Genomic DNA, 221,224 nt, shown 5'->3' with positions numbered 1-221,224 from the left:
CTCTTGGGCAAGCAAGAGAAAGTGACCCGGCCTCCGGCAGGAGGGCGGAAGCCCGCCGCAGGCGAGCCTGATAGCCGTGCGGTCAAACCAAGAGCGAAAGTCGCTGGATCCCAGCCTTCGCTGGGATGACGTCGAGGGGGAGCACGCGGAGACGCGTAGCTTCCTCCTGGTGTTCCAAGCGCTTCGCCCTTTGTCCTCCGTTCGTGCAGAAGTCGAACTGACTGGTGCGGTCACGGAACTGGCGATTGCAGAGTGAGACTGTGATGGGAGAAGCCATCTTGCCTTCGCCGTGTTCCAAACAGAGAGCGCTTAGAGCCGTAGCGCAGCGTCTTTCGAATCCCATGAAGGTGGGAGGAACGACACCAATACCTCCACCATCCATCAGCCGAAACACAACTTTTGCTAAATTGGCCCCATGACCCGCCCAAAAGCAGACGCCCACGATCCCACCTCGGTAGGCGACAACCGCCTGGTGGTGGCCATTTCCTCGCGCGCCCTGTTCGATCTGGGTGACAGCCACGAGCTGTTCGAGCGTGAGGGTCTGGATGCCTATCGTTCGTTCCAGATCGAGCACGAGAACGAGATCCTCAAGCCCGGCGTGGCGTTCCCGCTGGTGCAGAAGCTGCTGGATCTGAACAAGCTTGCGGGCGATGTGCCGCCAGTGGAGGTGATCCTGCTGTCGCGCAACTCCGGCGACACGGGACTGCGCATCTTCAATGCAATCCAGCACTACGGGCTGGAAATCAGTCGTGCCGCCTTCACCAGCGGGGCGCCGACGTCCGACTACATCGCGCCGTTCAAGACCGACCTGTTTCTCTCCGCCAATGCCGAGGACGTGGGCCGGGCCCTGGCCGCAGGCGTGGCGGCGGCGACTATCCTCCCGTCCACGGCGCCGCCGCGCGCCACCGAGCAGCTTCGCATTGCCTTTGACGGTGATGCCGTGATCTTCGGTGACGAGGGCGAGCGGGTCTCGCGTGAGGAAGGGTTGGAAGCATTCCACCGCAACGAGCACGCCCTCGCCGACGAGCCCTTGTCGGTGGGACCGTTCCGCGGCTTCCTCACCGCGGTGCATCGGTTGCAGGCGGCGTTCCCTGCCGAGCATTCGCCGATCCGCACTGCGCTGGTCACGGCGCGCTCGGCGCCGGCGCATAAACGGGTGATTCTCACGCTGCGTCGCTGGGGCGTGCGCATCGACGAGGCGCTTTTCCTCGGCGGGCGCGACAAGGGACCGTTCCTGGATGCGTTCGGCGCGGACATCTTCTTCGATGATTCCCCGGCCAACGTGGAGTCGGCGCGCAAGCACGTGGCGACGGGCCATGTGCCGCACGGTGTCAGCAACCGCTAGAACGCTCGTACAGGTTCACGCTGCGCGCGCTGGTGGCGCAGCGTCCTTACGGTTGCTGTCGGGAAGACGTAGCTACGCCCCATCCCTTCGGAATCGGCTATCCGTGCACGAGGTGCAATCCACCAGCTCTGCGTCGATCAGGGCACCGAATGGCCCTTGTTCGCCGTCCAGATCGCGTACCAGTCCTCGGCATCGAGCGTGACATCCAGTGCGGCGACCGCCTCGCGCAGGCTCTCGATGCGGCCCGAGCCCGTGATGGGGTGGGGGCGTGACGGATGGCGCAGCACCCAGGCGAAGGCAAGCGTGGTCAGGCTGATGCCGTAGCGATGGGCCATGGTGGTCATCTCGGCGCGTACGCGCACGGCTTGCTCGTCGTCACCCGTGAACAGGCGGCCACCGGCCAGGGGTGACCAGATCATTGGGCGCACGCCCACCTGCTGGAACTGGTCGAGGGCGCCGTTGTCGAGTGCATTCATCTGGAGCGGCGACAGTTCCAGCTGGTTGGTCACCAGCGGATGGTGCTGCTGCAGGAGGGCGAACTGGCTGGCGCTGAAATTGGAGACACCCCAGTTCTCCACCTTGCCTTCGCGGGTGAGCGTGGCGAAGGTGTCGGCCAGCGCGGCCGCGTCCATCAGGTAGTCAGGTCGGTGAATCATCACCACATCGAGCTGCTCAGTGTGCAGGTTGCGCAGTGACTGCTCGACCTGTGCGCGTACATAGGCCGGCGCGCTGTCGTAGTAGTTGATGCGGTAGGCATGCTGCGGCGATCGCAGGCGGATGCCGCACTTGGTCGCCAGCTGCATGCGGGCGCGCAGCGACGGCGCCGCCTTGAGCGCCTCGCCGAATTGCGCCTCGGCCTGGTAGCCACCGTAGATATCTGCGTGGTCAAACGTGGTGATGCCCAAGTCCAGAGCTTGCTCAATCCAGCGCACGCGTTCGGCGACGCTGAGCCTCCAGTCGACGATGCGCCAAAGTCCGGCGACGATGGGGGAGAGGGCGAAGGGAGCAGTCGACATGACGAGGCCAGCAGGGAACGAGGCAGGCAGTGTGCCAATCCCTCCCGACGCACGCCAGACGGCGTTGTCAGTGCGCTGGCGCGTTGGCCGCCACGGGCGTTGCTTCGTCCAGTTGTGCGGCGGACCAGCCGCCACCGAGGTCGCCGATCAGCGACACGGTGTCGACCAGGCGCTGCTGGCGCACGCTGAGCGCGCTTTCCTCGGTGCTTAGCCGCGTGGTCTGGGCGATGGCGGCGGTGGTGTAGTCGACGGTGCCGGCCTTGTATTCGTTGAAGGCGATCTCGGCGCCTCGGGTGGCGTTGCGTACCGCCGAGTCCAGCACGTCGGCCTGCTGGGACAGGATGGTGAGGCCCGAGAGGTCATCCTCCACGTTCTTGAACGCGGTCAGCACGGTGCCGCGGTAGTTGGCGACCGCGGCCTCGTAGTTGGCGCGGGCGGCGGCGACCTGGCCGTGCCGAGCGCCGAAGTCGAACACGGTCTGGCTGACGTCTGCGCCCAACGACCACACGTGGTTCGCCACATGCAGCAGCCCTGAGAGTGGCGACTGCGCGAAGCCGTCAGCGGCCGACAACGAAATGGACGGATAGTAGGCGGCGATCGCGACGCCGATCGCCGCGTTCTGCGCGGCCATCTCACGTTCGGCCACGGCGATGTCGGGGCGGCGCTGCAACAAGGTGGACGGTACGCCCGCTGGTACGGAGGGCAGGTTGGGCAGGTTGCTGTCGTGGGGGATGTCCAGTTCCTCGGGTGTCTTGCCCACCAGCACGGCGATGGCATGCGCGTATTGCGCGCGGGAGATGCCCAGCGCGAGCAGGCTGGATTGGGCATTTTCCAGTTGCGTGCGGGCGGTGATCACGTCCGAAGGCGGCACGGTGCCGGCCTTGTCCTGGTTGGCGACAACGCGAAGGTATTCCTGGTACTCGGTGACAGTCCGCTGCAACAGATCGATGTTGGCGTCGGTGACGCGCAGGTCGATCACCGCCGTGGCGAGCGCCACCTGCTCGGCCAGCGTGGCATTGGCCAGCGTGGCCTCGCTGGCCTGGGCGTTGGCCTTGCTCTCTTCCACCGTGCGCCGCACCTTGCCCCAGAAGTCCGGCGCCCAGCTCACATTGCCCTCGAGCGAGCCGGAGGTGCTCACCGGCTTGAGGTGTTCCACACCGCTGCCGACGTTGCCCGCCGCACTGCGTTGCTTGCTGACCGAACCGGCGATGCCGATGGTGGGGAACAGGCTGCTGCGCGCCACCTGCACCTCGGCCATGGCCGCCTCGTAATTGGCGTAGTCCTGCTGCACGGTCTGGTTGGACACCGACACCTGCGGCTCAAGCTCATCGAGCAGCGGATCGTTGAAAGTCGTCCACCAATCGCCCTTCGGCGCTTCGGCGGCGGGCGTGGCGGCGACCCAGCCGGGCAGCTCCTTGTACTGTGGCGGCGCCGGCGAGTCGGGACGGTGGTAGTCGGGCCCGACCATGCACGCGCCGAGCAGCAGCGTGAGCGAAGTGGCCAGGATGGTGCGAAGTGGCTGGATGTTCATGCGGGTACGTCCGATCGATTCCACGGCAGGCTCTGCGACCAGCGGGCCAGCCGCGCGCGCAGACGATCCAGGTAGAGGTAGATCACCGGCGTCGTGTAGAGGGTGAAGACCTGGCTGAGGATCAGGCCGCCCATCACAGTGATGCCCAGCGGCTGGCGTAGCGATGCACCCTGGCCGATGCCAATGGCCAGCGGAACGGCGCCGAGCACGGCGGCGGCGGTGGTCATCATGATTGGCCGCAGTCGGACCACGGCGGCCTGGTGGATGGCGTCGTGCGGCGCCATACGTTCGTCGCGCTGAAGGTGGATGGCGACGTCAATCATCATGATGGCGTTTTTCTTGACGATGCCGATCAGCAGGATGATGCCGATCAGCGCGATCACCGAGAACGGTGTGCCGAAGATCAGCAGCGCGAGCGTGGCGCCGATGCCCGCCGAGGGCAGCGTGGACAGGATGGTGATGGGGTGCACCGTGTTCTCGTAGAGGATGCCCAAGACGATGTACACCGCCCCCAGCGCGGCCAGGATCAACAGCGGCATGGTGGACATGGATTGCGCATAGACCTGGGCGGCCCCGGCGCTGCCGCCATGAATGGAAGCTGGCATGCCGATTTCCTGCCCGGCTTGCTGGATCGCCGCCAGCGCCTTGCTGAGCGAACCGCCGGGCGGCAGGTTGAAGGACACCGTGCCGGCGACCAGCCCGCCCTGATGGTTGACCTGGGTGGCCGTGTGGTTGGTGATGTAGTTGGCCATCGCCGGGAACTGCACCATGGTCTCGGCCGCAGTGCTGTCCGCGCTGCCGCTGGAGCTGCCGCCTCTGGCGTTGGAGATCGCGTTGGTCTGTTGGTTGGCCTCGGCGTCGGCGTTGAGCGCGTTGGTATTTTCGCCCTCGGCGGCGGCGCCACTCACCGCAAGCACCGGAGTAACGCCCTTGACCAGCGCCTTGGACATCTGCGTCTGCTGCGTGCCGGTGGGATTGCCGGCGGCGGTGCTGAAGTGCATGCGGTCGATGATCTGCGGGTACTGCCAGTAGCGCGGCGCCACTTCCATCACCACGTAGTACTGGTTGAGCTCGTTGTAGATGGTCGACACGGTGCGCTGGCCGAACGCGTCGTAGAGCACGTTGTCGATCTGGTTGGGTGCGAAGGTGAAGCGGGCGGCGGTGGGGCGATCGAGGTTGACGTAGATCTGCAGGCCGTTCTGCTGCAGGTCGGAATTGACGTCGACCAGCTCGGTCCGGTACTTGCCCAGCGCGGTCAGCAGCCGCGGCACCCAGGTGTACAGCGCATCCGGATCGTCGCTGGTGAGCGTGTACTGGTATTCCGCGGCCGACTGTCGTCCGCCGATGTGCAGGTCCTGCGCGGCCTGCATGAACAGCTTGGCGCCGGAGACCGCGTTGAGTTTCGGACGCAGCCGATCGACTACCTGCGCTGCCGTCAGTCGGCGCTGGGACAGCGGTTTGAGTTCCACGTACACGTTGGCGGTGTTGAGCGCGCGGCCGCCGGTGAAGCCGGCCACCGAGGCCACGGCCGGGTCCTTGTTTACGATGGACTGCAGCTGCGCGAGCTTTTGCTCCATCGCCTGGAAGGAGATGCTCTGGTCGGCGATGATCTGTCCGATCAGGATGCCGTTGTCCTGCTCCGGAAAGAAGGTCGACGGCAGCAGCCTGACCAGGAACACATTGGCCACCATCAGCCCGATCAGCAACAGGATGACCAGCAATGCGTGATCGAGCACCGCAGTCAGCGTTCGCGAATAGGCCTGCTTGAAGCGCTCGAACTGGCGCTCGTACCACACAGCCCAGCGAGCGCGCGAATGCAGGGTCTGGCGGCTCAGCACGTGGGCCGCCATGCAGGGCGTGACGGTGAGTGAAATGACCAGCGACAGCAGGATGGCGGTGGACAGGGTCACCGCGAACTCGTGGAACAACAGGCCCACGATGCCGGGCATCAGCAGGATCGGCAGGAACACCGCGATCAGCGACAGGCTCATCGAGATCACCGTGAAGCTGACTTCGGCGCTGCCGACCATGGCGGCCTCATGCACCTCCATGCCCGATTCCACATGGCGCACGATGTTCTCCAGCACCACCACCGCATCGTCGACCACGAAACCGGTGCCAATCGTGAGCGCCATGAGCGACAGGTTGTCGATGCTGTGTCCCATCAGGTACATCGGGCCGAAGGTGCCGACGATGGAAAGCGGCAGCGCCACCGCCGGCACCAGCACGGCGCGGGGCGACTGCAGGAAAATGTAGACCACCCCGATCACCAGCACGATGGCCATCACCAAAGTGCGCTCGGTGTCGTTGACGGCGGCGTTGACTGACTGCGAACGATCGATCGCAATGCCGATATGCACGTTGTGCGGCAGCGTCGCTTCGATCGCCGGCAATACGTGGCGGATCTGCGACACGGTCTTGACGATATTGCTTCCTGGCAGCGGAAAGACGATCACCAGCACCGCGTCCTGGCCGTTGTAGAGGCCGGCGTTGCGTATGTTCTCGGCCGAGTCCACGACCTGGGCCACGTCGCGCAACAGCACCGGCGCGCCTTCGCGGTAGGCGATGACCAGGTCGCGATAGGGCGCGGCCTTGCTGATCTGGTCGTTGGATAGCACCTCGAAGCGCTGGCCGTTCTGGTCGATATGGCCCTTGACGCTGTCGGCGTTGGCGGCGCTGATGGCGGCGCGAGTGTCTTCCAGGCCGATCCCGTAGCTGTTGAGCTGGTCCGGTTCCAGCTCCACGCGCACCGAGGGCAGGGCGCTGCCGCCCAGGGTGATCTGGCCCACGCCATCCACCTGCGAGAGCTGCTGCTGGATCACCGAGTTGGCCGAGTCGTACAGCTGCGCGCGGGTCAGCGTATGCGAGGTCAGCGCCAGCACCATGATGGGCGAATCGGCAGGGTTGTACTCGCGGTAAGTCGGATTGTTGCGCAGGGTGGTGGGCAGATCGGCGCGGGAGGCCTGGATCGCCGCCTGCACGTCACGCGCAGCGCCGTTGATGTCGCGATTGAGGCCGAACTGCACCACGATGATCGCGGTGCCGACGGTGCTCTGCGAGGTCAGCTCGGTGACGTCGGCGATGGTGCCCAACCGGCGTTCCAGCGGTTCGGCCACGGTGGAGGCCATGATCTCGGGGCTGGCGCCGGCCATGCTCGCCTGCACCACCACCACCGGGAAGGTGATATTGGGCAGCGGCGCCACCGGCAGGTGGAAGTAGGCAAGCAGGCCCGATAGCAGGATCGCAGCGGCCAACAGCGTGGTCGCCACCGGTCGCTGGATGAACAGCCCGGGGATGTTCACGGCGCGCCCTCGGTGGCCGGGCCGGCCTGCTTGCGTCCCACACGCTGGGCCAGGCGGTCAAAGAACAGATAGATCACCGGCGTGGTGAACAGCGTCAGCACCTGGCTCAGGGTGAGGCCGCCGATGATGGCAAGGCCGAGCGGACGGCGCAGCTCCGAGCCGGTGCCCGTGCCGAGCAGCATCGGCATTGCGCCCAGCATGGCCGCCAGCGTGGTCATCAATATCGGGCGGAAGCGCAGCAGCGACGCCTCGAAGATCGCCTCCTCGGCCGGTTTGCCCTCGACCCGCTCCGCCTCCAGGGCGAAGTCCACGATCATGATCGCGTTCTTCTTCACGATGCCGATCAGCAGCACGATGCCGATGATGCCGATCACGTCCAGGTCGCTGCCGGCAATCATCAGCGACAGCAACGCGCCAATACCGGCCGATGGCAAGGTGGACAGGATCGTCAGCGGATGGATGAAGCTCTCGTAGAGCACACCCAGCACGATGTACACCGCCACCAGCGCGGCGATCAGCAGATAGACCTCGCTGGCCAGCGAATCACGGAAGGCCTGCGCGGCGCCCTGGAATGAGGAAGTGATCGAGGAAGGCAGGTGGATCGCCTGCTCGACCTGTTCGACCTCCTTCACTGCCTTGCTCAGCGAGGCATCCTTGGCGAGGTTGAAGGACACCGTCACTGCCGGAAACTGGGCGAGATGACTGATCACCAGCGGCGACTTGGTGACTTTGAGTGTGGCGATGCCCTTCAGCGGTACCTGGCCTGAGGTCGAGGTCTGGCTGGGCAGGTAGAGGTCGCCCAGCGAATCTATTGTCGGCAGGCTTTCCGGCTGCGCTACCAGGATCACCCGGTACTGGCTGGCCTGTTCGAAGATGGTGGAGACAATGCGCTGGCCGAGCGCGTCGTACAGCGCGTTGTCGATGGTGGCCGCGGTGATGCCGTAGCGCGCGGCCAGCTGGCGGTTCACCTCGATGTTGACGGCGAGACCATCGTTGTTGAGGTCGCTGGTCACGTCGGTGATCGAGTGGATCTGCTTCAGTCGTGCGGTCAGCTCTGGCACGTATTGCGAGAAAGCCTGCTGGCTGGGACCCCGAAGCACAAACTGGTACTGGTTCGGCGAGATGGTGGTATCCAGCGTGAGGTCCTGCTCCGGCCGCAGGTACAGCTTGATGCCGGGCACGCTGGCCGCTTCCTCCTGCAGGCGTCGGGCGATTTCGCCGGCGGTCGACGAGCGGTCGTCGCGGGCCTTCAGGTTGATCAGGAAGCGACCGTTGTTGAGGGTGGTGTTGGTGCCATCGATGCCGACATAGGAAGTGAGGCTGGTGACGTCGGGGTCCTTCAGGATGGCTTCGGCCAACGCCGCCTGGCGATCGACCATGGCGGCATAGGAGACCGAGTTGTCGGCCACGCTGATGCCCTGGATCACGCCCACGTCCTGCACCGGGAACAGGCCCTTCGGGATCACCACGTACAGCACGATGGTCAGCGCCAGGGTCAGCATGAACACCAGCAGGGTGGCGGTCTGGTGCGCCATCACATAGGAAAGGCCGCGCTTGTATGCGGCCAGCGTCTGGTCGAACAGGCGCTCGCTGATCTGTTCGAAGCGGCTGGGATGGCGCTCGGATTTGGCGCGCAGCAGGCGCGCGCACAGCATCGGCACCAGGGTGAGTGAAACCACCGCCGACAACACGATGGTCACGGCGAGCGTCACCGCGAATTCGCTGAACAGTCGGCCGATCACCCCGCCCATGAACAGCAGCGGGATCAGCACCGCGATCAGCGACACGGTCAGCGAGAGGATGGTGAAGCCGATCTGGCCGGCTCCCACCAGCGCCGCCTCGAGTGGTGGCTTGCCTTCCTCGAGGTAGCGCACCACGTTCTCGATCATCACGATCGAATCGTCCACCACGAAACCGGTGGCGATGATCAGCGCCATGAGCGACAGGTTGTCGATCGAATAATTGAGCTGGTACATCAGCGCCAGCGTGCCGACCAGCGAGACCGGCACCGAGATGCTGGGGATGACCGTCGCCGGCAGGTTGCGCAGAAACACGAAGATCACCAGCACCACCAGCACCACCGCAAGGATCAGCTCGAAGGCGGCGTCCGACACCGAGGCGCGGATCACGCCGGTGCTGTCGGAAACCACCTCGACATGCATGCCCGCCGGCAGCGTCGATTCGAGCTGGGGCAGCACCTGCATGATCTTGTCGACCGTGGCGATCACGTTGGCGCCCGGTTGGCGCTGCACGTTGAGCACGATCGCCTGGGTGCGGTTGTACCAGGCGCCTTGCTCGGTGTTCTGCGCGGACTGGCTCACGCGCGCCACGTCGCGAAGGAATACCGGCGCGCCATTCTGGTAGGCGATTACCGTATCCAGGTAATCCTGCGGATCATGGATCTGGTCGTTGCCGTTGATGGTGTAATTCAGTTCCGGGCCGTCGATGTTGCCCTTGGGCTGACTGACGTTGACGTTGTTGATCAGCGTGCGCAGGTCATCCAGGTTGATGCCGTAGCCGGCCAGTTTCCTCGGGTCCGCCTCGATGCGGATGGCCGGCACATTGCCGCCTGCAGGCGTGACCAGGCCCACGCCCGATACCTGCGAGATCTTCGCACCGAGGCGGTTGTTGGCCACGTCCTGCAACTGCGGCAGCGACATCGAGCGCGACGACACCGCCAGGGTGAGGATGGGCCGGTCGGCCGGATTGACCTTGGCGTAAGTCGGCGGCGCCGGCAGGCCGGAGGGCAGCAGGCTGTTGGCGGCGTTGATGGCCTCCTGCACGTTCTGCTCGGCCACGTCGAGGTTGAGTGAGAGGTCAAACTGCAAGGTGATGATCGAGGCGCCGGCCGAGCTGTACGAAGTCATCTGCTGCAAGCCGGGGATCTGGCCCAGCTGGACTTCCAGTGGCGCGGTGACCGTGGTCGCCATCACGGTGGGGCTGGCGCCGGGATAGAAGGTCTGCACCTGGATGGTGGGGTAGTCGACGTTGGGCAGCGACGACACCGGCAGGAATCGCATCGCCACCAGGCCCACCAGCACCAGCGCGATCATCAACAGCGAGGTCGCCACCGGCCTGAGCACGAACAGGCGGGAAATGTTCATCGGTCCGCGCGCCCGGCTCGATCAGGACGCGCTGGCGGTGCGCGCGTGCTTGTCATGGGTTTGCGCCGGCGCAGCATGGCCGCTGGTGCTTGCCGCTGCTGGCGCGGGCGAGGCGACGCGGATGGCGGCGCCGTCGCTGAGCCGGTCCATGCCATCGGTCACCACGCGCTGTCCGGCCTGGAGGCCGGCGAGGATCACCGTGCGCCGGCCGTCGCTTGGGCCGGGAGTGATCTTGTGCACGGTGACGGTCTGGTCGGCATTGACCAGGTAGACATAGTTGCCCGGCGCGCCGCTCAGCACCGCCGGAGTCGGCACCACCACTGCTTTGTGCATGGTGTCCACCAGCAGCCGCGCATTGACGAACTCATTGGGGAACAATATTTCGTTGTCATTGGCGAACTTCGCGCGCAGCGTCACCGTGCCGGTGCTGGTGGCCATCTGGTTGCTCAGCGCAAACAGCGTGCCGGTGGCAAGCTCCTTGGTGTTGTCGCTGTTGTAGACAGTCACCGGCAGCGTGGCGCCGCTGTTGACGCGTTCCAGCACCTGGCCCAGCGAGTTCTGCGGCACGGCGAATTGCACCGTGGTCGGCTTCATGGTGGTGATGGTGACGATGCCCGGCGAGCTCGACTGGGTGACGAAGTTGCCGGGATCGACCAGGCGCAATCCGACGCGCCCGGCCACCGGCGCCGTGATATGGCAGTAGATGAGGTCCAGTTCGGCCTGCGCGATCGCAGCCTGATCCGCCTTCACCGCAGCTTCGCCCTGCTGCACGGTGAACTTCTGGTTCGCATAGATCTGTTCGGCGATCGAGTTCTGCTCGTGCAGTTGCGTGTAGCGCACGAGGTCGGCCCTGGCCTGGGCGAGGCTGGCCTGATCCTTGGCCAGTTGCGCCTCCGCCTGCTGCTTGTTGATCTCGAACTGGCGTGGGTCGATCTGTGCGAGGAACTGTCCCTTGGCGACGTCCTGGCCTTCCTGGTAACCCACGGCGGTGAGGTACCCGCTGAGCTGCGGCAGCACGTTGACCGTGGCGATCGGCGTGACGGTGCCCAGTGCGCTGAGAATCACCGGCATGTCACCCAGCGTGGCGGTGGCCACGCTCACCACCTGCGGCGGGTTACCGGCCTTGCTCTTCTGGCCGGTGATCACGTGGATCACCATCAGTGCGATCAGCACGGCGCCGACAATGGCCGCGATCATCACGCCACGCCGTTTGCGCGGCTGAGCGGTGGCGTTCGGAGTGTCGGCACTCATGCAGCATCTCCCGGCGGTTCCGCAGTCCACGGGTGAAGCAACAACGCTCGACGTTCTGCGGCGCCGTCAGTGCGGCGCCGTCAGAAGCCCGGTCGAGACATCTTTAACGATCCTTCACGCAAGTGGTTGACCCCACAGGGGGTGTCACTGCCGCAGACAGATGGCACACCGGCCGTCATGGCGTGGTGATCGTGACGACGGGGCATGTCCGGCGGCGGGGCGCCGCGGACTCAGACCATGCGGGCGCGCTTCCACCAGCCGGTGACTTGTTCTTCGCGCAACAGGGTGAACAGACCCGAACCAAGGATCAGCACGATGCCGATCAGCATGGGCCAGTCCAGGTGGTCGCCGAACAGCCAGTAGCCGAAGAAGATCGCCCACAGCATCTGGCTGTACTGGGTGGGCGCCACGCGATTGGCCGGCGCATGGTGGGTCGCCAGCATCAGCAGCACGCCGGCCAGGCCCGCCATCAAGCCATAGCCGGCCAGCAGGAACCATTGGTGCAGGTTCGGCCACACGAAGTTGGACAACATCAGCACGCCGCCAGCAGCCAGCGGGCCGATCACGCCGGCGCCGTACAGGCTGATGCGTTTCTCATGGGGACCGGCCATGCGCAGCGCCACCACCGAGACAGCGCCGGACAGGCCGCAGGTCATTGCCGCAAAATGGCCCACACCCAGCACGCGAAAGCCCGGGCGCAGCACCACCAGCACACCGATGAAACCCACGATCACCGCCGACCAGCGCCGCCAGCCCACGTGTTCCTTGAGGAAGATCACCGAGAGCAGCGTGACGAAGATCGGCAGCAGAAAGATCAGCGCAAAGGCTTCGGCCATCGGCAGCGCGGTAAAGGCGATGACCGCGGCGATGTTGCAGATGGCGCCGGTGATCGCGCGTATCCACCACAGGCTCGGCTTGCGCGCGTGAAACACCTCGACGTAACGGTCGCCCGGCCTGCGGATGAAGGGCAGGGCGCTGAGCATCAGCACCGCGCCGAAGAACACCGCCTCGAACGCCGGCAGCGTCCCGTGCAGGGATTTCACGAAGGCGTCGCTGATCGCGTAGGCCGCGTAGCAGGCAAAGCCGAGTAGGACACCTTTGAACATGAATGATCCGGCAGGGGATGCGTCGTGCCAGCAAGGCCCGGAAACCCGCCTGGACGGGGCCTGGCGGCTTTCACGGGGACTCAAGGCATGTGAATCCCGGCGATTGCCCCCTGGGGCGGCGCCGGCCGGGATATCGGGGATGAGACGCATGGTCCCATAGGCCAGCCCTAGCGCCTACCCCGGACTGCTGCACCCCGTCATGACCGCCTCAGGCTACCCCGCTAGAATGGAAGATTGTCCCCATTCACGGAACCGCTGACGATGTCCGCTCGCCTGAATCCCCTCGACCTCTACGACGTCCGCTCGCTGTTGTCCGACGAAGAGCGCATGGTGCAGGACTCCGTCGGCCGCTTCGTCGACGAGAAGGTGCTGCCGATCATCGGGGATTGCTTCGACCAGGGCCGCTTCCCCAAGGAGCTGGTTCCGGAGATCGCCAGCCTGGGCCTGCTGGGCGCGACCATCCCGGAGAAGTACGGCTGCGCCGGCATGAACGGCGTCAGCTACGGCCTGATCTGCCAGGAGCTGGAGCGCGGCGACTCGGGCCTGCGCAGCTTCGCCTCGGTGCAGAGCTCGCTGTGCATGTACCCGATCTACGCCTACGGCACGGAAGAGCAGAAGATGCACTACCTGCCGAAGATGGCGGCGGGCGAGATCATCGGCTGCTTCGGCCTCACCGAGCCGCACGGCGGCTCCGATCCGGCCAACATGAAGACCCACGCCAAGAAGGACGGCGGTGACTGGGTCATCAACGGCGCCAAGATGTGGATCACCAACGGCAACCTCGCGCACATCGCCATTGTGTGGGCGCAGACCGAGGACGGCATCCAGGGCTTCATCGTGCCGACCAACACGCCGGGCTTCACCGCGCAGGAAGTGCACAAGAAGATGAGCCTGCGCGCGTCGGTGACCTCCGCGCTGTTCTTCGACAACGTGCGCGTGCCGGAAGCCAATCGCCTGCCCAACGTAAAGGGCCTGAAGGGTCCGCTGGGCTGCCTCACGCAGGCGCGCTACGGCATCACCTGGGGCCCGATCGGCGCCGCGCAGGCCTGCCTGAAGGAAGTGCTCGACTACACGCAGGAACGCGTGCTGTTCGGTCGTCCGCTCGCTTCCAATCAGGCCATCCAGATCAAGATGGCCGAGATGGCCCGGCGCATCACCATGGCGCAGCTGCTGTCGCTGCAGCTTGGCCGCCTCAAGGATGCCGGGAACATGCAGCCGACCCAGGTGTCGCTGGCCAAGTGGAACAACTGCCGCATCGCCATCGACATCGCGCGCGAATGCCGCGACATCCTCGGCGGCGCCGGCATCACCACCGAGCACGTGGCGATTCGCCATGCGCTGAACCTGGAATCGGTCATCACCTATGAGGGTACCGAGACGGTGCACCAGTTGGTGGTGGGGCGCGAGCTGACGGGCATCAACGCGTTCTGATTGCGCTTCCATGCCGTCGCCCCAGCGCAGGCTGGGGCCCAGCGTCTTCGCCCCTCCTCCGAAGTCACTGGATCCCAGCCTGCGCTGGGATGACGACGAGGAAAACCACGTTTCGAGGTTAAGCCGTGAGCTGGCAAAGCATCCGCATCGAAACCGAACGACTCATCCTTCGCCCGACCTTGGCGGAGGATTTCGAAGGCTGGGCGGCGCTGATGGCCGACGAGGAAAACTCGCGCCATATCGGCGGACCGCAGCCGCGCGCCGTCGCATGGCGCGGGTTTCTCACCATGGCCGGCGCGTGGGCTATCCAGGGCTTTGGCATGTTCTCGGTGATCGAGAAGTCCAGCGGGCGTTGGATCGGCCGATTGGGGCCGTGGCAGCCGGAAGGCTGGCCCGGCACCGAAGTCGGCTGGGGCCTGCTGCGCGACACCTGGGGCAAGGGCTATGCGCCGGAAGGCGCCATCGCAGCGATCCATTGGGCGTTTGACACCCTGGGCTGGGCCGAGGTGATCCACACCATCGCGCCGGACAACACCGCATCGCAGGTGGTCGCGCGCAAACTGGGCTCGACGCCGCGCGGGCCCGGAAAACTTCCCGAGCCATTCCAGAACATCGCCGTCGATATCTGGGGCCAGACGCGCGAGGAATGGCGGAGGCGACACGCATGAGTCACGTGAACCCCGCGCTGTACGCCACGCTGGCAGAGATCGTGCCGGAGCTGCACGTGCATTGCGTGGAGCCGTGGTGCCTGATCGGCAGCGCAGCGGCGTTGCTCGCGGGCGCCGACGTCGGCGTGGCCGATGTCGACGTGCTGGTGTCGCGCAACGATGCCGAGCAATTGATGACGCTGTGGGCCGAGCGCCGCGAACACACCCATGAGCCTGTCAGTGCGGAGCGCTTCCGCTCGCACTTTGCGCGGTTTCGCTTTCCCGGGTTGCCGGTGGAAGTGATGGGTGAGTTGGAGCTCAACCAGGGGGATGGGTGGAAGCCGGTGAAGGCCGGAAAACTCACGCTGGTTGGCTTGAACGGGCTCGCTGTGCCGGTGCCGTCGCTTGAGGATCAGATCCGCATTCTTGAAAGTTTCGGGCGCGAGAAGGATTTGCTGCGCGCTGAACTGTTGCGAGCTTCTGCTTCCTCTCCCCTCCGGGGAGAGGACTGAGGTGAGGGGCGGGTGCTCGCGATGACACATCTACGAAGCACGCTTCGATGGAGCCACGACGCAAGATTGGCCCCTCACCCAACCCTCTCCCCGGAGGGGAGAGGGAAAATCCGCCTCGCATGAGACGCACCTCCATTCCCCAACCCGCCGCCCCCGCGGCCGTTCGTTGACGAGACCCCATGACCGCCATCCCGTACTCCCTCACGGCTCGCCATAAAGGCTTCAACCGCGCCGAGATCGTCGACCAGAACTTCATCGAGTTCGTGCAGCTGTGGCAGGGCGAGGTGCACACACCGCATGGCGACCACGCGCCGGTGCTGCCGGGCAGCTCGCTCGATGCGCGGGGCTTTTGCGAGCTGCTGGAATCGCAGCTCATCAGCCGACATCTCGACCTGATGGCGCGCGTGCTCCGCGTGCAGAACAAGGTCTTCTACACCATTGGCTCCAGCGGCCATGAAGGCAACGCGATGGTGGCGCGCCTGACCCGCCATACCGATCCGGCCTTTTTGCACTACCGCTCAGGCGGTTTCATGGCCGAACGCTTCCGCAAGCTGCCGGGCATGGATCCAGTGATGGATTCGGCGCTGTCGTTCGCCGCGAGCATGGAAGACCCGGCCTCCGGCGGTCGCCACAAGGTGTGGGGCAGCAAGCCGCTCTGGGTGTTGCCGCAGACCTCGACCATCGCCTCGCACCTGCCCAAAGCGCTGGGCACCGCGGTCGCCATCGAGCAGGCGCGTCGCATTGGCCACCAGTTGCCGATTCCGGAGGACAGCATCGCCATTTGCTCCTTCGGCGATGCCTCGTCCAACCACGCCACCGCGCAGACTGCGTTCAACGCGGCGGGGTGGACTGCCTACCAAAAGCTGCCGGCGCCGGTGCTCTATGTGTGCGAGGACAACGGCATCGGCATCTCGGTGAAGACGCCCTCCGGCTGGGTGGCGAACAACTTCCGCCATCGCGCCGACCTCGACTATTTCTTTGCCGACGGCCTGGACCTGGCAGAAGGTTACGCCCAAGTGCAGGCAGCGGTGGAGCATTGCCGCAGCACACGCCGTCCCACCTTTCTGCACCTGAAGACCACCCGCGTGATGGGTCACGCGGGCACCGACTTCGAGATCGAGTGGCGCAGCGTGGAAGAGCTGTTCGCGGTGGAGGCCGGCGATCCGCTGCTGCGCTCGGCCGAGATCGCGTTGTCCTCGGGGCTGTATACGCGGGAGTCGCTGCTGGCGCTGTACGAAGCCACCCGCAAGCGCTGCTTCGAGGCCGCCGAGGATGCCGACCGCCGTCCGCGCCTGACCTCGCTGGAGCAGGTGATGAAGCCGCTGGCGCCGTACACGCCGGCCGCGGTGAAGGCCGAGGCGGAGCGCGCCGACTACCAGGATCGCCGCCTTGCAGCCTTCGGTGGCGAAGACAAGCTCCCGGAGAAGCAGCCGCCGCGCCACCTGGCGATCCAGATCGGCCAGGCGTTGCACGACATCATGGCCAAGTACCCCGAGTCGCTGCTGTTCGGCGAGGACGTCGCGCAGAAGGGCGGCGTGTATACGGTCACCAAGGGACTGCACAAGACCTTCAAGGGCAGCCGCGTGTTCAACACGTTGCTGGATGAAACGATCATCCTCGGCCTGGCCCAGGGCTACGCCAACATGGGCATGCTGCCGATCCCGGAGATCCAGTACCTGGCGTACTTCCACAACGCCTGCGACCAGATTCGCGGCGAAGCGGCGTCGCTGCAGTTCTTCTCCAACGACCAGTACCGCAACCCGATCGTGATGCGCGTGGCCAGCCTGGGTTACCAGAAGGGCTTCGGTGGTCACTTCCACAACGACAACTCGATCGCCGCGCTGCGCGACATCCCGGGCCTCGTGGTGGGTTGCCCCAGCCGCGGCGACGACGCCGCCACCATGTTGCGCACGATGACGGCGCTGTCGAAGGTGGACGGTCGTGTGTGCGCCTACCTGGAGCCGATTGCGCTGTACATGACCAAGGATCTGTACGAGGCCGGCGACGGCCAGTGGCAGTTTGCCTATCCCGCTCCGGGCGAGGCGATGGCGCTGGGCGAAGGTCGCCTTTACCACGAGGATGCGAACGACCTGGTGGTGTTCACCTTCGGCAACGGCGTGACCATGGCGCTTCGCGCCGCGCGCACGATCGAGGCCGAGCTGGGCTGGAAGGTGCGCGTGGTGGACCTGCGCTGGCTGGCGCCGCTCAACGATGCGTTCATCGCCGCGCAGGCGAAGTCGGCCAAGCGCATCCTGGTGCTGGATGAAGGACGCCGGAGCGCTGGCGTGGGCGAGGGCATCATCACCGCCATCGTCGAAGGCGGCAGTGGCGCCACGCCGCTGGAGCGCGTGGTGGGCGCAGACACGTACACGCCACTGGCCGGCGCCGCGCTGCTGGTGCTGCCGGGCGAGGCGGACGTGGTGGCTGCCGCGCGCAAGATGGCTTGATGTCCTGAGGGCGGCGCTGGTGCACCCAACAGTCGCCGCGTCTCCTCCCCATTCGTCATCCCAGCTTTCGCAGGGATGACGTGGTGGATTCGGCTGCGTCCACTCAGCGCCGCCGCAGCCGCCACGCCTCCGCGCCGGCAATGCAGATCAGCAGCCACACCAGCCCACTCGCATAACCGCCGACCACGTCGCTGAGGTAGTGCACCTGGAGCACGATGCGGCTGATGCCGATCACTGTCACCATCGCCACCGCGCCGGCAATCACCCAGCGGTGCCAGCGCTGCGGCAGCAGGCGCAGCAGCACATAGGCCAGCATGCCGTAGAACACCATCGCGCCAAAGGCGTGGCCACTGGGGAAGCTCCAGCCGTGTTCCACCATGAAGCCGTGGCTCTGCAACGGACGGGGACGCTGGAACAGCGCCTTCAGGCCGCTGTTGAGCGGCACGACGCAAGCCATGGCGATGGTCCAACAGGTCGCCAGGCGCAGCTGGCGGCGCAGCAGCAGGGCGGCCAGCACGACCACCGTGGCCGCCGCCACCGAACCCAGGTCGCCCAGATGCGAAACCGCCGCCACCACCTGCAGCGTGGCCGGTCGCATATGGACATGGAGGTCCTGCGCGAGCGCCGCATCGAGACTGGTCAGTCCGCGCGAGGCCACCTCCGTGACGGCCAGCGCGATCGCGCCAAACAGCAGCAACATGGCGAACAGCAGCCACAGCACGGTAGGGCCACGAACGACCTGTGGCTCACGTCCGGCGGTGAGGGCCGCATCGCGCTGGCGACGATTCCATTGCCAGGCAAGGTCGCCGGCCAGCAAGGCCAGCACCATCAGCACGGCCCAGATGGGCATGGCGTTGTCGGCGATCCAGTCGATGGGGTCCTGCATGGGCCTCCTCCGCGGTACGTCCCCCATCATGTCCGCGGGCCGGCCATGCGCCAAGAGCCGTCCGTGGATGTGACTTCCGGTGCTGGCAGGCGGGCACGTTTACCGCGATAGTGCTCGCTTTTCATCCCGGAGCTGTTCGATGTCCCTGCGAATGCTGTCGCCGCGCGTGGCGGGTTGTTGCGCCCTGTTGATCCTTGCCACCCCATTGTGGGCGCAGGACGGCGCTGTCCCGGCGACGCACCCGGTTGCAGCCATCGTTGCGGCCTCGCCGCTGCCCGCCCAGCTGCAGGATTTCGGCGCCTACGTGGACAGCGTGCGCAAGCAGTTCGACGTGCCGGGCATCGCGGTGGCCATCGTCAAGGACGGCCAGGTGGTATTCGAACAGGGCTTTGGCGTGCGCGAGCTCGGCAAGCCGGAGCCGGTGGATGCGCGCACGAAGTTCGCCATCGCCTCCAACACCAAGGCCTTCACCGCCGCGGCGCTGCAGATGCTGGCCGAGGAAGGCAAGCTCGACATGGATGCGCGGGTGACCGACTACCTGCCGTGGTTCCAGATGTCCGACCCCTACGTCACGCACGAGATGCGCGTGCGCGACCTGCTGGCGCATCGCAGCGGTCTGGGCCTGGGCGCGGGCGACCTGCTGTATTGGCCGCCGACGTCGTATTCGACCAAGGAGGTGGTGCAGCGCCTGCGCAACGTGCCGCTAGCCACCAGCTTCCGCAGCGCCTATGCCTACGACAATATCCTGTTCGCCGTGGCGACGCTGGTGATCGAGCAGGTGTCCGGGCAGAGCTACGCCGACTTCATCCGCACGCGCATCCTCCAGCCGGTCGGCATGGATGAGACGCTGGTGGACATGACCTACCTGAAGCCCGGCATGAACGCGGCTACCGGCCATGCCAAGTTCAACTTCAGCGAACTCAAGCCGGTACCGCCGATGGCGTGGTCCAACAATCCTGGCGCGGGCGGCATCTACGCCAGCGTGCACGACATGGCGAAGTGGATGAACGTGCAGCTCGCCGGCGGCCGCCTTCCCAGCGGCAAGGCGCTGTTCTCCGAGAGCAGCCAGAAGCAGATGTGGTCGATGCTCACGCCGATGAAGATCGCCGAGCCGTCCGTGCCGGAGCTCAGTGACACGCGTCCCAACTTCGCCGGCTATGGCGAGGGCTGGTTCCTGTCCGACTACCATGGCCAGCGCCTGGTGTGGCACACCGGCGGTTGGCCCGGCATGGTGTCGCGCGTGACCCTGGTGCCGGATCTCAAGCTGGGCGTGGTGGTGCTGACCAACCAGGAGTCCGGCGCGGCGTTCAACGCGGTGACTTATCGCGTGCTCGACGCCTTCCTCGGTCGTGACAAGAAGGACTGGGTGGCCGCCTATGCGGCCTCGGTGAAGAAGAACGAAGGCAACGCCGACGACAGCTGGAAGCGGCATGAGGCCGCGCGCGACAAGGCCGCCAAGCCGTCGCTGCCGCTGGCCGGCTACACCGGTTCTTTCCGCGACCCGTGGTACGGCGACATCGTGGTCAGCCAGCAGGGCGGCAAGCTGCGCATGAGCTTCTCCAAGACGGCGCAACTGGTGGGAACCATGGAGCCGTGGCAGCACGACAGCTTCATCGTGCATTGGGACGATCGCTCGCTCAACGCCGACGCTTTCGTCACTTACTCGCTCGATGCGGATGGCAAGGTGCGTGAAGTGCGCATGCAGCCGGTCTCGCCGCTGACGGATTTCAGCTTCGACTTCCAGGATCTGCGCCTGACGCCGGTGAAATAACCCGGGGAGTGTTGCCCCCGGCGGGCCGCTTCGCGGCGGCCCGTGCGTCGACCATTCCGCGGGTCTTGCACGTGAATGGGAGACGCAAACCCAATGGCGCTTCAACGCATGAAATTGCGATATGCAAGGCATGCGTTTTTGCGAACGGATTCACCTTTCGTGCATCGTTGCGAAACACATGATGGCGCCGCCGTAGAACACTGCGCCACAGGGGAGCATGTCGCGGCATCACACGATGGAGAGTTCGCATGAGATTGACCCTGATCGCACTGATGCTTGGCGCCGTGGTGGCGTCGTCGTCCGCCCTGGCTGCGCCGATCCAGTACGACCAAGACCATGACCGCTATGAGCAGGACCATGGCCACGACCGTGACCACCGTGACGATGACCGTCGCGACCACGACCGCCACGAAGAAGACCGTCGCGAGGTCGAACACGACCGCCGCGAGGGCGATCACCGCGACTACGTGATCGTGCACGACCGCGGCCAGCACGAAGGCTGGTATCGCCGCGGCGGCTACGTGCCGGTGGAATACCGCGACCACCGCTACGTGGTGGAGAACTGGAACGAATACCACCTCGCGCCGCCGCCGCGCGATTACCAGTATGTGCGCAGCGATACCGGCGAGTTCCTGCTGGTCGCCGTCGCCACCGGTATCATCGCCAATATCGTGCTCTCCCACTGAGTACGAGGGCCGCGCCGACTACAGGCGCGGCCTGCAGTACCGCGATTCCTTTCCGCAAAAAAATTCGAATCGACCTCACGGCGCATGAACGCCGCGCCGTGCACGCTGATCCGGCGTCATGCGCCAGGTGCATAGTCTTTCGCACAGGCGCAGGGGCGCTTGGGGACGTCTTGCGACGACGCGGTCCGCGCCGTATGCGATGACGACAATGGAGAGCACGGCCGCCATTCGGGAAGCCGTCTCCTTGGAACAGACGAATTCGCGCTGGAGGGATCGAAGATGAAATCGTACGGTTTGATCGCAGTCTTGCTTGCGGGTCTTCTGGCGGGCCCCGCCGTTTACGCGCAGCAGGCGTCGGCGCCCGCCGGTTCCACCGGCCAATGCAAGGACGGCAGCTTCACCAGCAACGCGACCAAGAAGGGCGCCTGCTCCGGCCATCAGGGCGTGAAGGAGTTCTGGGGCGCCGCCGGCGCCGCGGCGCCTGCCGCAGCGGCGGAGAAGAGCGCGGCGGCCACCCCGGCGCCGAGCGCAGCGCCGAAGGCCACGCCGGCAGCGAATGGCAAATCCGCCAACGAGCCACCTGCCACGGCGGCGCCGGGTGGTGGGCCGGGCATGGTATGGGTCAATTCGAGCAGCAAGGTCTACCACTGCCCGGGTGACAAGTGGTACGGCAAGACCAAGGCCGGAGCCTACATGAGCGAAGCGGACGCCAAGGCCAAGGGCTATCACGCCGACCACGGCAAGGCGTGCGAGAAGTAAGCGAGCCCTGCCTTGCCTCGTTATTCCCGCGTTCGCGGGGATGACGCAGTCCGAAGCCATGGTTCGATGCATCTCGCGGATGCATTGAGTAAATCGAAAAAAGGGCCGGCGCCTGCCGGCCCTTTTCAATCCAGACGCTTGTGGAACAAGCGAATCGCCAACGTCAGCATGATGACGATGAAGGCGGCCAGCGCCAGGCTGTCCGGCAGCAAGTCGGTCATGTCCGCGCCGCGCAGCATGATGCCGCGGATCAGTCGCATGAAATGGGTGAGCGGCAATAGCTCGGCGATCCACTGCGCCGGGCGCGGCATGCCGTCGAAGGGGAACATGAAGCCCGACAGCAGGATCGATGGCAGGAACACGAAGAACGTCATCTGCATCGCCTGGAACTGCGACTTTGCCCGCGTGGAAATCAGCAGGCCCAACGACAGGTTGGCCAGGATCAGCAGGCTGGACGCCATGTAGACATCCCACAGGCCGCCGCGTATCGGCACGCGAAACAGCCATACGCCGAGCAGCAGCACCACGCTGGTCTGCACCAGACCGATGGCCGCATAGGGCAGCACCTTGCCGATCATCAGCTCGGTGCGGCTCACTGGCGTGGTGATGAGCAGTTCGAGGTTGCCGCGCTCGGTCTCGCGCACGATGGCTACGGCGGTGAACAACACCATGGTCATGGTGAGGATCACGCCCACCAATCCCGGCACAATGTTCACCGGCGAACGCCGCTCGGGGTTGTAGAAGCTCACCACGCTGATCGGTTGTTCGGTCTGCGCGTGGAAGTTGTCCGGTTGGTTGAGCGGGTATTGCGCAAGCTGGACCGCAGCCGCTTGCACCACATTGTCGCTGCCGTCGACCATGACCTGGATCGACTCGCGGCCGTCCATCCTGCGTCGTTCGAAGTCCGGCGGCACGGCGATGCCCACGCTGATGCGCCCCTGCCGCAGCAGATCGATCAACTGCTGCGGGCTCTGCGCGGAGGCGCGTAGTTCGATCACGCCGCTGGCGAGCAGGTCCTGCACGGCGGCGCGCGAACCGCTGGTCTGCGCCTGGTCCACCACGGCCGCAGGCAGGTGGCGCAGATTGAGGTTGATGGCATAGCCGAACAGCATCAACTGCAACACCGGCATGCCCATGATCATGGCGAGCGTGACGCAGTCGCGTCGCAGCTGGCGCAGTTCCTTGATCATGATGGCCCACAGGCGGCGCAGGTTCACGCGAGCTGCTCCTCGCGCCTGGCCTGTCCGTGCGTGGCGACCACGAACACGTCTTCCAGATTGGGTTCGACGCTCGTCACTTCCGCCGTCACGTTGGTCCCGTCGAGGCAGCCGCGCAGCGCATCTGCATCGGCATTACTGCCACGGGTCAGTACGCGCAGCTCGTTTCCGATCTGCGCCACGCTCAACACATCCGGGTGGCTGGCAAGGGTGTCCTTGGCCTGCCGCGGTGAACTGGCGCGCACGAGGTAGGTGCGGCCCTGAAGCTTGGCGGTGAGTTCGGCGGGCGTGCCGTCGGCTACCAGGTTGCCGGTGTCGAGAATGGCCAGCCGATGGCATCGCTCGGCTTCGTCCATGTAATGCGTGGACACGAGTATCGTCGTGCCATCGTCGGCCAGGTCGAACAACTTCTCCCAGAAGTCGCGGCGCGATTCGGGGTCGACCGCGCTGGTCGGCTCGTCCAGGAACAGCAGTTCCGGTTCGTGCACGATGGCGCCGGCCAGCGCCAGGCGTTGCTTCTGGCCGCCGCTCAGGGTGCCGGCAAGCTGTTGCTGGCGGTCATCCAGCCGGTACCAGCGCAACAGGTCGTCCACGCGCGCCTTGCCTGCGCGCTGCGACAGGCCCTGCACGGTGGCGAGGAACTCCAGGTTCTGCCGCACCGACAGGTCGTCGAACAGCGAGAACTTCTGTGTCATGTAGCCGATGCGCCGCTTGAGCGCTTCGGCCTGCTGCGGAATGCGCAGGCCAAGCACTTCGATGTCGCCCTCGGTGGGCGTCAGCAGGCCGCACAGCATGCGGATGGTGGTGGACTTGCCCGAGCCATTGGGGCCGAGGAAGCCGTAGACGCAGGCGCGCGGGACGTCCAGGTCCACCGCGTTGACCGCGGCCAGGGCGCCGAAGCGCTTGGTCAGGTTCCGCGCATGGATGGCCGTGTCGGTCATTCGTGCTTACCCGGGAACACCGCGGAGAGCGGGAAGCCCTGCGGCAGATCCTTGGCGTCCTGGCCGAGCGCGATCTCCGCGAGGTAGCTCAACCGGGTGGCGTCATCGCCACTCAGTGCGTAGTAGGGCGTGAAGGTCGGTTCGCTGCGGATCATGCGGACCTTGCCGTGGAAGCTGCGCTTGCCGTCGTGCAGGGTGACCACGGCTTCATCGCCGACCTTCACCGAGGGGCGCAGCGGCGCAGGTACGTAGACACGGGCGAAAGGCGTGTCGCTCGCGAGCAGGATCACCAGCGGCGTGCCGGGCTGGGCCTGGTCGCCCAGCTTGTAGGGCAGGCTGTCGACGCGCACGTCGCGCGGCGCGGTGAGGTCGAGTTTCTCCAGGTCGACCGCGCGCGAGGCCGCCGTGGCAGTGGCGGCGGCGACGCCGGCTCGCGCTTGCGCGATGTCTTCCGCGCGCGAGCCGTTGAGCAACTGGTCGAGCATCGCGCGGTCGGCGGCGACGGCCGCATCGGCATTGCCGGCGGCGGCCTTGGCGCGATCGAGATCCGCGTCGGCGATGAAGCGCTGGCGGGCCAGGGCGGAGAGCCGTTGGTAATAGGCGTTGGCGTCGCGCGCCTGCGCCTGCGCGCCGACGAGGTTGGCGCGGGCCTGGCGGATCTGTTCCTCGCGCGGCCCGTTCACCAGTTCCAGCAGGGCCTGTTGCTGCTGTTTCAGATCGGCGCGCGCCGAGTCCAGCGCGGCCTGCGTACGGGTGGTCTCCAACTGCATGATGACGGCGCCGGCAGGTACGTATTGGCCTTCGCGCACGTCGATGCGCACGATATGTTCGGCGGCCGGGGCGGGCAGGGTGATTCGGTCGAACTCCAACGTGCCGAGCACCTGGGGCGGCGAGGCTTGGCAGCCGGCCAGCAACAGGAGGCTCGGCAACAGAATCCGGGCCAGGTGACGGTCAATCTTCATGCCGGGGCTCCATGCCATGTCCGAGCAGGGCGAGCGCGTGGTTGGTCAGGGCGTCGATGCCAAGGTCGGCCTGGAAAATCTGTCGCCAGATCGGCGCGCCGGCGGCGGGAAAGAGCGTGAGGCCGATCATCGATACCACCAGCAAGCGCGGGTCGAGCGACGGGTTGAGCTGGCCGCGCTGCTGCGCCATCGCGAAGCGCTTGGCAAGCATTTGCGGCACTTCGGGGCCGATGCGCGAAAGCAGCAGCTCGCGCAGGGCGCCGCCCTCGCACAGCACTTCGCGCACCCACAGGGCAGGGAACCAGGGGTAGGCCTCGATCAGCCCGTACACGCCGCGCACGAAGCCGTGCGCCAGGGCCTGCGGATCGTCACCGGCGTCGACGATGCCGGCGCGCAAGGCGTGCACGGCAGGCATCAGCCGTTCCTCGAACACGGCATCGCGCAGGGCGAGCTTGCTGCCGAAGTAGTAGTTGAGGAGGGCGGGGGTGACGCCGGCCTCGCTGGCGATGCTGCGCAAGGAGGTGGCGGCGATGCCGTCGCGCACGAAACAGGCCAGCGCGGCTTCGATCAGGTGGGGGCGCAGGTCGGGACTGTCGGTGCCCGGACGCCCGGGTGAGCGGCGCGCGCTTTGCCTGCGGCGCGGCGTGGATGGCGTTGGCTGGCTCATGTCTGCTAATTAATCATACATATAATTAATTGCAAGTCATGGATACGTGGGCGTTTTGTCGCAATGGAAAAGGCCGGCAAGGCCGGCCTTTGCGTGAAGTTGGGGTAGACCCCGCACTCGTTCCGTCATTCCTGCAAAAGCCGGAATGACGGTGAGGGCAGATAGGGCGATGCCCGATTGCGTGACGCCCCCTCCCTGGTGAGGAAGAGGGGGCGCCAGGAGCTATCAACCGTTCGGCACAACCGGCAGGCTGATCGAGCTGGCCGTGCCAGGCGTATGCCACACGCGCTGCGTGGCCTTCTGGTAGTCGCCTGCCTTGGCGTCGAAGATGTTCGGCACGAAGGTCTGCGGGTTGCGGTCGTACAGCGGGTACAGGCTGGACTGCACCTGCACCATGATGCGGTGGCCCGGCAGGAACACGTGGTTGGTGGTGGGCAGGCCAAAGCTGTACAGCAGCGGCTGGTCAGGCGTGAGCGCCTGCGGATGCTCGAAGCTGGTGCGGTAGCGGCCGCGGAAGATGTCGAGCGACACCGCCAGCTCGTAGCCGCCCATCTCCGGGTCCGAGGGCACCGTATCCGGGTACACGTCGATCAGCTTCACCACCCAGTCGCTGTCGCTGCCGCTGGTGGAGGCATACAGGTTCACCTGAGGCGCGCCGCCAATGTGCAGGGGCGCGGTGAGCGGCGCGCTGACGTAGGTGAGGACGTCTGGACGTCCATCCACGAAGCGCTGGTCGTTCACCAGCCAGCGCGTCCAGGCGTCGTGGTCGGCGAAATGCGCCGGGCGCGGCTGGTAGGGCACGGGCTTGGCCGGGTCGGAGACGTACTCGTCGTACTTGGCGGCATCCGCGCCCGGCGCATTGAACGACAGGTTGCCGCCGGCGCCGAGATACAGCGCCTTCGGCTTGTTGGCGCAGCCCTGCTCGCAGCTCAGCGGCCAGGACTTGTAGCGGTCCCAGTGGTTTTCGCCGGTGTTGTAGATCAGCACCGGCGGCGTGTTCGCCTTGGGCGCGCCATCGACCAGGTACTGGTCGAAGAACGGCTTGAGCACGTCGCGGCGGAACTGCAGGGAGGTGTCGCCGTCCCACTTCAGTGGGCCGAGCGACGTACCGTCGTAGTTCACCTGGCTGTGGCGCCACGGGCCCATCACCAGGAAGTTCTTGTCGTTGCCCTTGTCCTTGGGTTCGGTGGCCATGTAGCTGTGGATCGCGCCCCACATGTCTTCCTGATCCCACAGGCCCTGCAACCACATGGTCGGCACGGTGAGCGGCTGGGCGGCCATGACCTTGTCCAGCGCCTGTTCCTGCCAGAAGGCGTCGTAGGACGGGTGTTCGTGCAGCTTGCGCCAGTAAGGCAGTTGCTCGAACCCGTTGGCGCGCGCGTAGTCGCCGGCCGAGCCGGCCGCCAGGAAGTTGCTGTAATCGTCGTAGCCCACGCGCGGCGTGGCCTCACCTTTGCCCTTCTGCGCAGTCTGGCCGCGGATGTAGTCGAAGTTGGTCTCGCGGAAGGCGCCGTAGTGGAACCAGTCGTCGCCCATCCAGCCGTCGACCATCGGGCTCTCTGGCGCCGCCACCTTCAGCGCCGGATGCGGATGCACCAGCGCCATCACCACGGTGAAGCCCTCGTAGGAGGAGCCGAGCATGCCGACCTTGCCGTTGGACTCGGGGATGTTCTTCACCAGCCAGTCGATGGTGTCGTAGGCGTCGGTGGAGTGGTCCACCTCGCTGGAGTTGAGCGGGCCGCGCAGCGGGCGCGTCATCACGTACTCGCCCTCGGAGCCGTACTTGCCTCGCACGTCCTGGAACACGCGGATGTAGCCACCCTTGACGAACACCTCGTCGCCCTGCGGCAGGGTCGCGTCCATGTGCGGCGACTGGTAGCGCGCGGCGCGGCCGTCGGCGTTGTACGGCGTGCGCGTGAGCAGGATCGGCGCGTGCTTGGCGCCCTTGGGAATCACGATCACCGTGTGCAGCTTCACGCCGTCGCGCATGGGGATCATCACCTCGCGCTTCACATAGTCGTAGCCGGCGGTGTCCGGCACGAACTTGGCGTGCGGAATATCCGGGGTGAGCGGCGCGGTCTGGGCCTGGGCAAGGCCGGCAGTCAGGGCGACCAGCGTGGCGACGGCAAGCACGGTACGGCGAAAGGGCATGAATCCTCCTGGCGGGCTGGCCGTGGCGGCGGCCGGTCCGGGGTTGATGGGTTAGTGATGACGGGTCCCGTGCCTGACTGTAAGGGAGCGAAGGGTCGGCTCCCAGCATGACTTCCTGCCTAGTCTGCTGCGTGGGCGGGCGACAGGCTGCGGGTGCGCAAGCATGGAGCCGCGGCGACGGCGGGATGCCGGCAGTCTGGTGCTCGTCCTCATCAAGGAAGCCCGGCCATGAAGACCAGCACGCGCGACGACTATCTGCGACGGATCGACCGGGCGGTGGCCTTGCTGCAGGCGGCGGTCGACGCCGGCGGCCAGTTGCCGGTGGTGCCGCAACTGGCCGCCGCGGCGCATCTGTCGCCGTTCCACTTCCATCGGATCTACCGCGCCTTGACCGGCGAAACGGTGGGGGCGACGACAGGGCGCCTGCGGCCGCGCCACGTGGGTCCCTAGGAGGAACTCGACGAATTCACCGACCGCTTCATCGGCGACTGGTGGGCCGCCAGCGGATACGCATTGCGCGAGGAACTGCCGTTCCGGCACTTCCTCGACGATCCGGAGGAGACGCCGCAGGCCCTGCTGCGCGCGGACGTCTATCTGCCGATCGCGCCGGCGGACGAGGTTCAGGTGGAGGATTCGGCCCAAGGGTCATAGCTTCCGAAACACCAGAGATGACCTTCAGGGTCACGGCAGCTGTAGCCGGCGCCGCCGTAATCCTTCTCGGCATAGTCGTCCACGATCACGGCGCCGGCGGCCTTGGCCTGCTCGTAGTGCGCCCGGCCGTCCTTGACGACGACATAGGGGCATTGGGTTTCCATGCCGCCGATCTGATCCGGTTGTGTGAGCTGACGCCCGAACTCGGTGTCGCGTATTGACCCCAGCATCAGCATGCCTCCACCGTAGACAAGCTGCGCATGGGCCACGCCGCCTTCGCCGTCGTCGTAGACCGCATGCCTGGTGAAGCCGAATGCCTGGCACAGCCATGCGATCGCCGCGTGGGCGTCGCGATAGCGCAGGCCGGGGATGATGGTGCTGCCGGAAATGTGTGAACTGGCCATGGGCGTGCTCCTTCGGATGGAGGACCCCAGCTTAGTCCGGGTCGCTGCGTTGTCTTGTCGATTTTCCGAGTGGGGGCTGGCAGGCGCGACTAAGCGTTGCCGTCGTTGTCGACAGCGCGAGGCCACTGTCGCCGCACCAGGGGTTCCAGCTTTTCCTCCAGCCGGGCGCGATTGCGGCCTGCAAGCTTGGCCCGGTACATGGCGTGGTCGGAGCGCTCGACCAGCGCTTCGATGGTGTCATCGGGAAGCCGCATCGCGATGCCGATGCTGACGGTGAGCAGCAGGCCGGAGTCGTTCACCGGGATCTCCAGCCGATGCACGCGGCGGCACAGGCGGGTGGCCACCTGCATGGCCTGCACCTGCTCTATGCCGAACAGCATGGCGACGAACTCCTCACCGCCATACCGGCCCAGCAGGTCGTGCGGGCGCAGCTCGTGGCGTAGCGCGTCGGCCACGGCGACCAGCGCACGGTCGCCGGCGGCATGGCCCTGGCGATCGTTGAGCATCTTGAAGTGGTCCAGGTCCAGGAACAGCAGCGCGACGGGTTGCCCGCTGCCGCTGTTAAGCACCTTGCGCACGCTGTCGCTCCAGGCACGCCGATTGAGCACGTTGGTGAGCGCGTCGTTGTCGGCCAGCTCCTGCACGATGCTGTGGTCTCGACGCATGATCAGGGCGCGGTCTGCCAGGCCCAGCGACAACACCACGGCTGAGAAGGCGCCCACCGCCAGGCCGGCGTCGCCGAGCCAGATCACGTCTGCCAGGGAGCCGTCGAACTGGCTATGCGACAGCGTGGTCAGCGCCAGTAGCGGCGTCCAGCCGGCCAGGAAGAACCACGCGGCCCGCGCGCCACGCACCGCCGACATCACCCCGGCAAGCAACACCAGCAGGGTGCCGATCACCATCAGGGGGCCGAGCAGTACTTGCGCGGTCTCCTGCAGCAGGCCGATCTGGCAAATGCGCAGCAGCACCACCAGCGGCATGCCCACGGCGAGCGCAAGGGTCGGCGTGTGCAGCCACGGGGCGTAGCGGGGCAGTTCGCAAAAGCGCGCCACGAACATCGCGGCAAATGCCAGCGACACCGCCACGGCGGAGGAACCGACCATGTCCGCCGAGCCGGCCAGCCAGGTTATCTCCAGCGGGTGGAACAGGAAGCCGGTCTGCACGCCCTGGATCAGCGCGTAGCAGAGCACGTAGCCGGCGTACCAGGCGAACGTGGCGTCGCGCAGCATCAGCGCCAGGCATAGCGCCATCAGCGACATCGCCAGCATCACCGCAAAGCAGGCGCTGGCGAACACCAGCCAGCGCGCATCATGGCGCAGGAATTCGTCCCAGGATTGCAGTTGGAAGCTCACCGGCGAACTTCGCAGTGCGGTCGGCTCGAAGCGCAGGAGGATCGGGTCGGAGGCGGGTACGCCTGCGCGGATGCGGAAGGCCAGACGTCCGTTGCCGTGCGCGGCGGTGGAAAAGTCTTCCATCGAGAGCGGCGAGGAGGCGCCGTCCCCGGCGATCAGGGTCACCGTCGTGGTTGGCGGTGGATAGATCGACAGTACGCGCTCTTCATCGACCAGCGGGGGTTGGGGTTGCAGCACCACCCAGGTGCCCAGGCCCTGCGGCGGGAAGCGTTGCAGCAGGTTGGGGTCAAAGCTGGCCAGGTCGCCCCGGTGGAAGGCGTCCAGGACGCTTTGCGGCGTGTCCCCCGGGCGAACTTCGCGCGCGGCCCCGGTCAGGGGCGTGTTGGCGTGGACCACGGACGCAAGCAGCCACATGGCAAGGATGCCGAGCATCCGCCACCGACCCTGCCGCCCTGCCGCCATGCCCCTGCTACCCATCTGCCGGTCCCCTGGTCTCGGCGCGCGGCTCCCTGATGGAGTCGCGTCACTCCGTGGCGCTCCCGCTCATCCCTGTGGGTGGATTCCCGCGCTACCGGTCGCGCAGGGATGCCGTCGTCCTTGCTGGTCGGGTAGCCATGATGATGGAGCGCACGCGGGATGGCTTTACATCGAAAGTCATAGGTAAGCGTCGGGCGCCGGCGCTCACGAAGGCTTGACCGTCACCGCTGCCATGCTTGCGGATCCCCCCAAGGCGCCCGCCTTTCCCCAGAGGAGGAGCAAGCATGAGCACGATCCGCGTGGCCGTATTCGTAGGAAGCCTGCGCAAGGAGTCTTTCAATCGCCAACTGGCCCATGCCGTGGAGCGGCTGGCGCCAGCTGATTTCCAGTTCGAACATGTGCGCATCGATCATCTGCCCCTGTACAACCAGGACCTTGATGCGGCCTATCCGGCCGAGTGCGCCAACCTCAAGAAGGTGATCGAGGCAGCCGACGCGCTGCTGTTCGTCACGCCGGAGTACAACCGTTCGATGCCCGGCGTGTTGAAGAACGCCATCGACATCGCCTCGCGTCCCTGGGGGACCAATTCCTTCGCCGGCAAGCCGGGCGCCGTGATCGGCATATCGGTCGGAGCGACCGGCACGGCGTTGGCCCAGCAGCATTTGCGCAACGTCCTGGCCTATCTGGACGTGCCCACCCTGGGACAGCCAGAGGTGTTCATCCAGCACAAGGAAGGCATGTTTGACGCCGAGGGAAACTTCACCCACGAGAGCACGAAGAAATTCGTGCACGGGTTCGTGGATCGCTATGTGGCTTGGGTGAAGCGCTTCCCCAAATAGGGCGCCTAACATGCGACGCCCCGGCTTGGCCGGGGCGTCGGGCGGAAGCGGGAACGGGCCTGCGGGCCTTAATGGGCGCCGGTTGTACCCGTCGTTCCGGTGGTGCCTTGGGTACCGTTGTGGCTGCCGCCGTCGTTGAGCGCGGCGGCCACCACCGCGACGCCGACGGCGCTGGCGCCCACGTAGAGCGGCGTGAGGTTGCCGTTGGCGGCCGCGCCCGCCGCTCCGGCGCCGGGGATGGTTGGAGCGGCGCCCAGCGACGTGGCCGGAGCTTCCTGCGATGTTGCGGATTCCTGCGCCATCGGGGCCGTGGTCTGAGCCACGGCATGGGCGGCCAGGCTGGTCATGGCGATGGCGGCGAGCAGCTTTTTCATGGGATCTCCCTATCTTGAGCGGACTTGGCGTGGGCCAAAGTCCATGCACGATAGGGAGTCGCAGGCCTCGGCGAAGTCGGCCACGCAAGGCAGAAAGTCCCGGCGCCCGACCTGTCTGGCCGTCGGGGCGGGACGATGGGGTGTCGGCCACCTACATGGGGCGAAGGGACGGACTCAGGCCTCGTTGGCGCCCGAGCCGCACAGCTTCTCCAGCAACTGCACCTGCACGTTGCGCGCCGGCTGGCTGGCGGCGGGCTTGGTCCGCACGTAACGCCCATCGGGCTGGAGCAGCCAGGCGCTGGCGTTGTCGCACAGGTACATCTCCAGCTCTTTCTTCAGGCGCGCCTGCAGCTTCTTGCCCTCGATCGGAAAGCCAGTCTCCACGCGGCGGTCGAGGTTGCGCTCCATCAGGTCGGCGCTGGCCAGGTAGAACTGCTCCTCGCCGTTGTTGGCGAAGCAGTACACGCGACTGTGCTCCAGGAAACGGCCGACGATGGAGCGCACGCGGATGTTGTGCGACACGCCCGGCACGCCGGGGCGCAGGCAGCACATGCCGCGGACGATCAGGTCGATCTTCACGCCGGCCATGCTGGCCTTGTACAGCGCGCGGATCATCTTCGCGTCGGTCACCGCATTGATCTTGAAGATGATCTGCGCCGGCTTGCCGGCGGCGGCATGCGCGGTCTCGCGCGCGATCAGCTCGAGCAGGGTCTTCTTCAGGGTGAACGGCGCGTGCAGCAGCTTCTTCATCTGCAGCAGCTTGCCCATGCCGGTGAGCTGGCTGAACAGCTTGTGCACGTCCTCGCACAGCGCCTGGTCGGAGGTCAGCAGGCTGTAGTCGGTGTACAGGCGCGCATTGCCGGTGTGGTAGTTGCCGGTGCCCAGGTGCGCATAGCGCACCAGCTCCTCGCCTTCGCGGCGCTGGATCAGCATCAGCTTGGCATGCGTCTTCACCCCGACCACGCCGTAGATCACCATCGCGCCGGCCTGCTGCAGGCGCGAGGCGAGCGACAGGTTGGATTCCTCGTCGAAGCGTGCGCGCAGCTCGATCACCACGGTCACTTCCTTGCCCGCGCGCGCCGCATCCACCAGCGCGTCGACGATCTCGGAGTTGGCGCCGCTGCGGTACAGCGTCTGCTTGATCGCCAGCACGCTCGGATCCTTCGCCGCCTGGTGCAGCAGATCGACCACCGGCGCGAACGATTCGTACGGATGCAGCAGCAGCACGTCCTGGCGGCCGATCACCTGGAACAGGTCTTCGGCCTTCTTCAGCGCCTTGGGGATGGACGGGGTGAACGTGGGATATTGCAGCTCGGGGCGGTCGGTCTTGTTGATCAGGCCGAACAGGCGCGCCAGGTTCACCGGGCCGTTGACCTCGTACATCTCCGCCGCGGCGAGGCCGAACTGGCGCAGCAGGTAATCGGTGAGTTCGGCGGGGCAGTTGTCGGCCACCTCCAGGCGCACGGCGTCGCCGAAGCGGCGCGAATACAGCTCGCCGCGCAACGCGCGTGCCAGGTCTTCGACGTCTTCAGGGTCGATGGTGAGGTCGGCGTTGCGGGTCAGCCGGAACTGGTAGCAGCCGCGCACGGACATGCCAGGAAACAGCTCCTCGGCATGGGCATGGATGATGGAAGACAGCAGCACGAAATTCTCGCCGCCCTCACTCACCTCGTCGGGCAGGCGGATCAGGCGCGGCAGCACGCGCGGCGCCGGCACGATGGCGAGGCCCGAGTCGCGGCCGAACGCATCGGTGCCTTCCAACTGCACGATGAAGTTGAGGCTCTTGTTGACCAGCAGCGGGAAGGGATGGGTCGGGTCCAGGCCGATCGGCGTGACCAGCGGCGCCACCTCATTGCGGAAGTACCTGCGCACCCACAGCTTCTGCTTGTGCGACCACTCGTTGCGCCGAACGATGCGGATGCCGTTGCGCGCGAGCTCGGGCAGGATGCGATCGTTGAGAATGGCGTACTGCCGTTCGATCTGCTTGTGCGTGATCTCGCTGATCTCGGCCAGCGCCTTGCGTGGCGATACGCCATCGGAGCCGACGATCTCGTGGTCGAAGGCGATCTGGCTCTTCAGGCCGGCCACGCGGATCTCGAAGAATTCGTCGAGGTTGCTGGAAAAGATCAGCAGGAACTTCAATCGCTCGAGGATCGGCTTGCTCTCGTCCAGCGCCTGGTCGAGCACGCGGATGTTGAACTGCAGCTGCGAGAGTTCGCGGTTGAGGTACAGGTTGGGATCGTTGAGGTCCGGCGGCGCACTCGCCGTGGCGGACGCGGGCGCAGCGGGCTCGGCGGGCGGGTTGCGCGCGGGTTCGGCACGCTCGTTGTCGCGGGCGGCGCTGGAACGAACGACATCGGTACTCATCGGCTCACCGTTCATGGGGCGGACGTGCGGCGGCGCCGCGAGTCCGCAAAGGCACATAGTACGGCTCCGATAAAGACCGGGCCATGGCAGCGCAGCAGGCGTCTCGCGCTGTCACGTGACGTACATCTTGTGCATCGTTTTTGACATGTTCGTGACAATGCCGACGGCTGCGTCATGGCTTCGTGACGCGAAACTATCCGTTCGCCCCTCCTGACGGAGCGCGCGCTGTGCGCGATCCAGCCTGCCGTTTGCTCGCAGCATCGCAAGGACATGTTGCGCACTGGGCGCCTTGCCGCTTGAGAAGGAAGCACTCAGGGCAAGCCCAAGTAACGGCTCGGCGCGACGCCAAGCACGCGCCGGAATGCTGCGGTGAACGCGCTGGGGTTGCCGTAGCCCAGGTCCACTGCCACCTGGGTGATCGGCTCGCCGTTGCCCAGGCGGGTGAGCGCCGAAAGCAGGCAGGCCTGCTGCCGCCATGCGGTGAAGCTCATGCCGGTTTCCTCGCGGAAGGTGCGGGTGAAATGGCGACGGCTCATGCCGGCGCGCTGCGCCATGTGGTCGATCTTCACTTCCTGGGAAGGCTGTTGCAGCAGTTCACGGCACAGTGCGGCCAGCCGCTTCTCATGCGGCAGCGGTGCGCTCAGCGGCAGCGCCGGCATTCGCCTGATCTCGTCCAGCAGCAGCGCCATGACGCGGCCGTCGCGGCCATCGATGTCGTATTCGGCCGGAAGGTCGACGGCCTCTTGCAACAGTTCGTGCAGCAAGGGCGAGACGGCGATCACCTGGCAGTGCTGGGGCAGCCCGGCCAGACGCGCGGCCTCGGCCGTCACATAGGCACTGCGGGTGGCGACGGTTCCTCCCATGTGCACCTCATGGGTCACCCCGGGCGGAATCCAGAGCCCCCGACGTGGTGGCACCACCCAGCTGCCTTCGCTCGTGAAGGTGGTCAGTACTCCCGTGGAGGCATACAGCAGCTGGCCGCGGCGGTGGGAGTGCGCCGGCAGCACATAGTGCGTCGGATAGTCGTTGCCGGTGGCGATCACGTCACGCGGGGTGTTCTCGTAGGCGTCGGCGCGGGTATTGCGCACGGTTTTGGCCCAAATTCAACAGAAATTGACCCGACGATGTGTGCGGGCCGGGGCTGTTCACTTTAAGGTGAGCGCCCTGGCGCAGCAACCCGCGACGCCATGCCGCAACCCAGAGCCTTTCCATCCATGCAGACCCGCGTTCAAGACGTCCCCATGCCGGCGGCAGCTTCCCACGCCGAACCGGGCACCGAGTTCCGCATCCTCGGCGCCATCAGCTTTTCGCATCTGCTCAACGACATGATCCAGTCGTTGATCCTGGCCATCTATCCGATCCTCAAAAGCGGCTTCAACCTGAGCTTCGCGCAGATCGGCCTGATCACGCTGACCTACCAGCTGACCGCCTCGCTGCTGCAGCCGGCGGTGGGCCTGGTCACCGACAAGAAGCCGATGCCGTACTCGTTGCCGATCGGCATGGGTTTCACCCTGTGCGGCCTGCTGCTGCTGGCGACCGCGCCTAATTTCGCCGTGCTGTTGGTGGCCGCGGCGCTGGTGGGTACCGGCTCCTCGGTGTTCCATCCGGAGTCCTCACGCGTGGCGCGCATGGCCTCGGGCGGACGTCACGGCCTCGCCCAGTCGCTGTTCCAGGTCGGCGGCAATGCCGGCGCGTCGCTCGGACCGTTGCTCGCCGCATGGATCATCGTGCCGCACGGGCGCGGCAGCGTGGCCTGGTTCGCGCTGGCTGCGTTGCTGGCGATCGTGGTGCTGCTGCAGGTGAGCCGCTGGTACCGTGACCATCACGCGGTGCGGGGCAAGGCGAAGTCGCGCCACGCCGCGCTGGCGCCGTTGACCCGCGGGCAAGTGGCGTGGTCGGTGCTGATCCTCGGCCTGCTGATCTTTTCCAAGTACTTCTACCTGGCCAGCATCAGCAGCTATTACACGTTCTACCTGATCCACAAGTTCGGTGTGTCCGTGCCGCTCGCGCAGACGCACCTGTTCGTGTTCCTGTTCGCAGTGGCGGCCGGTTCGCTGATCGGTGGCCCGGTGGGCGACCGCATCGGCCGCAAGTGGGTGATCTGGGCTTCGATCCTGGGCGTGGCGCCGTTCACGCTGCTGCTGCCCCACGCCAACCTGTTCTGGACAGGTGTGCTCACGGTGATCATCGGCCTGATCCTGGCCTCGGCGTTCTCGGCCATCCTGGTCTATGCGCAGGAACTGATTCCCGGGCGCGTGGGCATGGTGTCGGGCCTGTTCTTCGGCTTCGCCTTCGGCATGGGCGGCATTGGCGCCGCGGTGCTGGGGCAAATCGCCGATGTGAGGGGCATCGAGTACGTCTACGGGCTGTGCGCTTACCTGCCGCTGCTGGGCATCATCACGGCTTTCCTTCCCAACCTCGAGGCCAGGTCGGCCAAGGCGTGATCGATGCTGCCTCCCGATAGGAGCGCACGACGCGTGCTCCTATCGGAGGGGCAAGATCAGGCGCCGACCACCACCGGCTCCGGTTCCAGCCGCACGCCGAACTTCGCCTGCACGCCTTCGATGACGCGCTGCGCGAACGCCCACAGTTGGGCGCCGCTGGCGCGGCCGTGGTTCACCAGCACCAGCGCATGGCGGTTGGAAATGCCGGCGTCGCCCTCTCGCTCGCCCTTGAAGCCGCTGCGCTCGATCAGCCACGCGGCCGAGAGCTTCCAGCGCCCGTCGGCGCCGATCCATGACACCAGTTCCGGATGTTCCTGCTTCAGTGCTTCGCCGACCGAAGCGTCCACGATGGGATTCTTGAAGAAGCTGCCGGCGTTGCCGATGACGGCGGGATCGGGAAGTTTTTTGGTGCGCAGGTGCACGACCGCCTCGGCCACGTGGAACGGCGCGGGCTTGTCCACGCCCATGCGCGCCAGTTCCTCGCGGATGCCGGCGTAGTCCAGGCGCAGTTCGTGCGAGCGGGGCAGAGCGAAGCGCACCGCGGTCACGATGTAGCGACCGGGCTGGTGCTTGAACACCGAGTCGCGATAGGCGAAGGCGCAGGCGGTGCGATCCAGCACGGCCACGCGCTGCTCCTGCGTATCCCACGCCTCCACGCTCTCGATGAACTCGGCGACCTCGGCCCCGTAGGCGCCGATATTCTGGATCGGCGCCGCGCCGACGGTGCCGGGAATCAGGATGAGGTTCTCAAGACCCGCATAACCCTGGCCCAGCGTCCAGCGCACGAAATCATCCCAGCGCTCGCCGGCGGCCACCGCGATGCGAGCCAGTTCGCCGTCCTGCTCCACCTGCACGCCGCGCGTCGCCATCGCGAGCACGGTGCCGTCGAAGTCACCGGTGAACAGCATGTTGCTGCCTTCGCCCAGCACCAGCAGCTTGCCCTGGCGAACGGCAGGGAAGGCCAGCAGTTCGGGCAGCTTGGCCGCGTCGTGGATCTCGGCAAGCAGGCGGGCGCGTGCGTCGACACGCAACGTGTTGCGTGCACCCAGCGGGGCATTCTCGATCAGCGTATAGCCGCCCATGTCGATGCGCTCAACCGCCATGGTTGTCCCCGCGCTGGCGACGGATTTCGTCCACGCATTCGGCAATCAGCGCCGGGCCGAGGAAGACCATGCCGGAATAGATCTGTACCAGCGAAGCGCCGGCGCTGATCTTTTCCGCGGCGTCGCTTCCATCGAGGATGCCGCCCACGCCGATGATGTCGAGCTGGTTGCCTACGCGCTTGCGCATGCCGCGCAGCACGGCGGTGGAGCGGGCGAACAACGGCTTGCCGGACAGGCCGCCGGTTTCGTTGCCTAGCGGATCGCTGGCCACCGACGAATGGTCGATGGTGGTGTTGGTGCAGATCACGCCGTCGATCTTCACGGCCAGCAGCACCTCGGCGATGGCGTCGAGCTCGGCCTCGCTGAGGTCGGGTGCGATCTTCAGCAGCATCGGCTTGCGCGCGCCGCTTTGCGAGCCGAGGCGCTCCTGCGCCTCGCGCAGCGTCTCGATGAAGCGTCGCAGCGTGGCCTCTTCCTGCAGGTCGCGCAGTCCCTGCGTGTTGGGCGAGGAAATGTTCACCGTGATGTAGCTGGCCAACGCATAGACCCGCTCGAGGCAGAAAAGGTAGTCGTCGACTGCCTTCTCGTTCGGCGTGTCCTTGTTCTTGCCGATGTTGATGCCCAGCACGCCGCGATAGCTCGATTGCTGCACGTTGCGCACCAGCGCATCGACGCCGGCATTGTTGAAGCCAAGTCGATTGATTACCGCCTCGTGGCGGGGCAGCCGGAACATGCGCGGCTTGTCGTTGCCCGGCTGCGGTCGTGGCGTGGTGGTGCCGATCTCGACAAAGCCGAAGCCGAGCGCTCCGAGGCCGTCGAGATGGTCGCCGTTCTTGTCCAGGCCGGCGGCCAGGCCCACCGGATTGGGAAAACGGATGCCGAGCGCGGTGGTCGGGAGTTCGGCCGGCGGCTTGGCGACCAGGTGCGCGAAGTTGCTGCGCTGGGCCACATCCAGGCCATACAGGGTGAGGCCATGGGCCGTTTCCGCGTCGAGCGCGAACAGCAGGGGGCGGATCAGGTTGTACATGCTCAAGGCAGGGCGCCCACGTAGATGACGGTGTCGTAGTCGAAGCTGATGCGGCCGTTCACGGCGCAGCGGTCGAACAATTCGCGCAGTGCGTGGATCATCGGCTCATGTTGCGGTTGGTCCGCGCGTGGCGCGTAGGAGGACGAGAGCAGGCGCCCGCGTACGCCGTCGAAGTCCAGCTGTTGGCCATGATCGAAGCGACCCATGCCCAGGTAGCCGTCGCCGAACCAGGCGCGCAGCTGGGGCTCGTCGCCGTAGCGTTCCGCCACGCTGGTGTAGTCGGTCCCATAGGTCTTGAGCAGGGCCTCGTAGCCTTCGAGGAACGGCGTGCCTACCAGGCGACGCGAGTTCCAGATGATGGCGGCCAATCCGGCGGGCTTCAGGATGCGCTGGAATTCACGCCGCGCGGCCTGTTGATCGAACCAGTGGAAGGCCTGCGCCACCGTCACGAGATCAAAGCTCGCGCCGTTGAGACCTGTGGCGGTGGCGTGGCCGTCGACCATGCGAAAGCGCTCGTTGTCGCCCAGCCATTGCTCGGCGGCGAGGCGCATCGGTTCGTTCGGTTCCACCGCGGTCACGCGGTAACCGCCATCGAGGAACAGCTTGCTGGAGATGCCGGTGCCCGCGCCGATGTCGGCCACCTGCCAGTGCGGATTGACGCCGTACTCGCGCTGCAGCCACTCCAGCATGGCGACCGGGTAGTCGGGACGGTAGCGCACGTAGTCGGCGACGCGGTCGCTGAAGCGCTCGGTGGATCTGAGGTCGGTCATCGGCGTCATCCCATCAACAGTTGGCCGCCATCGACGCACAGCGTCTGGCCGGTGATCCAGCCGGCGAACGGCGAAGCGAGGAACAACGCGACGTTGGCGATTTCTTCCGGCTTGCCGTAGCGACCGAACGGTATCTTGGCCAGCGTCTGATGGTACAGCTCCGGCGCTTCGGCCTTGCGGCGGTCCCACAGGCCGTCCGGAAACTCGATCGAACCCGGCGCGATGGCGTTGACGCGGATGTGGTGCCTGGCCAGTGCCAGCGCCTGCGAGCTGGTGTACTGGTTGAGCGCCGCCTTGACGGCCGCATACGGCGCGCTGCGCGGGCTGGGATGGAAGCCCGCGATCGACGAGGTGTGCAGGATGCACGCGTGCTGCGACACCTTCAGGTGGGGCAGCGCTGCATGCGAGGCGCGCACGGCGGCCATGATGTCGACATTGAAGCCCGCCAGCCAGCTGGCATCGTCGTTGGTGAAGCCATAGCCGCTGGCGTTGTTGACCAGCACGTCGATGCCGCCCAGCACTTCGGACGCCTCGCGGATGTAGGCCTCGATGGCGGCGGGATCGGAGAGGTCGCAACTGCGCGTATGCGCCGTCACGCCTTGGGCGGCGATCGCATGGCGAACTTCGTCCAGCGCCGCTTCGCCACGGGCGCAAACCGACACCGACGCGCCCGCCTGCGCAAACGCCAGGGCGATGCTGCGGCCGATGCCCTTGCTGCCGCCCGCGACGACGACGCGATAACCCTGGAAGTCGAACCGTGAGCGCTGGCCCGCGGTGGTGTCTTGCGTGGTGCTCATGACCTCACCAATGCAGCGAATGGATGCCGATGCCCACGCCCAATGCGAGGAAGGCGAAGACCACCGCGACGGCGAGCAGGGCGATCGCCAGGTGCACGTAACCCAGCACCAGGCCGGCCACCGCAAGGCCATCACCCTCCATGGTCCCCGGCTGGGCGCGGCGTATCTCGGCGCGCGCCAGGTGGCCGCAGATGACCGCCACGATGGCGCCGATGAATGGCAACACGAGCCAGCAGGCGATGCCGAAGCTCAGGCTGACCACGGCCAGCGCGTTGGTGCTGCGATAGGTGGTGGGCTGGTAGCTCATGCAATGCACCGCAGGTGACGCGCGAGTCGAAAGTGGCGACCGGCGATGGCCGGTCGCCACAGCTGTCTTACAGGTCGAACTTGATGCCCTGCGCCAGCGGCAGCGAGTTCGAGTAGTTGATGGTGTTGGTCTGGCGGCGCATGTAGACCTTCCACGCATCCGAGCCCGACTCGCGACCACCACCAGTTTCCTTCTCACCGCCGAAAGCGCCACCGATCTCCGCGCCGGAGGTGCCGATGTTGACGTTGGCGATGCCGCAGTCCGAACCGGCTGCCGACAGATACTGCTCGGCTGACTTGAGGTTCTGCGTGAAGATGGCCGACGACAGGCCCTGCGGCACGCTGTTCTGCAGATCGATCGCCTCGTCCAGCGTCTTGAACGGCATCACGTAGAGGATTGGTGCGAAGGTTTCCGTCTGCACCACTTCGTCGCTGTTGTTCAACCCGGTGACGATCGTCGGCAGCACGAAGTTGCCCTTGCGGTCCGTCAGCGCTGCGCCGCCAGTGAGCACCTTGCCGCCCGAGGCCTTGGCCTTTTCCACCGCGGCGAGATAGGCCTTCACGGCGTCGGCGCTGTTGAGCGGACCCATCAGCGTGGTGGCCAGGGTCGGGTCGCCGATCTTGCCTTCCACCTGCTTGTAGGCGGCAACCAGCTTGTCCGTGACCTCGCCGATGATGGCTTCATGCACGAACAGGCGACGCGTGGTGGTGCAGCGCTGGCCGGCGGTGCCGACGGCGCCGAACACGATCGCCGGGATGGCCAGTTTCAGGTCCGCGCTCTCGTCCAGGATGATGGCGTTGTTGCCGCCCAGTTCCAGCAGCGAGCGGCCCATGCGCTTGGCCACGCGTTCGCCCACGTGGCGACCCACCTTGGTGGAACCGGTGAAGCTGATCAGCGGAATGCGATGGTCGTCCACGAACGCCTGCGACAGCTCGGTCCCTGCGTCGTTGAACAGGAAGAAGATGTCCGGGAAGCCGCCGGCTTTCAGCGCCTCGTTGCAGATCTTCATGGTGGCGATGGCCGACAGTGGGGTCTTCGGCGACGGCTTCCAGATGCAGATGTCGCCGCAGATGGCGGCCAGGAACGCGTTCCATGCCCACACGGCAACCGGGAAGTTGAACGCGCTGATGATGCCGACCAGGCCCAGCGGCTGATACTGCTCGTACATCCGGTGGCCCGGGCGTTCCGAATGCATGGTGTAGCCGTAGAGCATGCGGCTCTGGCCCACCGCGAAGTCGGCGATGTCGATCATCTCCTGCACTTCGCCGTCGCCTTCGGGCTTGATCTTGCCCATTTCCAGCGCCACCAGCGAACCCAGCGCGTCCTTGTGCTTGCGCAGGGCCTCGCCGCACAGGCGGACCGCTTCGCCGCGGCGCGGCGCCGGCGTGGTGCGCCACACCTTGAACGCGTCCTGCGCACGCTGAACGATGATGTCGTAGTCCGCCGCGCTGGAGGCATGCACCGAGGCGATCACTTCGCCCGTTGCCGGGTTGACCGGCTGCAAGGCGCCGGCGTCGGTGGTCCTGGACCACTCGCCGTGACCGAGATACGAGCCCGAATGCGTGTTGCCGATACCGAGTGCGGTGAGGATTTCGTGGGACATGCCTGCTCCTGGACCGAGGCGCGTGGGGATGGCGCCGGGATGAAAACAGCCATTCTAGCAGGCCCCTCGGGACCCCGGATCGCACTGGCCGGCGATCCATGCCAGAATTCCGCTGTTGCCCCCGTAGCTCAGTTGGATAGAGCGTCCCCCTCCTAAGGGGAAGGTCGTACGTTCGAATCGTATCGGGGGCGCCATTCGGATGAAGACCAGGGGCCGGCAGCGATGCCGGCCCTTGCCGTTTCTGGCCAGCGCTGTCGGCGGAGCGGCGACGCGGTGTGGCGGTGCAACAAGTGGCCGGGGCCGGAGTCATCGGCTGGCTGCCAAACGGCGCATGCGATGGGTTCGAGGCCCCGCGCCACTCGGCCGCCACCTGAAGCTCAGGCCAGGATGCCGTGCTCCCGCGCGTAGCTGTAGACCTCGAGGTCGCTCTTCAGGCCCAGCTTGCTCATGGCGTCCATCTTCTGCCGGCTGATGGTCTTCACGCTGCGGTTGAGCTGGCCGGCAATTTCCGACACGGTGAATCCCGAAGCGAACAGTCGCAGCACTTCAGCTTCGCGTTTCGACAAGGCGGGCGGCGCTCCACCTGGAACAGTTGCTCCGCTCACCTCCATCGCCTTGCGAATCTCCGCGCTGAGATAGGGGCGGTTGTGGGAAACGGCCTGGATGGCCAGCGTCAACTCGTTCAGGGCGTCGGACTTGCTGAGCAAGCCACGCACGCCGGCAGCGAGTATCGAACTGAGCACGCCGGCGTTGCTCACCATGGTCAGCACGATCACCGGCAAGTCAGGCCAGCGTCGCCGGATCATGCCCAGCATGTGCAAACCGTCGGCCAGTTGTCCGCCGGGCATGCTGAAGTCGCTCACCACCAGGTCGCAGGAATGCCGTTCGATCGCGGCGAGCAGTTCGGCAGGCGAGCCGACATCGGCCACGACATCGGCACGGATGCTGCTCTCCAGCAGTGAACGTACACCGCTGCGAACAATGGGATGATCATCAGCCAGGATGACGCGAATAGTCACGGTGCGCCGGGTAGGATGTCTTGTCGCGACTAGGTTATCCGATTCCGTACGCCAGGCAGATGAGTCTGATGCCTACGACGTTCAGAGAAGTCTTCAGACGATTCTCATAGTGACGGTTTCAGGTGTCGATTTAGGCTGAGTCCTTTGCGGGCACGCCGAAGCGATGGACGCCTCCATGGACAATCGTGTGGACCTTCACGGTTTCATGACAATCGACGTCACGACCAATCGGTTTTGGACGAGACCGTGGCTGGTGTTCGGGTTCATCCTGGCGCTGGCCACGGGACCTTGTGGTTGGGCCAGGACAGCGCCGCTGCGGGGGGACGCCCCTCACGGCGACTCGGGTCAGGTCGCCGACGTAACCCTTCCTCCGACGCTGCAGTTGACGCCTGACGAAGCAGCGTGGCGTAGCGCGCATCCCAAACTCGATGTGGGCGTGTTCGCAGGTGACCATTTGCCGGCCGAGAGTTGGGTTGCGGGCCGGCCTGAAGGATTTGCCGTGGACTACGCGCGGTTGCTGGCTGGTCGCCTGGGTCTGCAACTGGTGTTCCATCCCTTCACCGACCTGGACGCCGTCCTCGCCGCGCCGGAGACCGACGCCGGCGGCCACTATGAACTGCTGTTGGCCGTGTCGCAGACCAGGGAGCATGCGGCGCGATTCGAATTCCTCAAGCCCTATGGCGGCGGCCGGCTGTTTCTGGTGGCGCGCAAGGGCGATGAAACGATGCGCTCCGAGCAGGATCTGGTGGACTCCCGCATTGTCATCGAGCGCAGCTTTCATCACGTGATCCGGCAGTTGGCCGAACGTTTCCCCGACGCCAGGTTGCTGTACGCGGATGACGGCCAACAGGCCATGGACATGGTGGCGACCGGCCAGGCGGACGCCTATGTCGGCACCACGGCGTCGCGGACGCGCATGCTGCTGCAGGGCCGGCGCAGCGACGACCTGGTGGCGCTGGGACCGCTCGATCTGCCGCCGGTGGCGGTGGGTTTGGCCGTGCCTCGTGATCAACCGATGCTGTTGCAGCTGTTGCGCAAGGCGGAAGCGAGCCTGGACAGCGCCGAGTTGGTGCGCCTGCGTTCCCGTTGGGGGCTGCTCGAAGGCGACAACATGCAATCGCCGGTGCGCGAGCCGAGCACGGCGGATCGCATGTGGCTGGGCGAACTGCCACCGCTGCGGCTCGGTTACGAGGCGGACCGACCGCCGTATAGCTTTGCCGACGCGCACGGCCAGTTCGCCGGGCTCGCCGCCGACTACATGGAACTGGTGCAGAAGGAACTTGGCTTGCGCGTCCAGCTTGTGCCCGCCAAGGACTGGCGCAGTCTGCAGCAGATGGTGCGGGCGGGTGAAGTCGACCTGGTCGCTGCGGCCATGCCCGACGACTTTTCCGCGAAGGACATGCTGTTCAGCCGCACCTACGAGCACTTTCCCGAGGTGATTGTTGCGCGGACAGCCGGGCCGGTCTTTGCAGGGCCGGAAGACCTCGCCGGCCATGTGGTCGCCACACGCGACGAGGCGGGCCTGGCGCCGCGCCTGGCCATGTTGCTTCCGCACAGCGAGTTGTTGCCCGTCGGAAGCAATGAAGAGGGCCTGGCGGCGGTCGCTTCCCACCGTGCCGATGCCTACATCGGCACCTTGCCCGCGATCGATCCGCTCATCCGCGACCGTTATGCGGCGACGTTGCGGGTGGTGGGGCCCGCCGGCGTGGACCAGGACTTCACTGTTGCCGTCGCCAGCCGCTACCAGCACCTCATGCCGATGATCGACCGTGTCCTGACGCAGGTGAGTGCGGGGCAGCGACAGGCGATCCGCAGCCGCTGGCTGACCACGCAGTATCGCTATGGCGTTCCCTGGAGCTGGGTGTTTGCGGGCCTGGGCGCCGCGGTGCTGATTCTGGGCGCCATCGGCTTTTCCTACTTTCGCCTGCGTGGGGCGCTGCGCGCGCAGCGCGGCGCGGAGCGCCAGCTTGATGCGCAGCTGCGCTTCCAGCAGGCGCTGCTCGAGACGGTGCCGTACCCCGTGTTCGTCAAGGATGCAAAGGGGCGTTATCTCGCGGTCAACCAAGCCTACGAGGCGATGTTCGACTGCCGGCGTGAGGACCTGCTCGGGCGAACGTTGGCGCAGACGCGACACATTGAAGGCGCCGACGCCGATGCGCTGCACCAGGCCGATCTGGATCTGCTGGCGCATGGCCAGGACGTACGGCGGGAACTGCGGCTCGGCGGCGTCAGCGGCAAGATCGGCGCACGTGACGTGCTGTTGTGGCTGCACGGCTTCAAGGCGAGCCCAGACACGGATGGAAGCTTGTTCGGCACCGTGGTGGACGTGACCGACCTGCGCCAGGCCGAGGCGCGGGCGTTGGCCTCGGAACAACTCGTGGTGGAAACCAATGAGAGCCTGCCGGGCGTGGTCATGCGGGCGCGCTACAGGCCCGACGGCGCCAGCAGCTACGACCATGTGAGCGGACCGACGGAAGCCTTGTTCGGCCTGACGAACGAGGACTTGCTGCAGGGGCGCCATCGCCCGTTTGACCACATGCCGGCGGAGGACATGGAAATCGTGCGCCAGGCCATTCGCGACCTGCGCGAGGGCTCTGGTGTGCGCAGCGCCGAGTTCCGGGCGCAGACGCCCGGAGGCCTCCGCTGGATCCGCGCCTCCTTCGGCCTGCCGCGCATCGAGGACGACGGCACGATGTCCTGCAGCATCTTTTCGATGGACGTCTCCGCCGAGAAGGCACAGGCGCAGGCCCTGGTGGAAGCCAAGTCGGCGGCGGAAGCGGCGGTGGCGGCAAAGAGCGCTTTCCTGGCCATGATGAGCCACGAAATCCGCACGCCGATGGCCGGCGTGCTCGGCCTGATCGAACTGCTCGGCAAGACGCCGCTCGATCGCGAACAGCAGCACATGCTCGACCTTGTGCATGACTCGGCCGGCGCCCTGCTGCAGATCCTCAACGATGTGCTGGACTTCTCCCGCATCGAGGCCGGTCGCCTGCGCCTGGACGAGCAGGTCTTCGATCTGCGCGCGTTGGTCGATGCGGCGCTGGGGCTCCACGCGGCGCAGGCGCAGGAGAAGGGTCTGCGCCTCTATGGCACGCTGGACTGGCGCCTGGCGGGCGGGTACCGCGGTGACGTGACCCGCGTGCGCCAGGTGATCACGAACCTGCTCAGCAATGCGCTGAAGTTCACCGAAAAGGGCTACGTTGAGTTGCACGTGGAGCTGATGGGCGAGACGCCTGCTGGCCAGCGCCTGCGCTTCACCGTCAGCGACACAGGGGTAGGCATCTCCGCCGAACAGCTGGAAAGACTGTTCCAGCCGTTCGTGCAGGCGGACGACACCACCTCGCGGCGATACGGCGGTACGGGTCTGGGCCTGAGCATCTGCCGGCATCTCGCGCGCCTGATGGGCGGGGAGATTCGCCTTGGCAGCGCCCCGGGCTTCGGTACCCAGGCGGTGTTCGAACTGCCGCTCCCGGTCGAGCAGGCGTTGCGCCCTCAGCCGGCACTGGTGGGGAAACGGGCGCTGCTGTGCACGCGCGACATCATGCTGGAACGCGAACTGTCCAACGCCCTGTCGGCGCTCGGGCTGTCAGTGATGGGCGCGGACGCGAAAGACCTGGGTGATTTTGCCGTCTGCGACGCCGACGTATTCGTGCTTGACCAGGATCTGGCCGGCGAAGGCTGGCAGCCCGGTGAAGCGCGTGTCATCAATTTGTCCGGCGCGCCTGATCCCCGCGGCTTCTACATCGACGATGGCGAGGTGATGCTGAGCGGTTATCCGCTGCTGTGGCGTTCGGCGCAGGAGGCCTGCCACGCGGTATTCGGGCTGGCGATGCCAGGGCGGGAGCGGAACATCGCCGGTGAAACGGCGCGCCACGGGGAACGTATTCTGGTGGCGGAGGACCATCCCATCAATCGCGCGGTGATCGCGCGCCAACTCGATCGACTTGGTTATCCGCACACCATCGTCGACAACGGCGAGGAAGCCATGCGCGCACTCGCCGGGGCGCACTACGACCTGCTCATCACCGACTGCCACATGCCGGTGCTGGACGGGTATGCACTCGCCAGACGCATTCGTGCGCAGGAAGAGGGGAGTGCTCGTCACCTGCCCATCGTGGCGCTGTCGGCAAGCGCGTTGCCGGAAGAGGTGGTGCGCTGTCGCGAGGCGGGCATGGATGAATTCCTGGCCAAGCCGGTGCAGCTGGCTGCTCTCGATCGGATGTTGTCATCCTGTCTCACCGTCGCACGGGGCGCGGTGGACGCTGACGATGCGGATGTCGATGGTGGCGATCGCCTGAATGCGCTGTTCGAGCTGTTTGGTTCCAAACCCAGGGTGCTGGCGATCCTGCGGGAGCTGGCGACGCACACGCAGGCCAATCTCGCAGACCTGGATGCAGCGTTCGAAGCCGGCAATCAAACGCGGCAGCGGGAAATCCTGCATCACATCGAGGGCGCGCTGAGGGTGTTGGGCGGGACGATGTTGGCGGACAACGCCGAACCGGGCCCACGGCGCGACGAGCTGGTTCGCCAGCTTCGATCACTGGAGGCGTGGATCGCGAAGCTCGAGTCGGAAAGCGAGCAGGGAATGCCGGGCATCGCCTGAGGCCTGCGCCCCTCACCAGCGGGCGAGGCCCCAGTGTTGAGGCGCGTGGCCTGCGCACGCGGAATGTGGCCAGGCCACAACGCGTGCCAGTGCACGGCCAGGCGTTCATGGCTACGGCTGCGTCGCCCTCGATTCAGCGCGACGCAGGCGCCGGGTCCGCCCCATAGTGGCTGTGGAACTGTTCGCGCAGCCGGTTCTTCAACACCTTGCCCGTTGCGCCCAGTGGCAGGGTCTCGACGAAGATGATGTCGTCCGGCTTCCACCACTTGGCGACCCTGCCATCGAAGAAGGCCAGAAGCTCTTCCTTCGACACGGTGTTTCCGGACTTCCTGACGACCAGCAGCAAGGGGCGCTCGTCCCACTTCGGATGCCTCGCGCCGATGCATACCGCGCTCGACACGCCCGGGTGCAGGCACGCGACGTTCTCGATGTCGATCGAGCTGATCCACTCACCGCCGGACTTGATCACGTCCTTGCTGCGGTCGGTGATCTGCATGAAGCCGTCCTGGTCGATCTTGGCCACATCGCCGGTCGGGAACCAGCCGTCCTGCAGGACCTGGTGGGCTTCATCGCGGAAGTAGGCGCGCGCGACCCACGGGCCACGCACCAGCAGGTCGCCGACGGCTTCGCCATCCCAGGGAAGTTCCTTGCCATTGGCGTCGACGATTTTCATGTCGATGCCGAACACGGCGCGCCCCTGTTTGGCCTGGATCGCGTGGCGCGTTTCCGGCGACATGGCCAGCTGGTGCGGCTTGAGGTTGCAGACGGTGCCCACGGGACTGAGCTCGGTCATGCCCCAGGCGTGCAGCACGTCCACCTTGTACAGGTCCTGGAACTGCACGGTCATCGCGGTGGGGCATGGGGCGCCTCCGATGATGGTGCGCCTCATCGACGAGAAGGAACAGCCGCTGCTGGCAACGTAGGTGAGCAGGCCCTGCCACACAGTCGGTACGCCAGCCGACACGGTGACCTGTTCGGCCTCGATGAGCTCATGGAGCGACTTGCCATCCAGCGCCGGGCCGGGGAACACCAGCTTCGCGCCCACCATGCACGCGATATAGGGCAGGCCCCACGCATTGACGTGGAACATCGGCACGACCGGAAGAATGACGTCGCGCGCGGAGCAGTTGAGTGCATCAGGCAACGCCGCCGCGTACGTGTGCAGCACCGTCGAGCGGTGGCTGTACAGCACGCCCTTCGGATTGCCCGTGGTGCCGGAGGTGTAGCAGAGCGACGACGCGGATTCCTCATCCAGCCTTGGCCAGACGTAATCGTCGGGGTAGGTTTCAATCAGGTCTTCGTAGCACAGCAGCGAGCCCTCGAGCGGTCCGGCCACCGGCATCCGGTCGGGGTCGCACATGGCGACGAACAGCGTGGGTCGGGTCACCCGCGTCGCCAGCGCTTCGATGATCGGCAGGAAGGTCAGGTCGAAGAAGATGACCCGGTCTTCCGCGTGGTCGACGATGTAGGCGAGCTGGTCGATATGCAGGCGCGGATTGATCGTGTGCAACACGGCGCCGGAGCCCGATACCGCGAAGTACAACTCCATGTGGCGGTAGCCGTTCCACGCGAGCGTGCCAACCCGGGAGCCGCGCCCGACGCCAAGGCTTGCCAGCGCGTTGGCCATGCGACGTGAGCGCGCCCCCAGATCAGCGACGCTATAGCGATGGATATCGCCCTCGACCCGTCGGGACACGATCTCCTGGTCCGCGTGATGCCGTTCGGCATGGGTCAGGAGGGAGGCCACCAGGAGCGGCTGCTCCATCATCAAGCCTTTCATTGTCAACTGCTCCGACTTGGGTAACGAGCACGGCCGACGCGATCGTCATGCCCTTGCTTCGATGCAAACAGAAAGCCCTGCATCGGCGTCCCTGGGACGCTGATGCAGGGCCGGTTCCGCTTAAAGCGTGGTCTGGAAGGTGAAGTCGATGTAGTTGCGGTCGCGCAGCAGCGAACCCAGGCCCGCATAGGAGGAGACCTGTCCGGCCTGGTTGACCGCGATGCGGCCCACGTAGCCGATGTACTTCAGGTCGAAGCGGTACTTCTGGTGCACGTCCGCGCCCACGCCGAAGGAGTAGTTGCCGTTGCCCTTGTTGCCGCCGAAGGACACGGCCGAATTACCGGACAGGCCCATGGTGTAGGTCATCGGCGCGAGCAGATCCACGCCCGGATACACCTGGAACCAGGTCGGCGTGAAGTTCATCTGGGTGCCGACGAAATTCCTGGTGGGCTTGTCGATGCCGGTGTAGCCCGGGCTGGTGCCGAGGAATGCGTTGGGGTTCTGCGTGACCTTGTCCCAACGGCTCCACTGGAATTCGACGATGTAGTTGGCGGTGTCGAACAGCGGCGTCTTCGGCACGATGCCGGCGAAGTCGGTCACGGCGTGCCAGGTGTCGCCACGGGCGCCGGCGGTCTCGCCCTGCGCGGGCAGGGTGGTGATCGCGCCCGGCACCTTGGCCGCCAGGGGCGCCGGCAACAACTGCACCGGCACGCTGACCAGCGGCATGTTCTGGCGGTAGTTCACTTCCGCACTGAAGCTGACGCCGAGGATCTGCTTGGCGAAGCTGAGGCCGTAAATATCAATGCCGTCGGCGTAGCTGGCCATGTACTGGCCGACGTTGCCCTTCAGAATCTGCGGGACGGAGGCCATGGCCGGGTCGATGTAGCAGATGGTCGGCGAAATCGCCTTGAAGCCGAGCGCCTTGCAGGTCGCGGCCGGGACATTCGGCGCCACCGCGAGCGCGGCGATGGCCTGCGGCTGGATGTCGGAGGTGTTGCGATAGTAAACGCCGATGGTGGAGTTGATCGCGTCCGGGCTCCAGCGCATCGCCAGACCATAGTCGCCATGCTGCTGCGGGGTGATGTCGGTGCCGCGCAACACACGCTGGGTCGCACTGAGGTACTGCGACTGGCCACCCTGCAGCAAGGCGTCATTGGGCGCCATGTAGGAGCCCGATTCCGGGAAGAACACCGGATCCCAGCTGAAGTAGTACTGGGCCTCGATCGAGAGCGTCGGCGTGGCCTGGATCTGCGTCGACACCTGCGAACGCGGGCGGAACAGTTCCTTGGCGGTGGCGCCCGGCACCGTCAGCAGCTTGCCGATGTCCAGCGGCGACTGGCCGTAGCTGAGCGAGTGGATCGGGTTCAGCAGGGCCTCGCCCCAGAACACGTCGTAACGGCCAGCCTTGGTATTCACGTTCACGCCGTCAACGTCGAAGTTGGCGAATGCAAAAGCATCGAGCCACTGGGCGGACGGACCGTGGAAATAGCGATTGGTGTAGTTCGGCAGGCCGAGCGCGGGCTGGCCATTGACGATGTGGTTGGACGAGGCCACGTGGGTGTTGTCCAGCGACTGATAGGCGTTGTCGTACCAGCCGTTGGCGCTCAGGCGGAAGCCGTAGTCCTTCTTGTAGATGAAGTCGAACTCGCTGATCACGTCGAGGCGATTGGTGACGATGGCGTGGTTGCCGAAATTGCGGTCGCCGTCGTCATAGTTCGGGCTGTTGAGGATCGACTGATCCTGTGAATGCGCGCGCTGGCCGAGGTTGTAGCGAAACGTGTTGTCCCAGCGAATCGAGATGTCCGGGTTGCCGGTGTCGATCTCGACGGCATGCGCCACACTCGAGGCGCCAAGCGCCGCTGCCACAGCGAGCGCCATCAGACGGATGGCCGTCCCACTTTGGCGCTTGTTCGCCCCATTAACGATCTTCATGCAGTACTCCTCCCCCTTTGTGCCGTTTCTGTAGTCCCGCGGTGGAACCGATCACCGTGCTTGCCTGCGCCGACGGCTGGCGCGGAGCAGGCAAGGACGCACTGCGGCCAGAGGCCCGGTGCGATCAGGTTGTCGGCGGTCCATCCGCGGGTATGTGTCGCCAGGCGGCCTCAGAAACTCTCCCCGGCTACGCGGCGAATCTCATACCAGTGGAACCCACTACCGGCCCGGCAGATCCCTATCGCGCAACGCGGCGCGACGTGGCCATGCCATGGTCGCCAGACCTGCTTTCCAACGGTTCAGCAGTCATGACTCCGGTTGCATGAGAGTTATGCGACGGTCGTCGAATCACCCCCCCCAACTCGGATAGGGGAGGGGATCGCTGAGCAGCGCGCATCGACCGGATGCTGGAGACAGCGGCGCCGCGCCGCGGCCAGGCGACGGGCGGCGACGATATTCAAGGCGATATGGCGCGAGTCGACGCTTGCGACGACGCGCCTCCGGGCAGCGAATTCGTGCCGGGCGCCACCCGGCGTCGCTCAGGCCGGAATGAAATCCAGCAGCGCCCTGGCCAGTGCTTCCGGCGGCAATGCGCCATGCAGCACGCGGCCTTCGTGCACGATCGCGGGCACACCGGACAGGCCAAGGCGACGCGCTTCGCCAAGCCATCGCTGCAGCAGCGCGTCGCTCGTGGAGGGCTCCATGAGTGCGAGGCTCGCCGTATGCTCGATGCCGAACATCTCGCCGATACGGGTGAGTTCACGCCGATCGCCGATGTCCTGGCCATACAGGAAGTAAGCCTCGAACAAGCTTTCGATCAACGACGCCTGGAGGCTGGAACCGCCGGTGGTCCCGGCCCACTCAACCAGCTGGTGCGCGGCCACTGTGTTGGGCATGCGCTCGATCAGTTCGAAACAGAAGGTGACACCTGCGGCCAGTCCTTCATCACGGATCTGCTGGCGACGCGCTGCCACCGCTTCGGGGCTGCCCAGCCGCTTCAGGTAGAAAGCGGAAAAGGGCACGCCTTCGATCGGCAGTTGCGGAAGCAGCGGCAACGACTTCCAGCGCACGACGACCTCGACGTCCGGGTACCCCAGGGCAATGAGATCGATCGCTCGTTCCAGGCGTCGCTTGCCGATCAGACACCAGGGGCAGATCAGGTCGAAATAGAAGTCGATCTGGATGCGCCGGCGGGAATCCGGCGCATGCGCACGCAACGAACTTGTCATCGCAGCGAGTCGATGAGGCTCTCGGCAGCCCGCCACTCGCCGTAACCGGACGCCGGGTTGAGGTGACCCACATCGCCGAGATTGACCAGGCGGCTATCCCAGCAGGCCGCCAGCGCGGCCGCGCGCGGTGCACTGCACAGCGGGTCGGTGACGCTGGATGCGACGATGCTGGGAAAAGGCAGCGGTGTGCGAGGAATCGGCAGCCAGCCGTGATCGCGCAGCGCATCCATGGTCGGGTATCCCGCCGGCATCGGCGATTCCAGATCGGCCGGCGTCGCGAGCAGGGCGCCATGGATCTTGCGGCGATGCGTCTGCGCCCAGTGCGCGGTGATCATCACGCCAGCACTGTGTGCGACGAGAATCACCGCGCCCTTGATCTTGGCCAGGGCGCGCTCGAGCGCCTCCACACGCGCAGCGCGGCTTAGCCTGTCGTGCTCAAGCGGCGGCACCGAACAGGCGTTCGGCAGCCGCGCTTCGAGCAGGGTCTGCCAATGCTCGGCGACGTGGTCGCGCAGGCCGGGCACGATCAGGATGGTCGGGTTCGTGGCGTTGTGCATCGATGACAAGTCCGTGGGCGTGGCGTCAGTGTGCGGCGGCGCCGCTGGCATGCTGGATGCGGCTGAGGTCGCTGCCGTAGTGGTGGCGACCGATCCAGAAGGCGACGGCGGCGAAGATTCCCATCATCGGAATCAGCTTGAAGGCGCCGAGCAGCCCAATGTGGTCGGCCAGCACGCCGGTGAGCAGCGGGCCAGGCGCCAGCCCGAGCAGGTTGTTGGCCAGGGTCAGCGTGGCGAAGGCGGAGGCGTGGATCGGCGTCGGCGTGAGGTTGGCCACCATGGCGCCCGCCGGACCGGACGTGCCGGCGGCGAGGAACATGCCAAGGCCGATCATCACCAGCTGGTTGAGGCCGGGCGGCAACTGGAAGGCCACGCCGAGCAGGATCGCGGTAACCAGGCAATAGACGATGGCCATCGCCATCTTGCGCGCCGGCATCTGGCGGCACAGGCGATCGGTGACGATGCCGCAAACCACCATGCCCATCGCGCCAATCAGCACGAAGGCGGCGGCGGTGACGCCGGCTTTGTCCGGCGTCATGGCGTAGTAGCGGTTGAGGTAGCTCGGCATCCAGGCGATGACCGCCGCCATGATGAACAGCTGCAGGCCGCTACCGATGTAGGCGCAAATGACCGAGGTGGTGGAGAACAGGCCGCTGAACAGGGCGCGCAGCGACATGCTGAAACCTGGACGCGAATCGCGCGACGGTTGGGTCACCGTGCTGTGCTCGCGCAACCGGCGCTCGGTCACCGTCAGTGCGTAGAGCAGCAAGAGCGCAGCGCCGAAGATGGCCATGGCGACAAAGGCCCAGCGCCAGCCGAGTCGGGTGGCGAGCACGCCGCCCATCGCCATGCCGACCACCGAGCCGAACGCGCCACCGGCCATGAAGGCGCCGGTGAGGGTGGAGCGAAGGTGCGCCGGGAAGATGCTGATGATCACCGCCACACCGACACTGCCATAGGCTGCCTCGCCCAGGCCGACGAAGAAGCGCGCGACGAACATCTGGCCATAGCCGGTCGCCACGCCGCAGGCGAGCGTGGCCAGCGTCCACAGCGTCGCCATCAGGATGATGCTGCGCACGCGGCCCCAGCGGTCGGCGAGCACCGAGAGCGGGAAGGTGAGCAGGCCAACCAGCAGCGCGACGATGCCGGACAGTGAGCCCAGCTGCGTATCCGAAAGGCCCCATTCGGCCTTCAGCAGCGGAAAGACCGCATTGAGCACCTGGCGTGACATGTAGTCCGACAGCAGTAGGCCGAACGTAAGCGCGAACACCAGCCACGCATAGACGCGCGGCTTCGCGGCGGACGTGACTGGGGCGCCCAGTGTGGATGCTTCGACGTAGTGCATTCCCAAAGCGGTCTCCTCGCCGGCGTTGACGCCGGATGTGATGGCGCGACGGTGAACGTCACGCTGTGGCCAGCGGGGCGGGGCGCTCACGGCGCGCCGCCCGTCTGGCCGTTACGACTCAGGCTGCGAGGTCGGCGAGACCCAGCTTTCCCGGCTTGCGGTTCGGCGAGAAGCCGTTGGCGGCCAACGTCTCCTCGATGGTGTCGTAGAACACGCCGATCTTGAGGATCTCGCGCGCCTCCTTGCCGTTGGCGACCTCGCGGCCGAACTCGTGCGAAATGCGCACCAGCTGTTCGATCTGCTGCACCGTCGTCACCTTGCCGGTGCGCGACTGGTTCCACAGGTTGTCCTCGATGCCGCAGCGCACGTGCAGGCCCATGGCGATGCCCATCATGTTGATCGGCAGCACGTTACGCATGCTGCTTTCCACCGTCAGCATGGTGCCGTCGGGGATGGCGCGCAGGAAGTTGGCCAGGCTGTAGATGGTCGGTTGGTCCATGCCGCCGCCGATCGCCACCCAGTTGCACACCAGCGGGCCCTTGTAGACGCCGCGGCGGATCAGGCGCTCGACCGTCTCGTAGCTGTTGATGTTGTAAAACTGGAACGCGCTCTGGATGCCGGCGGCCGTCAGGCGCTTGATGTGTTCCTCGATGAAGGCCGGGCCCGAGGGCACGATCATCTCGCGGTAGGCCTCGTAGGTCTGTTCCGCCATCGAGGTGCCGGCGAGGTCGGCCATCTCCATCTGCTCGACCACGTTCATCTGCGTCGTGTTGACGGTGACCGTCACCTGATCCGGCTTGGGATCGAGCTCGGCCAGCATGTGGCGGGTGTCGTCCTTCAGCCACTTGGCGGTCGCGCCGTCGGTTTCAGGCGCAAAGGAAATGGAGCCGCCCACCTGGATGACCATGTCGGGCACTGCCTTGCGTACGCCGGCGATCAGTTCGTTGAACATGGAAAGGCGCTTGGAGCCCTTGCCGTCCAGCTCGCGCACGTGCAGGTGTAGCACGCTGGCGCCGGCGTTATAGCAGTCGACCGCCTTCTGGATCTGCTGCTCCATGGTGACGGGAATGTCCTCCGGGAAATCCGAAGGGAACCACTCGGGACCATAAGGCGCGGCGGTGATGACCAGCTTGTCCTGGTGCTCGGGAAACAGCGAACCGTCGAGGAAGTGCATGGCTTTGTCCTGTTGCTCTGTGGAGTTGGGGTTCAGTTCAGAACGTGGCGTCGCCGACGATCCCGGCGCGTTCCATCTTTCGATGGCAGGGCGGGTAGTCCATGACCGCGTAGTGCTGGGTGGATCGGTTGTCCCAGATCGCGATGCTGTTCTTGCTCCAGCGCCAGCGCACCTGGTATTCGGGGATATGGGCCTGGCGGATCAGGTAGCTGAGTAGCGAGCCCGCGTCCGGATTGGCGTCCTGACCAAAGCGCACGTTGTCCTTGGTATGGAAGTTGGTGAAGTGCGTGGTGAAGGCATTGACGAAGAGGATCTTCTCGCCCGTCTCCGGATGCGTGCGCACCACCGGGTGCTCGGCATCCGGGTATTGCGCCTTCAGCGCCAGGCGACGCTCGATCGGCATCGCCGCGCCGAATGAGGCCTCGAGGCTGTGGCGCGCGCGCAGGTTGGCGATCTGCGACTTCACGTGGTCCGGCAGCATCTCGTAGGCCATCGCCATGTTGGCCCACATGGTGTCGCCGCCGACCGGCGGGCATTCCACGCAGCGCAGCACGCAACCCATGGGCGGGTGCTCGCGCCAGGTGGCGTCGGTGTGCCAGGCGTTCTCGTAACGGTCGTTGGGCGTGTCGGGTGTCTTGTAGATCTGCACCAGGCCCGGCGCGTCGGGATGGCTCGGCGCCACCGGATGGTCTTCCAGTTCACCGAACCGGCGGGCGAAGGCGACATGGTCCTGGCGGCTGATGTCCTGGTCGCGCAGGAACAGCACGCGGTGCTTGAGCAGCGCCGCCTTGATCTCCGCGAACAGGCCATCGTCGTGGACGGCGTCGGCGAGATTGACGTCCGACAGCTCGGCGCCGATGTGACAGGTCAATGGTTCAATGCGCATGTCGCTCTCTCAGATGACGAAGATCGACGAACCGGTCGTCTTGCGCGACTCCAGGTCGCGATGCGCCTGCACCGCGTCCTCAAGCGCGTAGCGCTGGTTGATCTCGATCTTGATGCGGCCCGACGCGACCTGGTCGAACAGCTCGCGTGCGAGCTCGGCCTTCTCGGCGGGATCGGCGATGTAGTCGGCCAAGGCGGGCCGGGTCAGATACAGCGAGCCCTTCATGGCGAGCAGTTGCGGATCGAACGGCGGGATGGTGCCCGACGCCGTTCCCACGCAGACCATCAGGCCGCGCCGGCGCAGCGAGTCCAGCGACCCCATGAAGGTGTTCTTGCCGACCGAGTCGAACACCACCGACACGCCCTTGCCGTCGGTCAGTTCGCGCGCGCGCTTGGCGACGTCCTCGTGGCTGTAGTTGATCACCTCGTCGCAGCCATGGGCCCGGGCCACGGCGGCCTTCTCTTCGGTCGACACCGTGCCGATCACGCGCAGGCCAAGCAGCTTGGCCCACTGCGACACGATCAGGCCGACGCCGCCGGCGGCGGCATGCAGGAGCAGGGTGTCGCCGGCGTGGAACGGATGAATGCGACGCAGCAGGTAGGCGGCGGTCAGGCCGCGCATGGTCATCGCGGCGGCCGTCTCGCTGGCGATCGCGGCGGGCAGCTTGATCAGCGGTGCGGCTGGCGCCAGGCGGGCGGTGCTGTACGCGCCCAGTGTGTTGATGAAGCCGGTGTAGGTGACACGGTCGCCCACGGCGACGTTGGTCACGTCCGGACCGACATCCTCGACGATGCCGGCGGCTTCCACGCCGATGCCATTGGGCAGCGGAATCGGATAGGTGCCGTTGCGGAAATAGGTATCGGCGAAATTCAGGCCCACCGCCTGGTGACGCAGCCGCACCTGGCCCGGGCCGGGCGCCCCGACCTCGACCTTCTCATAGCGCAGCACGTCGGGCGTGCCGGCTTCGTAAAAGCGGATGGCGTGTTCCAAGCGATACTCCTTGACTCAAATGCGCGGGCGCGAGGCCCGAGGTGTTGCTGGTAGGTGGCTGCTGCTCATGTCACGGCGGGGTCAGTTCGACGATGCGCGCGAATAGCTGTTTGAACTCGGCCTCGGTCTCGCCGGTGAAACGAGGGTCGAGGTTGCCGGCGAAGGCGGCGTGGATCTCGCTCCAGTCGGCGTCGGAGAGGTAGTGCTGGGCGGCCGGCAGGATCACGCCTTCCTCACGCCCCGTGTGGTCCCACATGAACTGTGTGTACCGTTCGACCGCCTGGTGCAGCATGGCGAGGGTCGCCGCGCCGGTTTCGTATTGCCCGATCAGGTCGGCGAGGGCCTCGACCATCGCGTGATCGCGCTCGTGCTGGCGCTCGAGCTCATCGAGCTCGGCGTGAACCACCGCGGTGCGGTCGCGCAGCCGGCGGAACAGGTACTCGTGTTCCTTCGGATGGTGCAGGGCTACCGGGAACTCCATGATGTAGCGAACCATGGAGCGCATCAACGCGACGTCTGCGGCGCAGCCCTGCTGTGCGCACGTGGCCAGATGATGCAGCCACGCATGGAGGACCGCAGCCAGTGAACGATGTTCGTCGCGGATGATGCCGATGACCGGGTAGGCCTTGGCGGAGGTTCGGGGAAAGTCGACCAGCACCGGGAGCTCGCCCTGGGCAAGCACCTTGAAGATCGCGCCGTCGAGAGCCCCGCCGGACGGATCGTGCTGTCCACGAGCGCCCGCCACGATCAGGTCGCAGCCGGCCTTGTGCGCCACGTCCAGGATTGCTTCATGGGGCGGCTGGTCGGTACGGACGTGCGAGTCGCACGGCACGCCCAAGGCGCGTGCGGCGGATTCCGCCCTGGCCAGCAAGGCGCGCGCGTGGTCCTGATAGGCATCCGGGTGCTCGACATGCGTGCTCGGGGGCGGCGCCTCGGCCTGCACCTGCAGGAAGCTCACGCGGGCTCCCAGGGTGCGCGCCAGATGAACGGCCCGGCTCACCGTCTCGATCGAGTGTTCGGTGTCATCGAGTGGAACGAGCAGATGACGGTACATGCAGACTCCTGACGGGTGCGCTACCCGCGACTCACAACGGCCAGTCGGTTACCCAGCGCGCCTGCTGCGGTCGCTGGATCCATTCCCCACGCGCAGACGCCGATCAAACTCACCGCTGCTCCTTCACACAGTCACCGTCGCCAGACACGGCCGGCGGTCCCCGGGCATGATCCGGACGGTGGACGTCGCGCCTGCCGGGCCGCCTCGGCAGCCCGGCAGGGACGTCCCCACCCCATTTGCCACGAGGCTCAGACTACGGACGGCACGGTGTCGACTCCCCCCCCTGCTAGGAGGGGGCTTGGAGCGGCGCGGCGGGTGGCCAGGCCCGCCGCCGCGCGTCTACAATCGACGTGTTGCCACGCCGGCCACGGACGCGAGCGGCAAGAGGTGGCGCGCATCCCCGGTCGGGTTTGTGTCATCACATCGGAGATCTTGGTTTCCGCTTCTCTGGACTCGCCTGATGGCCATCACCCCCGGCGGAGCCGCCCCCGCCATCGCCGAACTGGTGTTGAAGACCACGCCGCCGCGGGCGCCGCGACACCTGTTGGTGCGTCCCCGGCTGAGCCTGGACGACGAGCAGTTTCGCGACCGGTCGATCATCCTGGTGCAGGCTCCGCCCGGCTTCGGCAAGACCTCCCTGCTGGCCCAATGGCGACACGAGTACCTGGCGAAGGGCTCGGCGGTGGCGTGGATCTCGGCCGAGGGCAGCCCGGACCCCCAGCGCATGCTGTACAGCCTGGTGCTGGCCGTGCGCATGGGCTGCGGGCGCCCGAATTTCGGCGCCACCTTGCTGGAAGGCCTCGCCGCGACGGTGGGCGAGTTCGAAGGCATCACGGCCTGGCTGAGCGAAGTGGCCCAGGCCTCGCTGTCGCTGGTGCTGATGATCGACGAAGGCGATCGCATGTCCGCGAATGTCCTCGCCTCGCTGGACTACCTGCTGCACAACGCGCCGCCGAACCTGCGGGTGGTGGTGGCCGGACGCGGCGACCTCAACCCCATGGTGGCCGACCTGCGCGCCTACGGCCATTGCGCCTCGGTGGGCGTGGAAACCCTCCGCTTTACGCTGGAGGAGACCATGTCGCTGGTGCGCAACCGCATCGGCGCCAAGGCCGACCCCGACACCTGCGCCCGCCTGCACGACATGACCGAAGGCTGGCCGCTCGGCTTGCAGTTGCTGCTTGCCGCGATGGAGCGGGGCAGTGATCCACGCAGCGTCGTGGGGGCGCATTCGCCCACCTCGCGCAATCAACTGGTCGATGCCCTGACCGCCAAGCTCGCGCCCGAGGACGTCGCCTTCCTCACACGCATCGCCATTGTCGACCAGTTGCATCCCGAGCTGTGCGTTGCGCTGACGGGGGACGAAGAGTCCCCGCAGCGCCTGGCGCGCCTGGCCCGGGACACGCCTATCTTCGTGGTCGGCGAGGATTCGGACTGGTACCGCCTGCATTTGCTGGCGAGTGACGCCCTGCGCAGCCGGCTGGCCGAGCTGCCGGAACAGGAGCGAAACGAGCTTCACGGCCGCGCGCAGGTCTGGCTGGCCAGCCACGGCATGCTCACCCCGGCGGCGCGGCATGCGCGCGAGGCAGGGCACGAAGGGGTAGCTTTCGATCTGGCCCAGCAGGGCCTGTACGAGGCGGTGACACAAGGGCACACCAGCACCATGCGTGACTGGCTCGAAGTGTTGCCGGAGAGCGTGCTCGACCAGCACCCCCAGCTGCGCCTGGCAGCGGCCTGGGCGCTCGCGGTGAGCGAGCGACACGAAGAGGCCGAGCGCATGGTCGGCCTGATCCTCTCGCGCCCGGATGTCGATTTCGCGCTGCGCTACGAGTGCGTCCTGATCGCCAGCGGCGCGGCCTACTACGCGGACGATCCGGATCGCTGCGTGGCCATGTTCGCGCCATGGAGTGAAGTACCTGCCGGCGTCGAGCCGAAATTCAGGTTGATGCATGTCAACCGACTGGCCATGTTGGCGCTGCTGCAGGGTGATCCGGCCGAGGCACGTCGCCGCTTGCTGAGCCTTTCGAACGGGGAGTTTCCGCCCGCAGCGGACTACGTGGTGCGCTGGGGGGAATTCATCGTCGGGCTGAGCTATCTGTGGGAAGGACAGCTGTTGCTCGGCGAGGAAGGCTTGCGCCTGGCGCTGGCGTCCATCGACGCCAAGCTCGGCCGGAGGCATCCGCTGGCCTGCATGTTCGCCTCGCTGCTGGCGACCGTGGCCTACGAGCGTGACCGGGTGGACGAGGCTGTCGCCTTGCTGGCCAACCGACTGGATGTGCTGGAGCGGGTAGGGGCGCCGGAGGCGATGCTGGTCGGGTACCGCACCGCCACTCGAGTGGCTGCGGCGCAGGGCGAGGAGCACCGCGCGCTCGACCTGCTGGAGGCCTCCTATGCCATCGGCGTGGCGCGGCGCCTGCCGCGTCTGTGCGTGGCCAGTCTGGGCGAGCAGGTGCGCCTGCACGCTGGCCGCTTCCGTCGCGAGACCTGCAACGCGCTGATCGCGCGCATGGAGGAACTGATCTCGACCGAGTCGCCCCGGCGTGGACCGCTGTGGCGGCGCAATGTGGAGATGCTGACGGGCATGGCGTACGCCTACGCCGCGATGGCGGCGCAGGACTGGCCGGGGGTGATCGAGGCCGTGTCGCGCGCCGCGCCGTTGGCGGAACAGGCGCGGCTGGGGCGTTTCCGTATCGAGTGCATGGCATTGCGCGCCTTTGCGCTGGATCGCAATGGCGAGGATGGCCGCGTGCTGCTGCTCGAAGCAATGAGCCTGGCCCGGACCTACGGCTACAAGCGCATCTTCGTCGACACCCATCCTGTGCTGTCCGACTGGGCCTATCGCGTCGCCGAGGAAGGCGGTGGCGCGGCGGACACCGAGTCGGCGCCGGCGCGCGTGGTCAATCCTCCGGCCGACTTGCGCCAGGGCGGGCCGCGCGTGGTGCCCAGCATGGTGCTGACGCCCAAGGAACGTGAAGTACTGGAGCTGCTGGCGCGCAATCTTTCCAACAAGGAAATCGCCCAGGCCATGGCGGTGGGCGAGGCGACCATCAAGTGGCACCTCAAGAACCTGTTCGGCAAGCTCGGCGTGGGCACGCGTCGGCACGTCGTGCACCGGGCCCAGCTGCTCGGGCTGCTGCAGGGTCTGGAATAGCCATACGCTGGCGTTTGCGCCACCCGGTCGGGGGGGCAAACGTGGCCGTCCTGCTTTTGATGCCGGCGCACGCCGGGATCTAGCGCTCGTCCCTTCAGGGCGCTAGCGATCTGCATCAACCGCTCCGGCCGGGCCCTACGGGCCTTTCGCGCGCCATGCGCTTGTCCCGCCTCAGCGGGAATCCCACGCCTTTCGAGAGCCACGGCGTGACGGGCGCATCCACCCCTCCCCCCGGCGTTTTGGGGGGGGTGCGCGCCGCGCCACTTCCAACAATGGGTACCGACCGCCCTCGTGCGGTTTCGTCCACGACAGGGCGAAACCGGCGTCGGCGGACGAGACGAGCAAGGCAGCGTAGCCGGCAACAACGTTGTGCACATGCACATCGCAGCGGTGACGGGGCTTGTGCTCATTGCCTGGGGAGGAGGCGATGCAATGCATGCTGCCGCACGTGTTGTACCGCAGGCTCCCGACACTGGAATCACAATTGTGAGGAGTATGCGCATGCAATTCCGCAAAGCCCTGATGGCTGGGGCCGTCGCCGCCCTGTTGTGTGGCGTGAGCCACGCCGGCGTATCGTCCGTGGAAGCCCAAAAGCTCGGCGCCACGCTTACGGCGGTCGGGGCCGAAAAGGCCGGTAACGCCGACGGCTCGATCCCTGCCTACACCGGTGGGCTCACCAGCGCACCGGCGTCGTTCAAGGCGGGAAGCGGCGTGCGCCCGGATCCCTTCGCTGGCGAGAAGCCCTTGCTCTCGATCGATGCGAAGAACATGGACAAGTACTCGGCCGAACTGACCGAAGGCACGAAGGCCCTGATGAAGAAGTATCCGGGCTACCACATCGACGTCTATCCGACGCATCGCACGGCGGCCTTTCCGAAGTTCGTGACTGACAACACGGCGAAGTGCGCGGTCGATGCCAAGACGTCCGACGGTGGTCGCTCGATGAGCGGTTGCCATGCCGGTTTCCCGTTCCCGGAGCCGTCGACCGGTTTTGAGGCGATGTGGAATCACCTGGTCCGCTTCAATGGCGTGGCGTACGCCGCCAAGTATCGCAACTACAACGTGGACGCTTCGGGCACGCCGGCGCTCTCCGTTGAGGCCGATGCGGTCGAGGAATATCCCTACTGGGATGTCTCCAAGCCCAATGCCGAGTCGTACTGGCAGCAGCGCCTGACCTACAGCGGCCCCGCCCGCCGTGCAGGCGAAGCGATGCAGATCATTGATCCGCTCAACTACAGCGCCAACGGTCGTCGCGCCTGGCAGTACCTGCCCGGCCAGCGTCGCGTGAAGGTGGCGCCGGATCTTTCCTTCGATACGCCCAATCCCGGTTCGGGCGGCGCCTCGACGTTCGATGACGTGTTCCTGTTCAACGGTTCCATGGAACGTTACGACTTCAAGCTGATCGGCAAGAAGGAACTGTTCGTTCCTTACAACGACTACAAGATGGCGTACGACTCCAAGGCGAGCGACCTGCTCAAGCCGGGCTTCATCAACCCGGACGACGTGCGCTGGGAGAAGCATCGCGTGTGGGTGGTGGAGGCAACGCTGGTCGACGGCAAGCGCCACATTTACAGCAAGCGCCGGTTCTACCTCGACGAGGACAGCTGGGCCGCCGTGGCCTCGGACGAATATGACGCCCGTGGCCAACTGTTCCGCGCTGGCTTTGCGTACATCACGCCGAGCTACGACGTGCCTGCGCCGCTGGCCGACCTGCACAGCATCTACGACCTGGTCGGGGGCTCGTACGAGGTGACCGGTTTCGCTGGCGAAACCGGCGGCTACCGTTACACCAAGCCGCTGTCGGAGCGCGACTGGGCGCCGTCGTCGCTGGCGGGCTCGGGCATCCGCTGATTGTTGCGGATGGCGCGGCGGTGATGGCGCACGAGTGAAGCACAACGTGCGCATCACCACCGCGTGGCGAGCGGGGTGGCATATGGGTGAGATGCCGCTCCGTGAAGGAAAAGGCGCGGCCCGTCACGGGCCGCGCTTCCCGCTTTGTCGGTTCGGAGCGGCGGTGGCCCTGCCTTCGCACTCTGAGGCGCCAGCCCACTCGACGCATGTCGCGAGTCACCGAACCGCGCGGTCACGCTGACATGCAAGCACTGGTTATTCGTTTCCTGGGACATCCCATGATGCTGCAACGCTTTTGTCGCGCGCTGGTCGCGCTCGCTCTCTTCCTGCCAGCCTCGTCGTTCGCGGGCTTCACCGACGTGCTGGACTCGCCGGCGAGCATGAGCCCCCTGGCTGCCAAGGGACTGCTCAACGGCCTGGCGCTGGCGGGAAAGCGTGTCGTTGCCGTCGGCCAGCGTGGCCAGATCGTGTACTCCGATGACGGTGGCGGCAGCTGGCGACAGGCGGTGGTTCCGGTGTCTTCGGATCTGGTGGCGGTGAGCTTCCCGACGCCGCAACAGGGATGGGCGGTGGGGCACGACGGCGTCGTGTTGCACACCAGTGATGGCGGCGCCACCTGGATCAGACAGCTGGACGGACGGCGGGTAGGTCAGCTGATGATGGAGCAGCTTCGGGCGCGCGCCGCCAGGGGCGAGCTCGGCAGCACCGAGGAAGCCGACAAGGTGATCGACGACGCCAACCGCATCGCGGCGCAGGGCGCGGAGAATCCGTTCCTTGACGTCTGGTTTGCCGATGAGCACCACGGCTTCATCGTCGGCGCCTTCAACCTGATCTTCGAGACCACCGACGGTGGCCAGACCTGGATCTCCTGGTTCGAACGCACGGAGAACCCGGACCAGCTCCACCTGTACGCCGTGCGCGGCATCGGTTCGGACGTCTACATCACCGGCGAGCAGGGCCTGGTGCTCAAGCTCGACCGCGCAGCCAACCGCTTCCGTGCCGTCACCACGCCCTACAAGGGCACCTATTTCGGCGCCGTCGGCAACGCTGACGCAGTGATCGTGTACGGCCTTCGCGGCAATGCCTACCGCAGCACCGATGGCGGCGCGAACTGGCAATCCATCGACACCGGCGTCCCGGAAGGCATTACCGGCGCCACCACGTTTGGCAGGCATGGACTGGCCCTCGTGAGCCAGGCCGGCAACGTACTGCTCAGCCGCGACAGCGGCGCGCACTTCACGTCATACCGTCCGGCCAAGCCCGTGCCCGCATCGGCGGTCGCCGTGACCGGCGACGCCATCGTGATTGCCGGCGCGCTTGGGGTGAGCGCGCAGGCGTTGCACTGAGAAGGTTAGGAGACACCCACGATGAGCGCAGTAACGATGCAGCTGGACCGCATGCCCGTGGTCAGCGAGTTGAACGATTTCGACAAGAACTCCGGCAACCTGCTTGAACGCCTGGTGTTCAATCATCGCCTGGTCATGATGCTGGTCTGCGCCGTCGCCACGGTGCTGCTTGGCTGGGTGGCGGTGACGAGGCTGAGCTTCAACGCCAGCTTCGAGAAGATGATACCGAGCCACCATCCCTACATCCGCAACTACCTGGACAACGCCGGCGAACTGCGTGGCCTGGGCAATTCCCTGCGCGTGGTGGTGGAGAACGAGGACGGCAACATCTTTGATCCGAAGTACCAGGACGTCCTCAAGAAGATCAACGACGATCTGTTCCTGACCCGTGGCGTGGATCGCGCCTGGCTGAAGTCGCTGTGGACGCCGTCCGTGCGCTGGACCGAAGTGACCGAGGAAGGTTTCCGCGGCGGCCCGGTGATGCCGGACAACTTCGATGGATCGCCGAAAGCAACGGCCCAGCTCAAGCTGAATATCGCCCGCTCGGGCATCGTCGGCCGCTTCGTCGGCAACGATTTCAAGTCCAGCATGATCTTTGTGCCCCTGCTGGCGAAGGATCCGGAGACCGGCAAGCCGATCGACTACCGCGACCTGTCGCGCAAGCTGGACGAGATTCGTCAGCGCTATGAGGCAACGCCGGGCGTGAAGGTTCACCTGCACGTGATCGGTTTCGCCAAGTTGGTCGGCGATCTGATCGACGGCCTGGTCAAGGTGATGAGCTTCTTCGGCATCGCCGCGCTGATCGCGATGATGGTGATCTACGCCTATACGCGCTGCGTGCGCAGCACCGCGCTGGTGATCCTGTGCTCGGCGGTGGCGGTGGTGTGGCAGCTGGGTCTTGTCGCTGCGCTGGGTTTCTCGCTTGACCCGTTCTCGATTTTGGTGCCGTTCCTGATCTTCGCCATCGGTGTTTCGCATGGCGCGCAGAAGATGAATGGCATCATGCAGGACATCGGTCGTGGCACCCATCGCCTGGTGGCGGCGCGCTACACATTCCGTCGACTGTTCCTGGCCGGCGTTACCGCGCTGCTTGCCGATGCCGTCGGGTTTGGCGTGCTGATGGTGATCGACATTCCGGTCATCAAGGATCTCGCGCTCACCGCAAGCGTCGGCGTGGCGGTGCTGATCTTCACCAACCTGCTGCTGTTGCCAGTGCTGCTGTCCTTCACCGGCGTCTCGCCGGCCGCGGCCGAGCGCAGCCTTCGCGCCGAATTTGCGGAGGCCGAAGGCGCGAGCCAAGGCGGCGTGTGGGACGTGCTCGATCGCTTCACCAGCCGCCGCTGGGCGGTGGCCGCCCTGGCTGTGGCGGCGGTGCTGGCGGTGGGTGGCTTTGCCGTGAGCAGGCACCTGAAGATCGGCGATCTCGAATCCGGCGCTCCCGAGTTGCGCGCCGACTCGCGCTACAACCGCGACAACGCCTATGTCACCGGCAACTACTCACTGTCCAGCGACGTGTTCGCGGTGATCGTGAAGACGCCGGCCGAAGGCTGCCTGAAATATCCGACGCTGGTCGAGGCGGACCGGCTGGCTTGGGCGTTGCGGCAGGTGCCCGGCGTGCAGACCACGCTGTTCCTTGGCGATGCGGTGCGCCAGATCACGGCGGGCTCGTACGAGGGCAGCCCCAAGTGGCTCACCATCGCGCGCAACCAGGACGTGCTGAACTACGGCGCCCAGCAGGCGTCGGTGAACAACCCGGACCTGTTCAACAACGCCTGCTCGGTGATGCCGGTCATCGCCTATCTCACCGACCACCGCGCCGAGACGCTGAATCGCGTGGTCGCCGCCGCCGAGTCTTTCGCCAAGGACCACGGCGCGACCGATCGCCAGTACCTGCTGGCGGCCGGCAGCGCCGGTATCGAGGCGGCGACGAATATCGTGGTGCGCGAAGCTGATCGCACCATGCTGTTCTACGTGTACGGCGCTGTGATCGTGCTGTGTTTCATCACCTTCCGTTCGTGGCGGGCGGTGGTGGTGGCGGTGGTGCCGCTGATGCTCACCTCGATCCTGTGCGAGGCGTTGATGGTCGCGTTGGGCATCGGCGTGAAGGTGGCTACGCTGCCGGTCATTGCGCTTGGCGTGGGCATCGGCGTCGACTATGCGTTGTACCTGCTGTCGATCCAGCTCGCCCAGCAACGGGCCGGCGTGCCGCTCGCCCAGGCCTACCGCCGTGCGGTGCAGTTCACCGGCAAGGTGGTGGCGCTGGTCGGTGTCACACTGGCCGCCGGCGTCGTGACCTGGGCGTTCTCGCCGATCAAGTTCCAGGGCGACATGGGCATCCTGCTGACCTTCATGTTCCTGTGGAACATGGTGGGCGCGCTGATCCTCATCCCGGCGCTTTCGCACTTCCTGCTGCGCAAGGCGACCTGAGCCTTGCCGCGTGGCGGCGGATCCACTGAGGATCCGCCGTCCATCAGTACCCTCGCACACAAGATCGCCGCGCCCGAATTGATTGCGGCGGATTGATGTGCTCTGGGCCCGTCGCCCATGACCATTGTCATGTTTGGTATTTCAGTCGACGGCAGTAAGCTACCGCCGTTCGCGGCTTCCCCCCTCCCCAACAGCCATCCGAACATTCGCGCGCCACGCCTGCCGTCGGTGCAGTGTTTTCGTGCACGTGCGTATCCTGAAATGGAGTTCATGCATGGCTGTGCTGGTCGGGAATTATCTGCTGGATTGCGAAGCCGTCGCGAGCGGGCACGACCATCGAGAAACCTGGATTGGCGCCTGGACCCTGTTCCGTTCGCCCAACGCCGACCATTGCCGGTGGGAAGCATTGACCACGGGTCGTACGCTGATCAGCTTCGACAACATGCAGGCTGCGCTGGACGCTGCCCTCGAGGCCGGCGCCGAGAACGCTCGCACGCTTCAGTCCGACTCTAGCCTCGAACCGATGCGGTGGAACGGCACGTTGATAGCAAGCGCGTCCCCGAGACGCGTCCCTTGCGCGGAGTGCTGATATCGGCGCCGTGCGCAAGGATGGTTGAAGAAGGTGTCGATGATGCATGGCGGCTCGACGGTATAGACATCGGGCGTTGACCAGGAAGTGGCGAGATGAGTATCCGGACGGCGGACGGGCGCCGCCCCACCGTTGAATCCACGCCCACTCTGGCGTTTCCGATACCTGGCTGATCTTCGCTATCCGAAGGTGGAAGAATCACACGCGCCAATGGCCGGATTACCCCGGTTCCGGCCGGATGGACTATCGTGGGCCTGCCGCCATCGACTTCGCTTTGCAGGGTTACGCAGGGGCCATTTCGCCGGGGAGGCGCAGGCCGTGTGCTATTCCGCGCAGATCAAGGCTGACTATCACGACTTCGTGCGCACCTGGGGCGCCGTCATCAGCATCAAGCGCTTCGTCGAGTTGTTCTGGGAGAAGCGCAAGGACGGCGGCTGGTCCAAGATTCCCAAGAGTATGCGCGAGGCGTTCCGAGCGCCGCAGGGCGAGGAAGGCTTCGAGCTGGCGAAGCTCGTGGCCGAGGGCGACCGGGATCTTGCCGAGAAGCTCTACAAGGAAGTGGCGGCCCAACAGGAGCGCCTGGCCAAGGCGGAGGCCGTTCTGGCCGGCCCGAAGCCCACCAGGAAGGCGGCCGACGATCAGCGCATCGCGTCCAGGAAAGTGAAGGCGGCGCAGGGCAACCTGCACGAGCTGACACGCACCCAGCCCGCAGACAAGGATTCGCGCATCTACCCGGGCATGTGGGCCCCCGTCATGATCGAAAAGGACGGTCAGCGCATCGTCGTTCCCATGCGCTACCAGTGCCGGCTACCCGGCTGGAACGAGGCGATCGAGCGCAAATACCCAGGCACCTACAACGCGCGGCGCGACAAGCTCGAGGAGACCTGGGGCAAGCTGTTCGGCCACCGGCACGGCATCGTGATCGTCACCCGGTTCTACGAGAACGTCGCGCGCCACAAGGCAGAGGGCAGGGAACTCGCTCCCGGCGAGAAGGAGGAAAACGTCGTGCTCGAATTCGATCCTCAACCACCGCAGGAGATGCTGGTGGCCTGCCTGTGGAACATGTCCCCCCACGGCGACGAAGGCATGGATCTGTTTTCCTTTGCGGCGATCACCGACGAACCGCCCGAGGAAATCGCCGCGGCCGGCCACGACCGCTGCATCGTGCCGATCAAACCCGAGCACCTCGACGCTTGGCTCAACCCCGACCCCGACAACCTGGCGGCGCAATACGCCATCCTGGATGATCGGGCGCGACCGTACTACGCCAACCGACTTGCGGCATGAAAGAGACGGCGGGACGGTGATCCATCGGCGGCGAACAGATCGGGCCAGTTTGCGACGAGACCCGACAGGCGCGATTGCCATGGCGCGTCGTGCTCATGCATCTCGCAAACGCCTTTGGCGACGGATTGGAACTCAGGCCTTTGCCGTTTCGTGCGCCTGAAGCCTCGCTCGGCCGGCCCTGAGTGCTTCGCGCGCCGAATTGAACGAGCGTGTGCCATCGACATAGGGACCCGTCAGCTTGGTGCCGGCAAGGCGCCGCCGGATCTCGTAATCAAACACACTGAGTTCGGGAGAACCCTCAGGGTTGATCTCAATGACGCTCAGAACGTCATCACCAATCTCTTCGGTGTGGATCACGGTTCGCATCTGCATGACCTCCGTGGGGACGGTCATCCGAGACTAACAGCCGCTGCCCTGCCTACCCGTGAATGTGCGTCATCCGTTCACGATCGGTTGCACACGTTCGCACGTGGTGCCGACGTGAGACTCGCGCGAAGATTTTGAGGCCTGCGGTGCGCCAACAAAAAAGCCCGCCAAAAGGCGGGCTTTTTCTTCTTCGATTGGTACCGGTGATAGGACTCGAACCTACACGACATCGCTGCCAGCGGATTTTGAGTCCGCCGCGTCTACCATTCCGCCACACCGGCACTGCAGCGAGCCATTATGCCGGGTTCAGTGGACCGGGTCGAGTCCCAGCTGACGATCAGTGCGCTGGTACTGGTTGTGGCCCAGGGGCTGGAAGATGGCGCAGTGCGTCATCTGGCCCGAATAGATGTGCAGGCTGACCGCGACGGCGTCGTCGCTGGGGTTGCGGATCGTGTGGTACTCGTGGGGCGGGATCAGGCTGCCGGCGGAGCCGGGGCCGGCCTGGATCGAGCCGACCGGCTGGAAGCGGTAATTACCGTCCTCGTCGGCGAGGCGCTCGTACTGCACCACTTCGAGCGCGCCGCTCCAGACGCCTTCCACGCACCACATGCCGCAGTGATCATGGATCGGGGTGCCCTGGCCCGGGCCCCAGGTCATCGCCACCACGCAATAGCCGTGCTCATCGCTGCGATAAAGCTCGCGGCGGGCATAGCGGCCCTCGGCGGTCTCGAACACGCAGTCCGGAAGCTTCACTTCCTTGCCGCGGATCAAGTTGCACAGGCTGTTGCGCAGGCTGTCGGTAACGGCGCGCGTGCAATCGTGTGCAACGGCGGCGTCAATGGCGTCGATCAGTTTGCGGGAACCGGGGAAGTCCAGGGTAAGCATGTCGTTCTCGGGCTGCGGTGCTGCCCGCCCATCTTAGCAGCGCCGGGCGAGGGGCGCAGGCAGCCGTTCAGAGTCGGGCGAGGAAACCGCCGATCGCGCGGCTGTAGTTGGGAATGTCGACCAGGAACGCGTCGTGGCCCTGCGGTGAATCCAGCGCCACGAAGTCGACCTCTGCGCCAGCGGCGCGCAGGCCATCGGCGATTTGCTCTTGCTGCTCAAGCGGGAACAGGATGTCGGTACTGACGCCGATCACCATCGCCTTTTCGATGCGGATGCGCTTGAGGCCTTCCATCACGCTGCCGTCGCCATATTCGGAGATGTCGAACCAGTCGCTGGCGCGCGACAGGTAGAGATAGCTGTTGGGGTCGAACGTATGCACGAAGCGTCGCGCGTGGCCTTCGAGGTACGACTCCACCTCGAATTCCAGCCCGAACGGATTGTCGTCGCGATGTTCCGCGTCCAGCCGGATGCGCGCGAAGCGGCCATTCCATTCCATCGCCGAACGATAGGTGATGACGCCAAGCTTGCGGGCGATGCTCATGCCATCGATCGGGTAACGATCGTAGTCGTAGTGGCCGTGGTTCCAGTTCGGGTCCAGCCGGATCGCTTCGCGTTGCAGCGAGCGGATGGCGATGGCGAACGGCTGCGCTTGCGGCGCGGTGTCCACGCTGATGTGCGCACGTACGCTGCCCGGATGCAGCGCCATGTACGCCAGCGCGCTCATGCCGCCCATCGAGCAGCCAATCAGGCAGGCAAGCTGCTCGATGCGGAGACTGTCGACCACGACGTTGGCTGCGTTGGCCACGTCCTCCAGCGACAGCTCGGGGAAATCGAGGCGGTAGGGTTCGCCGGTCGCCGGGTTGAGGGAAGCTGCGCAGGTGGAGCCCTTGTCGCTGCCCAGCGAGTTCACGCAGATCACGAACCAGCGCGAGGTGTCGATGGCCTTGCCCGGCCCGATCATCGGCTCCCACCAGCCTGGCGAGGGATCGACCGCATTGGAGGCGGCGTGCGCGCTCGGCGAGAGGCCGGTGAGGATGAGCACGGCGTTGTCGCGCGCCGCGCTCAACTCTCCCCATGTTTCAAAAGCGACACGGGCGCCGTGCAGTTCACCGCCCCGTTTCATCGCGAAGGGCGAGGGCAGGGCAACGTAACGGCGGGCATCCCGGGTCATCAATGAACCTTGTCGATGGTGATCTTGATCGGCGAGTGGGTGTTGACGTCAACCACGCCGGCATCGCCCTCGAGGTCGCCAGCCTGGGCGATGGCCTGGCCGCTCTTGCTGATGCGGGCGCCGACGAACACGCGCGGCGCCGAGGATAGTTTGAACTGGGGTGTCATGCCCATCGCATCGGTGAGGGTGACCGTCGCGGGCAGGGCGGTGGCGTCCAGTCTTGCAACGGCCAGCGGCATCGGTGGGCCTTGTTCGGCGCGTGCGTAGACGAACAACGTATCACCGGGAGCAAGCTTGCCCTTGAGCGCCGGCGACAGGTTCACCTGCACCTGCAGCGCCGGCCCCTGCGGGGCGGCATCGGTGGACGGTTCTGTCTTGCCGTCATGGCCGGCGCGCGCGTCAGCCACCGAGATCTGCTCGGCTACCGCCTTGGCAACGCTGGAGCCCGGTTCCAGCTGCGGCTGCAACTGGCGCCAGGTGGCGGCGGCTTCAGCGTACTGATCGTGCTGGAACTGGCTGATGCCGAGCAGCCAAAGGCCGCGCTGACTCTGTGGGTCCAGCTTCACCGCGCGTTGCAGCAGCTCGGCGGCGCGGCCTTCGATGCGATGGTCTTCGCGCAGCAGGGAATCGGCTTCGGCCCAGCCCACCATGGCGACGCTGTTGTCGGCGTCCAGACGCAGCGCGTGGTCGTAGGCATCGCGTGCATCCGCGGGACGATGCATCACGCTGGAAGTCTGTCCGAGCAGCATCCAGCCCTGCAGATCATCGGGTTGCTGGGCGAGGTGGGTCTTGAGTTCGCCCACCGCCTGCTCGATGTTCATCTGCTGGGGCTGATGCTCCACGCCATTCAACGCTACCGGCGTGCCGACGGCCAGATAGAGACCTACCGCTGCGATCGGCAACACGAACGCCAGGCCCAGCGCCAGCGCAAACACGCCGCGTGAGCGGCCTTGCCGGCGGCCGTGACGCATCAGCGGGAGCAACAACGCAGACAGGGCCGCGGCGACCATCACCGCGGCGATCACAAAGAAAGCCAGCCTCACCAATCGTCCCCTTCGTCGCTCGGCTTGTCATCGGCGGCAGCGGGGGCTACCCGGCCACGTCGACGCACGGTGACCACCACCACCGTGGCGCCGGCCAGCAGGATCGCCAGCGGGCCAAACCACAACAGCAGCGTGCTGCGCCGCACCGGCGGGTCGTACAGCACGAAATCGGAATAGCGGTCGACGAGGTACTGCTTGATCTCCTCGTCGCTCTTGCCCTGCTGCATCAGGTCGAACACCTCATGCCGGAGGTCGCGCGCGAGATCCGCGTTGGAGTCGGCAAGGTTTTCGTTCTGGCACACCAGGCAGCGCAGTTCGCGCGTGAGGTTCTGGAAGCGGACTTCCTGCGCATGGTCCTTGAACGGCAGCGGATCGATGGCCTGGGCCATGGCCACGCCGGCAAGCAGAAAGAGCAGGAGCGGCAGGAGCGCACGCAGCGCGCGATGCCATGAGCGCCGCTGCGTCTGGTGGCCGCGCACGGGATGCGCGCCTGCCGAGGCAAACCCGTGGGTCATGGCTGCTCCTTGGCGAGCGCGGCGATGGCGGGCTTGAGTTCCTTGTCGATCGCTTCAGGCGTCAGCGGCCCGATGCGCTTGTAGCGGATGACACCCTTGCCATCGACGAGGAAGCTCTCAGGCGCGCCATACACGCCAAAGTCGATGGCTGTGCGGCCTTCCTGATCCACGATCACGGTGTCGTAGGGATTGCCGTGCTGGGCCAGCCAGGCCTTCGCGTCATCCGGCGCATCCTTGTAGTTGTATCCGATGACCGGCACGCCGATGGACTTGCCCTGCGCCATCAGCACCGGATGTTCCTCACCGCAGGCGACGCACCAGCTGGCGAACACGTTGATGAGATACGGCTTGCCCATCAGGCTGTCGCGGCTGACGGTCTGCGCGGGGTCGTCCAGCTTGGGCAGCACGAACGCCGGCGCCGGCTTGTTGATCAGCGGCGAGGGCACCTCGCGCTGGTCGTGCTGGGTGTTCCACCAGATGCCGAAGCCGAACAAGGCCACCAGCAGCAGGAAACCGAAGAAGGGCAGCAGGCGGCTCATGCACCCGACTCCTGCAGCACGACGGCGGGGACCGCTTCGGTTTCCGCGACGCGCTTGGTGCGGAAGCGGCGGTCGGCGGCGGCGAAGAAGCCACCCAGCATCATCAGCAGGCCACCGGCCCAGATCCAGCGCACGAACGGTTTGTCATACAGGCGCAGCGCCCACGCGCCGCCCGGCTGATTGCGGTCCATCGGTTCGCCCAGCGCCACGTAGAGATCGCGGAACAGGCCGGGGTTGATCGCCGATTCGGTTTGCACCTGGCCGCGCAGGTAGGTGCGCTTCTGCGGATGCATCACGGCGACCTCCTGGCCATGGCGCATCACCGTCACCGTGCCCTGGTCGCCCTGCCAGTTCGGTCCCTGCGTCTGTTGCACGCCATCGAAGCGGAACTCGTAGCCGCCAATGCTCTCGGTCTGGCCGGGCGCCACGCGCACGTCGCGCTCGACGCTGAGCGCATTGGTCAGCAACACGCCAGCAAGGAACACGCCCACGCCCATATGCGCCAGCAGCATGCCGGCCATCTCCGGCGGATAGCGACGGCCCGCCGGCATCTCGCGCCAGCGCTTGATCACGTAGAGCAGGGTGCCGAAACCACACCAGACTGCCGCAGCGACGCCAGCAATAGCCTTGGCTTCGCCGTCGGTGAGGAAGGCGGCCACGATGGCGCAGGCAGCCGCGGCCATGGCGACGCGCCAGAGCACCGCCACCAACTGCGGCTTGTCGCTCTTGCCCCAGCGCAGATAGGGACCAAACGGCAGCAGCGCCACCACCGGGATCATCAGCAGGGTGAACAGGAAACCGAAATAAGGCGGGCCCACCGAGATCTTGCCGAGGTTCAGCGCATCGCCCACCAGCGGGAACAGGGTGCCCAGCAGCACCATCGCCGCTGCCACGGTCAGCATCAGGTTACCGATCAGGATTGCGGTTTCGCGCGACACCACGCTGAACGGCTTGCCGCCCGCCACCTTGGGCGCGCGCAGCGCGTAGAGCAGCAGCGAGCCACCGACCACCACGGCGAGGAAGCACAGGATGAACAGGCCGCGCCTGGGATCGGAAGCGAACGCATGCACCGAGGTGAGCACGCCCGAGCGCACCAGGAAGGTGCCCAGCAGCGACAGCGAGAAGGCGAAGATGGAAAGCAGGATGGTCCACGCACGCAGTCCACCGCGCTTCTCGGTGACTGCCTGTGCGTGGATCAGCGCCGCGCCCACCAGCCAGGGCATGAAGCTGGCGTTCTCCACCGGATCCCAGAACCACCAGCCACCCCAGCCCAGTTCCGCATAGGCCCACCAACTGCCCGCCACGATGCCGGCAGAGAGGAAACCCCAGGCGACGTTGGTCCACGGACGCGCCCAGCGCACCCAGGCCTGTTCCAGCTCACCGCCGAGCAGCGCCGCGATCGAGAAGGCGAAGGCCACCGAGAAGCCCACGTAGCCCATGTAGAGCACGGGCGGGTGGAAGGTCATGCCCGGGTCCTGCAGTACCGGATTGAGGTCGCCGCCATCCGGCGGCATCGGCAGCAGGCGCGCGAACGGGTTGGAGGTGAAGATGATGAAGGCGAGGAAGCCGACCGCCACCAGGCCAAGCACGCCGAGCACGCGCGCCACGAACACCTCGGGCAGGTTGCGGCTCAGGATGGCCAGCGCCAACGTCCACAGGTTGAGGATGAAGATCCACAGCAGTAGCGAACCTTCGTGCGCGCCCCACACCGCGGCGATGCGGTAATACCAGGGCAGTGCGAGGTTGGAGTTGTCGGCGACGTATTGCACCGAAAAATCAAAGTTCAGGAAGGCCAGGGTCAGCACCACGAAGGCCATGCCGACGAACACCGCCTGTCCCGCAGCCGCCGGGCGCGCCACAGCCATCAGCGCGCGGTTGCCGCGCCAGGCGCCGACCAGCGGCAGGACGCCCTGGGCGAACGCCAGCAGCAGGGCGAGGATCAGGGCGAGCTGGCCAAGTTCGGGTGTCATTACGGCTTGTCCTGCGCGGCTTCCGCGTTCACCTGCTTGCCTGCGTGCGCTTTGGCCATGGCGTCCTTCAGCTCCTTGGGCATGTAGGTTTCGTCATGCTTGGCCAGCACTTCGGTGGCGATGAAGCGCGCGTTGTCCATGTGGCCCGTGGCGATCACCGACTGGTTGTCGCGGAACAGGTCCGGGAGGATGCCGGTGTATTCCACCGGCATGGAGCCGCTGGCGTCGACCACGGTGAAGGTGACCTTCAGCGAATCGCTGCTGCGCTGGATCGAGCCGGCCTTGACCATGCCGCCGAGGCGGAAGTTCTTGTAGCTGGTGGCTTCGCCGGACTGCACCTGGCTGGGGGTGAACAGGTAGTTCATGTTCTGCTGCAGGGCGAACACGATCAGTCCGACCGACACGACGGCCGCTGCGATCACGAGAAGAGCGATGGTGAGCCTGCGCTTGCGAGTGGGGTTCATGGTGATGGTCGTAAGTGCTGCTCAGGGCGAAGAGGGGTTGCGTTGCTGGCGCGCCGTCTGGCGCGCCATGCGGGTGCGCAGCTCGCGCAGGTTGCGGCGCCGGCGCAGATTGGGACTGACGTAGTCGGCGGCCAGCACCAGGAAGAACACGGCGAATGCAGGCCACACATAAGCGGCGTAGCCACCCATGGCGAGGAAATGCTCCCACGAGAAAGGCGTCACGACTGGCCCTCCTGCTGCGCGATCTGCCGCACCCAGTCCTTGCCGCTCTCCATCGCCAGCAGGTCGGCGCGCACGCGCCCGAACAGGCTCGCGATGTAATAGAACTTGGTGGCGACCATCATGGTCAGCAGCGGCCACAGCATGTCGCCGCTGATCTTCGACGGGCCAAGAATGCGCACGGTGGAACCCTGGTGCAGGGTGTTCCACCAGTTCACCGAAAAATGCACGATCGGCACGTTGATGATGCCGATGATGGCGAGGAAGGCCGCGGCGCGCGCGCCCTGGCGGCGATCCTCGAACGAGTGGTACAGGCCGATCACGCCCAGGTACAGGAACAGCAGCACCAGTTCGGAAGTGAGGCGGGCGTCCCAGGTCCACCAGGTGCCCCACATCGGCTTGCCCCACAGCGAGCCGGTGACCAGGGTGATGAAGGTGAAGGCCGCGCCGATCGGCGCCGACTCCATCGCCACCACTTCGGCCAGCTTGATGCGCCACACCAAAGATATGAACGCCGCGACGGCCATCAGGCCGTAGATGAACAGGCCCATCCAGGCACAGGGCACGTGGATGAAGATGATGCGGTAGGCGTCGCCCTGCTGGTAATCGGCCGGCGCCAGCACCAGGCCGCCGTAGAGCGCGATGGCGCCCAGCAGGAGGGCAAGGGCCAGTGCCCAGGGGCGCACCACGCCGGCGAAACGATAGAAGTTCGGCGGCGAGCTGAGTTTGTGCACCCACAAGGGGATCCAGTTGGCCATCGTCTTATGCATCCAAGGCAATGCGAAGGGCGGCGGCGCAGGCCAGCGGGGCCAGCACCAGGGCCATGGCCAGCGCGGCGCCCAACCAGGCAATGGGCGCGAGCCATGGCAGCCCCTGTTGAGCCGCGGCGACCGCGCCGGCGGCGAAGATCACCACTGGCACGCAAAGCGGCAGCAGCATCAGCGCCAGCAGCATACCAGAGCGGCGCGTGCCGGCCGTCAGCGCCACCAGTACGGCGCCGAGCAGGCTGAGCAGCGGCGTGGCGAGCAGCAGTGCGTAGACCAGCACCGGCATCACGGGCGCCGGCAGGTGCAGCATGCCGGCCAGCAGCGGCGCGATCACGATCAGGGGCAGGGCAGTGGTGATCCAGTGCGCGAGGATCTTCATGCCCAGCATCAGGGCCAGCGGCTGTGGCGACAGCATCAGCTGCTCGATCGAACCGTCCTCGATGTCGCTGCGGAACATGGCGTCCAGCGCCAGCAGGATGGCCAGCAGCATGGTCACCAGCACCGCGCCACCGGCAATGCGCTGCAGCAGTGCGTTTTCCGGGCCGAGCGCGAATGGGAAAAGGGTGGTGACGATAAGCGCGTACAACACCGGCATGGCGATGTCGCCGCGGCGACGCCAGGCCAGGGTGAGGTCGCGGCGCAACATGGCTGCGCAGGCGGAAGCAAGCGGCGCGTGACTCATGCGTGCATGCGCACCCGTTTCGGCTCGCCGCCAAGGAAGCTCACCGCGCCATGGCTGGTGACCAGGGCGGCGCCTCCTTCGGCCGAGTGCTGGGCCAGCAGGCGGTTGACCAGCTCGATGCCGGTGCGGTCGAGATTGGCGTACGGCTCGTCCAGCAGCCACAGTGTCGCCGGCAGCAGCAGCAGGCGGGCCAGCGCGGCGCGCTTCTTCTGGCCGGCTGAGAGGCGACGCACCGGTTCGTCTTCGTAGCCTGCTAGGCCAACGTCCATGAGCACATCATCGACGCCGCGGCCGGGGCGGGCGCCGTACAGGCCAGCCGCGACGGCGAGGTTTTCCCTCGCGCTGAGATCGCCCTTCAGGCCCAGGTGATGCCCGAGGAACAGCGTGTCGCCCAGGTGTTCCTCGCGACGCCATGGTTGGCCACGCCAGTCGAGGCTGCCCTCATCAATGTGCAGCAGGCCAGCGAGGATGCGCAGCAGGGTGGTCTTGCCGCTGCCATTGTCGCCTTCCACCAGGGCCACCTCGCCGGCATGGAGGCGAAAATCGAGCGGGCCGAACACCGGTTCGTCCTGGCGATAGAAGCAGAGCGCCCGGGCTTCGAGTAGCAGTGGCGCGGCGGCGGACGAGGCAGTCATTGGCCGATTGTCCGCAATGGCCGGCGGGCTTGTCCATGCGGCGGGGTGCCGCCGCCCGGGCGAGCGTTGGGCCGCACAAAATCAAATCGGCTTGAGACCTCGGCTCGCGCCCATTCAGTGGGGCGGAAGCAGGCGCAAACGGGCCACGCCGTCGCCGCGACCGTGCACGTAGGCATGCTGGCCGAAACGTTGGGCCAGGCGGTCGAGCGCCTCCTGTTTCGGACCTAGCAGGAACAGGCTGGGCTCCCGCCATTGGCCGTCCTGGCCCACGCCCGCGGCGCCGCGGATCGCCTGAACATCTGCCAGCGCCCGCAGGTTCGTCAGCAACGCTTGCTGCGCCCGGCGGTTGTCCCGACGTGGCTGGTGCTGCGAGCGGGGATTCCAGGCGGTGATGACGCTCCAGAACTGCGACCCGACCAATAGCCGGAGCGCCGGGGGTAGCGGGTGGCCAATGCGGATGCTGGCCCAGCCGCCGCCCGTCAGGCGCACCCGGTAATCGGTGGCCAGGTAGGCGGCGAGCAGGCGCTCATCCATGCCGCAGGTCGGGCAGCGGCGGCAGCGTGGCCTTCAGGGTGGCGACGGCCGCGGTGAGGTCGACTGCGGCGGCCTCGGTGGAGCCGCGCAGCAACTGTTCCAGCAGCAGGTCCTGCGCCCGGCCGCGCTCGAAAGCATAGGCGTAGGGCAGGTGGGTGAAAGTGACCATGCGGTAGCGCGCCATGAAGTGCTGCGGGGCGCGCTCGGCGAGCAGCAAGCCCAGCTCGCGCTTGGCGAGGAAGTGCGGGTCGGCCACCGAGTCGCGCATTTCCACGTAGTTTTCCAGCGCCATCGCGGCAATCGCATCACTGTTCGGCTGGCGAATGCGCTGGAACTCGGCGAACACTTCGGCCGTGTCATCCGGCGCCTCGGCCAGCAGGGCGGCCAGCACCACGGTGTCCTCGAAGCCGCAGTTCATGCCCTGGCCATGGAATGGCACGATGGCGTGCGCGGCATCTCCCACCAGCAGCGCCCGCCCGCCGAGGTGCCAGCGCTGCAGGTACAGCGTGGATAGTGTGCCGACCGGGTGGCTGTCGTAGTCCGCAGCAAAATCGGGGATCAGCGGCAGCAGGTCGGGAAATTCGTCCCCGAAGAACCCACGCGCCGCGGCGGCGTCGGGAAGCGTGTCGAAACTCGGATGCGGGCCGTGGGCGGGCAGGAACAACGTCACGGTAAAGCTGCCCTCGGTATTGGGCAGCGCGATGCACATGTAGCCGCCGCGCGGCCAGATATGCAGCGCATGCGGCTCCAGGGCGAACTGGTCGTGACCTCCGCTTTGGCCCACCAGCGCGGCGGAAAGGCCGCCAGCGGGCGGGATCTCCAGCTCCTTGTAGGCATGGCCCAGCGGTTCCACGCGCTCGCCCAGCGGCGTGTGCGCGTTCATCGCCGCGCGCAGCGCCGAACCGGCTCCATCGGCGCCAATCACCACCGGCGTGTCGAAATCGCGTGTCTGGTCGTGCTCGTCAGTGAGCTGGATGCGCCCGCCGTCGAAGTCGGCGCCAGTGAGCGATTGCCCGAAGTGGAAACGCACGCCGGCCGCCTCGGCCGCGTCGAGCAGCAGCATGTTGAGCGCGCCGCGCGACACCGACCAGATCACCTCGCTGTCGTCCACCCCGTAGCGCAGCAGGCCGGAACGTCCGTCACGGGTGTGCACCATGCGTCCGCGCATCATCACCGCGCGCTGCAGCACGTCGTCGGCCAGTCCCGCTTTGCGCAGGGCCTGCAGGCCGCGTTCGGCCAACGCCAGGTTGATCGAGCGTCCGCCGACGAAGCCCGCCACGCGCGGGTCAGGCCGCTTTTCGAACACGTCCACCTTGAAACCACGACCGGCCAGCTGCTGGGCCAGCAGCGCGCCGACCAGGCCGCCGCCGATGAGAGTGATTTGCTGCGCCATGGGGCTCCGCTGTGAAGTGGGCTATGCGTAGGGCGCCAAGAGTAGCGGGTCGGGATCGGTGCGGCGATGGTGGGCTAGGCTGCGCCCACCTTCCTGCCCGTCATTCCTGCGAAAGCAGGAATCCAGCGTCTTTGGGCCGGGTGGCGACGCATGTGGCGCCAGGCTTCGTGGGCAGTGTCAGTGCCGCGGCGCTGGACGGAGCGACTCCCGCCGGGGATCTGTCGCCAGGGCGCAAGTCACTGGATACCTGCTTTTTTGCAGGGATGACGAGCTCAACGGCTGCGCGAAGATTCTTCCGTGTCACACCTGAGGGGCGCTTCTCAACAGCCGAAGGTTGGCCAAACAGGACGGAGCGCCAAACGCGGAGAAGGCTCGCCGGGCGGCCACGAAAGGGCGAGCGCAGCGAGTCATCCGGCGAAGCTCAATCATCAGCCCAATCAGAAACTCATGAAGTACCCGCCGTTGACCGGCAGGTTGGCGCCCGTTATGTAGCCAGCATCGTCGGCGGCGAGGAAGGTCACGGCGCGGGCGATATCGCCGGCCGAGCCAAGTCGGCCCACCGGAATGTCCGCAATGATCTGGGCGCGGACGTCGGCGGATACGGCCGCCACCAGGGCGGTGTCGCAATAGCCGGGCGAGACGGTGTTCACCGTGATGCCCTTGCGTGCGGTTTCGCGCGCCAGCGCCATGCCGAAGCCGTGAACGCCCGCCTTGGCGGCCGAATAGTTGGTCTGGCCGAACTGGCCGGTCTGGCCGTTCACCGAGCTGAGGTTGACGATGCGTCCGAAGCCACGCGTGGTCATGCCCTCGACCACGTTGCGGCACATGTTGAACACGCCGTCGAGGTTCACCCGCATCAGGTCATGCCACTGCTGCGGGGTCATCTTGCGCAGACTCGTGTCGCGCGTGATGCCGGCGCCGTTGACCAGGATGTCCACGCTGCCGTGGCGTTGTTCGACGCGCGCAACCAGATCGGCGCAGCTATCAAACTGGCTGACATCCGCGGGCTCGTACTTCACCGCGCCATTCAGGTCGGCGAGCGACTCATGGAAGGCTTGCAGCCGTTCCTCGCGGGCGGGCAGGTCAACGGCGATGACCTGGTGGCCGGCCTCGGCCAGCTGGCGACAGATCTCGGTACCGAGGCCACCTAGGCCGCCGGTGACAACGGCGACGCGCGGGGTGGGGGCGGTTTGGTTCATGTGAAAAACTCGTGCACATGCCGCAGGGCAACACGTGTTGTGCTGCAGCGGCCTTGAAGGCGAATGGGGGCCGGCGCGAGCGGGGCGCCGGCCCGGGGTGGGGTCAGCCCGGCTTCTTGCCGCCGCGCGGCGGATTGCCTTGCGTAGCCGTGTCGATCAGCCCGCGCTGCATGTTGCGCCAGGCTTCCATGTTGCGTTCGGTCAGATCGTTGAGCATCGACCAGGGCGTCTGGCCGAGCAGGCTGTTGAGCTGTGTGCGGAACTGTTGTTGCTGGTCCAGGAAGACCTGCAGGCTGCGCTCCAGATAGGGACCCATGAAGCCCTGCAGCGAGTCACCGTAGAAACGGATGATCTGGCTGAGCAGTTGGGGCGACAGCATCGGCTGCCCCTTCTCCTCGTGTTCGGAGATGATCTGCAGCAACACGGAGCGGGTCAGGTCCTCCCCACTCTTGGCGTCGCGGACCTCGAAGGTTTCGCCATCCAGCACCAGCTGTCGGACTTCTTCCAGCGTGATGTAGCTGGAAATCTCCGTGTCGTAGAGCCGGCGATTCGGATACTTTTTGATGGTGCGGATTGTTTGTGCCATGCGACACAAGCTAGCAGATCGTATTGCGCCGCACCAGTCGCCCAATTGGTATTAATTGCTGCACCGGTCAGTTGCAGCAATTGCCCAAGGATCAGCCACCTGCCCCCCCCGGAAGGCCCCGGGGGCATCAGTGCCCCACGGCGCCCCCGGCGCTGCCGAACGGTGGTTTGGCCAGCCAGATCACCGGAATAAGCAGCACGAACAGGATCGCGCAGAGCCAGAAGATGTCGTTCACGGCCAGGGTCAGGGCTTCGCGATTGACCAGCTGATCGGTCACGCCCAGCGCCTGCATCCGCCCCAGGCCTCCCTGGGTCAGCCCCTGGATGACCTGGTTGGCCGCCGGGTTGGCCGGAGCCACGCTCTCGGTCAGGGTGGCGTGGTGCCAGATGCCACGGTGCTGCCACAGGGTGACCGTCACCGCGGTCGACACGCTCGAACCCAGCGTGCGGAAGAAGTTCGCCAGGCCGCTGGCGCTGGCGATTTCATGGGCAGGCAGGCCGGACAGGTAGATCTGGTTCAGCGGGATGAAGAAGCAGGGGATGGCGACGCCCATCACGAAGCGGGGCAGGACCAGGGTGGAGAACGAGGCGGAACTGTCGAAGGTGGAGAACCAGTACGCGGTCGCGGCAAACACCAGGAACGCGAAGGTCACCACCATGCGCAGGTCCAGACGGTGCATGTTGCGGCCCAGGATCGGCGACAGCAGGAACGCCAGGATGCCCACCGGCGCCGTAGCCAGTCCGGCCCAGGTGGCGGTGTAGCCGAGGGTGGTCTGCAGCCACAGCGGAAACACCACGTTGATGCCGAAGAAGGCGAACATGCCCAGCGACAGCGCGACCACGCCGGCGGTGAAGTTGCGCTGCCGGAACAGGCCAAGGTCCACCACCGGGTGTTTGGCGTGCAGTTCCCACACCACCAGGAAGGTCAGGCATACCAGGGCGATCAGGCCCAGCGTGGTGATCAGGGGCGAGGAGAACCAGTCATGGTCGTTGCCGTTGTCCAGCATGAACTGCAGGCAGCCCACGCCGGCCACCAGCAGCACGAGGCCGATCACGTCGATCGGCGCCTGGAAGGTCTTGGTCTCGCGCTTGTGCAGCAGGGTCCAGGTGATCACGCCCGCCAGCACGCCCACCGGCAGATTGATGTAGAAGATCCACGGCCAGGAGAAGTTGTCGGTGAGGTAGCCGCCAAGGATCGGTCCGAAGATCGGCGCCACCACCACGGTCATCGCCCATAGCGCCAGCGCGATGCCCTGCTTGGTCTTGGGATAGCTGGCCAACAGCAGGGTGAGTGACAGCGCGACCATCGGGCCGGAGCCGGCGCCCTGCATCAGGCGCGCGAATACCAGCATCGGCATCGAGGTGGCCAGGCCGCACAGCATGGAGAACACGACGAACAACATCACGGAGACAACAAAGGTTTTCACTTCGCCGAAGCGTCGAGCGATCCAGCCGGTCAGCGGCTGCATGATCGCGCTGGCCAGCGAGTAGGAGCTGATCGTCCAGGTGCCTTCGTTGGCGCTGACGCCGAGGCTGCCAGCGATATGTGGCACGGCGACGTTGACGATGGTCATGTCCAGCACTTCCATGAAAGTGCTGAACGCGACGGCGATGGTGAGCAGGACCAGCGCCGTGCCGTGCAATGGCGGCAGCGGCTGGGCCTCGTCGGGGGTGGTGGCCATGGGGGCTTGGCTCGCTCGTCAGTTCGCGCTGCGCTGGCTCAGGTTGGCCCGGATGATCTTTTCGGCCTCTTCGTCGGCCTTGCTGGCCATCTGCTCGTAGACATCGGTGGTGGCGATCGGCTTGCCGTTGCCGACCGGCGCGTTCTTCGGACCCGAGTCGTCGGTGATGTCCACGCTGACCGTGGTGGACAGGCCCACGCGCAGCGGATGCTGGTCGAGTTCCTTGTCGTCGAGTGCGATGCGCACCGGCACGCGCTGGATCACCTTGATCCAGTTGCCCGTGGCGTTCTGCGCCGGCAGGAGCGAGAACACGCTGCCGGTGCCGGCGCCGAGGCCGATCACCTTGCCGTGGTACTGCACGCCGCTGCCGTAGATGTCGGCTTCCAGCGTGGCCGGCTGGCCCACGCGGATGTGGCGCAGCTGGTTTTCCTTGAAATTGGCGTCCACCCACAGGTCATGCAGCGGCACCACCGTCATCAGCTGCTCGCCCGGCTGCACGCTGTGGCCGAGCTGCACGCTGCGTTGCGCCACGTAGCCGGTGACCGGCGCGAAGATGGCGTTGCGCTGCGCGGCGATCCATGCAGCGCGGAAATTGGCGCGAGCCTGTTCGACCGCCGGGTTGTTGGCGATCTGGGTGCCTTCAATGGCGGCGTGCGAGGCGGCGGCTTCGGCCAGGGCGGCATCCAGTGAGGCCTGCGCCTGGTCGACGCTGTCACGCAGGTGCTGCACGGTCTCCGGCGCTTCGGCCTGTTCGGCGATCAGCGGCTGGCGGCGGGCGAGGTCTGCCTGGGCCTTCTTCAGATCCACCCGAGCCTTGGCGACCTGAGCATCGGCGCTGGTGGCCGATTCGGTCTGCTGGCGCACCTGGCGCACGGCCTGGGCCAGCGCGCCGCTGACCTGGTGCAGGCGCACGTCGGCATCGGTGCTGTCGAGCTTCACCAGCACCTGGCCAGCTTCCACGCGCTGGGTGTCGTCGGCCAGGATGGCCACTACCGTGCCGGGCACCTGGGCCGAAATCGCCACCTGGTTGCCGCCGACGTAGGCATTGTCGGTCGTCTCGCGCCTGGAGAACACGAACAGCCACAGCAACACCCAGGTCACCGCGGCAAGGATGAAGACCGCGGTGACGATCAGCAGCGCGCGGCGGCGCTTGGCAGGATCCTTCGCGGCCATGCCGCTGTCGTTGTCCTGCGCCTTGGCGGCGGAATCAGTGGCGCTCATTCGGGGCGTCTCCGGAAAGGTTCGTAGGGGAAGTGGGGGATTGGTCGGTGGAGACCTGGTCTGGCGTGGCGGCGCGGTAGCCGCCGCCCAGCGCCTTGATCAGCGAAATGTCGGTCGACAGCGCCTGCGCATGCAGATTGACGTCGTTGTCCTGCTGCTGCAGCAGCTGCGCCTTGGCGCCCAGCGTCTCGCGGATGTCGCTGACGCCGCGATGGGCGCGTGACTGCGCGCTGGTGAGCAACTGCTGGTCGGCGGCGATCTCGCGCGCCTGTTCCTTGCGACGGTCGTCCAGTTGCTGGGCCGTCAGGCTCTGCGTGGCCACGTCGCGCGCCGCGTTCAGCACCGTGCTGTCGTATTGCGCCACCGCTGCATCCAGCTGGGCCTTGCTGACGCCGTAGTTCGCTTGCAGCAGGCCGCCAGTAAAGATCGGCAGATGCAGCGCCGGGGTCAGCGCGAAGACGCGGTTGCCGGGCTCGAAGAACTTGTCCAGCTCGAGGCTCGAAAGGCCCGCCATCGCGCTGATGCTGATGTCGGGATAGAACTGCGCACGCGCGACATCCGTCTGGCGCAGCGCGGATTCCACCTGCCAGCGGCTGGCGGCGATGTCCGGGCGACGCGCAATCAGGTCCACGCCGACCTTGTCGGGCAGGCCACTGGTGACCGCGGGCAAGGAACGCGGCTGCAGCGTCGGCAGGTTGGCGGGCGCCACACCCACCAGGCTGGCCAGGGCGGCCTGGCGGATGCGCGCCGAGCTTTCGATCGCCACCAGCATCTGGCGCGTGGCGGACAACTGGGCCTGTGCCGACTGCAGGGTATCCGGGCGATCCACGCCCTGATGCACGCGCAGTTCGGCGATCCGCACCAGTTGCTCCTGCGTCTGCACGGCCTGCTTGGCAATGTCGATGCGCGCCTCGTCGGCCAGCCAGCCGAGGTAGGTGTCGGCCACGGTGGTTTGCAGTGCGAGCGCCGCCGCACTGTGCTGCGCTTCGGCGGCATGGGCCTGATCGATGGCCGCTTCGATGGTGTTGCGCTTCTTGCCCCACCAGTCAAAGTCGTACTGCGCCTGGATGCCGAGGTCACCCTGGTTGTACCAGGTGAAGCCGAGGAATTTCGGCGGGATCAGCCCGGTTTCGCTGAGGCGCTGGCGCTCCACCTGCGCACTGCCGCTGACGTTGAGTCCCGACTCCGCGCTGGCCGCGCGGGCCGACTGCTCGGCCGATTCGATGCGCGAGCGCGCCTGGGCCAGATCGGGAGAATCCTTCATCGCCATGGCGATCAGCTGGTCCAGCTGCGGATCGTTGTACTGGCGCCACCATTCGGCATCTGGCCAGCCGGCGCGCTGGCCGACGTCGAGGCCGGCGAGCGGCACGTCGTCACGGATCGCCGGGTGGTGCAGCTTCGCGGGGATTGAGCAGCCCGCCACGGCAAGCGCCACGGCGCAGGCCAGCAGCGCGCGCTGGCCGAGTCCACGGCGAAGGGAAAGGTATGGGGTCATGGACGTGGGTCCGGGTGGGTGAGCAAATCGATGTTGACGGCCACCTGGCGCAGCAGGCGGTCGAGCGTGCGCTTGTCCGATGCGCTCAGGGAGGCAAAGGCGGCGTGCACCTGGGGAAACAGCGGTGGAAGAATCTTGCGCACCAGTCGCTTGCCGGCGGTGGTGATGCTCAGCACCACTTTGCGGCGGTCTTCGGCGCTGCTGGCGCGCGTGACCAGGCCCGCCTTGACCAGCACGTTGGCGATGCGCGTCATGTTGGTCGCGCCTTGCTGGGCGTACTCGCACAGTTCGCTGGGTGTCGCGCTGCCGCTTGGACTGGTGTAGATCATCATCAGTGTGCGGAAGTCGCTGTCGTTCAATCCGAACGGCTTTAGGTTTAATTCAAGCTCGTTCAGCAAGTGGCCGCCCACCAGCAGGAGGAGTCGCGTGAGCACGATCTCCTGCAACGGGGCGTCCGGAAGGCTCTCACTGACGCGGGCGATCCCCGCGTCCATGTGCGCGAGACATTCGGGCATGCGCTTCATTTCACTAGAGGATAGTTCGTCAGTGAAGTATCGAAGTTAGCACTTTGCCGTCGCGACTGGCAAGTGCGTGATCAAGGCTTGAACAGGCGCCGTGCGTTCTCGCTGGTGGCGGCGGCGATCGACGCCTGGCTTTCGCCGCGCAGTTGCGCAACGACATCAAGTACTTCCCGCAGGTTGGCCGGTTCATTGCGCTCGCCACGGTGGCATGCGCCCGGCTGGTCCGGCGCATCGGTTTCAAGCAAGAGCCGATCCAGTGGCATGGTCGCCACGACGTGGCGAAGGCGTTGCGCCCGCTCGTAAGTGACCGGACCGCCGATGCCGAGGCAAAAGCCCAGGTCCCAGAGTCGCTGCGCCTGCTGCAGGCTGCCGGCAAAACTGTGCACCACGCCGCGCAGGCCGCCGATCCGGCGCATGGTCGAGGTGACCTCGTCCATGGCGCGCCGCGCGTGCACGATGACCGGCAGATCGAATTCGCGGGCGAGGCGTAGCTGTTGCACGAAGAAATGGCGCTGCCGTTCCTGGTCCAGCTCGGTAAGGAAGAAGTCCAGCCCGATCTCGCCCACGGCCACCGGACGCCGTGTCTTCAGCTGCGTCGCCAGTTCGGCAAGGTGCTCGGGGCGGTGGCGCGCGATATAGATCGGGTGCAGTCCATACGCCGGGAGGGCTTGCGGATGACTGGCGCAGATCGCCGCGATGCGATTCCACGACTCGCGATCGACCGCGGGTACAACAATTTGCCGGACCCCGGCGTCCGCCGCGCGCGCGAACATGGCCTCGCGATCGGCATCAAAGCCCGGATCGTCGATGTGCGCATGGCTGTCAGTGAGATCGAGCACAGATTTCGCCATCCTGAATTTGAAAAAATCGCTGGCTTCGGTCTAAGCGAGCATTCAGTGAACCAAGGTTTCAATGAATGCACATTTGGATCGAACAGGGCGGAAGCGGGGTGCTCCGCCGGTTCAGACAGGAGAGCATTATGAACAGGTTGGTTCTCGCGGCGCTGCATGCTGGCATGAGCGCTGCTTTGGTGTTGGGTCTTTCGGCGTGCAACCGCGACGCGAATGCGGACGGCGGCGTCGGCGGCACGGCACAGCAGGCGGCCGGGCAGGATGGCGCCAAGTATGCGCGAGTGGTCAGCGTGACGCCCGTGCACGAGCAGGCGTCGGCGCCGCAGCAGGTCTGCCACGACGAAGTCGTCACCACGCACAAGCCGGTGCAGGACACGCACCAGATCGCCGGTACGGCGATTGGCGCGGTGGCCGGCGGCCTGCTGGGCAACCAGATCGGCGGCGGCAAGGGTCGTACGCTGGCTACGGTGGCGGGCGCGGTAGGTGGCGGTTACGCCGGCCACGAAATCCAGGCGAATCACCAGGCGAACGCGACGCAGCAGACCACGCAGCGCAAGTGCACCACGGTCCCCGGCAGCGCGGGCGACAAGGTTGTGGCTTACGACGTCAGTTATGAGTACAACGGCGTGACCCGCTCTGTACGCATGGATCACGATCCGGGTGACAGGCTGCAGGTACAGGAAGGTGTGGTAGCCGTCTCCGACGCTCACTGAGGATTCACGCCATGCAGACATTGCTTAGACATCTGGCTGTCGTTGGATTGATTTCCGTCCTTGGGGTTCTTTCCGGTTGCGAAACGCCACCGCAGCGCCAGGTGACGTATAGCGGCAGTTCCAACCGTTGTGAGCAATGTGGCGTGGTGACTGACGTACGCCAGACGGAGCAGCAGAAGAGTTCGTCGCCGCTGGGCATGGTCATCGGCGCCGTCGCCGGCGGCGTGATCGGCAACCAGTTCGGCGGTGGTACTGGCAAGGCCCTCACGACGGCTGCCGGCGTGGTGGCTGGCGGCGCCATCGGCAACCAGGTCGGCAAGAACCAAGGCGGCCCGGACGTGGCGTGGCAGGTCACCATCAAGCTTGATGATGGCCGCTATGCCACCGTGACGCAGGCTGCGGATCCGCAGGTGCGCGTCGGTGACTACGTGCAGGTCCGGAACAACCTGGTGTATCGCCTTTGAGCTTATAGGCGTATAGACGTCCAAATGAAAAGGCCCTCTTGCGAGGGCCTTTTTTATGGATTATTGCTTCAGTTGACCGCGTAGAACGCGTGGTCTCCGATGGTCTTGACGATGCGGCGCGTTGACCAGGTGGGGGCCACGGCAAGCGTGGCGAAGTGATCTGCCTGCGGCACGTAGACCGTGCGCTCACCCTTGGGAAGGCTCCAGTTGCTGATGGAATCACCAGCAATCTTCCATGCCTTCGTCCAGGAATTGAGATCAGTCACTTCAAAACTTTGCGCAGTCGTCGTCAGTGCAAACTGACGCGGGGAAGTTACGACATCGCAAACGCTGCCGCCCCAGGTGCCGCGATCGCGACGTCGAAGGGCGACTTCGGCCACGGCGTACTGGCCTATGGTCGACTCACTGCGTGCCTCGAGATACACCGTCGTGGCCAGGCAGGTCTGGTCCGCGAGGGGTTGGGGTAGCACGGACGCTAGCCACAACAGCATGGAAAGTTTCATTGTCTGCCTCCAACGTGCTGTACGCGCGAAGTCGGTGCTGCTGACTCCATGCGCCGTTGCGGTGGACGGGCGGGCAGGCCGTTCCACCTGGATTGATCGCCTCGGCCGAAACTTGTGGCCAGGCGGTTTGCCACGGGATTGTGGCCAGTTGAGCGACTGATCCGGCGCCGCTCCTAACTTGTTTGTGCTGCAAAGGCGTTGATTCGGGTGCGTAAGACCACGTTGCCTGCAACTTCGGCCGCGCTCTCGGCGGCATGTACTCCGGCATCACCTGCCGGGTCGCGCTGATCCGGACCCCTCCGGTTCGTCGCGTATATCGACACCCTCGGGCAGTGGGGTGTCAGTCAATTGGTTGGCGGAGACTAGTGGCGGGATTCACATCTGGCAAGTGCCTGGGTCTCCAGGTTCACGTCGTGCTCACGTTGCGTGCACACGATCGTGAGGACTTGCGCGGACGTCTTCATCACGCCGGCCAGTTCGCCGTAATGCGGAGCGAGATGCCTTCGTCGACGCCATTCATGGCGTCGCTTTCCAGCAGCTTCACGACGTCGTCATCGATGACGGCAAGCGCTTGGACGTCCGTTTCACCAACGACAACGTCGAGCAAATGGATGGCCTCTTTGCCGCCATGGCGCAGCAAGGTGCCCCCAGTCAAGGGCTGCGACAATACGACGCAATGCATATGCCGCTTGTGTCCGCCACGGAAGTGCAGGCGGGCTGCGATCTCCTGTCCCGGGTAACAACCCTTGTCGAAGGCGACCGCCTGCAGGCGCTCCAGTGAGATCGCGGGCGGCAGCAATTCACCGGGCAGGTTGCCTGGAAGCCAGGGCCAGCCCGCTTGAAGCTGCGGCAACCGCCACGCGTCGTCCGCGGCGGCGCCCACGACGAGGCTGTGCGTGCCGCAACCGAAGACATAGCCATCGCCTTCACTGTCGAAGGCGTAACTCTCAAGCGCGGGGCCTGTGCCAAGGTGGCGTGGCGTTTGCGCGGTCAACTTGACCTTGGAGCGGAACACGAAGCGCTGCAGCGATTGCGCCAGGGAGGCGGCGTCGCCACCGCGCAGCAGTGCGAGCAATGCGTCGTCCGCCAATCGTGCAAGTTGGATCAAGGCGAGTACGCGACCCTTGGCGTCAAGCCATGCACTGAATTGCCATTGCCCCACCTTGAGCAGTCGGACGTCGCTGCTGAATTGGGCCTGGGCGAAGGCGACGGCGTCGGCGCCTTCGATCAGCAACGTCTGTGCGGAGTAGTCTGTCGTCATAGCTTGCCGAAGTAGGGGCGGGGCACCCGGCGCACAAGTGTGGCGCGCCTCATGTCAGACGATCGCATTGCCGTCAAGGTTGTGCTGCATTTACGCAAGTATTACGCTTTTACGGCTTTCACATACCATGTCCGATACGTCCTCCCAACCAAAGTCCACGCCGGCTTCCGCTCCTGCGGAGAAAGCGACCGTGCCTGCCGTTCCGGCGACGGAAAAGACTCCGGTTGAGCGGCCGGCCCCGGATCCCACCCGCTACGGCGATTGGGAAAAGAACGGGCGCTGTATCGACTTCTGATTCGCCGCGCCGGCTCCGCGCCGGCGTCGTCGGAGATAGGGAAGGGCGGTAAAGGGCATCAGCGATTCCACCCAGGATAGCCGCCATGGCAGACACGCAACGACCGCTCTCTCCCCACATGGGCATATATAAGTGGCAAGTGCAGATGGTGACCTCCATCGTGCATCGCGCCACGGGCATCGCCCTCGCCGTAGGAACCTTGCTGGTGCTGTGGGGGGTGTTCTCCCTGGCCAGTGGAGAGGAAGCCTATAACCAGTTCAAGATCTGCATGGGCAGCCCGATTGGGCTGATCCTGATGTTCGGTTGGACTTGGGCGCTGTTCTACCACCTGTGCAACGGCGTCCGTCACCTGATCCAGGACGGCGGCATCGGCTACGCCATTCCCCAGTTTGTCCGTTCCAGCTGGTTGTCCATCATCGGCAGCATCGTGTTGACCGTTATCGTGTGGGCGTACGTGCTCACCTCCGGAGGCGCAGCATGAGCACGAACGGGCAGCAACATGACGTGCGCGGCGAACTGCGCAACCCCCTCAAGCGCGCCCGCGGCCTTGGCTCGGCGCAGTCTGGCGTCGCCCACTGGTGGACGCAGCGCGTCACCGCGGCGGCGCTGGTGTTCCTCGCCCTGTGGTTCGTGGTGACGGTGCTGGGCGCACTGCACGCGGATTACGCCACGGCGCGGAGCATCGTGGCCAAGCCGTGGAACGCGGTGCTGCTGGTGGCCTTCGTGCTCACCGTTTGCTGGCACGCGGTGCTCGGTCTGCAGATCGTGATCGAGGACTACGTGCACACCCGCTGGAAGGAGGTTGCCCTCCTGGTGCTGGTTAAATTCTTTGCGGTGCTCGGCACCTTGGCCACGCTGATGGCCGTGCTGCGCGTGGCGCTGGGAGCCTGAGTCGATGGAAAGCTACAAGATCCAACAGCATAAGTATGACGTGATCGTGGTCGGCGCCGGCGGCGCGGGCCTGCGCGCCACCTTCGGCCTGGCCGAGAAGGGCCTCAAGGCCGCGTGCATCACCAAGGTGTTCCCGACCCGCTCGCACACCGTGGCGGCGCAGGGCGGCATCTCGGCCGCGCTCGGCAACATGGGCGAGGACGACTGGCGCTTCCACTTCTACGACACCATCAAGGGTTCCGACTGGCTCGGCGACCAGGATGCGATCGAGTACATGTGCCGCGAGGCGATTCCGGCGATCATCGAGCTGGAACACTACGGCGTGCCGTTCTCGCGCACCGAGGAAGGCAAGATCTACCAGCGTCCGTTCGGCGGCATGACCACCCATTACGGCAAGGGCACCGCGCAGCGCACCTGCGCCGCGGCCGACCGTACCGGCCACGCCATCCTGCACACGCTGTACCAGCAGGCGCTGGCGCATGACGCCACGTTCTTCATCGAGTACTTCGCCATCGACCTCATCTTCGACGAAGAGGGCGTGTGCCGCGGCGTGCTGGCGCTGGACATGAACGAGGGCACGCTGCACTTTTTCCGCGGCCACGCGGTGGTGCTGGCGACCGGCGGCTACGGCCGCGCCTACTTCAGCGCCACCTCGGCGCATACCTGCACCGGCGACGGTGGCGGCATGGTGCTGCGCGCGGGCCTCGCGCTGCAGGACATGGAGTTCGTGCAGTTCCATCCGACCGGCATCTACGGTTCGGGCTGCCTGATCACCGAAGGCGTGCGCGGCGAAGGTGGTTACCTCACCAACTCCAACGGCGAGCGCTTCATGGAGCGCTATGCGCCGAACGCCAAGGATCTCGCTTCGCGTGACGTGGTCAGCCGCGCCATGACGATGGAGATCCGCGAAGGCCGTGGCGTGGGCGAGCACAAGGACCACATCCACATCAACCTGATGCACCTGGGCGCGGAAGTGATCCACGAGCGCCTGCCGGGCATCGCCGAGTCGGCGCGCATCTTCGCCGGCGTGGACGTGACGAAGGAGCCGATCCCGGTGATCCCGACCGTCCACTACAACATGGGCGGCATCCCGACCAACTACCACGGCGAAGTGGTGCAGAAGAAGGGTGACGACGTCGACGCCGTCGTCCCGGGCCTGTTCGCCATCGGCGAAGCGGCCTGCGTGTCGGTGCACGGCGCCAACCGCCTGGGTTCCAACTCGCTGCTTGACCTGGTGGTGTTCGGTCGCTCGGTGTCGCATCGTTGCGCCGAGATCATCAAGCCGGAAACCCCGCACAAGGACCTGCCGGCCAGCGTGCTGGACAAGGCGCTGGCCCGTTTCGACGGCCTGCGCAATGCCAAGGGCAGCCTGCCGACCGCGAAGATCCGCGCGGAAATGCAGCGCACCATGCAGTCCGACGCCGCGGTGTTCCGCACCGGCGAGTCGCTGCAGGAAGGCTGCGAGAAAATCTCCAAGGTCCATGAGTCGTTCAAGGACGTTGGCGTGAGCGATCGCTCGCTGGTGTGGAACTCCGATCTGATCGAGACGCTGGAGCTGGCCAACCTGCTGGATCAGGCGGTGGCGACCATGTACTCGGCAGCACAGCGTCACGAGAGTCGCGGCGCCCATGCTCGCGAGGACTTCCCTGATCGCGACGACGCCACCTGGCAGAAGCACACGATGGTCTCCGTCGACGAGGCCGGCAAAGCCAGCTTCGACTTCCGTCCGGTGCACATGTACACCATGACGAGCGACGTCGAAGTCGTCCCGCCGAAGAAGCGCACTTACTGATACCCGGACTGGAGAGCCACTGTGGCAGAGTTTTCGCTACCCAAGAATTCCAAGGTCCAGCCGGGCAAGCACTTTCCCGCGAAGGACGCCAAGAAGCCGCGCACGTTCCGCATCTATCGCTGGAGCCCGGACGACGGCCAGAACCCGCGCATCGACACCTATGAAGTCGACATGGCTTCGTGCGGCCCGATGGTTCTGGACGCGCTGCTGAAGATCAAGAACGAAATCGACTCGACGCTGACGCTGCGCCGTTCGTGCCGCGAAGGCATCTGCGGCTCGTGCGCGATGAACATCGACGGCACCAACACGCTGGCCTGCACCAAGGCCATCGAGGATTGCGCCTCCGGCGACGTGAAGATCTACCCGCTGCCGCACATGCCGGTGGTGAAGGACCTGGTGCCGGACCTGACGCACTTCTACGCGCAGTTCGCCTCGATCAAGCCTTGGCTGCGTACGCAGAGCCCGGCCCCGGCCGACAAGGAGCGCCTGCAGTCGCCGGAAGACCGCAAGAAGCTCGACGGCCTGTACGAGTGCATCCTGTGCGCCTGCTGCTCGACCAGCTGCCCGAGCTACTGGTGGAACGGCGACCGCTACCTCGGCCCGGCCATCCTGCTGCAGGCCTACCGCTGGATCGTGGACAGCCGCGACGAGGACACCGGCGCCCGCCTGGACGACCTGGAAGATCCTTTCAAGCTGTACCGCTGCCACACCATCATGAACTGCGCGCGCACCTGTCCGAAGGGCCTGAACCCGGCCAAGGCGATCGCGGAGATCAAGAAGCTGATCGTCGAGCGTCGGGCGTAAGCAGTGGCTCTTTCCCTCTCCCCTCTGGGGAGAGGGTAGGGTGAGGGGACAATCTTGCGAGAAAGCTAATGTGGAGCCGGCTCTGTAGCTTCGATATCGCAAGCACCCGCCCCCTCACCTCAATCCTCTCCCCGGCGGGGAGAGGAAGCATTCGGTAGGAGGCTTTTCGCGTTATTTATGGACGAAGCCCGCATCAAACGCCTCCGCTGGCGCACCCGCCGCGGCACCCGTGAACTGGACGCGCTGTTCGGCGGCTGGCTAGACGAGCGTTTTGCCTCGGCGGACGAAGCACAGCGCCAGGCCTTCGATGAACTGCTCGACGTGCAGGACCCGGACCTGTGGGACTGGGTGATGGGTCATGCCAAGGCCACGCGGCCGGACTGGCAGGCGATCATCGATGACATCCGCGCCCGCCATCGGCTTTGAATACCACCCGTCGCGCTGGCTGGCGCGGATCGTGTGGCCCGTCATCGTGCTGTCGTTGGCCGCGATCTGGCTGAGCGGCTTGGCGTGGGTGGCCAAAGCCATCCTTGCGCCATGGGTGATCATTGCGGCGGCGCACAGCCTGAGCCGCTTCGCCGGCTCCCCGGTGACCGCGGCCGGCATGGCCCGGGACGGCAGTTGGACGCTACGCACGCGTGGTGGCCAGGACGTAACCGCCACTCTCGTGGGCGCCCGGGTGCTGACCGACCGTGGCCTGTGGCTGCTGCTGCGCGCGCCGGGCCTGGGGCAGCTCCCGCTGCTGCTGGCTCCGGACAACAGCGACGCCGATATCCGGCGCCGCATGCGCATGCGCCTTGCTGCGGCGCCCACGCAGGAAGCCCTGGGCACTCTTCCGGTCGATCGCGGTCCTACGGTTTAGCCGCGTCTCAGGCGATAATCGCGCCACCCGGGCGGCCAGCCCCCAAGAACTCCACAAGCGACCGTCCTAATGTTCCGACCGCTCGAGTTATTCATCGGCCTGCGCTACACCCGCGCCAAGCGTCGCAATCAGTTCATCTCCTTCATCTCCACCGTCTCCATCGTGTGCATTGCGATCAGCGTCACTGCACTGATCACGGTGATGTCGGTGATGAACGGATTTGATGACGAGCTGCGCTCGCGCATCCTCGGCGCCATTTCGCATGCCACCGTTTCCGGTATGCCGGGACAAGCCGTGGAGGAGTGGCCGCGCGCGGTAAAGATCGCCGAGGCCAACAAGCACGTGCAGGGCGCCGCCCCCTATGTGGAGGCCGAAGCGTTCTTCCAGGCGCGCCGATCCGCCGGCGGGCTGCTGCGTGGCATTGAGCCCGCGCAAGAGCCCAGGGTGTCGGACATCGGCCAGCACATGGTCGAGGGCAAGCTCGACGACTTGACGCCGGGCAGCTGGAACATCGTGCTCGGCAGGGAGTTGGCGTTGTCGCTGGGCGTTTCGGTGGGCGACAAGGTGATCGTAGCGGTGCCGTCGTTCCATTCTTCGCCGATCACCGGCAGCGTGCCCAGCCTGCGCAGCTTCCGTGTGTCCGGCGTGTTCGAGATGGGCATGCAGGAGTTCGATTCGGGCCTGGCCCTGGTCAACATGAGCGATGCCCAACGGCTCAACCAGCTCGATGGTCCCACCGGCATCCGCCTGCGCCTGGACGACATGTTCAACGCGCGCGAGGTGGCCCACGAACTGGCCGACCAGTTGGGGCAGGTCTACCGCGTGGAGACCTGGATGGACAGCCACGCCAATTTCTTCTCCGCGATCTCGATGGAGAAGAAGGTGATGTTCATCATTCTCTCGCTGATCATTTTGGTCGCGGTGATCAACCTCATCTCGATGCTGATGATGCTGGTGACCGACAAGCAGGCCGACATCGCCATCTTGCGCACGCTGGGTTCCACGCCGCGCAGCATCATGGGCATGTTCATGGTGCAGGGCGTGCTGGTGGGCTTCGTCGGCATTGGTTTCGGCGTGGGCCTGGGCTCGCTGCTGTCGTGGCGGTTGCCCGGCATCGTCAAGTGGATCGAGCACGTCACCGGCGTCACTTTCCTGTCGCCGGACGTCTATTACATCAGCGAGCTGCCCAGCAAGCTGGAACTCAGTGACGTGAGCTGGGTGGCGTTGATCACCTTCCTGTTCTCGCTGTTGGCCACCCTCTATCCCGCGTGGCGTGCGTCGCGCACGCAGCCCGCGCAGGCGCTCCGCTATGAATAAACCGATGAGCACCAACAACGACGTCGTGCTGCGCGCCAGCCATATCGCCAAGATCTACGAGGAAGGCGATCTGAAGACCGATGTGCTGTCGGACGTGAGCTTCACGCTGAAGCGCGCCGAGACACTGGCCATCGTGGGCGCTTCCGGCTCGGGCAAGAGCACCCTGCTGCATATCCTGGGCGGGCTGGACACGGTGACGCGTGGCGAAGTGGAGGTGGAAGGGCGGATGCTGTCCAGCTTGTCCGACGCCGAGCGCGGCCGTGTGCGCAATCGCTCGATGGGCTTCATCTACCAGTTTCACCACTTGCTGCCCGAGTTCACCGCGTTGGAGAACGTGTGCATGCCGCTGCTGATCCGCGGCGTGGCGATCGGCGAGGCGGAACGGCAGGCCAGCGCACTGCTCGGCCGCGTGGGCCTGGCAAAGCGACTGGGCCACAAGCCGTCGGAGCTGTCCGGCGGCGAGCGCCAGCGTTGCGCCGTGGCGCGCGCCCTGGTGACGCGCCCTGCGGTGGTGCTGGGCGACGAGCCCACCGGCAACCTCGATGAGGGCAATGCCGCCCAGGTCTATGACCTGATGTTGGAGCTCAATCGCGAGATCGGCACCAGCTTCATCCTGGTCACCCACGACAGCCGCCTGGCGGGGCGGATGGATCGCACGCTGGAACTGCACAACGGCCAGTTGGTGGACAAGATCTACGCCTGATCTCTGGATCGCCGTGCGACTGCGCGGTGATCCGTTGCCTACATGATTTTCGGCCGCGTCGCCGAGATGCGGCGCCCTAGGCTGTGTCCTTTCCCATGGAGGGGCGGACATGCACAGGGATGGCGCCGTTTGGCCCGGCGCGCTGCTGCTTGGCGGCGTCGCCGTCGTTCAGCGCATGACCACGCTGCCACCGCTTTGGGCTTGCCTGGTGATGGCTTTCATCGCCGTGGCAGGACTTTGGCGTGGCGGTGGTTGGCGGGCTCCGGCCTGGTGCCTGTTGGGCATCGCGTGGGCATGTTTGCGCGGCAGCATGGCGATGGACGCACGCTTGCCGAGAGAGCTGGAAGGGCAGGACCTGCAAGTGTCCGGCGTGGTCTCGGGCCTGCCCGTGGTGACCGCCGATGCCACTGCCTTCGTCCTTCAGATCGATCACACGAGCTGGAACGGCGCGCCGCTGGACCTCCGCGGTCGCGTGCGCGTCAACTGGTACCGGGGAGCACCGACACTGGCGCCATGCAGTCGTTGGCAGCTCACCCTGCGGGTCAAACGGCCGCGCGGCCTGGTCAATCCCGGTGGCGGTGACGGCGAGCGCAGTGCGCTGGAGCGCGGTATCGTGGCGACCGGGTATGTCCGCGACGGCCCCGGGAACCAGCAGCAGGGGGCTGCGCGCCTCTGCATAGGTCGCGTCAGGGAAGCCGTAAGCCACGAGATCGCTGCGCGGATTGCCGATCCGCGTGACGCCGCGCTGCTGCAGGCGCTGGCCGTCGGCGATACGCGCGGCCTGACCTCGCGGGATTGGGACGTGGCGCGAGCGAACGGCATTTCGCACCTGCTGGCCATCTCCGGCTTCCATGTGGGCGTCGCCGCCGCGCTTGGCGCGTGGCTGGCGCGCTTGTGCTACTGGGGTTGGCCGGCCCTGGGCTTGCGCGTGCCACGGTTGCATGCGCAGGCGGCCACGGCGCTGCTGGCGGCGACGTTCTACAGCGCACTGGCAGGATTCGGCCTGCCCACAGTGCGCACGTTGCTGATGATCGCCACCGTGACGCTGGCGCATTGCCTGCGCCGTCGAACAGAGGGCGTTTCATCGCTGGCCTTGGCGCTGGTGGTGGTGCTGTTGTTTGATCCTTTGAGCGTGCTGTCGGCGGGATTCTGGCTGTCCTTCTACGCGGTCGGATTCCTGATGATCTGCCTGACCGTGCGTGGCCGTGGCTTGCGCGGTTTCGTGCACGAGCTGACGGCGGCGCAGCTCGCCATGACCGTGTCGATGCTGCCGCTGACGATGTGGTTCTTCGGGCAGGCGTCCCTGGTGGGCGCCGCGTCCAACCTCGTCGCGGTGCCTTTGGTCAGTCTGCTGATCGTGCCGTGCACGCTGACGGGCATGCTGCTTCTGGGTGTGTGTCCGCCGCTGGCTGGGCCGTGCTTCACGCTGGCTGGTCGGATGGCGCACGCGCAATGGTGGTTGCTGGAGCAAATGGCCGGCTGGCCGGGTGCGCACTGGTACCTGCCCGAGGTGCGGTTGTGGGCGCTGTTGTTGGCCGTGCTGGGGGCGCTGTGGCTGTGGACGCCACGAGGGGCGCCGATGCGTTGGCTGGGCGGTCTGCTGTTCCTGCCATTGCTGTTGCCACCGCGCGCGTTGCCGCAGCACGGTGGGTTCCAGGTATGGATGCTGGACGTGGGGCAGGGGCTGTCGGTGCTGGTGCGCACCCGCCACCATGCCTTGTTGTATGACGCGGGCGCGCGCTATCCATCGGAGTTCGACCTGGGCGAGGCCGCCGTGTTGCCATCCATACGCGCGCTGGGTATCGACCGCCTCGACCTTCTCATGGCCAGCCATGCCGACAATGACCACGCAGGGGGCATGCCTGCCGTGGCGGGAGCGTTTCCCGAAGCGCAGCGCGTCGCTGGCGAATCCGAACGCCAGTCCATTCCGATGGATCCCTGCGATGTCGGCAAATCCTGGTCCTGGGATGGCGTCAGTCTGCGGGTTCTGTCCGCCGGATCACCCGGCGGGCCTGGCAACGACCGCTCCTGCGTCTTGCTGGTGGCGGGGCGGGGTGGGCGGATTCTGCTGACAGGCGACATGACCAGACGGGTTGAGCCCGCCGTGGCCGCCAGCCTGCCGCCGGGGCCGCCGCTGGTGCTGACGGCGCCGCACCACGGCAGCCGCACCTCGTCCAGCGTCGCCTTCATCCGGGCCACTGAGCCGACGCTGGCCCTGGTTTCAGCCGGTTGGCGCAACCGCTTCGGTCACCCTCATCCCCGGGTGATCGAACGCTACGAGCAGGAGGGCGTGCCCTGGCTGAATACTGCCACCACCGGCGCCATCCAGGTGGATTTTCCACCGGACCGGCCGCCCTACGTGGCGGCGCGGTGGCGCCAGCGCCAGTCTCGCTACTGGCGCGAATGATTCGCCGGGTGAACATGAACGAGGGGGCGGATCGCGGCTGTCGCGCAACTGCCACCGGCGCCGCGGAACAGCCCGGCGAGACTGTTATGATGCGCCCTTCCTAACGATCGAGTGTCGCGGAGTCGTTGTGCTGGAAATCCTGATGGCTGGTGGCTGGGCGATGTTGCCCATCCTGATTTGTTCGGCGGTCGCCCTGGCGATCGTGCTGGAGCGTTGCTGGACCTTGCGTCGCCGGTCGGTGCTGCCGCCGGGTCTGGGCGAAGAGGTCCGTACCTGGGCCCGCTCGGGCCAGCTCGACCCGAACCATCTCGCCACCCTCGCCAACGGCTCTCCGCTGGGTGAACTGCTGGCGGCCGCACTGGCCGTGCGCAACCGTCCGCGTGAGCTGATCAAGGAGCGCATCGAGGACACCGGCCGTCACGTGGTGCACCGCATGGAGCGCTACCTCAACACGCTCGGCACCATCGCGCTGATCGGCCCGCTGCTCGGCCTGCTGGGCACCGTGGTCGGCCTGATCCGCATGTTCATGGAAGTGATGCGGGGCGGCGTGGGTGATCCCATGAAGATGGCCGGCGGCATCGGCGAGGCGCTGATCTGCACGGCCACGGGCCTGATCGTGGCGATCCCGGCCTACGTGCTGCACCGCTATTTCCGTTCGAAGGTGGCCGGCTACTGCGTGGAGATGGAGAAGCAGGCCACCGAACTGCTGGACGAGCTGACCTTCAATCAGCCCGCCGCCGCGCGTCCGCGCACCGCCCGTACCACCGAGTCGAGCGCGGGCTGAACGATGCGTATCGGTAACGATCGTCGGCAGGACGATTTCGAGATCAACGTGATCTCGTTGATCGATGTGCTGCTGACCCTGCTGATGTTCTTCGTGCTCACCACGACCTTCATCCAGCATTCGCGCATGCAGGTGACCCTGCCCAGCGCCAGCGCCGAAGAGCGCGACATGCAGGCGCCCGCGGTCACCGTGGTGGTGGACCGCGACGGCCATTTCTATGTCGGCAGCGACGCAGTGCTGGGCGAGGGCATCGAGCCGCTCAAGCAGGCCATCGCCAACGTGGCCGGCGATGACCGCGAGCGCCAGGTGACCATCCGCGCCGACGCGATGACCCCGCACCAGAACGTGGTCACCGCGATGGACGCGCTGGGCCAGCTTGGCTTCACCAAGCTGTCCATTGCGACCACGCCGAGCCAGGCGGACAAGGGTCAATGAGCGCCCGCAAAGTCGGGGTCTGGGACGCTAGCACGCGGCAGATCTACAAGCGCCTGCTCGGCTATACGAGGCGTTTCTGGGTGGTGGCGGTGCTCGCCATCCTCGGCATGATCGTCGACGGAGGCGGCCTGGTAGCGTTCACCAAGCTGCTGGTCCCGATGATCGACAAGCTGTTCACCGAGAAGGACCCGGCGCTGATCTTCTGGATGCCGATCTGGATCGTGATGATCTTCGTGGTGCGCGGCGTGGGCACCTTCGCCAGCAGCTACGGCGTGGCCTACGTCGGCCGCAACGTGGTGCAGGCCATCCAGCGCGACGTGTTCGCCGCCTACCTGCGCCTCCCGGCCACCTTCTTCGGGCAGGAGCATTCCGGCCACCAGGTGTCGCGTATCACCTACACCAGCGAGCAGGTGGCCTCCGCCTCTACCGACGCGGTGAAGGTGATGGTCACCGAGGGCATGACCGTCATCGGCATGCTGTACGTGATGATCAGCACCAGTCCTTACCTGACCCTCGCGCTGTTCGTGATGGTGCCGCTGATCGTGCTGATCGCCTCCATCGTGAGCCGCCGCTACCGCAGCATCAGTCGCCGCATCCAGGGCATGATGGGTTCCGTCACCGGTACGGTGGAGGAGTCGGTCGAGGCCCATCGCGAGATCCGTATCTACGGCGGGCAGGACGACGCGCAGGAGCGCTTCGACGATGTCACCACCCGCACGCGCCAGCTCAACCTGAAGGTCGCCTCGACCAATGCGCAGTCAAGCACAGCCATCCAGACGGTGGCCGCCCTGGCGCTGGCGGCGATGGTGTACCTGTCTACGCGGCCCTACCAGATCGAACATATGTCCGCCGGTGTGTTCATCGCCGTGCTGACCGCCATGGGCGGCATGCTGCCTTCGCTCAAGCGTCTGGCCAACATCCAGTCGAACGTGCAGAGCGGTATGGCGGCGGCGGAGAGTCTGTTCGGCATCATTGATCTTCCTGCGGAGACGGACAACGGCACGCACGTGGTTGATCGCGCGCGCGGCGACATCCGTTTCGACGACGTGGGACTGGTCTATGCGCGTGGCAACTTCGCAGCGCTGCGTGGTGTCAGCCTGCATTGCGCCCCGGGCACGGTGACGGCCCTGGTGGGTCGATCGGGTAGCGGCAAGAGCAGCCTGGTCAGCCTGCTGCCGCGCTTCAATGAGCCGACCAGCGGCAGCATCCTGCTGGATGGCGCGGACTACGAATCGATCAAACTGCACTCGCTGCGTCGCCAGATTGCCTGGGTGGGTCAGAACGTGGTGCTGTTCGACGGCACCGTGGCGCAAAACATCGCCTATGGCGAGCTGTCCGGCGCCAGCGAGTCGGAGATTCTGGCGGCGGCGAAAGCGGCCAATGCGCTGGAGTTCATCGAGCGCCTGCCACAGGGCATCCACACGCCGATCGGCCAGGGCGGCAACCTGCTTTCGGGTGGCCAGCGCCAGCGTCTGGCCATCGCCAGGGCCATCCTCAAGGATGCGCCGATCCTGGTGCTGGACGAGGCGACCAGCGCGCTGGATACCGAGTCCGAGCGGTTGATCCAGCAGGCGCTGCAACGCCTGATGCGTGACCGCACCACGCTGGTGATCGCCCATCGCCTGTCCACCATCGAGCATGCCGACCAGATCGCGGTGATGGACCAGGGGCGCATCGTGGAGCGTGGCACGCATGCCGAGCTGCTGGCCTTGAATGGCCAGTACGCGGCGCTGCACCGCATGCAGTTCCATCAGCAGGCCAGCGACTGAAGCCGGCGCGATGACACTGGCCGAGCGGCTCGAAGCGGCATGGTATGGCGTCGGCCGAACGCCCTGGTGGACACGCCCACTGGCGGGACTCTACGGCGCGGTGACTGCCTTGCGCCGCTGGTTGTACAGGGTGGGCCTGCTGCGTAGCACGCGGCTCGCCGTGCCGGTGGTGGTGATCGGCAACCTCACCGCCGGCGGTACCGGCAAGACGCCGGTCACCATCGCATTGGCCGACGCTTTGCGCCGGCGCGGCTACCGGTCGGGCGTGGTCAGCCGCGGCTATGGTGGAACGCAGACGGTTCCGACGTTGCTGGGCGAAGCGCCCGATCCGGCCGTGGTAGGCGACGAACCGTGCCTGATCCACGCCAGCGGCGCCCTGGTCGCTGTGGGGCGTGACCGTCCTGCGGCGGCGCAGCTGCTGATCGCGGCGGGTTGCGACGTGGTGATCGCCGACGACGGCCTGCAGCACTACGCGCTGGCCCGCGACGTGGAAATCTGCGTGATCGATGGCGTGCGCCGTTTCGGCAACGGTCGCCTGCTGCCGGCCGGGCCGTTGCGTGAACCCATGTCGCGCCTCCAGCAGGTGGACTTCCGCATCTGCAACGGTGGCGTGATGGCGACGGGGGATGTGCCCATGCAACTGCTGGGTGGCCAGTTGCGCGCGCTGGCGGATGGCCACGTCAAGCCGTTGTCCGAACTTGCTGGTCAGACCGTGCATGCCGTCGCGGGTATCGGGCATCCGCAGCGGTTCTTTGCCAGTCTCCGCTCGCAGGGCCTGCAGGTGATCGAGCACGCGTTTCCCGACCACCATGCGTTCACCGCCTCAGACCTGGCTTTTGGCGACTGCAAGCCGGTGCTGATGACCGAAAAGGATGCTGTTAAGTGCCGATCCGTGGCTCAGGCGCACTGGTGGGCTGCGCCGGTGCGGGCGGTGCTGCCGCCAGCCTTCTTTGATGATGTCGAGGCTCGCCTCAGGCAGGCGCGGCCGCGCTGAATGTCAGGTCCAGGGCACAAAAAAGCCGACCCGGTGGGTCGGCTTTTTGTTGGCCTCGGGCCCGTCCTTACTGGATGCGAGCGACGTTGCCGTTCGGGTCGATCTGTACCAGGTCGCCCGTGCGCAGGGAGCTGGCGTCGGCCACGGTTACGTTGCTGACGGCGCCATTGCCCATGCGGATGTGCAGCGTGAAGCTCTGCTTTCCCGCGCCGCTGTTCGCGCCAATGCGATTGCCGGCGTAGCCGCCGCCGACGGCGCCCGCCACGGTGGCCAAGGTGTTGCCCTTGCCCTTGCCGACCTGGTTGCCCAGGACGCCACCGGCGATGCCGCCGATGATGGTGCCGGCCATGCTGTGATCACTGCCCTGGCTGATGTTCTGGTCGATGCCCTCGACGGTCCCACACTGGTCGCAGCGGATGAAAATGCCGTCGTTGCGGACCAGCACGGCGCCGTTGCCGCGGGCGGACTGCGCGCTCGCAGCGAACGAACTGACGGCGAGCAGGGCGGCCAGCGGCAGCACGAGGAAACGGGGGTTAAGCATGGACTCACTCTCCTTGGGTCGGTTGCCGCAACAGTCTAGCGGGACAGACTGAACGACGGGACAAGACCACTTATGATGTGCACTTTCCTGCCCGGTCGTCGTGACAGGTCCGTCATGCCGTGAAGGCCAAGCCCTTTGGAGTTTCCATGAGCCTCATCCAAGTTCCGGTTTCTTACGGCGAGCTGATCGACAAGATCACCATTCTGGAAATCAAGTCCAGGCAGATCACCGACCCGGCCAAGCTGGCCAACGTGCGCACCGAGCTCGATCTGCTCAATACCACCTGGGCGGCCCACCCGGCCTCGCATACCGATATCGCCGCCGAGCGCGCCCGCCTGCTGGCGGTGAACGAAGCACTGTGGGATATCGAGGACCGCATCCGCCTGAAAGAAAAGGCCCAGGCCTTCGACCCCGAGTTCGTCGAGCTGGCCCGTTCGGTCTACTTCGAAAATGACGAGCGCGCAGCGGTCAAGCGCGAGATCAACCTGAAGCTGGGTTCGCAGCTGGTGGAAGAGAAGTCGTACCAGGACTACCGCGCCAAGTAAGCGAATCCCCGCTCCAGGCGCACTCAGTGCGCGACCGTTGCCTGACGGCATCACTGGCCATCAGCCGGTCGCGCACAAGGTGCGCTCCTACACGAGCTTAGTCAGCCGAGGCCGAGGTGCGTGGCGCAAGCCTCGAACCGTTCGATCACCTCGTCAACGCCGATAAGGTCCATCACGCCGGGCTTCTCGATCTTGCTGCCCCAGGGAATTTCGCTGGCGGGCTTGCCAAGGTATTTGCGCGAGGCGTCGTCGTATTTGTCCACGCACCAGCGGCGGTCGGAATAGGGGCCCGAGCGGTGCGGATTGCTGGCGGCATGCAGGCCCAGCACCTTGCAGCCCACGGTATTACCCATGTGCATGGGGCCGGAATCGGGCGTCAGCAGCATCGGCGCACGTACCAGCATGGCCATCATCTTCTTCAGCGTGTCCTTGCCGGTCAGGTCGAGCGGGGCGTGTTGGCAGGCCGCCAGCACGGCGTCCGCCATCTGTCGTTCCAACGCCGACGGTCCGCCGACCAACACCACGCGCCAGCCCCTGGCGGCAGCGTGGTCGATTACCGCCGCATAGCGTTCCGGCCGCCAGTTGCGCAGCGTGTGGCTGGAGGTCGGGCTGACCAGCAGCGTCGGCGTATCGCCGGGCAGTTGCTCAGCCGCCCAGGCATGAGCTTCCTCGGGGATAGGGATATCCCAGCGGACCTGGGTCTGCTTCAAGCCCAGGGGTTCGCAGAAGCTGCCCATGGCGTCGAGCACGTGTTCGCCGGTGCGGGCGGGGATGCGCTGATTGACCACCAGTCCATGGCCGTCCTTGGCGCGCGCACGGTCATAACCCACGCGTCGGTCGGCCTTGATGAACAGGCTCAGCAGGTTCGAACGCAGCGCCACCTGCATCTGCAAAAGGGCGTCGAAGCGCTGGCCGCCCAGCGCCTCGCCCACCGCACGCATGCCAGCCAGGCCGGCGCCCTTGTCGAAGGTCACGAAATCCACGCCGGGCAGGTCGCCGACCAGGCGGCGCTCGAGCTTGCCGACGATCCAGCTCAGCCGGACCTGTGGCCAGGCGGCCTGTAGTGTGCGCACCAGCGGCACGACATGGGTGACATCGCCGATGGCGGAGGTGCGTAGCAGGCAGATCGAGGAAGGTGCAGGCATTGGGCTAGAATCGAAGGACTTGGGGCTGAGGCGCGCGTCGGAACGCACAATGGCGATGCTGGAACGAATCCGCGAGGATGCCGCCGGGGCGATTCTGTTCGACGCTGCCGTGTCGCCACAAGTCGACGCCGACTGGTTCGAGCCCGAAACCTGGCGGGCACGCGGGGCCCTGCGTGTCCAGGGCGGCGGCCGCGGCGGGGTGGCGGTGATCGACACGCCGGTGGGCGAATGCGTGCTGCGCCATTACCGGCGCGGCGGCATGGTGGCCCGTTTGATGGGGGATCGCTATCTGTGGAAGGGCGCTGACCGCACGCGTTGTTTCGCTGAATTTCGCCTGCTGGGTGTCATCGGCGCCTTGGGTTTGCCCGGTCCTGAGGCCGTGGCCTGCCGTTACCGCCGGCATGGGCTGTTCTACAGCGCCGACCTGATCACCCGCCGCATCGCGGACGCACACACGCTGGCCCAGTGCCTGGCGGACGGCCTGCTGGACGGCGAGCTGGCCGAGCTGGTCGGCGCGCTGGTCGCGCGCTTTCACCGCGCCGGTATCTGGCATGCCGACCTCAATGCGCACAACGTGCTGGTGAGGTCGGACGAGCTGTTCCTGATCGATTTCGACCGTGGTCGGCAGCGTGAACCCGGCGAGGGCTGGCAACAGTCCAACCTGATGCGCCTGCGCCGCTCGTTGCTGAAGCTCGGCGCGGCGGCTCATGGGGAGGCGGCGTTCGAGGAGGAGCATTGGAAGCCCCTGGTCTATCGCTATGAGCGTACCCTTCGCGCATGAATTGGAACCTGCATTTTCTCGGCGTTGGCGCAGCGCATGCGGTGGAGCTGGGCTCCTCGGCCGTGGTGCTTGAGCGCGACGGCGCCCCGCTGCTGCTGATCGACTGTGGCCCGGACACGCTGGATCGCTACATCGCTGCTTACGGCGAACCACCGCGCGCGCTGTACATCACCCACACGCACATGGACCACGTAGGTGGCATGGAGCGCCTGTTCTTCCGCCTCTGGTTCGATGAGCAGTGGCGCGGACGCACACGGCTCTTCATCCACGCCGGCCTGATGACCTGGCTGCAGACGCGGGTGGCCGATTACCCGAATGCGCTGGCCGAAGGTGGCGTGAACTTCTGGGAGGCGTTCCGGCTGGTGACGTGCACGCGCGGGTTCTGGCTGGATGGCCACTGGTTCGATGTGTTCGCCACGCGCCACCACATGGCTGGCACTTCCTATGGCGTGGCGCTGGCCGGCAGCTTCGTCTACACCGGCGACACGCGGCCGGTCCCCGAGGTGCTGGCGCGGGTCGGCGCCGGCGAGGAGTTGATCGCCCATGACTGCGGGCTGATCGGCAACCCATCGCACACCGGTATCGACGACATCGAGCGCGAGTACCCGGAGTCGCTGCGCCGACGCCTGCGCCTCTATCACTACGGCAGCGAGGCGGATGGCGCCGCCTTGCAGGCGAGGGGTTACACCATTGCGCGTGCGGGTGACCGCATCGCGCTGCCTGCGCCTGGGCCGCTGCGTCCGGATGCTGGATAACCTGGAAACGGTGGAGCTTCCCGATCCCCATGCCTTCGAACTATCTGCAACGCATGCTTCGCTATCGCGCCTGGGCCGACCGCCTGACCTACGAGGCCGTGGCCGCGCTGCCCGAAGGCGCCGCGACGGCGCCGCGGGCCACGATCTTCGGCAACATGCTGCGCACGCTCACCCATACCTGGGTGATCGACGATATTTTCCAGGCGCACCTGCAGGGGCGTCCCCACGGCTACACCAGTCGCAACACGCCCGAGCCGCTGGCGTTCGAGGAGCTGTGGCGGCGCCAGCAGTTGATGAATGCGTGGTACCAGGACTATGCCGCCGGGCTGACGCCCGAACAGGCGGCCGAGGTGGTCAGCTTCCAGTTCGTCGGTGGCGGGGAAGGGCGCATGAGCCGCGAGGACATCATCCTGCACGTGGTCAATCACGCCACTTACCACCGCGGCTTCGTGGCCGACATGTTCTATCAGGTGCCAGCCAGGCCGCCGGCCACCGATCTGCCCGTATTCCTGCGGGACGCACCGCAAGATGCCAGCTGAGACGCCGCCGGACTATCTTGTGTGAATGGGCCCGTCCCGCTATCCTTTCGCCTCTTTGCCGGGGCCTGAGTGCCCGGCGAGCGGTTTCACCATTGCGGAGAGGTGTCCGAGTGGTTGAAGGAGCACGCCTGGAAAGTGTGTATACGGCTTATCCCCGTATCGCGGGTTCGAATCCCGCCCTCTCCGCCAGTGAGTGAAGCCGAGCGACAGTCCCTGGACTGACACACAAAGAACGTCTCTATGGTGGCCCTGTCGGTCCCCCCGCGACGATAGTTCGTAAACTCCGCCAGGCCCGGAAGGGAGCAACGGTAGCGAATGATTCGGGCGCCGGGGTGTGGCTGGCAGGGCCGCCGCCTTTTCAGGCCCCGGATGCGCCGGTGTCGCAGGCATTACTGACTTGCCACGGTCGACTTGGCACAATCGGATCTTGCCCCTACATCTGGCTACGCATGTCTTATCAGGTACTCGCTCGGAAGTGGCGGCCCCGCAAGTTCGCTGAACTGGTCGGGCAGGAGCACGTCGTGCGCGCGCTCACCAACGCGCTTGACACGGGGCGCATGCACCACGCCTACCTGTTCACCGGCACGCGCGGCGTGGGCAAGACCACCATCGCGCGCATCTTCGCCAAGTCGCTGAACTGCGAGCGCGGTGAGTCGGCCGATCCCTGCGGCGAGTGCGCGGTGTGCACCGCGGTCGACGCCGGCCGCTTCGTGGACTTGCTGGAAATCGACGCGGCCAGCAACACCGGCGTAGACGACGTGCGCGAGGTGATCGAGAACGCGCAGTACGCTCCCGCCCGCGGCCGCTTCAAGGTGTACCTGGTCGACGAGGTGCACATGCTTTCCAAGCCGGCCTTCAACGCCTTGCTGAAGACGCTGGAAGAGCCGCCGCCGCACGTGAAATTCCTGCTCGCCACCACCGACCCGCAGAAGCTGCCGGTGACGGTGTTGTCGCGCTGCCTGAAGTTCAACCTCAAGCGCCTGCTGCCTGAGCAGATCTCCGGGCAGATGCGCCACATCCTGGGCGCGGAAAATATTCCCTACGAGGACGCGGCGATTGCCGAACTGGCGCGCGGCGCCGACGGCTCGCTGCGCGATGGACTGTCGCTGCTGGACCAGGCCATCGCCTACGGCGGCGGCTCGCTGCGCGTGGACGAAGTGCGCGCCATGCTGGGCAGCGTCGCGCGCGGCCAGGTGCTGGGGCTGTTGCAGGCCCTGGCTGAGGGCAGTGGTGAGGCGCTGATGGCCGAGTGCACGCGCATCGCCTCTTTCTCGCCCGATTTCGGCGGCGTGCTGGACGACCTGGCCAGCGTGTTGCACCGTTTGCAGCTGATCCAACTGGTGCCCGGCTATCGCCCCGACCAGGACGGCAGCGACGACGACGCCTTGATCCCCCTGGCCCAGCAGCTGTCCCCCGAGGACGTGCAGCTCTACTACCAGATCGCCACTTCCGGCCGCCGCGACCTCGCGATGGCGCCGGACGCACGTACCGGTTTCGAGATGGCGTTGCTGCGCATGCTCGCCTTCCGTCCCGCCGATGGTGGTGGCGCGCCGGCTGAGCGCGCCGCTTCGCCTGGCGCCGCGCGCGCGCCGGCAGCGGCCCCGAGGGCGGCCGCCCCGGCAGCGAACGAACGCATGCACATGGCCAGCGTGGCCGAGGCGCCGCGCGCCGCCGCGCCCCAGCCGGTAACGGCTGCGTCACCTGCACCCAGCGCGCCGCGCGCGCCGGTGGCGCTGGATGCTCGCGGGCTGCCGATGTGGGACGTGCTGATTGAACAAGCAGGCCTGCGCGGCCCGCTCGGCCAGTTGGGTCAGAACGCCGCCCTGCGCGAGCGTGAAGGCCAGACCCTGGTGCTGGCCCTGCAGCCGGCGCACATGCATCTGGCGGTCGAGCCCATGGTCAGCCAGATGGAAGAGCGCATCAGCCAGGCGCTGGGCGAACGCATCAAGCTTCGCTTCGTCGAGGAGCGCGGCGCGTCCAGCGAAACACCGGCGGCGCGCGCCGCCAACGCCCGCGAGGCAGCCCAGTCGGCAGCCGAGCGCGCCATCGACGAGGATCCGCTGGTGCAGTCGCTCAAGCGCGAGTTCGGCGCGCGCGTGGTGCCCCAGTCGATCAAGCCCTACGAAAACTGAAGAGATAGCGGAGTTGATGTCATGAGAGGTCAGATCGGTCAGCTGATGCAGCAGGCCCAGCGCATGCAGGACGAAATGAAGCGTGCGCAGGAAGAGATCGCCAAGCTCGAAGTCACCGGCAGCGCTGGCGGTGGCCTGGTCACCGTGCAGATGACGGGCGCGCACGAAGTGCGTCGCGTGCAGATCGACCGCAAGTTGTTCGCGGACGATCCGGAGATGGCCGAGGACCTGGTCGCCGCCGCCGTGAACGATGCGGTCAACAAGGTGGCCGAGGTCAGCAAGAACAAGCTCGGCGGCGTGACGTCGGGCCTGAACCTGCCGCCCGGCTTCAAGATGCCGTTCTGACGCACTCCTGTGGGAGCGCACCTGGTGCGCGACCGCTCTGCGCGGACGTGTGTGGTTGTGCCCGTCGCGCACAAGGTGCGCTTTTACTGGTGAAGCCTTGGCATGAGCAAACTTCTTTCCGACCTCGTCGAAGCCCTGCGTTGCCTGCCCGGCGTGGGCGGCAAGAGCGCCCAGCGCATGGCCTTCCACCTGCTCGAGCGCGATCGCGAGCGCGGCCTGCGCCTGGCGCGGGTGCTGGATGAGGCGATGCGGCAGATCGGCAATTGCTCGCGCTGCCGCAACTTCAGCGAAACCCCGGTCTGCGCGCTGTGTTCCAGCAGCGGTCGTGACCGCCAGGTGCTGTGCGTGGTGGAGTCGCCCACCGACCTGGCCGCCATCGAGCAGGCCACCGGGTATCGCGGGCAGTACTTCGTCCTGCTTGGCCGGTTGTCGCCGCTGGATGGCCTGGGTCCGCGCGAGTTGGGCCTGGACCTGCTGGTCGAGCGGCTGGGCGAGGGGGAGATCGAGGAGATGATCATCGCCACCAATCCCACGGTGGAAGGCGAGGCCACGGCGCATTACCTGGCGCAGCTGGCTCGCGCCGCCGGCGTCAAGCCGACGCGCCTGGCGCATGGCGTGCCGCTGGGCGGGGAGCTGGAATACGTCGATCGCGGCACGCTGGCGCATGCCTTCGGTAGCCGCCACGCCGCAGACTGACGCATGACGGCCCACCTGTCCCTGGAGATTCCCGGCAGCGACGAATACCGTGCGCTGCGCGTGGCGGCTGGCTTGAGCGCGATGAGCCCCGAGGGCGCGGCGACCGGCCTGCCGGCAAGCTGGTGCTCGGTGTGCGTCCGCGAAGGCGGCGAGCTGATCGGCATGGGGCGCGTCGTCGGCGACGGCGGCCTGTTCCTGTGGGTGGTCGACATCGCCGTGACCCCGGGCCGCCAAGGGCAGGGCTGGGGACGGCGCATCATGCAGGCCCTGATGGACGAGGTGCATGCCCGCGCGCCGGCACGCACGATGGTGGGACTGATAGCCGACGGCACGGCCCATCAGCTCTACGAGAAATTCGGCTTCAAGCTGGTGGCGCCGGCGGCGCAAGGTATGCTGCTGCGTCTGTGAACGCAAAGGAGCGAGCCATGGGCGACACCATCTTCGGCAAGATCATCCGACGCGAAATTCCGGCCGACATCGTCTATGAGGACGACGACGTGCTGGCGTTCCGCGACCTCAATCCGCAGGCTCCGGTGCACGTGCTGTTCGTGCCGAAGAAGGCGATCGCGACGCTGGACGCCGCTGCAACCGGCGATGCCGAACTGCTCGGCAAACTGTTGCTGGCGGCGGCGGCCTATGCCCGCGAGCAAGGCCTGGCCGAGCAGGGTTATCGCACGGTGATCAATTGTAACGAGCATGGTGGGCAGACGGTGTTCCACCTGCACGTGCACCTGCTGGGCGGACGCCACATGCATTGGCCGCCGGGCTGAGCCGGCGGCGCCAGGCGCAAAAAAACGCCGGCTTGAGGCCGGCGTTTTCGTGTGTGGCGACTGATGGTGCTCAGTGACCGTGTGGCGCGGGGCGCACGACGATCACACGCGACGGGTAGTAGCCGCCCCAGTAGCCACCCCAGCCCCACGGACCCCAGTACGGGCCCCAATACGGACCCCAGAACGGGTCGTACCAGCCAGGCGGATACGGATTGACCACGCGCTCCGGCCACAGGTAGACCACGCTGGCCTCGATGTGCGGATAGGGGTAGGTGTACTCGCCGACCTTCTCCGGCATCGAGCCCTGCAGCACGCCGGTGACGGTGATGTCACGGCCGCTGGTGAACACCTCCGGATCGTAGAAGCCGGCGCGACAGGCCACGAAGCGACCCTGCGTTTCGGGATTGCTGCTGGCAGTCTTCGGCCGCGCCTCGCTGTCGAGCGGATGCTGCAGCACGTAGAAGCAGGTTTCATGCGGGCCAGGCTTGGTCTCGATGATCTGGCCACCCCAGCGCACCTGGACCGCATTGGTTCCGCCCTGCTGGGCGGCGACCGAAGTGATGTCGGTGTATGTGCCTTGCAGCGGTTGCGGCACCGTTGCGCAGGCCGCCAACGTGGCTAGGGCGGTTGCGAGGATCAACGGCTTGTACATGGACATGACGCTTGTCTCCATCGTGTAGTGGATGCGGCGCATCCACGGTTCAATATCATTTGACCATGCGACGAGGCCGAAAGTCCTTCGCAGCCTGTCGAAAGTTCTTCAACAGATCCGCAGGCGGTTCGTCGTAGGCGTAGCGCAATTCCAGATAGGCCCTCATCAATTGCTCCAGCTGCGCCCGCTGGTTGGGTAGCGTCCGGGCGGCGCGACTGAAGTAGTGCTGCGGCCCTTCGCTGTGTCGGCGAACCACGCCCGCCGTGGCCAGCCTTCGTTCCAGCAACTGCATCGCCTCGCGCGCCGGATCGTTTGATGGGCGCTTCCACAAGGCCCAGCCTACGCCCAGTCCGCCGAACAGCGCGCTGACAATAGCAAGCAGGATACCCAAGGTGCCCGCGTCGGTATCGCGCATGCCAAAAGGCGCCAGCAAGCCGTGTTGCCGGAGCGTGTCAAAGCCGATAACGCCCTGGTTCCACCACTGGTTGACGATATCCCAGCGGTTGCGCATGCCGAGCCACCACCCGCCGGCAGCGATGCCGGTGGACGCATTGGCGGCGGCCGCGGTGTTCTGCCGAACCCGTTCGGGCCGCACGGCCGCGGTCGGGTCGACGCGCGTCCAGCCGCGCCCCGGCAGCCACACTTCGCTCCACGCATGCGCATTGGCCTGGCGCACCAGCAGGTAGTTGCCGAGGTGATTCCAGTAGCCGCCCTGGTACCCAGTGACCACGCGCGCGGGAATGCCGGCGGCGCGCATCAGCACGGTGAAGGCCGAGGCGTAGTGCTCACAGAAGCCTTCGCGGGTGCCGAACAGGAAGTCATCCACGCTGTCGCGTCCCAGTGGCGCGGGCAGCAGCGTGTAGCTGAAGCCACCATCGTGGAACAGGGACAGCGCCGCGCGCACGATGGCGCTGTCGTCCTTGCCGAACTGCGTGCGCCAGCGGTCGGCCAATGCGCGCGCACGGGGAGCGAAGCCCACCGGAAGCTGCAGGCCTGCCTTGCGTTCGGACTCATCCAGGCGCGGCTGCAGGCGATAGTCCAGCGCCGAGCGCAGGGTGTAGACATGCGTGTCGCTCACCGGCTGGGCGCTCAGCACCTCGCGGTCGCGGCCCAGGCTGGCCTCATCCGGCGCTTCCAGTGGGACGTCCAGCGCCGGCAGTGCGCGCTGGTGACTGGCTTCGAGGCTGACGGTGTAGCGAATGTCGTGGGTCGCCTCCACCGGCGCCGGCGCGGCCGGGACATCGAGGCGGCTCCAGCGCTTGCCGTCGAAGCGCCAGAGCACGTAGGCCCGGAAGTAGCGTTGCGCTTCACTGGGTGGCGGCCCCTCGAAGCTGACCCTCATGGCGGGTCGATCGTCGGTCAGCAGCTCGCCGATCTCGCCAGGCGACATGTCATCGCTGAGGCCGGTGCGGCTTTGCGCCGAGTCCGGCGCGCCCCACAGCGGCGAGCTCAGCCGCGGCGCCAGCAGAAAGGCGAACAAGGCCAGCGGCAGTGAGGCGCCAAGCAGCCCAAGCACCGGCAGCAGTTCACGTGGAAGGCTGGTGGTCTGGTGGGCCGGTTCAAGGGCCCGCAACGTGGCCAGCGCGGGCAACAGGCCGAGCGCGACAAAGAACGTGGACAGCATGCCTTGGTCGAACAGCAGCGCGGTCATCAGGGCGAAACAGGCGAAAGCCGCACCGACGCGCGCGTCGCGCGGGGCCTCCGTTTCCAGCAGTTTCAGTACCAGCAGGCCGACCGCGAGGGCGGCGCCCGGCTCGCGGCCGAACAGGCTGCCGTAATGGAAGATCACCGCCGCGGACAGCAGCGCGACCAGGGGCAGCTTCAGGTAGAGCGGCGCCCGTCCACCGCTTTGGCGCCGCTGTCGCCAGCGCAAAGCCAGGACGATGGCCAGCGCGGCGCTCAGCCACAGCGGAAGGTGCGGCGCGTGTACGCCGAGCACCACCGCGACAGTGAGGCAGAGCAGGTCGAACGCACGGGAGTCGATCGGCGCCACCGGCTTGCGATGGAACAGTCGAAAGCGAATCACGGCAGCTGCGCCAGCGCGTTCATGCAGCGCACGTAGTGGCTGCGGCCGTGGCCGAGACCGATCTCCTCGCCGGGCACCCACAGGCTGCTCGGTCGCCCGACCGCTTCGGCTTCGCTCAGCCAGCGCGCCAGCCGGGCGATGCGGGCCTCGGTGGCCAGTTGGGAAAGCTGGCGCCAGTCCAGCCGCCACTCCTCCTGCGACTCGGGCTGTTCGAAATCCTTCACCAGCAGGTTGTGGTGGCGCGCGCTGCTCTTCCAGGCAATGTGGCGCATCGGATCGCCGGGGCGGTAGTCGCGCAAGGCGACGATGTCCTCACCCTGATGCAGGCGATGGCGCTGTTCGTCGTCGCCCGGCAGCACCGGGGGCGGGCCGCCGGTCTCCGGGCGTGGCCATATCAGCACCGCGTGGTCGGGGTGAATCCAGCTCCAGGCGTGGAACATCCCGAGCGGCCAATTGCTCCACAGCTTCATGCGCGGCAACGGATGCCAGCCACGCTCGGTCGTAGGCAGATCCAGCGACACCAACGTCTCGCCCGCGCTGGCGGCGAACAGGGCGAGCTGGTCGCCGATCTGGGCGTGCATCGATGGATGCGCGTGATCGCCGCCCTGGAACACCAGTTGGAACGTCAGCGGCTCGCCGGCGATGGCGTGCCCTTGCCGGACGGCGTTGAGGCGCAGGCCGTGCAGGCTGCGGAAGGCGATCAGCATGCTTGCCACGCTGGCGGCGCCGAGCAGGCAGGTCAGCAGCAGGGCGGCATTGTTGGCGTAATTGAGCGAGCCCAGCAGCATCACCAGCAACAGCACCGTGAAGGCGGCGCCGAAGCCGGTCGGAACGATATAGACGCGGCGCCGGTGCAGCACGATGGGCAGGCTTTCCGGCCGCTTGTAGCGCGTAAGCGCGGGCAGGCGTCGCTCGGCCCAGTCTTGCAGGCGACGAAAGGTCGCGAGCATCAACCCACCGCGACGTCGGCGAGCAGGCTGCGCGCCAGACTGTCGCCGCTGGCGCCGCGGGTGGGGACCAGTCGATGCGCGGCCAACGGCACGAACAGCGCCTGGATGTCTTCCGGCAGCACATGCTGGCGTCCGCTCAACATGGCCCAGGCGCGCGCGGCGCTGAGCAAGGCCAGGCCCGCGCGAGGTGACAGGCCCACCCGCACATCAGCGTGTCGGCGGCTGGCGGCGAGCAGGGCCTGAAGGTAGTCCAACAAGGCACCGCTGGCGGTGACAGCCTGGGCCTGGCGTGACAGTTCGGCCAGGCCCGCCGCGTCGAGCTGAGGCTTCAGCTGAGCGAGCAGGTCGCGTCGGTCGCTGCCGGTAAGCAGGGCGCGTTCGGCGGCCGCATCGGGATAGTCCAGCGAAACGCGCAGCATGAAACGGTCCAGTTGCGAATCCGGCAGTGGGAAGGTGCCGGCCAGGTCGAGCGGGTTCTGGGTGGCGACCACGAAGAACGGCTGCGGCAGCACATGGGTCTGCCCATCGACCGTCACCTGGCCTTCGGCCATGGCTTCCAGCAAGGCGCTTTGCGTCTTGGGCGTGGCGCGGTTGATCTCGTCGGCCAGCAGCAATCCGGTGAAGATCGGACCGGCGTGGAAGCGGAACTGCGCTGTCTCGCGCTCGTACACGCTGACCCCGATAATGTCCGAGGGCAGGAGGTCGCTGGTGAATTGGACGCGCTGGAAATCCAGTGCGAAGCTCGCCGCCAGCGCATGCGCCAGGGTGGTCTTGCCCACGCCCGGCACATCTTCCAGCAGCAGGTGACCGCCTGCGACGAGGCAGGTGAAGGCGAGCTTCACCTGGCGCGGCTTGCCCAACAGCACGCGATTGACCTGGGCCATGGCGGCGTCCAGGCGGGAGCGCAGCGGTTCATCGTGCAGCGGAGTGATGGCGGACATGGTTTTCTGGCAGCGGGGAAGAGGGGCGCGGAGCACAGCCGATGCGTGACGACGGCAGTGTAGCCGTGGGCCTCGCGCGCTGGCGAGCGGCGTTCCTGGCCGGCTTCGCGGTGTTGTTCGTCGCCAGGCTCATGCTTGCCGCCACGCTGTCACCGTTTGGTGACGAGGCCTATTACTGGCAGGAGAGTCGGCGCCTTGCGTGGGGCTACAGCGACCTGCCGCCGCTCACGGCCTGGCTGATCCGGCTGGGCGAAACCGTGGCCGGGCACGGCGTGCTCGGCATGCGCTGGCCATTCCTGCTGATCGGCAGCAGCTTGCCCTGGCTGGTGCGCGCATTCGCGCGGGAGCACTTCGACGAGCGCACCGGCTGGCAGGCCGGCCTGCTTTGCCTGGCCTTGCCTCTCGCCGGCAGCCTCGGCGTGATGGCGGTGCCGGACGTGCCGTTGACCGTGGCGATCATGCTGGCCGTGCTGGCCTTCGCGCGCGCGACGGCTGATGACCGTCTGCGCGACTGGTTGCTGCTGGGCCTGGCGCTGGGTCTGTGCTGGCTCACCCATTACCGCGCCGCCATGCCGATGCTGTCGGGCCTGTTGCTGATGGTGGTGACGCCACGCGGCCGCCGGCAGTGGCGGCGCGGGAGATTCTGGCTGGCGATGGGCGTGGCCGCACTGGGCCTCGTTCCGCTGGTGGTATCCAACTGGCAGCAGCAAGGCGCCGGGATCGCGTTCCAGGTGCTTGAGCGCAATCCGTGGAGCTTCCATGCCGACGCGCTGGTGCAGCCGCTGGAGCAGGCGCTGGCCTGCACTCCGCTCCTGTACCTCTTGCTGCTGTGGGCGGCCTGGCAAAGCTGGCGGCGCCGTGATGAGCCGGCGGCGCCATGGGACTTGATCACCGTGGTGTCGGTGAGCTTTATCGTTGGCTACTTCGTTTTGGGGCTGTTTGCCGACGATGTGCGCTTCCGCGCCCATTGGCCGCTGCCTGGTTATCTGCCCCTGCTTGCCGCCTTGCCGGTGCTGCTGCGAGAGCAGTGGGTTTGGCGCAAGGCCTGGCTGTCGGCAGCCTTCGCGCTGACCATCATCGGCCAGCTTGGCGGATTGATGTACCTGGGGCTGGCGGCCAGCGCCGGTGGGGCGACTGCGCTCGCCGACGTGAAGGCGTTCCCGGCGCGCTTCGTCGGCTGGCGCGAAAGCGGCGAGCTGGCGCGCCAGCTGCTTGCGGCCCGTCCGGCGGTGGTGGTCGCCGACAATTTCATGCTGGCGGCGGAAATCGACTTCCAGCTGGGTGGACGCGTGCCGGTCTACACGCTGGACCACGCGATCAACGTCAAGCACGGCCGCGCGCCGCAGCTGGCGATCTGGCGACTCGATGAAACCGCGCTGCACCTCCAGCATGGCGGCGAGCCCATGGTGCTGGCGGTCGACGAGAAGTCGATCAAGGAGCGCGAGCGGGCCCCGTGGCTGCGGAGCCTGTGCGGGCGCATCGATGATCCGCAGCCGCTGCAACGGCTGGACCTGTACGCGGGGCGCATCCGCGTGGCCTTCTATGCCGGGCGGGTGCCTTCGGGGCCGCCGGTGGATCCGGCATTCGACGAGCGTTGCCTGATCTGGCAGGACGCCTATGCGGCGGATTCAGGCCACCGCTGAGCATCGGCTCAGGGCAGCGGGAGGCCTGCTTCTCGCAGCATGCGGGCCAGCGCAATCAACGGCAGGCCGATCAGGGCGCTGGGATCCTCGTTGTCGATCCGTTCGAACAGGCTGATGCCCAGCCCCTCGCATTTGAAGCTGCCGGCGCAGTCCAGCGGTCGCTCGCGCTCGATGTAGCGATCGATTTCGGCTGCGTCGAGGCTGCGGAAATGCACGCGCGTGTGGTCGACATGGACTCGCGATTGCCCATCACGCGTGTCGTACAGGCACAGCGCCGTGTGGAAGTGCACCTCGCGTCCTGAGCAGGCGGCCAACTGGGCGTGGGCGTGTTCGATCGTGCCGGGTTTGTCCAGCACGATGCCTTCCAGCTCGGCCACCTGATCGGAGCCGATCACCAACGCGTCGTCCAGTCCCTCGGCGGCCGCCCGGGCCTTGGCCGCGGCCAGGCGAAGCGCCCGTTCGCGGGGTGTTTCGCCCGGCAGCGGGCTTTCGTCGGTACCCGGTGAGCGTTGCTCGAAATCCGCCACGAGGCGACGCAACAGTTCAGCGCGATAGCGTGAGGTGGAACCCAGCACCAGCACGGGCTGGCTCACGAGTCGTGCTCCCGGCGCAGATGCTCTCGCATGGCGTTGTCCAGGTCGTGCTGGGCCCGGTCCAAGGCGGCCAGCAATGGGCGCAGCTTGTCGCGAGTGTCGTTCATGTTGGCCACGGCCTGGTCCAGCTGCTGCTGGCTGGCGCGAGGCGCCTGGTCGCGGATCCAGATGCGTTGCTGCAGCAACGAGCGCAGGCCGGCATCGATGGCATGCCGCGCTTCCTGTTCGCTGCTGGCCGGCAGGTCAGGGTTGAGCGACATCACGGCATGGGCCTGCTGCAGGCCGGCTCGGCAGGTCTTGAGATCCGCCTCCAGCCGATCAGCCAATTCCAGCAGCTGGTGCAGGCTGGCTGAACGCTGATCGCCGCGGCGGCGGAAGGCCAGGGCGGCCCCGATCAGGGCAATCGCCAGCACCAGCAGGGCGGCCAGGCCAAGCAGCAGATAGGCATTCACGGAATCGGCCGGCTCACTCTAAAGATGGGTCAGCAGTCTGCCGTACCGGAGGCGTTCAGGCAAAATGGCGTCAAGGCGTGGTTTCAGTGCGGCCAACCCGTTGACTTCAAGGTGTTGTAATCCTAAGATTTCATGTCTATGTCCGTGACACTGCCAGAGTCCGTGGACGCTTGGCGCATGGTCTCGGCGCGGCGTTCGTTCCAGGGGGTACTGCCCATTGCCGCTTTGCCGCGACTGGGCGAGGCCTTGGCCGGTACGGAAGGAACAGCGCAATACGAGCTGGATTTTGGTCGCGACGAGTTCGGTACAGCGTACCTGGACCTGCGCGTCCAGGCGCCGCTCACGCTGACTTGCCAGCGCACCCTGGAGCCGTTTGTGCTGCCGGTGACGTTGGACAGCCGGCTTGGGCTGATCCGTTCCGAGCGCGAGGAAGCGGCGTTGCCACCGGAGGTCGAGCCGCTGCTCGTGGCCGACGACGGCAAGCTGAACCTGGCGGACGTGATCGAAGACGAATTGTTGTTGGCGCTGCCGCTGGTGCCGGTCAATCCGGACAGCACATTGCCCGAAGAAGTAGTAGGCCCCGGGCCGGAGGAAGTTTCCTCGGGCGAAGGGCGTTCCGATAACCCGTTCGCGGTTTTGCGCGAACTCAAGAAACGTTGATTTAGCTGGAGATTCGCCATGGCCGTTGCCAAGAGCCGCAAGACCCCGTCCACCCGCGGCATGCGTCGTTCGCACGATGCGCTGAAGACCGTGCAGCTGGCCACCGATCCGACCAGTGGCGAGGTGCACCTGCGCCACCACGTCACCAAGGATGGCTACTACCGCGGCAAGAAGGTCATCGACACCAACACCTCGGTGGTCGAAGAGGATTGATCGTTCCCGCAAGGGATACGGTTTCGCAGGGCGGCGCGAATTCGCGCCGCTTTGCGTTTGTGCGATCACCCACGTAACGTTGGCGGTTTGGAAGGTGTCTGCACTCCCGTGTGAACGTCTTCCATCGCAACCCGTCGCATGGAAAGTTAATGGCCCAGATCTACGCCCGCATCACCGGTACCGGCAGCGCGCTGCCCGAGCGAGTGGTGACCAACGCCGATCTCGAGAAGATCGTCGAGACCAGTGACGAATGGATTCGCACCCGCACCGGCATCCAGCGGCGTCATATTGCCGCCGAGGGCCAGACCACCGGCGACCTGGCTACCGAGGCCGCACAGCGCGCACTCGAGGCGGCCGGCGTCAAGGCGTCCGAGCTTGACCTGATCGTGCTGGGCACGACCACGCCCGACATCATCTTCCCGTCGACGGCCTGCCTGGTGCAGCACCGCCTGGGAGCCAACGGCTGCGCCGCATTCGACGTCAATGCCGCCTGCTCGGGCTTTGTCTATGCGCTGGGCATCGCCGACAAGTTCATCCGCAGCGGCCAGTCCAAGAAGGTGCTGGTGATCGGCGCGGAAACGCTGACCCGCATGATCGACTGGAACGAGCGCGAGACCTGCGTGCTGTTCGGCGACGGCGCTGGCGCGGTAGTGCTGGAAGCCTCGGAAGAGCCCGGCATCTTCGCCACGTTGCTGCATGCCGATGGCGGCTTCAAGCACCTGCTGTACAACCCGGTGGGTGTGTCGGCCGGTTTCACGGATGAGCCCAACCATGGTGTGCGCATCAACATGTCCGGCCGCGAAGTGTTCAAGGTCGCGGTGAAGACGCTTGATTCGCTGGTCGACGAAACCCTGCAGGCCGCCGGCATGGAAGCCTCGCAGATCGACTGGCTGATTCCGCACCAGGCCAACCTGCGCATCATCGAAGCGACGGCCAAGCGCCTTGAGATGCCGATGGAGCGGGTCATCGTCACCGTGCAGGAGCACGCCAACACCTCGTCGGGCTCGGTGCCGCTGGCGCTGGATTACGCGGTGCGCTCGGGCAAGGTGCAGCGCGGCCAGAACCTGCTTCTGGAAGCGTTTGGCGGCGGCTTCACCTGGGCGTCGGCGCTGCTGCGCTACTGATTGCCTGCGGGTTGTCACTCCCACAAAAGCCGCCCTCCGGGGCGGCTTTTGCTTTACTGCAAGAGCGCACTTGGTGCGTGAAAGATCTGCGAAGCCATGAGTCCGCGGCTCCTCGGCCGCGCACAGTCGCGCGCTCCTACAGGCGAGCCAGAAATGTCGGGTCTTTGGCGCTCGGGGTGGGGCAGGGTGCGGCGTTTCGCCCAATTACGAGTGAATACAGCTGCGTATGGCGGCCAATGCTGGCACCATTCCGTTTTTCACCCCGGAACATTCCTGCTCCATGACCCAGACCGCCGCCTCGCTTGCTTTTGTTTTCCCTGGCCAGGGCTCCCAATCGGTTGGCATGCTTGCCGATCTGGCTGCTGCCCACGCGGAAGTGAAAGCCACGTTCGACGAAGCCTCGCAGGGTGCGGGCGTCGATCTGTGGGCGCTGAGTCAACAGGGTCCGGAAGAGGACCTCAACCGCACCGAGAACACCCAGCCGGCGCTGCTGGCCGCCAGCGTGGCGGTGTGGCGCGTGTGGCAGAAGCTGGGCGGCGCCCAGCCGGCGCAGCTGTCGGGTCACAGCCTGGGCGAGTACAGCGCTCTGGTCTGCGCCGGCGCCATCGCGCTGCATGACGCGGCGGCGCTGGTGGCCGAGCGCGGCCGCCTGATGCAGGCGGCGGTGCCGCCGGGCGTGGGCGCGATGGCAGCCATTCTCGGTGGCGACGATGCGCAGATCGCCGCCGTGTGCGAAGAAGTCGCGCAGGGCCAAGTGGTATCGCCGGCCAACTTCAATTCGCCCGGCCAGCTGGTGATCGCCGGCAATGCGGAAGCAGTCGACCGTGCGCTGGCCAAGCTGGCCGAGCAGGGCGTGAAGAAGGCCATCAAGCTTGCGGTGTCGGTGCCCTCGCACTGCGCGCTGATGCGCGATGCGGCCGATCGCCTGGGCGAGCGCATGGCATCGATCCAGTGGCAGCTGCCGGCGATCCCGGTTGTGCAGAACGCCGAGGCGCGCAGCTACGCAACGCTGGAAGACATTCGCGGCGCGCTGCAGCGCCAGCTGTATCTGCCGGTGCGCTGGACCGAGTGCGTGCAGGCGCTGGTCGCCGGCGGCGCGACGCGCGTGGCCGAAGCGGGCCCGGGCAAAGTGCTGGCCGGCCTGATCAAGCGCATCGACAAGAGCGTCGAGGCGCGTGCGATTGGCACGCCGGCCGAGCTCGACGCTGCGCGCGCCGAGTGGGCTTGAGTTCGCGCGCATCGGCACACATTCATGCGGCTGGACGGATCGACGTCCAGCCATCCAAAGGGAACTGAAAGATGAGCAAGACACTGCAGGGTGAGATCGCGCTGGTCACCGGCGCCAGCCGCGGCATCGGCGCGGCGATCGCCGACGAGCTGGCCGCACTCGGCGCCACCGTGATCGGCACCGCCACGAGCGAGAGCGGCGCCGCTGCGATCGGCGAGCGCCTGGCGCCGCATGGCGGCCACGGTCGCGTGCTCAATGTCACCGAAGAGGGCGCCATCGAGGCGCTGGTCGATGGCATCGCCAAGGAGTTCGGCTCGGTCTCGATCCTGGTCAACAACGCCGGCATCACCCGCGACCAGCTGCTGATGCGCATGCGTGACGAAGACTGGCAGGCCATCCTCGACACCAATCTCACCTCGGTCTACCGCGCCTCCAAGGCGGTGATGCGCGGCATGATGAAGGCGCGCAAGGGGCGCATCATCTCGATCGCCTCGGTGATCGGCCTGACCGGCAATCCCGGCCAGTCCAACTACGCCGCGGCCAAGGCCGGCATCATTGCGTTCTCCAAGTCGCTGGCGCGCGAGATTGGTTCGCGCGGCATCACGGTCAACGTGGTGGCGCCGGGCTTCATTGACACCGACATGACGCGGGCGCTGCCGGAGGAATCCAAGCAGGCGCTGCTGGGCCAGATTGCCCTGGGACGCCTGGGCGAGGCTCGTGACATTGCGCAGGCGGTGGCCTTCCTGGCATCCCCCGCGGCGAGCTACGTCACCGGTGAAACCCTTCATGTCAACGGCGGCATGTACATGCCGTAAGGCGTGAAAAAGCGGCGGCAAACCCCGCTTTACGCTGATTGTTTGAAACGGTCGGGTAGTCCTCCCCCTTATGGCGGGGCTGCCCGATGCGCCGGCACGGGCCGGCTTAACAAGGAGTTGTCGCAAGCGGATTCGTTTTAGGCGACAATTGCTTCTTTCGCGCCGGTCCCGTGGCCTGCGTTTAACCCCTGCTGGCGGATCATGGCGGCCCTACGGCTTAGCCACTACAATCCGCCGGCCAAATGCCGGCCTGGCGGCCGGTGTGACAGGTAACTACTCCTTGGGAGGTATTGGCAACATGAGCACCATCGAAGAGCGCGTCAAGAAAATCGTCATCGAGCAGCTGGGCGTGAAGGAGGATGAAGTCACGGCGAACGCTTCGTTCGTGGACGATCTGGGCGCGGATTCGCTGGACACCGTCGAGCTGGTGATGGCCCTCGAGGAAGAGTTCGAGACCGAGATCCCGGACGAAGAGGCCGAGAAGATCACCACGGTGCAGCAGGCTGTTGACTACATCAAGGCCCACACCAAGGAGTGATCGCGCCGTGATGACAGGCGCGTTTCATGATGCGTCGGTCCACTAGCGATACCGGAAGCTGCGCCTCCTTGGCGCAGTTTTCGTTTCTGCATTTTGCAACGTCCGATCCCGTATGGTGCGCGCATGCGCGCCGAGCGGCCCGGATGACGTGGCCGCGATAGCGCGAACGGTTGTCGCCATCGGCGGCAGCGCCACGGAAACACGAGGGAAGATCAGCATGAGCAAACGACGTGTGGTTGTAACCGGCCTCGGCATCATCTCGCCGGTCGGCAACGATATCGCCTCCGCCTGGGACAACATCCTCAAGGGCGTCAGCGGCATCGGCGCGGTTACCCATTTCGACGCCACCGCCTATGCCACGCGCATTGCCGGCCAGGTACGTGATTTCGATCCGGCGGCATGGATTGCCCCGAAAGAGATCAAGAAGATGGATCCGTTCATCCACTACGGCATCGCCGCGGGCACGCAAGCCCTGCGCGACTCTGGCCTGGAAGTGACGGAGGCAAACGCGCCGCGCATCGGCGTGGCCGTGGCGGCCGGCATCGGCGGCCTGCACACCATCGAGCACACCTCGATCGAGCTGCACGACAAGGGTCCGCGTCGCGTGTCCCCGTTCTTTGTGCCTTCGTCGATCATCAACATGGTGTCGGGCCACCTGTCGATCATGTACGGCCTGAAGGGGCCGAACATCGCCTGCGTCACCGCCTGCACTACCGGCACGCACAACATCGGCCTGGCCGCGCGCATGATCCAGTACGGCGACGCCGACGTGATGATCGCAGGCGGCGCCGAGTTCGCCACCACTGGCACGGCGATGGCGGGCTTCTGCTCGGCCAAGGCCATGTCCACCCGCAACGACGAGCCGACCAAGGCGAGCCGTCCGTGGGACAAGGATCGTGACGGCTTCGTGCTGTCCGACGGCGCCGGCGTGCTGGTGCTGGAAGAGTACGAACACGCCAAGGCGCGTGGCGCGAAGATCTACGCCGAGCTGGTGGGTTTCGGCATGAGCGGCGACGCCTTCCACATCACCGCCCCGAGCGAGGGTGGCGAGGGCGCGGCGCGCAGCATGGAAACCGCGCTGAAGGATGGTCACCTGAACCCGACCGACGTGCAGTACGTCAACGCGCACGGCACCTCGACGCCGCTGGGCGACCTCGGTGAAGTGCTGGCCGCCAAGCGCGTGTTTGGCGACCACGCGTACAAGCTGGCGATGAGCTCGACCAAGTCGGCGACCGGCCACCTGCTGGGCGCTGCGGGCGGCGTGGAGGCCATCTTCACCATCCTGGCGCTGCGCGACCAGGTGTTGCCGCCCACCATCAATCTGGACGAGCCGGGCGAAGGCTGCGACCTCGACTTCGTGCCGCACACCGCGCGCGAAGCGAAGTTCGAGGTGGCCATCTCCAACTCGTTCGGCTTCGGTGGCACCAACGGCACGCTGGCCTTCCGTCGCGTTTGAGCGACGTGACCGCGTTCCATCGTCGTACCTTGCACGGCCGGCGCGACTTGCTCGCGCCGGCCGCTGCATTTCCGGAGCGCTATCCGGGCCTGTTGCAGAGCGTTACCCATGGCACGCCGCAGGCACGCTTCGACATCCTGTTCGCGTTTCCGCAGGATCGCTTGACCCTTTGCGCCGATGGCCGTCTGGTCGACGGGCAGGGCGTCGAGCGTCCGGGACGTTTTCTCGATGCGCTCGATGAAGTGTGGCGCGCCGAGCGCCTGCCGCGCGGTGGCGTGGACGACCTGCCGTTCCACGGTGGCTGGCTGTTGCTGCTGGCCTACGAGCTGGTGGGTGAGATCGAGCCGCGACTGAAGTTGCGTCCGCCGGAACCGTTGCCGACGGCGCTGGCGCTGCGCTGCCCGGCCGCGATCGTGGTCGATCACCAGCGCGGCTGCACCATCCTGGTGGCCGAGCACGGGCACGAGGCATGTCTCGATACGATGGAAGCAGACCTGTCCGTGCAGGTGGAGCTGCCGACGCTGCCTGCCCCGGACCGCCACGGCGAGGACGAGCCCGCAAAGTTCCTGGACGGTGTGGGGCGTATCCACGAACACCTGCATGCTGGCAACATCTTCCAGGTGAACCTTTCGCGCGCGTGGCATGCGCACTATGCGGTGTCGCCGCGTCCGGCCCAGTTGTACGCCGCGCTGCGGCAGGCCAACCCGGCGCCGTTCGCCGGGCTGTTGCAGCAACCCGCCTGGGCGGTGGTGAGTTCTTCCCCCGAGCGTCTGGTCGAGGTTCGCGACGGACTGGCGCAGACCCGGCCCATCGCTGGTACGCGCCCACGCACGCCAGGCGACGACGAACTCGCGCGCATCCATGAGCTGAGCACGCATCCGAAGGAACGCGCCGAGCACGTGATGCTGATCGACCTGGAGCGCAACGACCTGGGACGCGTGTGCGTGCCCGGCACGGTCGAGGTCAACGAGCTGATGGTGGTGGAGAGCTACGCGCACGTGCATCACATTGTCTCCAATGTGCGTGGCCGCCTGCGCGCGGATGTCACGCCGGGCCAGGTGATTGCCGCGACGTTCCCGGGCGGCACCATCACCGGCTGCCCGAAGGTGCGGTGCATGGAGATCATCGCCGCGCTGGAAGATGCGCCGCGCGGCGCGTATACCGGCGCGCTGGGTTATCTCGATCGCAACGGCGATCTCGACCTCAACATTCTGATTCGCACGTTCACCCTGAGCGGCCAGGACGTCACCTTGCGCGCTGGCGCCGGCATCGTGGCCGACTCGGAGGCGGGGAAGGAACTCGAGGAGACGCGGGCCAAGGCTCGCGGCCTGCTGCGCGCGCTGGGAGTGCAGGACTGATGCCCGCCGTGTCGCGCGTGCTCGTCAATGGCATGGCGGCGACCACGGTATCGGCGTTCGATCGCGGACTGTCCTATGGCGACGGCCTGTTCGAGACGATCCGCTTCGTCGTGGGCCGCGCGCCGCTGTGGGAGCGGCACATGCAACGTCTCGGCGAGGGCTGCCTGCGCCTGCGCCTGCCCGTCCCCGAACCAGCACAGCTGCTGGGCGAAGCCATCGCAGCGGCTGAAGGGCTGACTCATGCGGTGGTGCGAATTACGCTCACCCGAGGCGTGGGCGAACGTGGCTACGCGCCGCCGCCGTCGCCATGCACCACCCGCATCGTGGCCGCCTTCGAGGCGCCGCCGATGGCAGGCGAGGGCTACGCCATCGGTGTGCGCGTGCGCTGGTGCGCGCTGCGGCTGGCTGTCCAGCCGCAGCTGGCCGGCATGAAGCATCTCAATCGCCTCGAGCAGGTCATGGCGCGGGCCGAGTGGAATGATCCGGCCATCGCCGAGGGCCTGCTGTGCGACACCGATGGCGGTGTGGTCAGTGCGACCATGGCCAACCTGTTCGCCCTCATTGATGGCGACCTGGTGACCCCGTCGGTGGAGCGCGGCGGCGTGGCGGGCGTGGCTCGCGCCGAAGTGCTGGCTGCTCGCGCGGGCGGCCGGGTGGCCAGGATCACGCCCGAGGAGCTTGAGCGCGCCAGCGAGGTGTTCCTCACTTCCGCAGTCCGGGGCATCCTGCCTGTTCAGGCCGTGGGCGATACCGTGTATGTTCCCGGCCCAGTCACCCGCGCCTTGCAGCAGCACTGGCGCGGTCTGGGTTTTCCGATGGAGCAGGCATGAGTCGAGTGAACATGCGGGGGCGCGCAATTTGGGGCGTCCTGGCGGTGCTGGTATTGCTGGCCGTGGCCGGCGGTGTGGGCTATGGCTGGATGGATTACCAGCGTTTCGTGCACGGTCCGCTGGCCGTGACCGAGCAGACGCCGAGCGTCGATGTCGGCAAGGGCAGCAACCTGCGCGACGTGGTGGGCATGCTGCGTGATGCGCATGTGACCCAGACCGGACCGCTGTACTGGCGCGTACTGGCCGAGCAACTGCACGTGGCCGGACGCCTGCATGCCGGCGAATACGCGCTAACGGTCGGCATGACGCCGGGCGACCTGTTGCTGAACATGGCGGCGGGCAAGGTGCTGCAACGCAACTTCACCATCGTCGACGGCTGGAGCTTCAAGGAGCTGCGCCAGGCGCTCGCCAAGGCGGACAAGCTGCGCCAGGACGGCGCCCAACTGGACGATGCTGCGCTGATGGCCAAGATCGGCGCGACGGGCGAGTCGCCCGAAGGGCGCTTTCTTCCGGAGACCTATGCCTACGTGAAGGGCGACAGCGACCTGGACATCCTGCGTCGTGCGCATGTCGCGATGACCAAGATGCTCGACACGTTGTGGCCGCAGCGCGACCAGGACCTGCCGCTGGCCACGCCCTACGACGCGCTGATTCTCGCCTCCATCGTGGAGAAGGAGACGGGGCGGGCCGACGAGCGCGCGCGCATCGCCGGCGTGTTCGTCCGCCGCCTGCAGAGCCACATGTTGCTGCAGACTGATCCCACGGTGATCTACGGCATGGGTGATGCCTACGCGGGCAACATCCACAAGAGCGACCTGACCACGGACACCCCCTACAATACGTACACGCGCCCGGGCTTGCCGCCGACGCCGATCGCCATGCCGGGCAAACCGGCCATCGAGGCGGCGTTGCACCCGGCCACCGGCACCGAGCTGTATTTCGTGGCCAAGGGCGACGGAACCCACGTGTTCTCCAGTACGCTGGACGAGCACAATCGCAATGTGGCCTGTTACCAGTTGAAGCGCTGCCAATGACACCACGCGGCAAATTCATCACGCTCGAGGGCGGCGAGGGCGCGGGCAAGAGCACGCTGCTCGCCGGCCTGCAGCAGTACCTGCGCGAGCGGGGCGTGGAGCTCGTGCAGACGCGCGAGCCGGGCGGCACGCCCTTGGGCGAGGCAGTGCGCGCCATCGTGCTCGATCCCGTGCAGCGTGGCATGAGCGCCGAGGCGGAACTGCTGCTGATGTTCGCTTCGCGCGCGCAGCTGGTGCGCGAGTGCATCGAGCCCGCACTGGCGGCCGGCAAGTGGGTGCTGTGCGACCGCTTCACCGACGCCAGCTACGCCTATCAGGGCGGTGGACGCGGCGTGCCGGTCGAGCGCATCGCGATGCTTGAGCAATGGGCCACCGAAGGATTGGCGCCCGATCTGACGCTCCTACTCGACCTGCCGGTGGCTACCGGTCGTGCGCGGGCGGCGGGGCGTGGCGAAGCCGATCGCATCGAAGTGGAGGCCGACAGCTTCTTCGAGCGCGTGCGCGCGGCCTATCGGGCTCGCGCAGCCGCCGAGCCGGCGCGTTTCCGCGTCATCGACGCCAGCCAGACGCCGGCCGAGGTGCTCGCCGCCGCGATCGAGGCCACGGGTCATCTGTTCGGAGTCGCCGCGTGAGCCCGATGCCCTGGCACGCCGAGCACTGGTCACGCCTGCAGGCTCGTCGCGCCCGTGACGCCATGCCTCATGCCTTGCTGTTGTGCGGACCCGCGGGACTGGGCAAGCGCGACTTCATGCATCGCTTCGCGCAGGGGCTGTTGTGCAGCCAGAGCCAGGACGGTGAGCCCTGCGGACATTGCCGCAGTTGCCAGCTGTTCGTGGCGGGCACGCACCCGGACTATGCCGTGCTCACTTACGGTCTGCGCAAGGATGGCGCGCAGCGCAGCGAGATCGTGGTGGACCAGATTCGCGAACTCTCTTCGCGCCTGGCCATGTCCAGCCAGTTCGGCGGGTGGCAGATCGTATGCATCGATCCGGCCGACGCTATGAATGCGGCGGCGGCCAACGCGCTTCTCAAGACGCTGGAAGAGCCTTCGCCGCAGACCTTGCTGCTGCTGGTGGCCGACGCGCCCTGGCGTTTGCCGCAGACGATCCGCAGCCGCTGCCAGCGCATCGAATTCCACCTACCGCCGCGCGAGCAGGCGCTGGCGTGGCTGCAGCAGCTCGAAGTGAAGGATGCGGTCGCGGCGCTCGACGCCGCCGGAGGCAATCCCGGCCTGGCGCGCGCCTGGTCGGAGCAGGGCGCGCTGGCGCGACGGCAGGAGGTGCGCAAGGATCTCGGCGCGCTGGCTGCCGGTCGCGGCGAGGCCATGGAGGTCGCAAAACGCTGGCTCGACAACGAGCCCGAGCAGCGCCTGTGGTTTGCGGCGCAGGCGGTGGCCGATGAAGTGAAGGCGCGCGCGGCGACCGGGGCCGGGCCGCTGGCCAGCCAGCTTGATGCCGAGTCGCTGGACCAGTGGTACATGCTGGCCAACCGCACGCGTGATTCCTTGCGAGGCCCGCTGCGCGGCGACCTGCTGTTGCTGGAGTTGCTCGCGCGCTGGCGATGATCGGCTTGAGGTAAGCCCAAAACACGGGAAAGCCCGGTGACAGGCCCCCTCCCTACGCTGGCCGGATGACGTCCCCGCAGCATCCCCGCCTTTCCCTGTGGCCTTGGATTTCGTTGTTGCTCCTGCTGGTCCTGCGACTGGCATGGCTCAACGCGTACACGTTCAACTCTGACGAGGCGCAGCATGCGCACGTGGCGTGGGCGTGGACGCAGGGACTGCTGCCGTATCGGGACGTCTTCGACAATCACGGCCCGCTGTTCAGTTGGCTGCATTCGCCCTTGCTCGCGCTGCTCGACGGCCGACCTGATGTGCTGACGTGGCTGCGCCTCGCCATGCAGTTCTGGTATGTGGTCGCCCTGGTCGCCACCGGCTGGATGGCGCAGCGCCTTCACGGCTGGCGGGTGGCGCTGGCGGTGGTGCTGGTGGCGGGTTTGTTCCCGCGCTTCTTCGTGGTGAGCGGCCAGTTCCGCACCGATGACATGTGGATGGCCCTGTGGCTGTCCGGCCTGGCTTTCGTGGTCGGCGCGCCACCGCGCGGCTGGCGCTATTTCATGGCTGGACTGCTGTTCGGCTGCGCCTTGTCGGTATCGCAGAAGACCCTGGTGTTGTTGTCGACCACGATCGTGGCGGCGCTGGTGGTGCGCGCGCTGCGTCCGTCCGATGCGCCGCGCGGGGGCGTCCGCTGCTGGGCGCTTGGGCTGCTCGGTCTGTTGGTGGTGCCGACCATCTTCATCGCGTGGCTGGCGGCGCACGGGGTGCTGGGCGATGCCTGGTACGGTCTTGCCGGTTACAACGTGGGCGGCGGCGCCAACAAGCGCCACGCGGCGCAGCAGATCCTCTGGTTCGCGCTGCTGGCGATCGCACTGCTGGTGTTCTGTGTACGCGAGGTGCGCCAGCGGGCCTTGCGGGAATTCGACTGGACCGTGTTCCTGGCGTTGCAGGGCGGCCTGTTCCTGTTTCTCATCTGGTTCATCTGGCCGCTGATCACCAAGCAGGATTTCCTGCCCGTGCTGCCGACGCTGGTGCTGGCCGGAGCAGGTTGGGTGACCTCGTGGACCTGGCTGGGCGATCGTCCGTGGCGGGGCGCGGGCCTGCTGTTGCTGGTGCTGGTGGCCGAGTTGGCCACAGTGGTTTCCGATGCGCCGCCCTGGCGTGACGAACTCGCCGGGCAGCGCGCCGAGCTGGCCACCGTGCTGCGCCTGACCGACCGGAGCGACACCGTGATGGATCCCAAGGGCGACACGGTGTTTCGCATGCGCCCCTACTATCCGGTGCTCGAAAGCCTGGCCATGCGCCGCCTTCGCAAGGGGCAGATGACTGACACCATCGCCGACGACCTGGTCAGCCATCGCACCATGCTGGTGGTGTTGCGGCGCCTGCCCAAGGCCAGCGGGCGCTTCGTCATGCTCAATTATGTGCGGGCCGGCGGAGACATCTGGGTGGCGGGTCGTATGCTTGCCACGCATGACGCCGAACAGGCCATCGAGGTGGCGATACCCGGAGATTACGTCTTGACCGACGGTCACCAGCGCTTGCAGGCCAGTGTGGACGGCGGGCCGGTGGCCGACCACTGGCAGCTCGATCGCGGCGTCCATCACTTCGCTGTGGGCCGCGGGTTGCCGGTCGCGCTGGTGTGGAGCCAGGCATTCGATCGCGGTTGGCGCCCGGAGCCGCCTCCCATGACGGTGGCGGAGGGGCGCTGACATGGCCTTGAGCCTGCATGCCGGCACGCGGCTGCTGGTGGTGTCCCCACACCCGGACGACGAGTCGATCGCCACGGGCGAGTTGATCCAGCAGGTGCGCCAGTCGGGCGGCCAGGTGCGGATCCTGCTGCTCACCAATGGGGACAACAACCCCTGGCCCCAGCGCTGGATGGAGCGGCGCCTGCGCATCGGCGCCGATGAACGTCGTCGCTGGGGTGAGCGTCGTCGGGGCGAAGTTGCCCAGGCGCTGGCCCGGCTGGGTGTTGAACCGGACGCGTTCGAGGCGCTGGGCTGGCCAGACATGGGCATCACCGACCGATTGTGCTCCCAGCTGGCTCCCAGCCTGGCTGCGCTGACCAAAGCGCTGGATGCCATCCAGCCCAACCTGCTGGCGCTCCCGGCACTGGGTGACCATCATCCCGACCACGGTGCGGCCCACGTGCTGACCCGGCTGGCCGTCGCCAGTTGGGAGGGCGCTGCGCCGCAGATGCTGGCCTATCTGGTTCATGGTCGTGAAGGTGAAGTGACCGGTCGTGTGAAACTCGACTCCTCCGTAGGTCTGCATGCCAACAAGATGGCGGCGCTCGGCTGTCATCTCAGCCAGATGGCGCTGAGCGGCAAGCGCATGCGTCGCCTGGCCGATCGCCCCGAGCGCTATCGCCTGGTGAAGACCGACGATCGCGAAGCGTCGCCCTCCGTATTGCCGTGGCAGCCTCCGTCGGCGCTGCACCCCTGGTTGCACCTGTTGATGGCCGATGGCAGTGGCGTGCACAGCTGGCCATGGGCAAAGGCGCCGTTGGCGCGAGACGGGCAGGGTAGGTACGTGCTCCATGCGCGGGCGGATGGTGCGCGAGGGCCTGCATTCGCCAAGTTGCACATGAACCTGCCGTCGCCCTGGATTTTCGATCGCTGGGGCTGGTGCGAGCTCTGACTGCACTCTGATTGATTGCGCCGGGGAACAGGCAGAGGGGCCTTCCGGGTTCGCTTTCCGTCGATTGCCGCGCAGTTCCTGCACGCCAGAAGCCTGCCTTCGCCGCCTCAGGTGTTGGCAGTTCAACAGAACGGATCCCTCGCAATGAACGGCTCCGGGCATCCTCGGCAGGATGTCTTCGTCACATTCCGTCCACGCATCGCTTGTCGCTCGACCGTGGCGCTCGCTACGATGCCGCCAAGGGGAGCCGCCCGCTCGGCCCGCAGGAATCGCAACCATGAATCCGGCCATCGCCGCCCGCCAGGGCATTATCTCGTTGAAGATCAAGGACACGGCGCAGCTGTACAGCGCCTACATGCCTTATCTGAAGAACGGTGGTTTGTTCGCTCCTACCGCCCAGCGCTACGCGCTCGGTGACGAGGTGGTGTTGCTCATCAACCTCACCGACGAGGGTGAGCGTCTGTCGGTGGCGGGCAAGGTGGTCTGGGTCACCCCGGTGGGCGCGCAGGGCAATCGCCTGGCGGGCATTGGCGTGCAATTCAATGAGTCCGCCGATGGCGAGGTGGCGCGCACCCGCATCGAAAACCTGCTGGTCGGCATCAACGGTTCCGAGCGTCCGACCCACACGATGTAATACCTTCGTCGCATTGGCATGGCCAGCCCGCCGTGAGGCGCGCAGGGCTCTGTGCAAATCGCCTTGGAAATACCCAACAAGGCTTGTTGTTGTTAAGCGCGCTGTTACAATGTCGCGATTCCCGACTCTGATCGTGGAAAGTCGGACGTTCGTGGCCCCCAAACGCGCGATCGTGGCGTAAAGCCCGTGGCCTTCATCGGCCTACCGAGTCCAGTTCTAGACCGTTTCCCCCAACGGTCACTGATGCGCCGATATGGCGCGGAGGTACGTTCCGTCGTGCTTGCCGAATACTGGCCCATTCTGCTGTTCATCGGCGTCGCCGTTGGTCTTGGCGTGGTGCTGTTGGTCATTGGCCTGTTGGCCGGCCCCAGTCGCCCCGAAGCGGAGAAGCTTTCGCCGTACGAGTGCGGCTTCGAAGCCTTCGAAGACGCGCGCATGCGCTTCGACGTGCGCTACTACCTGCTGGCGATCCTCTTCATCATCTTCGATCTGGAAATCGCCTTCCTGTTCCCGTGGGCGGTGGTGTTCACGAAGATCGGCTTCGTTTCGCTGGTCGAGATGGCGCTGTTCATCCTGCTGCTGGTCATTGGTTTCGCTTACGTGTGGAAGAAGGGAGCACTGGAATGGGAGTGATCTCGTCCCTCGACCGGGTGATGCACAACCCGCAGCCGTTGAACCTGGTGGACGACATCCTGCGTCCGGCTGAGGACAACCCCGTCGTCCAGCGCGGCTTCGCCACCACCAGTGTTGATGCGCTGATGAATTGGGCGCGCACCGGTTCAATGTGGCCGATGACATTCGGCCTGGCCTGTTGCGCCGTGGAAATGATGCATGCCGGCGCCGCGCGCCTGGACCTGGACCGCTACGGCGTGGTGTTCCGCCCGAGCCCGCGCCAGTCTGACGTGATGATCGTGGCCGGCACCCTGGTCAACAAGATGGCCCCGGCGCTGCGCAAGGTCTACGACCAGATGCCGGACCCCAAGTGGGTCATCTCGATGGGCAGCTGCGCCAATGGCGGCGGCTACTACCACTACTCCTATTCCGTGGTGCGCGGCTGTGACCGCATCGTGCCGGTGGACATCTACGTACCGGGCTGCCCGCCGACGGCCGAGGCCCTGATCCACGGCATCCTGCAGTTGCAGAAGAAGATCCGCCGCACCAACACCATCGCGCGTTCCTGACAAAGGCGCAGCTGAGCCATGACTGATACACCGATCAACTCGCTGGCCGAGCGCCTCTCCGCGCGATTCGGCGACACGCTGAAAGTCAGCGTCGTGCGCAATGAAGTCACCGCCGAAGTGGCCGCCGCCGACCTGCTCGCGGTGGCCACGGCGCTGCGCGACGAGACCCCGTTCCGTTTCGGCGTGCCGATCGACGTTTGCGGCATCGACTACCTGAGCTACGGCCAGACCGAGTGGGACACCGAGACAGTGTCGGGCACCGGCTTCTCGCGTGGCGTGGAAGGCGAGGCCGTGGGTCGCTTCAAGTGGGCGGATCGTCCGCGTGCGGAATCGCTGCCGCGCCGCTTCGCCTCCGTGGTGCATCTGCTGTCGCTGGAAAACAACCAGCGCCTGCGCCTGCGCGTGTTCTGCGAAGACGACACGCTGCCGGTGGTCCCGTCGCTTACGGGGATCTACCCGGGCGTGAACTGGTTCGAGCGCGAGTCGTTCGACCTGTTCGGCATCGTCTACGAAGGCCACCCGGACCTGCGCCGCATCCTCACCGACTACGGCTTCGTCGGTCATCCGTTCCGCAAGGACTTCCCGCTGATCGGCAACGTCGAAGTGCGCTACGACCCCGAGCAGAAGCGCGTGGTGTACGAACCCGTGTCGATCGAGCCGCGCGTGCTGGTGCCGCGCGTCATCCGTGACGACGCCGACCTGCTGCAGGCCAAGGCCGAGGCGGCCGACAACTGGCGGAACAACTGATCATGCAAGAGATCCGCAATTACACGATGAACTTCGGCCCGCAGCATCCCGCTGCGCACGGCGTGCTGCGCCTGGTGCTGGAGATGGATGGCGAGACCATTGTCCGCGCCGATCCGCACGTGGGCCTGCTCCACCGTGGCACCGAGAAGCTGGCCGAGTCCAAGCCGTTCAACCAGTCGATCGGCTACATGGATCGTCTCGACTACGTGTCGATGATGTGCAACGAGCACGCCTACGTGCGCGCCATCGAAACCCTGATGGGTATCGAGGCGCCGGAGCGTGCGCAGTACATCCGCACCATGTTCGACGAGATCACCCGCATCCTGAACCACCTGATGTGGATCGGCTCCAACGCGCTGGATCTCGGCGCGATGGCGGTGTTCCTCTACGCGTTCCGCGAGCGCGAGGAATTGATGGACGTCTACGAGGCGGTGTCGGGCGCGCGCATGCACGCGACCTACTACCGTCCGGGCGGCGTCTACCGCGACCTGCCGGAGCACATGTCGCAGTACCGCGAGTCGCCCTGGCACAAGGGCAAGGACCTCAAGCGCCTCAACAGCTGGCGCGAAGGTTCGATGCTCGACTACCTCGAAGCATTCACCAGCGACTTCCCGACCAAGGTCGACGAGTACGAAGAGCTGCTCACCAACAACCGCATCTGGAAGCAGCGCACCGTCGGCATCGGCGTGATCCCGCCGGAGAAGGCGCAGGCCTGGGGCATGACCGGTGTGATGCTGCGCGGCTCGGGCATCGAGTGGGATCTGCGCAAGAAGCAGCCGTACGCCAAGTACGCGGAGATGGATTTCGACATCCCGGTGGCCTCGGGCGGCGACTGCTACGACCGTTATCTGGTGCGCGTCGAAGAGATGCGCCAGTCCAACCGCATCATCCAGCAGTGCGTGAAGTGGCTGAAGGCCAACCCCGGCCCGGTCATGGTCCAGAACTTCAAGGTCGCGCCACCCAAGCGCGAAGAAATGAAGGAGGACATGGAAGCGCTGATCCACCACTTCAAGCTCTTCACGGAAGGCTATGGCGTGCCCGCGGGCGAGACCTATGCCGCCGTCGAGGCGCCGAAGGGCGAATTCGGCTGCTACCTGGTCTCCGACGGCGCCAACAAGCCGTTCCGCGTGCACCTGCGTGCGCCGGGCTTCGCCCACCTGTCCTCGATGGATGCCATCGTGCGCGGCCACATGCTGGCCGACGTGGTGGCGATGATCGGTACCTACGACCTCGTGTTCGGCGAAGTCGATCGCTGAGCGCACGGGAGCATCACTGATGAAAGCCACCGGAAATTACGAGCAGGTCAAGAACGTCGACCCGCTCGTCGTACTCAACGAACACACTCGTCATCACATCGAGGAGTGGGTTGCCCGTTTTCCTCCCGACCGCAAGCGTTCGGCGCTGATCCAGTCGCTGTTCGCCGCGCAGGAGCAGAACCAGGGCTTCCTCACCGATGAGCTGATCACGGCTGTCGCCAAGTACCTCGAGTTGCCCGCCGTGTGGGCGTACGAGGTCGCCAGCTTCTACTCGATGCTCGAGACCAAGCCGGTCGGCCGCAACAACGTCGCCATCTGCACCAACATCTCGTGCTGGCTCAATGGCGCCGAGGAGCTGGTGGCGCATGCCGAGAAGAAGCTTGGCATCAAGCTCGGTGAGAGCACGGCCGATGGCCGCGTGTATCTGAAGCGTGAAGAAGAGTGCATCGCCGCCTGCGCCAGCGCGCCGGCGATGACCGTCAATGGTCACTACCACGAGCGTCTGTCGATCCAGAAGATCGACGAGATCCTCGACGGTCTCAAGTAAGGGCAGGGCGCAATGGCTTACGGACCCGCACCCAAGGAACACCAGGTCGTCTACACCACGCTGCATTTCGACAAGCCGTGGGCGATGGACAGCTATACCCAGGTTGGTGGCTATGAAGCGTGGAAGAAGATCCTCGCCGAGAAGCCCGACCCGAACGCTCTGATCGACGAGATCAAGAAGAGCAACCTGCGCGGCCGCGGCGGCGCGGGCTTCCCGACCGGCCTGAAGTGGTCCTTCATGCCCAAGGGCGACATGCAGAAGTACATCCTCTGCAACTCGGACGAGTCCGAGCCGGGCACCTGCAAGGACCGCGACATCCTGCGCTTCAACCCGCATGCGGTAATCGAAGGCATGGCGATCGCGTGCTACTGCACGGGTTCGACCGCGGCTTACAACTACCTGCGCGGCGAGTTCCACCATGAGCCGTTCGAGCATTTCGAAGAGGCGCTGAAGGAAGCTTACGCGGCCGGCCTGCTGGGCAAGAACATCCAGGGCACCGGCCTCAACGTGGACATCTATGGCGCGCTTGGCGCCGGCGCCTACATCTGCGGCGAAGAAACCGCGCTGATGGAGTCGCTGGAAGGCAAGAAGGGCCAGCCGCGCTTCAAGCCGCCGTTCCCGGCCAACTTCGGCCTGTACGGCAAGCCCAGCACCATCAACAACACCGAAACCTATGCCTCGGTGCCGGCCATCCTGCGCAAGGGCGCGGACTGGTTCCTGGCGCAGAGCAAGACCAAGAACGGTGGTCCGAAGATCTTCTCGGTCTCCGGTTGCGTGCAGAAGGGCGGCAACTTCGAAGTGCCGCTGGGCACCACCTTCGACGAGCTGCTGGAAATGGCCGGCGGTCTGCGTCCGGGCCGTACGCTGAAGGGCGCGATCCCGGGCGGCGTGTCGATGCCGGTGCTGCGCGCCGAGCAGCTGAAGGGCCTGCCGTTCGACTACGACACCCTGCGCGACCTCAAGACCGGTCTCGGCTCGGGCGCCATCGTGGTGCTCGACGACACCGTCTGCACGGTTCGCTTCACCCGCCGCATCTCGCAGTTCTTCCACAAGGAGTCCTGCGGCCAGTGCACGCCGTGCCGCGAAGGCACCGGCTGGATGCACCGCGTGCTGGACCGCATCGTGGAAGGCAAGGGCACGATGGACGACCTGCATCGCCTGAAGGCCATTGCCGGCCAGATCGAAGGCCACACCATCTGCGCGTTCGGCGAAGCCGCCGCGTGGCCGGTGCAGGGCTTCCTGCGCCAGTTCTGGGATGAATTCGAGTACTACATCGTCAACGGTCGCTCCATCGTCGACGACAAGCTTGGAGCCGCCGCATGAGTGCGCAGCCCGCTACGCCCAACCTCGACCTGGTGAACATCGAGGTCGATGGCAAGCCCACGCAGATCCGCAAGGGCGCCATGATCATCGAAGCGGCGGACGCCATTGGCGTGTCGATCCCGCGTTTCTGCTACCACCGCAAGCTTCCCATCGCCGCCAACTGCCGCATGTGCCTGGTGGAAGTGGAGATGGGCGGCAAGCCCATGCCCAAGCCGCAGCCGGCCTGCGCCACCCCGGTGGCGGAAGGCATGAAGGTGAAGACCCGTACCGACGTCGCCCTGAAGTATCAGAAGGACGTCATGGAATTCCTGCTGATCAACCACCCGCTGGATTGCCCGATCTGCGATCAGGGCGGCGAGTGCGAACTGCAGGACGTCGCGTTGGGCTATGGCCGCAGCGTGTCGCGCTACACCGAGCGCAAGCGCACCATCGCGGACGAGAACCTCGGCCCGCTGGTCGCCACCGAGATGACCCGCTGCATCCAGTGCACGCGTTGCGTGCGCTTCACCAGCGAAATCGCCGGTACGTACGAACTCGGTGGCATGAGCCGCGGCGACAACCTGCAGATCGGCACCTACATCGGCAAGACGATCGAGACGGAACTGTCGGGCAACATCATCGACGTCTGCCCGGTTGGCGCCCTGACCAACAAGCCGTTCCAGTTCCAGGCCCGCGCCTGGGAGCTGGTCGCCAAGCCGTCGGTCGCCTACCACGACGCGCTGGGTTCCAACCTGTGGCTGCATACGCGCCGCGGTGAAGTGCTGCGCACGGTGCCGCGCGACAACGAATCGATCAACGAGTGCTGGCTGTCGGACCGCGACCGCTACAGCCATCAGGGCCTGTACGCCGCCGATCGCGTGCATGCGCCGCAGGTCAAGCGCAACGGCCAGTGGCAGACGACCACCTGGGAAGACGCGCTGGGCGCGGCCGTGGAATCGCTGAAGGCGGCGCCGGGCAGCGATCTGGGCGTGCTGGTCCATCCGGCCACCACCAACGAGGAAGGCGACCTGCTGGTGCGCCTCGCCCGCGGCTTGGGCAGCGCCCACATCGACCATCGCGTGCGCCAGCTCGACTTCGCCGACAACGCCGCCGCCGTGGCGTTCGCCAAGCCGGTCGCCGAGCTGGACAAGGTCAAGGCCGCGCTGCTGGTCGGTTCCGATCTGCGCCACGAGATGCCGCTGGTCAACCACCGCATCCATCAGGCGGTGAAGAAGGGCGCCAAGGTCTACGCCGTCAATCCGGCGAGCTTCAACTTCAACTACAAGCTGGCCGGCGAGGCGATCGTGGCGCCGCAGGCGCTGGTCGATGCGCTGCTGTCGCTGGCCAAGGCGGCAGTCGAGTCCGGCGCCGCCGCGCCCGCCGCACTGGCTTCCGCGATCAGCGGCGCTACGTCGGACGAAGGCGACAAGGACGCCATCGCCGTGATGAAGGGCGGCAGCGCCGTCGTCATCCTCGGCGAAGCGGCCGTGACCCATCCGCAGGCCTCGTGGCTGCGCGCCGTGGCGCGCTTCATCGCCGAAGCCACCGGCGCCGGTTACAACGAACTGCCGGTCGGCGCGAACGCCGTGGGCCTGGCCCGCGTCGGCGTGCTGCCGGGCAACGGCGGCCTGGATGCCCAAGCCATGCTGGCCCAGCCGCGCAAGGCCTACGTGCTGTATGGCGTGGAGCCGCAGGACGTGGCTGACGGCGCTGCCTTCCTCAAGGCGCTCAAGGGCGCCCAGAAGGTCGTCGCGTTCTCTGCCTACGCCAGCCCGACGTTGCGCGACGTGGCCGACGTGATCCTGCCGATTGGCCTGCTGCCGGAAATCGACGGCACCCTGGTCAATGTCGACGGCCTCTCGCAGAGCGTGGCCGCCGGCGCGAAGGCGCCGGGCGACGCTCGCCCGGGCTGGAAGGTGCTGCGTGCCCTGGGTGGCGTGCTGAAGGTCGCTGGCTTCGAGTTCGACGACCTTGCAGGGCTGCGCGAAGGCATCGCCGAGCGTGGCCACCAGGCCCGCGCCGAACTGGCGTCCCGTCCGGCGGTTGCCGGCGTGACCCGCCTGGCCACCTGGCCGATCTATCGCACCGACGCGGTGCTTCGCCGCGCCACGGCCCTGGGCAAGCATCCGCTGAATCGTGCACCGGCGGTGCGCGTGAACTCGGCCGAAGCCCGGCGTCTGGGCCTGGGGGAGGGCAACGCGGTCCGCGTGGCCGACGCCGTGCTGCCGCTCGTGATCGATGGCAGCGTGCCCGATGGCGCCGCCTGGATCGAAGCTACGCACGACGACACCGTCACGCTGCCGCCGTACGGCGCGGCCCTCACCCTGAGCAAGGCGTAAGCACATGGGCGAACAGATTCTCAACCAGGTTGTCTGGCCGGTCATCTACATCCTGTGCATCGTCCTGCCGCTGGTGATCGGCGTGGCGTTGTACGTGTGGTGGGAGCGCAAGGTCCTCGGCTGGATGCACGTGCGCATGGGGCCCAACAAGATTGGTCCCTTCGGCCTGCTGCAGGCCTTTGCGGACGTGGTCAAGCTGCTGCTGAAGGAAGTGATCCTTCCGACCAATGCGAGCAAGGCGCTGTATTACATGGCGCCTCTGATCGCCCTGGTCCCGGCGCTCGCGGCCTGGGCCGTGGTTCCATTCAACGACGGTCTGGTGCTCGCCAACGTCAACGCCGGCGTGCTCTACCTGCTGGCGATGACCTCGCTGGGCGTGTACGGCATCATCCTCGCCGGCTGGGCCTCCAACTCGCGTTACGCGCTGCTCGGCGCCATGCGCTCGGCTGCCCAGGTGATCTCCTACGAGCTGGCCATGGGCCTGTGCCTGGTCTCCGTGCTGGTGCTGGCCGGTTCGCTGAACCTCACCGACATCGTGCATGCGCAGGCGGGCAGCAAGGGCATCTTCGGCTGGTTCATGTGGCCGCTGCTGCCTGTCTTCATCATCTACTTCATCTCCGGCGTGGCCGAAACGAACCGCGCGCCATTCGACGTGGCGGAAGGCGAGTCGGAAATCGTGGCCGGTTTCCACGTGGAATACTCCGGTTCGGCCTTCGCGCTGTTCTTCCTCGCCGAATACGCCAACATGATCCTGGTCAGTTTCCTGGCCTCGATCCTGTTCATGGGCGGCTGGCTGTCTCCGTTCCCAGCGTCGTGGGGCCTTCTCGGCCACGACGGCTTCCTGTGGCTGTTCGCCAAGGTCTTCCTGTTCGCCTTCATGTTCCTGTGGTTCCGCGCCAGCTTCCCGCGCTACCGCTATGACCAGATCATGCGTCTGGGCTGGAAGGTGTTTATCCCCATCACCATCGCCTGGGTCCTCGTCGCCGGCTGCATGAAGTATTTCGGCTGGGTCACCGTGGGCACGGGAGGCTGAAGAAAACCATGTCCCGCGTTACTCACTATTTCAAGAGCCTCCTGCTTATCGAGCTGACCAAGGGCTTGGCGCTGACCATGCGCTACATGTTCAGCCCGAAGTACACGATGCGCTACCCGATGGAGCACATCCCCAAGTCAAACCGCTTCCGTGGCCTGCACGCCCTGCGTCGTTACCCGAACGGCGAAGAGCGCTGCATCGCGTGCAAGCTGTGCGAGGCGGTGTGCCCGGCCCTGGCCATCACCATCGATTCGGCGCCGCGCGAGAGCGACGGCCAGCGCCGCACCACGCGCTACGACATCGACCTGTTCAAGTGCATCTTCTGCGGTTTCTGCGAAGAGAGCTGCCCGGTCGACTCGATCGTCGAGACCCATATCCACGAATACCACTTCGAGCAGCGTGGCGAGAACGTGGTGACCAAGCCGCAGTTGCTGGCCATCGGCGACCGCTTTGAAGCGGACATCGCCGCGGCCCGCGCTCAAGACGCCGCGTACCGGTGAGGAAGGGACATCATGATTGATCCGCAAATGTTCCAACTCGTCTGCTTCTACGCCTTCGCCGCGGTCACCGTGGTGGCCGCGCTGGGCGTGGTCACCCTGCGTAACACGGTGCATGCCGTGCTGGCGCTGGTGCTCACCTTCTTCAGCACGGCCTGCATCTGGCTGCTGGCCGAGGCCGAGTTCCTCGCCATTGCCCTCATCGTGGTCTACGTGGGCGCGGTGATGGTGCTGTTCCTGTTCGTGGTGATGATGCTGGACATCAACCAGGAGCACCTGAGGGAGGGCTTCATCAAGTTCCTGCCGGTGGGCATCATCGTGGCCCTGATCATGCTGGGCGAGATGCTTGGCCTGATCGGCGTGCGCGCCATGCACCAGCAGGTGATGGGCGCCAACCCCGCGACCGTGGCTGGCATGTCCAATACCGAGTGGCTGGGCCAGGCGCTGTACACGCAGTTCCTGCTGCCGTTCGAGATCGCCGCGCTGATCCTCACCGTGGGCGTCGTGGCGGCCGTGGTGCTGACCCTGCGTCATCGCACCGGCGTGCGCCACCAGAAGGCCTCGCAGCAGGTTCTCGTCAATGCACGTGACCGCATCCGCGTGGTGAAGATGGCGGCGGTCGCTCCGGCGGCGCCGCAGCCTGCACCGGGCAAGGAGACCACCCCATGATCACGCTCTCGCACTTCATCGTGCTCGGCGCCGTGCTGTTCTGCATCGCCCTGGCCAGTCTCTTCATCAACCGCAAGAACGTGATCGTTCTGCTGATGTCGATCGAGCTCATGCTGCTCGCGGTGAACATCAACTTCGTGGCGTTCTCCCGATTCCTCGGCGACGTGGCGGGGCAGGTGTTCGTGTTCTTCATCCTCACCGTGGCCGCGGCGGAAACCGCCATCGGCCTGGCGATCCTGGTCCTGCTGTTCCGCAACCGCAGCACCATTAATGTCGCCGAAATCGACAGCATGAAGGGCTGACCCGATGGAACTGTCTACCTCCGTATTGCTGACCATCGCGCTGGCGCCGCTCGTCGGCTGCCTGCTCGCCGGTTTCTTCGGCCGATTCATTGGCCGGGCCGGCGCGCACACCGCGACGATCCTGGGCGTGGCCATCGCCTGCGGTTTGTCCTTCTACGTGCTGTACCAGCTCACCGCCGGCGGCGCCCCGGTCTACAACCAGAACATCTACACCTGGTTCGAGATCGGCAAGTACTCCGCGCACGTGGGCTTCCTGATCGACCGCCTCACCGCCATGATGATGGTGGTGGTCACCTTCGTGTCGCTGCTGGTGCACATCTACACCATCGGCTACATGCATGAGGACCCGGGCTACCAGCGCTTCTTCAGCTACATCTCGCTGTTCACCTTCTCGATGTTGATGCTCGTGATGAGCAACAACTTCATGCAGCTGTTCTTCGGCTGGGAAGCGGTGGGCCTGGTGTCGTACCTGCTGATCGGCTTCTGGTTCAAGCGCCCGACGGCGATCTTCGCCAACCTCAAGGCCTTCGTGGTCAACCGCGTGGGCGATTTCGGCTTCCTGCTGGGCATCGCCGGCGTGCTGTACTTCCTCGGCACGCTGGACTACGCCACCGCCTTCGCCAGCGCGGACAGCCTGGTCGGCAAGACGCTGCAGATCACCCAGAACACCCATTGGGACGCCGCCACGGTCATCTGCATCTTTCTGTTCATCGGCGCGATGGGCAAGTCCGCCCAGGTGCCGCTGCACGTGTGGCTGCCGGACTCGATGGAAGGCCCGACCCCGATCTCGGCCCTGATCCACGCCGCGACCATGGTGACCGCCGGCATCTTCATGGTGGCGCGCATGTCGCCGCTGTTCGAGCTCTCGGAGACCGCGCTCAGCTTCGTGATGATCATCGGCGCCACCGGTGCGCTGTTCACCGGCCTGATCGGCATCGTGCAGAACGACATCAAGCGCGTCGTCGCGTACTCCACGCTTTCGCAGCTGGGCTACATGACGGTGGCGCTGGGCGTGTCGGCCTATGCCGGCGCGGTGTTCCACCTGATGACCCATGCCTTCTTCAAGGCCCTGCTGTTCCTCGGCGCCGGCTCGGTCATCATCGCCATGCACCATGAGCAGGACATGCGCTACATGGGCGGCCTGCGCAAGTACATGCCGATCACCTGGATCACCATGTGGGTCGGTTCGCTGGCGCTGTGCGGCGTGCCGTTCTTTGCGGGCTTCTATTCGAAGGACGCCATCATCGAGGCCGTCGGCGAATCGCATCGCTGGGGCTCGCACTACGCCTACTTCTGCGTGATGGCCGGCGCCTTCGTGACCGCGCTGTACACCTTTCGCCAGATGTACATGACGTTCCATGGCAAGGAGCGCTTCACCGTGGTCCACGACCATGGTCATGGCCACCACGTGGATCACATCGACGACCACGGCCACCACGAGCAGGGCATCATGCACGAGACCCCGCATGAGACGCCTTGGGTGGTGACGCTGCCGCTGATCCTGCTGGCGATCCCGTCGCTGCTGGTGGGCTTCTTCACGGTCGAGCCGCTGCTGTTCCGCGAGTGGTTCGGCAGCGCCATCCATGTCAACGAGGCGAACAACGTGCTGGGCGAACTGGCCAAGGAGTTCCACGGCTCGGCCGCCATGGCGCTGCACGGCTTCTTCCAGCTGCCGTTCCTGCTGGTGCTGACGGCGTTCGCCATCCAGACCTACATCTACCTGTTCAACCCGGCCGTGGCCGATCGCATCAAGACCACGTTCAAGCCGATCTACAACATGTTGAACCACAAGTACTGGTTCGACGCGGTGTATTACATCGTCTTCGCCCGCGGCGGCATCGCGCTGGGTCGCGCCCTGTGGAAGGGTGGCGATACGGCGGTGATCGACGGCGTGCTGGTCGATGGCTCGGCGAATCTGGTGGACCGCATTGCCGGAGGCGTGCGTCGCCTGCAGTCCGGTTATCTCTATCACTACGCCTTCGCGATGATCCTCGGCCTGATCCTGCTGCTCGGCGGGTATTGGCTGGTCGGGCAATAAGGGAACCTGCTCCATGTTCAATCATTTGCTCAGCCTGCTGATCTGGCTCCCCATCGTGGGCGCCATCCCGGTGCTGCTCGCCGGCTCCGGTCGCCCCAACACGGCGCGCTGGATCGCGCTGGTGGTGGCCATCCTCACCTTCGTGCTCAGCCTCTATCTGCTGCCGATGTACAACACGGCCGATAGCGCCAAGCAGCTGGTGGAAAGCCACGTGTGGATCGCCTCGCTCGGGGTCCATTACAGCCTCGCCGTCGACGGCATCTCGGTGGCGCTGATCCTGCTCACCACGTTCGTCGGCATCCTGGTGATCGTGGGCGCGTGGGAGGTCATCCAGACCAACCCGCACCAGTACATGGCCGCCATGCTGGTGCTCGAAGGCCTGATGATCGGCGTGTTCTGCGCCACCGACGCGCTGCTGTTCTACGTGTTCTTCGAGGCCATGCTGATCCCGATGTTCATCCTCATCGGTGTCTGGGGTGGTCCGCGTCGCGTGTACGCGACCCTGAAGTTCTTCATCTACACGTTCTTCGGCTCCATCTTCATGCTGGTGGGCCTGATCTACCTGTACCTGAAGGCAGGCTCGTTCGACCTGGCCACGCTGGCCTCGCTGCCGCTGACCATGCAGGAGCAGACCTGGCTGTTCTTCGCCTTCCTGATCGCGTTTGCGGTGAAGGTGCCGATGGTGCCGGTGCACACCTGGTTGCCGGACGCCCACGTGGAAGCGCCGACCGGTGGTTCGGTGGTGCTGGCTGCGGTGATGCTGAAGATCGGTGGCTACGGTTTCCTGCGCTTCTCGCTGCCCATTACCCCGGATGCGTCCGAGGCCTATGCCTGGGTGGTGATCGGCCTGAGCCTGATCGCGGTGGTCTACATCGGCTACATCGCGCTGGTGCAGGAGGACATGAAGAAGCTGGTGGCGTACTCGTCCGTGGCGCACATGGGCTTCGTCACCCTCGGCATCTTCATCGCCTTCATGCTGGTGCGCGGCGCCGGCAATGCCGACGCGGCCAAGCTGGGCATGCAGGGCGCGATGGTGCAGATGATTTCGCACGGCTTCGTGTCGGGCGCGATGTTCTCGTGCATCGGCGTGCTGTATGACCGTCTGCACACCCGCCAGATCAAGGATTACGGCGGCGTCATCAACGTGATGCCGTGGTTCGGCTTCTTCTACGTGCTGTTCGCCATGGCCAACAGCGGCATGCCGGGCACCAGCGGTTTCGTGGGCGAGTTCCAGGTGATTCTGGCCAGCTTCCAGGCCAACCCGTGGATCGCGTTCTTCGCCGCCTTCACGCTGATCATCAGCGCGGCCTACACGCTGTACATGGTCAAGCGCGTGCTGTGGGGTGACATCACCAATCCGCACGTGGCCGAGATGAAGGACATCAACGGTCGCGAGTGGCTGGTGCTGGGCGCCTTCGCCGCGGGCACTCTGGTTCTGGGCATCTGGCCGCACCCGCTGGTGCACCTGATGGACAGCTCGGTGACGCAGCTGGTCACGCAGCTTGGCAACCACAAGATCTAAGCAGGACCGATCATGGCGAATCTCAATGACATTCTGATCCTGTTGCCGGAGCTGTATCTGGTGGTGGCGGCGTGCTTGCTGCTACTGCTGGATGCCTTCATGAAGCCCGAGCAGCGTCCGCTGCTGCACTGGCTGTCCATCGCGGTGCTGCTGGTCGGCGTCTACCTGGTGGTGGAAGGGCAGCCCAGCCAGGCGGTGACCGCCTTCAACGGCATGTTCGTGCGCGACGGCGTCGCGGAAGTGCTGAAGGTGTTTGCCTTGCTCAGCACGGTGCTGGTGTTCGTCTACGCCAAGCCCTACCTGATGGACCGGAAGCTGTTCATCGGCGAGTTCTACACGCTGACCATCTTCGCGGTGATCGGCATCATGCTGCTGGTCTCGGCCGGCAGCCTGATCACCGTGTACCTGGGCCTCGAGCAGCTGACCCTGTCCTCGTATGCGCTGGTCGCGCTGAACCGCGACTCGCGCCTGTCGTCCGAAGCGGCGATCAAGTACTTCGTGCTCGGCGCGCTGGCCTCGGGCATGCTGCTGTACGGCATGTCGATGGTGTACGGCGCCACCGGGACGCTGGACCTGGCCCACCTGCACATGGCCGCCACCCAGACCTCCATGCCTAACCTGCTGGTGTTTGGCCTGATCTTCATGATCGTGGGCATCGCCTTCAAGCTGGGCGCGGCGCCTTTCCACATGTGGATCCCGGACGTGTACCAGGGCGCCCCGACCGCGGTGACCATCTTCATCGGCTCGGCGCCGAAGCTGGCCGCGTTCGGTATGGCCTACCGCCTGCTGGCCAACGGCCTGGGTGACTTGGCCCACCACTGGCAGCTGATGCTGGCCTGCCTTGCGGTGCTGTCGCTGGCGATCGGCAACGTGGTGGCGCTGGTGCAGACCAACCTCAAGCGCCTGCTAGCCTATTCGACCATCTCGCACATGGGTTACCTGCTGCTGGGCCTGGTCAATGCCGGTCCCGAGGGCTATGCCTCGGCGCTGTTCTACGCCATCAGCTACGCGCTGATGAGCGCGGCGGCCTTCGGCGTGATCCTGGCGCTGGCTCGCGCGGGTTTCGAGTGCGAGGAAATCGACGACCTCAAGGGCCTGAACCAGCGTTCGCCGTGGGCTGCGTTCCTGATGATGCTGGTGATGTTCTCGCTGGCCGGCGTGCCGCCGATGTTTGGTTTCTTCGCCAAGCTGCTGGTGTTCCAGGCAGCCATCCACGCTGGTTTCCTGTGGCTGGCCCTGGTGGGCGCAGTGTTCGCCATCATCGGCCTCTACTACTACCTGCGCGTGGTCAAGGTGATGTACTTCGACAAGCCGGTGGAGGGCACGGAGATCCACCTGCAGGGTGACGTGTCGGTGCGCCTGGTGTTGTCCCTGAACGTGCTGGCGCTGCTGGTGCTGGGCCTGACCTGGGGCCCGCTGTTCGGCTGGTGTCAGTCGGTGTTTGTCGGCTGATGGTCGTGGTGACGGTCGTTCGCCGTCACCGCGACTATTTCAGTCCTGTAAAATATTTTCGCGAAAAGGCTTGCAAGAATTCGGCCATCTCGCTAATATTTCTGGACTCTGATGCGGGGTGGAGCAGTCTGGCAGCTCGTCGGGCTCATAACCCGAAGGTCGCAGGTTCGAATCCTGCCCCCGCTACCAGATCTTTCTTAGAACAAGAAAGCCTCCTCGTGAGGCTTTTTTGTTGGGCGCAAGGAAGCGTCGCACGTGCGTCACAGGCTGCTTTGATGCTGTCTGCGCCAAGGTGCCCCGGAAAGGTCTGGATGAGTCGGGACATCGGCGAGATAAGGGAATGGGCCGCTTGAGCCCATTTTTTGTTTCTGGCGACTGGTAAAGATAGGCAAATCATGGATACGCAGGCACTGGCTCAACGCTTCACCGAGGTTCTGGCCGATCTGGGTCTGGAATGCATCGGCGTGGAGTTCACCCCGTCGCAGGGGCAGAGTACCCTGCGTGTCTACATCGACGCCGAAGGGCGCGAAGTCACGGTGGACGATTGCGAAGCGGGCAGCCGCGAGCTGTCGGCGATGTTGGATGTGGAAGACCCGATTCCCGGCCACTACGTCCTGGAAGTGTCTTCCCCCGGCATCGACCGCCCGCTCTTCACCGCGGCGCAGTTTGCCAAGGTGGCCGGGAAGGAAGTGAAGATTCTGCTGAAGGCGCCGCTGGAAGGCCGGCGTCGTCTTCGCGGCAAGGTAACGGCGGTGGAAGGCGAACATATTTCGCTGGAAGCCGAAGGCAAGACCTTCGAGTTCGACCATGACGCGGTGGAAAGCGCGCGCGTGGTGCCTGACTGGGTGGCGCTCGGTTATGCGCCCCAGCCCAAGCCCGGCAAGGGTCCGGCCAAGAAGTCGCCAAAGAACTAAACCATTCGAAACCGATCGGACGCCGGTGGTGTCTACGGAGTTGCTGCAATGAGCAAAGAACTTTTGCTGGTGGTTGACGCGGTTGCCAACGAGAAGGGCGTGCCGCGCGAAGTGATTTTCCAGGCGATGGAAGCGGCGCTCGCGTCCGCGGCCAAGAAGCGCTATCCGGACGAAGATCCGGACATCCGCGTGGTGATCGATCGCCACACCGGCGACTACGAGACCTTCCGTCGCTGGGAGATCATCGCGGACGACGGTGAGATGGAATCGCCGTTCCACCAGGTGCGTCTCATGGATGCCGTCGACGAGCGCGAAGGCGCGGAAATCGGCGAGTACATCGAGACCCAGATCGAGAACGCCGAGTTCGGCCGCATCGCCGCCCAGGCCGCCAAGCAGGTGATCGTGCAGCGCGTGCGCGAGGCCGAGCGCCAGCAGGTGGTTGACGCGTTCCAGGAGCGCGTGGGCGAGCTGGTCACCGGCATCGTCAAGCGCGTCGAGCGCGGCAACGTCTACCTGGACCTGGGCAGCAATGCCGAGGCCTTCATCCCGCGCGACAAGACGATTCCGCGCGAGTCGGCCCGCGTCGGCGACCGCGTGCGCGGCTACCTCTACGAGGTGCGCTCCGAAGCCCGCGGCCCGCAGCTGTTCGTGTCGCGCGCCGCGCCGGAATTCATGATCGAGCTGTTCAAGCTCGAAGTGCCGGAAGTGGGCCAGGGTCTGGTCGAAATCAAGGGTTGCGCCCGCGACCCGGGCGACCGCGCCAAGATCGCCGTGGTGGCGCACGATTCGCGCACCGATCCCATCGGCGCCTGCATCGGCATGCGCGGTTCGCGCGTGCAGGCGGTGTCGAACGAGCTCAACGGTGAGCGCGTGGACATCATCCTGTGGCACGAAAACCAGGCCCAGTACGTGATCAACGCGATGGCGCCGGCGGAAGTGCAGTCGATCATCATGGACGAGGAAAAGCACTCGATGGACATCGCGGTGGCCGAGGACAAGCTGTCCCAGGCGATCGGTCGTGGTGGCCAGAACGTGCGCCTGGCGAGCAAGCTGACCGGCTGGCAGCTCAACGTGATGACGCAGGACCAGGTCGCCGCCAAGAGCGAGGCCGAGCAGGAATCGGCGCGCCAGCTGTTCATGGACAAGCTGGAAGTGGATCAGGAAATCGCCAACATCCTCGTGCAGGAAGGTTTCTCCAGCGTCGAGGAAATCGCCTATGTCCCCAGCGCCGAGCTGCTGGCCGTGGAAGGCTTCGACGAGGACATCGTCGAAGAGCTGCGCGCCCGCGCCCGCGATGCGCTGCTGACCGAGGCGCTGGCCGTCGAAGAAAGCATCGACGAGCACCAGCCGTCCGAAGAGCTGTTGCACCTGCCGGGCATGGACGAGGCCACCGCGTTTGCGCTGGCCGCCCGTGAGGTGGTGACGGTGGACGACCTGGCCGACCTGGCAGTGGACGACCTGATTGATATCGAAGGCATGGATGAGGATCGCGCAGCGGCGCTGATCATGGCAGCACGTGCGCCGATGATCGCGCGGCTGGAGAAGGGCGGCTAACCGCGGGCGGCAGCGCCCTGGATGGGCGCGCCGAGGAAGGCCTTCCGGCCTTCCACCAGGGATGGGGGTGGCCGTGCAGGCAAGGCCGCACGGACGATAAGCGCGGGAACGGCGGAGAAAGAACACGATGTCCGGTGAAACGATCAAACAACTTGCCCAGAGCATGAAGGTGCCCGTCGACAGGCTGCTGACGCAGCTGAGTCAGGCTGGCATGTCCTTTTCAGACCCTGAGCAGATCATTAGCAGTACCGAGAAGATGAAACTGCTCGGCTTTCTTCGTCGTAGCCACGGCAAGGAAGTGCCGGCGGAAGGCGAGAGCGCGTCGCCGCGCCAGATCACGCTCAAGCGCAGCACGCGCGGCGAGCTGAAGTTGTCGACGCCAGGCGCCCGCGGAGCCTCTGCCGGCGCCAAGACGGTGAACGTGGAAGTGCGCGCCAAGCGCACCTACGTCAAGCGCAGCGTCATCGCCGAGGAAGCAGGCAGCGACGTCGAGCGCGAAGAGGCCGTGCGCAAGCTGCACGAATCTCAGCAGCAGCGCGAGCACGAGGAGCATGAGCGCCTCGAGGCCGACCGTCGCCGCCACGAAGAAGCCCAGCTGCGCGCGGAAGAAGCCGAGCGTCAGCGCGAAGCCGAGGAAGCGCATCGCCGCTCGCTGGCCGAAGCGGAAGCTGCGGCCGCGGCCGCGCAAGCCGAGGCCCAGCAGGTTGCCGATCGTGCCCGTGCCGAGACGTCACCCGCTGCAGAGCCTGTCGCCGCACCGGCGGTCGAGCCCAAGGAAAAGGCTCCCGTTGCCGAAGCGGCTCCGACCCAGCGCGTCGATCACAGCGTGTTCGGCATGATCGTGCCGACCATTCATGAGCCGCGCCGTCGCGAAAAGAAGGTCATCGTCCCGGCCTCGCCGGCGCCGAAGCCCGCACCTGCTGCGGCGCCGGCTGCATCGGCGGCAACCCGACACGGTCCTGCTGCGAGTGGTGGTGCTGCGCCTGCCAATGGCACAGCGAATGCCCCGGCTGGCGACAGCCGCAACAAGGCCCGTCATGGTCGCGACCGCGACGATACGGCGGGCGGCAAGCGTTTCGCCGGTGGCGAACTGCATCTGAGCGAAGCCGATCGCGCGCGCCGTTCGAGCAAGCGTGGCAAGCCCGGCAAGGGCCCGAGCCGCGACGTGCCGCGTGGCGGCGCGTCGGTCGGCGGCAGCGGCCCGCACGGCTTCACCCGCCCGACCGCAGCCGTCGTGCGTGAGGTGGTGGTCAGCGACAACAACGTGGTCGCCGATCTTGCCAACAAGATGGCGGTCAAGGGTTCGGAAGTGGTCAAGGCGCTCTTCAAGATGGGCGTGATGGCCACCATCAACCAGACCATCGACCACGACACCGCGGTGCTGGTGGTCGAGGAGCTCGGCCACAAGGCTGTGGCGGTGAGCGAGAACAACGCGGAAGCCGCGCTGGCTGCCCACACGCAGAACGCGGAGCTGGAAGGCGAGAAGAAGCCGCGTCCGCCGGTGGTCACCATCATGGGCCACGTCGACCACGGCAAGACCTCGACCCTCGACTACATCCGTCGCACCAAGGTGGCCTCGGGCGAAGCCGGCGGCATCACGCAGCACATCGGCGCGTACCACGTGGAAACGCCCAAGGGCGTCATCACGTTCCTGGATACCCCGGGCCACGCGGCATTCACCTCGATGCGCGCACGCGGCGCCCAGTCCACGGACATCGTGGTGCTGGTGGTCGCGGCCGACGACGGTGTCATGCCGCAGACGGCCGAAGCCGTGAAACATGCGCGCGCCGCCAAGGTGCCGCTGATCGTGGCGCTCAACAAGATGGACAAGGCCGACGCCAATCCGGACCACGTCAAGCAGGGTCTGGGTAATCTGGAAGTGATTCCGGAAGAATGGGGTGGCGACACGCCGTTCGTGCCGATCTCGGCCAAGACCGGTATGGGCATCGACGACCTGCTCGACGCCATTTCGGTGCAGGCCGAAGTGATGGAACTGACGGCCGTGGAAGATGGCCCTGCCTCGGGCGTGGTGATCGAATCGAGCCTCGACCGCGGTCGCGGTCCGGTGGCCACCGTGCTGGTGCAGCAGGGCACGCTCAAGCGCGGCGACTTCGTCGTCTGCGGTATCGAGTACGGCCGCATGCGCGCGCTGATCGACGAGAACGGCAAGACCGTGCAGGAAGCCGGCCCGTCGATTCCGGTGCAGGTGCTGGGTCTGTCCGGCGTGCCGGAGGCCGGCGACGACTTCGTGGTGGTGGCCGATGAGCGCCTCGCCCGCGAAGTGGCGGCCGAGCGCCAGCTCAAGCGCCGCGAAACGCGCATGGTCAGCAAGGCCAACCGCCTTGAGGACATCATGGCCCAGATGGCCCAGGGCGCCGAGCAGCAGACGCTCAACATCCTGGTCAAGGCCGACGTGCAGGGTTCGGTGCAGGCGCTGCGCGAGTCGCTCAGCGCGATCGGCAACGAGAACGTGAAGGTCAACGTGATCGCAGCCGGCGTCGGCGGCATCACCGAGTCCGACGCCACGCTCGCCGCCGCTTCCAAGGCGCTGGTCATCGGCTTCAACGTCCGTGCCGATGCCTCCGCGCGTAAGGTGATCGATACCTCGGGTCTGGACGTCCGCTACTTCTCGATCATCTATGACGTGATCGACCAGGTGAAGCAGGCGGCTTCCGGCCTGCTGGGCAAGGAAGTGCGCGAAGAGATCATCGGCGTGGCGCAGGTCCGCGAGGTGTTCCGCAGTTCCAAGTTCGGCGCGGTGGCTGGTTGCATGGTCATCGAAGGCACGGTCAAGCGCAGCAAGCCGATCCGCGTGCTCCGCGACAACACGGTGGTCTTCCAGGGCGAACTGGAGTCGCTGCGTCGCTTCAAGGACCTGGTCGACGAAGTGCGCAACGGCATGGAGTGCGGTATCGCCGTGAAGCAGTACAACGACGTCAAGGTCGGCGACCAGATCGAGTGCTTCGAGCGTATCGAGGTGGCCCGCACGCTGTAACGGTGCGGCCCGTTTGACGGGCCGACGCCCACCAGTGGTGTTTCCCAGGCGGGCGGTGTGGGCATCCACATCGCTCGCTTCGTTTTTCGGGGCCGGCCAAGCGGCGGGTCCCAAATATGAAGAGTGCGGCCATGGATGGTCGCTTTTTGACCCTCGCGTTCAAGGATGGACGCAAAATCGATAGAGAAGTGCGGCCATGGCTGGCCGCTTTTTGACCTTCGTGTTCACGGATGAACGCAAAAACCAAGGAGTGCGTCATGCCCTCACGCGATTTCAAACGTACCGACCGCGTCGGCGCCGAGTTGCGCCGTGAAATTGGCCTGCTGGTCCATGCCGCCGTGCGCGACCACGGGCTGCCGTCGGTGAGCGTGTCCGACGTCGAGGTCACCCGCGATCTCGATTGGGCCACGGTCTGGGTGACCGCGCTGCAGCCGGAGCGTTCCGTCGAGGCCGTCAAGGCCCTCAAGGAACTGGCGGTCGAATTCCGCCGCGAGCTGTCGCGCAGCATGCGCCTCCGTCGCGTGCCGGAGCTGCGCTTCAAGTACGACGACTCGGTCGACAAGGGCGAGCGCATCGAAACGCTGCTCCGCCAGGACAGCACGCGTAACCCGGCGCCGTCCAAGGACGAGGCCGAGGATGCTGCCGAGGACTGAGGCGTGTTTATCGTAACGGGGTGGCGCGTATCGCCCGGGCAGGGCGGCGGGACCGCGTGACCTCATGAGCAAGAAGAAAAGCCGCATCCGTTTTCGCGACCTGCATGGCATCGTCCTGCTGGACAAGCCCTTGGGGCTGAGCTCCAACGAGGCGCTGCAGGCCGTGCGCAAGGGTATTTTTCGTGCCGAGAAAGGCGGCCATACCGGCGCACTCGACCCGCTGGCCACCGGTCTGCTGCCGTTGTGCTTCGGCGAGGCGACCAAGATCGCCGGCATGCTGCTGGGTTCGCGCAAGGCCTACATCGCCGAGTGCCGGCTGGGCGTCACCACGACCACGGCGGATCTCGAAGGTGAAGTGGTGCAGCAGCGGCCCATCCCGACGTTGACCGACGAGGCCATCGAACAGGCGCTGGCGAAACTGCGCGGCCGCATTACCCAGATTCCGCCGGCTTATTCAGCCATCAAGCAGGACGGCGAGCCGCTCTACCTGAAGGCCCGCCGCGGCGAAGTCGTGGATGTCCCCGCTCGCGAGGTGGAGGTCTACGAGCTCGATCTGCTGTCACGCAGCAACGACACGCTCACCTTCCAGGTCGAATGCGGCTCCGGTACCTACGTGCGGAGCCTTGCGGTCGATCTGGGAGAGGACCTGGGCTGCGGCGCCCATCTCACCGCCTTGAGGCGGCTGTGGGTGGAGCCGTTCAGGGAACCGGCCATGCTGACCCTGGACCAATTGAAGGAACTGGCCGCCCAAGGGGACGAGGCCTTGCTCACTGCGCTGCTGCCGGTCTCGGCCGGCCTGGCCGGTCTGCCGGTCGTTCATCTGGACGAGGCTCGCAGCCTGGCTGTCTCACAGGGCCAGCAGATTCCGCTGGAGAGCCCGATCGACGGCCAGTTTGTCGTGCTGGGCGAGGATGGTCGCCTGCTGGCCCTGGGCGAGGATGCCGGTGGCAAGTTGCGCATCGTGCGTGGTTTCAACCTGCCGCCCACCGGGCAGGATGCCGTATGACCATGACGGTCTTGTTGTTACAGGGTCCGGCTAGCTACAATACAGAGCTTGTTCCAGACTTTTCATCAATCTAGGCGAAGCTTGCGCAACGTCATGTAAGTGACGTTGCGCAAGCTTCGCACCCGTTTTTTTAGGAAGAGATACCCATGTCCCTTACCGCAGAACAGACCGGCAAGATCATTGCTGACTTCGGCCGCGTGGCGAACGACACCGGTTCGCCGGAAGTGCAGGTCGCCCTGCTGTCCGCCCGCATCGACCACCTCACCGACCACTTCAAGGCCCACAAGCAGGATCATCATTCCCGCCGCGGCCTGCTGAAGCTGGTCAACCAGCGCAAGCGTCTGCTGGGTTACCTGAAGGACCGTGACCTGGCTCGTTACCAGAGCCTGATCGAGCGCCTCGGCCTCCGTCGCTAAGGTTTAGGTTTTGCGTTCATTCGTGGACGCAAAGGTCAAAAAGCGGCCAACCCTGGCCGCACTCCAAAATTCAGGAAAAGACTCGTGGCGAAAGTAACCAAGTCATTCCAGTTCGGTAATCACGAAGTCACACTGGAGACGGGCGAAATCGCCCGCCAGGCTTCCGGCGCCGTCATGGTCAGCATGGGCGGCACCGTGGTGCTGGTCACCGTGGTGGCCAATGCCAAGGCGAAGGAAGGCCAGGACTTCTTCCCGCTCACCGTCGACTACGTCGAGAAGTTCTACTCGGCCGGTCGCATCCCCGGTGGCTTCTTCAAGCGCGAAGGCCGCCCGACCGAGAAGGAGACGCTGACCTCGCGTCTGATCGATCGTCCGGTGCGCCCGCTGTTCCCGGAAGAGTTCAAGAACGAAGTGCAGGTCATCGCACAGGTCGTGTCGCTGAACCCCGAGATCGACGGTGACATTCCGGCCATGCTGGGCGCCTCCGCTGCGCTGAGCCTCGCCGGCATCCCGTTCAAGGGTCCGATCGGCGCCGCTCGCGTCGGTTACGCCGATGGCAAGTACCTGCTGAACCCGACTGCTTCGGAACTCAAGACCTCCAAGCTCGACCTCGTGGTCGCCGGTACGGCCAATGCCGTGCTGATGGTGGAATCCGAAGCCCAGCTGCTGTCCGAGGAAGTGATGCTCGGCGCCGTGGTGTTCGGCCACCAGCAGATGCAGACGGCCATCCGCGCCATCGCCGAGCTGGCCACCGAGGCGGCTCGTCCGTCGATGGCCTGGCAGGCTCCGGCCCGCAACGAGTCGCTCGTCGCCGCCCTCACCGGCGCCGTGGGCAACCAGCTCGAGACCGCCTTCCAGGTGCGCGACAAGCTGCAGCGCCGCGACGCCGTCGCCGCCATCAAGGCCGATGTGCTCGAGTCGCTGAAGGCCGATGCCGAAGCCAAGGGCTGGGACAAGGCCGAGCTGTCGAAGGAATTCGCCGAGCTCGAATACCGCACCATGCGCGACGGCGTGCTCAAGACCAAGGTCCGCATCGACGGTCGCAACCTGGACGATGTCCGCGCGATCTCCATCCGCGTCGGCGTGCTGCCGCGCACCCATGGTTCGGCGCTGTTCACCCGCGGCGAAACCCAGGCGCTGGTCGTCACCACGCTGGGCACCACGCGTGATGCGCAGATCATCGACGCGCCGGAAGGCGAATCGAAGGATCCGTTCCTGTTCCATTACAACTTCCCGCCGTTCTCGGTGGGTGAGGCCGGTCGCTTCGGCGCCCCGAAGCGTCGCGAAATCGGCCACGGCCGTCTCGCCAAGCGCGGCGTGCAGGCCGTCAAGCCGACCATCGAAGAGTTCCCGTACGTGGTCCGCGTGGTCTCGGAAATCACCGAGTCCAACGGTTCCTCGTCGATGGCCTCGGTGTGCGGTTCCTCGCTCGCCATGATGGACGCCGGCATCCCGCTGAAGGCTCCGGTGGCTGGTATCGCCATGGGCCTGGTGAAGGAAGGCAACGACTTCGTCGTGCTGTCCGACATCCTGGGTGACGAAGACCACCTCGGTGACATGGACTTCAAGGTGGCCGGTAGCGCCGATGGCATCTCCGCGCTGCAGATGGACATCAAGATCGACGGCATCACCGAAGAGATCATGAAGGTGGCGCTGGAGCAGGCCAAGCGTGGCCGCCTGCACATCCTCGGCGAAATGGCGAAGGTCATCAGCACCCATCGCACCGAGATGAGCGAGTTCGCCCCGCGCCTGCTCACCATCAAGATCCACCCGGACAAGATCCGCGAAGTCATCGGCAAGGGCGGCGCCACCATCCGCTCGATCACCGAAGAGACCGGCACCACCATCGACATCAGCGACGACGGCACCGTGGTCATCGCTTCGGTCAATCGTGAGGCCGCCAATGCCGCCAAGGCGCGCATCGAGCAGATCGTCTCCGACGTCGAGCCGGGCCGCATCTACGAGGGCAAGGTCGCCAAGCTGATGGATTTCGGCGCGTTCGTGACCATCATGCCGGGCAAGGACGGCCTGGTGCACGTCTCGCAGATTTCCAGCGAGCGCGTGGAGAAGGTCTCCGACAAGCTGAAGGAAGGCGATATCGTCAAGGTCAAGGTGCTGGAAGTGGACAAGCAGGGCCGTATCCGCCTGTCCATGAAGGCCGTTGCCGAGGACGAAGGCGCCAACGCCTGAGCCTGACGGCAGCAAGAAGTCACGAAAGCCCGGCCCTGTGCCGGGCTTTCGTTTTCTTGCGCTGCAGCACGCAGAAGGCGCCGCCGCTAATGGCGTTTTTGCGTTCGCCGTCACAGGCTTTTGTTAGGATGCCCGGAGAGTAGAGAGGATGCAGGCATGTCTGACCAGGCAAGTGATTTGTTGAAGGATTACCAGGCGATGGCGCAGCAGTCCTGGGATGCCTGGACCCATTACCTGCAACAGCATGCGAGTATGGCCCAGCCTTTCGGGCAGACCGCCTGGGGCGCCCCCTTCGGCGCCGGCGAAGACGTGCTGACGCGCAGCATGGCCGCCATGAAAGGCTATGGGGAGTGGTTGCAGGGCGCCGTCGGCAGTGGATTGGGCCAGGGCACGGGTGACTGGCAACAGTCATTGCAGCAATTGTTCGCCAGCCTTGGCGGACAGCCGTTCGCCCACGCCTTTGCGAGCATCGACAGCGAAGCCGCCCGCAGCTTCACCCAGATGTGGCAGGCCTGGCTGCAGGCAGGGCAGAGCGGCCTGGCCGGCGCGCATTTCGACGTGGAGCACATGGCTGCGTTCGGCTTTACGCGCGAACGGCAACTGCAGCAACAGGCCCTGGCCGCAGCGATGCAGGCCTACCTGGAAAGCGCCGGGAAGTACCAGGCCCTGATCCAGCGCGCGAACACCGAAGGCTTCGAACGTCTGCAGGCCAAGCTGACCGAGCTTACCAACTCGCAACGGCAGGTCGACTCGCTCAAGGCCCTGTATGACCTGTGGGTCGATGGCGCCGAAGAGGCCTATGCGCAGATCGCGCTGTCCGAAGAGTTCCGCCGCGCCTATGGCGACATGGTCAACGCGCAGAGCCGCGTGCGCGAGTTGAAGCAGCAGATGCTCGACGCCGCCTGCCGCGAATTGGGCATGCCGACGCGTGGCGAGGTGAGCGCCCTGGGCAAGCGGTTGCAGGAACTGCGTCGCGAGGTGCGCGCAGGCACGTCTCCTGCTGCCTCCGAAGAGATCACCGCGCTGCGTGCGGAAGTGGCTGCGCTCAAGCGCGAACTCGCGGGCAAGGCCGCCCCGGGCAAGCCCGCGACGAAGAAGCCGGCGCCGCGCAGCAGCAAGCGAGCCGAGACAGAGAAAGAGGCCGTCGTGCGCCGCGCCAAGCCGGCCGCCGCCGTGGTCGCCCGCAAGTCCGTCGTGCGCGGCGCCACGCGTACGCGCAAGTAAGGAAAGCCCATGTTTCCCCCGTTCCGACTCGATCCCGCGGCGCTGCTCGGTGAAATTTCCGCGTTTCAGCGCAAGCTCTCCGCTGGCGTGGGCAACCTCGCGCACCAGCCCGAACCCGAATACGCCAACACGCCGCGTGAGGCGGTGTATCGCGAAGACAAGCTCACGCTCTGGCACATGAAGGGGCAGGGCAAGCCCACCGCCAAGACACCGACGTTGGTCGTCTACGCGCTGGTCAACACGGTGTGGATGACCGACCTGCAGGCCGACCGCTCGCTCGTGCGCAACCTGCTCGAGCAGGGCGAAGACATCTACCTGCTCGACTGGGGTTATCCCGATGGCGCCGATCGCTGGTTGACGCTGGACGACTACATCAACGGTTACCTCGATCGCTGCGTGGATGCCGTGCGCAAGGCCGCCGGCGTGGACGCGGTCAACCTGCTCGGCATCTGCCAGGGCGGCACCTTCTCGCTGTGCTACGCGGCGACCCATGGCGACAAGGTAAAGAACCTGATCACCATGGTGACGCCGGTGGATTTCCAGACGCCCGACAACATGCTGTCGGCGTGGGCGCGCGAGGTGGACGTGGACCGCTTCGTCGAAACCATGGGCAACATCCCGGCGGAGTTGCTCAACTGGGTGTACCTCACGCTCAAGCCGGTTCGTCTGAACCAGCAGAAGTACGTCGGCCTGGTCGACATCCTCGACAATCCGAAGGAACTGCAGAACTTCCTGCGCATGGAGCGCTGGATCTTCGACTCGCCAGACCAGGCGGGCGAAGCATTCCGCGAGTTCATCAAGGAGTTCTACCAGCACAACAAGCTGATCAAGGGCGAAGTGATGATCGGCGACAAGCCGGTGGATCTCGGCATGATCACGCACCCCGTGCTGAACATCTTCGCCGAGCAGGACCATCTGGTGCCGCCGGACGCCTCACGTGCGCTGGGTCGCCACGTGGGCACGACCGACTACACCCAGCTCGCCTTCAAGGGCGGCCACATCGGCATCTACGTGTCCAGCCGCGCGCAGCGCGAAGTGCCGCCGGCTATCCACCAGTGGCTTAGTACGAGAAACTAGGCCCTCCTCAAGGGAGAGGTTTGGACCATGGAAAAGCGGTTGCACCGTTCGCTCACCGACCGGAAGATCGCCGGCGTCTGTGGCGGCATCGCCGAATACCTCGGCTGGGATCCGACCCTGGTGCGCGTGTTGTGGATCGTGCTCACCTTCCTGGGCGGCTCCGGCGTCGTGGCCTATCTCGTGCTCTGGCTGTTGATGCCAGACGGCCCCTGAACTTTTCGTGGCGGGCATCGCGCCCGCCTTCCGTTGACTCCGATTGGCAAGACCGTTTATGGATTTCGACCGTTACGACCGCATCCGTGCCGTGCAGTGGCAGGGAGACCATCTGCGTTTGCTCGACCAGCGCCTGCTCCCGCAGGAAGAGCGCTGGATCGACTGCCGCAGCGCCGCTGATGTGACCCAGGCGATCAAGGATCTGGCCGTGCGCGGCGCGCCGGCCATCGGCATCGCCGCGGCCTGGGGCGTGGTGCTTGCCGCGAAGCAGGGCGAGCCGCTCGAGTCGGCGCTGGCCTTGCTTCGCGCCGCGCGTCCGACCGCAGTGAACCTGATGTGGGCGCTCGATCGCATGAAGGCCCGCATCACCGCCGGGGCCGATGCCGTGGCGCTGGAGCGCGAAGCGCAGGCGATCCAGGACGAAGATCTGGCGGCCAACCGGCACATGGGCGAGCTGGGCGCGTCCCTGATCGCGCCGCATGCCGGCGTGCTGACCCACTGCAACACTGGCTCGCTGGCGACGGCGGGTTTTGGCACCGCGCTGGGCGTGATCCGCGCCGGCGTGGCGAGCGGTCGTGTCGAGCAGGTGTTTGCAGGCGAAACGCGGCCGTGGCAGCAGGGCGCGCGCCTGACCATGTGGGAGCTGGTGCGCGACGGCATTCCGGCCAAGCTGATCGCGGACTCCGCGGCGTCGCACCTGATGCGTTCGGGCGCGGTGCAATGGGTGATCGTGGGCGCCGACCGCATCGCCGCCAACGGCGATACCGCCAACAAGATCGGCACCTACCAACTGGCCATCGCCGCACGCCACCACGGCGTGAAGTTCATGGTGGTGGCGCCGTCCTCCACGGTGGACATGGCCACCGCCTCGGGCGAGGACATCGAAATCGAATTGCGCGAGCCGGCCGAGCTGCTTGCCGTGGCCGGACGCCGTACCGTGGTCGAGGGCGCCGAGGCGTGGAACCCGGTGTTCGACGTGACGCCCGCCGACCTGATCGATGCCATCGTCACCGAAAAGGGTGTGATCGAGCGTCCGACCACCAAGGCCATGCAGGCGCTGTTCGGCTCATGAAGCTTTCGAAGCAATTCTTCCTCTTCACCATCGGCGGCGTGATCGGCTTCATCGTGGATGCCGGTCTGGCGCAGGCCCTGGTGTCGTGGGGAGACTGGAGTGCGTACTACTCGCGCCTCGTTTCCATCCCCTTGGCGGCCACCGCAACGTGGTGGTGGAACCGCCGACAGACGTTTGCGGGGCACCACAGCGGGCGTGGCCTGTTCTCCGAATGGCTGCACTGGATGGCGCTGATGGGCGTCGGCGCACTGGTCAATTACGGCACCTACGTCGTGCTGTTGCTGCTGTTTCCCATGTTCCATCGCTGGCCTGCCATCGCCACGGCGGGCGGCTCCGTCGTCGCGGCGGTGTTCAATTTTTCGACAGCCCGCCTGATGCTTTTCAAGCGCGCCAAGACGGCCACGTAAGTGATTGATTTTTAATGTGAAAATACTGTGAATTCGACGCCAGACATGTTACACTTGGCGGGTTGCCTTTCGGGCCGCTAGCGCAGTCATTCAGGGCGTGCGCACCGCGGCCCTTTTCATCATCAGGGAAGCCGATTGATGGCAGAACTCGCCAAAGAAGTCATTCGCGTCAACATCGAAGACGAGATGCGCCAGAGCTACCTCGATTACGCCATGAGCGTGATCGTGGGACGCGCCCTCCCGGATGTGCGCGATGGCCTCAAGCCTGTGCATCGCCGCGTCCTGTTCGCCATGAACGAACTGGGCAACGCCTGGAACAAGCCGTACAAGAAATCGGCCCGCGTGGTCGGTGACGTCATCGGTAAATACCACCCGCACGGCGACGCATCGGTCTACGACGCGATCGTGCGCATGGCCCAGCCGTTCTCGCTGCGTTACATGCTGGTCGATGGCCAGGGTAACTTCGGTTCGGTCGACGGCGACAACGCCGCTGCGATGCGATACACCGAGGTGCGCATGTCGCGCCTCACGCAGGAGCTGCTGGCCGACATCGACAAGGACACCGTCGACTTCGGTCCCAACTACGATGAAAGCGAGCAGGAACCGCTGGTGTTGCCCACCCGCGTGCCGAACCTGCTGGTGAACGGTTCGGCCGGTATTGCGGTGGGTATGGCCACCAACGTACCGCCGCACAATCTCAACGAAGTGGTCTCCGCGACGATCGGCCTGATCGACGACCCGTCGCTGTCGATCGATGACCTGATGCAGTTCATCCCGGGTCCGGACTTCCCGACCGCCGGCATCATCAACGGCTCCTCGGGCATCATCGAGGCGTATCGCACCGGTCGCGGCCGCATCCTGGTGCGTGCACGCACCGAGATCGAAACCGAGTCGAACGGCCGCGAGACGATCCTCGTCCATGAGCTGCCGTATCAGGTGAACAAGGCTCGCCTGATCGAAAAGATCGCCGAGCTGGTCAAGGAAAAGAAGATCGAAGGCATCAGCGAGCTGCGCGACGAGTCCGACAAGGACGGCATGCGCGTGGTGATCGAGATCCGTCGCGATGCGATGGCCGACGTGGTGCTCAACAACCTGTTCCAGCAGACCCAGCTGCAGGTGACGTTCGGCATCAACATGGTCGCCCTTCTGGACGGCCAGCCGCGTCTGCTGAACCTCAAGGACATCCTCGAGGCGTTCATCCGTCACCGTCGTGAAGTGGTGACGCGCCGTACCATCTTCGAACTGCGCAAGGCTCGTGCCCGCGCGCATATCCTCGAAGGCCTCACGGTCGCGCTCGCCAACATCGACGAGATGATCGAGCTGATCCGCACCTCGGCGTCGCCGCAGGAAGCGCGCGAGCGCATGCTGGCCCGCAAGTGGCAGCCGGGCATGGTGGCCACGCTGCTGCAGGCCACTGGCGCGGATGCCTCGCGTCCTGAGGACATGGATCCGCGCGACGGCCTCAAGGCCGACGGTTACCAGCTGTCCGAGGTGCAGGCCCAGGAAATCCTGGCCATGCGCCTGCATCGCCTCACCGGCCTGGAGCAGGAAAAGCTTTCGGACGAATACCGCCAGGTGCTCGAGACGATCCGTGGCCTGATCGAGATCCTCGAGGATCCGGCACGCCTGCTCGCGGTGATCCGCGGTGAGCTGGAAGCGATCAAGGAAGAGTTCGGCGACGCGCGCCGCACCGAGATCCAGCATTCGCAGGAAGACCTCAACGTCCTCGACCTGATCGCGCCGGAAGACGTGGTCGTCACGCTGTCGCACACCGGTTACGTGAAGCGCCAGCCGGCCAGCACGTATCGTGCGCAGCGCCGCGGCGGCAAGGGTCGTTCGGCCTCCGCGCTGAAGGACGAGGATTTTGTCGAGCAGCTGTGGGTGGTGAACACCCACGACACGCTGCTCACCTTCACCAGCACCGGCCGCGTGTACTGGCTCAACGTGTACCAGATGCCGGAGTCGGGCCCGAACGCGCGCGGCAAGCCGATGGTCAACCTGTTGCCGTTGGCCCAGGGCGAGAAGGTGCAGGCGGTGCTGCCGGTGCGCGAATACGCCGAAGACCGTTTCGTGTTCTTCGCCACCAAGCAGGGCACGGTCAAGAAGACGCCGCTCACCGAGTTCGCCTTCCAGCTGCAGAAGGGCAAGATCGCGATCAACCTCGACGAGGGCGATGCGCTGGTCAACGTGGCGCTGACGGACGGCAACAGCGACGTGCTGCTGTTCGCATCCAACGGCAAGACGGTGCGCTTCGATGAATCCGAAGTGCGTTCGATGGGCCGTACCGCCACCGGCGTGCGCGGCATGAAGCTGGCCGACGAGGCCGAAGTCGTGTCGCTGATCGTGGCCGCCGAGGGCGACATCCTCACTGCGACGGAGCGTGGTTACGGCAAGCGCACGGCGCTCGACGAGTTCCCGAAGAAGGGCCGCGGCACGCAGGGCGTGATCGGCATCCAGTGCTCCGAGCGCAACGGCGCGCTGGTGGCGGCGACGCAGGCCACCGAGGCGCACGAGATGATGCTGATCTCCGACCAGGGTACGCTGGTGCGTACCCGCGTGGCCGAGGTCTCGCAGCTGGGCCGCAATACCCAGGGTGTCACCCTGATCCGCCTGCCGGCCGACGAGAAGCTGGTGAGCGTGGTGCGTCTGGATGCCGAAAGCGAGAACGGCGAGGGTGAGGAAGACGCGGGCGATGCAGCCACGGGCGCCCCGGAAGCGGATACGCCGCCGAGCGCCGAGTAAGCCTCACCATCGGTACCAACAAAAACCCCGGCCTGGCCGGGGTTTTTGTTTGGGCGAAAACTCAGGGCGCGAAGCCTACCGATTGCCACAGCGGCGCGGGGTCGTAGACCGCGCCGCCCTCGATGGTCTTGTCGATGCGCCGCGTGTTGCGGATATCCGCCAGCGGATCGCCCTGCAGCAGCACCATGTCGGCACGCTTGCCGACGGTCAGCGTGCCGACCTCGCTTTCCAGCCCCATCACGCGCGCCGGCACGCTGGTGGCGGCCTGCAGCGCCTCCATCGGGGTGAAGCCGGCCTGCACATAGATCTCCAGCTCACGGTGCAACGAATAGCCCGGAATGTTCTGGTCGGTGCCCGCCACGATGGGCAGGCCCTGGCGATGCAACTCGCGCAGGGTGGCGAGTAGGTATTGATAGCGCTGGGCCGCTACTGCGGCGCGGTCCGGCGGCATGCCGGGATCGTCAAGCGCTGCGGCCAGCGTGGGCGCGACATGGGTGATGCCTGGCTCGATGGAAGCGAGTGGTGTGCTTGCGGGATGCAGCTGGATTTCGTTGAGCGAGATGGTGTCGTCGATCACCGTGTGGTGCTGGCGGAACAGGGCGAGCTGGCTGCTTGCCGCGGGCGTGTCGAAATCCAGCGGCGGCAGGGGCTTGCCGCGTTCGATATGCAACAGGTCGCGCGCCACGTAGTGGATGTGGTTGATGCCGTCGTAGCCATCTTCCACCACCTGGGCTGAAGTCATGCCCTCGGGCACGTGCCCGGTCACCGTCATGCCCAAGCGATGCGCCTCGGCAGTGATCACCGGCACCAGGTCGGGCTTCATGCTGCTGTAGATCTTGATCTGCCGCGCGCCGGCCTGCTTGTAGCGCCTGACCACGGCCACTGCCTGCTCCGGCGTATCCGCGATGACGGCGCCCAGGGTCAGTGGGCCGGTGCCATCCACCACGCCGGCGATCAGCACGTGCGGACCAATGCCGCGTCCCTGGTCGAGCGCATCGCGCACGGCGATGATGAAGTCGAACTCGTTGCCGCAGTCGCGCACGCTGGTGATGCCGGAGGCGAGATAGACCGGTCCCCATTCCACCTGCTCATAGTGCGCGTGCATGTCCCACAGACCGGGGATGAGGAACTTGCCGCTACCGTCGACGATCGTGTAGCCACGCGTCGAAGGATGCTTGGCATCCGGCACGATGCGAGTGATGCGTCCATCATCGGCGAAGACCGAGACGTTGGCCTGGGCGGGCGCGCCGGTGCCGTCGATCAGGGTGACATGGGTGACCACCAGATGCCGGGCAGCCGCCTGCCCATCGTTGGAGCCCATGCGGGCCAGGTTGGCCAGGCCGTCCTGCGCGGCGCGCTGGATGAAGTCGCCGAGCGCCGGTTCGTAGGCCTCGCGCACCGCTTCGAAATGGTCAAACTCGGCGTCGCGGGTGACCAGCGCCACCAACTGGCCCTGATCGCCCATCCACACGGCCTCGCTGCCCCAGGCCAGCCCGGTGACCTGGTAGCCGTGCACGGTGACTTCGTGGCCGTCCAGCGGGACCTTGAGGTCGGCGGTGGGCGTGATGCGGATGTCGTCTCCCGGGGGCGCGCTGATCTGCGCCGGCCGCCCCTGCGCCAGCCAGTAGCGCATCAGCATCTGCTGCATGGCCACCGGCGAATAGCCGTCCATCAGGAAGGTGTGCGGATTGGCCGGATACGACCGCGTGGCGCCATCGCGCACCAGCTGCACATGCTCGCGTTGCTGGTCGAAGGAGAATGCATCCTTCAGCGCGGAGAAGCGTGAGGACTTGCCATCGGTGGCGAGGGAGAGCGGGTGAGCGTCATCAAGCGCACGGTATTCGGTTTTCAGCGGCACGGGCGTGCCGCGGTCGGTGAAGAGAAAATCCGAATGCAGCACCAGCTCGCCGTTGTCGCGCGCCAACGTGTAGGTCTCCTTGCCGATCGCACGGGCGAATTTGTGCAGCACGAAGCTGCCCTGTTCGGTGGGAGCAGCTTGCTCGGCATGGACGGACGGCTGCAGGCCAGCGAGAACCAACGCGACCAACAACGTGCGCATAGGCGCAAGCTTCATGAGTGGCTCCTGGCGTGGGCGGGGGCTTTTCGGCGTTTCTAATGCACCGACGTGGCGGTGCGCCATAGGCCGGAAGACGGGCGGGGCAGATGGCTCGTTCAATCCTGCGTGACGCTGAACTCGTCGACGCGGCTGGGATAGAAGGCAAGGTGGTCCTTGATGGCAGTCACTGCGTCGTAGGGTGTTTCGTAGGTCCACACGGCGTTGACGGCGCGCTCGCCGCCCAGCGGAATGCTGTAGTACGAGCAGTCGCCCTTGTAGGGGCAATAGGTGTGATGTTCGTTGCGCGCCAGCCTCGTCATGTCCACGTCGCGACGTGGGATGTAGTAGACCGGCGAGTAGGTGGCCTCGCGCAGTTCCAGCGACGAGCGCGTATCGGCAACGATGTGGTGACCCACCCTGACCACGATATGCAGGGAACTGGGTTCGACTGTGATGGGATGGTCAGGGCCGGGGGTGAGTCGCAGCTTGTCGGTCATGGCGGCGCGGCACGGTTGTGGGAGCGGTCAGGCTACTCCCGTCGCCGTGAAATCCCGTCAAGCGGGCGCCGTTCTTCCTCCGCGCATCGTCGGCCAGGTGTCATGCGCGCCGCGCAGGCGTCCGACTCTACAGCGTCGGAATCGGGTCCATCGGCGGCTGCGGCCAGCCCAGCGCCTCCAGCATGGCCTCGGCCGAAGACACACGAAACTCGCCCGGAGCCTCCACCTGCAGCAGCTTGACCACGCCGTCCTCGGCGTAAAGCGCGAAGCGCCGCGCGCGCGGGCCCATGCCGTAGGCGCTGCCATCGAGCACCAGACCAAGGGCCTGGGTGAAGCTGGCGTTGCCGTCGGCCAGCATCAGCAGGCCCGGTGGTACATGCTGGGAGGCGGCCCAGGCCTGCATCACGTAGGCGTCGTTGACCGCCAGGCACATGACGTCGATGCCGAGCTCCCGGAACTTGGTGTAGTGCTCGACGTAGCCCGGCAAATGCCGGTTGGAGCAGGTGGGCGTGAAGGCGCCGGGCACCGCGAACATCACGACCTTGTGCCCGGCGAACAACTGGCCGGTGCGGGTTTGCTCGATGCCCTCGTAGATCGCGCGGATCTCGACGTCGGGCAGCATCTGGCCAACCTGGATGCTCATGGCGGTGCGCCTGCACAGTCGTGGTGGAGGAGCCGGATGCTAGCGCTTGCCGCCTCGCTTGTCGCCTTGAATCACGTGGATTTCGCACCCATCTCGACCACCATAGAGAGGGCGGCAGGCTGCGCCAGCATCACCCAACCGTATCGGGCAGGTCCTGCCTTGCCGGCCGGGTGGCGGGAGACCATGATCTTTCGCGGGGCCGGATGGGGTGGATCGATCGCCGGGGAGTGGCAGTGGAATTCAAAGATTATTACGACATTCTGGGCGTGAAGCCGGAAGCGACCGAGGCCGACATCAAGGCGGCTTATCGCAAACTGGCGAAGCAATATCACCCGGACAGGAACAAGGACGCCGGGGCCGAAGAGAAGTTCAAGGCGATCAACGAAGCGAACGAGGTGCTGCGCGATACCGAGAAGCGCCGCGCCTACGATGAGCTGCGCGCCGGCGGTTACCGTGGCGGTGAGCAGTTTCGCCCGCCGCCGGGTTGGGGGCAGAGTCATGGCTTCGATTTCGGTGGCGATGGCGGCGGCGACTTCAGCGACTTTTTCGAGAGCCTGTTCGGGCGTGGCGGCGCCGGTCCGCGCGGAGCGCCGCGCGCGCGACGCGGCGGCGACGTGCATGCGCACGTGCAGATCGACCTGCAGACGGCCTACGACGGTGGGCGCACGCGCCTGGCGCTGCAGGGCAGCAGCGGTGACGAGCGCGTGCTGGAGGTGAAGATTCCCGCCGGGATCCAGCCCGGGCAGGTGATCCGGTTGGCCGGCCAGGGACACGCGGGCTCGGGCGGCGCGCCGAATGGCGATCTGTTGCTCGAGGTCGGCATTCGCGACGATGTGCGCTTCCGACTGGACGGCCGCAACGTGCTGCATGTGCTGCCGATCGCGCCCTGGGAAGCGGCGCAGGGCACCACGGTGCCGGTGCCGACGCTGGCGGGCACGGTGGACCTGCGCATTCCTGCAGGCTCACAGTCCGGGCGCAAGCTGCGCCTCAAGGGACGCGGCCTGCCGGGCGCGCATCCGGGCGACCAATTGGTGGAGCTGTCGATCCGTGTGCCGACGCCCGAGACGGATGCGCAGCGCCAGGCCTACGAGGCGTTGCGCGAGCAGTTTGCGGACTACGACCCGCGACACTGATAGAGCGTCGCCTGAGCCGTCATTTCGGCGAAGGCGGGAATGATGGGGCGATACATGGATGGCTATGCACGCTGGATGGACGTCCAGACGGCAAAACAAAAAACGGCGCCTCGGGCGCCGTTTTTTTATCCGATGCTGCAACCAGTCAGGCCGGCAGCAGCTCCTTGAGCGTGGTGACCAGTTCTTCTTCGCGGATCGGCTTGGTGACATAAGCCTTGGCGCCTTGGCGCAGGCCCCACACCTTGTCGGTCTCCTGGTCCTTGGTGGTGACCAGCACGACCGGAATGTGCGAGGTATCCGGATCCTTGCTGATCGTGCGGGTGGCCTGGAAACCGTTGAGGTTGGGCATCACCACGTCCATCAGGATCAGATCGGGGCGTTCACGCCTGGCCGCCTCGACACCCGCGGCGCCATCCTCCGCCGTCAGGGCCTCGTGCCCGAGCTTTTCGACGATGCGCTTGATACCAAGCAGCTGCGAGGGCGAATCGTCGACGATCAGGATGCGTGCCATAAGGTGAATTTCCCCTTGTTGTTTCGATGGATTCTAAGACGCTGTCGCGAAGCTTCCAAGCGCGTAGTCACGCATTTTCGCTTACGCGTACGAGGGTCCGGCCGAACGATTCGCCGGCCAGCATGCGCGTAAAGACGTCCGGCAACTGCCCAAGGCCGACTTCGCGCGTGGCGATGCGCTCAAGATGCTGCGGCTTCCAGTCACTGGCCAGGTGCTCCCACACGCGGTCGCGGATGTCGCGGGCCGTGCCGGCGGAGGCGATGCCGAGCAGGCTGGCGCCTCGGATGATGAAGGGCATGACGGTGGATTCGAAGCTGATGCCGCCCGCGTTGCCGCAGATGGCGACGTTGCCGTACGGGGCGACCAGCGGCAGCAGGCCGGCCAGCGTGCTGCCGCCGACATTGTCCAGCGCGCCGCCAAAGCGCACCGAATCCATCGGTTTGCCGCTGAAGGCGAGCTGGTGGCGGTCGATGCATTCGGCCGCGCCGAGGTCGCGCAGGAAATCGAAGTGCGCGGCCTTGCCGCTGATCGCATGCACGGCATAACCGGCCCGCGTGAAGATGTCGATCGCCAGCATGCCGACGCCGCCGCTGGCGCCGGTGACCGCGATCGGGCCAAGCGCCGGCGTCTGCCGGTTGTCCTGCATGCGCAGCACGGCCAGGGCGGCGGTGAAGCCGGCCGTGCCGATGATCATGCTTTCGCGCAGGTTCAAGCCCTTGGGCAGGCGGATGGTCCAGGCGGAGGGCAGGCGGATGTACTCACCGTAGCCGCCGTCGCGCGTCTCGGACAGGCCGCTGCCGGTACACAGCACGGCGTCGCCTTCCTTGTACGCCGGGTCGTCCGAGGCCACCACGTGGCCAGCCACGTCGATGCCGCCGTTGAGCGGGTACTGGCGAAGGATCTTGCCCTTGCCGGTGCCGGCGAGCGCGTCCTTGTAGTTGACCGACGAGTAGGCGACCTTGACCAGGACCTCTCCGGGGCTCAGCGCGTCGGCGCCGATCGTCTCGATGCCACCGCGATAGCCGGCGTCGTCCTGGTGGATGCGGAAGGCGCGAAAGGCGGAGGGGGAACTCATGGGGACAATCCTTTTGCGGCGTGCCGTGCGGGGAGGTCAGGCGTCGACGATACGCTTGTCGACCAGGCGCGAGGCACGCTCGCCCTGATAGGTGGGCATCCAGTCGAACAGGGCGGCCATGTCGTCGCCAAACCATACACTGTCGTGTTGCCCGTGCGTAATGAAACCTTCATCGGCCATATGGTCCACCATCCCGCGCAGCTGATCGTAGTAACCGCGCACATTGAGAAAGGCACATGGGTAACGATGCAGGCCCAACTGGGCCCAGGTGAGCATCTCAAACATCTCGTCCATGGTGCCGAAGCCGCCGGGCAGGGCGACGAAGGCATCGGACAGTTCGAACATGCGGGTCTTGCGCTGGTGCATGGTTTCAACCACAACCAGTTCGCTCAGGCCGGTGTGCGCCACTTCGCGTTCAAGCAGCTGGCGCGGAATCACGCCAATGGCCTTGCCGCCGCCGGCCAGCACCGCCTCGGCCACTGTACCCATCAGGCCGACCTTGCCGCCGCCATACACCAGGGCGATGTCACGTCGGGCCATTTCCGTACCGAAGGCACGGGCCTGTTCGACGTATTCGGGATGGCTGCCGCTGCTGGAGCCGCAGTAGACGCAAAGGGCGTTAGGCATGAGAGCGAGAAAATAGGGGGGAGGAGTGAGAAGTTAGAGGGGATTGGCGTGAGGGGCAAACGTTTGCGCTCAGCCCCCGTCACGCGTTCCATGGTGCCGGGAGGGGACGGGGCAGCCTGAAGCGAGGGGTTACCACCTCTCACTTCTCACTCCTCTTCACTCACTCCTGAACGACAACGGCCCGCTCATGTTGCCACGAGCGGGCCGCGTTGGCCTTTCGGCCAGAGGGCTTAGTTGCCCTTGTGGATGGCGCGCTTGTCGACCGACAGCGCCGCCTCGTGAACGGCTTCCGACAGCGTCGGGTGCGCGTGGACGATGCGGGCGAGGTCTTCGGAGGAGCCCTTGAACTCCATCGCGACCACGCACTCGGCGATCAGCTCGGACACGCCCGGGCCGACCATGTGCACGCCCAGGATGCGGTCCGTCTCGGCGTGGGCGAGCATCTTCACCTGGCCGATGGCCTCGTTCATGGCCACGGCGCGGCCGATGGCGGCGAACGGGAAGGTGCCGACCTTGTACGGAACGCCTTCATCCTTGAGCTGCTTCTCGGTCTTGCCCGCCCAGGCGATTTCCGGCTCGGTGTAGATCACCCACGGCACGGTGTCGAGGTTGATGTGGCCTGCCTTGCCGGCGATCCACTCGGCCACGGCCACACCTTCCTCGGAACCCTTGTGCGCCAGCATCGGGCCGCGCACGGCGTCGCCGATGGCCCACACGCCGTTCACGCCGGTGTGGTTGTGCTCGTCGACCACGATGCGGCCGCGCTCGTCCAGCTTGACGCCGGTGTCGGCGGCCAGCAGGCCGTCGGTGTAGGCGCGGCGGCCCACGGCGACCAGCAGCTTGTCGACGGTGAGCTCGTGCGCACCGTCCTTGTCTTCATAGGTCAGGGCGACTTCGTTGCCCTTGATCTCGGCCTTGGTGAGCTTGGCGCCGAGCTTGATGTTCAAGCCCATCTTGGCGAATTCCTTCGCGGCGATCTTGGCGATGTCCGCGTCGGCGACGCTGAGGAAATCCGGCAGCGCTTCGAGCACGGTCACGTCCGAGCCCAGGCGCTTCCACACGCTGCCCAGCTCCAGGCCGATCACGCCGGCGCCGATCACGCCCAGGCGCTTCGGCACTTCGGTGAAGTCCAGCGCGCCGGCGTTGTCGACGATGAACTTGTTGTCGAACTTGGCGAACGGCAGCTCGATCGGCACCGAACCCGAGGCCAGGATCACGTTAGTGGCGCTGATGGTCTGCTTGGAGCCGTCGTTGCCGGTGATCTCGACGTCATTGCCCTTCAGCAGCTTGCCCTTGCCGAAGAACGCAGTGACCTTGTTGGCCTTGAACAGCTGGCCGATGCCGCCCGTGAACTGCTTGACGATCTTGTCCTTGCGGCCGATGAACGTGCCCAGGTCGACCTTGGCGCCTTCCACCGTGATGCCATGCACCGGCAGGTTGTGGGCGATGTTGTAGTACTGCTTGGACGAGTCCAGCAGCGCCTTGGACGGAATGCAGCCCACGTTGAGGCAGGTGCCGCCGAGGGCCTGCTTGCCGTCCTTGCCGACAAACGCATCCACGCAGGCGGTCTTCAGGCCCAGCTGCGCGGCGCGGATCGCGGCCACATAGCCGGCAGGGCCGGCGCCGATGACGATGACGTCGAATTTTTCGCTCATGTCGTTTCTCTTATTACCCCTCTCCCGGTGGGAGAGGGTGCCCGGAGGGCGGGTGAGGGTGCGTGCGGAGCGAGGCGTTGCGGCATGACCGAACCCTCACCCCAACCCCTCTCCCACGGGGAGAGGGGCTGACGCGGGGACTTAGATACCGAGCAGCATGCGCTGCGGATTCTCGAGCTGGTTCTTGATGTCGACCAGGAACAGCACCGCGTCCTTGCCGTCGATGATGCGATGGTCGTAGGACAGCGCCAGGTACATCATCGGGGCGGCGATCACCTGGCCGTTCTCGACGATCGGGCGCTCCTTGATGGTGTGCATGCCCAGGATGGCGCTCTGCGGCGGGTTCACGATCGGGGTCGACAGCAGCGAGCCGAAGGTGCCGCCGTTGGTGATGGTGAAGGTGCCGCCCTGCAGATCGTCCAGGCCCAGCTTGCCGTCACGCGCCTTCTTGGCGTAGTTGAGGATGCCCTTCTCGACATCGGCGAAGCCCATGTCCTGCACGTCGCGCAGCACCGGCGTCACCAGGCCCTTGTCGGTGGACACGGCGATCGAGATGTCCTGGTAGCCGTGATAGATGATGTCGCTGCCGTCGACCGAGGCGTTGACGATCGGGTAGCGCTTCAGCGCTTCGGCGGCAGCCTTCACGAAGAAGCTCATGAAGCCCAGCTTCACGCCGTTGGCCTTCTCGAACGACTCGCCCAGCGACTTGCGCATCTTGACCACCTCGGCCAGGTTCACTTCGTTGAACGAGGTGAGCATGGCGATGGAGTTCTTCGACTGCATCAGGCGTTCGGCGATGCGGGCGCGCATGCGGGTCATCGGCACGCGCTCTTCCGGACGGGCGCCCGGGGTCGGCGCGGCGGCCGGCGCGGCAGCAGCGGGGGCGCCGCCCTTGCCGTAGTTGACCAGGTCTTCCTTGGTCACGCGGCCGTCGCGGCCAGTGCCGGCAACCTTGGAGGCGTCAATGTTCTGCTCGGTGGCCACGCGCAGGCCGGCCGGCGACAGGTCGGCGGTGCCAGCCTTGGCGGCAGCCGGGGCGGCCGGAGCGGCAGCTGCCGGAGCCGGGGCGGCGGCGACGGCGCCTTCCTCGATCACCGCGATGACCTGCTGGCTGGTCACGGTGTCGCCGGGCTGGAACTTGATTTCCTTCAGCACGCCGTCGACGGGGGCCGGAACTTCCAGCACCACCTTGTCGGTTTCCAGGTCGACCAGATTCTCATCGCGCTTGACCGCTTCGCCGGCCTTCTTGTGCCAGGTGGCGATGGTGGCGTCGGAGACCGACTCGGGCAGGACGGGGACTTTGACTTCGATGGACATGTGTATTCCTTTGATTAGTGCGTTCATCCATGAACGCTAAGGTCAAAAAGCGGCTATCCATAGCCGCACTCTTCAATGTTGGTGCGTTCATCCCTGAGCGCGAAGATCACAACGCGGCCATCCATGGCCGCACTCTTCAATAAGAAACTATTCGGCCGAGTGGTCGGCGCCGACCGGCGCCACCAGCGCCTGTTCCACCAACGCCGCCTGTTCGGCGACGTGGGTGTTGAGGTGGCCAGCGGCCGGAGCCGGCGAGCGAGCGCGTCCCGCGTACGAGAGACTCTGCTTGCTGCCCACACAGGCCTGCAAGTGGTGACGGATCTGGAACCACGCGCCCTGGTTCATCGGCTCTTCCTGGCACCAGATCACTTCCTTGGCGGAAGGATACTTTTCCAGTTCGGCCGTGACCTGCGGACGCGGGAACGGATAGAGCTGTTCCACGCGCACGATGGCGACATCGTTGAGGCCGCGCTTCTCGGCGTCTTCCAGCAGGTCGTAGTAGACCTTGCCCGAGCAGAGCACCACGCGCTTGACCTTCTTGGCGGCCAGCTCGCGATGCTCCGGGATCACCAGCTGGAAGCTGCCCGTGGCCAGTTCGTCGATGGTGGACACAGCCAGCTTGTGGCGCAGCAGCGACTTCGGCGTCATCACGATCAGCGGCTTGCGGGTCGGACGGACCATCTGGCGGCGGATCATGTGGAACGCCTGGGCCGGCGTAGTTGGCACGCAGACCTGCATGTTGTCCAGCGCGCACAGCTGCAGGAAGCGCTCCAGGCGGGCCGAGGAGTGCTCCGGACCCTGGCCTTCGTAGCCGTGGGGCAGGAACAGGGCCAGGCCGCACAGGCGGTTCCACTTGGCTTCGCCCGAGCTGATGAACTGGTCGATCACCACCTGGGCGCCGTTGGCGAAGTCGCCAAACTGGCCTTCCCAGATGTGCAGCGTGTAGGGATCGGTGGTGGCGTGGCCATACTCGAACGCCATGACCGCTTCTTCGCTCAGCAGCGAGTCGATCACCTCGACGTCGGCGCCGGAGCGCACGTCGGCCAGCGGCATATAGGTGTAGCCGGTCTGCTGGTCATGCAGCACGGCATGGCGATGGAAGAAGGTGCCGCGGCCCACGTCCTGGCCCACCAGGCGCAGGTTGTAGTTCTCGTCGATGAGCGTGGCGTAGGCCAGGTTCTCGGCAAAGCCCCAGTCGCCCGCCTGCTCGCCGGCGGCCATCTTGGCGCGGTCTTCGTAGATCTTGGCCACGCGCGACTGCAGGGTCAGGTCCTGCGGCAGCTTGAGGATCTGGTTGGCCAGCTCCACCAGGCGCTGCTTGGGGTAACCGGTATTCGTCTCGGTCGACAGCTTGCCGCCGATGAACTTGTCCCAGTCCACCTCGATGTCCTTGACCAGGGCCGTGGTGAGCTCGGTCATCGGCGCACCCGCCTCGAGGCGGTTGCGGTAGTCCTCGAACATCTTCTGGCCATCGCCTTCGGCGATCACGCCCTGCTTGACCAGCTCCTGCGCATACAGGTCGCGGGTGGTCGGGCGCTTGCGGATGATCTGGTACATCACCGGCTGGGTGGCTGCCGGCTCGTCGGCCTCGTTGTGGCCGTGGCGGCGGTAGCACACCAGGTCGAGCACCACGTCCTTGCGGAACTGCTTGCGGAAGTCGTAGGCGAGGCGGGTAGCCTGGATCACCGCTTCCGGGTCATCGCCGTTCACGTGGAACACCGGCGCGTTGACCATCTTGGCCAGGTCGGTGCAGTACAACGTGGAGCGGGTGTCCTGCGGGTTCGAGGTGGTGAAGCCCACCTGGTTGTTCACCACGAGGTGCAGGCTGCCGCCAATCTTGAAGCCGCGGGCCTGGGACATGTTGAACAGTTCCATGTTCACGCCCTGGCCGGCCAGCGCCGAGTCGCCGTGCACGATGACGGCCATCGACTGCTTGCGCTCGGTGTCGCGGCGGCGGATCTGGCGCGAATGCACCGAGCCGGCCACCACCGGGTTGACGATCTCAAGGTGCGACGGGTTGAACGCCAGCGCCACGTGCGTGCCGCCGTTCGGCGTCTTGACGTCGGCGGAGAAGCCCATGTGGTACTTCACATCGCCCGAGTGGGCCGGATCGTCCGGATGGTCCCACTTGCCCTCGAACTCGTTGAACAGGGTGCGCGGCGGCTTGCCCAGGATGTTGACCAGCATGTTGAGGCGGCCGCGGTGGGCCATGCCGATCACCACTTCCTTGATGCCGTTGTCGCCCGCGGCGCGGACCACGTCGTCCACCATCGGGATCAGGCTGTCGCCGCCTTCCAGCGAGAAGCGCTTCTGGCCCACGTACTTGGTGTGCAGGTAGCGCTCGAGGCCTTCGGCGGCGGTCAGCCCGGCGAGGACGCGCTTCTTGCCTGCGGCGTCGAGGCCGGCGCTGCCGTTGGCCTGCTCCAGGCGGCTGTAGATCCAGTTGCGCTGTTCATGGTTGCTGATGTGCATGAACTCGACGCCGAGGGTGTTGGTGTACACCTTCTTAAGGCGCGCGAGCAGGTCACGCAGCTTCATGCGCTGGCCACCACCGGCGAAGTTGCCGCAGTCGAACTCGGTGTCCAGGTCAGCGTCGGAGAGGCCGTGGAAGGCGGGCTCCAGATCCGGCGCCGGCAGCTTCTCGGCCAGGCCCAGCGGATCGAGGTTGGCGGCCAGGTGGCCGCGCGAACGGTAGGCGGTGAGGATGCGCAGCACGCCGGCCTGCTTGCGGGCGTGGGCGTCGTCGACAGGGCCCGCAGCGACGGCGAAGCCATTGCGGCGCTGCTTTTGCGCGGCCTCTATACGCGCAATGGCCGCAGAGTGAGGTACATCCCCCGACTCGCGGCCCTTGAAGGTTTCGAAATATTTGCTCCATTCGGAGGCGACCGACGAGGGGTCCGCCAACCACGATTCATAGAGCTGTTCAACGTAATCGGCGTTGCCGCCGGCGAGTTGGGAAGATTCGAAGAACTCGCGGATCAGATTAGTGCTCACGTCACCACCGGTGAGGAAGGGAGGCTTGCAGCCGTCTGGCCGGGGTTGGCCGGATGGCTGGGAAAAATCCTGTTAATTATAGCCTTGGGGTGCTGCGACGCGGCAACCCAAAATGCCCATTGGAAGTGGGGTCGATCGGGGAATTTTCGACCCTGGGGGTACCGACCATCGTCGTAAAGCGCTGCGTCAGAGGGTGAATCGCCGCGATTTGCGGCGAAGGCGCGACAGCCGCGGGTGACCAGCGGCCGTTCAGCCGGCGGCTAGGGATTCAAAGATGGAGTGAATGCAGGACCGTCGCCGGCGACGAACGCTCCCATACCTCATTGAAGTGTTGCAGCAGGGGCGCCTGTGCGGCGCGATCGCGGCTGGCGGCCCGGCCAGCCATGCGTTGCGCGTCGGGCTGGAACAGATAGCCGCCCTGGTCGGTGAGCAGGTAGCTCGAGCCGTAGGCCAGGTCGAGCTCCTCCAGTGGCGCGCGCACCTGGATGGCGCTGGGCAGCCGCTGCGCCAGCGCCACCAGGCGATGGCTGTCGCGCAAGGCCCCGGCCGGATCGTGCAATAGCACGCGGACCTCGGCGCCGCGCCCGGAAGTGGCCAGGCGGCGCAGCTCCGCCAGCTCGGCGGGGCTGGCGTAGGACTCGCCGGCCAATATCGGCTGATAGATGGCGATGCGGTGACGGGCCTCGGCCAGCAGTTGCAGGCGGGCGCTCGCCAGTTCGGTCCGGCTGGCGGCGGGCAGGCGGGTGTCGACCGTGGCCGGTGCGACACGCTCGTCGCCTGGCGTGGTCAAGGCGAGGCGCATGGAGCGATGCACGATCCCCGCATCCAGAAAGGTGTCGCCATGCGCAATGAACCCTTCGCGCTCGTAAAACTCCACCGCATCGATCTGGGCATCAAGGACCAGCTCGGCCCGCCCATCGGTGCGCGCCCTGGCCACCAGCGCACGGACCAGACCGGCGCCGACGCCCTGGCCGCGCCAGGGCAGGCGGACCGCAACTCGGCCGATCTTGCCCGCCGGAGTGAGACGGGCGCAGCCGATCGGTTTGCCGTCGGCGGCGCGGGCCAGCAGGTGGAGCGAGCTGGCATCGAGCTCGTCCCACTCCAGTGATTCGGGCACCCGTTGCTCGCCCACGAAGACTTCCAGTCGGATGTCGCGCAGGGCCTCGCGTTCTCCCGAGCGGGCCCAGTCAGCCGGTTCGACGTGGAAGTCCTGAAGCTTCACCGGCGTCGCGGCTTGTGCACGACCAGATGGCCGTCATTGACCAGGGCCAGCAGCAGGGTGAGCGCAGCGCCCGGGACGGCCTTGCCGGGGCTCAGCTGGCGTTCGGCGCAAAGCTGTTCGGCCAGCTCGACCGACGTCGGGTAGGCGTGTCCATTGACGAACAGGGTGGCGCCGCCCTTGCCCTTGGCCCAGGCCATGCGCGCCCACGGATGTCGCAGCAGCTCGGCGCCACCTTCCAGCTGCTTGCGCAGGGCGGGCGCGGCCAGTTCCTTGGCCGGCGGCACCGGCAGCTGCGCGTTGCGGTAGCGGGTGATGAAGCGGCCGAACCAGTCGGTGAGCATCGCCTCGTCCAGGCCGGCGGCGAACGGCAGAGCGTGCTTCAGGCGGGCGACGGTGGGGCGATCGATCTCACCGATCGACCTGGCCGGGGCCAGGTCGGGGTCGGCGTAGCGCAGTTCGTCCGGCAGGCGCTCGGCCAGATAGTCGGCCAGGTCGCCGGTGAGCTCTGCGCGCGAGGGCGCGCGCATGCCGACCGAGATGGTCATGCACGGACCGCCAAAGGCGATGCCGTCGTGCGGCACGCCCGGCGGCAGGTACAGGATGTCGCCCGGTTCCAGCATCCACTCGTGGGTGGCGTCGAACTGCTGGAGCTGCTTGAGCTCGATGTCGGGACGAAAATCGGTCGGGGCGTCGGGAGCGGTGCTGATCGCCCAGTGACGCTGGCCGATGGCCTGAAGCAGGAACACGTCGTACTGGTCGACATGGGGGCCCACGCCGCCGCCCGGTTCGGCGTAGGAGATCATGATGTCGTCCATCCGCCAGCTGGGCAGGAAGGTGAAGTGTTCCAGCAGGGCGGCCACGTCCGCGTCCCACTTGTCCACGTCCTGCACCAGCAGGGTCCAGTTGCGGTCCGGGGTGCTGGCGAAATCCTTCTCGGTCAGCGGGCCGCTCTTCACCTTCCAGCGGTCGCGCTTCTCGTCATGGATGATCAGGCGCGACAGGGCCGATTCCTCGAGCGCCAGGCCGGCCAGGTCGTCCGGCTGGATGGGCGGCTTGAAATCGGGGAAGGCCTGGCGGATCAGCAGCGGTTGCTTCTGCCAGTAGTCGCGCAGGAACTGGGTGGGGCTCATGCCCAGCGGCTGCTTGGCGCTGCCGCGGACTTCGATGGGGAGGTGGCGTGGCGTGGTCATCCGCGCATTCTAAGCGAAGGCCGCGCGAAGGCCGCTTGATCGCGGTCAGTGCGTGAAGATCAGATGAGCCACGTTGTTGAGGCCGATAGCCAGCACCGCCAGCGCCGCCAGCACGGTGGCCACCCGCGGCGGCATGCGTCGCGCCAGCAGGGCGCTGAACGGCGCCGCCACGACGCCGCCGGCGATAAGGCCCAGCACGGATCCACTGTGCGGCAGGCCGACCTGCAGGAAGAAGGTGATGCTGGCGACAGCGCTGACCAGACACTTGGCCAGGTGCACGGTGCCGATGACCATCCGCGGCCGAACCCCGCGCGCCACCAGCGTCGTCACGTTCAGTGCGCTCCAGCCGCCGCCGGCCACCGCGTCCGCAAACCCCGCCACCAGGCCCAGCGGGCCGGTGATGCGCGGGGTTTCGTCATGCAGATGCTGGCGACGGGTGGGGCGCAGCAGCAGGAAAAGGCCCATGCCGATCAGGTAAGGGGTGAGCACCATCTTCATGGCGCCGGCCGGCAGGTGAGTGACGACGTAGGCGCCGAGGGTGGCGCCCACTGCGCCGGGTATCACCAGCGACCAGAACAGCTTTTTCAGCACGTTGCCGGCCAGCAGGTGGCTGAAGCCGGAAGCCCCGCAGGTGAAAGTTTCCGCGTAATGCACGCTGGCACTCGCCAGCGCCGGGGGGACGCCCAGCGCCAGCAGCAGGGCGGCCGAGGTCACGCCGTAGGCCATGCCTAGCGCACCGTCGACGAGCTGGGCGAGCGCGCCGACGAGGGCGGACGCAAGAAAATCCGTGGGCATGGGCCATTAACGAGGGTGGATGGGCCCAGTTTAAGGGACAGTTCCGCCGTAAGGGAAATAAGCACGTGGACATATGCATATGTCAACACGTCCTTTCACATGACATAAGCGCATGACTACTTTGGACGGACAGCGGTATAGACGTCCAAAGGAAGTCGATAGTGAACGCGGTCGTTGCGACGGAAAACCACCTGGCCTCCCTGGGATCGGACAAGCTGTCCGCCCTGGAGCGCCTGGCCGAGGGCCTGGGCCCGGCAGAACTGTACTGGCTGGCGGCATGGAGCGCGGCCAAGGCCGACCGGCTGCAGCGCGGCCTGGTGGATCCGCCGCTGGCGGCAGGCAAGGCCCAGGGGGACCGCCTGACCATCCTGTACGGCAGCCAGACCGGCCAGGCCAAGCGCATCGCGGCCCAGCTGAGCGCCCGGGCCGAGGCCGCCGGCCTCAGCGTGCGGCTGGTGCGCGCCGATGGCTATGCCCAGCGCGACCTGGCCAAGGAAACCCACCTCGCCGTGGTGATCAGCACCCAGGGCGACGCCGAGCCGCCGGATGATGCACGCGGCCTGGTCGAGTTCCTGCTCGGCAAGCGCGCGCCCAAATTGCCGGGCCTGCGCTACACGGTGCTGGGGCTGGGCGATTCGAGTTATCCGCAGTTCTGCGCGATCGGGCGACAGATCGACGCGCGACTGGAAGAACTGGGCGCCAAGCGGTTCGCTCCGTTCGGTGAAGCCGATGTGGATGTGGACGCCGTAGCCGCGCCTTGGGCGGAAGGCGCGCTGGAACAGGCGCGCCAGCTGCTTGGCTCGGCGCAACCTACGGTGCGCGTGGCCAACCTGCAGCCGGTGCCGTCGCGCGTGGTCTACACGCGGGAGCGTCCCTTTGCGGCTTCCGTGCTGGATAACCAGCCGATCGTGGCGCGCGATGCCGGCCGCGACGTGCGGCACGTTGAGCTCTCGCTGGAAGGTTCCGGGCTGCATTACGAGCCCGGTGACGCCATTGGCGTATGGCCGGAGAATCCGCCCGCGCTGGTCGATCAGTGGCTTTCCCTGCTCAGCCTCGACGGCGGTCAGGCCGTCCGCCATGACGGCAAGGAACTTCCGCTGCGGCAATGGCTGACCCACGAGCGTGAACTCACGCGGCTGAGCCGTCCGTTGATCGCCGCGGTCGCCGATGCCAGCGGCGACGAGAAACTGGCCGGCCTGCTTCGCCCCGACCGTTCGGCGAGCCTCGCTGCGTTGTTGGCGAGCGACCAGCCGATCGACCTGTGGCGTCGCCACCCCGCCAGGTGGTCGGCGGAGGAGCTGGTGGCCACGCTGCGCCCGCAGACGCCGCGCCTGTACTCCATCGCATCCAGCCAGAAGGCGGTCGGTGACGAAGTGCACCTGACGGTTGCCTTGGTGGACTATGAAGCGTACGGCGAACGTCACTGGGGCGCGGCTTCCTCGTTTGTCGCCGCGGCTGGCGACGACCATCGCGTACCCGTCTTCATCGAGGAAAACGAACGCTTCCGGCTGCCCAAGGACAGCGCCCGCGACATCATCATGATTGGCCCGGGTACTGGCGTGGCGCCGTTCCGCGCCTTTGTGCAGGAACGCCGCGAAACCGGCGCTGGCGGACGCAACTGGCTGTTCTTCGGCAACCGCCATTTCACCCGCGATTTCCTCTACCAGATCGAATGGCAGGCGGCGCTCCGCGACGGCTCCCTGCAGAAGCTGGACCTGGCCTTCTCGCGTGACGGCGACGCCAAGGTCTACGTGCAGCAACGCATTCGCGAGCAGGGCCGCGAGCTCTACGACTGGCTGCAGGATGGCGCACACCTTTACGTGTGCGGCGACGCCAGCCAGATGGCCAAGGACGTGCACGCCGCGCTGATCGACGTGGCGATCACCCATGGCGGCCAATCTCCGGACCAGGCCAAGGAGTGGCTATCCGATCTCCTGCAGCAGGGGCGCTACGCCCGCGACGTGTACTGAATATGAGCACCCCACTTTCCGATCTCGAGCGCATCAAGATTGAAAGCCGCTACCTGCGCGGCACGATTGCCGAAGGCTTGCGCGATCCCGTCACCAACGCGATCAGCGACGACGACAACAAGCTGCTGAAATTCCATGGCAGCTATCTGCAGGACGATCGCGATCTGCGCGAGGAGCGCCGCAAGCAGAAGCTCGAACCGGCGTACTCGTTCATGCTGCGCGCCCGCCTGCCGTCCGGCGTAGTCACGCCCGGGCAGTGGCTGGTGTTCGACCGCCTGGCGCGTGAGCACGCCAACGGCACGCTGCGCATCACCACGCGCCAGACCTTCCAGTGGCACGGCATCATCAAGCACCACCTCAAGCCGACCATCGCCGCGATTCACGGCGCGCTGGCCTCCACCATCGCCGCGTGCGGCGACGTGGTGCGCAATGTGGTGAGCACCGCCAACCCGGTGGAGTCGGCGGCGCATGCAGTGGCCTATGAGTGGGCGTCGCGACTTTCCAGTGAGCTGGCGCCGCAGACGCGGGCCTATCACGAGATATGGCTCGATGGCGAGCCGCTGGTGGGTGAGCCTGAGCCCGTAGAGCCGATGTACGGCGCCACGTACCTGCCGCGCAAGTTCAAGATCGGCCTGGCTATCCCGCCGCTCAACGACATCGACGTGTTCGCGCAGGATCTCGGCCTGATCGCCATCATCGAACAGGACGAGCTGAAGGGCTTCAATGTGGCGATCGGTGGCGGCATGGGCGCCACCCATGGCGATCCGACTACCTATCCGCGCCTGGCCAGCGTGATCGGCTTCGTGACGCCGGACCAGCTGCGCGCGGTCGCGGAAGCCGTGATCACCGTGCAGCGCGACTGGGGTAACCGCAGCGAGCGCAAGCACGCGCGACTGAAGTACACCATTGACCATCGCGGCCTGGATGCCTTCAAGGCCGAAGTGGAGGCTCGCGTGGGTTTTGCGCTTGAGCCGGAGCGCGATTACCAGTTCGACGACAACGGCGACCGCTATGGCTGGATCGAAGGCGCCGACGGTCGCTGGCACCTGACCTTGCAGATTGAATCGGGCCGGCTGGCCGACGTCGGTGAACGGCGTTGGCTCACGGGCTTGCGCGAGCTTGCCAAGGTGCATCAGGGCGATTTCAGGCTCACCTGCAACCAGAACGTGATCGTCGCCAACGTGGCGGCTGACGAGCGCGCTCGCATCGACGCGATCGTGGCCGCGCATGGACTCGACGGCTACCGCACGCATAGCGCGATCCGGCAGCTGGCGGTGGCCTGCGTAGCCTTGCCGACCTGCGGGCTGGCCATGGCGGAAAGCGAACGTTACGTGCCCGAGTTGCTGCCCAAGCTCGAGGCGGTGCTCGAGGCGCATGGGTTGAGGGACGCGCCGATCCTGTTGCGCCTCTCCGGCTGCCCGAACGGCTGCTCGCGTCCCTACCTCGGCGAGATCGCCCTGGTCGGTCGCGGCCCGGGGCGTTACGACTTGCGCCTTGGCGCGGACTTTCGCGGTCAGCGGTTGAATCAGGTCTACCTCGAAAACGTGGACGAAGCGGCCATCCTGGAGGCGCTGACGCCCCTGTTCGCCCGCTATGCCGCCGAGCGCAGCACCGGCGAGCACTTCGGCGACTTCCTGCTGCGGGTCGGCGTGCTGGCTGGCAACGTGCGGCGCATCCCGGCGGAGGTGGTGGCATGAAGCCGGGATGGCTGGATGAGGCCGAGCACAGCCCGGCCGAGCTGGTCGCGCTGAACGAGTGGCTGGGCACGCTGGACGCCGAACAGCGCGTGCTGTGGGCGCTGGCGTATGCACCTGGCAGGCACGTGCTCTCGTCCAGCTTCGGCGCGCAGGCAGCGGTGTCGCTGCACCTGCTCACGCGTCACCGCCCGGACCTGCCGGTGATCCTGATCGACACGGGCTATCTGTTTCCCGAGACCTACCAGTTCGTCGACGAGTTGAGCGCGCGCCTGTCGCTGAATCTGAAGGTGTTCAGCCCGCCGCAGAGCCCGGCGTGGCTCGAGGCGCGCGAAGGCCGGTTGTGGGAGCAGGGCGTGGCGGGCATTGACCGCTACAACCAGCTGCGCAAGGTGGAGCCGATGCAGCGCGCGCTGCGCGAGCTCGATGCCGGCACCTGGTTTGCCGGTCTGCGCCGCAGCCAGGCGCGCACGCGGGCGGAGATTCCGTTCGTCGAGCGCCGCGACGGGCGCTGGAAATTCCATCCCATCGCGGACTGGACCGATCGCGACGTCGGCGTGTACCTGCGCCGTCACGACCTGCCTTATCACCCGCTGTGGGACCAGGGCTACATCTCCATTGGCGATGTGCACACCACGCACCGCTGGGAACCGGGCACGGATGCCGAATCGACCCGCTTTTTCGGCCTCAAGCGCGAATGCGGACTGCACGGACTGGCCTGAACACGACAACGATACGATCCCCCCAGCGCCCGGCGCTGGCCGCTCCCCCGATACGACAAACAGACATCATGAGCCAGAGCGCACTTGCCCAGGTCGAGGTCTCGACCGATAGCCTTGCCATTGCCGAACTGATCGCCCCGCACGGTGGGGTGCTGAAGGAACTCTACCTGCCGCCTGACGAGGCCGAGAGGCTCAAGCAGCGCAGCGCCGGGCTCCCGGGTGTCGATCTCGACACGCGGCAGCAGTGCGATCTTGAGTTGCTGCTCAACGGCGCCTTCTCGCCGCTGGAAGGCTTCCTCACCGAGCGCGACTACCGCCGCGTGGTGGACGAATTGCGCCTGGCCGACGACACGCTGTGGCCGATCCCGATCACCCTGGATGTGAGCGAAGAATTCGCCGCGCGGCTGGCGCCGGGCAGCGAGGTGGCCCTGCGCGATACCCAGGGCGTGCCGCTGGCCGTGCTGGAAGTGGAGGACATCTACCGGCCCGATCGCCAGTACGAGGCGGCGCAGGTGTTCGGCACCACCGATCCCACCCATCCGGGCGTCGCCGAGCTGCTGCAACGCTATCGCCCGGTCAATCTCGGCGGCCGCGTGCGCGGCATCCAGGCTCCCTCGCATTACGACTTCACCGTACTGCGCGACTCGCCGCGCAGCCTGCGAGCGTGGTTCGCCGAAAACGGCTGGCAGCGCATCGTGGCGTTCCAGACGCGGAACCCGATGCACCGGGCGCATCGCGAGCTGACCCTGCGCGCCGCACAGCAGGTAGGCGCCAAGCTGCTGGTGCAGCCATCCGTCGGGCGCACCAAGCCGGGTGACATCGACCATTACACGCGTGTGCGCTGCTACCAGGCGTTGCTGCCGCAGTACCCGGCGCACAGCGCCAAGCTGTCGCTGCTGCCGCTGGCGATGCGCATGGGCGGTCCGCGCGAGGCGATGTGGCACGCGATCATCCGCAAGAACTACGGCGCCAGTCACTTCATCGTGGGGCGCGACCATGCCGGTCCGGGCAAGGATGCGAGCGGCAAGCCGTTCTACGGCCCGTTCGATGCGCAACACCTGCTGGAGCGCCACCAGGACGAGCTCGGCATCCGCATCGTGCCGTTCCCGGCGATGGTCTACGTGGCCAACCGCGACACCTATCTGCCCTCGACCGAGGTGCAGGCGGACGACGAGGTGCGCGACATCTCGGGTACGCAGCTGCGCCGGCACCTGCATGAGGGCAGCGAGATTCCTGCGTGGTTCTCGTTCCCCGAGGTGGTGGATATCCTGCGGGAACGCCATCCGGCGAATGCGCAGCGCGGCTTTGCGCTGTTCTTCACCGGGCTTTCCGGCGCGGGCAAGTCGACGATCGCCCAAGCGGTGGTGGCGCAGCTGCTCGAGCGCACCAGTCGCGCCTTGACGGTGCTTGACGGCGACGAGGTGCGCAAGCACCTGTCCAAGGGACTTACCTTCTCGCGCGAGGACCGCGACGCCAACGTGACCCGCATCGGCTACGTCGCCAGTGAGATCGTCCGCCACGGCGGCATCGCCGTGTGCGCGCCGATTGCGCCCTACGCGCAGGCCCGGGCGCAGGCGCGCGGGCTGGTGGAGGCGCATGGCGACTTCATCGAGATCCACGTGGCCACCTCGCTGGAAGTCTGCGAGGCGCGCGACCGCAAGGGCCTTTACGCGCAGGCGCGCGCTGGCACGATTCCCCATTTCACCGGGATCAGCGATCCCTACGAGGAGCCGGAGCAGCCTGAGCTGCGCGTGGACGGCAATGCGGCCCAGCCGCACGTGCTCGCGCAGCGCATCGTGGCCGTGCTGGAACAGCGCGGCCTGCTGTAACGACCACGCTCCGTCGCGCTGGCCAGCCCCCGCAAGGGGGCGAGAGCTGGGACCCGGTGTCGCTTGACCCTGCCTACCTACCCGTGGCGTTTCAAGGTCGCCAGGCCCCAGCTCCCGCCCCCTTTCGGGGGCGTTGGCGCGACTGCACTCTGGAAAGTCTCGCCGTGTCGGCTGTGTCGGCCGCGTCGCCCCGCGCCCGGGGGCGCCTACTGCGCCTCGACTTCCAGCTCCACCACCTTGTGGGGAACCTGCCGCTCGCGCCAGTGCGGCACGCCGGGCCATTGCGAGGCGCCGATGCCGCCCGTGGCCAGGGCGCGGCTGACCGCACGGCGTTCCAGGTGCGGCGCGAACACGCTGATGAAGTCCAGCGTGTATTCGCGCAGTACGCTCTCGCGACGCAGCACGATCCAGGTCGTGCAGGCCGCGAACAGGTGGTCGGCGCTCAGTTCGTGCAGGTCGGTGTCGTGCTCGGGCTGATAGGCCATTTCGGCCAGCACGCCGACGCCCAGCCCCTCGCGCACATAGGTCTTGATCAGGTCCGCGTCGCTCGCCGTCATGACGATCTGCGGGTGCAGGTTGGCGGACTGGAAGGCGCGGGCCAGCGAGGACTCGGGCTTGAGCGAGGAGTCATAGCTGATCAGCGGATGGGCGGCCAGCTGTTCCAGCGTGGGCGCCTGCTTCTGGCGGCTCAGCGGATGGCCGTTGGGGACCACCACCGTGCGGCTCCAGCGATAGGCGGGCAGGGCGATGCCGTTCGGCGGCGGCGCCCCGGCGGCGGTGCTGACGATGGCCAGGTCGACCTGACCGCCCTCCAGCAACGAGATCACATCGGCGTCGTTCACCGGCTGCAGGTGCACGCTTACCTGTGGATAGCTGCGGCTGAGCGCGGCCACGGCGGCGGGCAGGGCGAAACGCGCCTGGGTATGGGTGGTGGCGATGCGCAGCGTGCCGCGCGACTCGTTGCGCAGGTTGGCCGCGATCGAGCGGATGTTGGCCGCTTCGGCCAGGATGATGCGCGCACGCTCGAGCACGTGGGTGCCGGCGTGAGTAATCGCATGGAGGCTGCGACCCTTGCGATGGAACAACTGGAAGCCCAGTTCGTCCTCGAGCTGGCGCAGCAGCTTGCTGAGGCCGGGCTGCGTCGCGTGCACCCGTTCGGCCGCCAGGGTGATGTTGAGTCCCGCGTCAGCTATGGCGACCAGGTAACGCAATTGGGTGAGAGTCATGACTTGGGTTCCGCAATCGATCGAGAGAAGGGTGGCTCGTGGTCGCGGGAGCAATACATCGCATGGCCTCATCCACCCGCCCGCTGGCGCAGGCGGTCCTTCGGGGGTGTGGCGAGGGGCGGCGGGTGTCCACGGGGCGGAATCCAGCGTTCTACGTGAATTGGACGTCTATACATCCGTTGTTGCGATGCGTCAATACGCAGGGTGGTCGGTTGTTCGGCTTATAACCGTCGGGCATATCGGTCGCCGTACAAATCATTTGTGTCTCCGCGGGCGCCTGCCTAGCGTGACAGCAATCACTGTTGCCACCCGATGCTACTGGAGTCCGAGGACCGATGAAGCTGTACCCGCTGTTTGCCGAACTGTCCGGGCGTCACGTATTGGTCGTGGGCGGCGGCGCGGTCGGCGAACGCAAGGCGGCCGGTCTGCTTGACGCCGGAGCCAGAGTCACCGTCGGGGCGCCCGAACTGACCCCGACCCTGCGCCAGTGGGCTGAGGCCGGGCGCATCCGGTGGCTGGCGGGCCGCTTCGACGACCACTGGCTCGATGAGCCCTGGCTGGTCATCGCCGCCACCGGCGACTCAACCTTGCATGCCCGCATCGTGGCGCTGGCCGAGGCCCGCCGCCTGTTCGTCAATGTGGTGGACGATGCCGAACGGTCCAGCTTCCAGGTCCCGGCGGTGGTCGATCGCGCGCCCGTCACCATCGCCATCTCCAGCGGCGGCCATGCCCCCATGCTGGCGCGCATGCTGCGCGAGCGGCTGGAGTTGCTGGTCGATCCGGTGATCGGCTCGCTCGCGTCCATGCTCGCCGACATGCGCGGGCAGATTCGTGCGCGCCTGCCCGACCTGGCGGCGCGCCGCCGCTTCTACCAGCGACTGCTGGAAGGGCCGGCGCAAGGCCTGTTGCGACGGGGGCAGCGCGGCCTTGCCGAAGCCGTCACCGAACGCTTGCTGGCGTCGGCCGATGGAGCGGCGGTCGGTTCGGTGGTGCTGCTCGGCGCGGGTCCTGGTGATCCCGGCCTGCTTACCTTGCGCGGCCTGCGCGCGCTGAACGAGGCCGACGTGATCCTGCATGACCGGCTGGTGAGCACTGAGGTGCTCGCGCTGGCGCGGCGTGACGCCGAGCGCATCGAAGTGGCCAAGCAGGCCGGCAACCATCACACCACCCAGGGGCAGATCCACGCGCTGATGCTGCAGCACGCCGCGGCGGGCAAGCGCGTGGTGCGGCTCAAGGGCGGCGACCCCTTCGTGTTCGGTCGCGGCGGAGAGGAACTGGAGTTTCTGCGCGAGCATGGCATCGCCTATGAAGTGGTGCCCGGCATCACCGCCGCGCTGGCCTGCGCGGCCTATGCGGGCGTGCCGCTGACCCACCGCGACCATGCCCAATCGGTCCGGCTGGTGACCGCACACTGCCAAGGCTCGATCGACACCCTGGACTGGCCGGCGCTGGCGCAGGAGCGACAGACCCTGGCCGTGTACATGGGCACGAGCGAACTGGCTGTGATTCGTCAACGCCTGATCGGCCACGGACGCGCCGCGTCCACCCCGTTTGCCCTGGTCGAGAACGGCTCGCGCGCCGAGCAGCGGGTGATCACCGGCACGCTGGCAAATCTGGTCGAACGCGCCGCCACGTATCGGGTCAGCTCGCCGGCCTTGCTGATCATCGGTGAGGTTGCGGCGCTGGCCCACACGCTGGCCTGGTTCGGAACGCCGCCGCTGGGGGCCGATCCGGTGGCGACCTCCGAGGCCGTTGCTGCTTGACACAACCTTAATCCTGGGTGGGCGCACCATCGCGCGACCCGTTTCCATCACCATGCCGCGCCACGGAGTGACTCCATGATTTACAACAGCATCCTCGACACCATCGGCAATACGCCCATCGTGCGCATCAACCGGCTCGCGCCGAAGCACGTGACGTTGTATGCCAAGGTGGAAGCGTTCAACCCGGCCGGCTCGGTGAAGGATCGATTGGCCTACGCCATCATCATCGATGCCGAGCAGAAGGGTCTGATCAAGCCGGGACAGACCGTGGTCGAAGCGACTTCGGGCAACACCGGTGTGGCGCTTGCCGCGGTGTGCGCCGCTCGCGGCTATCCGTTTGTGGCAGTGATGACCGAAACCTTCTCGATCGAGCGACGCAAGCTGATGCGCGCCTATGGCGCGAAGGTGGTGCTCACGCCGGCGGCCGAGCGCGGCAGCGGCATGGTGCGCAAGGCGAAGGAATTGGCGGACAAGCACGGTTGGTTCCTGGCGCGTCAGTTCGAGAACCCGGCCAACCCGGCCTATCACCGCAACACCACGGCCGCCGAAATCCTGCGCGATTTCGCCGGCAAGCGACTGGACTATTTCGTGACCGGCTGGGGCACCGGCGGCACGCTGACCGGCGTGGGCGAGGTGCTGAAAGTGGCGCGTCCCGAGGTGAAGGTGATCGCGACCGAGCCGGCCGGCGCCGCGATGCTGTCAGGCAAGGAGTGGCAGCCGCACAAGATCCAGGGCTGGACGCCGGACTTTGTGCCGGCGGTGCTCAACCGCGACGTAGCCCACCAGATCCTGCCGGTCGACGACGTGCTCGCGCGCGATACCTCGCGCGATCTGGCGCAGAAGGAGGGCATCTTCGTCGGCATCTCGTCTGGCGCAACCTTGGCGGCGGCGCTGCAGGTGGCGAAGGACGCACCGGAAGGTTCGGTGTTGTTGGCGATGCTGCCGGATACAGGGGAGCGTTATTTGTCGACGTTCTTGTTTGAGGGCGTCAATGAGGGGTCGGACGAGGTCGAGTAAGTTGAGTCGTCGCCGCCCTCCACGTGTGGAGGGCGGGGGCGGCCTTGCACGGGCACTGTTGCTCTACGTACCAACTCGTCATCCCTGCGAAGCGCTTCTCAACGGCCGAATGCTGGCCGAGCGGGGCGGAGCGCGAAGCGCGGAGAATGCCCGCGAGGCAGTCCCGAAGAGCACCCTTGCCTCACGCTCCCACGCCCGTCATCCCAGCGAAGGCTGGGATCCAGTGACTTTGCCTTTGGCTCTGTCTTCGACGCGTTCGCCAGCGTGCCGCCTACGCGGCGGGCGTTTCGACCGCCTGCCGGCGCCCGAGTCACTTTTCTTTTGCTGGCCCAAAAGAAAAGTAACCCAAAGAAAATGGCCTTAAGGGCTCGTAGCGATATGCGGAATACAAGCCCGGGCGACTGAGGCCAGCCGGATCAGCTTCGTGCTACCTCAGGGACAGCGGCTACCCCGCAACGCGCCGTAGCGGAGAGGGGGCGCAGCACTGCCTGGCATACAAGCCTTGATGACCGCGGTCAGCCGAATTCGTCGCGTGCTACCTCAGGGATAGCCGCTACGCCGCGGGGCGTCGTCGTAATGAGGACTTAAAGCTGCGAACCGTGCCGTGCGGCGCCGCTCTTAGCTCCCTCTCCCCATCGGGGAGAGGGCTGGGGTGAGGGGCGGGTGCTCGCCGGAACACCGCCTAATCTCTGCAAGCGCGCACCCAATGCGCCCCCCCATAGCTCACTCAGATATCGCGCGCCAGCGGCTCAGCAAGACCGATGTAGCCGCCCGGCGTGAGGTCGAGCAGGCGCTGCTTCGCATCGGCAGGAAGGTCCAGGCCGGTGATGAAGGTGCGCATCGAATCTTTGGTGATGCCCTGGCCACGCGTCAGCGCCTTGAGCTGTTCGTACGGCTCCGGCAGGCCGTAGCGGCGCATCACGGTCTGCACGGCTTCGGCCAGCACTTCCCAGCTGGCGTCGAGGTCGGCGGCGAGGCGGTCGGCGTTGACGGTCAGCTTGCCCAGGCCCTTCTTCAGCGACTCCAGCGCAACCAGCGAGTGGCCGAATGCGGTGCCGAGGGCGCGCAGCACGGTGGAGTCGGTGAGGTCGCGCTGCCAGCGGCTGATCGGCAGCTTTTCGGCGAAGTGGCCGAGGAGGGCGTTGGCGAGGCCGAAGTTGCCCTCGGCGTTTTCGAAGTCGATCGGGTTGACCTTGTGCGGCATGGTCGAGGAGCCCACTTCGCCGGCCTTGAGCGCCTGCTTGAAGTAGCCCAGCGAGATGTAACCCCAGATATCGCGCGCCAGGTCGATGAGGATGATGTTGGCGCGGCGGATCACGTCGCAGTATTCGGCCACGCCGTCATGCGGCTCGATCTGCGTGGTATAGGGGTTGTAGTCCAGGCCCAGGCTCTCGACGAAGCGCTGCGAGAAACCGCGCCAGTCGAGTTCCGGGTAGGTGATCGCGTGGGCGTTGTAATTGCCCACGGCGCCGTTGATCTTGCCGGGGATTTCCACTGCAGCGAGCTGCTTGCGCTGGCGCTCCAGGCGCGCCACCACGTTGGCCAGTTCCTTGCCCAGCGTGCTCGGCGAGGCGGTCTGGCCGTGTGTGCGCGACAGCATCGGCAGGCCGGCGTTGTCGTGCGCCATGGTGCGCAGCTGGGCGATGATGCCGTCGATCATCGGCAGCAGCACCTGCTCGCGCGCATCGCGCAGCATCAGGGCGTAGGAGAGGTTGTTGATGTCTTCGCTGGTGCAGGCGAAGTGCACGAATTCCTTGGCCTGCGCCAGCGCGGCGTCATTGCCGATGCGTTCCTTGATGAAGTACTCCACCGCCTTCACGTCGTGATTGGTGGTCGCCTCGATGGTCTTGATGCGCGTACCGTCATCCACGCTGAAGTCCGCGGCGATGCCCTTGAGCTTGACGACCTGCTCTGCGGAGAACGCCGGCAGCTCCACGATGCCCTTGTCGGCGGCCAGCGCCAGCAGCCATTCGATCTCCACGTGCACGCGGCGGTGCATCAGGCCGAACTCGCTGAAGATCGGGCGCAGCGTTTCGACCTTGCTGGCGTAACGGCCGTCCAGAGGGGACAGGGCGGTCAGGGCGTGGGAGGACATGGGGCGTTCCAGAGGCGGGAAAAGGGAGATTTTACAACAGGGGCGCGGTAGTTCTCCCGCGGCCCTGTCGGGCGAGGGTTGGGAGCGAGTTGGGAGCGGGCCGGTTGAGCGATTGCCCTTCGCCTCGAGCTTCATTGATCGTCATCCCGGCGCAGGCCGGGATCCAGCGCCGTATCGCTAGGTTTTAGCGATACGGCGACCGGGCTCGCCTGCCGCGGGCTTCCGACGACCTGTCGGTCGCCGGGTCACTTTTCTTTGCTTGCCCAAAGAAAAGTAGCCCAAAGAAACGGCACCCCCCTCGGCGCTGGCCGGGCCTGCGGTCCGACCAGTGCGTGAGGGGCGGCCGGGCTTTTCGACCGGGCTCCTGCCCGGACGAAAAGTGCCTGGCGTCCCTGCCAGGCACACCTGATGGGGCCTGTTCGTCCACCCCTCACCGCCTCACAGGGGACGTGTGACGGCTCGTGCCGCTGCGCGGCACATCGCTGGCGAGAAGCTCGCTCCCCCCTTGGCGGCGCACTAACGTGCCCCGACCTATATTGCCGACCATTTCCCGCAGGAATCGCAAGGACATGAGCCAGTTCCGCATCGAGCACGACAGCATGGGTGAACTCAAAGTGCCGGCCCAGGCCTTGTATGGGGCCCAGACCCAGCGCGCGGTGGACAATTTCCCCATCTCCGGCCTGCACCTGCCGCGTGATTTCATCCGGGCGCTGGGCCTGATCAAGGCCGCCGCGGCCGATGCGAACTTCCTGCTGGGGCATCTGAAGAAGGCCCAGGCCCATGCCATCCGCAAGGCCGCGCTCGAAGTGGCCGAGGGTCAGTACGACGCGCAGTTTCCCATCGACGTGTTCCAGACTGGCTCGGGCACCAGCACCAACATGAACGCCAACGAGGTGATCGCCCACCTCGCCAGTCGCGGCGGTGGCAAGGTGCACCCGAACGACCACGTCAACTACGGGCAGAGTTCCAACGACGTGATCCCCACTGCGATCCATGTCAGCGCCACGCTCACCGCCAGCCAGCGGCTGCTGCCGGCGCTCAAGCACCTCAAGCGCACCATCGAACGGCGCGCGCGCGAGCTGCGCAACGTGCCCAAGACCGGGCGCACCCACCTGATGGACGCGATGCCGGTGACGTTCGGCCAGGAGCTGTCCGGTTGGGCCGCGCAGATTGGTTCAGCGATCGAACGCATCCAGGACAGCCTGTTGCGGATGCGGCGCCTGCCGCTGGGTGGCACGGCGGTGGGCACCGGCATCAATGCCGATCCTAAATTCGGCCTGACCGTGGCGCGCGAGCTGAAAAAGCTCAGCGGCGTGAGTTTCGAATCGGCCGGCAATTTCTTCGAAGGCATGGCGAGCCAGGATGCGGCGGTGGAGCTGTCGGGTCAGCTCAAGGCGCTGGCGGTGGCGCTGATGAAGATCGCCAACGACCTGCGATGGATGAATTCGGGACCGCTGGCCGGACTGGGCGAGATCGAGCTGCCGGCGCTGCAGCCGGGCTCGTCGATCATGCCGGGCAAGGTCAATCCGGTGATTCCCGAAGCCACCGCGATGGTGGCCGCGCAGGTGATCGGCAACGACGCGGCGATCACCATCGCCGGTCAGTCAGGCAACTTCCAGCTCAACGTGATGTTGCCGCTGGTCGCGCACAACCTGCTGCAGTCGATCGGCATCCTGTCCAACGTCAGCACGCTGCTGGCCGACAAGGCCATCGCCGGCTTCAAGGTGAATACGGCGCGGGTGAAGGAGGCGCTGGCGATGAATCCGATCCTGGTGACGGCGCTCAATCCTGTGATCGGCTACGAGAAGGGCGCGGCGACCGCCAAGAAGGCCTACAAGGAAAAGCGTCCCATCCTGGACGTCGCGCTGGAAACCACCGGTCTGCCCAAGGCCGAGCTGCAGAAGCTGCTTGATCCCATGACCCTGACGCACGGGGGCATCCACGGCGGCGGTGGTGGCGGCGGTTGAGACGCCGTCACCACCGGGCGCTCGCCGGTGTCAGTGCGCCGTATCGTGGCGGCACTTCTCGACGTCCTTGTCGGCCAGTGCCTGACCGTAGGGCTTGAACGCATCCAGTTGGGTGACCAGCGCATCCTGGGCTGACTTCATCTCAGCCAGGTCGTCGCAGATCTTCGCGGCCGACTGTTTGACGCTTTGCGCCGCGGCTTCCACCTTGTCCTTGGTGCCCTCTGCGCTGTCGCCGCCAATGATGTGGCCGGCGGCGGCGTTCAAGGCCTGGGCGGCGGTGGCCATGCCGGCCTTGCCGGTGGCGATGGCGTCAGTGCGCATGGCCTCCGCCGAGGCGTTATAGCGCTGGAGCAGGGCTCGCTGCGCGTCGTTCACCGGCACCGGCTTGCTGTCGACGAACAACTGGCCGCTTGCGTCGACTACCGCCTTGGGTGCGCTCGCTACCCGGATGGCGACCCTGTGCTGGTGCAGGGTGATGTGGTGGTTGATGGTGTCCGTGTCGCCGCCGAACACCTGCACATCACCGCTGCCCTGGCCGCAGGCGCTCAGCAGGGCGGCTGCCAATAACCAGGTAACTTGCCGAAACGTCATGGGACAGGCTCCTACCTCGGTAGATTGTCGCGTCGATGGCGTCGACATGTTGTGCACTCTCACCGGGTCCGTCGCCAGCGCGGCCCACACAAGAGGCCCCGCCGGCAGTCCGCATCCGTGCGGAGGCTGCCGGCAGGGCGCAAACCATCAGCTGTCGTCGCGCACCCTGCGGAACCAGATGGACGCGGCGATCAGCGCCGCCCCTGCCAGTACGCCGAGCCACAGATTGGGCGAGGCCAGCAGGCCGTAGGTGTGCAGCGGCGAGAGCACGCTCAGCGGGTCGTTGCCCACGTCGGCCGTAGCGCCGAGCGCTCCATCGCCGTAGACGATGTTGGAGCCGGGAAACACGCTGAGCAGGGCGCGCTGCACGATGTTCTTCCAGAACCACACGGTAGGCAGGTTGAACAGACCCATGATGCCGAACCAGCTCACCAGCAGACCGGCCACCGCCGGCACTGCGACGGCCCACAGGAAGGGCTTGGTGCGGGCCCAGGCCGAGCAGAACAGCAGCCAGCCAACCGAGGGAATGGCCCACAGCGCATACAGCGGGATGCCGCTGATCAGCGTCGCCACCGCCCGGAACGGATGCGCCAGCCCGATCAGCTCGAACGCATTGACGCCGTGCATCGACAACACCATGGCGAAGATGACCAGCTGCACCATGCCGATGATGATGCTCACCACCACCGCGATCACTGGCGCCACGATCACGGCGCTCGCCACCTTCGACAGCACCGTGCTGGTGTCGGACACCGGCAGGGACTTCCAGAACAGGATGCTCCGGTCGCGCCGGTCGTCGTAGAGCGCGCCGAGGCAGTAGAACAGCACCACGATGCCCATCACGATGCTGACCAGGCCCATCGAAGACACCATGGCCACGTCCAGCCCGGTGCCGATGTTCTTCAGGTCGCCCGCGTCGGCCCTGGCGATCATCATCTGCACGTTGTCGCCGCCGATGTGCACGCCGTGCCGGGCGCCCAACACTTCGGCCGTGATGATGGCCATCACGTTGAGCACCAGGAACACCACGCCGGTGATCACCGGGGCCCACAGGAAGCCGCCGCGGTGCTCCCAGAATTCGCGTTTCACCAGCCAGTAGAAGGTCTTCATGCGTAGGTTCCCTTCATGGTGGCGACGAACAGGTCGCTGACGGTGGGGCGGCGTACCTCGCCCATGCTTTCCAGCGTGGCGCGATCGGCGCCGTCGAACAGGAAGATGCTCTTGCCGAACACCTGCCGCTCGTCCAGTGGCTTCATGCTGCGGGCGGTGGCGGCCTTGTCGGCGCTCACCATCACCTCGGCGAAACGCTCGCCGACGGCGTCCATGTCGGTGTCCAGCACGATCTTTCCATCGCGGATGAACATCAGGTCGGTGAGGATGTGCTCGATCTCCTCCACCTGGTGCGTGGTGACGATGATGGTCTTGTTCTCGTCGAAGTAGTCCTCCAGCAGGCTCTGGTAGAACTGCTTGCGGTAGAGGATGTCCAGGCCGAGCGTCGGCTCGTCCAGCACCAGCAGGCGGGCGTCGATGGCCATCACCAGGGCGAGGTGCAGCTGCACGATCATGCCCTTGGACATCTGCTTCACGCGCTGGTCCGGCGTGAGCTTGGTGCGCGCGAGGAAGGCCTCGCACTTGGCGCGGTTGAAGCGTGGGTGCACGTTGGCGACGAAGTCGATCGCCTCGCGCACCCGGATCCAGCGTGGCAGCACGGCCACGTCGGCGATGAAGCAGACCTGTTCCATCAGGCGGTCGCGCTGAGTGCGTGGGTCCAGGCCCAATACATTCAGCTCGCCCTGGAAATCGGTAAGGCCGAGGATGGCCTTCAGGGCCGTGGTCTTGCCGGCGCCGTTGGGCCCGATCAGGCCCACGATGCGCCCGGACTCGATGCGGAAATTCACGTGGTCCAGCGCCACGGCGTTCTTGTACTGCTTGCTGAGACCGTTGGCGGTGATGACAGCATTCATGACTGGTGCTCCCCGTCGGCCGGCGCGGCATCCGGCGCCTCGCGCATCAGCGTCTTCAGGTCCAGCCCGAGGCGCTGCAGCCTCGCGTAGAGCGCCGGCCACTCCTCCCGGAGAAAACGCTCTCGTTCGGACTTGAGCAGCGCCTCCCTGGCTCCATCGATGACGAACATGCCCAACCCCCTCCTTTTTTCCACCAGTTGATCATCGACCAGTTCCTGGTACGCCTTGGAGACCGTCAGTGGATTGATCTGAAAGTCTGCGGCTACCTGGCGTACTGACGGCAGCGGGTCGCCCTCGTTCAAGGCGCCGTCCAGAATCATCGCCACCACGCGTTCGCGGAGCTGGCGATAAATCGGGACGCTGTCGTTCCAGGTAATGGTCATACGGTTATTCCTTGCTGATGCGGCCGAACTGGTTGCCAAACGAATAGTAGGGCATGGCCAGCTGTGCCCCGAGCACCCCGCGGCTGGCGGCGGCTTCCGGGCGGAGCAGCGGCGACACCGTGGTGGCGGTCACGCCGGCGTCGGCGTACAGGGCCGCGGCGCGCATGTCTTCAGCCGTCGGATGGACGACTACCGGGGCCAGGGTGATGACTTTGACGCCATTGATCTCACTGGGCGGGAGACTATTGACGTTGGAATGGATTGCGGCCAGGCCAACCGTAGTGAACAGGGCGGCGGCGGTCAGGGCTAGCAGATTATTCGCTTTCATGGCGGGACTCCTTTAGTGACCTCGTGGACCGGTGTTGTAGTGAACTATAACACCATATCCGAGGCCGTCAATAGGGAAGAGGCGAATTTCGCAACATGACTGATGGCCTATAAGGCTGAACGGGATGCCGGGCGGCCGCGTTCCGGATCCTGCTGAAGATGGTCCTCCGCCCAGCCGCATCCCGGCAGGGTGGCCCATCAGCCATCGCGGGTGACAGGCATCACCTCACATCGCCCGGGTGGACGCCGTGCTTCAATCAAAGCCGTCTCCCGCGAGGATGTAGTGGATGGATGTCGGACTTCAGGGGCGCGTAGCGGTCATTACCGGCGCCAGCAAGGGCATTGGCCTGGCATGCGCATTCGCGTTCGCGCGGGAAGGGGCCAGGGTCGTGGGCATCTCGCGCGAACTGACGCACCTGCATGCCGCGCAACATGACCTGGCGCGTGAGGGTCTGCACATGGATGTGGCCGCCGCCGACCTGAGCGACAGCGTGGCCGCGCAGATGGTCGTCGAGTACATCGAGAACGAGTTCGGCGCGATCGGCGTGCTGGTCAATTGCGCCGGCGCTGCGCGTCGCACGCCGGTCCACGAGCTGCACGCCGACGCCATGCAGGCGTCGATGCAGGCGAAATACTTCACCTACATGCACATGATCGACCCGGTGATCCGCCGCATGGCCTTGCGCGGCCACGGCAGCATCGTCAGCGTGGTCGGGCAGGGCGGTCGTCAGGCGAATCCTCTGCATATTGGCGGCGGCGCCGCCAACGCGGCGCTGATGCTCGCTTCAGTGGGTTACGCCAATGCGTACGCGTCGAAGGGCGTGCGCGTGAATGTGATCAATCCGGGCCTCACTCGAACCGGGCGTTTACAGGAAGGGCTTGCGGCCGCTTCGCGCGCCAGTGGTCGGCCGGTGGATGAACTGCTCGCCGAGCAGCTCGCGGAAATCCCGATGGGCCGCCTGGCCGAACCCGGCGAGATCGCGAGCGTGGCGGTGTTCCTCGCCTCGCCGCTCGCCAGCTATGTCACCGGCGCGGTGATTCCCATGGATGGCGGCAAGGCCAGCGTGATCTGAGTCGAGGCGACCGGGCTCGATCCGCTTGAATGGCGCCGAGCGCGGCGTCGCGCGGGCAACGCCGTCAAGCGCTGCGTGCCGGCTCGCTCTCGGCGTGAAGCTTCATGGCATGTCGGCGGGTGGATGGTCGGAGCCCGCGATTCCAGCGAAGTAAACGTTGGTGCAATGCCGCCGGAATAGCCGGTGCACGCCCCGGCATTTATCGGAATTTTCCTAAAGATCGCGCCGGAGTGAGCGGGCAACATGCCTGCCTCCAGCCCGATGGCCTTGTCGTCGCTTCGCGACATCAGGCGTCGGCTGCCATCGACCCGACTCATCAACCTTGCACGCATGTGCTCGTGCGGTCGGGGCTGCATCACTCCTGGCCATCACCCGGCACGAACATTAACCGCGGAGGGAGCCTATGCCGATATGCATCGGACAAGGCGACGACGCCAAATTAATCCTGCTCGATCGTTATCGCATCGCGCCCGTCGAATACAGCGCTGCGCCGGCGCGCGATTTCATCAGCTGCTTTTGCGGGGCGCCCATTGCCCAGGGACATCCGTTCCACCTGTTTCGTGCGATGCCACGGGCAAGCGGCATGCAGGTCGACCTGTGCTACGCGGAGGCCACCTGCGCCAGCCGGTTGTATGCGCTGGCCGGCGATGCGGCCATCCGCCCGGCATGGTTCCGCGACCCGCTCGACGTGCTCGCAGTGGACCGGTTTCGGCTGATGCGTGGCGCCGATGAGCTTGAAACGGACGATGCAGGCATGTCGCCGCTCAATCGGGAGGCCAGCCTGGTGGTGACGCTGCTGCTGCGGTGGGTGCCGCCGCGCGCGGGTTCGCTCGCCGAATCGCTGGGCGTGCGCTTGCACGAACATCCCGCGATCGATCTCGACGATTGGGACCTGCGTGCGCTCAACACCACCGTCAATCGTTGCGCCGCCAGTGTCGGCGGCGACCTTGAAGGCCTCATGCACGGCCTGGTGCGCCGCTTCCGGCTCGAGCGCATGCCGGGGCGCCTGTACTGTCCGTTGATCAGGCACGCGCTGGCCGGCGCACACGCGCACAGTTACATCTGATCGCCACGCCGCCAGTCGTGCGGCGGAGAGGCGATGCGTCGCAGGTTGCTTCGGTCGGCGTAGCCAACGGGCCACGCTCGCGCACACGAAAACGGGCCTCCCGGTTCACGTTTCCTTTATGCCGATTTCTTTAATCGTCTCCCCCACGTGTCGATGTCCTGGCCAGGGGCGGCTGCTGCATGGCCAGAGATTCCATGCCCGGATGGCATGCAGTGTGTGACAGCTCCTTGAGGATGGATCGATGAGGGCTTTCTGCGGCGACTATTCCTTGCACGCTATCGACCACCTGCATCGTTGGATGTTCGGTCGGCGTGTTGCATGTGTGTGGGCGCGCGTGGGAGGCGCATGTCGCGCGCCGCGTCATCAGGGGACCAGCGATCGAGGTGCGTTGGACGAGAGATGAGGGCGCGATCGCGGATCCTTCGCGATCCGTCACGTCCGCGACATTCCATTCTTTACCCAAGGCAACATTCCATGCGGCGACCTCCTCAGGTGTGTTTGGGCTTACTGCTCTTGGGTAGCTGGCTGATGCTGCTGGCTGGTGTGGCGTTTGCCGAGGATGCGACGCGCGTGCACGTTGCACAGGCGCCTGCCGCCGCGGCGACGGTGGCGCAGCCTCTGCCTGCCGGTGAGGTTGCTGCGCCGGCGGAGGGCGTGCCCGGCCAGAGTCGTGACCTGACGTTGAAGCAGATGGGGAGCTACGGTCCGATCAAGCTGCGCGGCCAGGACCCCAACGGCGTCATGAATGTGGCCGTGCGCAACGACGAAGTGGTGACCGCCGCACGACTCAGGCTCGTCTACACCTATTCCCCCGCACTGGTGTTTGAACTCTCTCACTTGAAGGTCCTGCTCAATGGTGAGGTGATCACCACGGTGCCCATGGACAAGGCGACGGCGGGGCAGTCGGTGACACGCGTCATCGATCTCGATCCGCGGTTGTTCACCGACTTCAACCGCATCACCGTGCAGATGATTGCGCACTACACGCTTGAGCATTGCGAGGACCCCTACCACTCGTCGCTGTGGACGGACATCAGTCCCGAGACCACGCTCACCCTGACCACCAGCGATATCGCGTTGCCCAACAACCTGGCGCTATTGCCGGCGCCGTTCTTCGATCGACGCGACAACCGGCGCGTGACCGTGCCCTTCGTTCTGCCGGCGCATGCCGATGTGCCGATGCTGCGCGCGGCTGGCGTGGTGTCCTCGTGGCTCGGCGCTCTTGCCGCGTATCGCGGCGCGCGTTTTCCAGTGACGAACACGCCGCCGGCCGATGCCCATGCCATCGCGTTCGCGCTGCCCAACGCGCAGCCGGCCGGGATTCGACTCGGGGAGATCAAGGGCCCGACCGTGATGATCATGCCCAACCCCGCCAGCCCGCCAGAGTCGGGACGCAAGCTGCTGGTCATCGCCGGCCGCGACGTCAAGGAACTGCAGTTGGCCGCGGACGCGCTGGTGCTTGGGCAGATCGGCATGTCGGGCGACCGGGCCATCATCAACAAGGTGGACCTGGGCTCGCCACGGAGGCCTTATGACGCGCCGAACTGGGCGCCAGTGAATCGCCCGGTGCAGTTCAAGGAGCTGGTCACCGATCCACTGCAACTGGAGGCGTCGGGGTTCAATCCGACGGCTATCCGCGTCGACATGCGCCTGCCGCCCGACCTGTTCGCCTGGGCGCGCCACAGCGTGCCGCTGGATGTCCACTTTCGCTACACCGCGCCGTCGACCGTCAATGACTCGGTGCTCAATGTGGGCGTCAACGACCAGCTATTGCGCTCGCTGCGCCTGCGTCCGGCCAGCACCACGGGCGCCGACCGACAGTTCAACGTGCCGTTGTTGTCGGGCTCGGAGGCGCACGGTGAGGAAGAGATTCGCGTGCCCTCGCTGCGTATCGGCAGCACCAATCAGTTCCAGTTCCAGTTCCACCTGGATTCGCAGAAGACCGGTCTGTGCGCTTCGGCCGCCACCGACAGTGCACGCGCTGCGATCGATCCCGATTCGAGCATCGACTTCAGCCAGTTCGTGCACTACACGACGATGCCGAACCTGACCTTCTTCGCCAACAGCGGATTTCCGTTCACCCGACTGGCGGACCTGGCTGAAACCGCCGTGGTGATCCCCGATGCGCCGGACGCGAACGAGGACGAAGCGCTGCTCACCATGCTGGGGCAGATGGGGCGCTGGAGCGGGTTGCCCGCCTTGCGCGTCGAGTTGGTCCCCGCCAGCGCGGTGGACAGCGTGCGTGGCCGTGACCTGCTGGTGATCGGTACCGGCTCGGCGGGCGAGCTGTTGGCGAAGTGGGGCAAGCCGCTGCCGATGCTGATCCAGCGCAGCGAGAACGACCTGTCGGTGCGCGGGGCATCCAATGCGCGGGGCGGCTTCGCCAAAGGTTCGCCGGGGCGCGCCAGCATGGACGTGAATGGTCCCACCGCAGCTTTCGTGGGCTTTCAGTCACCCTACGCCACGGACAGGAGCGTGGTGGCCCTGGCGGCCAATGCGTCCAGCCGGCTCGACGACCTGCTCGATGTGCTGGGCGATGACGCCAGGGTGGCCCAGGTGCAGGGCGATCTCACGGTGGTGCGTGGGAAGACGGTCGCCAGCCTGACCGTGGGCGACACGTATTACGTGGGCCATTTGCCGTGGTACGCGTGGGTCTGGGTGCGCATCTCCAAGTACCCCGCACTGATGGCGCTGGCTGGCATCCTGGCGGGCCTGTTCGTGGCGCTCACGGTGTTCTGGGCGCTGGGCCGTCTCGCTGCGCGCCGGCTGGAAAGGTGATGCATGCGAGGCGTGCTGATTCCGTTGCTTCGGACCGTGCTGGTGGCTGCGGTGGTCATGGGCGGACCGGTGGTGCGGGCCGCTACGTGTGACTGGCCCGACTGGCGGCAGTTCAAGCAGGCGATGGTCAGCAGCGACGGGCGCGTGATCGACGCCAGCACCCCGCAACAGGTCACCGTGTCCGAAGGGCAGGCCTATGCGTTGTTCTTCGCGCTGGTCGCCAATGATCGCGCCACCTTCGATCGTGTATTGACCTGGACGCAGAACAACCTCGCCCAGGGCGACTTGACTGCGCATCTGCCGGCGTGGATCTGGGGGCGGCTCGACAGCAAGGCGGCCAAGGATGGCGCCGGCGGCAAAGAGCCGGGCTGGGGCGTGCTGGATGCCAACCCGGCGTCCGACGCCGACCTGTGGATTGCCTATTCGCTGCTGGAAGCGGGAAGGCTGTGGTGCGAGCGCAGCTATACCGCGCTGGGCACCTTGCTGGCGCGGAACATCCTCGACCACGAAACCGCCGTGCTGCCCGATTTGGGGCGCACCCTGCTGCCTGGATCAGTCGGCTTCCATCCGCAGGACGACCTGTGGCGGCTCAATCCCAGCTATGTTCCGCTGCAGGTGATCCAGCGCATGGCCACCGCCTTGCCCGCACAGGCGGAGTGGAAGGAGTTGCGCGGAAGTTCGAAGCGGCTGGTGACTGAGACCGCCCCGCACGGGTTCTCTCCTGACTGGGTGTTGTTCCGGCGCGGTCACGGCTTTCTCCCCGATGAGCAGACAAAGGCGGAGAGCGCGTACAACGCGATTCGCGTCTATCTGTGGGCCGGCACGCTGGCGCAAGACGCGCCCGATCGCGCGGGTGTGTTGCCGACTTTCCAGCCGCTGGCTGACTTCGTGGCGGCGCACGGCTATCCGCCCGAACGCGTGGACACGCAGACCGGCACCGCGGGAAGCAACGCGGGTAACGCCGGCTTTTCCGCCGCGGTGGCGCCGTACCTGGCCGCGCTGGGCCGCAACGATCTGGCGCAGGCGCAGACGCAGCGCACGCGCACGTTGGCGCAGCAGCAGCCGTTGGGCTACTACAGCAGCGTGCTGGCGCTGTTCGGCCTTGGTTACCTCGACGGCTTGTACCGCTTCAACGCGGACGGCGCCGTCGTTCCCGCCTGGACCACCACGTGTCCCGCGACGCACTGACCGCCATCTTCGCGCCCGGCGCCGTGCTGCTGATCGCGGCTAGCGTGCCCGTGATCGCGCAGGCGCAGGCGGCCGAACCCAGTCCGCAGACCAGGATGTTGCTGGATTCGGCGCGCGTGTGGATGGGTAAGAACCGGCCGGACATGGCGCGCGGCATCGTGGAGAAGGCGCTGCTGAGCAACCCCACGCAACCGGACGCGCTGGCGATGCTGGGCGAGATCGAACTGCGCTCAAACAAGCCGGCAGAAGCGGGCAAGGTGCTGCGGCAGTTGCAGAGTCTCTACCCCCATCATCCGGCGACGATGCGACTCGCCGATGCCTATCGCCTGGCGACCAGCGACAAGAACGCTCTGGCCCAGGCGCGCCTGCTGTTGCGCGCCGGCAAGTCTGACGAAGCCTGGCATCAGATGCAGGCGTTGTTTCCACACGGCGCGCCGAGCGGTGATCTGGCCGGAGACTATTACCGCGCCATGGCCGCCTCGACCGGTGGCCGCGACCGCGCGCTGGCCGAGTTGCGCGCGCGTATCGCGAAGGATCCCGATGATCTCAACCTCGCGCTGGTACTGGCCGACCTGCTCACCGATCGCGGCGGGACGCGCATCGAGGGCTTGCAGATCATCTATCGCGTTTATCAGCGGCAGGACGGTGACCACGCGCGTGCACTCGACATGTGGCGGCGCGCGCTCAACAGCGCCGGAAGCGATGACCCGGCGTACTACGTCTGGTACCAGCGTTATCTCAAGGAAGTGCCCGACGACGACAACGCCAAGCAGGCGCTTGCGGCGTTGGCCAAGAAAGGCGGCGCCACGTATGTCGCGCCACCGCCGGGCGCTTCGGCCGGCGCGGCGTCGTCGCCACCGTCTCCCACGGCGCGGCGAGGGCAGGCGCTGGGCGAGCAGGGCCTGACCCTGATGCGCGCCGGTCGCCACGACGAGGCGCGCGCGTTGTTTGCCCAAGCGCTGAAGCTCGACCCGGACGATGCCTCGAAGTGGCGCGGCCTGATGGAGACGTCCGCGTTCTGGGGCGCCTTGGCGAAAGCGCGCGAGGCCAACGCACAGGGTCATCCCGAACAGGGCGAGGCGCTGGCGCGCGACGCGCTGCGTCAACAGCCGAACCAGCCGGACGCCAACAAGGTGCTGGCCGCGTCGCTGATCGCCCAGGAAAAGTGGAGCCAGGCGGAAGCGGTGCTGCGCCCGATGGTCAATGCCGCGCAGCCCGACGTGGATGCGCTCGGATTGCTGGCCAAGGTGATGATCGCCACCCATCGCACCGACGAGATGGAGCCACTGATCGACAAGGTGGAGCAACACTACGCCGGCGGCGGCGAGTCGACCGCGTCGCTGCGGGCAGAGCTGCTTTCCATCGATGCCGACGTGCTGATTTCCGAGGGAAAGCGCGGCGCCGCCGTGCTCAAGCTGGAGCAGGCGGTGCGGCTGACGCCGAAGGACGCCTGGCTGCGCTACACGCTGGCTCGGCAGTATCGCGACCTTGCGCTGCCGGAGATGGGGCGGTCCGTGATGGAGGATGGGATACGGACCGCGCCTTCACCCGATATGCGCTATGCCACCGCGCTCTATCTGAATTCGCTGGATGACATCGATGGCGCGACGGCGGTGCTGGCGCAGGTGCCCGACGCCGATCGCTCCCAGGGCATGCGCGAGCTGGCGGTCAATCTCAAGGCGCAACGTGAGCTGCGCGACGTGCGGCAGCTGGTGGCCCAGGGCAGGCGGCAGGAAGCGAGCGAGGCGCTGGATCGCATTGCCGTGGAAGTGCGCGATGACCCGCAGATGCTGGCCACCGTGGCCAGCCAGTGGATTGCGCTGGGCGAGCCCGACAAGGGCCTGAAGCTGGTGCGCGACTGGCTCGATGCGCACCCCGGGGATCCTGCGATCGATGTGCGCCTGCGCTATGGCGAGCTGCTCTCATCGGCCAACCGCGATGATGAGTTGCGCGCCTGGATTGCCGACGCGCGTACGCGTCCCGGCGTCACCACCGAGCAGCAGGCCCGCTTCGACGACCAGCTGCTGCGACTCTCGCTGCGCACTGCGGGGCGTCAGGTCGCCGCGGGTGACCTGCGCGGGGCTGAGCACACGCTGGATGCCGTTCCCGCTGCGCAACAGGCCGATCGCCGCTGGCTGCTGGCGCAGGCCGATCTGCGTGAGGCGCGGCGCGATTATCGCGGCGCGGAGGAGTCGGCGCGCAAGGTGCTCGCCACCCATCCAGGCGATGCCGATGCGCGCCTGACCATCGCCCGCATGCAGGCTCACCTGGGCCAACGCAAGGCTGCGGAGCAAACCGTGCGCGATGTGCTGGCCGATACGCCAGGAAGCGACGTGGACACGCGGCTGGCCATCGCGCGACGACTGACCGCCCTCGGGCGCAACGATGAAGCGGTCGCGGTGGTCGACCCGTTGCGGGCGCAGTACCCCGATCGTTCCGATGTCACGCTGCAGAGTGGACGCATCGCGCAGGCGCAGGGTGATTTCAATAGCGCCGCGCAGCTCTACCGCACCGCGCTCGGGCAGGAACAAGCCGAAGGCGAGTTGCCGAGTGCGGACGATGGCCTCACCTCCGCCGGGCGCGCCATGCAGGGGCTGGAAGATCGGCGCCAGGGCCAGGTGGCCACAGGCATCGTGCAGTCCAACGAGTCCGGCAGCGCTGGCATGTCGCGCCTGTACGCGACCGAGGCGCCGATCTACGTGCGCATTCCCGACGGCTACACCGGCCACTACTTCTTTCACGCCGATACGGTGTTGCTGAGCGCCGGTACCCTGCCGGCCGAACATTTCGACCCGTCCTACGAGTTCGGCCAGATCGCCGCGCTCGGCAACGCCGGCCTGCCATCGATCGACCAGACCGACCGCGGCGTGGCGTTGGCCGCGGGCTACGACTTCAATGGCGCGGCGAACAGCTGGCGTGCGGATATCGGCACGTCTCCGGTGGGGTTCACCGTCACCAACGTGCTGGGTGGCTTCCAGTATCGCCACGACTTTTTCGACTCCTCGCTCAGCCTGGATGTTTCGCGCCGGCCGATCACCAGCAGCCTGGTGTCCTATGCCGGGGCGCGGGATCCGATATCCGGCGAAACCTGGGGCGGCGTAGTGCGTAGCGGCGCCTCCGTGCGCGGGGCCAAGGACATCTGGAACATCACCGTGTTCGCTTCGGTGGGCTATGGCCTGGAGACCGGGCGCAACACCGAGGACAACCACGATTTCAAGATACGCACCGGTTTCGACTGGCCAGCAATCCAGCGGCCCGACCAGCGATTCACCACCGGCCTGGTCCTCAACTACTGGCACTACGACAACAACCAGCACTTCTACACGTTCGGCAACGGTGGCTACTACAGCCCGCAGAAATACGTGTCGCTGAGCATTCCCCTGGACTGGACCGGGCGCCACGGGCGCTGGTCGTGGGAACTGGAGGGCTCGGTGGGCGAGTCCAGGACGCGTGAGGACGATGCGCCTTACTTTCCCACCCGCCCGGACCTGCAGCAGGCCGCCGTGGTGCGACTGGCGGCGGCCGACCTGGGGGCCCCCATCTTCGGCAATGGCAACGGCGGCGGATTCAGCTACACGGTCGCCGGCGCGCTGGAATATCGCCTAGCCCCGCACTGGGTGATGGGCACGCGCTTCAAGCTCGATCGTTCACACGATTACGCCCCCAACCTTGGCACGATCTACCTGCGCTACTTCTTCGATCGGCAACGAATGCCGGTGCCGTACCCGCCCGATCCGGTCCAGCCGTATTCCACCTACTGACCGGATCACAGCCACCTGGGACGACCGCCGTGACGAACGAGCCTGAGCAGACCAACCAACAACAGCAGCGCCGTTTCGCGCCAGCACGGTTGCGGCTGAACCAGTCGCTGTCCATCGACGGCCTGCCGCCGTCGCTGGCGGCGCTGGCCACGGGGCTGGTCTACGCGGTGTACGCGAGCCGCTCGCCAGCGCGCGATGCGTTGTTCTGGAAGACCGCGGTCACTGCGTTGGCGACGCCGGTGACGATCCTTTCCACGCGCACGCCGGAAGAAGTCGCGCTCGCGCTGAAACAGCATGGCCTGGACATCGACGAGCCCGGGGCGGTGCATCCGCGCTCGAACATCTGCTGCCTGCGACTGCCGCCCAATCGCGACGGCTGCGAGGTGTTGATCGAGGCGCTGCAGGCCTTGTCCGACCAGTGCGCGTCGCCCGCGACGCAATTCCTCATTGAAGGCGCGGCGGCGTGCTTCGCCTGGCAGGACCGGGAGACGCTGATCCGGCAGGGGGCGGCCCTGGCGAGCTGGTGCGCGCAGACCCGCCACAGCGTGTTGCTGGTGATGTTGCCGCCACTGGTTGAGCAGGGCGGCGGATTCCTGCCGCTGACCGACTTCCAGATCCGCTTCGGCGGCGCGGCGCAACTGCTGCAGGTGCAAGGCGAGTTCCGCTGGGAGGTCGCGTTCTGGCGCGACAACCGGAACAAGTTGGCCGCCGCGGAATCGATTCCGTTGCGCTTCTCAGCCACCGACCACCGATTGGTGGCGGTGCTGGACGAGGCGAAGGAGCGTACAGGCATGCTGGCGCCCGACGAGAAGACCGTGATGGTGTCCGGTGACGCCGTGCGGAACGAGCGCTCGGTGCCGCGCGATTGGCAAGTGCTGCCCGACAACAGCGCGCTGGTCAAAGCGGCGGGCCACGCGGTGGCCGCCACGGTGATTTTCCATTACGGCATCAACGAAAACCTGGGCAAGCTGGCCAAGCACGTGAACTTCCTGCGCCGCGAGTGCGGCAAGGCGCTGAAGATCCTCATCCGCGAAGACAACGTGAGCATCCGCTACGAGCTGCTGATGCTGAGCCTGGGTGCCAACGCGATCATCCCTCGCAACACCACGCTGGCCCAGGTGGAGGTCCAGGTCGATGGCGTGCAGGGACAACTGTTCTCGCGCCCGGTGCCCGAGGACTATCGCGCGGCGCTGGCCGCGGCCATGCGCGACTCGACCACCGGCTACGTGCCGGCGCAGCGCTTCATCGCCCTGGTGCGCGAGGCGGTGGAGCGCAGTCGCCCCATACGCCTGCCCAACGTGCTGCTGCAGCTGCCGCTGGAACCGGACGTGGCCGGTGTTGATGCGGTGCGGTCCTGCCGCATGAGGCGCGCCGGCGACCTCTGCACGGCCAGCGGCGACAGCGTGTACCTGTTCTTCTTCGCCTGCCATGTGGATTACGCGGGCAAGGCGGCGGTGAAGGTATTCGATCGCCCCCTGTCGGAGCTGTTCCGCGGTGAGCTGCGTTGCGGCGATCGCGACACCATCCTTTCCATGCTTACGACGCTGGAAGACGAGGTGACCGAGCTGCCGCCGCCGGACTATTCGAGCCTGATCGATACAGCGCCATCCCACGTCGCCGTCCCGCTGGAGCCGCAAGCGGACGCCAAGGCCGAAACGTCGCCCGCGGAAGAGCTGGATGGCCTGCCGCTGCCTGGCCTGTCCGATGGGGTGACCGCTGGCTCAGCCAGTGCGGCCGCGGTCGCTGCAGTGCGTCGGCCGCCACGGCCGGCCTCGTTGCCGCTCAAGGCCAGGGGGTGATGGCGATGACGATTTTCGGCGGCTGGTTCATCTGGGGGCTGATCCTGGCGGGGCCGTTGTACTGGCTGGGGTGGCGCCTGCGGGTCAAGTACTGGCTGCCGCGACTGCGCTCGCTGTGGCGGCGCCGCACCGTGCAACTGCCATCGCAACTCGTGCCACTGGTGCTGCTGGGCAAGCGACGTGGCGGAGGCGAGGGCAAGCGCGCATGAAGACCATCGCCATCCTCTCTTCGGTCGGCGGCGCCGGGCGCACCATGCTCACGGCGGCGCTGGCCGGTCTGCTGGCGGTGCGCAAGCACCCTGTGCTTGCGGTGGAGTGTGATCCGGCCAATGTGCTGGGCCTGTATGGCGGCGCCAGCGATCCTCCGCGCCGTGGGCTCGCCAGCTACGTCACGGCGGAAGGCGATGGTGGTGACGCCGCGCTTGAAGGTGAGGATGGCGTGCTGTGGTTGCCCTGGGGCGGCGCCGGTGACGATGGCCGTGGGCCGGATGCCGCGCAGGCGGCGGCCATCGACAGCATCCTGCACGGGCAGCGATTCTGGTTGCGCGACCTGCTGTCCCGCGTGGACCTGCCGGCCAACGGGGTGGTGCTGGTGGATACCGCCGCCTGGCCATCCATACACGCCTCCCAGGCGATCGACGCCGCCCACCTCGTGCTGGTGGTGGTGCCGCCGCAACCGCTGGCGTGCGCCACGCTGCCGCGCTTGCGCGCCGAGTTGGCGGCGCGGAACAAGGCGACGCTCTACGTAGCCAACGCGGTCTCTCCCGCCTTGCAGCTGCACACGGACATTCTCGTGCTGCTGCGCAACCTGCTCGGCGCCACGCTGTCTCCTTATCGCATCCATGCCGACGCCGGCGTCCCCGAGGCGCTCGCCCGCAACGAGAATTTCTGCGTCAGCGCGCCGCATTCGCAGGCGGCGCATGACATGCAGGGCCTGGCCTCGTGGTTGTCCTCCTGGGCGACCTCGGAGGCGCGGCGAACCGTGGCGGCGGCCGGAGGTGCGTCGTGACCCGTGCACAGCCCGCGCAGGCGCTTGCACAATTCAAGCACATGGCGGCGCAGGAACTGGGCGTCGGCGCCGACGCCGGCGGGCGGGTGTGGCTGGTGCGCCTGTTGTTCCGTCCTCCGCGGCCCGGTCAGCGTGACTGGGCGTTGCACTGGTCCAACGCGCTGGCGCGCCATATGCGTGACGAACTGGCGGTGGGCGAGCGCGATGGCATGGGTGTGTGGTTCCGGCGCCTGTTCTTCCGCCCGCGCCGCCGCCGCGTGCGCCTGGCCGCTGACATGCGCAAGATTGGCCAGCGGCGTGGACGGCAGCGTCATTCGCTGCTGAACGGGCGCCTTGCGGCGTGGCTCAAGCCCGTCCATGGCGTGGCCGGCGGGGTGAGCCGCAGGTTGGAGGCCTGGTTGCCCTCGGTGCCCTGGCAAAAGGTGAGCGACCGGGTTGACGGGTGGTCCGCACAGCTCGATCGCATGTCCCACATGAAGACCGTGGTGCTGCTCGCCGCGCTGGTGGCGGCGCTGGTGTTCTGGACCACCCCGCTGCCGTTGTCAGCGCAATTCCAGCTGTTCCTGATGGTGGCTGCGGTGATGATTGTCACGCGGCGCATTCCGGGACGATGGCCGACCATGCTTATGGTGTCGCTGTCGATCCTGATGACCGGTCGCTACATGTGGTGGCGCACCACGCAGACCCTGCATTTCGTCACGCCGGTGGAAGCGATCTTCGGCTACATCCTGTTCTCCGCCGAGATCTACACGTGGGTCGTGTTGTTCTTCGGTTACGCGCAAACCGCCTGGCCGCTGAACCGCCGGCCTGTGCCGCTGCCTGTTGACGTGGCCAGCTGGCCCACCGTGGACGTGTTCATCCCCACCTACAACGAGCCGATGTCGGTGGTGAGTCCGGCGGTGCTGGCGGCCAAGAGCATGGACTGGCCGCGCGACAAACTCCGCGTCTATGTGCTCGACGACGGCACGCGAGAGGAGTTCCATCGTTTTGCGGTCGAGGTGGGGGTGGGCTACATCACGCGCGAGGAACACCGCTCGGCCAAGGCCGGCAACATCAATCACGCTCTGACGCTGACCAGCGGCGAGTACATCGCCATCTTCGATTGCGACCACATCCCGACCCGGTCTTTCCTGCAGACCACCATGGGCGAGTTCCTGCGCGATCCCAAGTGCGCCATCGTGCAGACACCTCACCATTTCTTCTCGCCGGATCCCTTCGAGCGCAATTACGACACCTTCCTGCGCATTCCCAACGAGGGCAGCCTGTTCTACGGACTGATCCAGGACGGCAACGACTTCTGGAACGGGACCTTCTTCTGCGGCTCCTGCGCGGTGATCAAGCGCGGGCCGCTGGAGGAAATCGGCGGCATCGCGGTGGAGACGGTCACGGAGGACGCGCACACCTCGTTGAAGCTGCATCGCCGCGGCTACAACTCTGCCTACCTGCGCATCGTGCAGGCGGCTGGACTGGCTACCGAAAGCCTGTCGGGGCACATCGGCCAGCGCATCCGCTGGGCGCGCGGCATGGCGCAGATCTTCCGCGTCGACAATCCCTGGCGGGGCAAGGGCCTGAGCTTTTTCCAGCGCGTGTGTTACAGCAACGCGATGCTCCATTTCTTCTATGGCGTGCCGCGCCTGATTTTCCTGCTGATGCCGTGCGCCTACCTGTTCTTCGGCCTGCACGTGTTCGCCGCGGATGGCATTTCGGTGATGGCCTATGTGATGCCGTACCTGTTCATCGCGGGCATGGCGAACTCGCGCATCCAGGGCCAGTATCGTCATTCGTTCTGGGCGGAGGTCTATGAGTCCGTACTTGCCTGGTACACCGTGCTGCCGACCACCATTGCCTTCATCAATCCGAAGAAGGGCAAGTTCAATGTGACGGCCAAGGGCGGCCTGATCGAGGAGGAGTACCTCGACTGGACGGTGTCCAAGCCGTACGTGTGGCTGCTTGGCATCAACATCCTGGCCATGCTGGCCGGCGTGGTGCGCATCTTCACCACGCAGCGCGACGAGCCGACCACGGTGTTGATGAACATGTTCTGGGGCATGTTCAACGTGGCCATGCTGGGCGCCGCGGTCGGCGTGGCCAAGGAATCGCGACAGGTGCGCGTGGCGCATCACGTGCCATTGCGGGTGCCGGCCACGCTGATCCTGTCAGATGGCAAGACCGTCGCCTGCCATACCGAGAACTACTCGACCGGCGGCCTGGGCATCGTGCTTCCGGTCGAGTTCAAGCTCGAGCGCGGGCAGGCGATCGGCGTGAGCCTGTCGCGCGGCTCGATGGACTATTACTTCCGCGCTGTGGTGGCGCGCTGCAGCGGCGCCCACCTCGGCCTGAAATTCGAGGACTGGTCGTATGAAAAGGAGCGGCAGCTGATCCAGTGCACTTTCGGCCGTGCCGACGCGTGGATACGTTGGGACCAGGAATATGTGCCCGATGCGCCGCTGCGCAGCTTCCTCGAGGTGATCGACATGGGCTACCAGGGTGTTCTCAGGCTGTTCGACGCCTGCCTGGATGCGGTCGACGCCATCTTTGTCCGCCGACCGCGCCAGCCGGGCTGATGGGATAAGCCATGGGACTGTGGAATCTCTACTTCATCGTCAAGATCTACCTGGCCTTTACCGGCAAGCTGATGCCGGTCTGGTGGCTCAACATACTGTTCGCGCTGGTGCTGATCGTGCCGCTGCACAAGCGCTGGCAACGCAACCTGCGGCTGGGCCTGGCGCTGGCGGCGGGCGCCGCGCTGATGTATCACGAGGCGGACGTGCCGCCGATCGGCTATGTGCTGAAGCAACTCTCGGGCCTCGCCGGGTTTTCGCCTGCCTATCTGCTGGAACTGGCGAGGCGCGTGTTCAAGCCGGCGATGGTGTATATCCCGGTGATCGCGCTGTTGGTTTACGCGGTGATCAATCGCTGGGTGCGAGTGAGCACGTTCGTCCTGCTCGCGCTGCTGGTTGCGCCGATGTGGCAGGGCGTCGACACGCTGATCGCCAAGGCCGCTTCACCGTCCGGCAACGGCGCCAATGCCCAGGCCGGCGCCAACGTGGGCAACGCGGGCGCCAACGCGACCACGGGCACATGGGACCAGCAGCTTGCCGCCTTCCGCGACGCCGAAAAGGCCCGGCATGTCGCGTTCTTCCCGATGGACAAGGATGCCAGCGCGCAGTTCGACATCATCGTCGTCCATATCTGTTCGCTGTCATGGGATGACCTGGATGTCGTCAACATGACCAACAATCCCTTGTTCAGCCGCTTCGACTACCTCTTCAAGAACTTCAGCAGTGCGGCCAGCTACAGCGGTCCGGCCGCGATCCGCGTGCTGCGCGCGTCCTGCGGCCAGCAGGCGCACAAGGATCTCTACAATCCAGCGCCGCAGGACTGCCATCTGTTCGCCGACCTGGCGGCGGCTGGCTACGATGTGCAGCTGCTGTTGAACCACGACGGGCGCTTCGACAATTTCCGCGGCGAGGTCGACAAGGAAATCGGCGTACCTGGCCTGCAGCCGCCATCGAATGAAGGCCTGAATCCCGAGCTGAAGGCGTTCGATGGCTCGGTCATCGTCGGCGACTACGACGTGCTGGCGCGGTGGTACCAAGGTCGGCTCGCCAAGGGTGGCGGCCCGGTGGCCCTGTACTACAACACCGTGACCTTGCACGACGGCAACAAGGTGCCCAGCAACCCCAACCTGACCAGCCTGCAGTCCTATCCGATCCGCCTGAACATGTTGTTGAACGATGTCGACCGGCTGATCAACGTGGTGTCGCAATCCGGTCGCAAGGCGGTGCTGGTGTTCGTGCCCGAGCACGGCGCCGCACTGCGCGGCGATGCCGGCCAGGTCTCCGGCCTGCGGGAAATACCGACACCACGCATCGTGCGCGTGCCCGTCGGCATCAAGCTGATCGGCCTGCCGCAGGACAAGTCGGCGCAGGGCCATACCGTGGTGATCGACGCGCCGACCAGCTACCTGGCGCTCGCCCAGTTGCTTTCCAACCTGATCGCCAAGAGTCCCTTCAAGGCCGGAGCGCAGCCGCTGCCGCAGTACGCCGCCGACCTCCCGCAGACGCGCCTGGTGGGAGAGAACGAGCAGACACTGACGATGAGCACGCCCACGGGCTATGTGGTGCATACGCCTGATGGCGTGTGGATGGAGGGCAAGTGATGAACGGAGCACACGGCGAGCAGGACATGCTGCCGAACGACATCGACGCGTACGCGCAGCATGTGGACGGGATCGACCCGGCGCGGTACCTCGACAGCCAGGCGCAGGAGGTCTGGCTGGCGGCCCGGCGGCGCTGGCCGCTGCTGGATGCGGTTTTGCATCCGACAGAGCGTCGGACCAGCGGTTCCTGAGGTCGGCTGCCGTTTGATCCGTCCGCGCTCGCGGCATCAGGCGAGGGCGCCTTCCTCGATGCGGTCGCGGCCATTGTTCTTGGCCTGGTAGAGCAGGTCATCCGCCGCACGCAGCAAATCGGCGATATCGATCGGGTGAGTCAATGGCGCCGACGCGACGCCGAAGCTCGCCGTGAAACCGAAGGATTCGCCACTGGCGGCGACGACAGTCTGCTGGCGCAACCCCTGTTGCAGCCTTTGCGCCAATTCGCGTGCCTGCTCCGGCCTGCGCACGCGGAGCAGGATGGCGAACTCCTCGCCGCCCAGCCGGCCCACCACATCCTCCGAACGGCAGGTTTCGCGGCAGAGATTGGCCAGCTGGACCAGCACGCGATCGCCGGTTTCGTGTCCGTAGGTGTCGTTGACCCGCTTGAAGCGGTCGATGTCGAGCATGATCACCGCCGCATAGGCGTCGCCGCCGCGCTGGTCCGACAACAGGACCTTGGCGCGGCTCTCGAAGGCGCGTCGATTCAGCAGGCCGGTGAGTGGGTCGGTCTCCGCCATGATCTGGAGTTCGCCGATCAGCCGATCGCGCTCCTGTTCGAGCTCCACCTTTTCCTCGCTGATGTTCTTGAGCACGCCGACGGAGCCGAACAGGTCGTTGACCTCACCGGCGTAACGATGCTCCGGCACGGCGACCGACAGGTCACCCGATGCGATAGCCAGAATCAGTCGTCGGGCCTCCACGAAAGGCTGCACGATCTTCTTGCGAAAGCGCTGGAGCTGAAGCTCCAGCAAGATCGAAAGCGTCAACGCCAGCGCGCTGGTGCCGAGCAAAAGCGCCAGGTGCCAACGCAGGCTATGGCGGATTTCATCATCGGCCAGTGACAGGTCGTGATCACGGAAGCGGATGATCAGGCCGATATGCGGCGTGTAATGAGCAGCCAGTTCCAGGGGGCTGACATCGGCGCCGCCGGGACGGGATGCCAGCGCCCGCAACTGCTCGATATATGCAATGCCCTCGCTCAGGTAGCCCTGGTTCAGCTCGGCAAAGTCTTTTCGCAATGCGTAGGGCGTGCCCTGGAGGCTGGGCCCGATCAGCATGCGCAACTGTTCGATCTTGCCCAACGTCTGGCCAATGCCGAAGGTTTCGTCTGCGGTCAATGCCCGGTGTTCGACCAACGCCGGAACGAACTGCCCGCCCAGCTTGCCGGCATGTTCACGCAGCAAGGCCGCCAGGCGTGCCGCCAATAGATAGTTCTGTACATCGGCATTTTCCCTCACCACGCCCGTGGCGCTGGTGTCGGCCATGGACGCGAGCTTGGGAATGACGCTCACCAGGCGGTCGAATCCCCGCATGGCGTCTTCGGCTATGCGTTGGGCGCGGGGCAGGCGGCCGATGGCGTCCAGTTCATGACGCGCGTCGTGGATCGTAGCCTTCACGCTGGTCATCGGGGCCGCCAGGGACGCACAGGTCTGGCAACTGGGGTCGTTCAGTCCGACGTCGAGTTCCGCCAGGCTCGCATCCGTCGCTTGCCTGGCCGCATCCAGTTCTGTCGTGTAGCCGCCAAGGGCCAGGTGATAGAGCATCGGCAGGCGTTCACCGGAGATGTTCGACATGGTCTGCAAGGCCGCTTGCAGCACGACGAATTCGCGTTGGGCCTGGCGCGCATCCCGGTAGCCGATCCATTGCTCGGCGATGATGAGCAGCAGCAGGAGCAGGACCACGCCGTAGAAGGTGAGGACGATATGCCGGAACCGCCGGTTGATGGATTCGCTGGCCGACGAGTTGAAATTCATGGCAGCGGAGCGCCCTCAAAGAGTCTGACCGGATGACGGGCCGCCGCAGGGACGCGGCCCGACGGCGGGTGAGGCGAACAGACAGCACTTAGCTTCCTCGCCATGGCAGTGTTTTTAAGGTGAATTTTCAGTTGGTCGCGGCGACAGGGAAGAGGTCGCATGAGCAGGGCTGACTACGCGCTCGGACCCGCGGTGGCCTGGAATCCGTTCCCTGGCGGCCTCCGACGCTAGACAGGGCTTTGAGTCATGCCTTGCTAGCATCGACCCGGTGTCGGATGGGGTGGGGGACTTGTCCATCCGTGATAACGAACCGCGTGTAACTCCGGCTTGTTGGAGCTTCGCAGGAAGGCGACCCATGGTCGTTCGAGGTTGAACATGCTGCATGACGATATGGATGGCTGGAAGCGTCCCAATCTCCTGACCTTGCGCGATGGTCGGACGGTCACCGTGCGAGAGATCTGCCCCGAAGACAAAGACATGCTCGACGTCGCCTTCGAGCGGCTTTGCAAGGAGGCGCGATATTCACGCTTCTTCGCCACCGTGCGGGACGTGCCCGATGACATCCTGCATCCAAGGGCGCCCGGCGCGCATGCCCATGTCGTGGCGCTGGTCGCGCTCAGTGGAAAAGGAGAGGCCCAGGTGATGGCGGGGGGAGCCCGCTACGTGACGGATGCCCGCGGTGAAACCTGCGAATTCGCTGTCACGGTGGCCGACGACTGGCATGGCCTCGGACTTGCACGACAGCTCATGGAGACCCTTATTGGCATCGCTCGCTCGCGGCGCGTCCGTCGCATGGAGGGCACGGTCTTGTCCTCCAACACGAGCATGCGGGGTCTGGCGAAACGCTTGGGTTTCAAAGACGGCCCGTACCCGGATGACTATTCGCTACGCACCGTGAGCCTCGACCTCAATCAGTGCGACGACCGCCAGGCGCTTCGTCCAGAGTGACATATGGCGCGACGCGCCAGATGGCGGCGTTGCGTGGCAGTTTCACCGACCGCTGCTGGTTGGCGTCGACTTCACGATGAAGAAGAGATGCTTGCGCGATTGCGCGATTGCGCGATTGCGCGATTTCGCGATGCCGGATGGCCGTCTATCCGTTCCCCTGATCCACCGACGAGGCGATTCGATGGAAGCAGCTCATGCGAAGTACCAGCGTCTGATCGAACGCTGCCAGTCGCTGCCACCGACGCCGACGGCCGTTGCCCATCCTTGCGATGAATCGTCCCTGATGGGCGCCATGGAAGCCGCCAGGCTGGGATTGATCTCACCCACCCTGGTCGGCCCGCTGGAACGCATCAGGGCCGTCGCAGCCAGCACCGGCGCCGATCTTTCCAGGGTCGCCACGTGTTGGCCCGCACCTGACATCGGGAATGCCTTGTCAGCGCGATCACCGGTTGCGGTCCAGGCCGCCCCTTGAGAAATCCAGTTTGCTGGTTCTCATGACATCAGAAGACGGTCAATCCCCTGTCGCGGAACTGCTTGCGGACGCGCTCGGTGAGTTCGGGGCTAGGTCCCTCGTGATCCTTCAGCGTGTAATCCAGCCCAAGTTCCCGCCACTTGTCGCTCCCCATCTGATGAAAGCGCAGGATCTCCACGCGTTCCAGCGACTTCAATCCGGCGCAAATATCGGCGACCCGCTCGACGTTGTCGTAGCCGTCCGTGAGGCCGGGCACCAGCACGAAGCGGACCCACATGGGGCGGCCGAGCGACGACAGTCGGTGCGCGTAGTCGAGGGTGGGTTGCAGGGGCTGCCGCGTCACCTTCTCGTAGATATCCGGATCGCCTGACTTGATGTCGAGCAGGTTCAGGTCGATGTCCATCAGGTCCTCATCGGTGAAACGCTCGCCAAGGCGGCCCGATGTATCCATGCAGGTATGCAGGCCAAGCTCCTTGCAGCGCCGGAAGATGCGCAGGGCGAACGGCCGCTGGACCATGGGCTCGCCGCCGGAGAGGGTGATCCCTCCGCGGCACACCTTCAGGACATGCGCGTATTTGGCGACTTCTTCCATCGCGCGCGACACCGTCACCGGGTACCCGTTTCGCTTATGCCAGGTATCGGGGTTGTGGCAGTACTGGCACCTGAGCAGGCATCCGGAAAGAAAGGCGACGAAGCGAATTCCCGGCCCGTCGACCGTGCTGCCTATCTCGTAGGAATGCACGTAGCCAACGAGATCGTCCTGTTCCGGCGTCTCTTCTATGTCGGCGGGGTGCACGGCAAAGTAGTCGTGCACGACCTCGCTTTCCCTTGCGCCCTCGCTGTCGATGCGCAGCTCGTAGCGGCTGCCGACCAGTGGATCGCTCATGGCAAGTGCCTAGATGGCGCCATGGAAGGTGCGATGGATCACGTCAAGCTGTTGTTCGCGTGTGAGCCGGACGAAGTTCACCGCGTATCCCGATACCCTGATGGTGAGTTGCGGATACTTGTCCGGATGCTCCATCGCGTCCTCCAGGGTTTCCCTGTTCAGAACGTTGACGTTGACGTGGAAGCCGCCACTGGAAAAATAGGCATCCAGCGCATCGACGCCACGCGTAATGCGGTCTTCATCCAATCCCAGCGCCGACGGGACCACCGATATGGTCAGCGAGATTCCGTCCTCGGCATCGTCATAGGGAATCTTGGCAACCGACATCAGTGCGGCCAGCGCGCCGTGGGTGTCCTTTCCATTGGCGGGGTTGGCGCCGGGTGCAAACGGTTCGCCCTTCTTTCTTCCATCCGGGGTATTGCCCGTGGCCTTGCCATACACGACGTTGGAGGTGATGGTGAGCACCGACTGCGTATGCACGGCGCCGCGATAGCTCGGGTACATGCGGATCTTGTTCATCATCATCGACACGAGCATCTTCGCCATGTCGTCGGCGCGATCGTCATTGTTGCCGTAGCAGGGGAAGTCTCCCTCGACGTGGAAGTCGACGATGATGCCGCGATCGTCCCTTTCAGGGTGCACCTTGGCGTATTTGATCGCCGACAGGCTGTCCGCCGCGTGGGAGAGACCGGCGATGCCGCAGGCCATGGTGCGCAGGACGTCACGGTCGTGCAGCGCCATTTCGATGGCCTCATAACAGTACTTGTCATGCATGTAGTGGATGACATTGAGCGCATTCACGTAGGTCTTGGCCAGCCAGTCCATCATGGGATCGAGGCGTTCCATCACCTCTTCGAACTTGAGGACATCACCGGTAACCGGCGCGAGATTGGGGCCCACCTGTTGGCCGGTCACCTCGTCGCGCCCGCCATTGAGCGCGTAGAGGAGGGTCTTGGGGAGATTGACGCGGGCGCCGAAAAACTGCATCTGCTTGCCGACACGCATGGCCGAAACGCAACAGGCGATGGCGCAGTCATCGCCCCACTTGGGCCGCATGAGGTCGTCCGACTCGTACTGGATCGAGCTGGTGTCGATGGATGCCTTGACGGCGAACCGCTTGAAACCATCCGGTAGCCGGGGCGACCAGAACACTGTGAGGTTGGGTTCGGGCGCCGGGCCGAGGTTGTAAAGGGTATTGAGCATGCGGAACGCGGTCTTGGTGACGAGCGTGCGCCCATCCTCGCCATTGCCACCGATGACTTCGGTGACCCAGACCGGATCGCCCGAGAACAGCTGGTTGTATTCCGGGGCGCGCAGGAACCGCACGATGCGCCACTTGATCACCAGGTCATCGATGATCTCCTGTGCCTGCGTCTCGGTCAGCGTTCCGTCGCGCAAGTCGCGCTCAAAGTAGATGTCGAAGAACGTGGAAAGACGGCCCGCGGACATCGCGGCGCCATTCTGTTGCTTGATGGCGGCGAGATAACCAAAGTAGGTCCACTGGACGGCTTCCCTGGCACTCGTGGCGGGCCCCGAGATGTCGTAGCCATAACGCGACGCCATTTCCTTGAGCTCCTTGAGCGAGCGCAGCTGCTCGGCTAGCTCTTCGCGAAGACGGATCACTTCTTCGGTGGAGTGCCGGTCGTCCAGTTCGTGCTTTTCGCGTTCCTTGTCCGACATCAGGAAGTCGACGCCGTAGAGGGCGACCCTTC

193 protein-coding genes, 4 tRNA genes, 1 other RNA gene and 1 pseudogene (1 of these 199 cut by a window edge) are annotated in these 221,224 nt (G+C 66.1%); 112 read left to right on the top strand and 87 right to left on the bottom strand.

The window, feature by feature from the left end; all coding sequences use genetic code 11:
* Nucleotides 1-415: 415 nt before the first annotated feature.
* A complete protein-coding gene (locus DVT68_RS02475; protein WP_114823464.1) occupies nt 416-1,345 on the top strand; it encodes a 5'-nucleotidase in 930 nt (309 codons plus the stop codon).
* A 137-nt stretch (nt 1,346-1,482) separates the two neighbouring features.
* Here DVT68_RS02475 and DVT68_RS02470 read toward each other — a convergent pair whose 3' ends face one another.
* The 6 genes from DVT68_RS02470 to DVT68_RS02445 form a co-directional block, all read right to left on the bottom strand.
* Nucleotides 1,483-2,361, bottom strand: a complete 879-nt coding sequence (locus DVT68_RS02470) for an aldo/keto reductase (protein WP_114823463.1) — start codon at nt 2,359-2,361, stop codon at nt 1,483-1,485.
* A gap of 67 nt (nt 2,362-2,428) precedes the next feature.
* Nucleotides 2,429-3,892 carry an efflux transporter outer membrane subunit gene (locus tag DVT68_RS02465; protein ID WP_114823462.1) on the bottom strand — a complete coding sequence of 488 codons (1,464 nt, stop codon included), beginning with the start codon at nt 3,890-3,892 and terminating at the stop codon, nt 2,429-2,431.
* Nucleotides 3,889-7,194: an efflux RND transporter permease subunit gene (locus DVT68_RS02460; RefSeq protein ID WP_114823461.1), complete on the bottom strand. Its 3,306-nt coding sequence runs from the start codon at nt 7,192-7,194 to the stop codon at nt 3,889-3,891. Before DVT68_RS02460 ends, DVT68_RS02465 begins: the two co-directional genes overlap by 4 nt.
* Nucleotides 7,191-10,298 (bottom strand): efflux RND transporter permease subunit, encoded by a 3,108-nt coding sequence (locus tag DVT68_RS02455; RefSeq protein ID WP_114823460.1) that lies wholly within the window; start codon nt 10,296-10,298, stop codon nt 7,191-7,193. The genes DVT68_RS02460 and DVT68_RS02455 overlap by 4 nt, the downstream gene beginning before the upstream one ends.
* 21 nt (nt 10,299-10,319) lie before the next feature.
* Nucleotides 10,320-11,549 (bottom strand): efflux RND transporter periplasmic adaptor subunit, encoded by a 1,230-nt coding sequence (locus tag DVT68_RS02450; RefSeq protein ID WP_114823459.1) that lies wholly within the window; start codon nt 11,547-11,549, stop codon nt 10,320-10,322.
* A gap of 230 nt (nt 11,550-11,779) precedes the next feature.
* Nucleotides 11,780-12,655 carry a DMT family transporter gene (locus tag DVT68_RS02445; RefSeq protein ID WP_114823458.1) on the bottom strand — a complete coding sequence of 292 codons (876 nt, stop codon included), beginning with the start codon at nt 12,653-12,655 and terminating at the stop codon, nt 11,780-11,782.
* A gap of 261 nt (nt 12,656-12,916) precedes the next feature.
* Here DVT68_RS02445 and DVT68_RS02440 point away from each other — a divergent pair, with 261 nt between their 5' ends.
* The 4 genes from DVT68_RS02440 (at nt 12,917) to DVT68_RS02425 (ending at nt 17,692) form a co-directional block, all read left to right on the top strand.
* Nucleotides 12,917-14,086, top strand: coding sequence for an acyl-CoA dehydrogenase family protein (locus tag DVT68_RS02440; RefSeq protein ID WP_114823457.1), 1,170 nt, complete (start codon nt 12,917-12,919; stop codon nt 14,084-14,086).
* A gap of 125 nt (nt 14,087-14,211) precedes the next feature.
* The gene (locus DVT68_RS02435; RefSeq protein ID WP_114823456.1) at nt 14,212-14,754 is read left to right on the top strand and encodes a GNAT family N-acetyltransferase; all 543 of its coding nucleotides are present in this window, start codon (nt 14,212-14,214) and stop codon (nt 14,752-14,754) included.
* A complete protein-coding gene (locus DVT68_RS02430; protein WP_114823455.1) occupies nt 14,751-15,245 on the top strand; it encodes a nucleotidyltransferase family protein in 495 nt (164 codons plus the stop codon). Before DVT68_RS02435 ends, DVT68_RS02430 begins: the two co-directional genes overlap by 4 nt.
* Before the next feature lie 179 nt (nt 15,246-15,424).
* On the top strand, nt 15,425-17,692 hold the full coding sequence (locus tag DVT68_RS02425) for a thiamine pyrophosphate-dependent enzyme (protein ID WP_114823454.1): 2,268 nt from the start codon (nt 15,425-15,427) through the stop codon (nt 17,690-17,692).
* A 103-nt stretch (nt 17,693-17,795) separates the two neighbouring features.
* On the opposite strand, the gene DVT68_RS02420 is transcribed toward DVT68_RS02425, so the two are convergent.
* On the bottom strand, nt 17,796-18,578 hold the full coding sequence (locus tag DVT68_RS02420) for a phosphatase PAP2 family protein (protein ID WP_114823453.1): 783 nt from the start codon (nt 18,576-18,578) through the stop codon (nt 17,796-17,798).
* Between the two features lie 139 nt (nt 18,579-18,717).
* On the opposite strand from DVT68_RS02420, the gene DVT68_RS02415 reads away from it, so the two are divergent.
* The 3 genes from DVT68_RS02415 (at nt 18,718) to DVT68_RS02405 (ending at nt 21,794) form a co-directional block, all read left to right on the top strand.
* Nucleotides 18,718-20,349: a serine hydrolase gene (locus DVT68_RS02415; protein WP_114823452.1), complete on the top strand. Its 1,632-nt coding sequence runs from the start codon at nt 18,718-18,720 to the stop codon at nt 20,347-20,349.
* 248 nt (nt 20,350-20,597) lie between these two features.
* Nucleotides 20,598-21,035, top strand: coding sequence for an RcnB family protein (locus DVT68_RS02410; protein WP_233523317.1), 438 nt, complete (start codon nt 20,598-20,600; stop codon nt 21,033-21,035).
* A 279-nt stretch (nt 21,036-21,314) separates the two neighbouring features.
* Nucleotides 21,315-21,794: a DUF3761 domain-containing protein gene (locus DVT68_RS02405; protein WP_114823451.1), complete on the top strand. Its 480-nt coding sequence runs from the start codon at nt 21,315-21,317 to the stop codon at nt 21,792-21,794.
* A gap of 125 nt (nt 21,795-21,919) precedes the next feature.
* Here DVT68_RS02405 and DVT68_RS02400 read toward each other — a convergent pair whose 3' ends face one another.
* From DVT68_RS02400 to DVT68_RS02380, 5 genes are all read right to left on the bottom strand, one after another.
* Nucleotides 21,920-23,011, bottom strand: coding sequence for an ABC transporter permease (locus tag DVT68_RS02400; protein ID WP_114823450.1), 1,092 nt, complete (start codon nt 23,009-23,011; stop codon nt 21,920-21,922).
* Complete coding sequence (locus DVT68_RS02395; protein WP_114824350.1) at nt 23,008-23,937, bottom strand: ABC transporter ATP-binding protein; 930 nt, start codon at nt 23,935-23,937, stop codon at nt 23,008-23,010. The genes DVT68_RS02400 and DVT68_RS02395 overlap by 4 nt, the downstream gene beginning before the upstream one ends.
* A gap of 11 nt (nt 23,938-23,948) precedes the next feature.
* Nucleotides 23,949-24,914 carry an HlyD family secretion protein gene (locus DVT68_RS02390; RefSeq protein ID WP_114823449.1) on the bottom strand — a complete coding sequence of 322 codons (966 nt, stop codon included), beginning with the start codon at nt 24,912-24,914 and terminating at the stop codon, nt 23,949-23,951.
* On the bottom strand, nt 24,904-25,581 hold the full coding sequence (locus DVT68_RS02385) for a TetR/AcrR family transcriptional regulator (RefSeq protein ID WP_114823448.1): 678 nt from the start codon (nt 25,579-25,581) through the stop codon (nt 24,904-24,906). Before DVT68_RS02385 ends, DVT68_RS02390 begins: the two co-directional genes overlap by 11 nt.
* Nucleotides 25,582-25,806: 225 nt before the next feature.
* Entirely contained in the window at nt 25,807-27,732 is a 1,926-nt protein-coding gene (locus DVT68_RS02380; RefSeq protein WP_114823447.1) for a CocE/NonD family hydrolase, read from the bottom strand.
* Nucleotides 27,733-27,960: 228 nt separating this feature from the next.
* Between DVT68_RS02380 and DVT68_RS02375 the strand changes: the two genes are divergently transcribed.
* On the top strand, nt 27,961-28,182 hold the full coding sequence (locus DVT68_RS02375) for a helix-turn-helix transcriptional regulator (RefSeq protein ID WP_114823446.1): 222 nt from the start codon (nt 27,961-27,963) through the stop codon (nt 28,180-28,182).
* 12 nt (nt 28,183-28,194) lie between these two features.
* A pseudogene (locus DVT68_RS20390) lies at nt 28,195-28,383 on the top strand (hypothetical protein); the annotation flags it as partial.
* Here DVT68_RS20390 and DVT68_RS02370 read toward each other — a convergent pair.
* The gene (locus DVT68_RS02370) at nt 28,353-28,787 is read right to left on the bottom strand and encodes a VOC family protein (protein WP_114823445.1); all 435 of its coding nucleotides are present in this window, start codon (nt 28,785-28,787) and stop codon (nt 28,353-28,355) included. The pseudogene DVT68_RS20390 and the gene DVT68_RS02370 overlap by 31 nt on opposite strands.
* 89 nt (nt 28,788-28,876) lie before the next feature.
* Nucleotides 28,877-30,571, bottom strand: coding sequence for a sensor domain-containing diguanylate cyclase (locus tag DVT68_RS02365; protein ID WP_114823444.1), 1,695 nt, complete (start codon nt 30,569-30,571; stop codon nt 28,877-28,879).
* A gap of 329 nt (nt 30,572-30,900) precedes the next feature.
* Between DVT68_RS02365 and DVT68_RS02360 the strand changes: the two genes are divergently transcribed.
* The gene (locus DVT68_RS02360) at nt 30,901-31,455 is read left to right on the top strand and encodes an NADPH-dependent FMN reductase (protein WP_114823443.1); all 555 of its coding nucleotides are present in this window, start codon (nt 30,901-30,903) and stop codon (nt 31,453-31,455) included.
* A gap of 68 nt (nt 31,456-31,523) precedes the next feature.
* On the opposite strand, the gene DVT68_RS02355 is transcribed toward DVT68_RS02360, so the two are convergent.
* The 3 genes from DVT68_RS02355 to DVT68_RS02345 all read right to left on the bottom strand — a co-directional run bounded on the left by DVT68_RS02355 (nt 31,524) and on the right by DVT68_RS02345 (nt 35,284).
* The gene (locus DVT68_RS02355) at nt 31,524-31,829 is read right to left on the bottom strand and encodes a hypothetical protein (protein WP_114823442.1); all 306 of its coding nucleotides are present in this window, start codon (nt 31,827-31,829) and stop codon (nt 31,524-31,526) included.
* A gap of 174 nt (nt 31,830-32,003) precedes the next feature.
* Nucleotides 32,004-34,196 carry a polyphosphate kinase 1 gene (gene ppk1, locus DVT68_RS02350; RefSeq protein WP_114823441.1) on the bottom strand — a complete coding sequence of 731 codons (2,193 nt, stop codon included), beginning with the start codon at nt 34,194-34,196 and terminating at the stop codon, nt 32,004-32,006.
* Nucleotides 34,197-34,507: 311 nt separating this feature from the next.
* Nucleotides 34,508-35,284: an AraC family transcriptional regulator gene (locus tag DVT68_RS02345; protein ID WP_114823440.1), complete on the bottom strand. Its 777-nt coding sequence runs from the start codon at nt 35,282-35,284 to the stop codon at nt 34,508-34,510.
* 153 nt (nt 35,285-35,437) lie between these two features.
* On the opposite strand from DVT68_RS02345, the gene DVT68_RS02340 reads away from it, so the two are divergent.
* On the top strand, nt 35,438-36,640 hold the full coding sequence (locus DVT68_RS02340) for an MFS transporter (RefSeq protein ID WP_343126346.1): 1,203 nt from the start codon (nt 35,438-35,440) through the stop codon (nt 36,638-36,640).
* 56 nt (nt 36,641-36,696) lie between these two features.
* On the opposite strand, the gene murB is transcribed toward DVT68_RS02340, so the two are convergent.
* From murB to amaB, 6 genes are all read right to left on the bottom strand, one after another.
* Nucleotides 36,697-37,722: a UDP-N-acetylmuramate dehydrogenase gene (murB, locus tag DVT68_RS02335; RefSeq protein ID WP_114824349.1), complete on the bottom strand. Its 1,026-nt coding sequence runs from the start codon at nt 37,720-37,722 to the stop codon at nt 36,697-36,699.
* A 10-nt stretch (nt 37,723-37,732) separates the two neighbouring features.
* Nucleotides 37,733-38,770 (bottom strand): quinone-dependent dihydroorotate dehydrogenase, encoded by a 1,038-nt coding sequence (locus DVT68_RS02330; protein WP_114823438.1) that lies wholly within the window; start codon nt 38,768-38,770, stop codon nt 37,733-37,735.
* 2 nt (nt 38,771-38,772) lie between these two features.
* Entirely contained in the window at nt 38,773-39,540 is a 768-nt protein-coding gene (locus DVT68_RS02325; RefSeq protein ID WP_114824348.1) for a class I SAM-dependent methyltransferase, read from the bottom strand.
* Between the two features lie 5 nt (nt 39,541-39,545).
* Entirely contained in the window at nt 39,546-40,337 is a 792-nt protein-coding gene (locus DVT68_RS02320; RefSeq protein WP_114823437.1) for an SDR family NAD(P)-dependent oxidoreductase, read from the bottom strand.
* 4 nt (nt 40,338-40,341) lie between these two features.
* Complete coding sequence (locus DVT68_RS02315) at nt 40,342-40,644, bottom strand: DUF4190 domain-containing protein (RefSeq protein WP_114823436.1); 303 nt, start codon at nt 40,642-40,644, stop codon at nt 40,342-40,344.
* A 67-nt stretch (nt 40,645-40,711) separates the two neighbouring features.
* A complete protein-coding gene (gene amaB, locus DVT68_RS02310; RefSeq protein WP_114823435.1) occupies nt 40,712-42,247 on the bottom strand; it encodes an L-piperidine-6-carboxylate dehydrogenase in 1,536 nt (511 codons plus the stop codon).
* Nucleotides 42,248-42,364: 117 nt separating this feature from the next.
* Here amaB and DVT68_RS02305 point away from each other — a divergent pair.
* A tRNA-Arg gene (locus tag DVT68_RS02305) sits at nt 42,365-42,441 on the top strand.
* Between the two features lie 183 nt (nt 42,442-42,624).
* Here DVT68_RS02305 and DVT68_RS02300 read toward each other — a convergent pair.
* A complete protein-coding gene (locus tag DVT68_RS02300) occupies nt 42,625-43,266 on the bottom strand; it encodes a response regulator (RefSeq protein WP_114823434.1) in 642 nt (213 codons plus the stop codon).
* Between the two features lie 163 nt (nt 43,267-43,429).
* Between DVT68_RS02300 and DVT68_RS02295 the strand changes: the two genes are divergently transcribed.
* Nucleotides 43,430-47,869 (top strand): ATP-binding protein, encoded by a 4,440-nt coding sequence (locus DVT68_RS02295; RefSeq protein ID WP_114823433.1) that lies wholly within the window; start codon nt 43,430-43,432, stop codon nt 47,867-47,869.
* A 133-nt stretch (nt 47,870-48,002) separates the two neighbouring features.
* On the opposite strand, the gene DVT68_RS02290 is transcribed toward DVT68_RS02295, so the two are convergent.
* The 9 genes from DVT68_RS02290 to DVT68_RS02250 all read right to left on the bottom strand — a co-directional run bounded on the left by DVT68_RS02290 (nt 48,003) and on the right by DVT68_RS02250 (nt 58,816).
* Nucleotides 48,003-49,649 (bottom strand): 3-(methylthio)propionyl-CoA ligase, encoded by a 1,647-nt coding sequence (locus DVT68_RS02290; protein ID WP_114823432.1) that lies wholly within the window; start codon nt 49,647-49,649, stop codon nt 48,003-48,005.
* A 120-nt stretch (nt 49,650-49,769) separates the two neighbouring features.
* Nucleotides 49,770-51,581, bottom strand: a complete 1,812-nt coding sequence (locus tag DVT68_RS02285; RefSeq protein ID WP_114823431.1) for a DUF1302 domain-containing protein — start codon at nt 51,579-51,581, stop codon at nt 49,770-49,772.
* Between the two features lie 539 nt (nt 51,582-52,120).
* Nucleotides 52,121-52,810 (bottom strand): DsbA family oxidoreductase, encoded by a 690-nt coding sequence (locus DVT68_RS02280; RefSeq protein WP_114823430.1) that lies wholly within the window; start codon nt 52,808-52,810, stop codon nt 52,121-52,123.
* Nucleotides 52,807-53,367, bottom strand: a complete 561-nt coding sequence (locus DVT68_RS02275) for an RBBP9/YdeN family alpha/beta hydrolase (protein WP_114824347.1) — start codon at nt 53,365-53,367, stop codon at nt 52,807-52,809. Before DVT68_RS02275 ends, DVT68_RS02280 begins: the two co-directional genes overlap by 4 nt.
* Before the next feature lie 25 nt (nt 53,368-53,392).
* Nucleotides 53,393-54,712 (bottom strand): MFS transporter, encoded by a 1,320-nt coding sequence (locus DVT68_RS02270; RefSeq protein WP_114823429.1) that lies wholly within the window; start codon nt 54,710-54,712, stop codon nt 53,393-53,395.
* Nucleotides 54,713-54,830: 118 nt separating this feature from the next.
* Entirely contained in the window at nt 54,831-55,886 is a 1,056-nt protein-coding gene (locus DVT68_RS02265) for a beta-keto acid cleavage family enzyme (RefSeq protein WP_114823428.1), read from the bottom strand.
* A gap of 37 nt (nt 55,887-55,923) precedes the next feature.
* Nucleotides 55,924-56,772, bottom strand: coding sequence for a TauD/TfdA dioxygenase family protein (locus tag DVT68_RS02260; protein WP_114823427.1), 849 nt, complete (start codon nt 56,770-56,772; stop codon nt 55,924-55,926).
* A 9-nt stretch (nt 56,773-56,781) separates the two neighbouring features.
* Nucleotides 56,782-57,762 carry a quinone oxidoreductase family protein gene (locus DVT68_RS02255; RefSeq protein ID WP_114823426.1) on the bottom strand — a complete coding sequence of 327 codons (981 nt, stop codon included), beginning with the start codon at nt 57,760-57,762 and terminating at the stop codon, nt 56,782-56,784.
* Nucleotides 57,763-57,832: 70 nt separating this feature from the next.
* Nucleotides 57,833-58,816 carry a universal stress protein gene (locus tag DVT68_RS02250; protein WP_114823425.1) on the bottom strand — a complete coding sequence of 328 codons (984 nt, stop codon included), beginning with the start codon at nt 58,814-58,816 and terminating at the stop codon, nt 57,833-57,835.
* Between the two features lie 460 nt (nt 58,817-59,276).
* On the opposite strand from DVT68_RS02250, the gene DVT68_RS02245 reads away from it, so the two are divergent.
* From DVT68_RS02245 to DVT68_RS02220, 6 genes are all read left to right on the top strand, one after another.
* Nucleotides 59,277-61,964 carry a winged helix-turn-helix domain-containing protein gene (locus tag DVT68_RS02245; protein WP_114823424.1) on the top strand — a complete coding sequence of 896 codons (2,688 nt, stop codon included), beginning with the start codon at nt 59,277-59,279 and terminating at the stop codon, nt 61,962-61,964.
* 501 nt (nt 61,965-62,465) lie between these two features.
* A complete protein-coding gene (locus tag DVT68_RS02240) occupies nt 62,466-63,815 on the top strand; it encodes a DUF1329 domain-containing protein (protein WP_114823423.1) in 1,350 nt (449 codons plus the stop codon).
* 278 nt (nt 63,816-64,093) lie between these two features.
* The gene (locus tag DVT68_RS02235) at nt 64,094-65,161 is read left to right on the top strand and encodes a WD40/YVTN/BNR-like repeat-containing protein (protein WP_114823422.1); all 1,068 of its coding nucleotides are present in this window, start codon (nt 64,094-64,096) and stop codon (nt 65,159-65,161) included.
* Between the two features lie 21 nt (nt 65,162-65,182).
* Nucleotides 65,183-67,588: an efflux RND transporter permease subunit gene (locus DVT68_RS02230; RefSeq protein ID WP_114823421.1), complete on the top strand. Its 2,406-nt coding sequence runs from the start codon at nt 65,183-65,185 to the stop codon at nt 67,586-67,588.
* Between the two features lie 274 nt (nt 67,589-67,862).
* Nucleotides 67,863-68,177: a hypothetical protein gene (locus tag DVT68_RS02225; protein WP_114823420.1), complete on the top strand. Its 315-nt coding sequence runs from the start codon at nt 67,863-67,865 to the stop codon at nt 68,175-68,177.
* Between the two features lie 318 nt (nt 68,178-68,495).
* Entirely contained in the window at nt 68,496-69,464 is a 969-nt protein-coding gene (locus tag DVT68_RS02220; RefSeq protein WP_114823419.1) for an SOS response-associated peptidase family protein, read from the top strand.
* 132 nt (nt 69,465-69,596) lie between these two features.
* Here the strand turns inward: DVT68_RS02220 and DVT68_RS02215 are convergent, their stop codons facing one another.
* From DVT68_RS02215 to DVT68_RS02110, 22 genes are all read right to left on the bottom strand, one after another.
* Entirely contained in the window at nt 69,597-69,830 is a 234-nt protein-coding gene (locus DVT68_RS02215) for a hypothetical protein (RefSeq protein WP_147281655.1), read from the bottom strand.
* A 195-nt stretch (nt 69,831-70,025) separates the two neighbouring features.
* A tRNA-Leu gene (locus DVT68_RS02210) sits at nt 70,026-70,111 on the bottom strand.
* A 25-nt stretch (nt 70,112-70,136) separates the two neighbouring features.
* Nucleotides 70,137-70,715, bottom strand: coding sequence for a cysteine dioxygenase family protein (locus DVT68_RS02205; RefSeq protein WP_114823417.1), 579 nt, complete (start codon nt 70,713-70,715; stop codon nt 70,137-70,139).
* Between the two features lie 67 nt (nt 70,716-70,782).
* Nucleotides 70,783-71,886 (bottom strand): homoserine O-acetyltransferase MetX, encoded by a 1,104-nt coding sequence (metX, locus tag DVT68_RS02200; protein WP_114823416.1) that lies wholly within the window; start codon nt 71,884-71,886, stop codon nt 70,783-70,785.
* A complete protein-coding gene (locus DVT68_RS02195) occupies nt 71,886-72,929 on the bottom strand; it encodes a tetratricopeptide repeat protein (RefSeq protein ID WP_114824346.1) in 1,044 nt (347 codons plus the stop codon). Before DVT68_RS02195 ends, metX begins: the two co-directional genes overlap by 1 nt.
* A complete protein-coding gene (locus DVT68_RS02190; protein ID WP_114823415.1) occupies nt 72,926-73,444 on the bottom strand; it encodes a cytochrome c-type biogenesis protein in 519 nt (172 codons plus the stop codon). The genes DVT68_RS02195 and DVT68_RS02190 overlap by 4 nt, the downstream gene beginning before the upstream one ends.
* Nucleotides 73,441-73,983 (bottom strand): DsbE family thiol:disulfide interchange protein, encoded by a 543-nt coding sequence (locus DVT68_RS02185; RefSeq protein ID WP_114823414.1) that lies wholly within the window; start codon nt 73,981-73,983, stop codon nt 73,441-73,443. Before DVT68_RS02185 ends, DVT68_RS02190 begins: the two co-directional genes overlap by 4 nt.
* On the bottom strand, nt 73,980-75,953 hold the full coding sequence (locus DVT68_RS02180; RefSeq protein ID WP_114823413.1) for a heme lyase CcmF/NrfE family subunit: 1,974 nt from the start codon (nt 75,951-75,953) through the stop codon (nt 73,980-73,982). Before DVT68_RS02180 ends, DVT68_RS02185 begins: the two co-directional genes overlap by 4 nt.
* Nucleotides 75,953-76,417 carry a cytochrome c maturation protein CcmE gene (gene ccmE / locus DVT68_RS02175; protein ID WP_199535943.1) on the bottom strand — a complete coding sequence of 155 codons (465 nt, stop codon included), beginning with the start codon at nt 76,415-76,417 and terminating at the stop codon, nt 75,953-75,955. The genes DVT68_RS02180 and ccmE overlap by 1 nt, the downstream gene beginning before the upstream one ends.
* Before the next feature lie 21 nt (nt 76,418-76,438).
* Nucleotides 76,439-76,606: a heme exporter protein CcmD gene (gene ccmD, locus DVT68_RS02170; RefSeq protein ID WP_114824345.1), complete on the bottom strand. Its 168-nt coding sequence runs from the start codon at nt 76,604-76,606 to the stop codon at nt 76,439-76,441.
* A 29-nt stretch (nt 76,607-76,635) separates the two neighbouring features.
* Complete coding sequence (locus DVT68_RS02165; RefSeq protein ID WP_114823411.1) at nt 76,636-77,394, bottom strand: heme ABC transporter permease; 759 nt, start codon at nt 77,392-77,394, stop codon at nt 76,636-76,638.
* A 4-nt stretch (nt 77,395-77,398) separates the two neighbouring features.
* Nucleotides 77,399-78,085, bottom strand: coding sequence for a heme exporter protein CcmB (ccmB, locus tag DVT68_RS02160; protein ID WP_114823410.1), 687 nt, complete (start codon nt 78,083-78,085; stop codon nt 77,399-77,401).
* Entirely contained in the window at nt 78,082-78,720 is a 639-nt protein-coding gene (gene ccmA / locus DVT68_RS02155; RefSeq protein ID WP_114823409.1) for a cytochrome c biogenesis heme-transporting ATPase CcmA, read from the bottom strand. Before ccmA ends, ccmB begins: the two co-directional genes overlap by 4 nt.
* A gap of 114 nt (nt 78,721-78,834) precedes the next feature.
* The gene (locus DVT68_RS02150; RefSeq protein ID WP_114823408.1) at nt 78,835-79,254 is read right to left on the bottom strand and encodes a DUF3293 domain-containing protein; all 420 of its coding nucleotides are present in this window, start codon (nt 79,252-79,254) and stop codon (nt 78,835-78,837) included.
* Entirely contained in the window at nt 79,247-80,647 is a 1,401-nt protein-coding gene (locus tag DVT68_RS02145; RefSeq protein ID WP_114823407.1) for an FAD-dependent oxidoreductase, read from the bottom strand. The genes DVT68_RS02150 and DVT68_RS02145 overlap by 8 nt, the downstream gene beginning before the upstream one ends.
* 437 nt (nt 80,648-81,084) lie before the next feature.
* Nucleotides 81,085-81,846, bottom strand: a complete 762-nt coding sequence (phbB, locus tag DVT68_RS02140) for an acetoacetyl-CoA reductase (protein ID WP_114823406.1) — start codon at nt 81,844-81,846, stop codon at nt 81,085-81,087.
* A gap of 103 nt (nt 81,847-81,949) precedes the next feature.
* The gene (gene phaR, locus DVT68_RS02135) at nt 81,950-82,432 is read right to left on the bottom strand and encodes a polyhydroxyalkanoate synthesis repressor PhaR (protein ID WP_114823405.1); all 483 of its coding nucleotides are present in this window, start codon (nt 82,430-82,432) and stop codon (nt 81,950-81,952) included.
* 127 nt (nt 82,433-82,559) lie between these two features.
* Entirely contained in the window at nt 82,560-84,113 is a 1,554-nt protein-coding gene (locus DVT68_RS02130) for a DHA2 family efflux MFS transporter permease subunit (RefSeq protein ID WP_114823404.1), read from the bottom strand.
* 18 nt (nt 84,114-84,131) lie between these two features.
* Nucleotides 84,132-85,334 carry an HlyD/EmrA/EmrK family protein gene (locus DVT68_RS02125; RefSeq protein WP_114823403.1) on the bottom strand — a complete coding sequence of 401 codons (1,203 nt, stop codon included), beginning with the start codon at nt 85,332-85,334 and terminating at the stop codon, nt 84,132-84,134.
* Nucleotides 85,321-86,829 carry an efflux transporter outer membrane subunit gene (locus tag DVT68_RS02120; RefSeq protein ID WP_114823402.1) on the bottom strand — a complete coding sequence of 503 codons (1,509 nt, stop codon included), beginning with the start codon at nt 86,827-86,829 and terminating at the stop codon, nt 85,321-85,323. Before DVT68_RS02120 ends, DVT68_RS02125 begins: the two co-directional genes overlap by 14 nt.
* Nucleotides 86,826-87,344, bottom strand: coding sequence for a MarR family winged helix-turn-helix transcriptional regulator (locus DVT68_RS02115; RefSeq protein ID WP_325050397.1), 519 nt, complete (start codon nt 87,342-87,344; stop codon nt 86,826-86,828). Before DVT68_RS02115 ends, DVT68_RS02120 begins: the two co-directional genes overlap by 4 nt.
* An 80-nt stretch (nt 87,345-87,424) precedes the next feature.
* The gene (locus DVT68_RS02110) at nt 87,425-88,189 is read right to left on the bottom strand and encodes a TatD family hydrolase (RefSeq protein ID WP_425477421.1); all 765 of its coding nucleotides are present in this window, start codon (nt 88,187-88,189) and stop codon (nt 87,425-87,427) included.
* Between the two features lie 140 nt (nt 88,190-88,329).
* Here DVT68_RS02110 and DVT68_RS02105 point away from each other — a divergent pair, with 140 nt between their 5' ends.
* The gene (locus DVT68_RS02105; RefSeq protein ID WP_114823399.1) at nt 88,330-88,914 is read left to right on the top strand and encodes a glycine zipper 2TM domain-containing protein; all 585 of its coding nucleotides are present in this window, start codon (nt 88,330-88,332) and stop codon (nt 88,912-88,914) included.
* Nucleotides 88,915-88,925: 11 nt separating this feature from the next.
* A complete protein-coding gene (locus tag DVT68_RS20815) occupies nt 88,926-89,378 on the top strand; it encodes an outer membrane lipoprotein (RefSeq protein ID WP_114823398.1) in 453 nt (150 codons plus the stop codon).
* A gap of 68 nt (nt 89,379-89,446) precedes the next feature.
* Here DVT68_RS20815 and DVT68_RS02095 read toward each other — a convergent pair whose 3' ends face one another.
* Together DVT68_RS02095 and ygfZ are read right to left on the bottom strand one after the other, a co-directional pair.
* Nucleotides 89,447-89,881, bottom strand: a complete 435-nt coding sequence (locus tag DVT68_RS02095) for a cell wall hydrolase (RefSeq protein ID WP_233523316.1) — start codon at nt 89,879-89,881, stop codon at nt 89,447-89,449.
* A 463-nt stretch (nt 89,882-90,344) separates the two neighbouring features.
* A complete protein-coding gene (gene ygfZ / locus DVT68_RS02090) occupies nt 90,345-90,956 on the bottom strand; it encodes a CAF17-like 4Fe-4S cluster assembly/insertion protein YgfZ (RefSeq protein ID WP_233523315.1) in 612 nt (203 codons plus the stop codon).
* A gap of 313 nt (nt 90,957-91,269) precedes the next feature.
* On the opposite strand from ygfZ, the gene DVT68_RS02085 reads away from it, so the two are divergent.
* From DVT68_RS02085 to lpxK, 14 genes are all read left to right on the top strand, one after another.
* Nucleotides 91,270-91,437, top strand: a complete 168-nt coding sequence (locus DVT68_RS02085; RefSeq protein ID WP_114823395.1) for a DUF1674 domain-containing protein — start codon at nt 91,270-91,272, stop codon at nt 91,435-91,437.
* A gap of 85 nt (nt 91,438-91,522) precedes the next feature.
* Complete coding sequence (sdhC, locus tag DVT68_RS02080) at nt 91,523-91,918, top strand: succinate dehydrogenase, cytochrome b556 subunit (protein ID WP_114823394.1); 396 nt, start codon at nt 91,523-91,525, stop codon at nt 91,916-91,918.
* Nucleotides 91,915-92,328, top strand: a complete 414-nt coding sequence (gene sdhD, locus DVT68_RS02075) for a succinate dehydrogenase, hydrophobic membrane anchor protein (protein ID WP_114823393.1) — start codon at nt 91,915-91,917, stop codon at nt 92,326-92,328. The genes sdhC and sdhD overlap by 4 nt, the downstream gene beginning before the upstream one ends.
* Nucleotides 92,329-92,332: 4 nt before the next feature.
* A complete protein-coding gene (gene sdhA / locus DVT68_RS02070) occupies nt 92,333-94,120 on the top strand; it encodes a succinate dehydrogenase flavoprotein subunit (RefSeq protein WP_114823392.1) in 1,788 nt (595 codons plus the stop codon).
* Nucleotides 94,121-94,141: 21 nt separating this feature from the next.
* On the top strand, nt 94,142-94,924 hold the full coding sequence (locus tag DVT68_RS02065) for a succinate dehydrogenase iron-sulfur subunit (protein ID WP_114823391.1): 783 nt from the start codon (nt 94,142-94,144) through the stop codon (nt 94,922-94,924).
* A 177-nt stretch (nt 94,925-95,101) separates the two neighbouring features.
* A complete protein-coding gene (locus tag DVT68_RS02060; protein WP_114823390.1) occupies nt 95,102-95,350 on the top strand; it encodes an FAD assembly factor SdhE in 249 nt (82 codons plus the stop codon).
* Nucleotides 95,322-95,786 (top strand): hypothetical protein, encoded by a 465-nt coding sequence (locus DVT68_RS02055; RefSeq protein ID WP_114823389.1) that lies wholly within the window; start codon nt 95,322-95,324, stop codon nt 95,784-95,786. The genes DVT68_RS02060 and DVT68_RS02055 overlap by 29 nt, the downstream gene beginning before the upstream one ends.
* A gap of 69 nt (nt 95,787-95,855) precedes the next feature.
* Nucleotides 95,856-97,103: a lipoprotein-releasing ABC transporter permease subunit gene (locus DVT68_RS02050; RefSeq protein ID WP_114823388.1), complete on the top strand. Its 1,248-nt coding sequence runs from the start codon at nt 95,856-95,858 to the stop codon at nt 97,101-97,103.
* Nucleotides 97,104-97,107: 4 nt separating this feature from the next.
* Nucleotides 97,108-97,806 carry a lipoprotein-releasing ABC transporter ATP-binding protein LolD gene (gene lolD, locus DVT68_RS02045; RefSeq protein ID WP_114823387.1) on the top strand — a complete coding sequence of 233 codons (699 nt, stop codon included), beginning with the start codon at nt 97,108-97,110 and terminating at the stop codon, nt 97,804-97,806.
* Between the two features lie 109 nt (nt 97,807-97,915).
* On the top strand, nt 97,916-100,213 hold the full coding sequence (locus tag DVT68_RS02040; RefSeq protein WP_114823386.1) for a DNA internalization-related competence protein ComEC/Rec2: 2,298 nt from the start codon (nt 97,916-97,918) through the stop codon (nt 100,211-100,213).
* A gap of 142 nt (nt 100,214-100,355) precedes the next feature.
* Nucleotides 100,356-100,997, top strand: a complete 642-nt coding sequence (locus tag DVT68_RS02035) for a MotA/TolQ/ExbB proton channel family protein (protein WP_114824344.1) — start codon at nt 100,356-100,358, stop codon at nt 100,995-100,997.
* Nucleotides 100,998-101,000: 3 nt separating this feature from the next.
* Nucleotides 101,001-101,432, top strand: a complete 432-nt coding sequence (locus DVT68_RS02030; protein WP_114823385.1) for an ExbD/TolR family protein — start codon at nt 101,001-101,003, stop codon at nt 101,430-101,432.
* Nucleotides 101,429-103,201, top strand: a complete 1,773-nt coding sequence (msbA, locus tag DVT68_RS02025) for a lipid A export permease/ATP-binding protein MsbA (protein ID WP_114823384.1) — start codon at nt 101,429-101,431, stop codon at nt 103,199-103,201. The genes DVT68_RS02030 and msbA overlap by 4 nt, the downstream gene beginning before the upstream one ends.
* Before the next feature lie 10 nt (nt 103,202-103,211).
* Nucleotides 103,212-104,195, top strand: a complete 984-nt coding sequence (gene lpxK, locus DVT68_RS02020; RefSeq protein ID WP_114823383.1) for a tetraacyldisaccharide 4'-kinase — start codon at nt 103,212-103,214, stop codon at nt 104,193-104,195.
* Nucleotides 104,196-104,262: 67 nt separating this feature from the next.
* On the opposite strand, the gene DVT68_RS02015 is transcribed toward lpxK, so the two are convergent.
* The gene (locus DVT68_RS02015; RefSeq protein WP_114823382.1) at nt 104,263-104,736 is read right to left on the bottom strand and encodes a glycine zipper 2TM domain-containing protein; all 474 of its coding nucleotides are present in this window, start codon (nt 104,734-104,736) and stop codon (nt 104,263-104,265) included.
* A 146-nt stretch (nt 104,737-104,882) separates the two neighbouring features.
* Here DVT68_RS02015 and DVT68_RS02010 point away from each other — a divergent pair, with 146 nt between their 5' ends.
* Nucleotides 104,883-105,281, top strand: a complete 399-nt coding sequence (locus DVT68_RS02010) for a DUF6165 family protein (RefSeq protein WP_114823381.1) — start codon at nt 104,883-104,885, stop codon at nt 105,279-105,281.
* A gap of 101 nt (nt 105,282-105,382) precedes the next feature.
* On the opposite strand, the gene DVT68_RS02005 is transcribed toward DVT68_RS02010, so the two are convergent.
* Nucleotides 105,383-106,426 carry a glycosyltransferase family 9 protein gene (locus DVT68_RS02005; protein WP_114823380.1) on the bottom strand — a complete coding sequence of 348 codons (1,044 nt, stop codon included), beginning with the start codon at nt 106,424-106,426 and terminating at the stop codon, nt 105,383-105,385.
* A gap of 49 nt (nt 106,427-106,475) precedes the next feature.
* Between DVT68_RS02005 and DVT68_RS02000 the strand changes: the two genes are divergently transcribed.
* The 10 genes from DVT68_RS02000 (at nt 106,476) to DVT68_RS01955 (ending at nt 112,444) form a co-directional block, all read left to right on the top strand.
* On the top strand, nt 106,476-107,207 hold the full coding sequence (locus DVT68_RS02000; protein ID WP_114823379.1) for a 3-deoxy-D-manno-octulosonic acid kinase: 732 nt from the start codon (nt 106,476-106,478) through the stop codon (nt 107,205-107,207).
* Nucleotides 107,204-107,962 carry an MBL fold metallo-hydrolase gene (locus DVT68_RS01995; protein WP_114823378.1) on the top strand — a complete coding sequence of 253 codons (759 nt, stop codon included), beginning with the start codon at nt 107,204-107,206 and terminating at the stop codon, nt 107,960-107,962. The genes DVT68_RS02000 and DVT68_RS01995 overlap by 4 nt, the downstream gene beginning before the upstream one ends.
* Nucleotides 107,963-107,991: 29 nt before the next feature.
* Nucleotides 107,992-108,501 (top strand): DinB family protein, encoded by a 510-nt coding sequence (locus DVT68_RS01990; protein WP_114823377.1) that lies wholly within the window; start codon nt 107,992-107,994, stop codon nt 108,499-108,501.
* Nucleotides 108,502-108,597: 96 nt separating this feature from the next.
* Nucleotides 108,598-108,690 (top strand) — tRNA-Ser (locus tag DVT68_RS01985).
* A 61-nt stretch (nt 108,691-108,751) separates the two neighbouring features.
* An RNA gene (ffs, locus tag DVT68_RS01980) (signal recognition particle sRNA small type) lies at nt 108,752-108,848 on the top strand.
* A 102-nt stretch (nt 108,849-108,950) separates the two neighbouring features.
* Nucleotides 108,951-110,633: a DNA polymerase III subunit gamma/tau gene (gene dnaX / locus DVT68_RS01975; protein WP_114823376.1), complete on the top strand. Its 1,683-nt coding sequence runs from the start codon at nt 108,951-108,953 to the stop codon at nt 110,631-110,633.
* Nucleotides 110,634-110,654: 21 nt separating this feature from the next.
* A complete protein-coding gene (locus DVT68_RS01970) occupies nt 110,655-110,978 on the top strand; it encodes a YbaB/EbfC family nucleoid-associated protein (protein ID WP_114823375.1) in 324 nt (107 codons plus the stop codon).
* A 102-nt stretch (nt 110,979-111,080) separates the two neighbouring features.
* Nucleotides 111,081-111,674, top strand: a complete 594-nt coding sequence (gene recR / locus DVT68_RS01965) for a recombination mediator RecR (protein ID WP_114823374.1) — start codon at nt 111,081-111,083, stop codon at nt 111,672-111,674.
* A 3-nt stretch (nt 111,675-111,677) separates the two neighbouring features.
* Complete coding sequence (locus tag DVT68_RS01960; RefSeq protein ID WP_114823373.1) at nt 111,678-112,082, top strand: GNAT family N-acetyltransferase; 405 nt, start codon at nt 111,678-111,680, stop codon at nt 112,080-112,082.
* A 17-nt stretch (nt 112,083-112,099) separates the two neighbouring features.
* Nucleotides 112,100-112,444: a histidine triad nucleotide-binding protein gene (locus tag DVT68_RS01955; protein WP_114823372.1), complete on the top strand. Its 345-nt coding sequence runs from the start codon at nt 112,100-112,102 to the stop codon at nt 112,442-112,444.
* A gap of 70 nt (nt 112,445-112,514) precedes the next feature.
* On the opposite strand, the gene DVT68_RS01950 is transcribed toward DVT68_RS01955, so the two are convergent.
* The 4 genes from DVT68_RS01950 to DVT68_RS01935 are packed head-to-tail and all read right to left on the bottom strand — an operon-like array spanning nt 112,515 to nt 117,013.
* On the bottom strand, nt 112,515-113,102 hold the full coding sequence (locus DVT68_RS01950; protein ID WP_114824343.1) for a Slp family lipoprotein: 588 nt from the start codon (nt 113,100-113,102) through the stop codon (nt 112,515-112,517).
* Nucleotides 113,103-113,151: 49 nt separating this feature from the next.
* The gene (locus DVT68_RS01945) at nt 113,152-115,122 is read right to left on the bottom strand and encodes a transglutaminase TgpA family protein (RefSeq protein ID WP_325050396.1); all 1,971 of its coding nucleotides are present in this window, start codon (nt 115,120-115,122) and stop codon (nt 113,152-113,154) included.
* Nucleotides 115,119-116,072 carry a DUF58 domain-containing protein gene (locus tag DVT68_RS01940; protein ID WP_114823371.1) on the bottom strand — a complete coding sequence of 318 codons (954 nt, stop codon included), beginning with the start codon at nt 116,070-116,072 and terminating at the stop codon, nt 115,119-115,121. Before DVT68_RS01940 ends, DVT68_RS01945 begins: the two co-directional genes overlap by 4 nt.
* The gene (locus tag DVT68_RS01935) at nt 116,072-117,013 is read right to left on the bottom strand and encodes an AAA family ATPase (RefSeq protein ID WP_114823370.1); all 942 of its coding nucleotides are present in this window, start codon (nt 117,011-117,013) and stop codon (nt 116,072-116,074) included. The genes DVT68_RS01940 and DVT68_RS01935 overlap by 1 nt, the downstream gene beginning before the upstream one ends.
* Nucleotides 117,014-117,054: 41 nt before the next feature.
* Here DVT68_RS01935 and DVT68_RS01930 point away from each other — a divergent pair, with 41 nt between their 5' ends.
* Nucleotides 117,055-118,656: an ArnT family glycosyltransferase gene (locus DVT68_RS01930; RefSeq protein ID WP_114823369.1), complete on the top strand. Its 1,602-nt coding sequence runs from the start codon at nt 117,055-117,057 to the stop codon at nt 118,654-118,656.
* 8 nt (nt 118,657-118,664) lie between these two features.
* Here DVT68_RS01930 and DVT68_RS01925 read toward each other — a convergent pair whose 3' ends face one another.
* Complete coding sequence (locus tag DVT68_RS01925; protein WP_114823368.1) at nt 118,665-119,249, bottom strand: Maf family protein; 585 nt, start codon at nt 119,247-119,249, stop codon at nt 118,665-118,667.
* Nucleotides 119,246-119,701 (bottom strand): hypothetical protein, encoded by a 456-nt coding sequence (locus DVT68_RS01920; RefSeq protein WP_114823367.1) that lies wholly within the window; start codon nt 119,699-119,701, stop codon nt 119,246-119,248. Before DVT68_RS01920 ends, DVT68_RS01925 begins: the two co-directional genes overlap by 4 nt.
* Before the next feature lie 177 nt (nt 119,702-119,878).
* On the opposite strand from DVT68_RS01920, the gene DVT68_RS01915 reads away from it, so the two are divergent.
* The 43 genes from DVT68_RS01915 (at nt 119,879) to gyrA (ending at nt 165,137) form a co-directional block, all read left to right on the top strand.
* On the top strand, nt 119,879-120,361 hold the full coding sequence (locus tag DVT68_RS01915; protein WP_114824341.1) for a YceD family protein: 483 nt from the start codon (nt 119,879-119,881) through the stop codon (nt 120,359-120,361).
* 18 nt (nt 120,362-120,379) lie between these two features.
* Nucleotides 120,380-120,574 carry a 50S ribosomal protein L32 gene (gene rpmF, locus DVT68_RS01910; protein ID WP_019466219.1) on the top strand — a complete coding sequence of 65 codons (195 nt, stop codon included), beginning with the start codon at nt 120,380-120,382 and terminating at the stop codon, nt 120,572-120,574.
* 149 nt (nt 120,575-120,723) lie between these two features.
* Nucleotides 120,724-121,698 carry a beta-ketoacyl-ACP synthase III gene (locus tag DVT68_RS01905; RefSeq protein WP_114823366.1) on the top strand — a complete coding sequence of 325 codons (975 nt, stop codon included), beginning with the start codon at nt 120,724-120,726 and terminating at the stop codon, nt 121,696-121,698.
* A gap of 280 nt (nt 121,699-121,978) precedes the next feature.
* Nucleotides 121,979-122,926, top strand: coding sequence for an ACP S-malonyltransferase (fabD, locus tag DVT68_RS01900; protein WP_114824340.1), 948 nt, complete (start codon nt 121,979-121,981; stop codon nt 122,924-122,926).
* Nucleotides 122,927-122,997: 71 nt separating this feature from the next.
* On the top strand, nt 122,998-123,741 hold the full coding sequence (gene fabG, locus DVT68_RS01895) for a 3-oxoacyl-ACP reductase FabG (protein ID WP_114823365.1): 744 nt from the start codon (nt 122,998-123,000) through the stop codon (nt 123,739-123,741).
* 298 nt (nt 123,742-124,039) lie between these two features.
* Nucleotides 124,040-124,279: an acyl carrier protein gene (gene acpP, locus DVT68_RS01890; RefSeq protein ID WP_114823364.1), complete on the top strand. Its 240-nt coding sequence runs from the start codon at nt 124,040-124,042 to the stop codon at nt 124,277-124,279.
* Nucleotides 124,280-124,496: 217 nt separating this feature from the next.
* Nucleotides 124,497-125,735, top strand: coding sequence for a beta-ketoacyl-ACP synthase II (fabF, locus tag DVT68_RS01885; protein ID WP_114824339.1), 1,239 nt, complete (start codon nt 124,497-124,499; stop codon nt 125,733-125,735).
* 5 nt (nt 125,736-125,740) lie between these two features.
* The gene (locus DVT68_RS01880) at nt 125,741-127,093 is read left to right on the top strand and encodes an aminodeoxychorismate synthase component I (RefSeq protein ID WP_114824338.1); all 1,353 of its coding nucleotides are present in this window, start codon (nt 125,741-125,743) and stop codon (nt 127,091-127,093) included.
* Nucleotides 127,093-127,923, top strand: coding sequence for an aminodeoxychorismate lyase (gene pabC / locus DVT68_RS01875; protein ID WP_114823363.1), 831 nt, complete (start codon nt 127,093-127,095; stop codon nt 127,921-127,923). Before DVT68_RS01880 ends, pabC begins: the two co-directional genes overlap by 1 nt.
* The gene (mltG, locus tag DVT68_RS01870; protein WP_114823362.1) at nt 127,920-128,957 is read left to right on the top strand and encodes an endolytic transglycosylase MltG; all 1,038 of its coding nucleotides are present in this window, start codon (nt 127,920-127,922) and stop codon (nt 128,955-128,957) included. Before pabC ends, mltG begins: the two co-directional genes overlap by 4 nt.
* Entirely contained in the window at nt 128,954-129,589 is a 636-nt protein-coding gene (gene tmk, locus DVT68_RS01865; RefSeq protein ID WP_114823361.1) for a dTMP kinase, read from the top strand. The genes mltG and tmk overlap by 4 nt, the downstream gene beginning before the upstream one ends.
* The gene (holB, locus tag DVT68_RS01860) at nt 129,586-130,521 is read left to right on the top strand and encodes a DNA polymerase III subunit delta' (protein WP_114823360.1); all 936 of its coding nucleotides are present in this window, start codon (nt 129,586-129,588) and stop codon (nt 130,519-130,521) included. Before tmk ends, holB begins: the two co-directional genes overlap by 4 nt.
* A 116-nt stretch (nt 130,522-130,637) precedes the next feature.
* The gene (locus DVT68_RS01855; RefSeq protein ID WP_114823359.1) at nt 130,638-132,224 is read left to right on the top strand and encodes an ArnT family glycosyltransferase; all 1,587 of its coding nucleotides are present in this window, start codon (nt 130,638-130,640) and stop codon (nt 132,222-132,224) included.
* A gap of 1 nt (nt 132,225) precedes the next feature.
* On the top strand, nt 132,226-133,155 hold the full coding sequence (locus tag DVT68_RS01850) for a PIG-L deacetylase family protein (protein ID WP_233523314.1): 930 nt from the start codon (nt 132,226-132,228) through the stop codon (nt 133,153-133,155).
* Nucleotides 133,156-133,432: 277 nt separating this feature from the next.
* Complete coding sequence (locus DVT68_RS01845) at nt 133,433-133,789, top strand: PilZ domain-containing protein (RefSeq protein WP_114823358.1); 357 nt, start codon at nt 133,433-133,435, stop codon at nt 133,787-133,789.
* A 276-nt stretch (nt 133,790-134,065) separates the two neighbouring features.
* Nucleotides 134,066-134,422: an NADH-quinone oxidoreductase subunit A gene (locus DVT68_RS01840; RefSeq protein ID WP_114824336.1), complete on the top strand. Its 357-nt coding sequence runs from the start codon at nt 134,066-134,068 to the stop codon at nt 134,420-134,422.
* Nucleotides 134,413-134,970: a NuoB/complex I 20 kDa subunit family protein gene (locus tag DVT68_RS01835; RefSeq protein ID WP_114823357.1), complete on the top strand. Its 558-nt coding sequence runs from the start codon at nt 134,413-134,415 to the stop codon at nt 134,968-134,970. The genes DVT68_RS01840 and DVT68_RS01835 overlap by 10 nt, the downstream gene beginning before the upstream one ends.
* Before the next feature lie 18 nt (nt 134,971-134,988).
* The gene (locus tag DVT68_RS01830; RefSeq protein WP_114823356.1) at nt 134,989-135,717 is read left to right on the top strand and encodes an NADH-quinone oxidoreductase subunit C; all 729 of its coding nucleotides are present in this window, start codon (nt 134,989-134,991) and stop codon (nt 135,715-135,717) included.
* A 2-nt stretch (nt 135,718-135,719) separates the two neighbouring features.
* Nucleotides 135,720-136,973 carry an NADH-quinone oxidoreductase subunit D gene (locus DVT68_RS01825; protein ID WP_114823355.1) on the top strand — a complete coding sequence of 418 codons (1,254 nt, stop codon included), beginning with the start codon at nt 135,720-135,722 and terminating at the stop codon, nt 136,971-136,973.
* A 19-nt stretch (nt 136,974-136,992) separates the two neighbouring features.
* Nucleotides 136,993-137,520, top strand: a complete 528-nt coding sequence (gene nuoE / locus DVT68_RS01820) for an NADH-quinone oxidoreductase subunit NuoE (RefSeq protein ID WP_114823354.1) — start codon at nt 136,993-136,995, stop codon at nt 137,518-137,520.
* A 12-nt stretch (nt 137,521-137,532) separates the two neighbouring features.
* Nucleotides 137,533-138,843 (top strand): NADH-quinone oxidoreductase subunit NuoF, encoded by a 1,311-nt coding sequence (nuoF, locus tag DVT68_RS01815; protein ID WP_114823353.1) that lies wholly within the window; start codon nt 137,533-137,535, stop codon nt 138,841-138,843.
* Complete coding sequence (nuoG, locus tag DVT68_RS01810; protein ID WP_114823352.1) at nt 138,840-141,161, top strand: NADH-quinone oxidoreductase subunit NuoG; 2,322 nt, start codon at nt 138,840-138,842, stop codon at nt 141,159-141,161. Before nuoF ends, nuoG begins: the two co-directional genes overlap by 4 nt.
* Before the next feature lie 4 nt (nt 141,162-141,165).
* Nucleotides 141,166-142,194: an NADH-quinone oxidoreductase subunit NuoH gene (nuoH, locus tag DVT68_RS01805; protein ID WP_114823351.1), complete on the top strand. Its 1,029-nt coding sequence runs from the start codon at nt 141,166-141,168 to the stop codon at nt 142,192-142,194.
* Between the two features lie 8 nt (nt 142,195-142,202).
* Nucleotides 142,203-142,694, top strand: coding sequence for an NADH-quinone oxidoreductase subunit NuoI (gene nuoI, locus DVT68_RS01800; protein ID WP_114823350.1), 492 nt, complete (start codon nt 142,203-142,205; stop codon nt 142,692-142,694).
* Between the two features lie 12 nt (nt 142,695-142,706).
* Nucleotides 142,707-143,360, top strand: a complete 654-nt coding sequence (locus tag DVT68_RS01795; protein WP_199535941.1) for an NADH-quinone oxidoreductase subunit J — start codon at nt 142,707-142,709, stop codon at nt 143,358-143,360.
* Nucleotides 143,357-143,662: an NADH-quinone oxidoreductase subunit NuoK gene (gene nuoK / locus DVT68_RS01790; RefSeq protein WP_046970165.1), complete on the top strand. Its 306-nt coding sequence runs from the start codon at nt 143,357-143,359 to the stop codon at nt 143,660-143,662. Before DVT68_RS01795 ends, nuoK begins: the two co-directional genes overlap by 4 nt.
* Nucleotides 143,663-143,666: 4 nt before the next feature.
* Nucleotides 143,667-145,700, top strand: a complete 2,034-nt coding sequence (gene nuoL / locus DVT68_RS01785; protein ID WP_114823349.1) for an NADH-quinone oxidoreductase subunit L — start codon at nt 143,667-143,669, stop codon at nt 145,698-145,700.
* Between the two features lie 13 nt (nt 145,701-145,713).
* Nucleotides 145,714-147,222 (top strand): NADH-quinone oxidoreductase subunit M, encoded by a 1,509-nt coding sequence (locus tag DVT68_RS01780; RefSeq protein ID WP_114823348.1) that lies wholly within the window; start codon nt 145,714-145,716, stop codon nt 147,220-147,222.
* Between the two features lie 12 nt (nt 147,223-147,234).
* Nucleotides 147,235-148,674 (top strand): NADH-quinone oxidoreductase subunit NuoN, encoded by a 1,440-nt coding sequence (nuoN, locus tag DVT68_RS01775; RefSeq protein WP_114823347.1) that lies wholly within the window; start codon nt 147,235-147,237, stop codon nt 148,672-148,674.
* Between the two features lie 112 nt (nt 148,675-148,786).
* Nucleotides 148,787-148,863 (top strand) — tRNA-Met (locus DVT68_RS01770).
* A gap of 206 nt (nt 148,864-149,069) precedes the next feature.
* On the top strand, nt 149,070-149,588 hold the full coding sequence (locus DVT68_RS01765; RefSeq protein ID WP_114823346.1) for a ribosome maturation factor RimP: 519 nt from the start codon (nt 149,070-149,072) through the stop codon (nt 149,586-149,588).
* A 48-nt stretch (nt 149,589-149,636) separates the two neighbouring features.
* Nucleotides 149,637-151,142: a transcription termination factor NusA gene (nusA, locus tag DVT68_RS01760; RefSeq protein WP_114823345.1), complete on the top strand. Its 1,506-nt coding sequence runs from the start codon at nt 149,637-149,639 to the stop codon at nt 151,140-151,142.
* A 127-nt stretch (nt 151,143-151,269) separates the two neighbouring features.
* Entirely contained in the window at nt 151,270-154,137 is a 2,868-nt protein-coding gene (gene infB, locus DVT68_RS01755) for a translation initiation factor IF-2 (RefSeq protein WP_114823344.1), read from the top strand.
* A gap of 257 nt (nt 154,138-154,394) precedes the next feature.
* Nucleotides 154,395-154,790: a 30S ribosome-binding factor RbfA gene (rbfA, locus tag DVT68_RS01750; RefSeq protein ID WP_114823343.1), complete on the top strand. Its 396-nt coding sequence runs from the start codon at nt 154,395-154,397 to the stop codon at nt 154,788-154,790.
* Between the two features lie 64 nt (nt 154,791-154,854).
* On the top strand, nt 154,855-155,796 hold the full coding sequence (gene truB, locus DVT68_RS01745; protein ID WP_114823342.1) for a tRNA pseudouridine(55) synthase TruB: 942 nt from the start codon (nt 154,855-154,857) through the stop codon (nt 155,794-155,796).
* A 146-nt stretch (nt 155,797-155,942) separates the two neighbouring features.
* Entirely contained in the window at nt 155,943-156,212 is a 270-nt protein-coding gene (gene rpsO, locus DVT68_RS01740; RefSeq protein ID WP_114823341.1) for a 30S ribosomal protein S15, read from the top strand.
* An 84-nt stretch (nt 156,213-156,296) separates the two neighbouring features.
* Nucleotides 156,297-158,402, top strand: coding sequence for a polyribonucleotide nucleotidyltransferase (gene pnp / locus DVT68_RS01735; RefSeq protein WP_114823340.1), 2,106 nt, complete (start codon nt 156,297-156,299; stop codon nt 158,400-158,402).
* Nucleotides 158,403-158,558: 156 nt separating this feature from the next.
* Nucleotides 158,559-159,626: a poly(R)-hydroxyalkanoic acid synthase subunit PhaE gene (locus DVT68_RS01730; RefSeq protein ID WP_114823339.1), complete on the top strand. Its 1,068-nt coding sequence runs from the start codon at nt 158,559-158,561 to the stop codon at nt 159,624-159,626.
* A gap of 9 nt (nt 159,627-159,635) precedes the next feature.
* Nucleotides 159,636-160,703: a class III poly(R)-hydroxyalkanoic acid synthase subunit PhaC gene (locus DVT68_RS01725; RefSeq protein WP_114823338.1), complete on the top strand. Its 1,068-nt coding sequence runs from the start codon at nt 159,636-159,638 to the stop codon at nt 160,701-160,703.
* A 27-nt stretch (nt 160,704-160,730) separates the two neighbouring features.
* On the top strand, nt 160,731-160,916 hold the full coding sequence (locus DVT68_RS01720; protein ID WP_114241224.1) for a PspC domain-containing protein: 186 nt from the start codon (nt 160,731-160,733) through the stop codon (nt 160,914-160,916).
* A gap of 58 nt (nt 160,917-160,974) precedes the next feature.
* Complete coding sequence (gene mtnA / locus DVT68_RS01715; RefSeq protein ID WP_114823337.1) at nt 160,975-161,988, top strand: S-methyl-5-thioribose-1-phosphate isomerase; 1,014 nt, start codon at nt 160,975-160,977, stop codon at nt 161,986-161,988.
* Nucleotides 161,985-162,395 (top strand): GtrA family protein, encoded by a 411-nt coding sequence (locus tag DVT68_RS01710; RefSeq protein ID WP_114823336.1) that lies wholly within the window; start codon nt 161,985-161,987, stop codon nt 162,393-162,395. The genes mtnA and DVT68_RS01710 overlap by 4 nt, the downstream gene beginning before the upstream one ends.
* Before the next feature lie 138 nt (nt 162,396-162,533).
* The gene (gene gyrA / locus DVT68_RS01705) at nt 162,534-165,137 is read left to right on the top strand and encodes a DNA gyrase subunit A (protein WP_114823335.1); all 2,604 of its coding nucleotides are present in this window, start codon (nt 162,534-162,536) and stop codon (nt 165,135-165,137) included.
* Nucleotides 165,138-165,198: 61 nt separating this feature from the next.
* Here the strand turns inward: gyrA and DVT68_RS01700 are convergent, their stop codons facing one another.
* The 3 genes from DVT68_RS01700 to DVT68_RS01690 all read right to left on the bottom strand — a co-directional run bounded on the left by DVT68_RS01700 (nt 165,199) and on the right by DVT68_RS01690 (nt 168,333).
* On the bottom strand, nt 165,199-167,211 hold the full coding sequence (locus DVT68_RS01700) for an amidohydrolase family protein (protein WP_114823334.1): 2,013 nt from the start codon (nt 167,209-167,211) through the stop codon (nt 165,199-165,201).
* Nucleotides 167,212-167,309: 98 nt separating this feature from the next.
* Complete coding sequence (locus tag DVT68_RS01695) at nt 167,310-167,690, bottom strand: DUF427 domain-containing protein (RefSeq protein ID WP_114823333.1); 381 nt, start codon at nt 167,688-167,690, stop codon at nt 167,310-167,312.
* Nucleotides 167,691-167,817: 127 nt separating this feature from the next.
* A complete protein-coding gene (locus tag DVT68_RS01690) occupies nt 167,818-168,333 on the bottom strand; it encodes a peroxiredoxin (protein ID WP_114823332.1) in 516 nt (171 codons plus the stop codon).
* A gap of 233 nt (nt 168,334-168,566) precedes the next feature.
* On the opposite strand from DVT68_RS01690, the gene DVT68_RS01685 reads away from it, so the two are divergent.
* On the top strand, nt 168,567-169,466 hold the full coding sequence (locus DVT68_RS01685; RefSeq protein ID WP_114823331.1) for a DnaJ C-terminal domain-containing protein: 900 nt from the start codon (nt 168,567-168,569) through the stop codon (nt 169,464-169,466).
* 145 nt (nt 169,467-169,611) lie between these two features.
* Here the strand turns inward: DVT68_RS01685 and pilH are convergent, their stop codons facing one another.
* The 9 genes from pilH to DVT68_RS01640 form a co-directional block, all read right to left on the bottom strand.
* Nucleotides 169,612-169,977, bottom strand: coding sequence for a twitching motility response regulator PilH (pilH, locus tag DVT68_RS01680; RefSeq protein ID WP_114241231.1), 366 nt, complete (start codon nt 169,975-169,977; stop codon nt 169,612-169,614).
* 67 nt (nt 169,978-170,044) lie between these two features.
* Entirely contained in the window at nt 170,045-171,052 is a 1,008-nt protein-coding gene (locus tag DVT68_RS01675) for an acrylyl-CoA reductase family protein (RefSeq protein WP_114823330.1), read from the bottom strand.
* 36 nt (nt 171,053-171,088) lie between these two features.
* The gene (locus DVT68_RS01670) at nt 171,089-171,679 is read right to left on the bottom strand and encodes an LOG family protein (protein ID WP_114823329.1); all 591 of its coding nucleotides are present in this window, start codon (nt 171,677-171,679) and stop codon (nt 171,089-171,091) included.
* Nucleotides 171,680-171,909: 230 nt separating this feature from the next.
* Nucleotides 171,910-173,334, bottom strand: a complete 1,425-nt coding sequence (lpdA, locus tag DVT68_RS01665) for a dihydrolipoyl dehydrogenase (RefSeq protein WP_114823328.1) — start codon at nt 173,332-173,334, stop codon at nt 171,910-171,912.
* 141 nt (nt 173,335-173,475) lie between these two features.
* Nucleotides 173,476-174,651 (bottom strand): 2-oxoglutarate dehydrogenase complex dihydrolipoyllysine-residue succinyltransferase, encoded by a 1,176-nt coding sequence (odhB, locus tag DVT68_RS01660; protein WP_114823327.1) that lies wholly within the window; start codon nt 174,649-174,651, stop codon nt 173,476-173,478.
* A 147-nt stretch (nt 174,652-174,798) separates the two neighbouring features.
* Entirely contained in the window at nt 174,799-177,645 is a 2,847-nt protein-coding gene (locus tag DVT68_RS01655) for a 2-oxoglutarate dehydrogenase E1 component (protein WP_114823326.1), read from the bottom strand.
* A 268-nt stretch (nt 177,646-177,913) separates the two neighbouring features.
* Nucleotides 177,914-178,867 carry a GNAT family N-acetyltransferase gene (locus DVT68_RS01650; protein WP_114823325.1) on the bottom strand — a complete coding sequence of 318 codons (954 nt, stop codon included), beginning with the start codon at nt 178,865-178,867 and terminating at the stop codon, nt 177,914-177,916.
* Nucleotides 178,864-180,057, bottom strand: coding sequence for a cupin domain-containing protein (locus DVT68_RS01645; RefSeq protein ID WP_114823324.1), 1,194 nt, complete (start codon nt 180,055-180,057; stop codon nt 178,864-178,866). Before DVT68_RS01645 ends, DVT68_RS01650 begins: the two co-directional genes overlap by 4 nt.
* 45 nt (nt 180,058-180,102) lie before the next feature.
* Nucleotides 180,103-180,852, bottom strand: a complete 750-nt coding sequence (locus tag DVT68_RS01640; protein WP_114823323.1) for a sulfite exporter TauE/SafE family protein — start codon at nt 180,850-180,852, stop codon at nt 180,103-180,105.
* Nucleotides 180,853-181,013: 161 nt separating this feature from the next.
* On the opposite strand from DVT68_RS01640, the gene DVT68_RS01635 reads away from it, so the two are divergent.
* From DVT68_RS01635 to DVT68_RS01620, 4 genes are all read left to right on the top strand, one after another.
* Entirely contained in the window at nt 181,014-182,822 is a 1,809-nt protein-coding gene (locus DVT68_RS01635; protein WP_114823322.1) for an assimilatory sulfite reductase (NADPH) flavoprotein subunit, read from the top strand.
* Nucleotides 182,823-182,824: 2 nt separating this feature from the next.
* Nucleotides 182,825-184,519, top strand: coding sequence for an assimilatory sulfite reductase (NADPH) hemoprotein subunit (gene cysI, locus DVT68_RS01630; RefSeq protein WP_114823321.1), 1,695 nt, complete (start codon nt 182,825-182,827; stop codon nt 184,517-184,519).
* Nucleotides 184,516-185,238, top strand: a complete 723-nt coding sequence (locus tag DVT68_RS01625; RefSeq protein WP_114823320.1) for a phosphoadenylyl-sulfate reductase — start codon at nt 184,516-184,518, stop codon at nt 185,236-185,238. The genes cysI and DVT68_RS01625 overlap by 4 nt, the downstream gene beginning before the upstream one ends.
* Before the next feature lie 68 nt (nt 185,239-185,306).
* Nucleotides 185,307-187,067 carry a bifunctional sulfate adenylyltransferase/adenylylsulfate kinase gene (locus tag DVT68_RS01620; RefSeq protein ID WP_114823319.1) on the top strand — a complete coding sequence of 587 codons (1,761 nt, stop codon included), beginning with the start codon at nt 185,307-185,309 and terminating at the stop codon, nt 187,065-187,067.
* A 206-nt stretch (nt 187,068-187,273) separates the two neighbouring features.
* Here the strand turns inward: DVT68_RS01620 and DVT68_RS01615 are convergent, their stop codons facing one another.
* A complete protein-coding gene (locus DVT68_RS01615) occupies nt 187,274-188,293 on the bottom strand; it encodes a LysR substrate-binding domain-containing protein (protein WP_114823318.1) in 1,020 nt (339 codons plus the stop codon).
* 335 nt (nt 188,294-188,628) lie between these two features.
* Between DVT68_RS01615 and cysG the strand changes: the two genes are divergently transcribed.
* Both cysG and cysK read left to right on the top strand, forming a co-directional pair.
* Nucleotides 188,629-190,056, top strand: a complete 1,428-nt coding sequence (gene cysG / locus DVT68_RS01610) for a siroheme synthase CysG (protein WP_114823317.1) — start codon at nt 188,629-188,631, stop codon at nt 190,054-190,056.
* 75 nt (nt 190,057-190,131) lie between these two features.
* The gene (gene cysK, locus DVT68_RS01605; RefSeq protein WP_114823316.1) at nt 190,132-191,073 is read left to right on the top strand and encodes a cysteine synthase A; all 942 of its coding nucleotides are present in this window, start codon (nt 190,132-190,134) and stop codon (nt 191,071-191,073) included.
* Nucleotides 191,074-191,800: 727 nt separating this feature from the next.
* Here cysK and purB read toward each other — a convergent pair.
* Nucleotides 191,801-193,168, bottom strand: coding sequence for an adenylosuccinate lyase (purB, locus tag DVT68_RS01600; RefSeq protein WP_114823315.1), 1,368 nt, complete (start codon nt 193,166-193,168; stop codon nt 191,801-191,803).
* A gap of 569 nt (nt 193,169-193,737) precedes the next feature.
* Here purB and DVT68_RS01595 point away from each other — a divergent pair.
* Nucleotides 193,738-195,135 (top strand): class II fumarate hydratase, encoded by a 1,398-nt coding sequence (locus tag DVT68_RS01595; RefSeq protein ID WP_114823314.1) that lies wholly within the window; start codon nt 193,738-193,740, stop codon nt 195,133-195,135.
* A 30-nt stretch (nt 195,136-195,165) separates the two neighbouring features.
* On the opposite strand, the gene DVT68_RS01590 is transcribed toward DVT68_RS01595, so the two are convergent.
* From DVT68_RS01590 to DVT68_RS01570, 5 genes are all read right to left on the bottom strand, one after another.
* Complete coding sequence (locus DVT68_RS01590) at nt 195,166-195,726, bottom strand: DUF2884 family protein (RefSeq protein ID WP_158543438.1); 561 nt, start codon at nt 195,724-195,726, stop codon at nt 195,166-195,168.
* 147 nt (nt 195,727-195,873) lie between these two features.
* Nucleotides 195,874-196,836, bottom strand: coding sequence for a hypothetical protein (locus DVT68_RS01585; protein ID WP_114823312.1), 963 nt, complete (start codon nt 196,834-196,836; stop codon nt 195,874-195,876).
* On the bottom strand, nt 196,833-197,690 hold the full coding sequence (locus DVT68_RS01580) for an ABC transporter ATP-binding protein (protein ID WP_114823311.1): 858 nt from the start codon (nt 197,688-197,690) through the stop codon (nt 196,833-196,835). Before DVT68_RS01580 ends, DVT68_RS01585 begins: the two co-directional genes overlap by 4 nt.
* Nucleotides 197,687-198,073 (bottom strand): GntR family transcriptional regulator, encoded by a 387-nt coding sequence (locus tag DVT68_RS01575; protein ID WP_114823310.1) that lies wholly within the window; start codon nt 198,071-198,073, stop codon nt 197,687-197,689. Before DVT68_RS01575 ends, DVT68_RS01580 begins: the two co-directional genes overlap by 4 nt.
* A 4-nt stretch (nt 198,074-198,077) precedes the next feature.
* Nucleotides 198,078-198,401 carry a hypothetical protein gene (locus tag DVT68_RS01570; protein ID WP_114823309.1) on the bottom strand — a complete coding sequence of 108 codons (324 nt, stop codon included), beginning with the start codon at nt 198,399-198,401 and terminating at the stop codon, nt 198,078-198,080.
* A 286-nt stretch (nt 198,402-198,687) separates the two neighbouring features.
* On the opposite strand from DVT68_RS01570, the gene DVT68_RS01565 reads away from it, so the two are divergent.
* From DVT68_RS01565 to DVT68_RS01515, 11 genes are all read left to right on the top strand, one after another.
* A complete protein-coding gene (locus DVT68_RS01565; protein ID WP_114823308.1) occupies nt 198,688-199,473 on the top strand; it encodes an SDR family NAD(P)-dependent oxidoreductase in 786 nt (261 codons plus the stop codon).
* A 403-nt stretch (nt 199,474-199,876) separates the two neighbouring features.
* On the top strand, nt 199,877-200,539 hold the full coding sequence (locus DVT68_RS01560; RefSeq protein WP_114823307.1) for a hypothetical protein: 663 nt from the start codon (nt 199,877-199,879) through the stop codon (nt 200,537-200,539).
* Nucleotides 200,540-201,067: 528 nt separating this feature from the next.
* Nucleotides 201,068-203,317, top strand: coding sequence for a cellulose biosynthesis cyclic di-GMP-binding regulatory protein BcsB (bcsB, locus tag DVT68_RS01555; RefSeq protein ID WP_114823306.1), 2,250 nt, complete (start codon nt 201,068-201,070; stop codon nt 203,315-203,317).
* A gap of 3 nt (nt 203,318-203,320) precedes the next feature.
* Nucleotides 203,321-204,505 carry a cellulose synthase complex periplasmic endoglucanase BcsZ gene (gene bcsZ / locus DVT68_RS01550; RefSeq protein ID WP_114823305.1) on the top strand — a complete coding sequence of 395 codons (1,185 nt, stop codon included), beginning with the start codon at nt 203,321-203,323 and terminating at the stop codon, nt 204,503-204,505.
* On the top strand, nt 204,487-208,266 hold the full coding sequence (locus DVT68_RS01545; RefSeq protein ID WP_114823304.1) for a cellulose biosynthesis protein BcsC: 3,780 nt from the start codon (nt 204,487-204,489) through the stop codon (nt 208,264-208,266). The genes bcsZ and DVT68_RS01545 overlap by 19 nt, the downstream gene beginning before the upstream one ends.
* Before the next feature lie 29 nt (nt 208,267-208,295).
* Nucleotides 208,296-210,065, top strand: a complete 1,770-nt coding sequence (bcsE, locus tag DVT68_RS01540) for a cellulose biosynthesis protein BcsE (RefSeq protein WP_114823303.1) — start codon at nt 208,296-208,298, stop codon at nt 210,063-210,065.
* Entirely contained in the window at nt 210,065-210,274 is a 210-nt protein-coding gene (locus DVT68_RS01535; RefSeq protein ID WP_233523313.1) for a hypothetical protein, read from the top strand. Before bcsE ends, DVT68_RS01535 begins: the two co-directional genes overlap by 1 nt.
* Entirely contained in the window at nt 210,271-211,074 is an 804-nt protein-coding gene (gene bcsQ / locus DVT68_RS01530) for a cellulose biosynthesis protein BcsQ (protein WP_114823302.1), read from the top strand. The genes DVT68_RS01535 and bcsQ overlap by 4 nt, the downstream gene beginning before the upstream one ends.
* Nucleotides 211,071-213,638 (top strand): UDP-forming cellulose synthase catalytic subunit, encoded by a 2,568-nt coding sequence (bcsA, locus tag DVT68_RS01525; protein ID WP_233523312.1) that lies wholly within the window; start codon nt 211,071-211,073, stop codon nt 213,636-213,638. Before bcsQ ends, bcsA begins: the two co-directional genes overlap by 4 nt.
* An 11-nt stretch (nt 213,639-213,649) precedes the next feature.
* On the top strand, nt 213,650-215,236 hold the full coding sequence (gene bcsG / locus DVT68_RS01520) for a cellulose biosynthesis protein BcsG (RefSeq protein WP_114823301.1): 1,587 nt from the start codon (nt 213,650-213,652) through the stop codon (nt 215,234-215,236).
* Complete coding sequence (locus DVT68_RS01515) at nt 215,236-215,427, top strand: BcsR/BcsP family cellulose biosynthesis protein (RefSeq protein WP_114823300.1); 192 nt, start codon at nt 215,236-215,238, stop codon at nt 215,425-215,427. Before bcsG ends, DVT68_RS01515 begins: the two co-directional genes overlap by 1 nt.
* Nucleotides 215,428-215,463: 36 nt before the next feature.
* Here the strand turns inward: DVT68_RS01515 and DVT68_RS01510 are convergent, their stop codons facing one another.
* On the bottom strand, nt 215,464-217,206 hold the full coding sequence (locus tag DVT68_RS01510) for a GGDEF domain-containing protein (protein WP_114823299.1): 1,743 nt from the start codon (nt 217,204-217,206) through the stop codon (nt 215,464-215,466).
* A gap of 375 nt (nt 217,207-217,581) precedes the next feature.
* Here DVT68_RS01510 and DVT68_RS01505 point away from each other — a divergent pair, with 375 nt between their 5' ends.
* Both DVT68_RS01505 and DVT68_RS20515 read left to right on the top strand, forming a co-directional pair.
* Nucleotides 217,582-218,154, top strand: coding sequence for a GNAT family N-acetyltransferase (locus DVT68_RS01505; RefSeq protein WP_114823298.1), 573 nt, complete (start codon nt 217,582-217,584; stop codon nt 218,152-218,154).
* A 91-nt stretch (nt 218,155-218,245) separates the two neighbouring features.
* A complete protein-coding gene (locus tag DVT68_RS20515; RefSeq protein WP_199535940.1) occupies nt 218,246-218,626 on the top strand; it encodes a phosphate acetyl/acyltransferase in 381 nt (126 codons plus the stop codon).
* A gap of 28 nt (nt 218,627-218,654) precedes the next feature.
* Here the strand turns inward: DVT68_RS20515 and pflA are convergent, their stop codons facing one another.
* Both pflA and pflB read right to left on the bottom strand, forming a co-directional pair.
* Nucleotides 218,655-219,512: a pyruvate formate-lyase-activating protein gene (gene pflA, locus DVT68_RS01495; protein WP_114823297.1), complete on the bottom strand. Its 858-nt coding sequence runs from the start codon at nt 219,510-219,512 to the stop codon at nt 218,655-218,657.
* A gap of 9 nt (nt 219,513-219,521) precedes the next feature.
* Nucleotides 219,522-221,224, bottom strand: partial view of a formate C-acetyltransferase gene (pflB, locus tag DVT68_RS01490; RefSeq protein WP_114823296.1) — the 3' portion only. Its footprint extends 553 nt past the window's final position; only the last 1,703 of its 2,256 coding nucleotides appear in the window; its start codon lies beyond the right edge, outside the window; its stop codon occupies nt 219,522-219,524.

This window comes from Dyella solisilvae (genome assembly GCF_003351225.1).
In the GTDB taxonomy this organism is placed as follows: Bacteria; Pseudomonadota; Gammaproteobacteria; order Xanthomonadales; family Rhodanobacteraceae; genus Dyella; species Dyella solisilvae.
Note: the sequence above shows the minus strand (reverse complement) of the source record. Positions and strands in the feature narration are given on the sequence as shown.

Coding starts and splice junctions, on each gene's coding strand:
- DVT68_RS02475 (WP_114823464.1), top strand. CDS start 416: ATGACCCGCCCAAAAGCAGACGCCCACGATCCCACCTCGGTAGGCGAC.
- DVT68_RS02470 (WP_114823463.1), bottom strand. CDS start 2,361: ATGTCGACTGCTCCCTTCGCCCTCTCCCCCATCGTCGCCGGACTTTGG.
- DVT68_RS02465 (WP_114823462.1), bottom strand. CDS start 3,892: ATGAACATCCAGCCACTTCGCACCATCCTGGCCACTTCGCTCACGCTG.
- DVT68_RS02455 (WP_114823460.1), bottom strand. CDS start 10,298: ATGAACATTTCCCGCCTGTTCGTGCTCAGGCCGGTGGCGACCTCGCTG.
- DVT68_RS02450 (WP_114823459.1), bottom strand. CDS start 11,549: ATGAGTGCCGACACTCCGAACGCCACCGCTCAGCCGCGCAAACGGCGT.
- DVT68_RS02445 (WP_114823458.1), bottom strand. CDS start 12,655: ATGTTCAAAGGTGTCCTACTCGGCTTTGCCTGCTACGCGGCCTACGCG.
- DVT68_RS02440 (WP_114823457.1), top strand. CDS start 12,917: ATGTCCGCTCGCCTGAATCCCCTCGACCTCTACGACGTCCGCTCGCTG.
- DVT68_RS02430 (WP_114823455.1), top strand. CDS start 14,751: ATGAGTCACGTGAACCCCGCGCTGTACGCCACGCTGGCAGAGATCGTG.
- DVT68_RS02425 (WP_114823454.1), top strand. CDS start 15,425: ATGACCGCCATCCCGTACTCCCTCACGGCTCGCCATAAAGGCTTCAAC.
- DVT68_RS02420 (WP_114823453.1), bottom strand. CDS start 18,578: ATGCAGGACCCCATCGACTGGATCGCCGACAACGCCATGCCCATCTGG.
- DVT68_RS02415 (WP_114823452.1), top strand. CDS start 18,718: ATGTCCCTGCGAATGCTGTCGCCGCGCGTGGCGGGTTGTTGCGCCCTG.
- DVT68_RS02410 (WP_233523317.1), top strand. CDS start 20,598: ATGAGATTGACCCTGATCGCACTGATGCTTGGCGCCGTGGTGGCGTCG.
- DVT68_RS02405 (WP_114823451.1), top strand. CDS start 21,315: ATGAAATCGTACGGTTTGATCGCAGTCTTGCTTGCGGGTCTTCTGGCG.
- DVT68_RS02390 (WP_114823449.1), bottom strand. CDS start 24,914: ATGAAGATTGACCGTCACCTGGCCCGGATTCTGTTGCCGAGCCTCCTG.
- DVT68_RS02385 (WP_114823448.1), bottom strand. CDS start 25,581: ATGAGCCAGCCAACGCCATCCACGCCGCGCCGCAGGCAAAGCGCGCGC.
- DVT68_RS02380 (WP_114823447.1), bottom strand. CDS start 27,732: ATGCCCTTTCGCCGTACCGTGCTTGCCGTCGCCACGCTGGTCGCCCTG.
- DVT68_RS02375 (WP_114823446.1), top strand. CDS start 27,961: ATGAAGACCAGCACGCGCGACGACTATCTGCGACGGATCGACCGGGCG.
- DVT68_RS02370 (WP_114823445.1), bottom strand. CDS start 28,787: ATGGCCAGTTCACACATTTCCGGCAGCACCATCATCCCCGGCCTGCGC.
- DVT68_RS02365 (WP_114823444.1), bottom strand. CDS start 30,571: ATGCTCGGCATCCTTGCCATGTGGCTGCTTGCGTCCGTGGTCCACGCC.
- DVT68_RS02360 (WP_114823443.1), top strand. CDS start 30,901: ATGAGCACGATCCGCGTGGCCGTATTCGTAGGAAGCCTGCGCAAGGAG.
- DVT68_RS02355 (WP_114823442.1), bottom strand. CDS start 31,829: ATGAAAAAGCTGCTCGCCGCCATCGCCATGACCAGCCTGGCCGCCCAT.
- ppk1 (WP_114823441.1), bottom strand. CDS start 34,196: ATGAGTACCGATGTCGTTCGTTCCAGCGCCGCCCGCGACAACGAGCGT.
- DVT68_RS02340 (WP_343126346.1), top strand. CDS start 35,438: ATGCCGGCGGCAGCTTCCCACGCCGAACCGGGCACCGAGTTCCGCATC.
- murB (WP_114824349.1), bottom strand. CDS start 37,722: ATGGGCGGCTATACGCTGATCGAGAATGCCCCGCTGGGTGCACGCAAC.
- DVT68_RS02330 (WP_114823438.1), bottom strand. CDS start 38,770: ATGTACAACCTGATCCGCCCCCTGCTGTTCGCGCTCGACGCGGAAACG.
- DVT68_RS02325 (WP_114824348.1), bottom strand. CDS start 39,540: ATGACCGACCTCAGATCCACCGAGCGCTTCAGCGACCGCGTCGCCGAC.
- DVT68_RS02320 (WP_114823437.1), bottom strand. CDS start 40,337: ATGAGCACCACGCAAGACACCACCGCGGGCCAGCGCTCACGGTTCGAC.
- DVT68_RS02315 (WP_114823436.1), bottom strand. CDS start 40,644: ATGAGCTACCAGCCCACCACCTATCGCAGCACCAACGCGCTGGCCGTG.
- amaB (WP_114823435.1), bottom strand. CDS start 42,247: ATGTCCCACGAAATCCTCACCGCACTCGGTATCGGCAACACGCATTCG.
- DVT68_RS02295 (WP_114823433.1), top strand. CDS start 43,430: ATGGACGCCTCCATGGACAATCGTGTGGACCTTCACGGTTTCATGACA.
- DVT68_RS02290 (WP_114823432.1), bottom strand. CDS start 49,649: ATGAAAGGCTTGATGATGGAGCAGCCGCTCCTGGTGGCCTCCCTCCTG.
- DVT68_RS02285 (WP_114823431.1), bottom strand. CDS start 51,581: ATGAAGATCGTTAATGGGGCGAACAAGCGCCAAAGTGGGACGGCCATC.
- DVT68_RS02280 (WP_114823430.1), bottom strand. CDS start 52,810: ATGACAAGTTCGTTGCGTGCGCATGCGCCGGATTCCCGCCGGCGCATC.
- DVT68_RS02275 (WP_114824347.1), bottom strand. CDS start 53,367: ATGCACAACGCCACGAACCCGACCATCCTGATCGTGCCCGGCCTGCGC.
- DVT68_RS02270 (WP_114823429.1), bottom strand. CDS start 54,712: ATGCACTACGTCGAAGCATCCACACTGGGCGCCCCAGTCACGTCCGCC.
- DVT68_RS02265 (WP_114823428.1), bottom strand. CDS start 55,886: ATGCACTTCCTCGACGGTTCGCTGTTTCCCGAGCACCAGGACAAGCTG.
- DVT68_RS02260 (WP_114823427.1), bottom strand. CDS start 56,772: ATGCGCATTGAACCATTGACCTGTCACATCGGCGCCGAGCTGTCGGAC.
- DVT68_RS02250 (WP_114823425.1), bottom strand. CDS start 58,816: ATGTACCGTCATCTGCTCGTTCCACTCGATGACACCGAACACTCGATC.
- DVT68_RS02245 (WP_114823424.1), top strand. CDS start 59,277: ATGGCCATCACCCCCGGCGGAGCCGCCCCCGCCATCGCCGAACTGGTG.
- DVT68_RS02240 (WP_114823423.1), top strand. CDS start 62,466: ATGCAATTCCGCAAAGCCCTGATGGCTGGGGCCGTCGCCGCCCTGTTG.
- DVT68_RS02235 (WP_114823422.1), top strand. CDS start 64,094: ATGATGCTGCAACGCTTTTGTCGCGCGCTGGTCGCGCTCGCTCTCTTC.
- DVT68_RS02230 (WP_114823421.1), top strand. CDS start 65,183: ATGAGCGCAGTAACGATGCAGCTGGACCGCATGCCCGTGGTCAGCGAG.
- DVT68_RS02225 (WP_114823420.1), top strand. CDS start 67,863: ATGGCTGTGCTGGTCGGGAATTATCTGCTGGATTGCGAAGCCGTCGCG.
- DVT68_RS02215 (WP_147281655.1), bottom strand. CDS start 69,830: ATGCGAACCGTGATCCACACCGAAGAGATTGGTGATGACGTTCTGAGC.
- DVT68_RS02205 (WP_114823417.1), bottom strand. CDS start 70,715: ATGCTTACCCTGGACTTCCCCGGTTCCCGCAAACTGATCGACGCCATT.
- metX (WP_114823416.1), bottom strand. CDS start 71,886: ATGACCCGGGATGCCCGCCGTTACGTTGCCCTGCCCTCGCCCTTCGCG.
- DVT68_RS02190 (WP_114823415.1), bottom strand. CDS start 73,444: ATGACCCACGGGTTTGCCTCGGCAGGCGCGCATCCCGTGCGCGGCCAC.
- DVT68_RS02185 (WP_114823414.1), bottom strand. CDS start 73,983: ATGAGCCGCCTGCTGCCCTTCTTCGGTTTCCTGCTGCTGGTGGCCTTG.
- DVT68_RS02180 (WP_114823413.1), bottom strand. CDS start 75,953: ATGACACCCGAACTTGGCCAGCTCGCCCTGATCCTCGCCCTGCTGCTG.
- ccmE (WP_199535943.1), bottom strand. CDS start 76,417: ATGAACCCCACTCGCAAGCGCAGGCTCACCATCGCTCTTCTCGTGATC.
- ccmD (WP_114824345.1), bottom strand. CDS start 76,606: ATGGGTGGCTACGCCGCTTATGTGTGGCCTGCATTCGCCGTGTTCTTC.
- DVT68_RS02165 (WP_114823411.1), bottom strand. CDS start 77,394: ATGGCCAACTGGATCCCCTTGTGGGTGCACAAACTCAGCTCGCCGCCG.
- ccmB (WP_114823410.1), bottom strand. CDS start 78,085: ATGAGTCACGCGCCGCTTGCTTCCGCCTGCGCAGCCATGTTGCGCCGC.
- ccmA (WP_114823409.1), bottom strand. CDS start 78,720: ATGACTGCCTCGTCCGCCGCCGCGCCACTGCTACTCGAAGCCCGGGCG.
- DVT68_RS02150 (WP_114823408.1), bottom strand. CDS start 79,254: ATGGATGAGCGCCTGCTCGCCGCCTACCTGGCCACCGATTACCGGGTG.
- DVT68_RS02145 (WP_114823407.1), bottom strand. CDS start 80,647: ATGGCGCAGCAAATCACTCTCATCGGCGGCGGCCTGGTCGGCGCGCTG.
- phbB (WP_114823406.1), bottom strand. CDS start 81,846: ATGAACCAAACCGCCCCCACCCCGCGCGTCGCCGTTGTCACCGGCGGC.
- phaR (WP_114823405.1), bottom strand. CDS start 82,432: ATGGCACAAACAATCCGCACCATCAAAAAGTATCCGAATCGCCGGCTC.
- DVT68_RS02130 (WP_114823404.1), bottom strand. CDS start 84,113: ATGGCCACCACCCCCGACGAGGCCCAGCCGCTGCCGCCATTGCACGGC.
- DVT68_RS02125 (WP_114823403.1), bottom strand. CDS start 85,334: ATGAGCGCCACTGATTCCGCCGCCAAGGCGCAGGACAACGACAGCGGC.
- DVT68_RS02120 (WP_114823402.1), bottom strand. CDS start 86,829: ATGACCCCATACCTTTCCCTTCGCCGTGGACTCGGCCAGCGCGCGCTG.
- DVT68_RS02115 (WP_325050397.1), bottom strand. CDS start 87,344: ATGCCCGAATGTCTCGCGCACATGGACGCGGGGATCGCCCGCGTCAGT.
- DVT68_RS02105 (WP_114823399.1), top strand. CDS start 88,330: ATGAACAGGTTGGTTCTCGCGGCGCTGCATGCTGGCATGAGCGCTGCT.
- DVT68_RS20815 (WP_114823398.1), top strand. CDS start 88,926: ATGCAGACATTGCTTAGACATCTGGCTGTCGTTGGATTGATTTCCGTC.
- DVT68_RS02095 (WP_233523316.1), bottom strand. CDS start 89,881: ATGAAACTTTCCATGCTGTTGTGGCTAGCGTCCGTGCTACCCCAACCC.
- DVT68_RS02085 (WP_114823395.1), top strand. CDS start 91,270: ATGTCCGATACGTCCTCCCAACCAAAGTCCACGCCGGCTTCCGCTCCT.
- sdhC (WP_114823394.1), top strand. CDS start 91,523: ATGGCAGACACGCAACGACCGCTCTCTCCCCACATGGGCATATATAAG.
- sdhD (WP_114823393.1), top strand. CDS start 91,915: ATGAGCACGAACGGGCAGCAACATGACGTGCGCGGCGAACTGCGCAAC.
- sdhA (WP_114823392.1), top strand. CDS start 92,333: ATGGAAAGCTACAAGATCCAACAGCATAAGTATGACGTGATCGTGGTC.
- DVT68_RS02060 (WP_114823390.1), top strand. CDS start 95,102: ATGGACGAAGCCCGCATCAAACGCCTCCGCTGGCGCACCCGCCGCGGC.
- DVT68_RS02055 (WP_114823389.1), top strand. CDS start 95,322: ATGACATCCGCGCCCGCCATCGGCTTTGAATACCACCCGTCGCGCTGG.
- DVT68_RS02050 (WP_114823388.1), top strand. CDS start 95,856: ATGTTCCGACCGCTCGAGTTATTCATCGGCCTGCGCTACACCCGCGCC.
- lolD (WP_114823387.1), top strand. CDS start 97,108: ATGAGCACCAACAACGACGTCGTGCTGCGCGCCAGCCATATCGCCAAG.
- DVT68_RS02040 (WP_114823386.1), top strand. CDS start 97,916: ATGCACAGGGATGGCGCCGTTTGGCCCGGCGCGCTGCTGCTTGGCGGC.
- DVT68_RS02035 (WP_114824344.1), top strand. CDS start 100,356: ATGGCTGGTGGCTGGGCGATGTTGCCCATCCTGATTTGTTCGGCGGTC.
- DVT68_RS02030 (WP_114823385.1), top strand. CDS start 101,001: ATGCGTATCGGTAACGATCGTCGGCAGGACGATTTCGAGATCAACGTG.
- msbA (WP_114823384.1), top strand. CDS start 101,429: ATGAGCGCCCGCAAAGTCGGGGTCTGGGACGCTAGCACGCGGCAGATC.
- lpxK (WP_114823383.1), top strand. CDS start 103,212: ATGACACTGGCCGAGCGGCTCGAAGCGGCATGGTATGGCGTCGGCCGA.
- DVT68_RS02015 (WP_114823382.1), bottom strand. CDS start 104,736: ATGCTTAACCCCCGTTTCCTCGTGCTGCCGCTGGCCGCCCTGCTCGCC.
- DVT68_RS02010 (WP_114823381.1), top strand. CDS start 104,883: ATGAGCCTCATCCAAGTTCCGGTTTCTTACGGCGAGCTGATCGACAAG.
- DVT68_RS02005 (WP_114823380.1), bottom strand. CDS start 106,426: ATGCCTGCACCTTCCTCGATCTGCCTGCTACGCACCTCCGCCATCGGC.
- DVT68_RS02000 (WP_114823379.1), top strand. CDS start 106,476: ATGGCGATGCTGGAACGAATCCGCGAGGATGCCGCCGGGGCGATTCTG.
- DVT68_RS01995 (WP_114823378.1), top strand. CDS start 107,204: ATGAATTGGAACCTGCATTTTCTCGGCGTTGGCGCAGCGCATGCGGTG.
- DVT68_RS01990 (WP_114823377.1), top strand. CDS start 107,992: ATGCCTTCGAACTATCTGCAACGCATGCTTCGCTATCGCGCCTGGGCC.
- dnaX (WP_114823376.1), top strand. CDS start 108,951: ATGTCTTATCAGGTACTCGCTCGGAAGTGGCGGCCCCGCAAGTTCGCT.
- DVT68_RS01970 (WP_114823375.1), top strand. CDS start 110,655: ATGAGAGGTCAGATCGGTCAGCTGATGCAGCAGGCCCAGCGCATGCAG.
- recR (WP_114823374.1), top strand. CDS start 111,081: ATGAGCAAACTTCTTTCCGACCTCGTCGAAGCCCTGCGTTGCCTGCCC.
- DVT68_RS01960 (WP_114823373.1), top strand. CDS start 111,678: ATGACGGCCCACCTGTCCCTGGAGATTCCCGGCAGCGACGAATACCGT.
- DVT68_RS01955 (WP_114823372.1), top strand. CDS start 112,100: ATGGGCGACACCATCTTCGGCAAGATCATCCGACGCGAAATTCCGGCC.
- DVT68_RS01950 (WP_114824343.1), bottom strand. CDS start 113,102: ATGTCCATGTACAAGCCGTTGATCCTCGCAACCGCCCTAGCCACGTTG.
- DVT68_RS01940 (WP_114823371.1), bottom strand. CDS start 116,072: ATGCTCGCGACCTTTCGTCGCCTGCAAGACTGGGCCGAGCGACGCCTG.
- DVT68_RS01935 (WP_114823370.1), bottom strand. CDS start 117,013: ATGTCCGCCATCACTCCGCTGCACGATGAACCGCTGCGCTCCCGCCTG.
- DVT68_RS01930 (WP_114823369.1), top strand. CDS start 117,055: ATGCGTGACGACGGCAGTGTAGCCGTGGGCCTCGCGCGCTGGCGAGCG.
- DVT68_RS01915 (WP_114824341.1), top strand. CDS start 119,879: ATGGTCTCGGCGCGGCGTTCGTTCCAGGGGGTACTGCCCATTGCCGCT.
- rpmF (WP_019466219.1), top strand. CDS start 120,380: ATGGCCGTTGCCAAGAGCCGCAAGACCCCGTCCACCCGCGGCATGCGT.
- DVT68_RS01905 (WP_114823366.1), top strand. CDS start 120,724: ATGGCCCAGATCTACGCCCGCATCACCGGTACCGGCAGCGCGCTGCCC.
- fabD (WP_114824340.1), top strand. CDS start 121,979: ATGACCCAGACCGCCGCCTCGCTTGCTTTTGTTTTCCCTGGCCAGGGC.
- fabG (WP_114823365.1), top strand. CDS start 122,998: ATGAGCAAGACACTGCAGGGTGAGATCGCGCTGGTCACCGGCGCCAGC.
- acpP (WP_114823364.1), top strand. CDS start 124,040: ATGAGCACCATCGAAGAGCGCGTCAAGAAAATCGTCATCGAGCAGCTG.
- fabF (WP_114824339.1), top strand. CDS start 124,497: ATGAGCAAACGACGTGTGGTTGTAACCGGCCTCGGCATCATCTCGCCG.
- pabC (WP_114823363.1), top strand. CDS start 127,093: ATGCCCGCCGTGTCGCGCGTGCTCGTCAATGGCATGGCGGCGACCACG.
- mltG (WP_114823362.1), top strand. CDS start 127,920: ATGAGTCGAGTGAACATGCGGGGGCGCGCAATTTGGGGCGTCCTGGCG.
- tmk (WP_114823361.1), top strand. CDS start 128,954: ATGACACCACGCGGCAAATTCATCACGCTCGAGGGCGGCGAGGGCGCG.
- DVT68_RS01850 (WP_233523314.1), top strand. CDS start 132,226: ATGGCCTTGAGCCTGCATGCCGGCACGCGGCTGCTGGTGGTGTCCCCA.
- DVT68_RS01845 (WP_114823358.1), top strand. CDS start 133,433: ATGAATCCGGCCATCGCCGCCCGCCAGGGCATTATCTCGTTGAAGATC.
- DVT68_RS01835 (WP_114823357.1), top strand. CDS start 134,413: ATGGGAGTGATCTCGTCCCTCGACCGGGTGATGCACAACCCGCAGCCG.
- DVT68_RS01830 (WP_114823356.1), top strand. CDS start 134,989: ATGACTGATACACCGATCAACTCGCTGGCCGAGCGCCTCTCCGCGCGA.
- DVT68_RS01825 (WP_114823355.1), top strand. CDS start 135,720: ATGCAAGAGATCCGCAATTACACGATGAACTTCGGCCCGCAGCATCCC.
- nuoE (WP_114823354.1), top strand. CDS start 136,993: ATGAAAGCCACCGGAAATTACGAGCAGGTCAAGAACGTCGACCCGCTC.
- nuoF (WP_114823353.1), top strand. CDS start 137,533: ATGGCTTACGGACCCGCACCCAAGGAACACCAGGTCGTCTACACCACG.
- nuoG (WP_114823352.1), top strand. CDS start 138,840: ATGAGTGCGCAGCCCGCTACGCCCAACCTCGACCTGGTGAACATCGAG.
- nuoH (WP_114823351.1), top strand. CDS start 141,166: ATGGGCGAACAGATTCTCAACCAGGTTGTCTGGCCGGTCATCTACATC.
- nuoI (WP_114823350.1), top strand. CDS start 142,203: ATGTCCCGCGTTACTCACTATTTCAAGAGCCTCCTGCTTATCGAGCTG.
- DVT68_RS01795 (WP_199535941.1), top strand. CDS start 142,707: ATGATTGATCCGCAAATGTTCCAACTCGTCTGCTTCTACGCCTTCGCC.
- nuoK (WP_046970165.1), top strand. CDS start 143,357: ATGATCACGCTCTCGCACTTCATCGTGCTCGGCGCCGTGCTGTTCTGC.
- nuoL (WP_114823349.1), top strand. CDS start 143,667: ATGGAACTGTCTACCTCCGTATTGCTGACCATCGCGCTGGCGCCGCTC.
- DVT68_RS01780 (WP_114823348.1), top strand. CDS start 145,714: ATGTTCAATCATTTGCTCAGCCTGCTGATCTGGCTCCCCATCGTGGGC.
- nuoN (WP_114823347.1), top strand. CDS start 147,235: ATGGCGAATCTCAATGACATTCTGATCCTGTTGCCGGAGCTGTATCTG.
- DVT68_RS01765 (WP_114823346.1), top strand. CDS start 149,070: ATGGATACGCAGGCACTGGCTCAACGCTTCACCGAGGTTCTGGCCGAT.
- nusA (WP_114823345.1), top strand. CDS start 149,637: ATGAGCAAAGAACTTTTGCTGGTGGTTGACGCGGTTGCCAACGAGAAG.
- infB (WP_114823344.1), top strand. CDS start 151,270: ATGTCCGGTGAAACGATCAAACAACTTGCCCAGAGCATGAAGGTGCCC.
- rbfA (WP_114823343.1), top strand. CDS start 154,395: ATGCCCTCACGCGATTTCAAACGTACCGACCGCGTCGGCGCCGAGTTG.
- truB (WP_114823342.1), top strand. CDS start 154,855: ATGAGCAAGAAGAAAAGCCGCATCCGTTTTCGCGACCTGCATGGCATC.
- rpsO (WP_114823341.1), top strand. CDS start 155,943: ATGTCCCTTACCGCAGAACAGACCGGCAAGATCATTGCTGACTTCGGC.
- DVT68_RS01730 (WP_114823339.1), top strand. CDS start 158,559: ATGTCTGACCAGGCAAGTGATTTGTTGAAGGATTACCAGGCGATGGCG.
- DVT68_RS01725 (WP_114823338.1), top strand. CDS start 159,636: ATGTTTCCCCCGTTCCGACTCGATCCCGCGGCGCTGCTCGGTGAAATT.
- DVT68_RS01720 (WP_114241224.1), top strand. CDS start 160,731: ATGGAAAAGCGGTTGCACCGTTCGCTCACCGACCGGAAGATCGCCGGC.
- mtnA (WP_114823337.1), top strand. CDS start 160,975: ATGGATTTCGACCGTTACGACCGCATCCGTGCCGTGCAGTGGCAGGGA.
- DVT68_RS01710 (WP_114823336.1), top strand. CDS start 161,985: ATGAAGCTTTCGAAGCAATTCTTCCTCTTCACCATCGGCGGCGTGATC.
- gyrA (WP_114823335.1), top strand. CDS start 162,534: ATGGCAGAACTCGCCAAAGAAGTCATTCGCGTCAACATCGAAGACGAG.
- DVT68_RS01700 (WP_114823334.1), bottom strand. CDS start 167,211: ATGAAGCTTGCGCCTATGCGCACGTTGTTGGTCGCGTTGGTTCTCGCT.
- DVT68_RS01695 (WP_114823333.1), bottom strand. CDS start 167,690: ATGACCGACAAGCTGCGACTCACCCCCGGCCCTGACCATCCCATCACA.
- DVT68_RS01690 (WP_114823332.1), bottom strand. CDS start 168,333: ATGAGCATCCAGGTTGGCCAGATGCTGCCCGACGTCGAGATCCGCGCG.
- pilH (WP_114241231.1), bottom strand. CDS start 169,977: ATGGCACGCATCCTGATCGTCGACGATTCGCCCTCGCAGCTGCTTGGT.
- DVT68_RS01675 (WP_114823330.1), bottom strand. CDS start 171,052: ATGAGTTCCCCCTCCGCCTTTCGCGCCTTCCGCATCCACCAGGACGAC.
- DVT68_RS01670 (WP_114823329.1), bottom strand. CDS start 171,679: ATGCCTAACGCCCTTTGCGTCTACTGCGGCTCCAGCAGCGGCAGCCAT.
- lpdA (WP_114823328.1), bottom strand. CDS start 173,334: ATGAGCGAAAAATTCGACGTCATCGTCATCGGCGCCGGCCCTGCCGGC.
- odhB (WP_114823327.1), bottom strand. CDS start 174,651: ATGTCCATCGAAGTCAAAGTCCCCGTCCTGCCCGAGTCGGTCTCCGAC.
- DVT68_RS01645 (WP_114823324.1), bottom strand. CDS start 180,057: ATGACCACGCCACGCCACCTCCCCATCGAAGTCCGCGGCAGCGCCAAG.
- DVT68_RS01640 (WP_114823323.1), bottom strand. CDS start 180,852: ATGCCCACGGATTTTCTTGCGTCCGCCCTCGTCGGCGCGCTCGCCCAG.
- cysI (WP_114823321.1), top strand. CDS start 182,825: ATGAGCACCCCACTTTCCGATCTCGAGCGCATCAAGATTGAAAGCCGC.
- DVT68_RS01625 (WP_114823320.1), top strand. CDS start 184,516: ATGAAGCCGGGATGGCTGGATGAGGCCGAGCACAGCCCGGCCGAGCTG.
- DVT68_RS01620 (WP_114823319.1), top strand. CDS start 185,307: ATGAGCCAGAGCGCACTTGCCCAGGTCGAGGTCTCGACCGATAGCCTT.
- DVT68_RS01615 (WP_114823318.1), bottom strand. CDS start 188,293: ATGACTCTCACCCAATTGCGTTACCTGGTCGCCATAGCTGACGCGGGA.
- cysG (WP_114823317.1), top strand. CDS start 188,629: ATGAAGCTGTACCCGCTGTTTGCCGAACTGTCCGGGCGTCACGTATTG.
- cysK (WP_114823316.1), top strand. CDS start 190,132: ATGATTTACAACAGCATCCTCGACACCATCGGCAATACGCCCATCGTG.
- purB (WP_114823315.1), bottom strand. CDS start 193,168: ATGTCCTCCCACGCCCTGACCGCCCTGTCCCCTCTGGACGGCCGTTAC.
- DVT68_RS01595 (WP_114823314.1), top strand. CDS start 193,738: ATGAGCCAGTTCCGCATCGAGCACGACAGCATGGGTGAACTCAAAGTG.
- DVT68_RS01590 (WP_158543438.1), bottom strand. CDS start 195,726: ATGACGTTTCGGCAAGTTACCTGGTTATTGGCAGCCGCCCTGCTGAGC.
- DVT68_RS01585 (WP_114823312.1), bottom strand. CDS start 196,836: ATGAAGACCTTCTACTGGCTGGTGAAACGCGAATTCTGGGAGCACCGC.
- DVT68_RS01580 (WP_114823311.1), bottom strand. CDS start 197,690: ATGAATGCTGTCATCACCGCCAACGGTCTCAGCAAGCAGTACAAGAAC.
- DVT68_RS01575 (WP_114823310.1), bottom strand. CDS start 198,073: ATGACCATTACCTGGAACGACAGCGTCCCGATTTATCGCCAGCTCCGC.
- DVT68_RS01570 (WP_114823309.1), bottom strand. CDS start 198,401: ATGAAAGCGAATAATCTGCTAGCCCTGACCGCCGCCGCCCTGTTCACT.
- DVT68_RS01565 (WP_114823308.1), top strand. CDS start 198,688: ATGGATGTCGGACTTCAGGGGCGCGTAGCGGTCATTACCGGCGCCAGC.
- DVT68_RS01560 (WP_114823307.1), top strand. CDS start 199,877: ATGCCGATATGCATCGGACAAGGCGACGACGCCAAATTAATCCTGCTC.
- bcsB (WP_114823306.1), top strand. CDS start 201,068: ATGCTGCTGGCTGGTGTGGCGTTTGCCGAGGATGCGACGCGCGTGCAC.
- bcsZ (WP_114823305.1), top strand. CDS start 203,321: ATGCGAGGCGTGCTGATTCCGTTGCTTCGGACCGTGCTGGTGGCTGCG.
- DVT68_RS01535 (WP_233523313.1), top strand. CDS start 210,065: ATGGCGATGACGATTTTCGGCGGCTGGTTCATCTGGGGGCTGATCCTG.
- bcsQ (WP_114823302.1), top strand. CDS start 210,271: ATGAAGACCATCGCCATCCTCTCTTCGGTCGGCGGCGCCGGGCGCACC.
- bcsG (WP_114823301.1), top strand. CDS start 213,650: ATGGGACTGTGGAATCTCTACTTCATCGTCAAGATCTACCTGGCCTTT.
- DVT68_RS01515 (WP_114823300.1), top strand. CDS start 215,236: ATGAACGGAGCACACGGCGAGCAGGACATGCTGCCGAACGACATCGAC.
- DVT68_RS01510 (WP_114823299.1), bottom strand. CDS start 217,206: ATGAATTTCAACTCGTCGGCCAGCGAATCCATCAACCGGCGGTTCCGG.
- DVT68_RS01505 (WP_114823298.1), top strand. CDS start 217,582: ATGCTGCATGACGATATGGATGGCTGGAAGCGTCCCAATCTCCTGACC.
- pflA (WP_114823297.1), bottom strand. CDS start 219,512: ATGAGCGATCCACTGGTCGGCAGCCGCTACGAGCTGCGCATCGACAGC.